Origin of the sequence: Sorangium sp. So ce131 (assembly GCF_051519095.1) — a bacterium.
Lineage (GTDB): Bacteria > Myxococcota_A > Polyangia > Polyangiales > Polyangiaceae > Sorangium.
Genome location: NZ_CP150455.1, coordinates 6033779 through 6264464 on the forward strand (window position 1 = coordinate 6033779; position 230686 = coordinate 6264464).

At 73.0% G+C, this 230686-nt stretch carries 186 protein-coding genes, 3 tRNA genes and 3 pseudogenes (1 of these 192 only partly in view); 96 read left to right on the top strand and 96 right to left on the bottom strand.

The genetic code is table 11. The features are described from left to right. Positions 1 to 268 precede the first annotated feature (268 nt). Positions 269 to 1987, top strand: coding sequence for an apolipoprotein N-acyltransferase (gene lnt, locus WMF43_RS21870; RefSeq protein WP_437683013.1), 1719 nt, complete (start codon positions 269 to 271; stop codon positions 1985 to 1987). Positions 1988 to 2308: 321 nt separating this feature from the next. On the opposite strand, the gene WMF43_RS21875 is transcribed toward lnt, so the two are convergent. The 3 genes from WMF43_RS21875 to coaE form a co-directional block, all read right to left on the bottom strand. Continuing rightward, entirely contained in the window at positions 2309 to 2959 is a 651-nt protein-coding gene (locus tag WMF43_RS21875) for a DUF72 domain-containing protein (RefSeq protein ID WP_437683015.1), read from the bottom strand. A 159-nt stretch (positions 2960 to 3118) separates the two neighbouring features. After that, a complete protein-coding gene (locus WMF43_RS21880) occupies positions 3119 to 4732 on the bottom strand; it encodes a ribonuclease H-like domain-containing protein (protein WP_437683016.1) in 1614 nt (537 codons plus the stop codon). A gap of 37 nt (positions 4733 to 4769) precedes the next feature. Next, complete coding sequence (gene coaE, locus WMF43_RS21885; RefSeq protein ID WP_437683018.1) at positions 4770 to 5423, bottom strand: dephospho-CoA kinase; 654 nt, start codon at positions 5421 to 5423, stop codon at positions 4770 to 4772. Between the two features lie 303 nt (positions 5424 to 5726). On the opposite strand from coaE, the gene WMF43_RS21890 reads away from it, so the two are divergent. Then, positions 5727 to 7739: a putative bifunctional diguanylate cyclase/phosphodiesterase gene (locus WMF43_RS21890; RefSeq protein ID WP_437683020.1), complete on the top strand. Its 2013-nt coding sequence runs from the start codon at positions 5727 to 5729 to the stop codon at positions 7737 to 7739. A gap of 122 nt (positions 7740 to 7861) precedes the next feature. Here the strand turns inward: WMF43_RS21890 and WMF43_RS21895 are convergent, their stop codons facing one another. Continuing rightward, the gene (locus tag WMF43_RS21895) at positions 7862 to 8545 is read right to left on the bottom strand and encodes a cysteine hydrolase family protein (protein WP_437683021.1); all 684 of its coding nucleotides are present in this window, start codon (positions 8543 to 8545) and stop codon (positions 7862 to 7864) included. Between the two features lie 76 nt (positions 8546 to 8621). Next, positions 8622 to 9992, bottom strand: a complete 1371-nt coding sequence (locus tag WMF43_RS21900) for a nicotinate phosphoribosyltransferase (protein ID WP_437683023.1) — start codon at positions 9990 to 9992, stop codon at positions 8622 to 8624. 223 nt (positions 9993 to 10215) lie between these two features. Here WMF43_RS21900 and folD point away from each other — a divergent pair, with 223 nt between their 5' ends. The 3 genes from folD to WMF43_RS21915 are packed head-to-tail and all read left to right on the top strand — an operon-like array spanning position 10216 to position 13150. Then, on the top strand, positions 10216 to 11085 hold the full coding sequence (folD, locus tag WMF43_RS21905) for a bifunctional methylenetetrahydrofolate dehydrogenase/methenyltetrahydrofolate cyclohydrolase FolD (RefSeq protein WP_437683025.1): 870 nt from the start codon (positions 10216 to 10218) through the stop codon (positions 11083 to 11085). Then, a complete protein-coding gene (locus tag WMF43_RS21910; RefSeq protein ID WP_437683027.1) occupies positions 11082 to 12434 on the top strand; it encodes an alpha/beta hydrolase in 1353 nt (450 codons plus the stop codon). The genes folD and WMF43_RS21910 overlap by 4 nt, the downstream gene beginning before the upstream one ends. Further along, complete coding sequence (locus tag WMF43_RS21915) at positions 12431 to 13150, top strand: class I SAM-dependent methyltransferase (RefSeq protein ID WP_437683029.1); 720 nt, start codon at positions 12431 to 12433, stop codon at positions 13148 to 13150. The genes WMF43_RS21910 and WMF43_RS21915 overlap by 4 nt, the downstream gene beginning before the upstream one ends. A 94-nt stretch (positions 13151 to 13244) precedes the next feature. Here WMF43_RS21915 and WMF43_RS21920 read toward each other — a convergent pair whose 3' ends face one another. Genes WMF43_RS21920 through WMF43_RS21945 form a run of 6 tightly spaced genes read right to left on the bottom strand, consistent with a single transcriptional unit; the run spans position 13245 to position 20302 of the window. Then, positions 13245 to 14564: a DUF58 domain-containing protein gene (locus WMF43_RS21920; protein ID WP_437683031.1), complete on the bottom strand. Its 1320-nt coding sequence runs from the start codon at positions 14562 to 14564 to the stop codon at positions 13245 to 13247. A 13-nt stretch (positions 14565 to 14577) separates the two neighbouring features. Then, the gene (locus tag WMF43_RS21925) at positions 14578 to 15543 is read right to left on the bottom strand and encodes an AAA family ATPase (RefSeq protein WP_437683033.1); all 966 of its coding nucleotides are present in this window, start codon (positions 15541 to 15543) and stop codon (positions 14578 to 14580) included. Next, a complete protein-coding gene (locus tag WMF43_RS21930) occupies positions 15540 to 17693 on the bottom strand; it encodes a DUF4350 domain-containing protein (RefSeq protein WP_437683035.1) in 2154 nt (717 codons plus the stop codon). The genes WMF43_RS21925 and WMF43_RS21930 overlap by 4 nt, the downstream gene beginning before the upstream one ends. Further along, positions 17690 to 18520: a hypothetical protein gene (locus WMF43_RS21935; protein WP_437683037.1), complete on the bottom strand. Its 831-nt coding sequence runs from the start codon at positions 18518 to 18520 to the stop codon at positions 17690 to 17692. The genes WMF43_RS21930 and WMF43_RS21935 overlap by 4 nt, the downstream gene beginning before the upstream one ends. 10 nt (positions 18521 to 18530) lie before the next feature. After that, positions 18531 to 19517 carry a stage II sporulation protein M gene (locus WMF43_RS21940; protein ID WP_437683038.1) on the bottom strand — a complete coding sequence of 329 codons (987 nt, stop codon included), beginning with the start codon at positions 19515 to 19517 and terminating at the stop codon, positions 18531 to 18533. Continuing rightward, positions 19517 to 20302, bottom strand: a complete 786-nt coding sequence (locus WMF43_RS21945) for an RDD family protein (RefSeq protein WP_437683040.1) — start codon at positions 20300 to 20302, stop codon at positions 19517 to 19519. The genes WMF43_RS21940 and WMF43_RS21945 overlap by 1 nt, the downstream gene beginning before the upstream one ends. A 297-nt stretch (positions 20303 to 20599) precedes the next feature. Here WMF43_RS21945 and WMF43_RS21950 point away from each other — a divergent pair, with 297 nt between their 5' ends. Then, positions 20600 to 21313 carry a DUF975 family protein gene (locus WMF43_RS21950; RefSeq protein ID WP_437683042.1) on the top strand — a complete coding sequence of 238 codons (714 nt, stop codon included), beginning with the start codon at positions 20600 to 20602 and terminating at the stop codon, positions 21311 to 21313. Between the two features lie 64 nt (positions 21314 to 21377). Here the strand turns inward: WMF43_RS21950 and WMF43_RS21955 are convergent, their stop codons facing one another. Then, complete coding sequence (locus WMF43_RS21955; protein ID WP_437683044.1) at positions 21378 to 22670, bottom strand: hypothetical protein; 1293 nt, start codon at positions 22668 to 22670, stop codon at positions 21378 to 21380. A gap of 230 nt (positions 22671 to 22900) precedes the next feature. On the opposite strand from WMF43_RS21955, the gene WMF43_RS21960 reads away from it, so the two are divergent. Then, positions 22901 to 24010, top strand: coding sequence for a DUF72 domain-containing protein (locus WMF43_RS21960; RefSeq protein ID WP_437683046.1), 1110 nt, complete (start codon positions 22901 to 22903; stop codon positions 24008 to 24010). A gap of 270 nt (positions 24011 to 24280) precedes the next feature. Further along, entirely contained in the window at positions 24281 to 25846 is a 1566-nt protein-coding gene (locus tag WMF43_RS21965) for a phytoene desaturase family protein (RefSeq protein ID WP_437683048.1), read from the top strand. 11 nt (positions 25847 to 25857) lie between these two features. On the opposite strand, the gene WMF43_RS21970 is transcribed toward WMF43_RS21965, so the two are convergent. The 3 genes from WMF43_RS21970 to WMF43_RS21980 all read right to left on the bottom strand — a co-directional run bounded on the left by WMF43_RS21970 (position 25858) and on the right by WMF43_RS21980 (position 29163). Next, positions 25858 to 26343: a hypothetical protein gene (locus WMF43_RS21970; protein ID WP_437683050.1), complete on the bottom strand. Its 486-nt coding sequence runs from the start codon at positions 26341 to 26343 to the stop codon at positions 25858 to 25860. A gap of 236 nt (positions 26344 to 26579) precedes the next feature. Then, positions 26580 to 27482, bottom strand: coding sequence for a sugar phosphate nucleotidyltransferase (locus WMF43_RS21975; protein WP_437683051.1), 903 nt, complete (start codon positions 27480 to 27482; stop codon positions 26580 to 26582). 52 nt (positions 27483 to 27534) lie between these two features. Next, on the bottom strand, positions 27535 to 29163 hold the full coding sequence (locus WMF43_RS21980; RefSeq protein WP_437683053.1) for a protein kinase domain-containing protein: 1629 nt from the start codon (positions 29161 to 29163) through the stop codon (positions 27535 to 27537). A 322-nt stretch (positions 29164 to 29485) separates the two neighbouring features. Between WMF43_RS21980 and WMF43_RS21985 the strand changes: the two genes are divergently transcribed. Continuing rightward, entirely contained in the window at positions 29486 to 30115 is a 630-nt protein-coding gene (locus WMF43_RS21985) for a hypothetical protein (RefSeq protein ID WP_437683054.1), read from the top strand. Between the two features lie 82 nt (positions 30116 to 30197). Here the strand turns inward: WMF43_RS21985 and WMF43_RS21990 are convergent, their stop codons facing one another. The 6 genes from WMF43_RS21990 to WMF43_RS22015 all read right to left on the bottom strand — a co-directional run bounded on the left by WMF43_RS21990 (position 30198) and on the right by WMF43_RS22015 (position 37022). Continuing rightward, entirely contained in the window at positions 30198 to 30890 is a 693-nt protein-coding gene (locus tag WMF43_RS21990) for a nucleotidyl transferase AbiEii/AbiGii toxin family protein (RefSeq protein ID WP_437683056.1), read from the bottom strand. Beyond that, complete coding sequence (locus tag WMF43_RS21995; protein ID WP_437683058.1) at positions 30871 to 31206, bottom strand: hypothetical protein; 336 nt, start codon at positions 31204 to 31206, stop codon at positions 30871 to 30873. The genes WMF43_RS21990 and WMF43_RS21995 overlap by 20 nt, the downstream gene beginning before the upstream one ends. A gap of 572 nt (positions 31207 to 31778) precedes the next feature. Then, positions 31779 to 33518, bottom strand: a complete 1740-nt coding sequence (locus tag WMF43_RS22000; RefSeq protein WP_437683060.1) for an Hsp70 family protein — start codon at positions 33516 to 33518, stop codon at positions 31779 to 31781. Next, on the bottom strand, positions 33515 to 34246 hold the full coding sequence (locus WMF43_RS22005) for a nucleotide exchange factor GrpE (protein ID WP_437683061.1): 732 nt from the start codon (positions 34244 to 34246) through the stop codon (positions 33515 to 33517). The genes WMF43_RS22000 and WMF43_RS22005 overlap by 4 nt, the downstream gene beginning before the upstream one ends. After that, entirely contained in the window at positions 34246 to 34593 is a 348-nt protein-coding gene (locus WMF43_RS22010) for a DnaJ domain-containing protein (protein WP_437683063.1), read from the bottom strand. Before WMF43_RS22010 ends, WMF43_RS22005 begins: the two co-directional genes overlap by 1 nt. Next, a complete protein-coding gene (locus WMF43_RS22015; protein ID WP_437683065.1) occupies positions 34590 to 37022 on the bottom strand; it encodes a hypothetical protein in 2433 nt (810 codons plus the stop codon). The genes WMF43_RS22010 and WMF43_RS22015 overlap by 4 nt, the downstream gene beginning before the upstream one ends. A 686-nt stretch (positions 37023 to 37708) precedes the next feature. Here WMF43_RS22015 and WMF43_RS22020 point away from each other — a divergent pair. Together WMF43_RS22020 and gyrA are read left to right on the top strand one after the other, a co-directional pair. Next, positions 37709 to 38881, top strand: coding sequence for a hypothetical protein (locus WMF43_RS22020; protein ID WP_437683066.1), 1173 nt, complete (start codon positions 37709 to 37711; stop codon positions 38879 to 38881). A 273-nt stretch (positions 38882 to 39154) separates the two neighbouring features. Beyond that, positions 39155 to 41788: a DNA gyrase subunit A gene (gene gyrA, locus WMF43_RS22025; protein WP_437683068.1), complete on the top strand. Its 2634-nt coding sequence runs from the start codon at positions 39155 to 39157 to the stop codon at positions 41786 to 41788. A 247-nt stretch (positions 41789 to 42035) separates the two neighbouring features. Here gyrA and WMF43_RS22030 read toward each other — a convergent pair whose 3' ends face one another. Further along, on the bottom strand, positions 42036 to 42758 hold the full coding sequence (locus WMF43_RS22030; RefSeq protein ID WP_437683069.1) for a gamma-glutamylcyclotransferase: 723 nt from the start codon (positions 42756 to 42758) through the stop codon (positions 42036 to 42038). A gap of 102 nt (positions 42759 to 42860) precedes the next feature. Between WMF43_RS22030 and WMF43_RS22035 the strand changes: the two genes are divergently transcribed. Beyond that, on the top strand, positions 42861 to 44558 hold the full coding sequence (locus tag WMF43_RS22035; protein ID WP_437683071.1) for an AAA family ATPase: 1698 nt from the start codon (positions 42861 to 42863) through the stop codon (positions 44556 to 44558). Between the two features lie 45 nt (positions 44559 to 44603). Here the strand turns inward: WMF43_RS22035 and WMF43_RS22040 are convergent, their stop codons facing one another. The 3 genes from WMF43_RS22040 to WMF43_RS22050 all read right to left on the bottom strand — a co-directional run bounded on the left by WMF43_RS22040 (position 44604) and on the right by WMF43_RS22050 (position 48485). Beyond that, the gene (locus WMF43_RS22040) at positions 44604 to 45800 is read right to left on the bottom strand and encodes a saccharopine dehydrogenase family protein (RefSeq protein WP_437683072.1); all 1197 of its coding nucleotides are present in this window, start codon (positions 45798 to 45800) and stop codon (positions 44604 to 44606) included. A gap of 35 nt (positions 45801 to 45835) precedes the next feature. After that, a complete protein-coding gene (locus WMF43_RS22045) occupies positions 45836 to 47296 on the bottom strand; it encodes an amidase (protein ID WP_437683074.1) in 1461 nt (486 codons plus the stop codon). A 190-nt stretch (positions 47297 to 47486) separates the two neighbouring features. Continuing rightward, positions 47487 to 48485, bottom strand: coding sequence for a hypothetical protein (locus WMF43_RS22050; RefSeq protein WP_437683075.1), 999 nt, complete (start codon positions 48483 to 48485; stop codon positions 47487 to 47489). 689 nt (positions 48486 to 49174) lie between these two features. On the opposite strand from WMF43_RS22050, the gene WMF43_RS22055 reads away from it, so the two are divergent. The 8 genes from WMF43_RS22055 (at position 49175) to WMF43_RS22090 (ending at position 58133) form a co-directional block, all read left to right on the top strand. After that, the gene (locus WMF43_RS22055) at positions 49175 to 49603 is read left to right on the top strand and encodes a hypothetical protein (protein WP_437683077.1); all 429 of its coding nucleotides are present in this window, start codon (positions 49175 to 49177) and stop codon (positions 49601 to 49603) included. Between the two features lie 90 nt (positions 49604 to 49693). Next, positions 49694 to 51403, top strand: a complete 1710-nt coding sequence (gene ilvB / locus WMF43_RS22060; protein ID WP_437683078.1) for a biosynthetic-type acetolactate synthase large subunit — start codon at positions 49694 to 49696, stop codon at positions 51401 to 51403. 122 nt (positions 51404 to 51525) lie between these two features. Continuing rightward, positions 51526 to 52074 carry an acetolactate synthase small subunit gene (gene ilvN / locus WMF43_RS22065; RefSeq protein WP_437683080.1) on the top strand — a complete coding sequence of 183 codons (549 nt, stop codon included), beginning with the start codon at positions 51526 to 51528 and terminating at the stop codon, positions 52072 to 52074. A 53-nt stretch (positions 52075 to 52127) separates the two neighbouring features. Next, positions 52128 to 53141 carry a ketol-acid reductoisomerase gene (ilvC, locus tag WMF43_RS22070; protein WP_437683082.1) on the top strand — a complete coding sequence of 338 codons (1014 nt, stop codon included), beginning with the start codon at positions 52128 to 52130 and terminating at the stop codon, positions 53139 to 53141. A gap of 60 nt (positions 53142 to 53201) precedes the next feature. Then, positions 53202 to 54866, top strand: coding sequence for a 2-isopropylmalate synthase (locus tag WMF43_RS22075; protein ID WP_437684054.1), 1665 nt, complete (start codon positions 53202 to 53204; stop codon positions 54864 to 54866). An 88-nt stretch (positions 54867 to 54954) separates the two neighbouring features. Next, positions 54955 to 56601, top strand: coding sequence for a citramalate synthase (gene cimA / locus WMF43_RS22080; protein ID WP_437683083.1), 1647 nt, complete (start codon positions 54955 to 54957; stop codon positions 56599 to 56601). After that, entirely contained in the window at positions 56598 to 57662 is a 1065-nt protein-coding gene (gene leuB, locus WMF43_RS22085) for a 3-isopropylmalate dehydrogenase (protein WP_437683085.1), read from the top strand. The genes cimA and leuB overlap by 4 nt, the downstream gene beginning before the upstream one ends. 183 nt (positions 57663 to 57845) lie before the next feature. After that, positions 57846 to 58133, top strand: a complete 288-nt coding sequence (locus WMF43_RS22090) for an antibiotic biosynthesis monooxygenase family protein (RefSeq protein WP_437683087.1) — start codon at positions 57846 to 57848, stop codon at positions 58131 to 58133. 45 nt (positions 58134 to 58178) lie between these two features. Here the strand turns inward: WMF43_RS22090 and WMF43_RS22095 are convergent, their stop codons facing one another. After that, the gene (locus WMF43_RS22095) at positions 58179 to 58337 is read right to left on the bottom strand and encodes a hypothetical protein (RefSeq protein ID WP_437683089.1); all 159 of its coding nucleotides are present in this window, start codon (positions 58335 to 58337) and stop codon (positions 58179 to 58181) included. Between the two features lie 711 nt (positions 58338 to 59048). Between WMF43_RS22095 and WMF43_RS22100 the strand changes: the two genes are divergently transcribed. Then, entirely contained in the window at positions 59049 to 59555 is a 507-nt protein-coding gene (locus WMF43_RS22100; protein ID WP_437683091.1) for a hypothetical protein, read from the top strand. A 289-nt stretch (positions 59556 to 59844) separates the two neighbouring features. On the opposite strand, the gene WMF43_RS22105 is transcribed toward WMF43_RS22100, so the two are convergent. Then, on the bottom strand, positions 59845 to 61221 hold the full coding sequence (locus WMF43_RS22105; protein WP_437683093.1) for an MFS transporter: 1377 nt from the start codon (positions 61219 to 61221) through the stop codon (positions 59845 to 59847). Positions 61222 to 61599: 378 nt separating this feature from the next. Continuing rightward, complete coding sequence (locus WMF43_RS22110) at positions 61600 to 63198, bottom strand: serine/threonine-protein kinase (RefSeq protein ID WP_437683095.1); 1599 nt, start codon at positions 63196 to 63198, stop codon at positions 61600 to 61602. A gap of 480 nt (positions 63199 to 63678) precedes the next feature. Between WMF43_RS22110 and dusB the strand changes: the two genes are divergently transcribed. Further along, positions 63679 to 64665 carry a tRNA dihydrouridine synthase DusB gene (dusB, locus tag WMF43_RS22115; protein WP_437683097.1) on the top strand — a complete coding sequence of 329 codons (987 nt, stop codon included), beginning with the start codon at positions 63679 to 63681 and terminating at the stop codon, positions 64663 to 64665. Positions 64666 to 64735: 70 nt separating this feature from the next. Here the strand turns inward: dusB and WMF43_RS22120 are convergent, their stop codons facing one another. The 6 genes from WMF43_RS22120 to WMF43_RS22145 form a co-directional block, all read right to left on the bottom strand. Next, positions 64736 to 66244 (bottom strand): HAD-IG family 5'-nucleotidase, encoded by a 1509-nt coding sequence (locus WMF43_RS22120; RefSeq protein WP_437683099.1) that lies wholly within the window; start codon positions 66242 to 66244, stop codon positions 64736 to 64738. Between the two features lie 227 nt (positions 66245 to 66471). Then, entirely contained in the window at positions 66472 to 67035 is a 564-nt protein-coding gene (locus tag WMF43_RS22125) for an STAS domain-containing protein (protein WP_437683101.1), read from the bottom strand. Between the two features lie 7 nt (positions 67036 to 67042). Continuing rightward, the gene (locus WMF43_RS22130; RefSeq protein WP_437683103.1) at positions 67043 to 67609 is read right to left on the bottom strand and encodes a SpoIIE family protein phosphatase; all 567 of its coding nucleotides are present in this window, start codon (positions 67607 to 67609) and stop codon (positions 67043 to 67045) included. Continuing rightward, positions 67606 to 68235 (bottom strand): ATP-binding protein, encoded by a 630-nt coding sequence (locus WMF43_RS22135; protein WP_437683105.1) that lies wholly within the window; start codon positions 68233 to 68235, stop codon positions 67606 to 67608. The genes WMF43_RS22130 and WMF43_RS22135 overlap by 4 nt, the downstream gene beginning before the upstream one ends. A 334-nt stretch (positions 68236 to 68569) precedes the next feature. Next, on the bottom strand, positions 68570 to 68809 hold the full coding sequence (locus WMF43_RS22140; protein WP_437683107.1) for a hypothetical protein: 240 nt from the start codon (positions 68807 to 68809) through the stop codon (positions 68570 to 68572). 809 nt (positions 68810 to 69618) lie between these two features. Beyond that, positions 69619 to 69891 carry a hypothetical protein gene (locus tag WMF43_RS22145; RefSeq protein WP_437683109.1) on the bottom strand — a complete coding sequence of 91 codons (273 nt, stop codon included), beginning with the start codon at positions 69889 to 69891 and terminating at the stop codon, positions 69619 to 69621. A 131-nt stretch (positions 69892 to 70022) separates the two neighbouring features. On the opposite strand from WMF43_RS22145, the gene WMF43_RS22150 reads away from it, so the two are divergent. From WMF43_RS22150 to WMF43_RS22165, 4 genes are all read left to right on the top strand, one after another. Further along, complete coding sequence (locus WMF43_RS22150) at positions 70023 to 70763, top strand: nucleotidyltransferase family protein (protein ID WP_437683110.1); 741 nt, start codon at positions 70023 to 70025, stop codon at positions 70761 to 70763. Further along, positions 70760 to 71755: a GHMP family kinase ATP-binding protein gene (locus tag WMF43_RS22155; RefSeq protein ID WP_437683112.1), complete on the top strand. Its 996-nt coding sequence runs from the start codon at positions 70760 to 70762 to the stop codon at positions 71753 to 71755. The genes WMF43_RS22150 and WMF43_RS22155 overlap by 4 nt, the downstream gene beginning before the upstream one ends. A gap of 84 nt (positions 71756 to 71839) precedes the next feature. Further along, the gene (locus WMF43_RS22160) at positions 71840 to 72460 is read left to right on the top strand and encodes a D-sedoheptulose-7-phosphate isomerase (protein WP_437683114.1); all 621 of its coding nucleotides are present in this window, start codon (positions 71840 to 71842) and stop codon (positions 72458 to 72460) included. Between the two features lie 7 nt (positions 72461 to 72467). After that, the gene (locus WMF43_RS22165; RefSeq protein ID WP_437683116.1) at positions 72468 to 73079 is read left to right on the top strand and encodes a D-glycero-alpha-D-manno-heptose-1,7-bisphosphate 7-phosphatase; all 612 of its coding nucleotides are present in this window, start codon (positions 72468 to 72470) and stop codon (positions 73077 to 73079) included. Positions 73080 to 73096: 17 nt separating this feature from the next. On the opposite strand, the gene WMF43_RS22170 is transcribed toward WMF43_RS22165, so the two are convergent. Further along, a complete protein-coding gene (locus WMF43_RS22170; protein ID WP_437683118.1) occupies positions 73097 to 74383 on the bottom strand; it encodes a DUF4388 domain-containing protein in 1287 nt (428 codons plus the stop codon). A gap of 138 nt (positions 74384 to 74521) precedes the next feature. Between WMF43_RS22170 and WMF43_RS22175 the strand changes: the two genes are divergently transcribed. Continuing rightward, complete coding sequence (locus WMF43_RS22175) at positions 74522 to 75529, top strand: AAA family ATPase (protein ID WP_437683119.1); 1008 nt, start codon at positions 74522 to 74524, stop codon at positions 75527 to 75529. Here the strand turns inward: WMF43_RS22175 and dnaE are convergent. After that, the gene (gene dnaE, locus WMF43_RS22180) at positions 75522 to 79160 is read right to left on the bottom strand and encodes a DNA polymerase III subunit alpha (protein WP_437683121.1); all 3639 of its coding nucleotides are present in this window, start codon (positions 79158 to 79160) and stop codon (positions 75522 to 75524) included. The two genes, WMF43_RS22175 and dnaE, sit on opposite strands and share 8 nt — an antisense overlap. Positions 79161 to 79406: 246 nt before the next feature. Here dnaE and WMF43_RS22185 point away from each other — a divergent pair, with 246 nt between their 5' ends. The 6 genes from WMF43_RS22185 (at position 79407) to WMF43_RS22210 (ending at position 84880) form a co-directional block, all read left to right on the top strand. Next, positions 79407 to 80525, top strand: coding sequence for a hypothetical protein (locus tag WMF43_RS22185; protein WP_437683123.1), 1119 nt, complete (start codon positions 79407 to 79409; stop codon positions 80523 to 80525). Between the two features lie 454 nt (positions 80526 to 80979). Then, complete coding sequence (locus WMF43_RS22190; protein WP_437683125.1) at positions 80980 to 81606, top strand: OmpA family protein; 627 nt, start codon at positions 80980 to 80982, stop codon at positions 81604 to 81606. A gap of 195 nt (positions 81607 to 81801) precedes the next feature. After that, positions 81802 to 82245 carry a c-type cytochrome gene (locus WMF43_RS22195; protein ID WP_437683127.1) on the top strand — a complete coding sequence of 148 codons (444 nt, stop codon included), beginning with the start codon at positions 81802 to 81804 and terminating at the stop codon, positions 82243 to 82245. A 118-nt stretch (positions 82246 to 82363) separates the two neighbouring features. Then, on the top strand, positions 82364 to 82807 hold the full coding sequence (locus WMF43_RS22200) for a hypothetical protein (RefSeq protein ID WP_437683128.1): 444 nt from the start codon (positions 82364 to 82366) through the stop codon (positions 82805 to 82807). Between the two features lie 705 nt (positions 82808 to 83512). Further along, a complete protein-coding gene (locus WMF43_RS22205; protein WP_436618694.1) occupies positions 83513 to 83692 on the top strand; it encodes a hypothetical protein in 180 nt (59 codons plus the stop codon). A gap of 93 nt (positions 83693 to 83785) precedes the next feature. Next, the gene (locus WMF43_RS22210) at positions 83786 to 84880 is read left to right on the top strand and encodes a TIGR04552 family protein (protein ID WP_437683130.1); all 1095 of its coding nucleotides are present in this window, start codon (positions 83786 to 83788) and stop codon (positions 84878 to 84880) included. Positions 84881 to 85050: 170 nt separating this feature from the next. Here the strand turns inward: WMF43_RS22210 and WMF43_RS22215 are convergent, their stop codons facing one another. Continuing rightward, positions 85051 to 85812 carry a Crp/Fnr family transcriptional regulator gene (locus WMF43_RS22215; RefSeq protein WP_104981819.1) on the bottom strand — a complete coding sequence of 254 codons (762 nt, stop codon included), beginning with the start codon at positions 85810 to 85812 and terminating at the stop codon, positions 85051 to 85053. Positions 85813 to 86023: 211 nt separating this feature from the next. On the opposite strand from WMF43_RS22215, the gene WMF43_RS22220 reads away from it, so the two are divergent. From WMF43_RS22220 to WMF43_RS22265, 10 genes are all read left to right on the top strand, one after another. Continuing rightward, positions 86024 to 86536 (top strand): DUF507 family protein, encoded by a 513-nt coding sequence (locus WMF43_RS22220; protein WP_437683132.1) that lies wholly within the window; start codon positions 86024 to 86026, stop codon positions 86534 to 86536. Between the two features lie 242 nt (positions 86537 to 86778). Further along, positions 86779 to 87096 carry a hypothetical protein gene (locus WMF43_RS22225; protein ID WP_437321375.1) on the top strand — a complete coding sequence of 106 codons (318 nt, stop codon included), beginning with the start codon at positions 86779 to 86781 and terminating at the stop codon, positions 87094 to 87096. Between the two features lie 23 nt (positions 87097 to 87119). Continuing rightward, on the top strand, positions 87120 to 88166 hold the full coding sequence (locus tag WMF43_RS22230) for an SDR family oxidoreductase (protein ID WP_437683134.1): 1047 nt from the start codon (positions 87120 to 87122) through the stop codon (positions 88164 to 88166). Positions 88167 to 88192: 26 nt separating this feature from the next. Beyond that, positions 88193 to 89062, top strand: coding sequence for a YicC/YloC family endoribonuclease (locus WMF43_RS22235; protein ID WP_437684056.1), 870 nt, complete (start codon positions 88193 to 88195; stop codon positions 89060 to 89062). A 9-nt stretch (positions 89063 to 89071) separates the two neighbouring features. Beyond that, positions 89072 to 89710, top strand: coding sequence for a guanylate kinase (gmk, locus tag WMF43_RS22240; RefSeq protein WP_437683136.1), 639 nt, complete (start codon positions 89072 to 89074; stop codon positions 89708 to 89710). Beyond that, a complete protein-coding gene (gene mtnP, locus WMF43_RS22245; RefSeq protein WP_437683137.1) occupies positions 89707 to 90594 on the top strand; it encodes an S-methyl-5'-thioadenosine phosphorylase in 888 nt (295 codons plus the stop codon). The genes gmk and mtnP overlap by 4 nt, the downstream gene beginning before the upstream one ends. A gap of 105 nt (positions 90595 to 90699) precedes the next feature. After that, positions 90700 to 91626: a PfkB family carbohydrate kinase gene (locus tag WMF43_RS22250; protein WP_437683138.1), complete on the top strand. Its 927-nt coding sequence runs from the start codon at positions 90700 to 90702 to the stop codon at positions 91624 to 91626. Between the two features lie 171 nt (positions 91627 to 91797). After that, positions 91798 to 92412, top strand: a complete 615-nt coding sequence (locus WMF43_RS22255; RefSeq protein WP_437683139.1) for a hypothetical protein — start codon at positions 91798 to 91800, stop codon at positions 92410 to 92412. Between the two features lie 139 nt (positions 92413 to 92551). Continuing rightward, positions 92552 to 94210 (top strand): serine/threonine protein kinase, encoded by a 1659-nt coding sequence (locus tag WMF43_RS22260; RefSeq protein WP_437683140.1) that lies wholly within the window; start codon positions 92552 to 92554, stop codon positions 94208 to 94210. Then, complete coding sequence (locus tag WMF43_RS22265; protein ID WP_437683141.1) at positions 94207 to 95262, top strand: hypothetical protein; 1056 nt, start codon at positions 94207 to 94209, stop codon at positions 95260 to 95262. Before WMF43_RS22260 ends, WMF43_RS22265 begins: the two co-directional genes overlap by 4 nt. On the opposite strand, the gene proS is transcribed toward WMF43_RS22265, so the two are convergent. Then, a complete protein-coding gene (gene proS / locus WMF43_RS22270; protein ID WP_437683142.1) occupies positions 95256 to 96812 on the bottom strand; it encodes a proline--tRNA ligase in 1557 nt (518 codons plus the stop codon). The two genes, WMF43_RS22265 and proS, sit on opposite strands and share 7 nt — an antisense overlap. Before the next feature lie 276 nt (positions 96813 to 97088). On the opposite strand from proS, the gene WMF43_RS22275 reads away from it, so the two are divergent. Beyond that, on the top strand, positions 97089 to 97982 hold the full coding sequence (locus WMF43_RS22275; RefSeq protein WP_437683143.1) for an isoaspartyl peptidase/L-asparaginase: 894 nt from the start codon (positions 97089 to 97091) through the stop codon (positions 97980 to 97982). Positions 97983 to 97995: 13 nt separating this feature from the next. Continuing rightward, positions 97996 to 99534 carry a phytoene desaturase family protein gene (locus tag WMF43_RS22280; protein ID WP_437683144.1) on the top strand — a complete coding sequence of 513 codons (1539 nt, stop codon included), beginning with the start codon at positions 97996 to 97998 and terminating at the stop codon, positions 99532 to 99534. 13 nt (positions 99535 to 99547) lie between these two features. Here WMF43_RS22280 and WMF43_RS22285 read toward each other — a convergent pair whose 3' ends face one another. Both WMF43_RS22285 and WMF43_RS22290 read right to left on the bottom strand, forming a co-directional pair. Further along, positions 99548 to 101074 (bottom strand): sigma 54-interacting transcriptional regulator, encoded by a 1527-nt coding sequence (locus tag WMF43_RS22285; protein ID WP_437683145.1) that lies wholly within the window; start codon positions 101072 to 101074, stop codon positions 99548 to 99550. 454 nt (positions 101075 to 101528) lie between these two features. Next, positions 101529 to 102437, bottom strand: a complete 909-nt coding sequence (locus tag WMF43_RS22290) for a hypothetical protein (RefSeq protein WP_437683146.1) — start codon at positions 102435 to 102437, stop codon at positions 101529 to 101531. A 355-nt stretch (positions 102438 to 102792) separates the two neighbouring features. Here WMF43_RS22290 and WMF43_RS22295 point away from each other — a divergent pair, with 355 nt between their 5' ends. Both WMF43_RS22295 and murJ read left to right on the top strand, forming a co-directional pair. Beyond that, positions 102793 to 104220: an alkaline phosphatase family protein gene (locus tag WMF43_RS22295; protein WP_437683147.1), complete on the top strand. Its 1428-nt coding sequence runs from the start codon at positions 102793 to 102795 to the stop codon at positions 104218 to 104220. 66 nt (positions 104221 to 104286) lie between these two features. Then, complete coding sequence (gene murJ / locus WMF43_RS22300; protein ID WP_437683148.1) at positions 104287 to 105960, top strand: murein biosynthesis integral membrane protein MurJ; 1674 nt, start codon at positions 104287 to 104289, stop codon at positions 105958 to 105960. Here the strand turns inward: murJ and WMF43_RS22305 are convergent. Next, positions 105929 to 106543: a protein-tyrosine phosphatase family protein gene (locus tag WMF43_RS22305; protein ID WP_437683149.1), complete on the bottom strand. Its 615-nt coding sequence runs from the start codon at positions 106541 to 106543 to the stop codon at positions 105929 to 105931. The genes murJ and WMF43_RS22305 overlap by 32 nt on opposite strands. Positions 106544 to 106706: 163 nt before the next feature. Between WMF43_RS22305 and WMF43_RS22310 the strand changes: the two genes are divergently transcribed. Further along, positions 106707 to 108407, top strand: coding sequence for a L,D-transpeptidase (locus WMF43_RS22310; RefSeq protein WP_437683150.1), 1701 nt, complete (start codon positions 106707 to 106709; stop codon positions 108405 to 108407). Between the two features lie 59 nt (positions 108408 to 108466). On the opposite strand, the gene WMF43_RS22315 is transcribed toward WMF43_RS22310, so the two are convergent. From WMF43_RS22315 to WMF43_RS22360, 10 genes are all read right to left on the bottom strand, one after another. Then, positions 108467 to 108543 (bottom strand) — tRNA-Met (locus tag WMF43_RS22315). A 116-nt stretch (positions 108544 to 108659) separates the two neighbouring features. Next, entirely contained in the window at positions 108660 to 110072 is a 1413-nt protein-coding gene (locus tag WMF43_RS22320; protein WP_437683151.1) for a TonB family protein, read from the bottom strand. Between the two features lie 93 nt (positions 110073 to 110165). Continuing rightward, on the bottom strand, positions 110166 to 110960 hold the full coding sequence (locus WMF43_RS22325; protein WP_437683152.1) for a TatD family hydrolase: 795 nt from the start codon (positions 110958 to 110960) through the stop codon (positions 110166 to 110168). A gap of 8 nt (positions 110961 to 110968) precedes the next feature. Further along, on the bottom strand, positions 110969 to 113233 hold the full coding sequence (locus WMF43_RS22330; protein ID WP_437683153.1) for a PrkA family serine protein kinase: 2265 nt from the start codon (positions 113231 to 113233) through the stop codon (positions 110969 to 110971). Positions 113234 to 113386: 153 nt separating this feature from the next. Continuing rightward, positions 113387 to 113863, bottom strand: coding sequence for a hypothetical protein (locus WMF43_RS22335; protein WP_437683154.1), 477 nt, complete (start codon positions 113861 to 113863; stop codon positions 113387 to 113389). A gap of 193 nt (positions 113864 to 114056) precedes the next feature. Continuing rightward, on the bottom strand, positions 114057 to 115376 hold the full coding sequence (locus tag WMF43_RS22340) for a serine/threonine-protein kinase (protein WP_437683155.1): 1320 nt from the start codon (positions 115374 to 115376) through the stop codon (positions 114057 to 114059). A gap of 14 nt (positions 115377 to 115390) precedes the next feature. Then, positions 115391 to 116146 (bottom strand): zinc ribbon domain-containing protein, encoded by a 756-nt coding sequence (locus WMF43_RS22345; protein WP_437683156.1) that lies wholly within the window; start codon positions 116144 to 116146, stop codon positions 115391 to 115393. A gap of 35 nt (positions 116147 to 116181) precedes the next feature. After that, positions 116182 to 116255 (bottom strand) — tRNA-Ile (locus WMF43_RS22350). An 87-nt stretch (positions 116256 to 116342) separates the two neighbouring features. Then, positions 116343 to 117341 (bottom strand): formylglycine-generating enzyme family protein, encoded by a 999-nt coding sequence (locus tag WMF43_RS22355; RefSeq protein WP_437683157.1) that lies wholly within the window; start codon positions 117339 to 117341, stop codon positions 116343 to 116345. A 1-nt stretch (position 117342) separates the two neighbouring features. Beyond that, positions 117343 to 118422 (bottom strand): formylglycine-generating enzyme family protein, encoded by a 1080-nt coding sequence (locus WMF43_RS22360; protein ID WP_437683158.1) that lies wholly within the window; start codon positions 118420 to 118422, stop codon positions 117343 to 117345. Between the two features lie 322 nt (positions 118423 to 118744). Here WMF43_RS22360 and uvrA point away from each other — a divergent pair, with 322 nt between their 5' ends. Beyond that, positions 118745 to 121705 carry an excinuclease ABC subunit UvrA gene (gene uvrA, locus WMF43_RS22365; RefSeq protein WP_437683159.1) on the top strand — a complete coding sequence of 987 codons (2961 nt, stop codon included), beginning with the start codon at positions 118745 to 118747 and terminating at the stop codon, positions 121703 to 121705. Between the two features lie 142 nt (positions 121706 to 121847). Here the strand turns inward: uvrA and WMF43_RS22370 are convergent, their stop codons facing one another. Continuing rightward, positions 121848 to 122210, bottom strand: a complete 363-nt coding sequence (locus WMF43_RS22370) for a TraR/DksA family transcriptional regulator (protein ID WP_437683160.1) — start codon at positions 122208 to 122210, stop codon at positions 121848 to 121850. A gap of 536 nt (positions 122211 to 122746) precedes the next feature. Between WMF43_RS22370 and WMF43_RS22375 the strand changes: the two genes are divergently transcribed. Together WMF43_RS22375 and WMF43_RS22380 are read left to right on the top strand one after the other, a co-directional pair. Then, positions 122747 to 123664, top strand: coding sequence for an NUDIX hydrolase (locus tag WMF43_RS22375; protein WP_437683161.1), 918 nt, complete (start codon positions 122747 to 122749; stop codon positions 123662 to 123664). A 3-nt stretch (positions 123665 to 123667) separates the two neighbouring features. Then, positions 123668 to 124255, top strand: a complete 588-nt coding sequence (locus WMF43_RS22380; protein WP_437683162.1) for a response regulator — start codon at positions 123668 to 123670, stop codon at positions 124253 to 124255. Positions 124256 to 124295: 40 nt separating this feature from the next. Here WMF43_RS22380 and WMF43_RS22385 read toward each other — a convergent pair whose 3' ends face one another. Then, positions 124296 to 126161, bottom strand: coding sequence for an N-acetylmuramoyl-L-alanine amidase (locus WMF43_RS22385; RefSeq protein WP_437683163.1), 1866 nt, complete (start codon positions 126159 to 126161; stop codon positions 124296 to 124298). 192 nt (positions 126162 to 126353) lie between these two features. Here WMF43_RS22385 and WMF43_RS22390 point away from each other — a divergent pair, with 192 nt between their 5' ends. From WMF43_RS22390 to WMF43_RS22410, 5 genes are all read left to right on the top strand, one after another. Further along, positions 126354 to 126770 carry a YbjN domain-containing protein gene (locus WMF43_RS22390; protein WP_437683164.1) on the top strand — a complete coding sequence of 139 codons (417 nt, stop codon included), beginning with the start codon at positions 126354 to 126356 and terminating at the stop codon, positions 126768 to 126770. Between the two features lie 124 nt (positions 126771 to 126894). After that, positions 126895 to 128292 carry a hypothetical protein gene (locus WMF43_RS22395; RefSeq protein WP_437683165.1) on the top strand — a complete coding sequence of 466 codons (1398 nt, stop codon included), beginning with the start codon at positions 126895 to 126897 and terminating at the stop codon, positions 128290 to 128292. A gap of 90 nt (positions 128293 to 128382) precedes the next feature. After that, a complete protein-coding gene (locus WMF43_RS22400; protein ID WP_437683166.1) occupies positions 128383 to 129774 on the top strand; it encodes a hypothetical protein in 1392 nt (463 codons plus the stop codon). A 239-nt stretch (positions 129775 to 130013) separates the two neighbouring features. Next, the gene (locus WMF43_RS22405; RefSeq protein WP_437683167.1) at positions 130014 to 130955 is read left to right on the top strand and encodes a hypothetical protein; all 942 of its coding nucleotides are present in this window, start codon (positions 130014 to 130016) and stop codon (positions 130953 to 130955) included. Positions 130956 to 131060: 105 nt separating this feature from the next. Further along, the gene (locus tag WMF43_RS22410; protein WP_437683168.1) at positions 131061 to 131312 is read left to right on the top strand and encodes a hypothetical protein; all 252 of its coding nucleotides are present in this window, start codon (positions 131061 to 131063) and stop codon (positions 131310 to 131312) included. 296 nt (positions 131313 to 131608) lie between these two features. Here the strand turns inward: WMF43_RS22410 and WMF43_RS22415 are convergent, their stop codons facing one another. After that, positions 131609 to 131881, bottom strand: coding sequence for a hypothetical protein (locus tag WMF43_RS22415; RefSeq protein WP_437683169.1), 273 nt, complete (start codon positions 131879 to 131881; stop codon positions 131609 to 131611). Positions 131882 to 132655: 774 nt separating this feature from the next. On the opposite strand from WMF43_RS22415, the pseudogene WMF43_RS22420 reads away from it, so the two are divergent. From WMF43_RS22420 to WMF43_RS22430, 3 genes and pseudogenes are all read left to right on the top strand, one after another. Beyond that, positions 132656 to 133294 (top strand): annotated as a pseudogene (locus WMF43_RS22420) (serine/threonine-protein kinase); the annotation flags it as partial. Positions 133295 to 133385: 91 nt separating this feature from the next. Next, a pseudogene (locus WMF43_RS22425) lies at positions 133386 to 133505 on the top strand (kelch repeat-containing protein); the annotation flags it as partial. 24 nt (positions 133506 to 133529) lie between these two features. Beyond that, a complete protein-coding gene (locus WMF43_RS22430) occupies positions 133530 to 134888 on the top strand; it encodes a Kelch repeat-containing protein (RefSeq protein ID WP_437684058.1) in 1359 nt (452 codons plus the stop codon). Between the two features lie 331 nt (positions 134889 to 135219). Here the strand turns inward: WMF43_RS22430 and WMF43_RS22435 are convergent, their stop codons facing one another. After that, positions 135220 to 136662 carry a sigma 54-interacting transcriptional regulator gene (locus WMF43_RS22435; RefSeq protein ID WP_437683170.1) on the bottom strand — a complete coding sequence of 481 codons (1443 nt, stop codon included), beginning with the start codon at positions 136660 to 136662 and terminating at the stop codon, positions 135220 to 135222. Positions 136663 to 136828: 166 nt separating this feature from the next. Between WMF43_RS22435 and WMF43_RS22440 the strand changes: the two genes are divergently transcribed. Next, a complete protein-coding gene (locus WMF43_RS22440) occupies positions 136829 to 137641 on the top strand; it encodes a hypothetical protein (protein WP_437683171.1) in 813 nt (270 codons plus the stop codon). Positions 137642 to 137742: 101 nt separating this feature from the next. Further along, on the top strand, positions 137743 to 138957 hold the full coding sequence (locus WMF43_RS22445) for a Stp1/IreP family PP2C-type Ser/Thr phosphatase (protein WP_437683172.1): 1215 nt from the start codon (positions 137743 to 137745) through the stop codon (positions 138955 to 138957). 87 nt (positions 138958 to 139044) lie between these two features. On the opposite strand, the gene WMF43_RS22450 is transcribed toward WMF43_RS22445, so the two are convergent. Next, on the bottom strand, positions 139045 to 139374 hold the full coding sequence (locus WMF43_RS22450; RefSeq protein WP_437683173.1) for an FKBP-type peptidyl-prolyl cis-trans isomerase: 330 nt from the start codon (positions 139372 to 139374) through the stop codon (positions 139045 to 139047). A gap of 252 nt (positions 139375 to 139626) precedes the next feature. Next, the gene (locus tag WMF43_RS22455; RefSeq protein ID WP_437683174.1) at positions 139627 to 140748 is read right to left on the bottom strand and encodes a M48 family metalloprotease; all 1122 of its coding nucleotides are present in this window, start codon (positions 140746 to 140748) and stop codon (positions 139627 to 139629) included. Positions 140749 to 140886: 138 nt separating this feature from the next. Between WMF43_RS22455 and WMF43_RS22460 the strand changes: the two genes are divergently transcribed. Continuing rightward, positions 140887 to 141510 (top strand): hypothetical protein, encoded by a 624-nt coding sequence (locus WMF43_RS22460; RefSeq protein WP_437683175.1) that lies wholly within the window; start codon positions 140887 to 140889, stop codon positions 141508 to 141510. 102 nt (positions 141511 to 141612) lie between these two features. On the opposite strand, the gene WMF43_RS22465 is transcribed toward WMF43_RS22460, so the two are convergent. Beyond that, a complete protein-coding gene (locus WMF43_RS22465; RefSeq protein ID WP_437683176.1) occupies positions 141613 to 142668 on the bottom strand; it encodes a hypothetical protein in 1056 nt (351 codons plus the stop codon). A 183-nt stretch (positions 142669 to 142851) separates the two neighbouring features. On the opposite strand from WMF43_RS22465, the gene WMF43_RS22470 reads away from it, so the two are divergent. The 4 genes from WMF43_RS22470 to WMF43_RS22485 all read left to right on the top strand — a co-directional run bounded on the left by WMF43_RS22470 (position 142852) and on the right by WMF43_RS22485 (position 147802). Beyond that, a complete protein-coding gene (locus WMF43_RS22470; RefSeq protein WP_437683177.1) occupies positions 142852 to 144267 on the top strand; it encodes a serine/threonine-protein kinase in 1416 nt (471 codons plus the stop codon). Positions 144268 to 144464: 197 nt separating this feature from the next. Beyond that, positions 144465 to 145445 carry a pyruvate dehydrogenase (acetyl-transferring) E1 component subunit alpha gene (gene pdhA, locus WMF43_RS22475; protein ID WP_437683178.1) on the top strand — a complete coding sequence of 327 codons (981 nt, stop codon included), beginning with the start codon at positions 144465 to 144467 and terminating at the stop codon, positions 145443 to 145445. Further along, positions 145442 to 146425, top strand: a complete 984-nt coding sequence (locus WMF43_RS22480) for a pyruvate dehydrogenase complex E1 component subunit beta (RefSeq protein WP_437683179.1) — start codon at positions 145442 to 145444, stop codon at positions 146423 to 146425. The genes pdhA and WMF43_RS22480 overlap by 4 nt, the downstream gene beginning before the upstream one ends. Before the next feature lie 39 nt (positions 146426 to 146464). Next, positions 146465 to 147802 (top strand): pyruvate dehydrogenase complex dihydrolipoamide acetyltransferase, encoded by a 1338-nt coding sequence (locus WMF43_RS22485; RefSeq protein ID WP_437683180.1) that lies wholly within the window; start codon positions 146465 to 146467, stop codon positions 147800 to 147802. 93 nt (positions 147803 to 147895) lie between these two features. Here WMF43_RS22485 and fxsT read toward each other — a convergent pair whose 3' ends face one another. The 3 genes from fxsT to WMF43_RS22500 all read right to left on the bottom strand — a co-directional run bounded on the left by fxsT (position 147896) and on the right by WMF43_RS22500 (position 153576). Continuing rightward, entirely contained in the window at positions 147896 to 150766 is a 2871-nt protein-coding gene (gene fxsT, locus WMF43_RS22490; RefSeq protein ID WP_437683181.1) for an FxSxx-COOH system tetratricopeptide repeat protein, read from the bottom strand. Positions 150767 to 150913: 147 nt separating this feature from the next. Further along, positions 150914 to 151990 (bottom strand): ATP/GTP-binding protein, encoded by a 1077-nt coding sequence (locus WMF43_RS22495; RefSeq protein WP_437683182.1) that lies wholly within the window; start codon positions 151988 to 151990, stop codon positions 150914 to 150916. A gap of 26 nt (positions 151991 to 152016) precedes the next feature. Beyond that, positions 152017 to 153576 (bottom strand): SIR2 family protein, encoded by a 1560-nt coding sequence (locus WMF43_RS22500; protein WP_437683183.1) that lies wholly within the window; start codon positions 153574 to 153576, stop codon positions 152017 to 152019. 281 nt (positions 153577 to 153857) lie between these two features. Between WMF43_RS22500 and WMF43_RS22505 the strand changes: the two genes are divergently transcribed. Both WMF43_RS22505 and WMF43_RS22510 read left to right on the top strand, forming a co-directional pair. Continuing rightward, positions 153858 to 154805, top strand: coding sequence for a formylglycine-generating enzyme family protein (locus WMF43_RS22505; RefSeq protein ID WP_437683184.1), 948 nt, complete (start codon positions 153858 to 153860; stop codon positions 154803 to 154805). A 97-nt stretch (positions 154806 to 154902) separates the two neighbouring features. Continuing rightward, positions 154903 to 155847, top strand: a complete 945-nt coding sequence (locus WMF43_RS22510; protein ID WP_437683185.1) for a metallophosphoesterase family protein — start codon at positions 154903 to 154905, stop codon at positions 155845 to 155847. A 195-nt stretch (positions 155848 to 156042) separates the two neighbouring features. On the opposite strand, the gene WMF43_RS22515 is transcribed toward WMF43_RS22510, so the two are convergent. Beyond that, positions 156043 to 156249: a cold-shock protein gene (locus WMF43_RS22515; RefSeq protein ID WP_437683186.1), complete on the bottom strand. Its 207-nt coding sequence runs from the start codon at positions 156247 to 156249 to the stop codon at positions 156043 to 156045. Positions 156250 to 157139: 890 nt separating this feature from the next. Between WMF43_RS22515 and WMF43_RS22520 the strand changes: the two genes are divergently transcribed. Then, entirely contained in the window at positions 157140 to 159260 is a 2121-nt protein-coding gene (locus WMF43_RS22520) for an ATPase, T2SS/T4P/T4SS family (RefSeq protein WP_437683187.1), read from the top strand. A 180-nt stretch (positions 159261 to 159440) separates the two neighbouring features. Further along, positions 159441 to 159953, top strand: coding sequence for a peptide deformylase (gene def / locus WMF43_RS22525; RefSeq protein ID WP_104981866.1), 513 nt, complete (start codon positions 159441 to 159443; stop codon positions 159951 to 159953). Between the two features lie 123 nt (positions 159954 to 160076). Here the strand turns inward: def and ribD are convergent, their stop codons facing one another. From ribD to WMF43_RS22570, 9 genes are all read right to left on the bottom strand, one after another. After that, the gene (gene ribD / locus WMF43_RS22530) at positions 160077 to 161222 is read right to left on the bottom strand and encodes a bifunctional diaminohydroxyphosphoribosylaminopyrimidine deaminase/5-amino-6-(5-phosphoribosylamino)uracil reductase RibD (protein WP_437683188.1); all 1146 of its coding nucleotides are present in this window, start codon (positions 161220 to 161222) and stop codon (positions 160077 to 160079) included. A gap of 16 nt (positions 161223 to 161238) precedes the next feature. Beyond that, positions 161239 to 161700 (bottom strand): transcriptional regulator NrdR, encoded by a 462-nt coding sequence (gene nrdR / locus WMF43_RS22535; RefSeq protein ID WP_104981868.1) that lies wholly within the window; start codon positions 161698 to 161700, stop codon positions 161239 to 161241. A 22-nt stretch (positions 161701 to 161722) separates the two neighbouring features. Then, a complete protein-coding gene (gene fabF / locus WMF43_RS22540) occupies positions 161723 to 162967 on the bottom strand; it encodes a beta-ketoacyl-ACP synthase II (protein WP_437683189.1) in 1245 nt (414 codons plus the stop codon). 127 nt (positions 162968 to 163094) lie between these two features. Beyond that, positions 163095 to 163343, bottom strand: a complete 249-nt coding sequence (gene acpP / locus WMF43_RS22545; RefSeq protein WP_437683190.1) for an acyl carrier protein — start codon at positions 163341 to 163343, stop codon at positions 163095 to 163097. Between the two features lie 148 nt (positions 163344 to 163491). Continuing rightward, entirely contained in the window at positions 163492 to 164238 is a 747-nt protein-coding gene (gene fabG, locus WMF43_RS22550; protein WP_437683191.1) for a 3-oxoacyl-ACP reductase FabG, read from the bottom strand. Between the two features lie 6 nt (positions 164239 to 164244). Beyond that, on the bottom strand, positions 164245 to 165186 hold the full coding sequence (gene fabD / locus WMF43_RS22555; RefSeq protein ID WP_437683192.1) for an ACP S-malonyltransferase: 942 nt from the start codon (positions 165184 to 165186) through the stop codon (positions 164245 to 164247). 162 nt (positions 165187 to 165348) lie between these two features. Continuing rightward, positions 165349 to 166344, bottom strand: a complete 996-nt coding sequence (locus WMF43_RS22560; RefSeq protein ID WP_437683193.1) for a beta-ketoacyl-ACP synthase III — start codon at positions 166342 to 166344, stop codon at positions 165349 to 165351. 94 nt (positions 166345 to 166438) lie between these two features. Further along, on the bottom strand, positions 166439 to 166633 hold the full coding sequence (gene rpmF, locus WMF43_RS22565) for a 50S ribosomal protein L32 (protein WP_437641301.1): 195 nt from the start codon (positions 166631 to 166633) through the stop codon (positions 166439 to 166441). A 4-nt stretch (positions 166634 to 166637) separates the two neighbouring features. Beyond that, complete coding sequence (locus tag WMF43_RS22570; protein WP_437683194.1) at positions 166638 to 167366, bottom strand: YceD family protein; 729 nt, start codon at positions 167364 to 167366, stop codon at positions 166638 to 166640. A gap of 281 nt (positions 167367 to 167647) precedes the next feature. Between WMF43_RS22570 and WMF43_RS22575 the strand changes: the two genes are divergently transcribed. The 7 genes from WMF43_RS22575 (at position 167648) to asnB (ending at position 176095) form a co-directional block, all read left to right on the top strand. Then, the gene (locus tag WMF43_RS22575; RefSeq protein WP_437683195.1) at positions 167648 to 168970 is read left to right on the top strand and encodes a hypothetical protein; all 1323 of its coding nucleotides are present in this window, start codon (positions 167648 to 167650) and stop codon (positions 168968 to 168970) included. Positions 168971 to 169129: 159 nt separating this feature from the next. Continuing rightward, a complete protein-coding gene (gene pyrR, locus WMF43_RS22580; protein WP_437683196.1) occupies positions 169130 to 169693 on the top strand; it encodes a bifunctional pyr operon transcriptional regulator/uracil phosphoribosyltransferase PyrR in 564 nt (187 codons plus the stop codon). Positions 169694 to 169701: 8 nt separating this feature from the next. Next, positions 169702 to 170667 carry an aspartate carbamoyltransferase catalytic subunit gene (locus WMF43_RS22585; RefSeq protein ID WP_437683197.1) on the top strand — a complete coding sequence of 322 codons (966 nt, stop codon included), beginning with the start codon at positions 169702 to 169704 and terminating at the stop codon, positions 170665 to 170667. Positions 170668 to 170833: 166 nt separating this feature from the next. Further along, positions 170834 to 171808: an NAD(+) synthase gene (gene nadE, locus WMF43_RS22590; protein WP_437683198.1), complete on the top strand. Its 975-nt coding sequence runs from the start codon at positions 170834 to 170836 to the stop codon at positions 171806 to 171808. 392 nt (positions 171809 to 172200) lie between these two features. Then, the gene (locus tag WMF43_RS22595) at positions 172201 to 172461 is read left to right on the top strand and encodes an acyl carrier protein (protein WP_437683199.1); all 261 of its coding nucleotides are present in this window, start codon (positions 172201 to 172203) and stop codon (positions 172459 to 172461) included. A gap of 21 nt (positions 172462 to 172482) precedes the next feature. Continuing rightward, entirely contained in the window at positions 172483 to 174081 is a 1599-nt protein-coding gene (locus WMF43_RS22600) for a class I adenylate-forming enzyme family protein (RefSeq protein WP_437683200.1), read from the top strand. 1 nt (position 174082) lies between these two features. Continuing rightward, complete coding sequence (gene asnB, locus WMF43_RS22605) at positions 174083 to 176095, top strand: asparagine synthase (glutamine-hydrolyzing) (protein ID WP_437683201.1); 2013 nt, start codon at positions 174083 to 174085, stop codon at positions 176093 to 176095. 62 nt (positions 176096 to 176157) lie between these two features. Here the strand turns inward: asnB and WMF43_RS22610 are convergent, their stop codons facing one another. The 11 genes from WMF43_RS22610 to WMF43_RS22660 form a co-directional block, all read right to left on the bottom strand. Continuing rightward, positions 176158 to 177375: a lipoprotein receptor gene (locus tag WMF43_RS22610; RefSeq protein WP_437683202.1), complete on the bottom strand. Its 1218-nt coding sequence runs from the start codon at positions 177373 to 177375 to the stop codon at positions 176158 to 176160. Then, entirely contained in the window at positions 177375 to 178349 is a 975-nt protein-coding gene (locus WMF43_RS22615) for a hypothetical protein (RefSeq protein ID WP_437683203.1), read from the bottom strand. The genes WMF43_RS22610 and WMF43_RS22615 overlap by 1 nt, the downstream gene beginning before the upstream one ends. 35 nt (positions 178350 to 178384) lie before the next feature. Next, a complete protein-coding gene (locus WMF43_RS22620; protein WP_437683204.1) occupies positions 178385 to 179977 on the bottom strand; it encodes a serine/threonine-protein kinase in 1593 nt (530 codons plus the stop codon). A 146-nt stretch (positions 179978 to 180123) separates the two neighbouring features. Continuing rightward, entirely contained in the window at positions 180124 to 181545 is a 1422-nt protein-coding gene (locus tag WMF43_RS22625; RefSeq protein ID WP_437683205.1) for a tetratricopeptide repeat protein, read from the bottom strand. A gap of 86 nt (positions 181546 to 181631) precedes the next feature. Then, positions 181632 to 182249 carry a hypothetical protein gene (locus WMF43_RS22630; RefSeq protein WP_437683206.1) on the bottom strand — a complete coding sequence of 206 codons (618 nt, stop codon included), beginning with the start codon at positions 182247 to 182249 and terminating at the stop codon, positions 181632 to 181634. Positions 182250 to 182253: 4 nt separating this feature from the next. Next, entirely contained in the window at positions 182254 to 183258 is a 1005-nt protein-coding gene (locus WMF43_RS22635; RefSeq protein WP_437683207.1) for a collagen-like triple helix repeat-containing protein, read from the bottom strand. A gap of 301 nt (positions 183259 to 183559) precedes the next feature. Beyond that, entirely contained in the window at positions 183560 to 184930 is a 1371-nt protein-coding gene (locus WMF43_RS22640) for a M16 family metallopeptidase (protein WP_437683208.1), read from the bottom strand. Further along, positions 184927 to 186375 carry a M16 family metallopeptidase gene (locus WMF43_RS22645; RefSeq protein ID WP_437683209.1) on the bottom strand — a complete coding sequence of 483 codons (1449 nt, stop codon included), beginning with the start codon at positions 186373 to 186375 and terminating at the stop codon, positions 184927 to 184929. The genes WMF43_RS22640 and WMF43_RS22645 overlap by 4 nt, the downstream gene beginning before the upstream one ends. Positions 186376 to 186398: 23 nt before the next feature. Then, positions 186399 to 187031 carry a hypothetical protein gene (locus WMF43_RS22650; RefSeq protein ID WP_437683210.1) on the bottom strand — a complete coding sequence of 211 codons (633 nt, stop codon included), beginning with the start codon at positions 187029 to 187031 and terminating at the stop codon, positions 186399 to 186401. A gap of 99 nt (positions 187032 to 187130) precedes the next feature. Beyond that, positions 187131 to 188933: a translation elongation factor 4 gene (gene lepA / locus WMF43_RS22655; protein ID WP_437683211.1), complete on the bottom strand. Its 1803-nt coding sequence runs from the start codon at positions 188931 to 188933 to the stop codon at positions 187131 to 187133. Between the two features lie 306 nt (positions 188934 to 189239). Continuing rightward, complete coding sequence (locus tag WMF43_RS22660; RefSeq protein ID WP_104981889.1) at positions 189240 to 189446, bottom strand: ribbon-helix-helix domain-containing protein; 207 nt, start codon at positions 189444 to 189446, stop codon at positions 189240 to 189242. 283 nt (positions 189447 to 189729) lie between these two features. Between WMF43_RS22660 and WMF43_RS22665 the strand changes: the two genes are divergently transcribed. Genes WMF43_RS22665 through WMF43_RS22675 form a run of 3 tightly spaced genes read left to right on the top strand, consistent with a single transcriptional unit; the run spans position 189730 to position 192598 of the window. Continuing rightward, entirely contained in the window at positions 189730 to 190584 is an 855-nt protein-coding gene (locus WMF43_RS22665; protein ID WP_437683212.1) for a hypothetical protein, read from the top strand. 1 nt (position 190585) lies between these two features. After that, positions 190586 to 191359: a hypothetical protein gene (locus WMF43_RS22670; RefSeq protein WP_437683213.1), complete on the top strand. Its 774-nt coding sequence runs from the start codon at positions 190586 to 190588 to the stop codon at positions 191357 to 191359. A 33-nt stretch (positions 191360 to 191392) separates the two neighbouring features. Next, positions 191393 to 192598 (top strand): pseudouridine synthase, encoded by a 1206-nt coding sequence (locus WMF43_RS22675; RefSeq protein ID WP_437683214.1) that lies wholly within the window; start codon positions 191393 to 191395, stop codon positions 192596 to 192598. Here the strand turns inward: WMF43_RS22675 and WMF43_RS22680 are convergent. Beyond that, on the bottom strand, positions 192510 to 193673 hold the full coding sequence (locus WMF43_RS22680) for an AAA family ATPase (RefSeq protein ID WP_437683215.1): 1164 nt from the start codon (positions 193671 to 193673) through the stop codon (positions 192510 to 192512). The two genes, WMF43_RS22675 and WMF43_RS22680, sit on opposite strands and share 89 nt — an antisense overlap. Here WMF43_RS22680 and WMF43_RS22685 point away from each other — a divergent pair. Continuing rightward, entirely contained in the window at positions 193557 to 193883 is a 327-nt protein-coding gene (locus WMF43_RS22685; protein WP_437684290.1) for a hypothetical protein, read from the top strand. The genes WMF43_RS22680 and WMF43_RS22685 overlap by 117 nt on opposite strands. 10 nt (positions 193884 to 193893) lie before the next feature. On the opposite strand, the gene WMF43_RS22690 is transcribed toward WMF43_RS22685, so the two are convergent. Next, positions 193894 to 193968: transfer RNA gene (locus tag WMF43_RS22690), tRNA-Gly, on the bottom strand. A gap of 465 nt (positions 193969 to 194433) precedes the next feature. On the opposite strand from WMF43_RS22690, the gene WMF43_RS22695 reads away from it, so the two are divergent. Then, a complete protein-coding gene (locus tag WMF43_RS22695) occupies positions 194434 to 195663 on the top strand; it encodes an FHA domain-containing protein (protein ID WP_437683216.1) in 1230 nt (409 codons plus the stop codon). 97 nt (positions 195664 to 195760) lie between these two features. On the opposite strand, the gene amrB is transcribed toward WMF43_RS22695, so the two are convergent. Next, positions 195761 to 196945 carry an AmmeMemoRadiSam system protein B gene (gene amrB, locus WMF43_RS22700; RefSeq protein ID WP_437683217.1) on the bottom strand — a complete coding sequence of 395 codons (1185 nt, stop codon included), beginning with the start codon at positions 196943 to 196945 and terminating at the stop codon, positions 195761 to 195763. A 224-nt stretch (positions 196946 to 197169) separates the two neighbouring features. Between amrB and WMF43_RS22705 the strand changes: the two genes are divergently transcribed. After that, positions 197170 to 197769: a YkgJ family cysteine cluster protein gene (locus WMF43_RS22705; protein WP_437683218.1), complete on the top strand. Its 600-nt coding sequence runs from the start codon at positions 197170 to 197172 to the stop codon at positions 197767 to 197769. Between the two features lie 62 nt (positions 197770 to 197831). Here the strand turns inward: WMF43_RS22705 and WMF43_RS22710 are convergent, their stop codons facing one another. Continuing rightward, on the bottom strand, positions 197832 to 200006 hold the full coding sequence (locus tag WMF43_RS22710) for a RelA/SpoT family protein (protein WP_437683219.1): 2175 nt from the start codon (positions 200004 to 200006) through the stop codon (positions 197832 to 197834). Between the two features lie 181 nt (positions 200007 to 200187). Between WMF43_RS22710 and hemW the strand changes: the two genes are divergently transcribed. Next, positions 200188 to 201435 carry a radical SAM family heme chaperone HemW gene (gene hemW / locus WMF43_RS22715; protein WP_437683220.1) on the top strand — a complete coding sequence of 416 codons (1248 nt, stop codon included), beginning with the start codon at positions 200188 to 200190 and terminating at the stop codon, positions 201433 to 201435. Positions 201436 to 201504: 69 nt separating this feature from the next. Here the strand turns inward: hemW and WMF43_RS22720 are convergent, their stop codons facing one another. Together WMF43_RS22720 and WMF43_RS22725 are read right to left on the bottom strand one after the other, a co-directional pair. Next, on the bottom strand, positions 201505 to 202251 hold the full coding sequence (locus WMF43_RS22720) for a carbon-nitrogen hydrolase family protein (RefSeq protein WP_437683221.1): 747 nt from the start codon (positions 202249 to 202251) through the stop codon (positions 201505 to 201507). A 136-nt stretch (positions 202252 to 202387) separates the two neighbouring features. Next, entirely contained in the window at positions 202388 to 202807 is a 420-nt protein-coding gene (locus WMF43_RS22725) for a response regulator (RefSeq protein ID WP_234023919.1), read from the bottom strand. 283 nt (positions 202808 to 203090) lie between these two features. Between WMF43_RS22725 and WMF43_RS22730 the strand changes: the two genes are divergently transcribed. Next, positions 203091 to 207596, top strand: a complete 4506-nt coding sequence (locus WMF43_RS22730) for a protein kinase domain-containing protein (protein WP_437683222.1) — start codon at positions 203091 to 203093, stop codon at positions 207594 to 207596. An 83-nt stretch (positions 207597 to 207679) separates the two neighbouring features. Here the strand turns inward: WMF43_RS22730 and WMF43_RS22735 are convergent, their stop codons facing one another. Then, positions 207680 to 208885: a hypothetical protein gene (locus WMF43_RS22735; protein ID WP_437683223.1), complete on the bottom strand. Its 1206-nt coding sequence runs from the start codon at positions 208883 to 208885 to the stop codon at positions 207680 to 207682. A 267-nt stretch (positions 208886 to 209152) separates the two neighbouring features. Continuing rightward, positions 209153 to 211888, bottom strand: a complete 2736-nt coding sequence (locus WMF43_RS22740; RefSeq protein WP_437683224.1) for a transglycosylase SLT domain-containing protein — start codon at positions 211886 to 211888, stop codon at positions 209153 to 209155. Positions 211889 to 212206: 318 nt separating this feature from the next. Here WMF43_RS22740 and WMF43_RS22745 point away from each other — a divergent pair, with 318 nt between their 5' ends. The 4 genes and pseudogenes from WMF43_RS22745 to WMF43_RS22760 all read left to right on the top strand — a co-directional run. Continuing rightward, positions 212207 to 212689 (top strand): MarR family winged helix-turn-helix transcriptional regulator, encoded by a 483-nt coding sequence (locus WMF43_RS22745; RefSeq protein ID WP_104981903.1) that lies wholly within the window; start codon positions 212207 to 212209, stop codon positions 212687 to 212689. Positions 212690 to 212995: 306 nt separating this feature from the next. Further along, positions 212996 to 214168, top strand: coding sequence for a hypothetical protein (locus WMF43_RS22750; protein WP_437683225.1), 1173 nt, complete (start codon positions 212996 to 212998; stop codon positions 214166 to 214168). A 121-nt stretch (positions 214169 to 214289) separates the two neighbouring features. Then, positions 214290 to 215090, top strand: a complete 801-nt coding sequence (locus tag WMF43_RS22755) for a CDP-alcohol phosphatidyltransferase family protein (RefSeq protein ID WP_437683226.1) — start codon at positions 214290 to 214292, stop codon at positions 215088 to 215090. Positions 215091 to 215392: 302 nt separating this feature from the next. Next, positions 215393 to 215938 (top strand): annotated as a pseudogene (locus WMF43_RS22760) (phosphatase PAP2 family protein); the annotation flags it as partial. A gap of 50 nt (positions 215939 to 215988) precedes the next feature. Here WMF43_RS22760 and WMF43_RS22765 read toward each other — a convergent pair. Beyond that, positions 215989 to 216696: a cob(I)yrinic acid a,c-diamide adenosyltransferase gene (locus WMF43_RS22765; protein WP_437683227.1), complete on the bottom strand. Its 708-nt coding sequence runs from the start codon at positions 216694 to 216696 to the stop codon at positions 215989 to 215991. A 100-nt stretch (positions 216697 to 216796) separates the two neighbouring features. On the opposite strand from WMF43_RS22765, the gene WMF43_RS22770 reads away from it, so the two are divergent. Both WMF43_RS22770 and moeB read left to right on the top strand, forming a co-directional pair. Beyond that, a complete protein-coding gene (locus tag WMF43_RS22770; RefSeq protein WP_437683228.1) occupies positions 216797 to 218356 on the top strand; it encodes a hypothetical protein in 1560 nt (519 codons plus the stop codon). Between the two features lie 157 nt (positions 218357 to 218513). Next, positions 218514 to 219677 carry a molybdopterin-synthase adenylyltransferase MoeB gene (gene moeB / locus WMF43_RS22775; protein WP_437683229.1) on the top strand — a complete coding sequence of 388 codons (1164 nt, stop codon included), beginning with the start codon at positions 218514 to 218516 and terminating at the stop codon, positions 219675 to 219677. Between the two features lie 115 nt (positions 219678 to 219792). On the opposite strand, the gene WMF43_RS22780 is transcribed toward moeB, so the two are convergent. Beyond that, the gene (locus WMF43_RS22780) at positions 219793 to 220125 is read right to left on the bottom strand and encodes a hypothetical protein (RefSeq protein WP_437683230.1); all 333 of its coding nucleotides are present in this window, start codon (positions 220123 to 220125) and stop codon (positions 219793 to 219795) included. Between the two features lie 187 nt (positions 220126 to 220312). Between WMF43_RS22780 and WMF43_RS22785 the strand changes: the two genes are divergently transcribed. The 5 genes from WMF43_RS22785 (at position 220313) to WMF43_RS22805 (ending at position 225134) form a co-directional block, all read left to right on the top strand. Continuing rightward, positions 220313 to 220777, top strand: coding sequence for a hypothetical protein (locus tag WMF43_RS22785; protein WP_437683231.1), 465 nt, complete (start codon positions 220313 to 220315; stop codon positions 220775 to 220777). A 233-nt stretch (positions 220778 to 221010) separates the two neighbouring features. Next, complete coding sequence (locus tag WMF43_RS22790) at positions 221011 to 222027, top strand: tetratricopeptide repeat protein (protein ID WP_437683232.1); 1017 nt, start codon at positions 221011 to 221013, stop codon at positions 222025 to 222027. A gap of 58 nt (positions 222028 to 222085) precedes the next feature. Then, positions 222086 to 223195, top strand: coding sequence for a hypothetical protein (locus WMF43_RS22795; RefSeq protein ID WP_437683233.1), 1110 nt, complete (start codon positions 222086 to 222088; stop codon positions 223193 to 223195). Positions 223196 to 223243: 48 nt separating this feature from the next. Beyond that, positions 223244 to 223459 (top strand): hypothetical protein, encoded by a 216-nt coding sequence (locus WMF43_RS22800; protein ID WP_437683234.1) that lies wholly within the window; start codon positions 223244 to 223246, stop codon positions 223457 to 223459. 61 nt (positions 223460 to 223520) lie between these two features. Then, positions 223521 to 225134 carry a hypothetical protein gene (locus WMF43_RS22805; RefSeq protein WP_437683235.1) on the top strand — a complete coding sequence of 538 codons (1614 nt, stop codon included), beginning with the start codon at positions 223521 to 223523 and terminating at the stop codon, positions 225132 to 225134. Positions 225135 to 225141: 7 nt separating this feature from the next. Here WMF43_RS22805 and WMF43_RS22810 read toward each other — a convergent pair whose 3' ends face one another. The 4 genes from WMF43_RS22810 to WMF43_RS22825 form a co-directional block, all read right to left on the bottom strand. Further along, a complete protein-coding gene (locus WMF43_RS22810) occupies positions 225142 to 227070 on the bottom strand; it encodes an ArnT family glycosyltransferase (protein ID WP_437683236.1) in 1929 nt (642 codons plus the stop codon). Next, positions 227067 to 228053 carry a hypothetical protein gene (locus tag WMF43_RS22815; protein ID WP_437683237.1) on the bottom strand — a complete coding sequence of 329 codons (987 nt, stop codon included), beginning with the start codon at positions 228051 to 228053 and terminating at the stop codon, positions 227067 to 227069. Before WMF43_RS22815 ends, WMF43_RS22810 begins: the two co-directional genes overlap by 4 nt. An 8-nt stretch (positions 228054 to 228061) precedes the next feature. Next, complete coding sequence (locus WMF43_RS22820; protein WP_437683238.1) at positions 228062 to 230143, bottom strand: hypothetical protein; 2082 nt, start codon at positions 230141 to 230143, stop codon at positions 228062 to 228064. A 236-nt stretch (positions 230144 to 230379) separates the two neighbouring features. Beyond that, on the bottom strand, positions 230380 to 230686 hold the final stretch of the coding sequence (locus WMF43_RS22825) for a DUF308 domain-containing protein (RefSeq protein ID WP_437683239.1). Its footprint extends 1211 nt past the window's final position; 307 of the gene's 1518 nt are visible here — the last part of the coding sequence; its start codon lies beyond the right edge, outside the window; its stop codon occupies positions 230380 to 230382.

Here is a 230686-nt window from a genome sequence, read left to right on the forward strand (position 1 = left end):
GAGGCGACCGGACGCAACCTGGACCAGGACGTCCGCCCGCAGCACCCGCGCGCCGCGCGGATGCGGCACACGCCGCGCGGATGACGGCACGCGTCGAGGCGCGGATCGAGCGGGATGCCCGCACGCGAAGGGACGTGTGCCCGCGCGCGCCGAGCGCAGTTGACGGAGCGGCGGCGCCCCTTCAATACGGGGCCGCCATGCCCGGCTCCATCACGTTCCACCGCGCCGCCACGGCGGCGCGCGGCATCCACTTCCTCCGGGGCACCCGATGACGACCGCGCACCAGCAAGACGGCGGGGCTGCCGGCGCGGCCCCCGAAGGAGCAGGCGTCGCGCACCTTCCTCTGCCGGAGGCGCCGCGCGAGGCGAGCGCCCCGCGCGCGGGGAGCGCCGCGCGGCCGATGCCGACGCGGCTCGCCTGCGGGCTCGCGGCGCTCAGCGGGTTTCTCTACTTCCTCGGCTTCCCGGGGATGGATCTCTGGCCGATCTCGTTCTTCGGCCTCGTCCCGCTGATCGTGGCGCTGCGCGGGCAGACGCCGGGGCGCGCGGCGCTGCTCGGCTGGATCGCCGGCTTCGTCATGACGATGACCGGCTTCTACTGGCTGCTCGAGATGCTGAAGGTGTTCAGCGGGTTCCCCACGATCCTCTGCGTGCTCTTCATGGCGATCCTGTGCGCCTACCAGGCGGGGCGCATCGCCCTGTGCGGCTGGCTGTACGGCCGCGCCGAGGCGCGCGGGTGGCCGGGCCCCGTGGTGTTCGCGCTCGCGTTCGTGACGAGCGAGCTCGTCTATCCCCTGCTCTTCCCCTGGTACTTCGGCTCCTCGGTCCACAACGCGCCGGTGATGGCGCAGGTCGCCGATCTCGGCGGCCCGTACCTCGTCGGGCTGGTGCTCATCGCCGCGAACCTCGCGATCGCCGAGCTCGTGATGTTCCGGCTGGATCGCCCGACGTCGAGCGCTGCGCCGCCTCCCGGCGTGGAAGGCCGGGCCGCCGGCGCGATGTTGTCCGGTCGCCCGCTGAGCCGCGTGCTGCTCGCCGTGGGCGTCGCGGTCCCCGCCCTCGCGGCCGTCTACGGCGTCGTCAAAATGCGGAGCGTGGACGCGGCGATCAGCGGCGCCGAGCCGATCAAGGTCGGCATCGTCCAGCCGAACCTCGCGCTGTTCGACCGCCGGAACGCGGAGAAGATCCACCTGAGCCGGACCCGGGAGCTCGCGAGCCAGGGGGCGGGCCTCGTCGTGTGGAGCGAGGCCGGCGTGCCGCGGTCCTTCCGCGAGTCGTCCTACAAGCGCGAGGTCCAGCGGTCGCTCACGAGCCGCCTCGGCGTCCCGACGGTGGTCGGCACGGTCATCCACCGGCTCCCCGCGGCGGCCAACGAGCGCGGCGTCAGCTTCAACACGGCGCTCATGGCCGGCGCGGACGGCGAGATCCTGGGCCGGTACGACAAGCAGTACCTGCTCGCGTTCGGCGAGTACCTCCCGCTCGGCGAGCAGGTCCCGTACCTGTACACGCTGTCGCCGAACTCGGGCCGCTTCAGCCCGGGGACGTCGCTCGAGCCGCTGCAGTGGAACGGCCACCGGCTCGCGGCGATGATCTGTTACGAGGACATCCTGCCCCACTTCGTGAACAAGCTGGTCGCGCACGGCGACCCCGATCTCCTCGTGAACCTCACGAACGACGCCTGGTTCGGCGACACCACGGAGCCGTGGATCCACCTCGCGCTCGCGAAGATGCGGGCGATCGAGCACCGCCGCTACCTGGTCCGCGCCACGAACAGCGGCGTCTCCGCGATCGTCGATCCGGCCGGCCGCGTCGTGGTGCACAGCGACACCTTCAAGGAGCAGTCGATCCTCGGCGAGGCCCGGTTCATGCGGGCGCGGACCGTCTACGGGATGGTGGGCGACATCCCGTGGTACGTCGCCGCGGTCGCGAGCGCCGCGATGGCGTTCGTCTCGAGGCCGGAGCGCTGGCGGCGCCGGCGCGAAGCCTGAGCTCCACGGAAGCATGGGGGGGACCACGTCCAGCGTTGGGGGCTCCCAAAGACGACGAGAGCGCCGGCGGGGGGCTGTGCGCGGCGGCGCGCGGGGGGGCGCGATCCAGCACCGACCGAGGTGCCATGAGCTCCCAGTCTCCTCCACGTCTCAGGCGCGCCTTGTGTGGCGCGCACCATAACGTCCCAGCCAGCAAGGCCCGAAGGGAGACATGCCGGGCGGTGTTCTCCTGCGCAAGCTCTCACGCCGCCAGCCTAGGCGGATGGCGAGCGCCCCCCCGCGCGCCGCCGCGCACAGCCCCCCGCCGGCGCGGCCCCCCCGCTAGAGCTTCATCGCCTTCTTGAACCGCTTCGCGTCCGCGAACATGTCGACGTTCGTGAAGACGTACGTCGCGTCGTCGTGCTTCGCCCCGCGCGCGATCTCCGCGAGCCGCTCGATCGCCGGATCCTCGTAACGCGACTTGTGCCCCGCCGGCCCGTGCAGCCGGTAGTAGGCCACCTTGAGCCGCGAGAGCCCCGCCGTCAGCGGATCGCGCGCGGCGAGCGCGCCGACCTCCTGCGTGAGCTCATCGCTCTCGTCCGGATCCCAGCCCGGCGGCGGCTCGAAGACGACGCGCTCGAAGCGCTTCTTCACGTTGATCAGGAAGTCGCGCAGGATCGCCTTGTTCGCGCGCGTCGGCGTGAACTCCGGGGGGCCGACGAAGACCGCGCTCTTCGCCTCGAGCTCGTCCGCGACGGCCTCGATGCTCTTCAGCGCCGTCTCGATGACCTTGCCGTCCCGGAACCCCTCCTGCCCGATCTCGCGCGGACCCAGCAAGGCGAAGCGAAACCCGACCGGAGCTTCGCGCCGCCAGCGCCGGATCGTTCCAGGTCCCGGGAGGGACACGTGGGTCTCCTGCACCTCCACGAACATGAACTCGCGGAAATAGCGCGTCGCTGGGACGGGAAAACCGGCGCAGCCGACGGTAATCATCGCCCCCACCCTAGCCCACGCGTGCCCCGGCGAGAAGCCACACGGATGGATTTCTCGATCGGCGCGCTCGGCCCCCCTGGGCGCCCCTCGGCCGCTCGCCGTCCTCGACCGGGGCCGGGACGACGCCGCGCGGAGGATCCGCGCGCGCAGGGCGCCGGCTTACTCCTCGCCGTCGCGGTGCGGCGCCGGCGCCGGCGCCGGCGCCGGCGCCGGCGGAGAGCCCGGGCGCGCCCCGGCGCCTTCGGCGCGCTCGAACGGCAGCGCGAGAGCCCCGCCGGTGCTGCGATCGAGCTTGCGCTGCAGGCGGGCTCGGCGGCGGGCCTGCGCGGGCTCCGGCTCGGCGGTGCCCTGGTCGGCCAGCTCGAGGGCGCGGGCGAAGGCGCGGACGTGGTGCTCGTAGAGCTTCGCCAGCTCGAGCCGCACCGCGGGGTCGTCGACCTCGGCGGCGAGCGCCTCGTAGTCCGAGAGCGCCCGCGCCTTGTCCCCGCGCGCCTTCGCGATGTCGCCGCGCGCGCGGCGCGCGACCGCGCCGCCGCCCCGCTCGACCGCCGCGTCCGCGAGCTCGGCCGCGCGCTCGAGCGCGCCCGCCCGCCGCAATGTCGCGGCCACCCCGGCGAGATCACCCGCGGCGAGGCTGCCGAGCGGCTCGCCGTAAAGGCCGACCAGCGCGACCATCGCGAGCACGTCGGCGGCGTTGTGCTCGACGACCCCGAGCAGCGCGTCCTCGTCGCCGGTGCGCAGGAAGTGGGCGTAACACGCGACGATCTCGCCGCCGGGGACGTCGCCGACGCGCACCCGGCCGAGCACGTCGTGCTCCAGGGCGATGAGCGTCCGGGTCTTCAGGCGGGCCTTGTGGATGCGGCGGGCGACGTGGACGAGGTCGAGGTGCGGCAGCTCCGGCGGCGGCGGCAGGCGGTTCATCACGTAGCGCGTGCGCAGGAGCGGCATGTCGAACGCCTTGCCGTTGTACGTGACGATCATCGAGGCGGCGGCGAGGCGCTCGGCGAGGCGGCGAAGGATCGGCTCCTCCTCGCCGAGGCGGCGCAGCAGGAGCTGCTCCATGACGAAGCCGTCCGACGAGGGCTCGCCGAGCGGGCCCGCGCTCGCCGCCCCGGGGTCGAACCAGGCGAGGCCGACGAGGAACGGCACCGTGCCCGTCCCCCCGGCGAGGCCCGTGGTCTCCGTATCGAGGAACAGGGCGCGCCGCACGTCGCACGCGGCGAGCGCCGGGTCGAGCGCGAGAAGCGCGAGCATCGCCGGGTCGGCGTCGCGCGCGGCCACGAGCGGCGCGCGGCCGACGCGGGCCGCCGCGAGGGAGCGGGTGCGGTTCACGTAAAGAGGACCGCCGGGCGTCTGCTCGACAAAGAAGGGGAGCTCGCCGCGCGCCGGATCGGCCCGGGGCGTCGGGGGCGCGCCCCGGGCGACGATGCGGGAGATGCGATCGCGCAGCTCGTCGAGGGAAGGTCGGCCGCCGGGCGCCGCCGCAGGGGGGGCCGGCGGCGCCGCTGCCGCGGGCGCGGCCGCAGGGGCGGCCGCCGGCGCAGGGGGCGGCGGCGCGGCGGGCGCGGCCGCAGGGGCGACATCGTCCACCGCGGGGCCGCGCGCGAACGCCTCCGGCGCGGGCGGAGGGCCGTCCGGCGCGGGCGCGCGCGGAGGGCCGTTCGGCGCGGGCGCGCGCGGAGGGCCGTTCGGCGCGGGCGCGCGCGCGGCGCCGCTGCGCTGCTCCGTCGGGAGCGGTCCGAGCCGCGCGAGCTTCGCCTTGAACGACGTCATCGACCGGTCGCGAGACTTCCACGCCCGGCACTGCGCATCAAGTCAGTGGTCCGGCGCCCTTGACGACGCCGCCGAACCGCGCCCGGATCGCGGCGAGCACGTCGTCGGCCTGCCGCTCGGTCGCGGCGCGGTCGCCGGCGTTGTCGATGACGTAGTCGGCGACCGCGACCTTGTCGGCGAGCGGCAGCTGCGCGGCGAGCCGGGCGCGCACCTGGGCCTCGGTCGCGCCGTCGCGCGCGATCGCGCGGGCGATCTGGACCTCCTCGGGCACCGCGACGACCACGAGCGGCCGGAACGCGTCGGCGATCCGGTTCTCGACGAGCAGCGCCGCCTCGTAGCAGGCCAGCGGCTCGCCCCGGGCCTCGAGCGCGGCGGCGCGCTCCGCCGTGAGCGCCGCGATCCGCGGGTGCACGATCGCGTTGAGCTGGCGGCGCTTCGCCTCGTCGGCGAACACCGCCGCGGCGACGCGGGCGCGGTCGAGGGATCCGTCCGCGAGCAGCACCTCCGGACCCAGGGCGCGGACCACCTCGGCGAGCCCCTCCGTTCCCTTCGCCACGACGTCGCGGGCGAGCGCGTCGGCGTCGATGACCGGGAGACCCTGCGCGCGAAACCGCGCGGCCACCGTGCTCTTGCCAGAGCCGAGGCCGCCGGTGAGCCCGAACAGCACGAGCCCCATCGCGGCCTCAGGCACCAGGGAGGGCGGCTCGCACCCCCTCGCCTGTGAGGCGACGCATCACGCACATGGAGGTGTCGCTCGCCCCGCATCCGGGACGTTTCCGGTGGGGCTGCTCTCGCGCGCGCGGCGTCGCCGGCGCCGGCCCCGGCGCGCGGGCGGCGGCGCCTGCGCGCCGCGCCGGCCGGGGGCGCCGGTTCTGCTCGTGACCACCCATGGCCCCGGAGCCTACCCCAGCGGTGCGCCGGAGCCGCCGAGTTTCGGCGCTTCCGGCGCTTAAGAAGTCCGCTTCTCCGGGAATGCAACTACCATAACGGGGTGGTGGCAAAGATCGATGATCGGCCGGAGTCGAGCTCGCACGCCGCGTTCGATCGCTCGGACGTGCACCGTGGCTCGCCGGACAAACAGCTGGCGGCGTGGCTGTCCGAGATCGACGTCGGCGTGATCGAGATCGACGCCGAGCAGCGCGTGGTGCGCTTCAACGGGGCGGCAGAGCGGCTGACCGGCTGGTCGATCGTCGAGGCGCGCGGCGCGCTCGTCGATCGCGTGCTCCGCCTCATCCCGGCGGCGGGCACGGCGAGCGGGGATCAGGAGCTCGACGTCGGCGAGGAGATGACGGCGCTGTTCGACGAGGGCGCGCCCGCGAAGCCCGCGCCGGCGCTCGCGCCGCGGCGCGAGCCCGCCGTGCCGCTCGCGCCGGTGATCATCGACGAGGGCGCGCTGCGCGCGGAGGGCGCGGTGCGCGCGCCGCTCCCGGCGCCCGACGCGGGCGCGGCGAGCAAGCCGCCGCACGGGCGGTACACGGCGCTGCTCGAGCGCCGCGACGGCTCGGTGATCCCCGTCCTCCACACGATCGGCGCGCTCGCCGGGCGGCCCGCGCGCGAAGGCCAGCGCGACGCGAAGCCGACGCCGCCAGGGCAGCTCATCCTGTTCCGCGAGCTCGGCGCGCCGGGGCCGGTGCCGATCACGCCGGCGAAGCCGCGCTACGACGCGCTGACGCGCCTCCTGGATCGGTACGCGATCATCGATCGCATCGAGGAGGCGCTGAACGACTGCCGCCGGACCAACACGCCGTACGCGCTCTGTTACATCGACCTGGACCGCTTCCGCCTGGTGAACGCGACCTGCGGGCACGAGGCGGGCGACGATCTGCTCCAGTGGGTCGCGACGCGCGTGCACGAGATCGTCGGCCCGAGCGACGCGGCGGGGCGCATCGGCGGCGACGAGTTCGTCCTCCTGCTCGCGAACAAGACGGAGCGCGAGGCGGAGCGGATCGCGCGCGATCTGCAGATCTGCCTGCTCGAGTTCCGGTTCGGGTGGGCGGAGAAGACGTTCTCGATCGGCGCGAGCATCGGCCTCGTGGTGCTGGGCCCGCACTTCGAGCGGGCGGTGGACGTGCTCGGCGCCGCCGATCACGCGTGCCGCGTGGCGAAGGAGAACGGGCGCGGGAGGCTGCAGGTCTACCTCGAAGACCAGCAGATGACGACGAGCCGGCGCTCGATGCAGTGGGTCGCGAGCCTGCAGCGCCACCTCGCCGAGGGCCGGCTGCGCCTCTACGCGCAGGGGATCCACCCGCTCGTGAAGCCGGGCGCGGCGCACGGGCCGCGGGGCGCGCACTTCGAGGTGCTCGTGCGGCAGCTCGGCGACGACGGGCGGTTCTACTCGCCGGTCGGGATCATCCAGGCGGCGGAGCAGAGCGGGCTGATCCACGTCATCGATCGCTACGTCGCGCGGCAGGCGTTCCGGCTGATCGGCGCGCTGCCGCAGCACGCGCTGCGGCGCCTCGACACGTGCTCGATCAACCTGTCGGGCGTCTCGCTGCTCCGCGAGGGGCTGCTCGACTTCCTCGTCGAGCAGCTGCACCGGGCGCAGGTGCCGCCGAGCAAGATCTGCTTCGAGATCACCGAGACGGCGGCGCTCGCGAACCTCGGCGAGGTGCTTTGGTTCATGCAGGAGCTCGGGGCGATGGGGTGCCGGTTCGCGATCGACGACTTCGGCAGCGGGCACGCGTCGTACGGCTACCTGGAGAGCCTGCCGGTCGACTACGTGAAGATCGACGGCATGTTCGTGCGCGATCTGCAGGACAACACGCTCCACCGCGCGATCGTGGAGTCGGTGCACCGCATCGGCGACACGCTCGGCATCAAGACCGTCGCCGAGCAGGTGGAGAACCAGGAGATCGCCGACCTGCTCACGTCGATGGGCATCCACTACGCGCAGGGGTGGCACTTCGACAAGCCGCAGCCGCTCGTGGACCTCTGCGCGTCGCTGCGCGCCCAGGGCGAGCCGAGCGACCCCGGGATGTCGGATCCGCCCGCGGGCGGCGGCGGATGACCGCGGGCGGCGGCGGATGACCGCGGGCGGCGGCGGATGACCGCGGGCGGCGGCGGATGACCGCGGGCGGCGGCGGATGACCGCGGGCCGCCTCGGATGACGACCGCGTCGCGCGGGCGGCGCTAGCCGAGCAGCGCCGACGTCGTCGTGAGCGTGACCCCGGCGGCCTGCATCTCCGCGAGCGCGGCGGCGACGCCGGCCTCGGTGATGCCGGCGACGGCGTCGGTCAGGACCGTCGTGCGGTAGCCGCGCTGGGCGAGGCCGAGGGCGGCGGCGCGGACGCAGTAGTCGGTCGCCACGCCGTAGACGACGAACTCCGGCGCGGCGCCGAGCGCCGCGGTGAGGTCCTTGAGGAACCCCTCGGCGAGCGGGTTCGCGAACAGGCTGTAGACCTCCTTCTCGAAGTACACCGCGTGGATCGTGCCCGTCGCGAGCTCGCGCACCGCCGCGTCGACGGGCGCCGCCGGGACGTTCGGGAGGAAGCGGAAGCGCGGGGGAAGCGTGCCCTCGACCTTCAGCCAGCCCGGCGTCCCCTTCACGCAGTGGTCCGGGAAGCCGGGCTTCTTGCCCTCCGGGGCCGGCGTATCGTTCGACGCGAACTCCCACGCGTCCCACGCGTGCGAGTCGACCGAGCCGACGATCGGGATCCCGCGCGCGACGGCGTGCTCCGTCAGCTGCCGGAACACGTCGTTCGGCGAGCCCTTCACGTAGAGCGCGCCGGCCTCGTCGCAGAAGTCCCGCTGCACGTCGACGTCGACGAACACCCTCGGGGGCGACGATCGCGGGGTCAGGTTGCCACTCACCATGTCCTCTCTCCTCTTCGTGCGGAGGCGCTCGGCCTCGAGGAGGCGACGCGCGGCGCGGCGCCTCGGCGCTTACGGGTCACGTCGCGCCGGGGGCGACCCGGGCGCGCACGGCCTCCACGAGCGCGCCGAGCGCCGGCGAGACGTCGACCGCGACGGGCGCGCCCGGCTGGGGGGCGGCGTCGATCCGCCGCAGCGCCTCCGGCAGGGCGCCGAGCTGCTCGCGCACGCGCGCCCGCACGGCGCCGAGCCCCTCGGGCGGCGCGAGGCGCGCGCCCCGCTTCATCACGGGCGCGAGCAGCGGCTCGGCCCCGGCGGGGATCGGCTCGCTCTCGAGCGCGATGACGTCGCGCGAGAGCTCGCCGGACGCATCGCGGAAGCGATGCACCTGGTGCGCGCCGGGCAGGGTCGCCTTCCCCTCCGAGAACTTCGCGATGGGCACGCGGGCGGCGCCCGGCTCGACGCCGTCGATCTCCACGAGCTTGTAGACCCCGCCGAGCGAGGGCGCGTCGATCGAGGTCACGAGATCCGTCCCGACGCCGTAGACGTCGATGGGCGCGCCGGCGCGCCGGAGCTCGGCGATCCGGTGCTCATTGAGATCGCCCGAGGCCACGATCTTCGCCGACGTGCAGCCGGCGTCGTCGAGGATCTTGCGCACGGCCACGCTGAGCGCGCGGAGATCACCGGAGTCGATCCGCACCCCCTTCAGCTTGTCGCGCGCGACCGCCGCCGCGCGCGCGGCCCCGACGAGCGTGTCGTACGTGTCGATGAGCAGGATCGCCGCGCTCGGGAAGACGGCGACGTAGCCCTCGAACGCGGCCTCCTCCGTCGGGTGCGCCATGGTCCACATGTGCGCGGCCGTCCCGAGCACCGGGATGCCGAAGCGCATTCCGGCCTCGACGTTCGAGGTGCCGACGCACCCGACCGCGTACGCGGCCCGCGCCGCGTCGATGGCCGCCTCCGGGTGCGCCCGGCGGGTCCCGAACTCGATGACGCCGGCGTCGCCTGCGGCCAGGACGATGCGCGCGGCCTTCGAGGCGACCGTGGTGGCGTGGTTGACGGCGGACAGGGCGAACGTCTCGATGAGCTGCGCCTCGATGAGCGGCGCCGTGACGCGGAGGAGCGGCTCGTTCGCGAAGAACACCGTGCCCTCCGGAACGGCCCAGACGTTGCCGTGGAAGCGGAAGCTCCGCAGATAGTCGCAGAACGCCGGGGTCATCGCGTCCGCGAGGGCGGGGAGAGCGCTGAGGTAGGCGATCTGCTCGTCGGTGAAGCGGAGCTGCTCGAGGTAACGCACGATCCGCTCGAGGCCCATCGCGACCAGGAAGCGCCGGTGGCTCGGCAGCCGCCGGACGAAGAGCTCACACGTCGCGACGCGCGAGGCCATGCCGCGGTGGAAGTAACCCGCGGCCATCGTCAGCTGGTAGAGATCCGTGTGCAGCGCGTCCACCACCCATGGCTAGAGACGCTGGACGGAAGGGTCAACCTGAACATCACGCCGCGGACGCGCGGATCATGGCGCGTGGTGTGCCCGGATCTCCGCGGCGTCCGCGGCGTCCGCGGCGTCCGCGGCGTTTCGATGCTGCCGGCGGGCTGCTAGGCGGGCGCGCCGCCTTCGCGGGCCGCGCGGCGGCGCTCCCGGGCAGGGCGCGGCTCGGCTAAGCTCCGCGGCCGTGGCGGCGAAGATCCTGGACGGCAAGGCGATCGCACAGAAGGTCCGCGAAGAGGTGCGGGAGGGGGTGGCCCGCTTCGCGGCCGCTCACGGGCGGCCGCCGGGCCTCGACGTGCTGCTCGTCGGCGATGATCCGGGCAGCGTGACCCACACGCGCAACAAGGAGAAGGTGTCGAACGAGCTGGGCATGCGGGGCCGGCTCCACCGGCTCGCCGAAGGCACGACCGAGGCGGAGCTGCTCGCGCGGATCGCCGAGCTCAACGCGGACGACGCCGTCGACGGGATCCTCGTCCAGCTGCCGCTGCCGGGCCACCTCCGCGAGCACCGCGCCCTCGACGCGGTCGACCCCGCGAAGGACGTCGACGGCCTGCACCCGGTGAACGCGGGGCTGCTCGCGCTGGGTCGCCCGGGCGGCCTCGCGCCGTGCACGCCGAGCGGGTGCATGCGCCTGCTCGCCGAGGCGGGCGTCCCGATCGCCGGCGCCCGCGCGGTGGTGGTGGGGCGGAGCAACCTCGTGGGCAAGCCGATGGCCGCGCTGCTGCTGGCGCACCACGCGACGGTCGCGATCGCCCATTCCCAGACGCGCGATCTGCGGGCGCTCTGCCGCGAGGCGGACATCCTCGTCGCCGCCGCGGGCAAGGCGAAGCTCATCGGCGGCGACTGGATCAAGGAAGGGGCCACGGTGATCGACGTCGGCCTGAACCGGGACGAGGCCGGCAAGCTGGTGGGCGACGTCGACTTCGAGGCCGCGAAGGAACGCGCCGCCTGGATCACGCCCGTGCCGGGCGGCGTCGGCCCCATGACGATCGCCGCGCTGCTCGCGACGACGCTGCGCGCGGCGGAGGCGCGGGCCGCGAAGCTGCCGCCGTGACCGCGCGGGGACCGAGCGCGGCGGCTCGACCCGCGACGGCGGGGGCGCTCGGGCTCGCGCTCGCCGCGCTCGCGGGCTGCAGCGACGCGGCGGAGAAGAGCGACGCGCCGCGGGCGTCGACCGGCGTCAGCGCGGCGAACGGCGGCGCGGGCGGCCATGCCGGCGCGGGCGGCCACGGCGGCGGCGCCGCGTCGGCCGGGAGCGGCGCGGGCGGCCACGGCGGCGGCGCGGCCCTGGCGCCGGTCGAGACGATCCTCGCCGAGCTGCGGGCCGACCGCGAGGCGGCGCTGCTCGCGCACGCGGCGCGGACCGGATGGCCCGTCCCGGTGGACGGCGGGTACCTGTTCGTCTCGACGAGCGATCGCCTGCGCCTGCTCGCGGGCGATCACGACGGGTGGTCGGGCGCGGAGATGACCGGCGACGCCGGCTTCCACTGGATCGTGCGCAGCGTGCCCTCCGGCGCCCGCTACAAGTTCACCGACAGGACCGAGTGGGCGGCCGATCCCTGGTCGCGCTCCTGCATCTACGACGAGTTCGGCGAGATGAGCCTCGTCGCGCCCCAGGCCGCGCACCTCGATCGCCACTTCGGCGTGGGCGACGCGGCGATGGCGCCGCGCACGGTGCGCGTATGGGTTCCGGACGGGGACGTGGATCGGGTCCTCTACGTGCACGACGGCCAGAACCTCTTCGATCCAGCAGGCCCCGCGGGCGGCTGGCACCTGCAGGATCACGCGCCGACGGGGGTGCTCCTCGTCGGCATCGACAACACCCCGGCGCGGCTGTTGGAGTACACCCACGTCGAGGATCGCATCGAGGACGGCGGCGCGCTGACCGGCGGCAACGGCGACGCCTACGCCGACTTCCTGAGGGACACGGTCCGGCCCTTGATCCGGGCGCGTTACGGCGAGCCGGGGCCGGTCGGGATCCTGGGATCGTCGCTCGGAGGGCTCGTCAGCTTCCACGCGGCCGCGCGCCACCGGGGCGAGTACACGTTCGCCGCGAGCCTCTCCGGCACCATGGGCTGGGGCAGCATCGGGGCGGACGTGCACCACGAGACCATGATCGAGCGGTACGCAGCGCACGCCGAGCCCGCCGCGACGCTCTACCTGGACTCGGGCGGCGACGGGGGCTGCTTCGACGACGACGGCGACGGCATCGAGGACGACGACGAGGCGGCGACGGACAACTACTGCGAGAACCTCCAGCTGCGGGGCGTGCTCACGAGGGCCGGGTCGCCCTACGTGGAGGGCGTGAGCCTGTTCTACGCCTGGGCGCCGGGCGCCGAGCACGACGAGGCGGCGTGGGCGGCGCGCGTCGCGGAGCCCCTCCGGATCTTCGCGGCGCTGTGACGAAGACAGCCGCGACAGCGAGCAGCGCCGAGGGCGCAGCGGGGGCCCTCTCCCCCGCCGAGGGCGCAGCCGCGTTCGTGGCGCGCGAGACGGCGGTCGCCTGCCCGCCGTTCGTCCCGGAGGTGAAGCTCCACCTGGCGACCGAGGTCACGCCGCTGTGGCACGCGACCGAAGCGGCGCTCGCGCGCGCGGGGGTGCCGCCGCCGTACTGGGCGTTCGCTTGGGCCGGCGGGCAGGCGCTCGCGCGGTACCTGCTCGATCACCCCGCGGCGGTCTCGGGCAAACGCGTGCTCGATCTCGCCGCCGGCGGCGGGGTCGTCGCGATCGCCGCCGCGCGCGCCGGCGCGGCGCACGTGAGCGCCGCCGACATCGATCCGTTCGCCGCCGCCGCGCTCTCGCTGAACGCGGCCCTGAACGGCGTCTCCCTCGCCGTGCTCACCGAGGATCTCACGGAGAGCGACGCCGACGGCGGCGCGTGGGACGTCATCGTGGCGGGCGACGTCTGCTACGAGCGCGCGATGGTGGACCGGGTGCTCCCGTGGCTGCGCCGGCAGGCCGGGCGCGCGGGCGCGGTGCTCGTCGGCGATCCGGGGCGCACGTACTGCCCGTCCGATGGCGTCGAGGAGCTCTCGCGGTACCTCGTCCCGACCTCGCTCGATCTGGAAGGCCGCGCGCACCGCGAGACGCGCGTGCTGCGGCTGCTCGCCGGCGGGTGAGGCGCGGCCCGCGCGCGGCGGCAGCGAACCGGTGGAACGTGGAGCGTCGAGCGCGGCGCGCGGCGCGGCCGCCGTCGCGGCGCCGTCCACCGCCTCACAGCAGGTGGCGCGCCTTGATCTCGAGGTACCGGTTGATGAGGCCCGGCGTCAGCTCCGAGGTGCCCACGTCGAGCACGAGCGCGCCGTGCCGCTTCAGATCGCGGATCAGCCGGTCGCGGTGGCCCATGAGCTCCGCGGCCGCGCCCTTGACGTAGAGCTCGGCGTCCGACGCGGCGCCGCCGCGCTCGCGCGCCGGCTCCAGGAGGCCGTCGACGTCGCTGTCGCGGAACAGCACGCAGAGCGGCAGGTGCCGCGGCAGGAGGCCGCGCGTCTGCCGCAGCAGCTCGCCCGCGGCCACGTCGTCCACCACCTGCGTGAAGATCACGACCAGCGTGCGCTTCCGCACCCGCATCGACAGGGCGGCGAACGCCTCGGCGTAGCTCGTCTCCACGAGCTCGGGGTGCAGGTCGTACCCGGCCTGGACGATGCGGTGGGCGGCGCGCGGGCCGCCGGCCGGGGGGGCGAAGCACCGGACGCCGTCCGCGAACGCCATGAGCCCCACGTGGTCCCCGCCGCGCGCCGCCACGTGCGCGAGCATGAGCGTCGCGTTGAGCGCGTGGTCGAAGAGCGAGAGGCTCCCCGTCTCCGCCGTCATCAGCCGGCCGGCGTCGAGCAGCAGCATGATGCTCTGGTTGCTCTCCAGCTGGTACTCGCGCGAGATGAGCTTCTGCCGGCGCGCCGTGCCCTTCCAGTCGATCGACCGGTACTCGTCCCCGCGCCGGTACTCGCGCAGCCGCTCGAACTCGCTCTCCCCGCCGCGCCGGCGCGACGCGCGGAACATCGACTGCTCGCGCTCCTGCCGGGCGAGCAGCTCGTAGGCGCGCACCGCCTGCACGTCCGGGTAGACGCGCACCGGCGAGCTCGACGCGACGCGGATCTGCCGCGTCCACAGGCCGAGCGGCGACGGGTAACGGACGTGGTGATCGCCGAGGGCGAAGGCGCCGCGGCGGTTCGGCTGGACGTGGTAACGGAGCTCCGCGCGGCCGCGGGCGGGGAGCTCGGCGGCGAGGGGCAGGTCCTGCGCCTCGGCCGCCTCGAAGAGATCGTCGCGGACCGCCACGGTCAGCGCGCGGCGCGCGGTCGACCTGAGCTCCAGCGTCACCGGGCTCGGCCGCCCGATCGACAGGACCCGCGGCGCCTTGCGCCGCACCGACACGAGCGGCCGCCGCGCGAGCGCCGCGTCGAGCGCCGCCACGAGCGCGATGCCGGCGTCCGCGGCGAGCATCGGCCAGAGCACCGTCCGGTCGAGCAGCGTCAGCGCGGCGAGCGCGAGCGGCACCACCGCGAGGAGCACGAGGGCACGCGACGGGATCACCGCGGCGCCCCGCCTAGCCCACGGCCCGCGGGACCTTCGCCTCGCGGAGGATGTCGTCGATGCAGTCGTCCGCCGTGACGCCCTCGATCTCGGCGTCCGGGTGGAGGATGAGCCGGTGCCGCAGCACCGCGGCCGCGAGCGACTTCACGTCGTCCGGGACCACGAAGTCGCGGCCCTCGCTCGCCGCCAGCGCGCGCGCCGCCGCGAGCAGGCCGATCGAGCCGCGCGGCGACGCGCCGAGGTAGACCGAGCGGTGCGCGCGGCTCCGGCCGACGAGGTCCGTGATGTACCCGAGGATGCCGTCGTCCACGCGCACGCCGAGGACCGCGGCGCGCATCGCGAGGAGCTCCTCCGCGGTGACCGCGCGCGGGAGGTCGGCGTCCGCGAGGCGCGCCGCGTTGAACCCGCGGGCGTGGTTCTCGAGGATGCGCCGCTCGACCTCGGCGGACGGGTGGCTGACCTGGAGCTTGAGCAGGAACCGATCGAGCTGCGCCTCGGGCAGCGGGTAGGTGCCCTGCGACTCGATCGGGTTCTGCGTGGCGATGACGAAGAACGGCTCGGGCAGCGGGCGCGTCACGCCGTCGGTGCTCACGGCGAGGTCCTGCATCGCCTCGAGGAGCGCCGACTGGGTCTTCGCCGGCGCGCGGTTGATCTCGTCGGCGAGCAAGAGCTGCGTGAACACCGGCCCGGGCGAGAAGACGAAGCGGTCCTCCTTCTGGTGGAAGACGTTGCCGCCCGTCACGTCGCTCGGCATGAGGTCGGGCGTGAACTGGATCCGCTTGAAGGTGCAGCCGAGCACGCGCGACAGCGCGCGGACGAGCAGCGTCTTGCCCAGCCCCGGCACGCCCTCGATGAGCACGTGCCCTCCGGCGAGGATGGCGATGAGCGTGTGATCGACGATCTCGTCCTGGCCCAGGAGGACCTTGGCGACCTCGCCGCGGATGGCCTGAAAACGTTCCTTGAATTCGGCGATGTTCATTCGGATCCGTTGTCCCGCTGCGCTCGCGCGCCGGAAGAAGAAGGAGGAGGCGGGGCGGCGCCCGCGGGCCCGGGCGCGCGGCGCGCGTGGACGGGGGCTCGGCCGCGCGCCGCGCCCCTGCCGCTGCCGAGCATCGCCAGCATCCCGTCCAGCCGGCGCATCAGCTCGAGGTGGTGCGCGTTTTCGGCGGCGAGCGCGGCGAGCGCGGCGCGCCCGGCGCGCGTGGAGGGGGGCCCGGCGGGCTCGCGCGCGCCCTGCGCCTCCACCAGCACCTCGACGATCTCCCGCTCGGGGCGGCCGGTGCGCACGGCGATGGCCTCGGCGAGCGGGACGATGCCCGCGCCCGGCCGGCGCTGGACGCGCTCCCGCAGCCGGTCGAGCGCCCAGCCCGCGTAGAGGCCGCTCACGTGCGCCGCGGCCCGCGCGGCGCCGTAGCAGCGCCCGAGCGCGCGGACGTGATCCACGAAGGCGCGGCGCGCCTGCGCCGGCGGATCGCGCAGCGCGCCGAAGGCCCGCCCCTTCCAGAGCAGCAGCAGCGCCGCGAGCGCGAAGAGCTGGAGCAGCGCCGGCGTGAGGTGCGCCTCGCGCAGCGAGTCCATCGGCGTCGAGGCGCCCGCGCCCGTCCAGCCGTCGCAGAGCTCGACGGGGCGCTCGAACGACGCGAGCAGGTCTACGAGGAAGGCGCCGTTGTCGCCCGCCGTGAGCGCGATGTTCGTGAACAGGGCGCCGTCGGCGAAGACGATCGCCGCGCCGTCCCCGATCGACTCGTACACCGCGTAGGTCGATCCGGCGCCGTCGCCCGGGCCGCCTCCCGCGCCGGACCCGCGCGCGCGCTGGAGCAGCGGCAGCGCGCCGATCACCTCGTCGTCTTCCTCCGCGGCCGCGTCCGGCGCCGCCTTGGCCTCGATCCGGAGCGCCGCCTGGGTCGGGACCACGAGATCCCTGTCCTTGTCGATATCGAGGACGAGGTGGGCCGGCGGGACGACGCGGACGCCGGGCGGCTCGCCCGCGCCGACGAACCGCCGCGCCGACGTCCACTCGGGCGGCAGCTCGACGCCGGCGGCGACGAGGATGCCGCCCCGCCGCACCCACGCGAGAATTTTCTCCCACGTCACCGGCTCGATCGCGGCCCCGCGGAGCAGCACCAGCGTCGCGTCGTCGTCGCCGAGCGCGGACAGCGACCTGGTCCGGCGCCGGTTCTCGACGCCGCTCGCGGAGAGCAGCTCGCCGATCGCGCGCGTGCCCGACGGCGACGTGTCTTCCCGGAGCGCCGCGCGCGGCAGGCCGTTGCACGACGCGCCGCCTGCGGTGAGGAGCAGGCCGAGCAGCGCGGCGCCGAGCGCGCGGGTCGCGAGCGGCGCGACGCGCTCGTACACGGATCGGTAGAGCGCCTGCGTCGCCGGCGCGGCGCCGAACTGCGCGCGCTCGACGTCCTTGCAGACGTCGCGGACCGCCGCCTGCAGCGGCGCGCGGCCGCGGAGCGCGCGGACGTGGTCGCCGTTCGTGCGCCACGGGTGCAGCTCGATCAGCCCCTCCCCCTCGAGCCGGCGCAGGAGGGCCGCGTGGGCGTGGGCGAGCGCCCGGTCGTAGTCGCCGCGCGCCGCCGCGGCCTCCGCGCTGGCGAGCAGCCGCCCGACGTCGGTCTCCATCGCCCGCGTCTGAGCATCGCGCAGCTCCGCGGCTTCCTGTCCGGCGGGCGCCTCCGGCTCGTCCTCGTCGTCCCGCCCGTCGCCCTGGCGGCGCGACGCCCTCCACAGGAGCCACCCGACGGTCGCGGCGCCCGCGGCGACCAGGGCGAAGAAGACCACCATGGCGAGGCCGCTGAGCGCCTCCGGCAGCCGGAGCTTCAGCCACGGCTCGGGCGGCTCGCGCGGCGCCTCGGCGTCGGCCCCGCCCCACGGCCTCGCGCGCAGGCGGCGCGCCAGCGAGCCGTCGGGGTCGCTCGCGGCGGCCTCGCAGGCCTTCGGCAGCGCGGGGCACACGTCGCTGCGCTCGCCGACGAGGGGGCACCAGCCGCGCTCCTCCAGGAGGAGCGGGTAGCGCTCGTCGTGGCAGAACTGGTAGGTGTCCTCGCCGAGGACCGGCCCGACGGCGGCGCCGCCGACCTGCGCGCTGCTCAGCGCGACGAGCAGGGCCAGCGTGTGGCTCACGCCGCCTGCCCCCGCGACGCGGCGTGGTCTGCTGGCTCGCCCTGCTCGGTCCGCGACGCCGCCTCGCGCTCCGCGATGGCCATGAAGCGGACCTGCACGTCCCAGCCGTCCGAGCGCGTGCGCAGGTCGATGTACTGGAGGAACCGCGTCGTCGCCACGAGCGGCGACGACGCGAAGAGCCCGAGGATCGCGTAGGGCGTGCCGCCCTCGCCGTAGAGGGAGCCGAACGGCTTGCCGAGCTGCAGCAGGCCGTCGACGAGCGCCTGACCGAAGAGCTCGGCGCCCGCGACACACGCGGCCTGCGCGGCGAGCAGGAGCAGCAGCGCCGTCAGGCCGCCGTGGCCCCGCACGAGCTGGGCGCTCCGCCGCACCGACGCGATCGGCCCGGCCTGCTCGAGCAGCGACGCCTCGTGCTGGAAGAGCACGGCGGCCCAGGCGAAGGGCAGCGGCAGGAGCAGCGCCAGGCACGCGGCGGCGAGCAGGGCGCGGCTCACGAGCAGGGCGCCCACGTACGACGGGAGCCGCCGCGCGAACGCCGCGAGCGCCGCGCGCGCCGGGAGCGCCTCCGCGAACAGCAGCCGGCTCGCGAGGATCGTGAACGCGCCCTGCGCGATCGCGGCGAGCGCGACGGCGGCGAGCCACGTCGCCCACCAGGGCCAGTCGAGGGCGTAACGCAGCGCGAGGCACGCCGCCGCGCCGGGCAGGAGCACGAGGGCGCCGAGGCGGAGGTAGAGCTTCGCGTGGGCCACGCCGAAGCGGCAGGCGAGATCCATGACCTCGCTCGCCGACCGGGGCCGGAGCACGATGGTGGCCCGGTCGAGCCTCATGGCCCCTCGCTCATGCGCCCTCGGCGCGGGCGGGGTCGCGCCCCGCGAGCGCGAAATAGAGCGCAACGAGCAGCGTGAAGAGGCCCGAGGCCGCCCATTTGACGGGGGCCGCCACCGCCGATGGCGACCAGAACCCCTCCACCACCGCGGCGATGAGGAGCATGAGCGCGGCGCCGAGCACGAGGTGGGCGATCTCGCGCGCCTGGCTCCTGAGCGAGCCGAGCCGCGTGCGCCCGCCGGTCGCGACGAGCGCATACCCCATCTGGAGCCCGGCCGCGCCGGAGATCACGATGGCTGTCAGCTCGAACGGCGCGTGACCGCAGATGAACGCCAGCATGTTGCCGCCCGAGCCCGACCGGATCACGTGGCCGAGGCTCGTGCCGATCACGAGCCCGTTGTAGACGAGGAAGAACACGCTGCCGGCGCCGAAGAGCACGCCGGTGGCGAAGCAGCGGAACGCGATACCGACGTTGTTGTAGACGTAGAAGCCCGCCATCCCCGCGTCGGCGCCCGTGGCGCGGCCGTCGGCGAAGCCCTGCGCATAGGCCTCGGCCATCTGCTCGAGCGCCGACGCGGGCATCACCTTGAGGGCGAAGTCGTTCGAGGCCATCGCGCCCGCCTGGCCGACGATCCAGGGGATCACGAAGAGCGCCGCCGACAGCGCGAAGAACCGGGCGCGCCTCCGGAAGGTGCGCGGGAAGTCGCGCGCGACGAGCCGGACGAGGCCGAGCCCGCGCCCGCCCCCGCGGGCGGCGCGCGCGCTGTAGAGGACGTTGTGCGCCCGGCCGGCGAGGCCGTCGAGGTAGGCCGACAGATCGGCGGAGTAACGCGCGCCGCGGCAGCGCATCAGGTCTTTGCAGACGGCGCGGTAGAGCGCGGCGATACGCGAGATGTCCCGCCCGCCCAGCTTCTGGAGATCGTCGCCGCGGAGGAGCAGCGCGTCGAGCTCGCTCCAATCGGAGGATCGCGCGGCGACGAAGGCGTCCTGGGGCACCATCACTTCTTCTCGTGCGCGCGGCAGTAAAGCAGCTCCAGGAACCGCTGCGGATCCTTGTATCTCACGCCGATGCGGCGCGCATAGAGGGGAGCGGCCATCTCGGCGAGCTCCGCGGCGCGCGCCGCGGAGAGCTGCGGCGCGCGCCGGAGGAACAGCTCCAGCGCGTCGCGGTCCTCGCCGGAGAGCGGCAGGCGCTGCGGGAGCCGGGAGAGCTCCTTGGCCGAGGGCGGCGGGACCACGCGCACCGGCTCGGTCACGCGGTGACGCGCCTCGGCGATCACCATGGTCCCGGCCACCAGATCGCCGAGCCGGCGAAAGCGGCTGTCCAGGCCCATGACGAGCGCGCCGAGCGCGTAAGCGCTGGGCAGGAAGTCGGCCGCCCGGAGCAGGTTGCGAAGGACGCTATCGTGAAACTGGAGCGGCTGACCGGTGAGGCTGACGACCCGGAGGCCGACCGCCCTCTTGCCCGGGGACTGGCCGTTCCAGACGAAATCCCAGAAGACGAAGTATCCCCACTCCAGCACGAAGAACACGAGGAGCAGAATCCCGATCGACGCCTGCCCGAGCTCGCTCCCCATGCTGTACCCGGCGATCAGCGCGATCGCGCCGAGGAGCGACATGACGAGCCCGCGGACGAGGAGGTCGACGGCGTACGCGAGCCCTCGCCGCGCGGGGCCGGCGATACGGTAGGAGAAGCGCACGTGCTCCGGCGTCTCGATCTCGGCGGAGGTGTCCAGCGGCGCCTCGTGGCGCTGCCGCGGCGGCGCTGGACGACTCAGCGCCACGGGCGCAGCGCCATGCGCTCAGCGAAAGCACCGTCGCCGATCCCGCCCATTTCGCCGCGCAACTCACGCCCTGTATACATTGCCGTCCGCCGCCCTGGAGGTCGCGACAGTCGAGGAGATCAAAACGCGCGGCGCATGTCAAGGGCACCCCCGGAAACCGGCGCGCGAGTCGTCGACGTCCACCACACGCGGCCACGACGCCCGCGCGGCCACACGCCGCCGCGATGATGATGTGCTCTGACGTTTTTGTTGTTGCGCCCCTCCGCACGATCCGTTCGTCTCCGGATCATGGACTACGTGAATCCGTATGCCCCCCCGCAAGCAAATATCCACATGGTCGCGCCGGAGCACGCCGGAGCTCCGATTCCGTGGTCCCCTGGAGAGGTGCTCTCCGAGGCCTGGGGCCTTGTGAAGCGGCACTGGCCCGCGCTCGTGTTCGGCCTGCTCATCGTCCAGATCCTCGCCGCGATCCCTGGACAGATCTCCACGATCCTCAAGGCGGCCGGCGCGGTGGACGACACGACGGCCGCGGTGATCGGCCTGCCGCTGAGCATCATCGGCATGATCCTCGGAATGTACTTCCAGGGCGGCGTCATCAAGATGTACCTGACCGCCATCCGCGGCGGCACGCCGCAGCTCGGCGACGTCTTCAGCGGAGGCGGCGCGACCGGTCGCCTGATCGGGGCCAGCTTGCTGACGGGCCTCGCGGTCGTCGGCGGCATGCTCGCGCTCCTCGTGGGAGCGTTCATCGTCGCGTTCGGCTTCATGCTGGCGCCGTATTTCGTCGTCGACGCGGGCAAGGGTTCCGTGGAATCGATGCGCGACAGCTGGCGCGCCATGAAGGGGAACAAGGGGAAGGCCTTCGTGCTCTCCCTCGCACTCTGCGGCCTCGCGCTGCTCGGCCTGCTCGCGTGCGGCGTGGGCCTGTTCGTCGTCATGGCCATCGGCCAGGCGGCGGTCGCCATCGTGTACACGCGCGTCAGCGGCAGGACCGCCCCCGCCCGGCTGTAGGGCGCCGCGCGCTCACCAACAGCGCTCACCGGCCGCGCTCACCGGCCGCACTCACCAACAGGGCTCACCGGCCGAGGCGGCGCGGCGCGGCGCTCGCCGCGCGCCGGACGCTGGCGGCCCTGGCGACGTCGGCGCGCGACGCGAGCAGCGCCGCGGCCGCCGCCCAGGCGGCGAGCGCGAGCTCGTCCAGCGTCCACGCGGTCGTGGTCGCGGCCGCGACCGCGGCGAGCACCGAGAGCAACACCCGGCTGCTGTCGCGGCCGTCCTGCCGCTCGGCCCAGCGGACGCAGCCGAGCGCGATCCCGGACAGGAGCAGCCCCGCGAGCCCCGCGCCCGCGAGCAGGCGCAGCGCCATGGCGGGCGCCGCGCGGGTCAGCGCGGCGGTCGCCGCCCCGTGCCCCAGGGCGAGCGCCACGGCCGGCGCGGCGACGGCCGCCGCGCCGGCGCCCGCCCGGAGCGGGGCCGAGGCGCCGCAGGCGTCGAGCAGCCACGCCATCCGCCGCTCCTCGCGCAGCACCGGACCGGAGAAGCCCGCGCTCGCGCAGAGGGCGAACGGCGCGAGCGCGACGAGGGACGCCGCGGCGAGCGGCGCGCCCGCGAGCGGCTCGCTCGTCCGGATCCAGGCCGCCGCGGCGAGCGCGCCCACCGCGGTGAGCGCGAGGCCGCGCACGAGCACCGCGCGGTGGCCGCGCAGGAGCGCCGCCAGGTAAGCGAGCGAGAGCGAGAGGAGCGCCCCCGACGCGCCGGGCACGGCGCCCCACACGAGCGCGGGCGCGCGGCCCGCGGGGACCTCCGGCGCGCGGACGAACGCCGCGCGCAGCCCGACCGCGAGCGCGGGCGCGGCGCAGGCCAAGAGGAGCGGCGCCGGCGCCCCGAGCAGGACCGCGCCGGCGAGCAGCGATAACGCCGCCATCTCGCGCCCGCCGCGCGGCCGGGCGAGGAGCATGCAATGCGCCGCGAGCGCCGACACGCAGGCGGCGGCGCCGGCGAGCGCGCCGGCGCCGAAGGCCCAGAGCAGGACCCAGGGGAGCTCGGCGATCGAAAGGAGCAGCGCGTGGGCCGAGAGCAGGTGGACGCGCGGCACCGGCAAGGTCCGCAGGAAGAAGGCGGCCGGCGCGCGGAGCAGCGCGCGCGCCGCGGGCGCCCCGAGGAGCAGCCACGCCGCCCACAGCGCGACCCGGAACACGAACGACTCGCCCGCGAGTCCGGTCAGCTGCGCGGGGTGCATCCCGTTGCCCCCGAACACGATCGCCGCGACGAGCCCTACCCCCATGTAAAGCGGCATGGCGCGCGCGAAGGCGTCCTTGCCGGCCGTCGAGGCCAGGGTGCACACGATGAGGGCGAAGCGGCGCAGCACGTCACCGGCTTCTAGCCATGGCAGGCCGCGGCTCGCCATCGGAAACATCTGTCCGCGCCGGGCGGCGCCGTGCTTCTCGTGCGCTGGAGTCGAAGCGACAACGTCCTTGGATGAGAATCGATGGCCCCTGGAGGGAATGGCCGGCGAGCGACGGTCACGCGCGCGAACACCGCCGACCTGCTGCACCCAGCCGGTGTCTCGCGGCGATCCGAAGAGGTAGACTCGCCCGCGTGAGTCGCTCTCCTGGGCGCCGCGGCGCCACCTCCGCGCAACTCTCGCTCTTCGGTGAGGCGCCGGGGCCCGCGGCCGGCGCCGCGCCGGGCTCGCCCGCGGCCGACGGGGCCGGCGCGGCCGATGTCATGGCGGCGGTCTACGAGGACGCCGCCCGCGTCGCGGCGCGGCTGCCGACCGGCGTGCACCTCGGCACGAGCTCGTGGAGCTTCCCCGGCTGGCAAGGCCTCGTGTACGCCCGGCAGCAGAGCACGGAGGAGCTCGCCCGCGACGGCCTGGCCGAGTACGCGCGTCACCCGCTGCTCACGACGGTGGGCGTCGACCGGAGCTTTTACGCGCCCATCCCCGACAGCGACTTCCTCCGTTACAAGGCGCAGCTGCCGGACGGCTTCCGCTGCGTCTGCAAGGCGCTGCACGCGGTCGTGTCGCAGGTCCAGCAGCGCTCTCAGCCCCCCTCGGACGAGGGCGAGGGATCCGCCGCGAGCCGCGGGCGCCCCGAGCCGAACCCGGACTTCCTCTCGGTTCCTCTCTTCCTCTCGCGCGTCGCCGCGCCCCTGCTCTCGGTGTTCCGCGCCCACGCGGGGCCGGTGCTGCTCGAGCTGCCCCCGGTCGGCCCATCGTATCGCCTGCCGCCGCGCGAGTTCTTCGACCGGCTCGACGCCTTCCTCGGCGCGCTGCCGCGCGAGCTCGCCTGTGCCGTCGAGCTCAGGGAGCGCGCCTACCTCACCGGCGAGTACCGGGAGATCCTCGGGGCGCGCGGCGTCGCCCACACCTACAGCTACTGGCGCAACATGCCGCTCCCCGGCGCGCAGGCGGAGGTGGTGCCGGTCTCGAACGCCCCCTTCGCGGTCGTCCGGCTCCTGCTCAAGCCAGGGCGCCGCTACGAGGCGGAGCAGCGGCGATTCCACCCCTTCGACAAGGTGGTCGAGCCCGACCCCGCGATGCGCGAGGACGTCGCGCGCATCGTGTGCGAGGCGGCGGCGCTGGGCGTCGAGAGCTTCGTCCTGGTCAACAACAAGGCCGAGGGCAGCGCGCCGCTCACGGTGCGCGCGATCGCCGAGGAGGTCGCCGAGGCGTGGCAGGGCCGCGCGGCGGGCGCGACGGCGTGATCCGGGGAGCGCGGCTCGCCGGGTCCGCCCGCCGCTCGGCCCGCCGCGCTCTCCAGAGCACCCCGCGCGCCCCGGGCTCCGCTCCGAGGACAGGCTGGAAAGCGGCCCGGTGCGGGTTGCGTCCGGGCCGGCCCGCCGCGCTCCCCAGGATCACGCGGCCCGAAAAGGCTCTCCTCTCCGCGGCATCCGTGCAACACCTCGGCGCGCCGCGAGCCGCGCCCCCGCGCGCCGGGCCGCGGCGAACGACGCGCACAACGTTGGAGATGCCCAGTGAAACACCGTGAAGCTCCGGCCCGGGCCGATGTCGTCATCGTCGGCGCGGGCCACAACGGCCTCGTCGCCGCCGTCCTCCTCGCCCGCCGCGGGCTCGACGTCGTGGTGCTCGAAGAGAAGGACGTCGTGGGCGGCGCGGTCAAGACCGAGCACCCCTTCACCAAGGCGCCTGGGCTCGGCGTCTCGAGCGGCGCCTACCTGCTCGGCCTCGCCCCGCCCGAGCTGCTCCGCGACCTCGGCGTCGCGTTGCCCCTCCGGCGGCGCGATCCGCACTACTTCCTCCCGACGACCGACCGGCGATACCTGCTCTTCGGCTCGGATCACGCCGCGATGAAGCGGCAGTTCCTCGAGTTCTTCTCCGAGCAGGACTGGGAGGCGAACAGCGCGCTCCAGGCCGAGCTCGCCGCGCTCCGGGACGACATCGCGCCGACCTGGCTCGAGGAGCCGCTCTCCATCGAGGAGACCGCGGAGCGCTACGTGCGGCCCGCCCTGCGGCAGACGTTCGTTTCGCTCTGCCGGGGCACGATCTCCGACTACCTCGCGCGGTTCCGCTGGAAGAGCGACCTCCTCCAGGCGATGTACGCCGCGACCGACGCGTTCTCGGGGCTCGCGGGCGGCTTCGACACGCCCGGCACCGGGATGAACTTCCTCGTCCACAACATGTGCCGCCTCCCGGGCGCGGACGGGACGTGGATGATCGTCGAGGGCGGGATGGGCACGGTCACCCGCCTGTTCGCCGAGCGGGCCAGGGCCGAGGGCGCGACGATCGTCACCGGCGCCCGCGTCGCGCAGATCGAGTCGTCCGGCGGCGCCGTCGCCGGCGTGCTCCTCGAGGACGGCACGCGCATCGCGGCGCGGGCGGTCGTCTCGAACGCCGACCCGTTCCGCACGCGCGCGCTCGCCGGCGAGGCGGCCATCGGTCCGGCGCTGTCGCAGCGGCTCGACGCGCTCGCGAGGGACGGCTCGACGCTCAAGGTCAACATGGCCCTGACCGGCCTGCCCAGGTTCACGTGCCTGCCGGAGGACCGTGGGCAGTTCGGGCCGACGATCCACCTCCTGCCGGACGAGGACGTCGTGATGGACGCGCTGCGGCAGGCCCACCGCGACGCCATGAGCGGGCGCCTGCCGGAGTTCCCGGCGATCGAGTGGTACTTCCACACGCCGATCGATCCGAGCCTGCGCGACGCGGAGGGCCACCACAACGCGGCGCTCTTCGTGCAGTGGGTCCCCTACGCGCTCGAGGGCGGCGCGTCGTGGGCCGACGCCGCGCCGCGGTACGTGAAGCACCTGCTCTCGATCTGCGATCGCTTCGCGCCGGGGATGTCGGATCTCGTGCTGGACACGTTCACGCTGGCGCCGCCGGACATCGAGCGGCACTTCGGGATCACGCGCGGGCACATCCACCACATCGACAACGGCTTCGGCTTCGCCGATCGCGTGCCCTACCGGTTCGGGCTCGCCGGGCTCTACTCGTGCAGCGCCGGCACGCACCCGGCCGGATCGGTGATCGGCGCGGCGGGGCACAACGCGGCCAGGGCCGCGCTCGCCGACCTGGGGAAGTGATCCGCGCGGCGCTACCCGCCGACGCCCGGACCGCCGCCGACCCCAGCACCGCCGCCGGCCCCCGGATCGCCGCCGACCCCAGCACCGCCGCCGGCACCCGGATCGCTGCCGGCCCCAGGACCGCCGCCGGCCCCAGGATCGCCGATGCCCGGGCCGCCGCCGACCCCAGCACCGCCGCCGGCGCCCGGATCACCGGCCCCCGAGGCGCCGCCGGCGCCCGGATCGCCGCCGACCCCGGCGCCTGGGCCCTCGGGGCCCTGCTCGCCGTCGCTTCGCCCGCCGGTGCCCTGCTCCCCATCGCCAGCCTGGTGCCCGTTGACGCCCTCGCTGCCGCCCTGCGCGCCAGGGGGCGTCGGAGGCGGCTCCGAGGGCGGGCTCGGCGGCGGAAGGCCCGACGGCGATGGCTCGCTGACACATGCGGCGCCGGCGAGCGCGAGCAGGAGCAAAGGCAGCGGCAGGAGCAGCTCCCGCAAGCTCGTGGAGGACGTCGAACGCATATCGTTGCACCCTTCCTTCCCTGGTTCCGTTTCCGGACCACATGGAGCGGGGGCGGTCCCATGACCAGTGTCCCGAGCACCCAAGGCGTGCACCCGGCGCTCACCATCGAAGGATCGGATGCAGCGCGGGCGGACCACGCTCGCCGGCCGGTGTGCAGGTCCCGTCGCCTCGGGTCACGATCCCTCGGGCGACCCCTCCACGGGCGAGCCCCCCAGGTCCGCCCCGGGCCGGGCGATCACGCCGCCGCGCGCACGACACGTCCCTGCGTCGTCACCACGGCGCGCTCGAGCGGCGCGGCGGCGTCCACGCCGACCCGCGCGCCCGGCCACACCACGCACCCGCGGAGCGCCCCGGCCCCCTCGACCCGCGCTCCCGCGCCGACGACGCTGCCCGTCACGTCCACGCCGTCGGCCACGGACGCCCCCGGGCCCACGTAGCTCTGCAGCGCGCGCCCGGCGAGCCAGCGCGCGCTCGCCGCGAGGTAGGCGGCGAGCGTCCCGATGTCGTGCCACGCGGCGGGCGCCGCGGCCGTCGCGAGCGCGCGCCCCTCGCGCAGCCACGGCAGGTAGACGTCCCCGACCATGCAGCCGCGCGGCGGCAGCCGCCGCCGGAGCGGCTCGCCGATCACGTGCACGCCCACGAAATCGCCGCCCGCGACCTCCTCGCCGAAGCGCTCGCCGCGCAGCCGGACCACCTCGCCCCGCGCGCCGACGCCCACCGTCCCCTCCCCGGCCGGCCGCGGCGCGACCGCGAGCGTCGCGGCGGCCCCGCGCTCTCGGTGCGCCGCGCAGAGCGCCGCCACGTCGAGGTCGATCAGGATGTCGCCGTTCCAGAGGACCACGTCCCCGTCGCCGAGCGCGCCCGCCGCGTTCGCGAGGCCCCCGGCGGTGCCGAACGGCTCCGGCTCGTGCAGGACCTCCACCGGCACCGGGAACGCCGCGAGCAGATCGAGCGAGAAGCGCTCGGCGAGGTGGGACTTGTTCAGCGCGACGCGCCGGACGCCGCCCGCGACGAGCCGCTCGGCGATGTGCGCGACGAGCGGGCGATCCCCGAGCCACAGGAGCGGCTTCGGCAGCTCGTCCGTGAGCGGGCGGAGCCGGGTCCCGAGCCCCGCCGCGAGGATCATGGCAGCGGTCATGCGCCCCATGTTCGCCGCTCCGCGGGGATCGTCCAAGAAATCGAGGCGGCGCTCACTCGCCCCGCTCGAGCAGCTCCCGCGTCGCGCGCTCGAGCAGGTCGTGCGCCGACGCGTCGTCCTTCTCGAGGCGCGCGACGCCGATGCGGATGTTCATCCGGAAGGGCATCGACGGGATGCGCCGGGCGCGGTGCTGGCGCACCTTCTCGCCCAGCACCTTCGCGAACGCGGACGCGCGCGTCCGGCCGATCCCGGGGCAGACGATGGCGAGGATGTCGCGGCGGTAACGCCCGAGCAGCCCGCCCTCCGGCACGTAGATCCGGACGACCCGCGCGAGGTCGCCGAGGATGCGGTCGACCCGCGCCCGACCGTGCTTCTCCTCGATGCCCTGGAGGCCCTCCACGCCGATCAGCAGCAAGGACAGCCGCTGGGTGCCCTGCTCCTTGGCGCGCTGGACCTCCTTCTTCAGGAACGCCCGGAGCCGCTCCTCGTGAACGACCGCGGCCAGGTCGTCGTTGCGATGCCCCGCCTCTGCGGTCTTCGGCGCGGCGTCCGCGGCCTTCGGCCCGGCGTCCCCGGGCCTCGGCGCGCCGTCCCCGGCCTTCGGCCCGGCGTCCCCTGGCCTCGGCGCGCCGTCCCCGGCCTTCGTCCCGCCGTCCGCGGCCTTCGTCCCGCCGTCCGGAGGTGTGGGGGCGCGGCGAGGCCGCTCGTCGAGATCGATCCCGCGGCGCGACGAGGGCGGAGGGATGCTCGAGGGGCCGGGCGCCGGCGGGGGCGTCGACGGGGCGGCGGCGCCGAGGGCCTCGGTCATCAGGGAGACCGCGGTGGTCGCGCGCTCGAACCGGTCCTTCGGATCGAGCGCCGTCGCCTGCTGGAACCAGGCGTCGAAGGCGGGCGGCAGCTTGACGCCGCGCCGCCGCGCGGCGCGCGCGCTCGGCGGCTCGGGCAGGCCGCCGGTCATGCGCTGGAGCAGCGCGAAGATCGACGGCGAGACCCTCGCCTCGGTCAGCCAGTAGGCGCTGCCCACGAGCAGCGTGAACGCGACGTGGCCGAGCGCGTGGATGTCGGCCTTCGGCCCGATCGCGCCGTCGCCGCGGATCTGCTCGGGGGCCATGTAGAGCGGCGTGCCGACCAGCGCCGTGCGCTCCGCCATGCTGCTGTGCGCCGCGATCTTCGCCAGGCCGAAGTCGAGGATCTTGACGCACGGCGAGCCGTCGTCGCGCCTCGTCACGAACAGGTTCTCCGGCTTGAGGTCCCGGTGGACGATGCCCGCCGCGTGGGTCTTGTCGAGCGCGCGCGCGACCTGGGACAGGTAGAGCACCACCTCCCCCGCCGGCAGCGGGCCGCGGCGCGCCGAGAGCCCCCCGAGCTCCTCGCCCTGGAGGAGGTCCATGACGAGGAAGGGCATGCCGGAGTCGGCGTCGATGCCGGCGTCCGAGACCGGGACGATGTGGTCGCTCTCGATCCCGCCGGTGATCTTCGCCTCCTGGGTGAACCGGGCGCGCATCGCGGGGTCCTGGATGGATCCCGGGAGCATCACCTTGAGCGCGCGGCGGCGGTCCGTGACCTCGTCCACGACCTCGTACACCGCGCCCATGCCCCCCGCCTTGATGCTGCGGACGACGCGGTATCGCCCGTGGAACAGCGCGTCGGGCGTGAACGGTGCGAGGGTCGGCGGGGCCATCGAAGATGATCGGGCCACGAGAGGATAGATCGGACCGGGCCGGAGCCGGTCACCCTTTGCGCTGGAGGGTGGGCGGCGTCGGACGCCTCGAGGGCAGCGGGCGCCGCGTCGAGACCGCCGCGAGCGCAGCGGGCGCCGGACGGCGCGCTCCCGCGTGGAGCGCGCCGTCCGGCGCCCCGCGACGGCAGCCTCCGCCCGCTTGCGTCATGGACGCGATCCGTCGCGTGCTGCGGCCGCGCGACGCGGTGATTCGCCGCTCCTCCTGGGGTCGGGCGCGGCTGAAAACTCGACGCCCCCGGCGGCCGCGTGGTAGCTCCGCCGTGTGGGTTCGCACGCGCTCGCCGTCCTCTCCGCCGTGAGGCGGAGCTCCGCCTCCTGGGCCGCGGCCGGGCTGCTCGGCCTCGGCGCCGCAAGCCTCGCCGCGCAGAGCTGCGGCACCGACGCCGTCGGCGTCGACGCCTGCCGGCAGATCGAGCAGGCGCGGTGCGAGGCCGCGGCCGCCTGCGACCTCGACGAGGCGCAGGTGAAGTCCTGCTCCGAGTTCTACTGGGACCAGTGCCTGCACGGCATCGAGCACGCCGTCGACTTCGACGAGGGCGTGAAGCACGCCGCGAGCGACCCGACGAACGAGCAGGTCGAGGCCTGCGTCGCCGCGGTCCGCGCGACGCGCGACTGCGCCAGCGCCGGGGTCGCCTCGATGGCCGAGTGCTCCGCCGCGCCGCTCGCGGCCGGTGAGGATCTCGGGATCACGCCTTGCTACGTGATCAGGAAGCGAGCGCATGCGCTCGATGCCTGCACGTTCGTCGTCCAGCCGCCCGAACCGGGCAGCTCACAGGGGGGCGGCGAGGGCGGCGGCGGTGGTGCCGCCAACAGCGGCGGTGACGGCGGTGGTGGTGCCGGCGGCGACGGCGGTGGCGGCGGTGGCGGCGCGCCGGGTAGCAGCGACGGCTAGGCGTCGCTTCGGTGAAGCGCCCGACGCGGTGCACAGCATGCCCGGAGCGTTGAGCGTGCGATCCGGTTGGCCTTTGCCGAGCTCACGGATCGTTGTCTCTCTGAGCGGTCTTCTGTCCAGGATGAGCCAAGCGCGCGAACAGGGAGATCAGCTCCTCCACGAAAGCCCGGAGGTCGGCGGGTACAACGCCGCCAGGGACACGTGCGTCGTCCGCGATCTCGATCTGCGAAAGCACCCAGGCAAGGCTCGCCGGGGTCAGCCCGCCGTCCTTCCGTGCAGCGAGCGGCAACGCGGCCTCCACGCTCAAGCCGTTTCGATGGAGCGCATAGACATCGACAAGATCGCGGGGCTCCGAGCGCGACAGGAGCGTACAGAGCTTGTTGGCGAGGATCTCCTCCGGGACGTCCACCCGAACGTCACCGATGAACGGCTTGTTCGGGTACACCTGGACAGCGCGATCGAGGACCAAGTCGACGACCACCCGGTCACCGCCTCGCTTCACCAGCCTCCGGCGGAACTCGGGCGAGGTCTGGATGTTCTCGATCGTGGCGCCGCTCTCCTGGGCAGCCGCATTCAAGGCGAGATCGCCGGCGTCGAGACCACCCGATGCGCCGAGCGCTTCCTCGGTGGTGAACAGGTCCAGATCCGCCGTGCGCCGATGCCGGAGATAGAAACCCGCCAACGCCGCGCCCCCCGTCAGGAAGAAGCGCTGCTCACGCCGGAAGAAGCCCGCGAGGATCTCCGCCTGCAACGGGCTAAGCTGGCCGGTGCTCAAGCAGCCCCTCCTTGTGCCATCGATTGAGCAGAAACTCCCAGAAAGCCCGCCTCCGGCCGAGCTGCCGGGAGAGGGAGCTGAAGCGCGCGGCCACCTCCTCGGGGCTGGTGAAGCGCCAGACGTCCGGGTCGCGCGCTTCGCGCAGGATCTTCCCGAGGAGGCGATCGCGCTCCTGCGGAGACGCCGTCGCGAGCCGGCGGCGGACCTCGCTGACCGGCATGGGATCGTCCCACAGGAAATAAGGGATGGCGTTCTCGTCATCCAGATCGGACGAGAGCGGGACCGCTACCTCGGGGTTCGAGAGATCCGCTGGCATGGGAGGGCTGAGCCGCTCCTGCGGCACTGGAGGGCAGGTGCCGGAGGCTCCGGCGCAGCTCCGAGAATCCCTCCGGAGCCTGGGAACGGCATCGCGTCCACCTTGTCTCCTCGCGACCAAGAAAGCCAGCGGAGCGGCGGCGTTCCCTCAGGCAAGACGCGGCTGGACCGGGTTGCCGAGGGAAGAGCCCCGGTGGGTTCCCGGAGCGTCCAGCGGGCTTGGACGAGCAACCCCCCCTGCCCCCGTCGGCACGTGCATCCCCGCCCTGTTCGCCAGGACTTCTGCCCGAGGCACCCGCGGCAAGGCGATGCACGGCACCGCCGCCCCTCCGAGGCGCCCATCTCAACGCTTGAAACGACCCACTCGCCTCCCGAGTCGCCCGCCGCAACGCTTGAAACGGCCCTCTCGCCCTCCGAGTCGCCCGCCGCAACGCTTGAAACGGCCCTCTCGCCTCCCGAATCGCCCGCCGCAACGCTTGAAACGGCCCACTCGCCTCCCGAGTCGCCCGCCGCAACGCTTGCATCAAGCCTTGCAACGACCGGGGCCCCGCCCGGCCCCCCGGCGGCGCCACGTCACACGAGGTCGAGCAGCACGTCCGACAGCTCGTCCGTGAGCGCCGCCACGCCCGGCGCCCGCCGCTCGACCGCCTCGGTCAACGCCGCCGCCGCCTCCCGCACCCGCGCGAGCGCCGCGGCGTCGCCGCCGGGCCGCCCGAGCGCCCGCTCCGCGCGCGCCAGCATCGCCTTGGCCAGCGAGAGATCGCTCTCGGTGGCCCCGTCGTCCGGCCCGCCCTCGCCCGCCGCCGCCGCGCGCAGCGCCTCGATCTCGGCCTGATCGGCCGCGCGGCGGAACGCCGTCAGCTGGTAAGGGCTGTTCGCGATCTCCACGGCGGCGCTCGTGCCGGACGGCAGGTGCGTCGCCGCGACGTGGAGCACGCCCGAGAGGTCGAGCCGGAAGGTCACCTCGACCGGCGACTGCACAGGGCTCGGCGGGAGCGGCCCCACCCGGAGCTCGCCGAGCTGCGTGTTCATGCCGAGCCGGTGGTGCTCGCCCTGGGCGATCGGCAGGCTCGCCACCTCCTGATCCTCGTGCGTCGTGAACACCGTGGTCGTGCGCTCCACCGGGACCACGGTGCCCCGCGGGATCACCGGCGCGGCGTCGAGATCGTCGAGGCTCTCCGGCTCCTCGTGCGGGGGGAGCACGCCGACGCTCAGCGTGTGCGGCGTGATGTCGACCAGCACCTCGGCGATGCGCTCGCCCGCGATCCGCCCCGCGAGCAGCGACGCGCCGAGCGCGACGGCCCGGTCCGCGTCGAGATCGAGCTGCGCCGGCCGCCCGAGGTGCTCCGAGACCATCCTCCGGACGAGCGGCATCTTGCTCGATCCGCCCACGAGCAGCACGCGGTCGAGCTGCGCTGGGCGGAGCCTCGCGTCGCGCAGCGCCGCGTCGATGCACGCGAGCGTCCGCTCGACGAAGGGCCGCGCCGCGGCCTCCACGTCCTCCCGCGAGAGCGGCATGTCGAGGTGCGCGGCGCCCGCGCCCTCGCCGGTCAGGAACGGATCGAAGAGCCGCACCTCCTCCCGGTCCGACAGGGCGATCTTCGCGCGCTCGACCGCCTCGAGCAGGCGCGTCATCGCCCGCGCGTCGGCCTCGACCTGCGCCCGCGAAGGCCCGAGGCGCCCGAGCACGATCGACGTGATCGCGCGGTCGATGTCGTCGCCCCCGAGCCGCGTGTCGCCGCGGCTCGTGCGCACCTCGAGCAAGCCCTCGTCGTGCTCCAGGATCGAGACGTCGAAGGTGCCGCCGCCGAGGTCGTACACGAGGACGAGCTGCTCGGCCCCCGACTGGTACGTCAGCGCCGCCGCGGTCGGCTCGTTCACGAGGCGCTCCACCGTGAGCCCCGCGAGCTGGCCCGCGTCGCGCGTCGCCTGGCGCTGGGCGTCGTTGAAGTACGCGGGCACCGTGATCACCGCGCGCCGGGGCCGCTCCCCCAGCGCGGCGCCCGCGCGATCCAGCAAGGCGCCCAGGATGAGCGCCGAGATCTGGGGTGGGCTGAGCTCCCGCCCGCCGACGCGCCGCCGCACGTCCGTCCCCATCTGCCGCTTGATCGACAGCACCGTGCCCTCGGGGTCGAGCACGCGCCGGTTCTTCGCGGCGCGCCCGACCAGGATCTCGCCGCCCGGCAGCGCGCCGACCGCCGACGGCATGAGCTCGGCCCCGGTCGCGTCCGCGAAGAGCGCCGCCTTCCCGTCGCGCACCGCGCCGATGAGCGAGTTCGTGGTGCCGAGATCGATCCCTGCGATGTCCGTCATGTTCCTCCGTCGCCGCGTCGGCCCGTGTCCTCAAAATCCGCTGTGCTCTCGAGGAGATGCGGCGCCCTCCACCCCGGCCCCGCGGCGGGCGGCGCGCCCGTGGCGACGACGTCGGCCTCGCGCACGAGCCGGCCGCGCGCGGCGTAACCGGGCCGGATCACGTCCACGACCACCCCTTCGGGCTCCGCGCCCTCTGGCGGCCTCACCTCGACGACGCGATGCACCTCCGGATCCACGGCGACGCCGACGCGCCGATCGACGGTCACGCCGCAGCCCTCGAGCGCGGCGACGAGCTGCGCCCGCAGCACGCGCAGGCCCTCGGCGAGGGCGCCGAGCTCCGGATCCGGCTCCGCGCGCCGGCGAAATGGCCAGAAGCCGGCCCGCTCGGCCCGCGCGCGCCGCTCGACCATGGCCGACGCCTGCGCGACCGCGCGGTCGAGCGCGTCCGCGACCGGCAGGATCACGCCCAGCCAGGAGAGCTCCTCGGCAGGCCGCGGCGCGGCGTCTGTCGACGTGCTGCCGCGCGTGCCGCCCGCGCCGCGCGCGCCCTCGGCCGCGCGCCCTTGCTCCGCCGCGCGCGCGAGCGCCGTCACCTGCTCGAGGCACGACTCCGCCGCGGCCTGCGCCGCGACGGCCGCGCGCCCCTGGCGGCGCACCTCCCGGACGAGCTCGGCGAGGCGCGCGCCGATGTCCTCGGGGGGCGCGCCGGAGGGGGTCTCTTCCATCATCACGTCTTCCTTTCCTGGGGGGCGCAGAGCGCGTCGACGTCGAGCTGGGACGCGAGGGCGCGGAGCACCACCAGCGCGAGCGCGCCCGGCGGCAGCGGCTCCGGGGGCGCCGGGAGCGACGGCGGGGACACGGCCGGCGCCGGCCGGAGCAGGAGATCCCGCGCGCGGCGGCCGGGATCCGAGAGCAGCTCGTACGCCTCGCGCACCCGCCGGAAGCCCTCGGGATCGAGGTCCGGCGGGTGGGCGATCACCTCGCGCCGGTACGCGCGCTTGATGCTCGCGGCGCCGTCTTCCGGCCGCACGCCCAGCGTGTCGTAGGCCGCGAGGAAGAGATCGAGCACGCTCATGCGCTCCTCCGCGGGCGCCCCCGGCTCGGGCCGGAGGGGAACGGGATCTCGGCGTCGCCGAGCAGGCGCTCGATCAGCTGCTCCAGCTCGCGCGCCGACCGCGCCGACGGCCCCGCCTCCAGGATCTTGCGCGCGCGCGCCTCGATCGACCGGCGCTCGTCGGCGGTGAGCCGATCGAGCGCGCCGGGCGGGATACCGAGGAACGAGAGCAGCCCGAGCAGCGCGCTGGCTTCGCGCAGATCGTCGTCGCCGCCGTCCGCGCTCGCGCCGGGTGCGCCCTCCGCTTCTTCGAGGAGGCTGAACTCGGGCGCGAGCTGCGCGTCGAGCTCCTCCGCGGCGGCGTCGGGGCGCGGCGCCTTCAGCCCGGGCAGCGGCTCGTCCAGGACGTCGAGCCAGCCGAGCCCGCGGCGCGACGGGCGCCGCTCGCGCCGCCGGAGCGCCGCGAGCAGGCCGCGCAGGCGGGCGAGCTCGCTGTGCGGCCACGCCGCCGCGCCCAGCGCGATCAGGCGCTCCGCGACGGGCACGTCGCCCGCCGCGAGCGCGGCCTCCGCGAGCGCGGCGAGCGCCCCCGCGGCCCCCGCGCCGCCGCGCGCCTGCTGCGCCGCCTCGACGAGCGCGTCCGCGACGCCGAGGAGCCAGGACGCCGCGGCGAGCTTCATGAGCGCGGGGGGCGACGACCACCACGCGCGCACGGCCTCGACGAGCCGCGCGCGGCCCGCCGCGCTCCCGTCGAGGTCCGCCGCGAGCGAGACGCACGCGGCGTCGAAGGCGAGCTGCGCGGCGGGGTCGAGGGCCTCGCGGAGCGCCGCGGCCCGCGGCTCGATCGCGCCGACCTGGCTGCGCGCGGCGCGCGCGGCGCGGCGCAGCTCGGCGGCGAGCGCGCCCGCCGTGGCCGCGGAGGGGGCGAGCTCGGCGAACGGTGCGAGGTCCATGCGCCGCCCGCGGGCCTCGCGCGCCTCGGCCGCGAGCGCCGGGTCCCGCGTCGCCTCGGCCGCCTGCACGATCGCGGCGTCCGCGCCCTCGCGCCCGCCGCGCCGCTCCGCGAGCGCGATCTTCAGCCGCCATGCGTCGACGTCCTCGGGGCGGTCGGCGAGCACCTTGTCGATCAGCTCGAGGGCGCGCTCGGGTTGTGCCTCCGCGAGCAGGCGCGCCTCGATCAGGTCGGCGTCGCGGGCGAGGGCCCCCGAGGCCTTCGCCCGCCCCACCGCGAGCGAGGCGCGGGCGGCCTTCAGGTCGCCCTCGGCGCCCCAGGCCTCGGCCGCGATCAAGGCGGCGGCCGCCGCGAGCGGCGCCGCCGCGGGCGCGCGGGAGAGCGCGCGGGCGAGGTGATCGGCGGTCGCCGCGGCCTCTGCGCCCCGATCTCCGTGGCGCACGCCGCACTCGGCGCAGACGGCGCCCGCCTGAAGGACGGCGAGCTTCAGCTTGCCGCGCAGCGCCTCGATGAGGTCGCCCCCGAGGCCGATCGCCCGATCGAAGGCCCGCGCGGCCCGCTCCGGCTCGGCCGTGAGGCACGCGAAGCCCTCGTAGAGGCAGGCGGTCGCGCGGTCGTTCTCGTCGAACACGTCGGCGCCGAACCGCTGCGCCACGCCCAGCGCGGCCCGCTCCCCTGCCCCGCTCGCGCGCGCCGGCGGCGCCTGCACCGCGAGCGCCCGCGCCGCGGCCCGCGCGCGGGCGAGCTGCAGGGCGCGGTCGTCGAGCTGCAAGCGGCGCCCGAGGTCCAGCGCGAGGTCGGCGTTCGTCTCGCTGGCGGCGAGGACAAGCGCCTCGTGCGCCCCCGCCACGGCGCGGAGGGCGGAGGAGCCCGCGAGCAGCGGCAGCGCGGCGGAGAGCGGCCTGCCGGCGGAGCCATCCTGCACGTCGATGGCCGCCCTGATCTCGGCGGCGAGCACCGCCTTCCGCTGGCCCGGCGCGACGCGCTTCAGCAGCGCCCGCCCCGACGCGAGCTCGCCGCGCACGGCGGCCGCCACCGCCGCCGCGGCGGCGTGCAGCGCGCGCAGGCCGGCGCGCGGCGCGATCCGTACTGGATCCGGCGCGACGCCGCGCGCAGCCTCGACCAGCGGGCCCACCACGGCCTGGACCTCGGGGTCGCCCGAGGCGAGCTGTGCCGCCTCGGCGTCGTCCCCGAGCGCGAAGGCGGCGAGCGCCTGCTCGACGCGGAGCCGCGCGCTCCGGCCGGCCCCGGCCGCCGCGAGGCGCCGGGCGGCCCGGAGCTGCCCCGACCGCCGGAGCCGGCCAGCCAGCGCAACGGCGCTCTCGACGACCGCGCTCCCCGCGTCCTCCGGCGCCATCGCGCCGAGCGCGGCGGTGAGCTGCTGCGCCGCGAGCTCCGGGCTCCTGTCGGCGAGCGCCCGTATCGCTGCTGGATCATGCGCCGCGATCGCGCGCTGGGCCTGCCGCTCGCGTCGTTCACGCCTGCTGCGTTTCCCCATAAGCGAGGGGGGTTATAGTCAACCATGTTGTTTGAAGGAAGCGAGTTGGAGACGAATTCCGGCCTTAAAATACACGCTTCAACAAGCCGTTTCCCTGACAATCATCAACAACCAATCGCAATGGCGCTCACGGCACAAAATCCCCTCGGCCGCTCGCCACGGATTGCAAACATCGGGCTCTGGGCACAATGCAAGTACGGACCTCCGCCATGTCATCCGCTGGCGAGCTGCCGGGCTGCAACTCGGGAGGTGGCGTCGACACCGCGCATGAGCTCATCCGCAGGGCGCGCGTCGCGCCGCTCGTCCGACCGCGACCGTTCCGCGCCGGCGGGTGGGTCCGCGCGGCGGGGGTGGGCGGGCGCGCCGAGCACCGACCGAGGTGCCATAAGGCATCCGTGGGCTCGAGGTCCCAGGCGCGCCTCGTGTGGCGCGCGACGAAACGTCCCAGCGGGCGAGGCCCGAAGGGAGACATGCCGGGCGGTGTTCCCAGCGCAAGCTCCTTCGTCCCAGTCTTGCCGGTTGGCCAGCGCCCGCCCGCCCCCGCCGCGCGGACCCACCCGCCGGCGCCGCGCACACCGTCCCCGCGCTCGCCCCGCCGCCGCCGCCGCCTCCGCCTTTCGGGTAGCGCCGCTCCCCGGCTTGGACTAGTGCCCCTGCCGATGCCGATGGGCCGAGCTCGTGCTGGTATGACGACCTTGTTCGCTGCGGATCGCGGAGGTGCGCTGTCCCCGCCCGCCCGGTCGGCAGGCCGCGCCCTGGCGCTCGCCGCCGTCGCGCTCGCCGCCTGCGCCTGCACGAGCGGCAACAACGAGAACGACCAGCAGGTCCGGATGTCCCTCACCATCGACCCGGCCGCCTTCCTCGGCGACGTGCGGTGCTCGAACGAGGAGGGCGCCATCCGCAGCTACGTCGCCACGCTCACGGACGAGAGCGCGGAGGGCGGCCCGATCCCCCTCGCCTCCTCCCCGCCGATCCCCTGCTCCTCGCGCGTGACGTTCACCGACATCGTCGAGGGCCGCTCGTACCGCGCCGAGATCGACGGCTACGGCCTCTTCGCCGAGGAGCTCACCCCGCGCGGCGGCGAGACGTCCGGCAGCCGCGAGATGCTCGCCGGGCGGGATGCCGTCGACCCGCGGTGGACGTGGGCGTGCTCCGGCCCCGACGAGGACGGCATCGTCGCGCGGAAGGGCGTCAACGTCGTCTTCCGGGGCTGCGTTCCCCTGACCGTCGACACCGAACCCCAGCCCACGGCCATCGAGCTCGACCCGACACACGCGCTCGGCGCGCTGCGCTGCGAGGCCGACGGCGGCACCGTCGCGTCGTTCGACATCCTCCCCGAGGACGACGCGCTGGCGCCCGTGCTCGGGATCACGTGTCCGCCCGCGCAGACGCCCGGGTACAACCTGGACGACCTCGGCGTCCCCCCTGGAGGAGCGTACACCTTCCGCCTCGAGGCCCGGGACGCCGCCGGCGCGGTGGCGTTCGGGTCGACCTGCGTCGCGCTGGCGGACGAGGGCGTCACGGCGGCGGCCGTCTGCGATCCGCTCTCCGCGACCGGCGCGCTGGAGATCGACCTCGACGCGCTGGTCGCCGAGGAGGACCTCGCCTGCGGGGACGGGGCGTCGGCCTACTTCGCGAAGGTGGCGCCCGCCGACCAGCAGCCCGAGGCGGAGCAGCTCCTGGTCGGCCCCGTGCCGTGCGGCGAGCGCGCGTTCGTGTCCCCGCTCGCCCCCGGCGTGTACAGCGCCTCGATCGAGGTGCTCGACCGCAAGGGGGCCCCGGTGCGCACGGCCGCCTGTGACGGCGAGGTCCGCCCCGGCGCGACCACCCGCGCCGCGTGCGCCGTCGGTTCTCCCTGAACCCCCGCGGCTCCCCGCCGCTCGAGGCCGGCAAACCCTTTGCGCCGGCCTCCCCCTTGGAGTACCTGAACGCATCCGTCGCACCCCCTGAACAGCGCGGGTCCAGGGGCAGGCGGCGGAGGCCGAACACGACCTCGTCGCACGTCGAGCACGTCGATCGAGGCTGCGGACGCCTCCGCCGGTCTGCCCGACGCACGCACGATCCGCGCTGGGACGGGCCTCACGACGGGGCCGCGCGCGCCGCGCCCGCCCCGCGCCTCGGGTTCAGATCCCATGGAAGATACGTCGAACATCCAGCAGAAGGTCCCGGTCAGCATCCAGGACGAGCTCCGGACGAGCTACCTCGACTACGCGATGAGCGTGATCGTCGGCCGCGCGATCCCGGACGTGCGCGACGGCCTCAAGCCGGTGCACCGCCGGATCCTCTACTCGATGAACGAGCAGAAGATCGGCCCCACCGGCTCGCACAAGAAGTGCGCGCGCGTCGTCGGAGACGTCCTCGGCAAGTACCACCCCCACGGCGATCTCGCGGTCTACGACGCGCTCGTCCGGATGGGGCAGACCTTCAGCCTGCGCTACCCGCTCATCGACGGGCAGGGCAACTACGGCTCGGTCGACGGCGACTCGCCCGCGGCCATGCGGTACACCGAGTCGCGCCTGTCGCGCATGGCGGTGGAGCTGCTCGCCGACCTCGACAAGGACACGGTCGACTTCGTCCCGAACTACGACGACTCGGAGCTCGAGCCGAGCGTCCTGCCGGCGAAGTTCCCGCAGCTGCTCGTCAACGGCTCCGGCGGCATCGCCGTCGGCATGGCGACGAACATCCCGCCGCACAACCTCGGCGAGATCATCGACGCGACGATCGCGATCATCCGGAACCCGGACATCACCCTGGAGGAGCTGCTCCACCTCGTCCCGGGGCCGGATTTCCCGACCGGGGGCCTCATCTACGGCAAGAGCGGGATCGTGCAGGCGTACACGACCGGGCGCGGCTCGATCACGATGCGCGGGCGCAGCCAGGTCGAGAAGACGATGAAGGGCGACCGCGAGCAGCTCGTCTTCACCGAGATCCCCTACCAGGTGAACAAGGCCCGGCTGGTCGCGAAGATCGCCGAGTGCATGAAGGAGAAGCGCATCGAGGGGATCAGCGAGGTGCGCGACGAGAGCGACCGCGAGGGGATGCGCATCGTCGTCGAGCTGAAGAAGGACATCTTCCCGCAGGTGGTCCTGAACCAGCTCTACCGGCTGACGGATCTCCAGGCGACGTTCGGCGTGATCAACCTGTCGATCGCGAACGGGCGGCCGGCGGTCCTGAGCTTGAAGGAGACGCTCGCGCACTTCATCGAGCACCGGCGCGAGGTGGTGACGCGGCGGTGTCGCTTCGAGCTCCGGCAGGCCGAGGCGCAGCGCGAGCTCGTCGAGGGGCTCGGGATGGCGACGAGCGACATCGATCGCGTGGTCGCGACGATCCGGGCCTCGAGCGACCCCGACGACGCGCGGGAGAACCTGCAGAAGCTGCCGCTCCGGGGCCTCGGCGAGTTCCTCCGCCGCGCCGGCCGTCCGGAGCCCGAGTGCGCCGAGGCCGACGGCCGCGGGGACTACTTCCTGTCGGAGCGGCAGGCCAAGGCGATCCTCGAGATGCGGCTCTCGCGCCTGACCGGCCTCGAGCGGGAGAAGCTCGCGAAGGAGTACGGCGAGCTGTCGCAGACCATCGAGCGCCTCCGGGCGATCCTCGCGGACATGGGGCTGCTCATGAACGTGATCGTGATGGAGCTCGAGGAGATCAAGGCGCGGTTCAACGACAAGCGGCGCACCGAGATCGTGCCGGCCGAGGCCGAGATCCAGATGGAGGACCTGATCCAGGAAGAGGACATGGTCGTGACCATCTCGCACGCCGGCTACCTGAAGCGGACGCCGACGTCGACCTACCGGGCGCAGCGCCGCGGCGGCAAGGGGATGGTGGGGATGGAGGCGCGCGAGGAGGACTGGGTGAGCCAGCTCTTCGTGGCGTCGACGCACTCGTACGTCTTCTTCTTCAGCGACAAGGGCAAGGTCTTCGTCAAGAAGGTCTACGAGATCCCGCAGGCGCCGCGGAACGCGAAGGGCCGGGCGATCGTGAACTTCGTCGGGATGGAGCCCGGGGAGAAGGTCGCGGCGATCACGCCGGTGCCGAGCTTCGACGGCGAGACGTACGTGGTGACGTTGACCCGGCGCGGGCAGATCAAGAAGACGGCGCTGAACGAGTACGAGAACTACCGGGACAAGGGCATCATCGGGGTCCGGATCGAGGAGGGCGATCAGCTGTTCACGGCGGCGCTGACCGACGGCAAGCGGGAGCTCGTGATCGCGACGCGGAGCGGGATGAGCATCCGCTTCCCCGAGGATCAGGTGCGCCCGACGGGCCGCGCCACGATGGGCGTGAAGGGCATCGAGCTCGACGACGGCGACGTGGTGGTGGGCCTCGGCGTGAGCGGCGAGGGCCGCGACCGGGTGCTCGCGGTGTGCGCGCGGGGGTACGGCAAGCAGACGCCGCTCGAGGAGTTCCGGCTCCAGAGCCGCGGCGGCAAGGGCGTCATCCTGATCGACGCGAGCGAGCGGAACGGGCCGGTGGTGGGCGTGGCCATGGTGAGCCCGAGCGACGAGGTGCTGATCGTGACCGACCGCGGCCAGATGATCCGCACGAAGACGAGCGAGATCCGCGAGACGGGGCGCAACGCGCAGGGCGTGCGGCTCATGAACGTGGGGCAGGACGAGCGCGTGGTGGCGGTCGAGGCGTTCGCGGCGGAGGCCACCGAGGCGGAGGACGGCGGGGGGTCGACGCCGCCGGCGGCGGGGGTGGACGGGACCAACGGGGTCGCGGACCACGGGGTCGGGGACGGGAGCGGAGGGGGCGGAGAGCCGAACTGAGGGAGGCGGGCGGGCGGGCGGGGCTCGTGAGCGGACCGGCCCTCGGAGAGGGTGTTCGTCGGGGGGCGCGGGGGCCCCGCCGAACTCGCCTTGGACAGTGCGCCGGAGGCGCACTGTCCAAGGCTCAGACATCGGCCCTCCCCCGCGCCCCCCGACGAACACCCTCTCCGAGGGCCTACCCTCGTCCTGAACGGGCTCAGACATCGGCCCTCCCCCGCGCCCCCCGACGAACACCCTCTCCGAGGGCCTACCCTCGTCCTGAACTGGGCCGGACTTCGGGCCTCGCGCAGCGTCTGCTCGGGTCTACCCTCGTCCTGAACTGGCTTGAGAGCTCCGCGCCGGGGCTCCCCTCACAGGTCCGCGGCCGGTGCGCCCCTGGATGCTCGGCGAGGCGGTCCGGCCCTGCGGTGGTGCCTTGTTCCTGGGCGCGGCCCCGCACGAGCCGCGCGAGCTCGGTCACGTGCGCGTCGTCCGCGTTCATCGCCTCGAGCGCCTCGGCGAGCCGCAGGACGTACTCCACGTTCGAGCCGCTCGGGCCGCGCGACGCGAGCACCTGCGCCGCGATCTCGGCGAGCGGCGCCGCGCCGAGGTAGCTCGGGTTGTCGGGCGTGGCCAGGTACACCGTGGCCGTCGAGGCCGCGCCGTCCGCGCCCTCCGCGCGCCCGTCGGCCAGGTACAGCGGCACGTCGTGCCGCGCATATCCCCCCTGCTCGCGGTGATCCAGGGCGCGGAGCACCTCGTCGAGATCCGCCGGGGCGATCCGGTACGCCATCCCCCAGCAGCGCGCGCCGGGCTCCGGGATCAGCGTGACGACCCGCCCGGGGGCCCCGGGGACGCCGCGATGATCGGTGGACCCCTGCCAGAAGCGGCGCGCCCACCCCGTGATGTACCCCCGCGCCATCTCCTCGAAGCGGAACGCCGGCCGCCAGATCAGCGAGCCGTAGCCGAAGATCCAGGTCTCGCGATGCACGACGCCAGTTTATCCGATCGCGCCGCCGGATGGGCCCGCTTGTGGACCTCGGGGCCCCGGGCTAGCTTGCCGTGGGGCGGATCGCTCGCGCCGAGGCACCCCATGAACGCCAGGATCCCCATCGGCATCAGCGACTTTCGCAAGCTCCGCGAGCTCGGCCTCGAGTACGTCGACAAGTCTCATCTCCTCTGCGAGCTGCTCGACAAGGTGGGCACCGAGGTGTTCCTCCTCCCCCGCCCCCGGCGCTTCGGTAAGACGCTGAACCTGTCGATGCTCCGCGTCTTCCTCGAGAAGAGCGACGAGGACCTATCGCGCCTGTTCGCCGATCTCGGCGTCTGGGCGGCGGGCGATCCTTACCGCGCCCATTTCCAGCGGTACCCGGTCCTCTTCCTGACGTTCAAGGACATCAAGGCCGACACCTTCGAGCAGTGCTGGGCGGGCGTCACCAAGGTGATTCAGGCCCTCTACCGCGAGCACCGTTATCTGCTCGACGCGGACCGGCTCGAGCGCGGGGCCGCGCGCGACTACGCCGCCGTGCTCGACGGCACCGCCGGGAGGGTCGTCTACGAGCGGGCGCTCGCGGACATGTCGATGCACCTGCACCGCCACCACGGGCAGAAGGTCGTCATCCTCGTCGACGAGTACGACGCCCCCATCCACGCCGGCTACATCGGCGGCTATGCGCACGAGGTCCTCGGCGTCTTCCGTGGTCTCCTGACCGGCGGGCTCAAGGACAACCCCCACCTCTTCAAGGCCGTGCTGACCGGCGTCCTCCGCATCGCCAAGGAGAGCATCTTCTCGGGGCTCAACAACATCGCCGCCTATTCTCTCCTCGCCTCCGAGTTCAGCTCCTGCTTCGGCTTCACCGAGCCCGAGGTGGAGCGGCTGCTCGAGAAGGCCGGGCGCCCCGGGCTGCTCCCGACCGTGCGCGCCTGGTACAACGGCTACCTGTTCGGCGGCACCGTCATCTATAACCCCTGGTCCATCCTCAACTTCATCGCCCGCGAGGACCCGGACCCGCAGCCCTTCTGGGTCTCCACGAGCTCCAACGACCTGATCAAGGAGCAGCTCGAGCGGCGCGCCGCCGTGCTCCAGCCGGACTTCGAGGCGCTGCTCGAGGGCGGCAGCGTCGAGCGGGTGCTCGACGAGAACGTCGCGCTCGGCGACGTCGCGCACGACGACGACGTGCTCTGGAGCTTGCTCGTCTTCTCGGGCTACCTCAAGGCCGAGAAGCGCTCGCGCGGGCCGATGGAGCGGCCCGCGCACCTGCTCTCCATCCCCAACCGCGAGGTGCGCGAGGTGTATACCGGCACCTTCCAGCGCTGGATGAAGGACCGGCTCCGAGGCCACGGCGGGGATCTCGCGCGGCTGACCCGCGCGCTGCTCGGCGGCGACGCCGAGGTCCTGGAAGAGCAGCTGCAAGCGTTCGTTCGCAACCTGCTCTCGTACCACGACGCCGGCCACCTCCACCCGGAGCAGGTCTATCAGGCGTTCGTCGTCGGCCTGCTCGCGGTGCTGGAGCCCGCGTACCGGGTGCGCTCCAACCGGGAATCGGGGCAAGGCCGCCCCGACGTGCTGCTCCTGCCGACCGAACCCGGGACGCCGGGCGTGGTGCTGGAGATGAAGGTCGCGAGGCCGGCGAAGAGGACGCTGGAGCAGGCGCTCGACGAGGGCATCGAGCAGATCCGGAAGAACGACTACCCCGCCGAGCTGCGGGCCGCGGGGGCGCTGCCCGTGCACGCGTTCGCCGTCGCCTTCGACGGGAAAGACGTGCGGGTGCGGGTGTTGGAGAGCCCGTGACGGCTCGCCGCGGGCGCGACGGCGGTCGCGACGCCCGCGCCCCGCTCACCCCTCCAGCAGCTCGAACCGGATCCCCGCCGCCTGCAGCCGCTCGATGAGCCGCTCCCCCATCGCGACCGCCGGCGTGAGCACCCCGGCGCGCGCCGGCAGCCGGTCGTGATCGAGCGCCATGCAGAGCGCCGACTCCGCCACCATCTTCGCCGTCTCCGAGTAGCCCGGATCGCCGCCGCTCACCCGCGTCACCACCCGGCGCGTCGCGCTCTTGCCCTCGAAGGTCACCTGGAACCAGCTGCGCGCCCGCTCCTGCGCGCTCGGCCCCTCCCCGGGCGCGCGCACCTTGCGCAGGAGCTCCCGCGTCGGCCCCACCTTGGCGAGCGCGGCGACCGCGCCGATGCCGGCGAGCCCGATCACGAGCTGCAGCCCGGACTTGACCTGCATGAAGTGGCCGTACTGGAAGTCCGGGCCGTACATGTCGAGCTCGCGCGCGCTCCGCAGCACCACCTCCGGGTCGATCGACGGTATCGGACAGACCCAGGCGCGCAGCGCCTTCTCGTAGTGGATGCGCGACCTGAGGGCCTGCACCTTCCGGCCGCCCTGCGCCGGCTCGGGCCCCGCGCCGCGCCTCCTGCGCCTCGCGCCCGCCATGATCTCGAGGAGCGACTGCCAGGTGCCGCCCGAGAAGCTGCCCTGCGCGCGCATGACGCCCTCCACCACGATCGGCTCGCCCGCGGGCAGCTTCGTCACCGTGAAGAGCGCCCCGAGGTCGGCCGGGATGCTGTCGAAGCCGCAGCAGTTCACGATCCGCACGCCCCGCGCGCGGGCGGCCTCGTGGTGGCGCTCGAGCAGCCGGTCGACGAACACGGGCTCGCCCGTGAGATCCGCGTAGTCGGTGCCCGCGCGGATGCACGCCTCGACCAGCGGCTCGCCGCGGTCGGCGTACGGGCCCACCGTCGTGAGCACGACGCGCCCCTCGCCGGCCATGCGCTCGAGCGACGCCGCGTCCTCCGAGCTCGCCTCGATCACGCCCAGCGAGGCGCACGCCGGATCGATCGCCTCCAGCGCCGCCTTCACCTCGGCGAGGCGCGCCGCGCTCCGGCCAGCGATCGCCCAGCGGAACGGGCGCGCCGCGGCGGCCTCGGCGGCGGCGTCCCTGCTCTTCTCCGCGAGATACTCGGCGACGAGACGACCGGTGAAGCCGGTCGCGCCGAAGACGATCACATCGTATGTGCGGCCCTTGGACATGGTGCAGCCTGATACCACGACCGCAGGCGGAAACGTCACCGCCTGCACCACGAGAGCGACGGCGGCGCCCAGCCGCCCAGCGCGCGCTCCAGGTGCTGCGCCACGGCGATGGTCAGGTGATCGTTGCCGTGGATCGCCGCCACCTGGACCCCGAGCGGCAGCCCGTCGCGGTTCAAGCCGAGCGGGACCTGCGTCGCCGGCATCTCCATCACGTTGAGGACGGCGGTGTACGTCCACTGGAAGGGCGGCAAGAGCGGCGCGTAGTGCCGGGGCGCGGGCCTCGGGTACGACGGGTAGAGCATCACCCCCCGCTCGCCGATGCGCGACACGAGCTCAGCCCGCAGCGCCTGGCCGAGCTCCAGCGCGCGCCGGACGCGCGCCGGGAGCCGCTGGCCGACGTCCTCCAGCAACGTGAGGGCGAGGGCGGGTAACGTGTGCGGCGAGCGCCGGATCGACCACCGGGCGAGCTCGCGCGAGAGGCTCACCGGCCGGCCGTTCCCGAGCAGCGCGCGGAACGTGGCGCCGCCGGACGTGCCCACCATCGCCGTCCAGATGTCGAGCGTCCGCGCGAGCAGGTCGATCCGCGCCTCGCGCACCGTGGCCCCCCGCGCCGCGAGCGCCCGGGCCGCCCGCCGCTGCGCCGCCAGGAGATCGGCGCTCACCCTCCAGATGCCGTCGTGCTCGACCGAGAGCACCGTCAGCCCGGCGAGGTCGACCGAGGCAGGATCACCGAGCGGCAGCGGCGCGCAGCCGGGATCGCGCCCGTCGGGGCCCGCGAGCACGCGGAGCACCGGCATGAGGTCCTCGGCGCGCCGCGCGATCGGCCCCGCGGTCAGGAACCGGAGCCCGCGCTCGCCCGGCAGCGGGTACTGCCCCGAGGTCGGCACGAGCCCGCCGGTCGGCTTGTGCCCGAACACGCCGTTGAAGAACGCGGGCATCCGGATCGAGCCGCCGATGTCCGAGCCGAGCCCGACCGGCGCGCCGCCCGCGCCGACCACCGCGCCCTCTCCGCCCGAGCTGCCGCCGGCGGTGCGCGCCGGATCGTAGGGGTTGTTCGTCCGGCCGTAGATCCGGTTGCTCGTCTCCATCCACATGCACAGCTCGGAGACGTTGGTGACGCCGAGCGGGATGAAGCCCGCGGCGCGCAGGCGCGCCACGGTGACCGCGTCCTCGCCCGCGCGCACGCCGGCGCGCGCGACCAGGCCCGCGGAGTTGGGCATGCCCGCCACGGCGAAGCTCTCCTTGATCGAGCACGGCACCCCGAGGAACGGCGGCGCCGCGGCCGGCCCGATCCGCGCGAGCAGCGCGTCGGCCGCGCGCGCCTCGGCGCGCGCCGCGTCGAACCGGTCCGCCACCATCGCGTTGAGCGTCGGGTTCACGCGCTCGATGTGCCGGATGTGGGCCTCCACGACGTCGGCCGACGTCACGGCCCGATCGCGGATCAACGCAGCGAGCCGCGTGGCCGAGTGCAAGAGCAGCGGATCTGGTGACGGCATGGCAAGGGGAGCAATCAGGCGCGGGACGACGACCCGGGTCAAGGGCCCCGCCGCAGCGCGCCGCGCCGCGCTCCTGCGCCGCGCGAACGCCGCCATGGTTGAGCGTGGCCGGGCGCTGCCGCGCGCCGGCGCCCGCTCGCCGCGCCTCACCCCCGCGCCGCCTCGAGCTCGCGCGCCCGCGCTCGCCGCCTCACTCCCGCGCCGCGGCGAGCTCGCGCGCCCGATGGCGCTGCGGGAACGCCCAGCGCACGGCCCCGGTCACCAGCCAGTCGACGGCCCCGTGGCTGCCGACCTGGATCCCCGGATCGACGTACACCTGCACGCGATCGCTGAGCTCCGTGCCCACCTCGAGCACGCTCGTCGAGACGACGCGCGGCGCGCCGAGGTGGTTGATCTGGAAGCTCTGATCGGGCTGCACCCAGAACCCACGCGGCAGCGCGACGACCGCGAACGGCCGGATCACCGACGCCTGGATGTCGTCGCGCCGCGGATCGCCGCCGAACGACGCGACGTGCTGCAGCTGGATCCCGAGGCGCGCGGCCCCGGACACGCGGACGAACGCCTGGACGAGCGGCCCGATCTGGTTCTTGCCCGCGCCGAGCGCGCGGCTCGTCGCCGAGTCGAGGACGAGGTCCGAGCCGAGGACGAGCGCGAAGCGCGGCGTCCCGACCGCGCGGACGAGCGGCCGGACCAGGATGTCGCCGAGCCCCGCGTCGCGCTCGCCCAGGGCCCCGCCCGCGTAGGCGAGCGGCACGTCGGCGCGCAGCGAGAGGATCCCGCCCACGGCGTAGTCCCCGCGGATCACCGCCGCGTTGTAGAAGCCGCGGCTGCCGCGGGTGATGTAGTCGTCCCGGAGCTCGATGAACGTGCCGAGGGTGGCGGGCGCCGAGGGGACCGGCACGCGCGGCGTCCCGGCGCTGCGGGGGCCCGGCCCGCGCGACGGCGCCGGGGGCCGCGCGGGCGCCGCCGGCCGCGCGGGCTGGGCGCTCGCGGCGCGCGCAGACGCCGCGCGCGCCGACGCTGACGCCGCGCGCGCGTCCGCGGCCGCCGCCGGCGCGCTGCCGAACGCGAGGGTCGCGACGAGCGCGCCCGCAGCGCCCGAGGCCGCGCGGCTGCGCCGGTGACACGAAGGCGAGACCGTCCGATCGGCGCGGCGCGCCTGCGCCGCGACCACGAGGTGCGCTTGCATGGCGGATCCCTTAACGGCGCTGCCGCGGCGGTCGCAGTCGGTCCAGAGCAGCAGTCCGCGCCGCGGGCGCGCACGAGATGAGGATCCGGCGTTTGCGCACGCCTCCCCGGCGCGCCGGCACCCCGCTCGCGCGACGGACGCGCGCGCTTACGTCCACGCGTAGCATCCACTACGTGCGCGCGCGCGGCGCGCTGCTCACCGCTCCGCCCGACGGCGCGAGTTCGTTCGGAACGTCGGCGCACTCTGTGCACTTTCCACTCACAAAAAACGCCCGAAATACTGCGGAAACGTAGCATCTGTAAACGATCACCTTGACGCGACGCAGTGGCTCTGTAAGGTAGCCGTACACACGCCATGCAGAAGCCACCGTGCACCGCCAGCGCCCTCGCCTCCGGCGATGGGACCTCCGCTGCGAAGCTGGTGTGCCGTGTCTCGCTGGCGTTCTCGACGATCCGTTCGCTCGTCGTCGAGAGCAGCGCCCCCGCCGCGCTCCTAGCGGTCCTAGCCATTATTCCCGCGATCGTCAGCCCGGTCGTACGCGTAGGGCTGATTCGCGTTGGAAACGGTTGCGGGCCGCCGCTCTGAGCAAGGCAGCATGGGAGATAGGCCCCCGCACCGTAAAGGTCCGGGGGCTTTCGTTTTTCTGGCCTGTGGGTTCGCGAAGAGCATCCGTCATCAAGGAGGATCAGGTGAGCAAGGACCATTCGAGGAAGAATCGCGAGGACGCCTCCACCGAGGCCGTTGGCCAGCGCATCGCGGAGCTCGCAGAGCTGGTCGCCGCGGGCTGTGGGATGCCCGTGGCGTCGAGCGCCGTGCGGGAGGAGTTCGAGGCGCTCGTCGACGAGATCCGCGCGCGCGCCAGCGAGGGCGAGATCCGCGCGCCCCAGCGCTCCTCGACGCACCTGAAGGGCGCGCGCCCGGGCGACGAGCACGCCGCGGCCTCCTTCGAGTTCCACGAAGGCCCGCCCTCCGCCCACGTCGGCCCGGAACGAGGAGCCGCCGCGGGCTCCTCGCGCGTCGTATCCCTCGACGACGCGCGCCGGGTGCTCGACGCCATCCGCCGCGAGGAGAGCAGCGGCGGCGGACCCCGGGAAGACCTGCAGCGCGCGATCGCCTAAGGTGCCGGACCAGAGCGAAACGGCGGAACCCAGCGGCCAAGGCGCCCACGGGCGCCACCTTCACCAGCGCGACTCGATGGAGTCAGGAATATGAAACGAACAGGCGCACAGATTATCTGGGAAGTCCTCGTCCGCGAAGGCGTGGACGTGGTCTTTGGCTATCCGGGCGGGGCGATCATGCCCGCCTACGACACGATCCTCGGCTACCCCATCCGCCACGTCCTCGTCCGGCACGAGCAGGGCGCCGCCCACATGGCGGACGGGTACGCCCGCGCCTCGGGCAAGGTCGGCGTGGCGGTCGCCACCTCGGGCCCGGGCGCGACAAACCTCGTCACCGGCATCGCGACGGCGATGCTCGACTCCTCGCCCATCGTCTGTATCACCGGGCAGGTCTCCTCCAAGCTGCTCGGCACCGACGCCTTCCAGGAGACCGACATCACGGGCGTCACCCTGCCGATCACCAAGCACAACTACCTCGTCACGGACGTCGAGGACATCGCCCCCACCATCCGCGAGGCGTTCTACATCGCGCGCTCGGGCCGCCCGGGCCCGGTGCTGGTCGACATCACCAAGGACGCCCAGCAGGCCTCGATCGACTTCGAGCCGCCGAAGGGCGAGGTCCGCCTGCCCGGCTACCGCCCCTCGCACGACGCGGTCCAGGCCGAGATCGAGAAGGCGATCGAGCTCATCGACGAGGCCGAGCGTCCGCTCATCCTGGCCGGCCAGGGCATCGTCCGGGCCGAGGCGACGCGCGAGCTGCTCGCCTTCGTCGAGAAGACGGGCATCCCGGTCGCGTCCACGCTGCTCGGGCTCGGCGGCTTCCCCGCGACCCACCCGCTCAGCCTCGGCATGATGGGCATGCACGGCGAGGCCTGGGTGAACACCGCCATCCAGGAGGCCGACCTCCTCATCGCCCTCGGGATGCGCTTCGACGACCGCGTGACGGGCAACCTCAAGACCTACGCGGTCAAGGCGAAGAAGATCCACGTCGAGATCGACCGGTCCGAGATCAACAAGAATGTCAAGGTCGACGTCGGCCTCATCGGCGACGTGCGCGACACCCTCCTGTCGCTCATCCCCGGGGTCAAGCAGCGCAACCGGAGCCCCTGGATCGACCGCATCACGGCGCTGAAGGGCGACTCGGCGGTGCGTGACATTCAACAATTGCCGTACCACGACAAACTGTACGCCGCGCACGTGATGCACGACCTCTGGCGGCTCACCGACGGCAAGGCGCTTGTGGTAACCGACGTCGGCCAGCACCAGATGTGGGAAGCGCAGTACTACAAGCACGATCACCCGCGGAAGCTCATCACCTCCGGCGGCCTCGGCACGATGGGCTTCGCCCTGCCGGCGGCGATCGGCGCGCGCTTCGCGAAGCCGAACGACGAGGTCTGGGTGGTCGTGGGCGACGGCGGCTTCCAGATGACCGCGTGCGAGCTGTCGACCTGCGCCCAGGAGGGCATCAAGGTCCACGTGGCCATCATCAACAACGGCTACCTCGGCATGGTGCGCCAGTGGCAGGAGTTCTTCTACAACCGGCGCTACTCGGCGACCCCGATGCGCAGCCCGGACTTCGTGAAGCTCGCCGAGGCCCACGGCCTCACCGGCATCCGGGTCACGCGGCGCGAGGAGATCGCGGGCGCGGTCGCGCGCGCCCGCGAGACGCCGGGCACGGTCGTCGTCGACTTCCGCGTCGAGCAGGAGGACAGCGTCTACCCGATGGTGCCCGCCGGCGCCGACCTGAGCGACATGATCCGGCGCCCGAGCCCCATCCTGGAGACCGGGGAGGATCCGTGACCATCGCGATCGAGGAGCGCTCCCGGAGCGCCCGCCCGGCGCCGAGAGAGCGGGGCGCGCCCGAGCGCGCCGCGCACGGGGCCGGGCGCACCACTGACAAGAGGGATTTTCAAGAGGCATCCATGGATCGACCCATCCTGCGCACCTTCATCGCCTACGTCGAAGATCGCCCCGGCGTCCTCAATCGGGTCGCCTCGCTCTTCCGGCGCCGCGCGTACAACATCGAGTCGCTGAGCGTCGGGCGCACGCACATCGCGGGGATCTCGCGCCTCACCCTCGTCCTCGAGGCCGACGAGGATGGGGCGCGCCGCCTCGAGGCGAACCTCTACAAGCTGGTCAACACCCTCTGGGTCCGGGACGTCACCCACACCGCCTCCGTCGCGCGCGATCTCGCGCTGATCAAGGTGAAGGCGAACGCGACCACGCGGGCGCAGGTGCTCCAGCTCTGTGAGGTGTTCCGCGCCCGCACCGTCGACGTCTCGCCCGAGGCGCTGACCATCGAGATCACCGGGACCGGCGACAAGATCGAGGGCCTGCTCGACGTGCTCCGCCCGTTCGGGATCATCGAGATGGTGCGGACGGGGATGATCGTGATGACCCGCGGCGCGGAGGAGGCGGAGGCCAGGTTCGACTCGATCCCTGCGCGCCCCGCCGACGGCGGCGCATCCTGATGACGTGAAGGAAGGGGACCGCGAGGTGCGGCTCCCTGTTCAAGGAGAGTGAGATGGCGAAGATTTTTTATGATAACGACGCGGATCTGTCGCTCATCCAGAGCAAGAAGATCGCGATCGTAGGTTATGGCTCCCAGGGCCACGCCCACGCGCTGAACCTGCGCGACAGCGGCGCGACGGTGATCGTCGCCCTGGCTGAGGGCAGCAAGAGCCGCGCGAAGGCGCAGGCGGCGGGGCTCCAGGTGGCCACCGTGTCCGAGGCCGCGAAGGCCGCCGACGTCATCATGGTGCTCGCCCCCGACACGTCGCAGCCGAAGATCTATAACGAGCAGATCGCGCCGCACCTCGGCCCGGGCAAGACGCTCATGTTCGCGCACGGGTTCAACATCCGCTTCAACACGATCACGCCCCCCGCGTCGGTCGACGTGTCGATGATCGCGCCGAAGGGCCCCGGGCACCGCGTGCGCGAGACGTACGAGGCCGGCGGCGGCGTGCCGGCCCTGCTCGCCGTGCACCAGGACGCGAGCGGCAAGGCCGAGGCGCAGGCGCTCGCCTACGCGAAGGGCATCGGCGCGACGCGCGCCGGCGTGCTCTCCACCACGTTCGCGGAGGAGACCGAGACCGACCTCTTCGGCGAGCAGGCCGTGCTCTGCGGCGGCGCCAGCGAGCTCGTGAAGGCCGGGTTCGAGACGCTCGTGAACGCCGGCTACCAGCCGGAGATCGCCTACTTCGAGTGTCTGCACGAGCTCAAGCTCATCGTCGACCTCATGTACCGCGGCGGCCTCAACTACATGCGGTACTCGATCAGCGACACCGCCGAGTACGGCGATTACGTGTCCGGGCCGCGCGTCATCACCGACAAGACGCGCGAGGAGATGAAGCGCATCCTCGCCGACATCCAGAGCGGCGAGTTCGCCCGCAAGTGGATCGCGGAGAACGAGCAGGGCCGGCCGAAGTTCGAGGCGACGCGCGCCAAGGAGCGGGAGCAGCGGCTAGAGGTGGTCGGCGCGAACCTGCGCAAGATGATGCCGTTCATCGACCCCGTGACCATCAAGCCCGGCGACTGAGCCTCTCCAGCGTGGGAGGTGGCGGAGAACACCATGTCTGAGACGAACTCGAATCAAGCGATGCCCCCGTCCGATTACGTACGTATCTTCGACACCACGCTGCGCGACGGCGAGCAGTCGCCCGGCGCGACGATGACGTCGTCGGAGAAGCTCGAGATCGCGCTCTCGCTCTCGAAGCTCGGCGTCGACGTCATCGAGACCGGGTTCCCCGCCGCCTCTCCCGACGATCTGCTGGCCGTCCAGACGATCGCCGAGCGCGTGGGCGCGGCCGCCGTCCCCGGCCGCCCGTCCGCGAGCCCGCCGATCATCTGCGCCCTCGCCCGCGCCACGAAGGTCGACATCGACAAGGCGTGGGAGGGCGTCTCCCGCGCGGCGCACCCGCGGATCCACACCTTCCTCGCGACGAGCGACATCCACCTCAAGCACAAGCTCCGGATGACCCGCGCCGAGGTGCTCGACCGCGTCCGGGCGATGGTCGCGTACGCGCGCGACCTGTGCGCGGACGTCGAGTTCAGCCCCGAGGACGCCGGCCGGAGCGAGCCGGAGTTCCTCTACCAGGTCCTCGAGGCGGCGATCGCCGCCGGGGCCACGACGCTCAACATCCCGGACACGGTCGGCTACACCATCCCGAGCGAGTTCGGCGCCCTCATCGCCGGGATCCGCAAGAACGTCCCGGGGATCGAGCGGGCGATCATCTCGGTGCACTGCCACAACGACCTCGGGCTCGCGACGGCCAACGCGCTGGAGGGCATCCGCGCGGGCGCGCGCCAGGCCGAGGTGACCATCAACGGCATCGGCGAGCGCGCGGGCAACACCGCGCTCGAGGAGGTCGTCATGGCGCTCGCGACGCGCCGGGCCGTCTTCGGGCTGCGCACCGGGATCGACACGACGCAGATCGCCACCGTGAGCCGGCTCGTCAGCGCCGCCACGGGCTTCAACGTGCAGCCGAACAAGGCGATCGTCGGCGCGAACGCGTTCGCGCACGAGTCGGGCATCCACCAGGACGGGATGCTCAAGCACCAGGAGACGTACGAGATCATGCGGCCGGAGATGGTCGGCGTCACCCAGACCCGCCTCGTCCTCGGCAAGCACTCGGGCCGGCACGCGCTGCGCAACCGGCTGGAGGAGCTCGGCTACCACCTCGACGAGGCCCAGCTCGCGGCGGCGTTCGCCAGCTTCAAGGCGCTCGCCGACAAGAAGAAGCACGTCACCGACCCGGACATCGAGGCGATCGTCTCGACGACGCGGCAGCAGGTCGCCGAGCTCTACACGCTCGACGCGCTCCAGGTCGCCTGCGGCACGACGGGCATGCCCACGGCCACCGTCCGCCTGCGCGGCCCCGACGGCGCGCTGCACGTGCGCGCCGCGATCGGCACCGGGCCGGTGGACGCGGCGTACCGGGCGATCGACGAGATCGTCCGCGTGCCGAGCAGCCTGCTCGAGTTCTCGGTGCACGCCGTGACCGAGGGCATCGACGCGCTCGGCGAGGTGAGCGTCCGCGTCCGCGCGGACGGCTCGTCGACCAAGCGGCACCCGCAGCACGACGCCGCGCAGCGGGTGTTCCACGGCCACGGCGCTGACACCGACATCCTCGTCGCCAGCGCGAAGGCGTACCTCGCCGCGTTGAACCGGCTCCTCGCGACCTACGGGGTCGAGGGCAGGGACGAGGCGGCGTCCGAGAGCAACCAGAGCGCCCAAGGCGCCGCCCGCGAGGTAGGTCCGTGAAGAGCGCGCAGGAGGCCCCCCGCGGGGCCTGGCGCGCGCCCCGCGCCCACGTCGCCGCCGCCGTCGCCATACAGGAAAGTCGACACCTATGAATCCGCCCGCCAAGGACGCGGCGCGGGGCAGCGGCCCCGCGGACCGCGTCGACATCTACGACACCACCCTCCGCGACGGCACCCAGCGCGAGGGCATCTCGCTCGCGTGCGAGGACAAGCTGCAGATCGCGCGCCACCTCGACGCGTTCGGCCTGACGTTCATCGAGGGCGGCTGGCCCGGCTCGAACCCGAAGGACGCGCAGTTCTTCGAGCGGGCGAAGGACATCGAGTGGAAGCACGCGAAGATCGCCGCGTTCGGCTCGACGCGCCGGGCCTCGCTCGCGCCCGAGGACGACCCCGGGCTGCGCGCGCTGCTCGCCGCCGGCACGAGCGTCTGCACGATCTTCGGCAAGAGCTCGACCCAGCACGTGACCGCGGTGCTGCGCACGACGCTCGACGAGAACCTCCGGATGATCGAGGAGACCGTCGCCTTCCTGCGCGCGCACGGCCGCCGGGTGGTCTACGACGCGGAGCACTTCTTCGACGGGTTCGCGCTCGACCGGGCGTACGCGATCGAGACGCTGCGCGCCGCCGCGCGGGGCGGGGCCGAGGTGCTCACGCTGTGCGACACGAACGGCGGCTCGATGCCCTGGCAGATCGGCGCGATCGTCGCCGAGCTCAAGGCGCTGCTCGACCACCCGCTCGGCATCCACGCCCACAACGACGGCGAGTGCGCGGTCGCCAACTCGCTCGCCGCCGTGCGCGCGGGCGCGCGCCACGTCCAGGGCACGATCAACGGCTACGGCGAGCGCTGCGGGAACGCGAACCTCTGCGCGATCATCCCGAACCTCGAGCTGAAGCTCGACCTGCGGGCGCTGCCGGAGGGGGCGCTCGCCGGCATCACCGAGCTCTCCCACTACGTCGCCGAGCTGGCGAACCTCGCCCCGGACGAGCACATGGCCTATGTCGGGCGGAGCGCCTTCGCCCACAAGGGCGGCGTGCACGTCGCGGCGATGCGGCGCGAGCCGGCGTCGTACCAGCACATCGACCCCGCGCTCGTCGGCAACGAGATGCGCACGGTGGTCAGCGAGCTGTCGGGGCGCGGCAACCTCCTCAGCAAGGCGGAGGAGTTCGGCCTCGAGGTGCCCGCCGGCGCCGAGGTGGAGGTGCTCGAGCAGATCAAGGAGCGCGAGGCGCGCGGCTCCTCGTTCGAGGCGGCGGAGGCGTCGGTCGCGCTGCTGCTCCGCCGGAGCTCGCCGGGCTACACGCCGCCGTTCCGGCTCATCGACTTCAAGGTCATCGCCGGCCAGCGCGACGGCGTGGGCACGTTCGCCGAGGCGATGATCAAGATCGCGATCGGCGACGAGGTGGTGATCACGGCGGCCGAGGGGTCCGGCCCGGTCAACGCGCTCGACGGCGCGCTCCGCAAGGCGCTCGCGCCGGTCTACCCGGCCGTGCGCGACATCCACCTCGTCGACTACAAGGTCCGCATCCTCGACGGGCGCGACGGCACCTCGGCGACGACGCGCGTGCTCATCGACAGCCGCGACGCCCACCACCAGTGGAGCACCGTCGGCGCCTCCACGAACATCATCGATGCGTCCTGGCATGCGCTCGCGGACGGCATCGAGTATGGGCTCACGCTCGCGGCGAGAGAGCCCGCGCAGTTCACATCCACATTGCCTGCCAGCGAGGTCGCATGAAGGCCAGTATCGTTCTTTTGCCCGGCGACGGCATCGGCGTCGAGGTGGTCGGCGAAGCCCGCGCCACCCTCGATGCCGTCGCGTCACGCTTCGGCCACAGCTTCACGTACTCCGAGCATCTCATCGGCGGCTGCGCCATCGACGCGACCGGCACGGCGCTCGAGCCGTCGACGCTCGAGGCCTGCCGCGCCGCGGACGCCGTCCTCCTCGGCGCGGTCGGCGGCCCGAAGTGGGACAACCCGAACGCGAGCGTCCGCCCCGAGCAGGGGCTGCTCGCGCTGCGCCACGGGCTCGGCCTCTACGCGAACCTGCGGCCGATCCGGCTGTTCCCGGAGCTCGTCCAGGCCTCCCCGCTCAAGCCGGAGCGGCTCGCGGACGTCGACATCCTGGTCGTCCGGGAGCTCACGGGCGGCCTCTACTTCGGCAAGCCGCGGCTCCGCGAGGAGGTGAACGGCAAGCGCCGCGCGGTCGACACGCTCGAGTACACGGACGAGGAGATCCAGCGCGTGGTCGATCTCGCCTTCCGCCTCGCGTCCTCGCGGCGGCGCCTCGTCACGTCCGTCGACAAGGCGAACGTGCTCGAGTCGTCGCGGCTCTGGCGGACGGTCGCGGTGGAGGTCGCCGCCCGTCACCCCGAGATCCGGATCGAGCACCAGCTCGTCGACTCCTGCGCGATGCGGCTCATCACCCACGCGTCGTCGTTCGACGTCATCGTGACCGAGAACATGTTCGGCGACATCCTGACGGACGAGGCCGCGGTGCTCGCGGGCTCGCTCGGGCTCCTGCCGAGCGCGTCGCTCGGCGAGGGCACGCGCGGCGTCTACGAGCCGATCCACGGCTCGGCGCCCGACATCGCCGGCAAGGGGATCGCCAACCCGATCGGCACGATCCTGAGCGCCGCGATGCTGCTCCGGCACTCGCTGCGGCTCGAGAAGGAGGCGGCCGCGGTCGAGCGCGCCGTGGCGCAGGCGATCGCCGGCGGCGCCCGGACGGCGGACCTCGGCGGCAAGCTCTCGACCCAGGCGATGGGCGAGGTCATCCGCGCGAAGCTCGCCGACTGAACGCCCGCCGCGAGCGGCCTCGGCAGAGCCCCCGCGCAGGGGGCTCGGTCGCTCGCTTGGCGAGATCTCCCCCCGCTCCGCGCGTTCCCGAGTCGGGAACGGCCTTTGATCTTTCGTCGTGGCGTGGCGCGGCAAGGCCTCCCCGATGTCGCAAGGCCGCCCTGCGGCGGCTAAGAATGCCGCATGTTCATCGTCGTCAACACCATCACCGCCCCCGCGCCGGCGCTTCAGGCCATGGTGGAGAACTTCCGACGGGCAGCGCCGGAGATGCGGCAGTTCTCCGGCTTCCTCGGCCTCGAGGTCTGGCAGGGCGACGGCAGCCTCAAGGCCGTCTCGAGGTGGACGAGCCGGGAGGCATTCCAGGAGTACCCCCGGTCCGAGGTGTTCAGGCGCCATCACCGCGGCATGGGCGGTGAGCAGGCGCTCCGCGCGGCGCACATCACGTTCTACGAAGGCGAGGTCATGGCGTGAGCGGAGCCCTCGGGTAGAGACGGCCAGCGCGCCGCCTGCCGGCAGTCAACGTGCCGCCCGCCGGCGGCCCAGCGTGCCCTCCGCGTACAGGATCCCGTCCTTCAGCGCGCTGCGCGTGGTGACGCCGCCGAGCTCGATCTCGACCGCGACCAGCGCCTTGACCACGTCCGGCCGTATCCCGGTGAGCACGATCTGCGCGCCCACCAGCCGGGTCGCGCACCGCGCGCGGGATCGCGCTGGAGGCCTCCGCCCCTGCGAAGTACTCCCGTGCTGACCGGTCCACCGTCTTTTGCGCTCGGATATCGACCAGGACGGGGCGTGCAGCCGCTCGCACGGCCGTCGCTCGAGCTCCGGTCCTTGTTGCTGCACCGCGCCATCTCCGCTGCTCACGCGGTTGGTAGTCCAGGGCGTCACGACGGCAGCCGCAAACCATAACCTTTCCGAGCTCGAGCTCGGCCATCACTTCGCGGCCCGACCCCGCTTCTGCGGGCCAGCCGACCCGCGGTACGCAGGCGACTGAGCGCTCGACGAGCGCATGGCCCTCGCAGGCGCGTGAGCCGCAGGCGCGGGCGTGTGGCGCGCAGGCGCGTCGTGCGAGCGGAGCGCGCGCCTCGTCGCCTCCCCTCCGCCGCGCTTCGCTTCGGCTCACCATCCTCGTCGCTGTTGTCGTCGTCGCCGTCGTACCCGCGCGCGGGGCAGCGCTCTGTGGTTTGCCGACGCGCGAGACATCGCTGAAAGCATCCATGGTGTCTCTGGTGTCCGTCCTGGGGTAATCGACACCACGCCATCGACACCACACATGATCCAGCGGCGGGGAGGCTCGGTTCCCCGCGTCATGGCCGGCATCGATCACGGGCCATGACTTCGATCCACATGAATTGCTCTGCATAGGAGAACGGAAAAATGAGCCAATTGATGAAGATCACATCGCTGGTCGCCCTCTCGACTGCGCTCTCGGCAGCCGGTTGCATGGCCAACACGACGGAGTCGGGCGCGGCGACCGACGAGCTGATGGCCCAGACCGACGAGACGACGCAGGCGTCCGAGGCCGAATCGATGGACACCGCGGATCAGGCGTCGAGCGCGGAGCTGGCGATGGACGAGAGCGCGGCGGACCCCGGCGCGGCGGACCCTGGCGCGGCGGACCCCCTCGCGCCGAGCTCCGGTGACGAGAACGTCGGCGAGAACGCGGAGGCGTCACGCTTCTGGGGCGGCTGGGGCGGCTGGGGCTTCCGGCCCTGGGGCGGCTTCGGCGGCTGGGGCTTCCGGCCCTGGGGCGGCTGGGGCGGCTGGGGCTTCCGGCCCTGGGGCGGCTTCGGCGGCTGGGGCTTCCGGCCCTGGGGCGGCTGGGGCGGCTGGGGCGGCTGGGGCGGCTGGGGCGGCTTTGGCGGCTGCGGCGGTTTTAGCGGCTGCGGCTGGTAGCAAGCGCGTCGGGCCTCGCGGCCTGATGACGTGGGGGCGCGGCCAGCGCTGAGCGTCGGCGGCGCCGTGGCTCGGTCCGCGCCGCGGCGCTCCACCGCGCCGTCATGGCGTCCGGCGCCGTCATGGCGTCACGACATCACCCCGGCGGGTCGCGCGAGCCCTCGGCCTGCGGAGGCCCCCTCTCGCCGCCACGGAGGGGAGCCTCGGCCTCCTCGACGGAGGCCCGCTCACCCGGTCGCCGGCGAGCAGGCCCGCCCGGCGTCCGCGGCGCCAGGGGCGCGCGCCACCGTCAAGCGTCGGCCTCGGCGAGGCTCGGGATGCGGTTCACGAGGAATCGTGACCTCATGTAACACCACCAGGTGAGCCCCATGCAGGTGAGATAGAAGGCGAAGAAATACATGAGCGCGGTGGTGGCGCTGCCCGTCGCCTTGATCGAGGCGCCGAAGCTCCGCGGGATGAAGAAGCCGCCGAGCGCGCCGATCGCCGAGGTGAAGCCGAGGACGGCCGCGCTGTGCCGGCGGGCGGTGACCAGCGCCTCCTCGCGCGCCGCCTCGCCCCTGCCCTGCGCGGCGCGCAGGTAGTCGCGCCGGAAGAGGACGGGGACCATCCGGAACGTCGAGCCGTTGCCGATGCCGGTCGAGATGAACATGACAAAGAACATCGCCACGACGCCGGCGTAGCTCTTCTCGTTCAGGAAATGGATGATCCCGAGCGCAGCGAGCCCCATCACGACGAAGTTGCAGAACGTGATGCGCGCGCCGCCCATCTTGTCAGCGAGGTAGCCGCCGAACGGACGGGCCACCGAGCCGATGAGCGCGCCCGCGAACGTGAGCTCGAGGGTGACCGCGGGGAACTGCATCTTGAGCAGGAGCGGCAGGGCCGCCGAGTAGCCGATGAACGAGCCGAACGTCCCGATGTACAGCCACGCGATGATCCAGGTGTGCTTGTTCTTGGCGGCGCCCAGCTGGTCCTTGTAGTTCGACTTCGCCGACGCCAGGTTGTTCATGAAGAAATACGCGCCGGCCGCCGAGAGGAGGATGAACGGGATCCACATCAGCCCGGCGTTCTGCAGGTAGATCCCCGACTCGGTGTGGTACCCGCCGATCGCCGTCGCGACCGCGCCGGGCCCGACGAGGATGGGCACGATGAGCTGCACGTTGCTGACGCCGATGTTCCCGCCCGCGGCGTTGAGCCCGAGCGCCAGGCCCTTCTTCTTGTCGGGGTAGAAGAACGAGATGTTCGCCATGCTGGAGGCGAAGTTGCCGCCGCCGAGCCCCGCGGTCCCCGCCGCGACCGCCATCAGCCAGAACGGCGTGTCGGGGCGGGTCACGAGCACCGAGAGCGAGATCGTGGGAATGAGCAGCAAGAGCGCGCTGACGATCGTCCAGTTGCGCCCGCCGAACTTCGGGACGGCGAACGTGTACGGGAACCGGATGAGCGCGCCGATGAGGCCAGGGATCGCGACCAGGAGGAACAGCTGGTCCGTCGTGTAGTTGAAGCCGACCTTGGGTAGCCGGGTGGCCGTCACGCTCCACAGCAGCCAGACGGAGAAGCCGATGTTCTCGGCGATGATCGACCAGATGAGGTTCCGGCGGGCGATGCGCTTCCCTGTCTTCTCCCAGAACACCTCATCGTCGGGCTTCCACTCGGTAATCAAAGTCGACATCTGTCCTCCTCGGCAAGATCGGGCCACGGAAACCATGGAACACGGCGCTGATGATGCAGCCGCCTCCGATCAACTCGTGCTCTGCATCGGCTAGGATGAATTAGCCGTCATGCTCCAACATCGGAGTTTCTCCTGTGTTTCTTGTCCGTTTCGACGCACCTTTTCCGCGAGGCGACGTCACCGCGGCCTCCGTCGTGGCATCGAGTCGCGAGCGCGCTGTGGTGTCCCGCGATCGATCGCGCAGCGGCCGAGCTGCCGCGCCATGGCGATCGCGCGCGGCCTAGCTGCCGCGCAGCGCCCTGGCGACCGCGCAGCGCCCTGGCCGTCGCGCGCGGACCAGCTGCCGCGCAGCGCCCTGGCTGCCGCGCAGCGCCCTGGCTACCGCGCGGCGGCCGATCGCGTCGAGCGGCCTCGCGCCGAGGGGAGGCGCTCGGGAGGCGCCTCGGGCTGGCCGAGCTTCTCGGCGCGATCGGCGACCCAGAAGCGCTCCGCGTCCGCCGGGCTCCAGGCGGACTCGTCGAGGAGCGGGACCAGCGCGTCGAACAACGTCCGCGCGCTCTGGAAGCGATGGCGCGGGTCCTTGGAGAGGCACCGGAGGACGATGCGGTCGACCGCGGGCGGGACGGCCGGGCCGCGGCGCACCGACGGCGCGAGCGGCGCCTTCGTCATGTGCGCGATGAACAGCTGCCCCGACGACGTGCCCTCGAACGGCAGCTCCCCGGTCAGCAGGAAGTACAGCGTGCCCCCGAGCGCATAGATGTCGCTGCGCGCGTCCGCGCGATCGCCGCGGCAGACCTCGGGCGCCATGTAGGCGGGCGTTCCGCAGAGCATGCCGCTGCTCGTCAGCTCGGCGTCCTGGCCGCCCTCGATCATCCGCGCGACGCCGAAGTCGAGCAGCTTCAGGAAATCGTGGTCGTCGCCCACGCGCGTGACGAACAGGTTCTGCGGCTTGATGTCCCGGTGGATGATCCCCGCCTCGTGCGCCTCGATGAGCGAGCGGCAGGCCTGCACGGCGAAGCGCACGGCGCGCGCCACGGGCATGGGGCCGTGGGTGCGCACGATGGCCGCGAGATCGGCCCCGCGCAGGTGCTCCATGGCGATGTAATAGATGCCGTCGTCGCTCGCGCCGAAGTCGAAGATGCGGATCGTGTGCGGATCGCTGAGCTTGCTGGCCGCGTGCGCCTCCTGCTCGAAGCGCTTCAGCACCGCGGCGTCCGGCGCGTCCCGCGTCCGGAGGAGCTTGAGCGCGACGTCGCGCTGGAGCGTCTCGTCCCAGGCGAGCCACACCTCGCTCATCCCCCCTTTTCCGATCGGCGCCTCGAGCCGGTACCTGCCGAGCTTCCGCGCCTGGTAGACCTGCTGCTGCGCGGCCCACACGACGTGGCTCGACATGGCCCCGATCACCCCCGAGGCGGGGACGAAGATGTAATGGCTCAAGGCCGTGAGCAGCGTCGTCAGGTCGAGCCACGACGCCCGGATCGACGGGGAGAAGAAGGCGGCGATGCCCATGATGGCCGGGAAGGAGAGGACCATCGGCGCGGACGTGACGACCGCCTTGCCGAACGGCGCGGGCACGAGCGCGGTGCGGAGCAGCACCACGATGGACAGGCCGTGCATGTACGCGCTGGTCAGGCCGCCGAACTCGATCGCCATCAGCACGATGAAGATCGCCGCGGTGAGGAACGCGGCGTCGTACGTGAGGAGCACGAGGCGCCCCGAGGCGTTCGGGCGGCCCGACAGCCGGTACGCGGCGACGGCGAACGCCTGCTCCACCGCGCGCAGCGCGATGCAGTGCCACACGGGCGCCGCGGGGTAGAGCACGGTCGCCATGAACACATCGACGATCGTGAACGCGGGCCAGATCCAGATCGCGACCCGGATCGCGCGGCGGACCGCGCGGCGGACGCTCTCCGCGTCGTGGGCTGCGAGCGCGCTGCGCCGCGCGCCGATCGCGCGAGTCTCGCGCTCCCTGAGCATGCGCGACGAGGCCGAGCGCTCAGCGCGGAGAGCCTCTCTGAGCAGCGCACGCTTCATAGCAATCTCGAGGGTCGCCAGAGCGGCGCCGCACGTCAAGCGACCGTTGAGGGCCGCCGCGCGGCGGGTTTCCCCGGCCACGACGCCGATCTGCGCCGGTCGAGGTCTCCCACCCAGGATGTCGTCGGCTCGCCGCCCGCGCTCCACATGCATGATCCGCGCGCACACGCGGCCCGGGAGATCGCGAGTCCGGGCGCCGCGGCGCCCCGCGCGTCGCGTTATGCGGGCGATCCTCGTCGGCGCCCGGCCGCGCGCCCGGCCGCGCGCCCCGTCGCGCGGCGCTCCCGGGGCCGCTCGCTCCGCCGCCGCGGGCGGGCGCCCCGGGCCCGGGAGGCGCGCGCTGGCCCCGCGGAGGCCGAAGGGCGCCTGCCGGGCCGGTCGCGCTGGTCAAACCGGCGGATCCATGCTTGAAAGCTCGCCACCGTGCCGCTCTCGCCTGAACGCTTCCGCGCGCTGTTCGCAAGCCGCCCTGTCGTCCTCGCGCCGATGGAGGACGTGACGGACGCCGTATTCCGCCGCCTTTGCCGGGAGCACGGCGCCGAGCTGTGCGTGACGGAGTTCGTCAACGTCGAGGGGCTGCTGCGCGGGTGCAAGAACGCGCGGCGCAAGCTCGCCCTGGCCGAGGGCGATCAGCCGACGGCGATCCAGATCTACGGCGCGAACCCGGAGCGCCTCGCGGAGGCCGCGCGCGTGGCCGAGGCGGCGGGGCCGGCGTTCCTCGACATCAACTGCGGCTGCTGGGTGCCGAAGATCGCGGGCCGCGGCGCGGGCGCGGGCTGGCTCCGCGATCCGGAGGCGATGGTGGCCATGGCGCGCCTCGTGGTCCGCACGGTGTCGCTCCCGGTCACGGTGAAGACGCGCATCGGCTGGGGGCCCGAGTCCCACATGCCGATCGTCGACCTCGCGCGGCGCCTCGAGGACGCCGGCGTCGCCGCGCTCACGATCCATTGCCGCACGGCCCAGATGGGGCACTCCGGCGCGGCCGACTGGAGCTGGGCCGCCCGCGCGCGCGAGGTGGTGTCCATCCCCGTGATCGTGAACGGCGATATCAAGACCGCCGACGACGCGGTCCGCGCCCTCCGCGAGACGGGCTGCGCCGGCGTGATGGTCGGCCGCGCCGCGATCGATCACCCCTGGATCTTCCGCGAGGCCCGGGCCCTGCTCGACCACGGCGTCCGCCGCCCGCCGCCGTCGCCCGACGAGCGCCTCGCCCTCTGCCGCGCGCACCTCATCGCGAACGCCGCGGCGCGCGGCGAGCTGCACGGCGTGCGCGTGACCCGCCGCCACCTGAGCGGCTACCTGCGCGGCCTGCCCGGCGCCGGCGCCCTCCGGCGCGAGCTGCTCTTCTGCGACAGCCTGGACGGGTGCCTCGCCATCCTCGACAGCGCCGCGCAGAAGCTCGCCGCCTGAGGCCACAGCCCGCCTCGCCCGCGGCCCAGAGGCAGCCCGCCTCGCCCGCGACAGAGGCCGCGGCCGCCGGCTACATCCCGACCGGCATCGCGTCGTCGACCGGCGCGACGTCGCCGTTCTGCCGGTCGGCGCCCGGCGGCGCGCCCATCGGATCGTGCGGCAGGCTCCCGCGGTGAGAGCGGAGCAGCACGTGCGGCGTCGCCAGGAGGAAGTTGGAGACGCGCGACGTATAGATGTCCGCCGAGCGCTCGATCTGCCGGGCGAGGTGGCTCTTGTCGTTCCCTGTCCGGAGCAGGAGCCCCCACCGCGGGTTCATCGCCTCGGCCGAGGCCTTCGCGAGCGGGGCGATCCGCGCGTCGAGGGCCGCGAGCTTGGCCTTGAGCTCGTTCATCCTCGCCTGGATCTCGGCCTCGGTCGCGCCGACGACGGGCCCGTACCCGGCGCGCATCCGCTGGAGCTCGAGCCGCAGCCTGGCGTAGACGCGCTCGACGTCCTCCTTCTCTCGCATCCAGAGATCGAGGCGCGCCTCGGCGCCCCGGGCCTCCTCGGTCGCGAGGATCTCGTCCTCGAGCTCCCGGACGATGAGCGCCGTGCGCCACCTGAGCACGCTCTTCGACACGTGCACGTCCCCGTAGATGTGATCGCCGATGTAGAGGATCTCGTCGCCCGACAGCCGGAGGTGCTGCTCGACGAGCCCCGCGTTGCCGCCGAGGTAGTGCCCCCCTTCGCGCAGCCGCCCGACCGACGGGCGCAAGAGGCCGTCCTCCGTGACCACCTCGAAGAGCGGCGCGCGGCTCGAGAAGAACTCCGGCTTTCGCGCGGACACGATGACCACGTCGAACAGGCCGCGCCACGTCATGCCGTCCGGCAGGAAGCGGTCGAAGGCGTAGCGCATCATCGCGCGCGTGTAGACCCACTCCGAGTTCGTGATCAGGACGAGCTTCTTCCCCGCCTCCTTCTGGTCGAGCAAGGTGAGCGGGATCTCCGGATCGAGCAGCACGAACCGGTCCGGATCCGCGATGATCTCGGCCTTCAGCTGCCCTTCCATGTGCGTCGCGTCGAGGCGATCCTTCACGCGGCCGTAGAGATCGCTGTAGCCGAGCACCTCGGGCAGCCGCCGCTGGTCGAGCAGGTCGACGAGCTTCGCGTACATGCAGCCTTCCGAGAGCGAGAACAGCGTGTTCAGGAAGACGTAGCGCCCGTCCGCGAGGTCGACGATCGTCCGCGCGTAGGTCGAGCGCTGGGTCTCGAAGTCGATCGGCTGCGTGCCGTGGTAGGCCCGCTTCACGTAGCCAAACCGGTTTACCTTGAGCAGGTTTCCGAGCTCGGTGTCCAGGATGAGCCCTCGGATCACGAGATCCGGCTCGAAGGTCAGATCCCCGACCGGCCAGCCCTCGCTCTCCAGCAGGTGGCGGAGGTGCTCATACGCCCGGCGCTCCCATGCCTCCACCTGGTAGTGGATCAGGGTGTAATCCATGTCGTACCCGATCGCCTTGATCGAGCGGAGGTTCAGCGTCCGGTTGCAGAAGATCCCCCGCTGCTTGGGCGGCGGGGCGGTGAGGCAATCCAGCTTGTCCATGGGGAGCGTCCCGCAGGGCGGTCGTGAGGCATACCAGGGACCTCCGGCGTTGCCCACCGAGACCATCGCCGTCACCCGGCCGTGTCGGCGGCGCGCCGGCGCAGCCATGGAGCGCCCGCGACGCGCCGGCCGCGCGCTCTCCGCGGCAGCCCGCGGCGCCCGTCCGGCCGCTCGATCTTGCGTGGGATTGCGTGGGATTGCGTGGGATTGCGTAGGATTGCGCGGGATCAGCGGCGCCTGAGCCGGCTCTTCGCGCTCGGGCGCCGCTCGGGGCCCGCGGCCTGCCGCGGAGAGCGCGCGGCCGGCGCCGCGCGTCGCGCGTCGCCGCGGTCGTCCGCCTCCCATCCGTCGTCGTCGTCCTCGTCGTCGTCCTCGTCGTCGAAGAGGTCGTCGTCGTCCTCGTCGTCGTCCTCGTCGCGCGCCTCGGCCCGGCGCACCTCGAGCCCGAGCATCGTGAGCGCCTGCTCCAGCGTCAGCGCCGTCTTGACCGCCTCGAGCTCGACGCCCATCGCCTGGAGCGTCATCGCGATCTCCGGGCTCAGCCCGGACAGGATGGTCGGCGTGCCCATGAGCCTCGCCGCGGACGCGAGGTTCGAGAGCACGGCGCACAGGTGGCTGTCCATGATCCAGACGGCCGTGAGATCGATGACCAGCCCCTTCGCCCCGCTCTCGTGGATCGCCCGCAGGACCTCGGTATTCAGCTGCTCGGCGAGGTCGTCGGTCACGTCCCCCTGGATCGGCACCAGGATCCGGTCCCACAGGTTGATGATCGGAAGGCGCTTGAGCTCCATGGTCGTCCTAAGGTTCGATGTCGGCGATCAAGACAGTCGCGTCGTCGTGCGAGCGCCGGTGTCGGCTCATGAGGGCGCGGCACGCCTCCGCGGCCTTCATCCCACGAAACAGCGAGAGATCGAAGCGAGGCGAGACCCCGTCGGAGAAGACGACGAGCCGGTCGCCGAGCGCGAGCTGCGCGTCGAAGATCCGGACCTTCCCGAGCGACGCGCCGAGGATCCCGGGGCTCTGCAGCCACTGGAGGCGCGTGCCGTGGGTCATCAGATCAACGTTGCCGATGCAGCAGCCCTGGAGCCGCCCGGCGCGGAAGCGGCAGATCATGCCGGCGGCGCCGCGGGTCCCGCGGAGGCGCGCGTGGAGGCGGTCCACGAGGGCGCGGACGTCCTCGCCCTCGGGGGCGTCGCCGAGCGCCGCCAGCGCGACGTCGGCCGTCTCCGCCGCGCGCTCGCCGTGGCCCAGCGCGTCGATCACCGCGAAGAGGCACCCGTCCGCGCCCGCGCGCACGAACACGGCGTCGCCGCTGACGCGCTCTCCATCCTTCGGCACAACGACGTACTCGACGGCGATCTTCACAGGTGGACCTCGATCTCCACCCGCGTGCCCTTCGGTCCCGAGTCGATCTGGAAGCGGTCGGCGAGCCGCTTGACCCCGATGAGGCCGCGGCCCATTCCGGTCTTGCTTTTGTAGCGCCCGGCCAGGATCTCCTGCAGGTTCTGGATGCCGGCCCCCTCGTCCACAGCGACGATGACGAAGCGGACCGGGTTGTCGCGCTGCACGGCGATCTCGATAGTTCCGCCGGGGGTATAATGAACGATGTTCCTGGCGAGCTCGCTGACGATGGTCGCGACCTTGTGCGAAGTGAAGCTCTTGGCCCCGGCCGCGTCGCAAACCGCCTTCGCGCTCAGGCGCGCCTCGCTGATGTCCGCCTCCACGTTGATCGGCATCACCTTCGATCGGCGGGACGGCCGATCGCCGCCGATCGCGGAAATTTCCGCCTTGAGCCGCCCGAGGCGCGACGGATCGACGTAGAGGCGGGCGCGGCGCTCGATGCTGGGAATGATGTCCGGCAGATCCTCCAGCGAGAACTTCTCCGGCTGGATCTCCGCCTCGCGCATGGCCCGGAGCAGGACTCCCTCTGCGTTCATCGCCGAGAGATAGCCGAGCAAGACGTTGAGAATCTGTTCGTGCGCAGGAGTCATCCGGGAAGAGCCTGGAAGGGCAGGTTACCGGGGCCCCGTCCCCGCGTCGAGTGCGCGACGACGGACGCCGCCGGGTTCGCCAGCCAACATGCTCCAGGCGCTCGGGCTCGACCGGATGGAAGGTGCGCGGCGCGCGTCGGTTTCACGCGCGTCACGCTTGCCGTCACCTGCCGGCGCTCGCCAACCCTTGCCGACGTAGGACAGCGCGCTCTCGCGATCGTGCCGCGCCGCCGGATGCCGCGAGCAGCCGCGCCCGCCGCCGGATCGTCAACGTCCGTGGTCAGCCCCTGCGCCAGGCAACGCTCATGCCGAGATGACAGCTCATCGAGGCCGCTCAGGTCGGGTAGTACGACGTCTGACCCTGGTCCTGCTCCTCGGTGATCTTGTTCTCGGCAAGGAGCTTCTTGATCGGCTCCTCGAGCTCCGTTGCGGGCGTCCCCATCGCGAGCGCAAGCTCCTCGATCCCCTGCCCTGGCTCGATCTCCACATGGGCGAGCAGGGCGTCGGCGATCTCGCTCCCGTAGGCCACGGCAGGTTGCCCCTCCGGCTTGGCCGCAGCAGCGGGCCTGGCCATTGCCGTGGGCTCGGGCGCCTTCTCACCTGCCGTGTCGGCGGGCTGCCGGGCGCTCGCCGCCTTCGCCTTGGGCGCGCGGGGCGCTGGCGCGCGGGAAGCTGGCGCGCGGGAAGCTGGCGCGCGGGACGCGGGTGCGCGGGACGCGGGCGCCGAAAGCCCTGCGCCCTTGCCGCCGCGGGGGGCGGCCGCCTTCTTCCGCACGGTGCCGCGCGCCGGTTTGCCGCGCACAGGGCGGGCCGACGCCCCGCGGGCGGGCGCGGTCGGCGCCGCGGCGCGGCTCGGCGCCGGCGCGCTCGCCCGCTTCCGGACCGGCTTGGTGGGAGTCTTCGCCGGCTCGGGCAGACTCCCCGCGGCACCGATGTCGACTTGCAGGTGCCGCCCGACCGTCCGGAGAACGTCCTTACGGGCCAGCGCTCTCATGCCCTCCAGGAAGTCGGCCACCAGAGCGCGAATCTCATTCTCGATCTCGACATCGGATATCACGCAGCCGCCGTCTCATGAATCGCCGGGAATGTCAATGTATTCCATGCGCTGTGGCCCGCGCTCCGCGGGAAATGCCGCGCGTCCGCGGCTCCGGCGGGCGCCGCGCCCGGGCGCTTGATCTCGCCGAGCCGCCGATCTGTGGGCGCGGGTTCGACGCGCGCAGCACGAGTGTGCCGCTCCACGCCACGAAATACGACAAGGAGTGCAGCGCATCGACAAATCATCTCGCGCCCACCCCTGCACCGGCCGCGGGCCGCCGGCCGGCAGAGGTCGACTCGCCGGCGCTCCGCCCGCTGCGCCGCGCGCCCGGGCGTGTGGAGCGCCGCTCAAGCGGCCTTGACGGAGCGGAGCGGCGCGCGGCGCAACGGGCGGAGCGGCGCCGCCGCGAACGCCGCGCCGAGCGCGAGCCCGCGGAGCGTCAGCCGCATCCGGAGGGCGTCGAGGCAGCCTTCCCGGTGCAGGGCGGAGATTGCCCGGCGGACGTCGGTCCGCCGCACCGAAAGGGCCGTGGTCAAGGTCTCGAGGGTCACGATCGCGCCCTCGCTCTGGAGGGCATAGAGCGTCCGGAGAAGATGAGGAACGAGGTCTTTCGAGGTCATGGGGCCCACCCTACTGCTCGAGCTGAACGGCCGTACAGTTTGTGGCGACGATTTCTCCGGCGCGCGGGTGAGCAGTGCTGATCGCGTCGCGGCAGCGGCGCGGCGGCGCTCGTCTATGGTAGGTCCCGCTCGTGCGCGCCGACGCCTCGCCTCCTCAAGCCGTGATCCTCGCCGGCGGGCTCGGCACCCGGATGCGCCCACGGACGGAGCACACGCCGAAGTTCCTCCTCCCGGTCGCCGGCAGGCCGTTCGGGGCGTGGCTGCTCGAGCGGCTCGCCGCCGCGGGCTTCGGCGAGGTGGTCCTGTGTGTCGGGCACCTCGGCAACGCCATCCGAGGCGCGATGGGCGACCGGTTCGCGGGGCTGCCGCTCCGTTACGTCGACGACGGCCCCCGCCTGCTCGGCACGGCGGGCGCGTTGCGCCGGGCATTGCCCTGCCTGGCGCCGGTGTTCCTCATGACCTACGGCGACTCCTATCTCCCCTTCGACTATCTGGCCCCGCTCCGGGATCTCGCCGCGCACCCCGGCGCGCTCGGCACGATGGCCGTGTATCGGAACGAGGGCCGGTTCGACGCGTCGAACACCGCGGTCTCGGGTGACCTCGTCGCGCGTTACGAGAAGCGGCGGCCGGAGGACCGGCCCGGCGCGGGCCTCGATCATATCGACTACGGCGCGACCGCCCTCCGCCGCGAGGTCCTCGAGGCGCTGCCCCCGGACACGCCGATCGGCTTCGAGGAGGTGCAGCGCGATCTCGCGTCGCGCGGCCGCCTGCGCGCCCTCGCGGCGGCCGAGCGGTTCTACGAGATCGGCTCCGAGCAGGGCCTCGCCGCGCTCGAGGCCGCCCTCGCGGCCCCGGCGGGGGGGCGGGCGTGATCGTCTCTCGCGCCCCGGTCCGCTTCTCGCTCGGCGGCGGCGGCACCGATCTGCCCGCCTACTCCGGGCGCTTCGGCGGCTACCTCGTGTCGGCCGCCATCGACAAGTACATCTACGTGACCGCCAACAAGCGGTTCCATCGCGACATCCGCCTCGCCTACTCGAAGACCGAGATCGTCCCCTCGGTCGACCGGATCGAGCACCCGATCTTCCGGGAAGCGCTCCGGATGATGGGAATCGAGCACTCCATCGAGCTCACGAGCGTCGCGGATCTGCCCGCGAACTCGGGCCTCGGCTCGTCGAGCTCGTTCACGGTCGCGCTCCTCAACGCCCTGCACACGTACAAGCGGGATTTCGTGTCCTCCGAGCAGCTCGCCCGCGAGGCGTGCGCCATCGAGATCGAGCGCCTCGGAGAGCCGATCGGCAAGCAGGACCAGTACATCGCGGCCTACGGCAACATCACGGCGTTCACGTTCTCGCCGGACGGCTCGGTCCACGTCGAGCCCGTGCCGGTCCGCGACGAGGTGATGGACGAGCTCGAGAGCAACCTGCTCATCGTGTGGAGCGGCGTCGAACGCCCGGCCAGGCTCGTGCTCTCCGAGCAGGGGCGGCGGCTCCAGGACCTCGAGCCCGACGTGGTCGAGCGGATGCACCGCATCAAGGAGATCGGCCGCGACGTGTACCGCATCCTCGTCACGGGCAAGCTCGACGACTACGGCGAGCTCTTGCACGCCCACTGGATCCAGAAGCGTAAGCTCGCCTCCAAGATGACCGATGACGTCCTCGACGAGATCTACGAGATCGCGCGCGGCGCCGGGGCGCTCGGCGGCAAGCTCATGGGGGCGGGCGGCGGCGGCTTCTTCATGTTTTACGTCCGCCCGGCGGAGAAGCGCCGCGTGCTGGAGGCGCTCGCCGCGAGCGGCCTGCGTGTGCTGCGCTTCCGCTTCGACCTCGACGGCGCGCGCATCGTCGCGAACCTGCACCGCTCCTGACGACCGCGCGGCGCTCACGGCACGCCGCTGCGCCGCCGCACGTCCTTCTGGGCATTCCGGCGCGACTCTGGCTATAAAATTACCATGCCCCAGAGCACGCACGACTTCGTGGAAAAGTACCTGCGCGAGACGGCCGAGATCGCCCTCGCGACGAGCCCGGACGACATGGCTCGCGTCATCGAGATCCTGTTCGAGGCGTACCGGAACGACCGCACCATCTACACCTGCGGCAACGGCGGATCGGCCGCGAACGCGAGCCACCTCGCCTGCGACATCGCCAAGTTCACGTGGGTCGAAGGCAAGCGGCGCTTCAAGTGCACCTCGCTCTGCGACAACGCGGCGCTGCTCAGCGCCCTGACCAACGACGTCGGCTTCAACCGGATCTTCCTCGAGCAGCTCGACGGCCGCCTCGTCGCGGGCGACGTCCTCGTCTGCCTGAGCGTGCACGGCGGATCCGGGGCGGATCGCGCCGGGCCGTGGTCGCAGAACCTGGTGGCCGCCGCGGATTTCGCGAAGCGGTCCGGGGCGAAGGTGGTCGCGCTCGTCGGCTACGACGGCGGCGCCCTCCGCCAGATGGCCGACGCCAGCGTGATCGTGCCGCGGACGCGGGCCGGCTACACGTCGACGCCGCACGTCGAGGGCTTCCACGAGGTCTACCACCACCTCATCTGCGAGCGGCTCCTCCAGCTCGTGGCCGAGAGCTGAGCGCCGCGTGACGAGGAAGCGCGGCGTCCTGCTCGACCGCGACGGCACGTTGATCGACGTCGTGCGCGACGCCGAGCTCGGCGTCGTCGTGACGGCGTTCCACCCGGATCAGATCCGCCTCCTGCCCGGCGCGCTGGACGGGCTGCGGCGCCTCGCGGGCGCGGGGTTCCTGCTCGCGATCGCGACGAACCAGCCGGGCGCGGCGAAGGGGCAGGTCCCGTGGGCGGCGATCGAGCGCACCAACCGCGCGCTCGTCGACACGCTGCGCGACGCGGGCGTCGCGATCGCGGCGCTCGCGGTGTGCCCCCACCACCCCGACGGCGGCCCGGGCGGCGATCCGGCGCTGATCGGCCCCTGCGAGTGCAGGAAGCCGCGGCCGGGCATGCTCACGGCGATCGCGCGCGATCTCGATCTCGACGTCGCCGCGAGCTGGATGATCGGCGACGCGGCGAGCGACGTGGCGGCGGCGCGCGCCGCGGGCATGCGGGCGGGGCTCCTCCTGGATCGGCGCCGCTGCGAGCTCTGCCCGCTCCGCGGCGAGGCCGACCTCCCCTGCCCCGATCGCGCGGCGCCGCGCCTCGACCTGCTCGCCGAAGAGATCCTCGCGGCGAACGGCTGATCGCGGGCGGCGCGCCGCTACTTGTGCGCGAGCGGGCCCACGAGCTCGGCGACGCGCTTCGAGAGCGGGGGCTGGTTGTCGCTGCGCCTCGAGAGCGGCGCGCCCTCGGGCGAGAGGCGCAGGCACGGCTCGGCGACGAACATCGCGAACGAGGTGTACTCGTACAGCCACTGCGAGAGCATCGCGTCCGCCTGCGCGGCGCCGGCGAGGAGCGTCGCGTTCTCGACGAGCTTCTCGGCGTCGAACGTCCCGTCCGCGGCGGGCCCAGCGCCGCGGAAGAGCGTGTCGTAGACGCCGACCCCCGCGGCGAAGGAGGCGAGCTGCCAGCGCACCTCGTCGCCCCGCTGCGCCCCGTCGACCGCGGAGAGGATCGACGCGATCGCCTCGTTGAAGAGCGCCACGCTCGCGGCGACGCCCGTCGGCCCGGGCGCGCGCACCACCACGCGGCCGGACTGCACGAGCTGGAAGAGCGCCCGGGTGGTCTCGAACTCCCCCTGCCCGGTCGCGCGGGACAGCTCCGCGACCGAGCGCTGCCCGTCGATGGTGTCGTACACCGCGCGGAGTTCGGCGGGCGGCGGACCGCGATCCGGCACGCGCGCGGGCACGTGCTGGTCGGACGGGATCCGCTCGCGGAAGTAGCGCAGCTCGTCCATGCGGCGCACCCCCTCCATGAGCAGCGCGTGCACGGGCAGGTTCTGGCGGCTCGCGATCTGCTCCTCGTCGAAGCGATCGAGGAAGTAGAACATCCCCTCGGAGGCGAGCAGCACCTGGTAGGCGATCTCCTCCGCCTGCTTGCTGAGCAGCTGGTAGAGCCGCTCCCGCGGCACGAGGCCGCGCTTCACGGCCACCTCGCCGAAGCGCGCGTCCGGCGACGTGGCGGCGAGCGTCTCGTAGATCTGGGCGCGCGAGAGCGCGCCGTACCGGTAGAGCACCTCGCCGATGCGCTCGCCCTCGACGCTCGATCGCGCCCCGACCGCGTGGCCGGGCTCGAAGAACAACGAGCGGCGCGCCTCCCCGTCGACCGCGACGAGCTCGCCGCTCCAGCCGGCTTGCCCGACGAGGGCCACGACGTCGCAGAGCGCGCCCGGCCCCGTGATCTGCCCGGCGAGCCGGAGCGCCGCGCCGGTCTCCGCGTCGCCCGCGACCTCCTTGCCGACGTGGCGCATCACGACGAGGTGATCGGGCGCCGGCAAGAGCTCGAACATCCCTTGCCGCGCGCGCAGGAGCTTGCTCGAGCGCAGGTCGAGGGGGTGAGCCGTCCCGGTCGCATCGATGCGCACGAGGGAATTGCGCTCTTCGCTCATCGCCGCGTTTTTTATACCAGCATCCCGGGCGGTCCACGACCGGCCTCTCACGCGTCGCGCGCCGGCCAGCGCGGCGCGCGGCGGCGCGCGGCGGCCACCACCCGCTGGCCGCCGCGGCGCGCGTGCTAACGTCCCGCCGTGACGACCCCTCCTGATCACGACGGCGGCGCCCCCGGAGCGCGGCGCGCGCCCGGGGATCTCCCGGCGTCCGCGGGCGAGCTCGACGCGCGCCTCGCGGCGGCCCGCTACATCTCCGATCCGGCGACGTCGCTCGCGCTCTGGCTCGCCCTCCGGATGGATCGCCCGCTCCTGCTCGAGGGCCCCGCGGGCGTCGGCAAGACCGACCTCGCCCGCGCCGCGGCCGAGGCGCTCGGCCGCGGGCTCATCCGGCTCCAGTGTTACGAGGGGCTCGACGAGGCGAAGGCGCTGTACGAGTGGGACTACGCGAAGCAGATGCTCTACACGCAGCTCCTGCGCGACGCCGTCGCGAAGGAGATCGCCGGCGCGGCGAGCCTCTCGGCCGCCGCCCGCGCCATCGCGGGGAGCGAGGCGTCGTTCTTCAGCGAGCACTTCCTGATCGCGCGCCCGCTGCTCGCCGCGCTGCGGAGCGCCGCGCCCGTCGTCCTCCTCGTCGACGAGGTCGACCGCGCGGACCCGGAGTTCGAGGCGTTCCTGCTCGAGGTGCTCTCCGAGATGCAGGTCACGATCCCCGAGCTCGGCACGATCCGCGCCGCGCACCCGCCGCTCGTCCTGCTCACGACGAACGCGACGCGCGAGATGACCGAGGCGCTGCGGCGCCGCTGCCTGCACGCGTTCCTCGACTACCCGCCCCCGTCCCGCGAGGTCGCGATCCTGAAGGTCGCGATCCCGGGGATCGAGGCCCGCCTCGCCGCGCAGATCGTCGCGTTCGTCGGCGCGCTCAGGGCCATGGATCTGCGCAAGTCGCCCGCGATCAGCGAGACGCTCGACTGGGCGCGCGCGCTGCTCCTGCTCGGCAAGAGCGCGCTCACGCCGGAAGTCGCCCGCGACACGCTCGGCGTCCTGCTCAAGCACCAGCGCGACCGGAGCGACGCCGAGGCCAGGCTCGGGGCCCTCGTGAGGGCCGCCGAGCAGGCGCCGTCGGCCGAGCAGGCGCCGGCTACCTGAGCTCGGCCACCTTCTCGCCGAACAGCTTCTCGAGCCGCGCGAGCATCCCGTCGTTCGGCTCGACGCGGAGATCGCGCCCCAGCGACAGCACCGCCTCCGCCCCGTCGTCGAGCTGGATCACGAGCTGCACCGGGCACACCCCCGGGCTCGACCGCAGGAGCGCCCCGAGCCGATCGATGTGCTCGCGCCGGGCGATCCGCGACTTCAGCGTGATCGCCACGCTCCGGGTCTGCGCGAGGATGGCGTCCGAGAGCGGCTGCACCTCGTCGAGCAGCAGCGTCGGCTCGCGCGGCGCGGCCTCGGCCTCCTCCGCGCCCTCCTCCACCATCGGGAAGCTGACCTTGCCCGAGATCAAGACCGGCTCGCCGCGGTTGAGGAGCTCCCCGTAGGCCTCGATCTGCTTCTCGCGCACCTTGACCTCGATGCGGCCCGCGGTGTCCTCGAGCACGAAGAACGCGATCTTGCCCCCGCCGCCCTTGAAGATGCGCTCGCGGTAGCCCTCGACCATGCCGCCGACGCGCACCCTGGACCAGGGATCCATGCCGGCGAGCGCGCTGATCGGCGTCACGTTGAACCGGTTCATGTCGACGCCGTACCGATCGAGCGGGTGCCCCGAGACGTAGAAGCCGAGCGACTGCTTCTCCCTCGAGAGGGTCTCGGTCAGATCCCACGGCTCGAGCATCGGGTAGTCGTCGAGCCGCACCTCGTTCTTCGAGGCGATCGCCGCGAACAGGCCGATCTGGTTGCTGTTCCGCTCCTTGCTCGCGCTGCGCGAGCGCTCGAGCGCCCGGTCGATCGCGGCGAAGGCGCGCGCGCGCGAGATGCCGCGCGCCTGGAGGCTCGCGTCGAACGCGCCGCACTGCACGAGCGCCTCGAACACCCCCTTGTTGACCCGCCGCGGATCGACGCGCTCGGCGAAGTCGAACAAATCCGAGAACGCGCCGCCCGCCTCGCGCGCCTCGAGCACCGCCTCGAGCGCCGACTCCCCGACGCCGCGGATCGCGCCCATCCCGAAGCGGATCTTCGGATCGAACGGGTCCTTCACCCGGGAGCCGCCGCGCCGCGTGCCGGCCGCGCGCTTGCCGTTCGTGGCCGGCTTCGCGCTGTAGACGACGGTGAAGTCCGTCTTCGACTCGTTGATCTCCGGCGGCAGGATCTCGACCCCCCACGCGCGCCCCTCCGCGATGATCCGCACGACCTTCTCGATCTTGTCGCGATCGGCCGTCATCAGCGCGCAGAGGAACTCGACCGGGTAGTGCGCCTTGAGGTAGGCGGTCTGGTACGTGAGCAGCGCGTACGCGGCCGAGTGGCTCTTGTTGAAGCCGTAGCCCGCGAAGTACTCGAGGAGCCCGAAGATGCGCTCGGCGTCCTCGGCCTTCACCCCGTTCTTGAGCGAGCCGTCGACGAACGTCGCCTTCTGCTTCGCCATCTCCTCGGGCTTCTTCTTGCCCATGGCGCGCCGGAGCAGGTCGGCGCCGCCGAGCGTGTAGCCCGCGAGCTTCTGCGCGATCTGCATGACCTGCTCCTGGTAGACGATGACGCCGTACGTCGGGACGAGCAGCTCATCGACGAGCGGGTGCATCTTCTCGATCGGCTTTCTGCCGTGCTTGCAGTCGACGAAGTCCTTGACCATACCGGTGCCGAGGGGCCCGGGCCGGTAGAGCGCCACCGCGGCGACGATGTCCTCGAAGGCGTCCGGCTTGAGGTCCTTGAAGAGCTGCTGCATCCCGCTCGACTCGAGCTGGAACACCCCGGTGGTCTCGCCCGACTGGAGCAGCGCGTAGGTGGCGGCGTCGTCGAGCGGCACGGTGTTCACGTCGAACCGCGCGTCCTCCTTGCCGGCGCGGTCCGGCCGCGCGTTCACGAGCCGCACGGCGATGTCGATGACGGTGAGCGTCTTCAGCCCGAGGAAGTCGAACTTGACGAGGCCGGCCAGCTCGGCGTCGTCCTTGTAGTACTGCGTGACGAGCTGCTCGCCGTTCTTGAAGCACGGGACGTGGTCCCAGAGCGGCCCCTCGCTGATCACGACGCCGGCGGCGTGCATGCCCGCGTGCCGCGTGAGGCCCTCGAGCTTCTGCGCCTGCTTGAGCAGCTCCGCGACGGTGGGGTCGCTCTCCTTGAGCGCCTTGAGCTTCGGCTCGACCTCCAGCGCCTCGGGGATCGTGTACATGATCCCCGGCGACTTCTGCGGGACGAGGCTCGCGATCTTCTGCGCCTCGTTCGCCGGGAACGCCATCGCCCGGGCGACGTCCTTGATCACGCTCCGCGCCTTGAGCTCGTGGAACGTCGCGATCTGCCCGACCGACGGCTTGTCGGCCTCCTTGCTGTACTTCTTCGTGACGTACGAGATGACCTCGTCGCGCCGGTCCATGCAGAAGTCGACGTCGAAGTCGGGCATGCTGACGCGCTCCGGGTTCAGGAAGCGCTCGAACAGCAGGTTGTACGGGATCGGGTCGAGGTCGGTGATCCCCATCGCGTAGGCGACGAGCGAGCCCGCGCCCGACCCGCGGCCCGGCCCGACCGGGATGCTGTTGTCCTTGGCGTACTTGATGAAGTCCCAGACGATGAGGAAGTAGCCCGGGAAGTCCATCTGGACGATGACGTCCATCTCGATCTCGAGCCGCGCGCGGTACGCCCCCTCGTCGATCCTCCGGCCCGTCTGCGCGATCTGGGCCATCCGCCTCGCGAGCCCCTCGCGCGCCACGTGGCGGAAGTACGACGCCGAGTCGTCGAACCCGCTCGGCAGCGGGAACGTCGGCAGCATCGGCTTGCCGAGCTTGAGCTTGAGCGCCGCGCACCGCTCGGCGATCTCGAGCGTCGACCGCACCGCGTCCGGGTAGTCGCGGAAGAGGTGCGTCATCTCGTCCGCCGGCTTGAGGAACATCTCGAAGCTGCCGTGGTGCGCGTCGAGGGCCTCGGCGAACGTCCGGTTGGCCGCGATGCACGAGAGGTAGAGTTGCCCCTCGCCGTCCTCGCGCGCGCCGAAGTGCGCGTCGTTCGTCGCGACGAGCGGCAGCCCCAGATCGCCGGCCGCGCGCGAGAGGATGCCGTTCAGCACCGCCTGCTCGACCAGCCCGTGGTCCTGCAGCTCGACGTACAGGCTGCCCGGGTCGAAGCAGTCCCGGAGCCGGCTGAGCGCCTCGCGCCCCTCCTGCTCGCCCTGCTCGAGGACGCGCTGCGCGACCACGCCGCCCATGCACCCGGTCAGGCCGATGAGCCCCGCGCGGTGCTGCGCCACGGTCTCGAGGCGGACGCTCGGCGCGAGCCCGCTCGCCGGATCGACGTGGCCCATCGAGACGATGCGGACGAGGTTCTTGTAGCCCTCCTCGGACGCCGCGAGCAGCACGAGGTGATCCACGGGCGTCTCGTCCGCGCCCGAGCGCGACACCTGCCCCGCGCCGGCGCCCCACGCGCGCGCCACGTTCACCTCGCAGCCGATGATCGCGCCGATGCCCTCCCCCTTGCAGGCCTTGTAGTGCTGAATCGCCCCGAACATGTTGCCGTGGTCGGTCAGGGCGACCGCCCGCATTCCGAGCGACTTCGCGCGCGAGGCCAGGTCCTTGATGCGCAGCGCGCCGTCGAGCAGCGAGTACTGCGAGTGCACGTGGAGGTGGACGAACTCAGCGGTCACGGCGGGCTTCCAGGGTGGTTCTCATCGCAATCCGATCCAGGAAAGATCGATGTTCGTGGAGAACATGATCCGACGGCGCTTGGGCGAGCGGGGCGAGTGGCCCGGGCTTGCCGGCGAGCTCACACATAGCGCATTGCGCAGCCGGGATCGCCCTTGATGAGCCGCGCGAGCCGGCGCTAGCATGTGCGCCCGTTTGCTGAACACTGCCGATTTGTCGTGGGGTGGGGTTTTCAGAAAGAGAGGTCGATGATGCGTCATTCCTGTATCGCCGTCGCGGGCTATTTCGCGGTCGCGCTCCTGGCCCTGGCCGGGTGCGGCGCCGACGAGAAGGCTCCTGCGGAAGAAGAGCACGACTTGGGCCAGCCCCCCGCCCCTGGGCCGCAGCAGGCCGGTGACGGCGCGGGCGTCGCGCTCGCGATCGACCGGCTCTTCCTCGGCGAGGTCGACCGGAACGGGGAGAAGGTGCCCGGGAGCTGGAAGCAGTTCGGCTTCAACCTCGACGGCAAGGTGTCCGCCGCCGCCTCGACGGACCTCTGCAAGCCTATTTCCGGCGCGACCCCCGCCGACGTCTATCCGGACGGCGACGACGGGATCGACAACTCGTTCGGAAAGAACATCGTCGGCCTCATCTCGAACTTCCTCGGCGATCCGTCGACCGAGGTGACCAAGGCCATCGCCAACGGCGATTTCACGGTGATCCTGAAGATCGACCAGCTCGGGGCGCAGTCGTCCTACAACCCGCTCACCACGAAGCTCTACGGCGGCGCCACGCTGGGCGGGGCGCCCGCCTGGGACGGCACCGACGCGTGGCCCGTCGTCCCGGAGCTGCTCGAGGACGGGCAGGACATCGAGAGCGCCAAGGTCGTGTTCCCGAGCAGCTACGTCGTCGACAACACCTGGGTGTCGGGCCCCCAGACCCAGGGCACCTTCAAGCTGAACCTGACGACCGCGGGCAAGAACATCGGCCTCACGATCAGCAACGTGAGGATCGCGATGGAGCTCGCGGAGGATCACAAGAGCGCGGTCAAAGGCACCATCGCGGGCGTGCTCGAGACCGACGTGCTCGTCGAGGAGCTGCGCACCGTCATCGGCACCGTCCAGCCGACCCTCTGCGAGGGCATGACGCTCGAGGGGGTGCTCGATCAGATCCGCGCCACATCGGACATCATGAAGGACGGCAGCCAGGATCCGAGCCAGGAGTGCAATGCCATCTCCATCGGCATCGGGTTCACGGCGAAAGAGGTCAAGCTGGGCGACATCGCGCCCCCCGCCGAGAACACCAGCGTCCCGTGCGGGACGGCGCCGTCGGACGGCGAGCCCTCCGACGGCGAGCCCTCCGACGGCGAGCCCTCCGACGGCGGCTAGGTCGCAGCGCGACTCCGATCCATCCCGAGCGACGGTGAGACCAAGGAGCCCCTCGACCCCGGGCTCCTCGGCCATCTTCCCGCCGCCGCTCAGTCCGGCTCAGCACGTCCGGCAGCGCGCCTCGTGAAGATCGTGCTCCTGCATGAGCCGTCGGGCGCCCTGTGAGCGTCTCAAGAGACAACCCCGCCCGTCCAGGGTACGCGCTCGGGCGCCAGGCGCCTCCACGGCGGTGCTTTGTCGGTCTGCCAGCCCCGGGCGCGGGGTCCGCGAAGGCGCCGCCTTCCGGGTTTCGTTCGTCCTGACTTTTCGCTAGAAGGCGGCATCGCTCGAGGCGACCAGCACGCAAGTACCCGATGGCCGGTGAAGTTTCGTGGCGAGCTGCCGTCCAAGCGCGGGAGCCCGACGGGTTGCCGAAGCGAGCTCTGGCTCGTGCCCTCAGAGGAGAACAACGTCCATGCGTAGATACGTCGCTTCCGTTCTGTGCGCCGTGATGATGGTTGGCGCTGCCGCCGCGACGGCGGGTTGCACGGCCAGCGCCTCGTTCAAGACCGGCGGCGAGACGGCGAAGGCGCCGCCCCCGCCGCCTCCTGCTCCGGAGCCGAAGCCCGAGCCGAAGGAGGAGAAGAAGCCTCGCCCGCGCTTCAAGATGACGTTCAAGCTGAAGGGCAAAGAGGTCCAGCTGCCCGGCCCGGTCGTCTTCGAGACGAACAGCGACCGGCTCCTGCCCGAGAGCGACGAGGTGCTCACCATCGTCGACGACTTCCTGAAGCAGCGGAAGGACGTCACCCTGCTCCGCATCGAGGGCCACACCGACTCGGACGGCGAGGACGCGCTGAACCAGACGCTCTCGGAGAAGCGGGCGATGTCGGTCGCGCGCTGGCTCGTCGCCAAGGGCCACGACTGCAAGCGCTTCGTCGCCGTCGGCTTCGGCGAGACGAAGCCGGTCGCCGACAACAACACCCCCGAGGGCAAGGCCCAGAACCGCCGCACCGGGTTCTTCATCGCGGCCCTCAACGGCAAGGCGGTCGACGGCGAGCCGGTGGACGGCGGCGGCAAGGTCGCTGGCGACGCCTGCAAGTGACGGCGCCCCGCTCGCGCGCGCGCCGGACGGCGGCCCTGCATCGCGGGCGAGCCGCGGCGCGCCCGCGAGCCCTGGGCTGAGCGGCCCATCGCGGAGCCACGCGGCGGCGCACGTGCGCGCCGGCGGCTGTGGCTCGGCCACCCCTCCTTCTTTGCTTGCCTCCCCCCTGTTCTTCGGTATCCGTACGGCGACCACATGCGGAGACGTCACGACAGGGCCCTGGGTCGCCTCGTTTACACAGCCGTCCTCGCCGCCGGGCTGCTCGGCTGCGACCCAGCGTCGGGCGACGTCCGCCAGTGGACGGCGGCCGATCACGATCCGCCGAGCCCCAACGAGGGGCAGGGCGGCAAGGTCGCCGCGCGGCCGGTCGCCTCGACCGAGACCGACCAAGGGTTGATCGAGCTCGCCTGGCAACGGAACTGCGCGAGCTGCCACGGCCGAGCCGGCCGCGGCGATGGTCCTCAGGGGCCGATGGTCCGCGCCCCCGATCTCACCAACGCCGCGTGGCAGGAGCGGGTGACGGACGCGCAGATGGCCGAGACGATCAAGAAGGGCAAGGACAAGATGCCCGCGTTCGATCTGCCCCAGCCGGTGATCGACGGCCTGGTGAAGCGGATCCGGTCCAGCCGAGCCCGCTGACGCCGGCGCGTCGCCGCGGGCGCGGCGCGCCGCGCGCGTCTGCAAAGTGCAGCGTGCAATTTGACAGGCTCCCCGCGCACGGCCACGTTGCGTCCGCGCACGACGCGACCTCAGCCCGATGAGCTCGACCTCTCACGAAGAACCTTCGCAAGCGCCCGACGAGCAGCGGATCGAGCAGGCGGAACGGCCGCCCTGGACCAGGCGCTTCGCCCCTCTCCTCCTCATCGCGGGCGTGCTGCTCGCGGGGCGCACCCTCTTCCGCGAGGTCCCCGAGGAGCGTGAGCTCGAGCTGCGGCTGGATGAGGCGTCGACCATCGTGCAGCTCGACGTGACGTGGACCGACCGCTCGTCGGGCGACGGTGACCCCGCAGCGGCGCCGGTCCACGGCAGCACGTGGCGCTTCGCCGAGGGCACGGCCCCGAGGTCGGTTTTCTCCAAGGTGCGGCTCCCCGACGGCCGGTACGACCTCGAGATCGCCGTGGACAGGACCCGCGGCCGCGACACCACGCACCGCGCGGTCACGCTCGGGGACGCCGACAAGATCACGCTCCCCGTGCGCTGAGCCGCGACCGCGACCTGCGGTCGGAGCCGCCGGGACTACCGCAACCTGGGTCGGAACTACCTCAACCTGGGTCGGGGCTAGAGCGCAACCCGGGTCGGGGCCACCGCAACCCGGGTCGGGGCCACCGCAGAACTACCGAACCTGGGTCGGGGCTCGCAGAACTACCGCAACCTGGGTCGGGGCTAGCGCAACCTGGGTCGGGGCTAGCGCAACCCGGGTCGGGCCACCGCAACCCGGGTCGGGCCACCGCAACCCGAGTCGGGCCACCGCAACCCGGATCGCGACGCGCAGCAGCGCCCCGGGCGGCAGCCGACCGGCGCACGAAGCCGTTGACTCCCGGAAACCGACAAGCAAGGCCCCGCCGTGAGTTGGGTGCGTGTCCCTGAAGCACCACCTCGCGTCCAGCAGGCCGCGCGCTACCGATGAAGCGACAGCTTCGACTTCGATAACAAACCGTTGTTTCTGTTCGCTTTTTTGTGTATGCAGCGGCAGCGGTTCGGACAGGAATGGAATTTGAGAACGAATTCCCTTGATGCGTTCCCCCCGAAGCCGCTACTTCTTGGCCCGCAGCAGCAGGGCGTGGCACCTTATCCTACAACCACTTACACGCTCTGACCGGGACGAACGAGATGCATCGCGGCGCCCCCCGGAAGGGAGCGACCAGGCGGCCCTTACAGTGCCGCTGGAAGCGGAGAAGGAGAACCGATGAGGATCACCCCGTGGTATCTGGCTGCGCTCGCCCCGTTTGCCGCCATTGGTTGCAGTGGCGCCTACCTCGGCCACGCCACCGTGGTGGCGTTGACGGTCGGCATCTTCCTCGGGACCCTCTCGCTCGGCCGCACGCCGAGCTCCCGTCCTGCCCCACCGAACGCCCCTGTCTCCTGACTTCCTCCTCCAGCAGCCTCCTGCTTCGCGTCGAGGCAACCCTTTCCCAAGCGCTCACCCGCCCTGGCGCTTACGCTCGGGGGCCGTGAGATCATGACGCACGACGCTTCCGTCGGCCGGCTCAAGCGACTCGAAGAGTTCACGCTGATGGACCTGGAGTCCGTGCACCTCATCCTGCGCGGCGAATCGGTCATCGACTGGCGTCGGCTCAACCTCGACAGCGAGCAGGCCGCGCGCGAGCTCCTGCTCTCGCAGGAGTTCCGCCCGGACGAGCCGGGGGATCGCGCGCACCTCGAGAGCGTGAAGAACGAGGCGATCGCCTACCTGCGCCGCCACTTCGAGTTCCCGATCCCGAGCCCGGTCGCGCGCGCGTCGGTCGAGGAGATCCTGCTGCTCGCCTCGGCCAAGGGCCACCGTCAGCTCTGCGCCTGCACGATCCTCAAGGCGATGCACATCATCCATCACCTGGCCGGGCGCGAGCTGCTCTTCTCGATCCCGATGTCAGACCAGGACGTCTTCCACCTGGTCGAGGAGAAGGTGTACCGGGTGATCGGCGGCATGCTCGCGGCGGGCTTCCCGATCACCGAGTTCATCGGCGGACGGAAGAACAAGGACTCGCTCTACACGAAGCTCCTGTCGAAGTCCGACACGACCGCGGCGGCCATCTACGACAAGCTCCGCTTCCGCATCGTCTGCCGCACCGTCGACGATCTGCTCCCCGTCCTGCTCTACCTCTCTGAGCGCCTGTTCCCGTTCAACTACGTCGTGCCCGGCGAGAGCACCAACACGATCCTGCGCTTCCGGAGCTACTGCGAGGCGCGGCCGTACCTCCAGCCGATGCTCGAGTCGCTCCAGACGGACGTCGACGACGGCCTGGTCGCCGGGGACAACAGCTTCAGCAGCCAGAGCTACCGCGTCATCCACTTCGTCGTCGATCTGCCGGTGCGCCTCCCCTCCGAGATCCTCGACATGGCGCCGCCCGCGGCCTGGGCGCTCGGGCCGATCATCTTCGTGCTCTGCGAGTTCCAGCTGATCGACCGCGAGACCGAGGCGGCGAACGAGGTCGGCGACTCGAGCCACGCCAAGTACAAGGAGCGCCAGAAGCAGGCGGTGATGCGCAGGCTCAAGCTCGGCGTCCGCTCCACCCGCGACCCCGTGAGCGGCGGTGGACCCAAGCGGGATCGCTGACGTCGCGGGTCAGCGGCGCGGAGCGAGCAGGGGCGGACGCGGCTGCGACGCCGGGAGCAGTCGGGCTGTCGGAGCGAGGGAGCCGGGCACCACGGAGCGGGGCGGCTGCGGGCGGCGTGATGGCGAGGGGCCGCGGCCCCTCGGCGCTGCACGCCGCCGGACGGGCGAGCTCAGATGCGGCTCTTGAGCGCGTCGCGGTCGAGGACGACGATCCGGCGGCGATCGATCTCGATCACCCCCTTGCGGCGGAGGTCGCCGAGGGTGAGCGTGACGGTCTCGCGCGTCGAGCCGATCATGCTCGCCATCTCCTGATGGGTGAACGGCGCGGAGATGAGCACGCCGCGCGGATCCGGGATGCCCCAGCGCGTCGCCGCCTTGAGGAGGAACTCACAGAGGCGCGCCTCCACGTTGCGGAAGAGCATCGACGCGAGGCGCTCCTCGGTGTCCGTGTGCCGCTCGACGAGCGTGGTCACGATCGCGGCGGCGAAGTTGGCGTCGCTCGCCATCAGGCTCCGCACCGTCGCGAGCGGGACGATGAGCGCCTCGACGTCCTCCGTCGCGATGGCGCTCTCCCGGTGGGCCGTGACGCCCCCGAGGGCGGCTTCGCCCAGAACGTCGCCGGCCCCTCGGTAGCCGAGCGACAGGCTGCGCCCGTCGCTCATGCCCCGCACCAGCCGTACTCTGCCGAGGCTCAGCATCGCGAGGGCGGTCGCTGCGTCGCCCTGCGTCACGAGGTGACGCCCTTTCGCGACGCGTTGGATCGTCCCCCCGTCGGCCAGCGCCGCCTGCGTGGCCGGAGATGCGGCATTTCCGATCGCGCCACGCCGGACGACCCGGCGCTTGCGCGAGTCGAGGTCGAGTCCACCGTCGTTCCCAAGAGCGCCAGGCTGAACCCTGACGCTCCGTGCCATCGCATCCTTACCCATGATCATCGCGGCTGCTCCTGCGGTTTGCGGTGTCGCGGTCCTGCTGTTCCGGGAGGCCCCCGCCGGGCCGGGGGGCCCGACGTGTGCCGGAACCTCCCACTTGCGTTGACATCCCGGAGACGTGGCCCGTACCTTTCGGTTTGAGCCGGGCACGCCCCGTGAATGAACCCCTGCACGGGGGAGCCAGTTCGACCGCTCCTCCAGCTACGGACGTTGGATGCGCCTCTTTAGCGGCAAAATTACTCCTCTCACTGAAGAAATCGTCCGCGCGCTCGTGGACAATCGTGATATCGAGTGCGAGTCGAAAAAAGAGGTCGCGCTCGACGTCGAGTCGGTGTTCACGAGCTACCTGCACGCGGAGCGGGAAGCGAGCGAGCGGGCGAAGGAGATCCTCCAGGCACGCGGGCTCCCCCAGGGCGAGTTCAACCGGGTCAAGCGCCTGGCCGCCGAGCAGAAGGGGATCAAGACCGGCGACGAGACCATGGATTATCTCCTCGACCAGCTGCTCGAGATGCTGATGCACTCGAACAACGTCGAGGAGGTCTTCGTCGAGGACCACGACCTGCGGCGCCGGATCCGGCCGATCCTCCGGAAGTACCTCGAGATGGACGAGGCGCTCGACACGGAGGTGCGCGGCAAGCTCCGCCACGTGCAGGAAGGATCCCGCACCTGGGAAATCGAGTACCAGCGGGTCATGGGCGAGATCCAGCGGCGCAAGGGGCTCTTGTGACCCGCTGACCGCCCGGGACGACGGGCCGCTCAGCGGAACCGGACGAGCGGCGCTCCGCGTCGTCTCGGCCCCGCCGCGTCCCCCCGCTCCGCTCGAACCGCCCAGGTCGACTCCTCGCGGCGCCCCCTCGGGCATCGCGCCGTCGCGCCGGCGCGGCGGGGTGAGCGGCGGCGGGCGGCGGCCCTCCTCAGGAACGTTCTGCCTGCCCGATCGGGCCCGGTCGTGGTACCGGAGGGGACATCATGAGCTGGATTCCGAAGGTCGAGGCGAAGCGACACTTCTGCCATAAATGCAAGAACGAGCTCATCTTCGAGGTGAAGCTCCAGCGCGCGGACACCTGCCCCCACTGCGGCGTCGACCTCCACTGCTGCAAGAACTGCGAGAACTGGGACCCAGCCGCGCACAACCAGTGCAAAGAGCACATCGCCGAGTACATCCCGGACCGGGAAAGAGCGAACTATTGTACTTTCTTCACGTTCAAGAACGGCGTACCGGAGGATAACTCGAAGCGCATCGCGGACGCGCGTTCCAAGCTCGACAACCTCTTCAAGAAGAAGTAGGCGCCCGCCGGGGGAGCATGCACATGTCAACGCCTCGCTACTTGGTCACCGGCGGAGCCGGTTTCATCGGAAGCAACCTCGTCGCGGCGCTGACGGCCGCCGGGGAGCGGGTCCGCGTCCTCGACAACCTGGCGACGGGCCGCTGGGAGAACCTCGACGGGCTCCCGCACCAGTCGCTGATCGAGCGCATCACCGGGGACATCCGGGACGCGGCCGCGGTCGCGTCCGCGGTGAAGGGGGTCGAGGTCGTCTTCCACCAGGCCGCGCTCGGCTCGGTCCCGCGCAGCGTCGAGACGCCGGTCGAGTCCGACGCCGTGAACGTCGGCGGCACGGTCACGGTGCTCGACGTGGCGCGCCGGCAGGGCGTGCGCCGCGTGCTCTTCGCCGCGTCGTCCAGCGCGTACGGCGAGACGCCCGTCCTCCCGAAGCACGAGGCCATGGAGCCGATGCCGCTGTCGCCCTACGCGGTCACGAAGCTCACCTGCGAGCACTACATGAAGGTGTTCGCGGGCATCTACGGCATCGAGACCCTAAGCCTGCGTTACTTCAACGTCTTCGGGCCGAACCAGACGCCGGACGGCGCCTACGCCGCCGCGATCCCGCGGTTCATCGACGCCGCGCTCCAGAACCGGCCGATCTCGATCTTCGGCGACGGCGAGCAGACGCGTGACTTCTGCTTCATCGAGAACACCGTCCTCGCGAACCTGCTCGGCGCGACGTCGCCGAAGAAGTTCAAGGGCGAGGTCATCAACATCGCGGGCGGCCGCAGGATCGCGCTGAACGAGCTCTGCAAGGAGATCTCGCGGGTCATCGGGCGCGACGTCGCCGTCGAGCACAAAGCCCCCCGCGCGGGCGACATCCGCCACTCGCTGGCCGACATCTCGCGCGCGGCCGAGCTCATCGGCTACGAGCCCCGCGTGCGCTGGGAGGACGGCATCGCGCCGACGGTCACGTACCTGCGCGCGCTCCGCGAGAAGGGCCCGTCCGCCGCCTCGGCGACGGTCACGTGCGGCAAGGTCCCGCTGCCCAAGCCCGCTGGGGCAGCGGAAACCGGGAACAAGGCGAGCTAGGTCGAGCGGAGCGGCCCGTGCGGAGCATGACCGGCTTCGGGCTCGGTGACGCTTCGCTCACCGAAGGGCGCGTCGTCGCCGAGATCCGCTCGGTGAACCAGCGCTTCCTCGACGTGCGCGCGAGGCTCCCGCGCGAGCTCGGCGACCTGACGATGTTCGCCGAGCAGGTCGCGCGCGAGCGGCTGCGCCGGGGGCGCATCGAGATCATCGTGCGCACCGAGGGGGCGGTGCTGGCCCCGAGCGTGCTCGATAAATCCAAGGCGCGCGCGGCCTTCCGCGCGCTCGCCGAGCTCCGCGACGAGCTCGCGCCGGGCGCCGACGTGCCGCTGTCGCTGCTCTGCGCCGTGCCGGACCTCTTCGCCCCCGTGGCCGGCCACGAGATCGCCGCCGTCCGCGGCGCGCTCAAGATCGCGATCGAGCGCGCGATCGACGCGATGGAGGTCATGTGCCTGCGCGAGGGCGAGGCGCTCGCCTGCGACATGCGCGGCCGCGTGGCGACGCTGCGCGCGCTCGCCTCCGACGTCGTGGCGCGCGCCGACGAGGCGCGCGAGGCGCTCCGGCGGCGGCTGCGCGATCGGGTCGAGCGCCTGCTCCAGGGCGTCGAGGCGGGCTTCGAGTCGACGCGGATCGAGGCCGAGGTCATGCTGCTCGCCGAGCGCAGCGACATCACCGAGGAGATCACGCGCCTCCGGAGCCACCTCGACCAGTTCGGCGGAACGCTCGCGGCGCCCGGCGGGGACCCTTGCGGGAGGAGGCTCGACTTCCTGCTCCAGGAGATGGTACGCGAGGCGAACACCCTGGGCTCCAAGGCGCAGGACGCCGCCATCTCCCAGCACGTCGTGGCGATGAAGGTGGAGCTCGAGCGCCTGCGGGAGCAGGTCCAGAACATCGAGTGACAGGAGAGCATGTCGACCGAAGCACTCAGTGACGACTTCCTCCTCCTCATCGTGTCCTCCCCGTCCGGCGCGGGGAAGACGACGCTCTGCGGGAGGCTGCGCAGCGAGTTCCCCGATCTGCGCTTCTCGGTCTCCCACACCACGCGGCGCCCGCGCCCGAACGAGGTGGACGGCCGCGAGTACCACTTCGTCGACCCGGCGACGTTCGAGCAGATGATCCGCATCAACGCGTTCGCCGAGTGGGCCCGCGTGCACGATCACCTCTACGGCACCAGCCTGAAGGAGATCGAGATCGCCCGCGCCACGGCGCGCGGCGTCCTCTTCGACATCGATCACCAGGGCGCGCGGCAGATCAAGGCGAGCCTCCCCGAGGCGATCGCCGTGTTCATCCTGCCCCCGTCCCTCGCCGAGCTCGAGCGGCGCCTCCGCGGCCGCGGCACCGAGGACGAGCCCACGACGCTCCGCCGCCTCCGCAACGCGAAGGGGGAGATCGAGCACTACGGCTTCTTCGACTACGTGATCGTGAACGACGAGATCAACCGCGCCTACGAGCAGCTGCGCTCGCTGGTCTTCGCGGAGCGGTGCCGCCGCCAGCGGCGCGCGGCCCTGTGCGAGCGGCTGCTCTCGGAGCGGAGGTTCGAGCGATGAGCGCCGGCGCGGGTCACCACGTGCTCGCCGTCATCGGGGGCAGCGGGCTCTACGAGATGGGGTGGCTGGAGGACGTCGAGGAGGTCTCGGTGTCCACGCCCTTCGGGCTGCCGAGCGACATGATCCTCCGCGGCCAGGTCAAGGGCGGCGACGCGACGGTGCTCTTCCTGCCGCGCCACGGCCGCGGGCACCGCTTCTCCCCGTCGAACATCAACTACCGCGCGAACCTCTGCGCGCTGAAGATGCTCGGCGCCACGCACGTGCTCAGCGTCAGCGCCGTGGGCTCCATGCGCGAGGAGATCGAGCCGGGCGACCTCGTCGTCGTCGACCAGTTCCTCGACTTCACGAAGCGCCGGGCCTCGACGTTCTTCGACGACGGCGTGGTCGCCCACGTGCCGTTCGCCGATCCGGTGTGCCCCATCCTGGCGGGCGCCGTGTACGAGGCCGCGCGCGCCACGTCCGCGCGCGTCCACCGCGGCGGGACGTACGTCTGCATCGAGGGCCCGCAGTTCTCGACCCGGGCCGAGAGCCTCATGTACCGGGCCCTCGGCGCGCACGTCATCGGCATGACCAACATGCCCGAGGCGAAGCTCGCGCGCGAGGCGGAGCTCCCCTACGCCACGCTCGCGCTCACGACCGATTTCGACTGCTGGCGCGTCACGGAGGAGGCGGTGAGCGTCGAGGCGGTGATCTCGGTGCTGAACCGCAACATCGTGCGCGCGCGGGACGTCGCGCGGGCGCTCGCGCATCACCTGCCCGACGTGTCGCAGAGCCCCGCGCGGCACGCGCTGCGGAGCGCGATCATGACCTCGCCGGACGCGACCTCGCCGGACGCGCAGGCGCGGCTCGAGTGGCTCATCGGCCCCCGGCAGAAGGCGGACTGATCCCCGGCAGAGGGCGGCCTGGTCGGGCCGAGGGGCGCCCTCGCAGAAACGAGACGCGCGGCTAGCCGCTAGCGGCTGCGCGCAAACCTGGCTAAGAGGCCCCTCGTGACGACCCCTTCCGCGATCCTCATCATCGGCTCGATGGCCTTCGACGACCTCGAGCTCCCCTCCGGCAGCGCGAGAGACGTCGTGGGCGGCTCCGCCACCTACTCGTCGTTCGCCGCCTCGTGCTTCGCGCCCGTGCGCACCGTCGCCGTGGTCGGCGACGACTTCCCCGAGGAGACGCTCGCGGCGATGCGCGCCCGGGGCATCGCCGTCGAGGGCGTCGAGCGCGCTCCGGGAAAGACGTTCCGCTGGGCCGGGCGCTACGACGTCGACCTCATCCACCGCACGACGCTGGACACGCAGCTCAACGTGTTCGCGTCGTTCGCGCCGAAGCTCCCGGAGGCGTACCGCGACACGCCCCTCGTCCTGCTCGGCAACATCCATCCCGCGCTCCAGCTCGACGTGCTCGAGCAGGTCCGCTCGCCGCGCTTCGTCCTCGCCGACACCATGAACTTCTGGATCGAGGGGGAGCCGAAGGCCGTCGCGGCGATGCTGCGCCGCATCGACACCCTCGTGGTGAACGACGAGGAGGCGCGCCAGCTCTCGGGCAAGTACAACATCCGCCGCGCCGCAAAGGAGATCCTGTCCCGCGGCCCGAAGCGCCTGATCATCAAGCGCGGCGAGCACGGCGCGCTGCTCTTCGATGAGGACGGCGTGTTCGCGGCGCCCGGCTTCCCGCTCGAGGACGTCATGGATCCCACGGGGGCCGGCGACGCCTTCGCTGGCGGGCTGATCGGTTACCTCGCGTGCCAGCCGGAGATCACGCCGCTCACCCTGCGGCGCGGCATGCTGCACGCCACGGCGACCGCCTCGTTCTGCGTCGAGGCGGTGGGCACGCGCCGGATCGCGACGGTCACCCGGGCCGACGTCGCGGCGCGCGTGAGCGAGATCCGGGCGCTTTACGAGTTCGGCGCGAGCACGATGTGACGCGACGCCGGCCCGCCCGCGGGTCCGCGAGGACGGGCGCGGGATGGCCACCGACGGCGCCGCGGCGAGCGAGCCGTGCTGGCGGTGGTCGCTCTTCACATCCCGGCGCATAGCCGTGCTAGATGAACCGTCAAAGCGAACATGAACCTCACAACCCGTACACTTGCAGGCATGGCCTTGCTGGCCCCCCTCGTCGTCGGCTGCGCGGCCCGCACGGCGCCGTTCGACGAGATGGATAAGGCGCAGGTCACGGTGCTTCGCCTCCAGGGGCAGGAGCCGACCCCGCTGGCCACGACGCCGGCCCAGACCCCCGCCCTCATTCCGGGGATCCCGCCCGAGCTCCAGCAGATGGGGCAGGCCGCTCTCCAGGGCCTGCAGCAGGCGCTTCCCGGCATCATCCCGCCCGGCCTCATCCCCGGGCAGACGGCGGCGGCGCCCGTTCAGCCGGCCCAGCCCCGCTTCAAGAACTTCGTCATCCTCAGCCAGCGGCAGCTCACGGGCGACGACGTGGACGAGGATCTCAAGGACGACATCCTGGACATCTTCGGCGACGAGGACAGCTTCTCCGCCGAGCGCGGCAATTGCTTCTACCCCGGCCTCGGGATCTCCATGGTGCGGCCCGGCAACCCCACGCCGGTCGACCTGCTCATCTCGCTCTCGTGCAACCAGGCCATGGGCGACGGCTTCCGCTGGCCGTACTCCGTCAACGGCTTCACGTCGGAAACCCACCAGAAACTCACCAAGATCTACGAAAAGCTGTGGGGCCCGGTTCCCCCCGGCGCGTGATCGGCCGGCGCTGAGAGGGCGTCCCTCGGCGCGCGATTCGTGATCTGCTCCACATAGCGCTACGGTGGGGCCCGGATGCTAGACTTGTTCTGGCATCCGGAAGTCCCGTGGTTTCGTCAGGAGAGCATCGCGCGAATCCATGACCCCTCATCCCCAGCTGTTGCCGGGAAAGGAGCTCGGACAGTACGAGCTCCTCCTGCCCATCGCGCAGGGGGGAATGGCCACGGTCTGGGCGGCGCGCCGCAAGGGGCACCGCGGGTTCCAGAAGACGGTGGCCATCAAGACGATGCTGCCGACGCTCTCGGACGACGCCCAGTTCGAGACGATGTTCCTCGAGGAGGCGCGGCTCGCCTCGGGGATCCACCACCCGAACGTCGCCGAGATCCTCGACCTCGGGGAGCAGGACGACGTCCTCTACATCGTGATGGAGTGGGTCGACGGCGAGGCGCTGTCGATCATCGCGCGGGCGGCGAGCAGGAGCGAGGTCGCCATCCCGCTGCGCATCGCGCTCCGCATCGTCGGCTGCGCTTGCCTCGGGCTGCACGCCGCGCACGAGCTGCGGGATCCGATGAACGACGACCAGCTGCTCGGGCTCGTGCACCGCGACGTGTCGCCCCAGAACATCCTCGTGACGTACGACGGCCACGTGAAGCTCGTGGACTTCGGCGTCGCCAAGGCGACCAACCTGGGGCGCAACGACACGACCGCGGGGCAGATCAAGGGCAAGGTCCCGTACATGTCGCCGGAGCAGGCCCGCGGGGAGCGGGTCGATCGGCGCACCGACATCTTCGCGATGGGGATCGTGCTCTACAAGCTGACGACGGGCGCGCACCCCTTCCAGACGGAGAACGACCTCCTCACGCTGAAGAGCATCATCTCCCAGCCGGCGCTGCCGCCTCGCCTGAAGAACCCGGACCTCCCCGAGGAGCTGGAGCACGTCCTGATGACGTGCCTGCAGAAGGATCCGGACCGGCGCTACCAGACGATGCTCGAGCTGGAGAGCGCGGTGCAATCGGTGCTCGCGAAGGAGCCGCCGGTGACGGACCACGACGTCGGCGCCTTCGTGCGCGGGCTGCTCGGCGAGCGAAGCCAGCGTCGGCGCGCCGCGCTCCGCGACACGGTCCGCCTGCTCGACGAGCGCGCCTCCAACCCGCCGGAGGTGATGCTCGTTCGCGACGCTCGCGACAGCATCAGCGAGTTCTTCTTCACGCAGCTCCCCCCGAGCCCCGTGAACGTCCAGCTCCCGTCGACGCGCGCGAGCCGCCCCTCGGTCCCGCGAGAGGCGCTGCCCGCCGCGCTGCCCCAGAGCTCGCCCGGCCAGGAGACGCCGCTGGATCCGATCGAGATCCCTGCGACGCGGCGCCGCTCGGGGACCCTGGTGGCGGCCCTGGCGCTCGCGATCCTCAGCGTGGCCGGCGTGGGGCTGATGTGGCTGTGGCCGCGGGCGACGCAGCCGGTGTCGTCCGAGCAGCTCATGATGCTGTCGCGCAGCACGGGCCCCGCGGCAGGGGCCGCCTCGACCGCAGCGAGCGCGTCGGCAGAGCCGGCGTCCGTCGCGGCGATCCCTTCGAGCAGCGCCGACACCTCGCCCGCCCCGTCCACCGTCGATGTCCCCGGCTCGGCGGAGCGCGGGACGGCCGTCCCGGCCGCGCCGGGCAAGGGCGAGCCGGCTTCGCCAGGCGCCGCAGCCCCAGGCGCGGCCCCCGGCAGCGCGAGCTCCCCCGGCGCGCGAAGGACAACCCCGGGCAAACCTCCCTCGACGAAGTGGGTCCCGACCGTGACCAACCCCGGGTTTTGAGCGATCGCCGGACGAGGCAGCTCCGCGACGCGCTCCTCCTGGCAGCGAGCCTGGTCGTTGTCGGTGGCGCCCTGCTGTCGCACCGCGGCCAGGAGCCGAGCGCGTCGCCGCCGCCGCCGCCGGCGAGCGCGCCGCTCGATCCGTCGCCGCTGCCGAAGGGGGGGGAGCCGGAGCGCGCGGCGGCGCTCGATCAACACGAGCAACGCGAGATGCAGGCGGGGTGCGACTTCGCCGACCGCGGCTTCGGCGTCTACGAGCGCTGGCGCCCGCTCCCGATCGGCAGGCTGCTCGTGCCGCCCGCGCGCGCCATCGGCGCGGACGGGGGTTATGATCTCCTCGTCCACTTCCACGGCGCGGAGCCCGTCCGCAAGGTGCTCGCGCCCCAGGGTTTCGATCTCGTCATCGCCGGCGTCGATCTGGGGACCCGATCGAGCGAGTACGCGCGCGCCATGGAGGGCGGCGGCTGGGACGCGCTGCTGCAGGCGATCGATCGCGAGGTCGGGAGCGCCGCCGGCGTCTCCGGCGCGCGCGCGCGGCGCCTTCTGTTGTCCTCCTGGAGCGCCGGGTCCGGCGCGATCGGCAGGATCGTCGAGCGCGGGAGCAGCCGCATGGACGCCTTGATCCTGCTCGACTCCCTGTACGGCTCCTACATGCCGGGGCAGACCTCGCTCGTGCAGGGGCAGCTCGCGCCCTACGTCGCCCTGGCCAGCGCCGCCGCGCGCGGCACGTTGCTCTTCTACCTCACCCACACCGAGACCCCGACGAGCGGCTACGCGTCGACGAAGGAGGTGGCCGCGTTCCTGCTGCGCGAGCTCGGGGCGAGCCCCATCGCGGTGACCTCGAGCGGAGACGGCGCGCGCGAAGCCGCGCCCGGCGACGGCGCCGAGGCGCCGGAGGACGCGCTGCGGCTCACGCAGATGTACGACGGCGGCGGCCTGTTCGTGCGCGGCTACGCCGGGGCCGGCCCCGGCGGGCACTGCGCGCAGCTGCGGCTGCTCCCCGCGATCCTCGCGGAGCACGTGCTCCCGACGCTCGGCCGCGGCGCTCAGTAGGACTTCGCGAACACCACCCGCCGCGGGCTCGGCTTGCCGGTGAAGATGCAGCGCCCCTCGCCGGAGAGCGCGTCGGCCCACGGGGCGCCCTCGAACCCGCCGGTCGGAATGCAGCGGATGGTCACCTTGTGCGCGTCCTTCACCGCCGCCTCGATCTCGGGATCGCCGGACCAGTGCGCCAGCGCGAAGCCGCCCTGCGCCTCCTTGTCCCCCTTCGACCCGAAGAACGCATCGAAATCGGCGCGATCGTTGATGACGTGCGTGTTCGCGTCGCGCGTCGCGAGCGCGCGCGCGTAGAGCGTCGCCTGGATGTCGCCGAGCAGCTCCGTGATGCGCGCCGTGAGCTCCCCGCGCGCCATGCTCGCCTTGTCCTTCGGCGTGCGATCCCTGCGGCTGACCATGGCCACGCCGCCGTCGACGTCGCGCGGGCCGATCTCGATCCGGACGGGCACCCCCTTCTTCACCCACTCCCACTGCTTCTCGCCGCCGCGCAGGTCGCGCCGGTCGACCTCGACCTCGACGCGCCGCTCGCCGAAGCGCTGCGCCCGCAGCTCCTTCGCGAGCCCGTCGATGTACTCGTCGACCTTCGCGCGCGTGTCGTCGCCCCGGTAGACGGGCAGGATCACGACGTGCGCGGGCGCGAGGCGCGGCGGGAGCACCAGGCCGTCGTCGTCGCTGTGGGTCATGATCATCCCGCCGACGAGGCGCGTCGACACGCCCCACGACGTCGTCCACGCGTACTCCTCGGTCTCGGCCTTGGTCTGGAACTTGATGCCGCTCGCCTTCGCGAAATTCTGCCCGAGGAAGTGGCTCGTGCCGGCCTGCAGGGCCTTGCGATCCTGCATCATCGCCTCGATCGCGTAGGTGTCGACCGCGCCGGGGAAGCGCTCGCTCGCCGTCTTCGGCCCCTCGAGGACCGGCATCGCCAGGAACTCGCGCGCGAACGTCGCGTAGACGCCGAGCATGCGCAGCGTCTCCTCGCGCGCCTCGGCCTCGGTCGCGTGCGCGGTGTGGCCCTCCTGCCAGAGGAACTCCGTCGTCCGCAGGAACAGGCGCGTCCGCAGCTCCCAGCGCACGACGTTCGCCCATTGGTTGATGAGCAGCGGCAGATCCCGGTAGCTCTGCACCCAGCTCGCGAACGCCGCGCCGATGATCGTCTCGGACGTGGGGCGCACGATGAGCGGCTCCTCCAGCCGGGCCTGGGGATCCGGGATCAGCCCGCCGCCCGGTCCGGCCACGAGCCGGTGGTGGGTGACCACGGCGCACTCCTTCGCGAACCCCTCGACGTGCTCCGCCTCCTTCTCGAGGAACGACTTCGGGATGAACAGCGGGAAGTAGGCGTTCTTGTGCCCGGTCGCCTTGAACATGGCGTCGAGTTCGCGCTGGATGTTCTCCCAGATCGCGTAGCCCCACGGCTTGATCACCATGCAGCCGCGCACCGGCGAGCTCTCCGCGAGATCGGCCGCGCGGACGACCTGCTGGTACCACTCGGGGTAGTCCTCGTTGCGCGTGGGCGAGATGGCGGTCTTCGGCGCTTCGTTCTTGGCCACGGTCTGCTCTCCTCGATGGGCGGCTCCGCGGGAGGCCTGCGACGTGGCCGCCGGCGTCCCGCAGCGGGCGGCCGGCTGGCGTCGCCTCGCGGCGGGGCTAGAGGCGCGACGTAACAGGAGCGCGGCAGGGTGTCGAGCGCCGCCGTCCGCGCCGCACGCCCGCGACGTGTCCGGTGGAGGGCGTCGAGGGCGGCGGCGCCGCGCCGCGGCGAGGCCGTCCGCGCGCCCGGCCGGCTTCGCGGCGGCGCGCGACCATGGTACGCGCAGGGGAGCGACGTGAAATACGTCATCCTCACGCACGGCGGGGTCACCTCGCCGCAAAGCTACTCCGACGGCTGCGAAAGGGCCGCCGAGGACGCGGCCGGCCTGCTGGACGCGAGCGGAGAGGCGCTCGGGGCGGCGATCGCGGCGACCGCGCGCCTGGAGGACGACGCGCGGTTCAACGCCGGCACCGGCTCGAACCTCCGCCTCGACGGGCAGACGATCGAGATGGACGCCGCGGTGATGGCCAGCGACGGGCGATTCGGCGCGGTCGCCTGCATCGAGCGCGTGAGGAACCCCGTCCTCGTCGCGGCGAAGCTGCTGGAGACGCCGCACCTGCTCCTCGCCGGCGCCGGGGCGACCGCCTTCGCGCGCCGGCTCGGGTTCGCCGACCACGATCCGGCCACCGGCGAGGCGCGCGAGCGGCACGCCCGCGCGCTCGCCGCGCTGGGCGGCGGCGCGGGCGGCGACCACGCGAACGACGCGGCGCGGTTCCACGCGCTCACCGCGAAGCGGTTCTGGAACTTCGAGGCCGAGCCGATCGAGTGCGACACCGTCGGCGCCGTCGTGCGCGACACGCACGGCCGCTTCGCCGCGGCGGCGTCCACGGGCGGCTCGACCTACACGCTCCGCGGCCGCGTCGGCGACGTGCCGCTGATGGGCGCCGGCGTCTACGCGGGCCCGCACGGGGCCGTGGCGACGACCGGGCTCGGCGAGGAGATCGCGCGCCGCGCCCTCGCGCGCACCGTCTACGACTGGCTCGCCGACGGCGTCGCGCCCGCCCGCGCAGCGCAGCGCGGCGTCGCGATGTTCCCCGACGTGATCGCCGTCGGTGTGCTCGTCGTCGGGCGGACCGGCCAGGCGATCGCCTCGAACCGCAACATGGCAGCAGCGCAGATCGTGGGCTGAGGACCCGCACAACATGAGCAGCAGAGACCCTGACGCGGTCGTGGTGGGAGCGGGGCCGAACGGCCTCGTGGCGGCGGCGTACCTCGCCCGCGCGGGCTGCTCCGTGCTCGTGCTCGAGGCCGAGCAGGAGCCGGGCGGCGCCGTGCGCACGCGCGAGGTGACGCTGCCGGGGTTCCACCACGACCTAGGCGCCGCGTTCTTCCCCTTCGGGCAGACGAGCCCCGCGTTCTTGCCGCTCGATCTGCCGGGGGCGGGCCTCGTCTGGAAGCACGCGCCGATCGACAGCGCCCACCCGGCGCCCGACGGGACGTGCGCGTCGATCGCGCGCGACCTCGAGGCGAGCGCGAGGTCGCTCGGCGAGGACGGCCCGGCGTGGCGCCGGATCGCCGGCTGGCACGCGCGCACGCGCGAGCAGATGCTGGACGCGCTCCTGTCCACGCCGCCCGCGCTCGGCCAGATGCTCCGCTTCGGCCCGCTCAACCTGCTCCGCCTCGCGCAGGTGGCCCTCTCGAGCGGCCGCGGCTTCTCGACGCGCACCTTCCGGACCGAGGCGGCCCGCCGCGTGATCCCCGGGCTCGCCCTGCACACCGACGTGGGCCCTGACGACCCGTGCGGCGCGATCGTCGGCTTCATGCTCACCGTGCTCGCGTCGAGCGGCGGCTTCGCGGTGCCCGAGGGCGGCGCCGGCGCGATCACGCGCGCGCTGCTCCGGCGCGTCGAGGAGCGCGGCGGCCGCGTCCGCTGCGGCGCCCGGGTCGAGCAGATCGTCGTCCGGGAGGGGCGCGCGGCCGCGGTCCGGCTCGCGGGCGGCGAGGAGATCCGCGCCCGCCGCGCGGTCGTCGCGGACGTCGCGGCGCCGACGCTCTACCTCCGCCTGCTCGCGGAGGACCTCGTCCCTCTGCCGATCCAGCACGCGATGCGCCGGTTCCGCCAGGGGTTCGGCACCTTCAAGATGGACTGGGCGCTCGACGGCGACGTCCCCTGGTCGCACGAGGACGCCGCGCGCGCGGCGGTCGTACACGCGGGCGACAGCCTCGACGATCTCTCCGAGTTCACGCGGCAGGTGCGCGCCGGCGCGCTCCCCGAGCACCCTTACCTCGTGATCGGGCAGCAGTCGCTCGCCGATCCGACGCGCGCGCCGGCCGGGCGCCGCACGCTCTGGGCCTACTCGCGCGTCCCCTCCTCCATCGAGGGCGGCTGGGCCGCCGCGCGCGAGCGCTTCGCCGACCGCATCGAGGCGCGCATCGAGGAGCTCGCCCCCGGCTTCCGGCGGCGGATCCTGGCGCGCACGATCTGGGCGCCGGACGATCTCGAGGCCATGGACGCGAACCTCATCGGCGGCGACCTCGGCGGAGGCTCGGCCGACATCCGGCATCAGCTCTTCTTCCGGCCGGTGTTCCCCTACTACCGTTACCGAACGCCGGTCCGCGGCCTCTACCTGGGCTCGTCCTACGCGCACCCCGGCGCCGGGGTCCACGGCGCCTGCGGTCGCAACGCCGCGCTGGCGGTGCTCGAGGACGAGGGCGGCGCCGCGAGCGCCACCCCGCCGTGAGGGCTCAGGGCCGCTACTTCGACCGCGAGGGCGGGCCGTCCCGGTAGTCGGAGCGCTTCAGGCCTTGGCTGGCGATCTTCTCCTGCAGCGTGCGCAGCGGCATCCTGAGCCGCCGCGCCGCCATCGCCAGGTTGCCGTTGGTCGCGCGGAGCGCGTCGAGGATGATCTCGGCTTCCAGGCGATCCATCTGCGCCTTCAGCCCGATCGTCGGCGCGGATCCGGGCGGCGCCACCTCCACGACGGGCCGGTCCGGCGGGGGCGGCGTCGAGCGCTTGCGGGCCGCGAGGGCGTGGAGGCTCTCCGGCAGATCGAGCGGCGTGATGACGCTCCCCCGCGCGATGACGACGGCGCGCTCGATGGCGCTGCGCAGCTCGCGCACGTTGCCGGGCCAGGGGTACTGCTCGAGCAGCGCGAGCGTCTCCGGATCGAGCGAGCGCACGTTGCGCCGGTGGGCCTCGCTCGCCTGCTGGAGGAAGCGCTGCGCCAGCGGCCCGATGTCCTCCCGCCGCTCGCAGAGCGGGGGGATGCGCAGCGGCACCGCGTTCAGCCGGTAGAGCAGGTCCGCGCGGAACGCGCCCGCCTCGCACATCGCCTCGAGATCGCGGTGCGTGGTCGCGACGATCCGCACGTCGACCTCGATCGGCCTCGTCGACCCGACGCGGACCGTCCGGTGGGTGTCGAGCAGGTGCAGCAGCGCGGCCTGGCACGAGGGGGGCAGGTCGCCCACCTCGTCGAGCACCACCGTGCCGCCCGCGCAGGTCTCGAACACGCCCTCCTGCGCCTGGGTCGCGCCGGGGAAGGCGCCGGCCTCGTGGCCGAAGAGCGTGCTCTCCAGGAGCTGCGCGGGCATGCCGCTGCACCCGACGCGGATCATCGGCTTCCTGTGGCGCGGGCCGGCCTCGTGGATCAGCCGCGCGAGCACGTCCTTGCCCGTCCCCGTCTCGCCCTGGACCAGCACGGGCGCCGACGATCGCGCGAGGCGCATGGCGGTCTCGAGCACCGGCCGCATGGCGGGGCTGCGCATCACGAGCCCGTCGTCGTTGACCGCGCGCAGCCCGCCCGCCGGCGTCGGGCCGCCCATCGGGGAGCCGGCCTTCGGCAGCCTACCCGGGTCCATCGCGGCGCGCGAGGCGTCGAGCGCGTCGAAGTTGAGCACCGGCAGCTCGGCGCTCGCGATCACGCGGAGCGACGCCGTGATCTCGCCGAGCACCACCTCGTCGCCGGGCTTCAGGATGCCCTGCTCGACGCGCTGCCCACCCAGGAAGGTGCCGTTCGTGGAGCCGAGATCCTCGACGAGCACGTCGCCGCGCTGGAACGTGAAGCGCGCGTGGCGGCGCGACAGGCTGCGCTCGGGGATCGCGACGTCCGCGGAGGGATCCCGGCCGATGACGACGCCGACGCCCTCGTTGAGCCGCACCGTCTCGGCGCCCTGGCGGTGGTAGACGATGAGCAGCACGTGCGGCTGCGGCCCGCGCCCGCGGCTCAGCTCCCTCAGCGCATCCCGGACCTGCGACACGGCGATCGGGTCCGTCTCGCTCATGTGCGCCTCGCCCCGGTCCTCGTGCGCCGCTGGCCCCTCGGCCGGCGCGGGTCCCGGCGGGGCCGCAGCCTCCACGGGCGCGTCGCCCCCCGCGTGTCCTTCCTCAGGCGCGCCCGCGCCGCCGACGTCCGGCGGAGGTGGGCTCCTCGGAGCGGTCGGGCGCGAGTGATTCATGCGTTCTCTCTCATGCGTGCCCGAGGACCCGCCGGCCACCGGTGCCGGCCCGCGAGCCCTGCTCGCGCTCATCCTTTGACCCCATGACCATAAGCCGCCGGTAGGCCATCGCGCAAGGCGCGAGCGGCCCGCTCGCCGGCGGCCGCAGCGCGCCTCGTCCGCGCTGCGCGGCTCGCGCCGTTCGTGTCGTCAGCGTCTCAGGGCCGCAGCGACATCGTCGACGCGGCGGGCGCCTCGGCACGACAGCGCAGCATCCGCTCGATTTCCTTCCCGTTTCGCCTCAGAGGCGCGGCACCTCGCGCGCGCGCGCCGCCTCTTCAGCGCGGCAGTGCGCGCCGAAGCGCGAGCACGGGGCGTCCTCGAGCGGCGGGAGCTCCGCGTAGCCGCGGTGCGCGGCGATCTCGTTGAAGCAGCGCCCGAGCCAGCCCGGGATGACGAGCGCATAGGTGCGCGCGAGCCGCCTGGGATCGTCCAACGTGCGCAGCATCGCCTGGTAGGTGACCTCGCCGTACGTCGCCTTGAAGGCGGCCGCCTGCTCAGGGCGGGCCACCCAGGCCATGACGCCCGCGCGATCGGCTTCGGGGTGGAACTGGACCGCCTCGACGCCGGGCGCGACCTGCAGCCCGAGGATCGCCCGGCCCTTCGAGACGCCATCACGGCTCTCGAGGGCGAGGAGCTTGCCTCCGAGCGAACCCAGCCGGTGCCCATCGAGGTTCACCGCCTCCCAGTTGCGATGCTCGAACGCGAAGAGGCGATCGCCGAACGGGGCCAGCAGCGGGTGCTGCTGGCCCACCGGCGTGGTGTAGACGGGCATGACGCCGAACTTGCGGTCGGCGCGCGGCACGACGTCGGCCAGCCGGTAGTGATGGACGACGAGCTCGAACGAGTAGCAGATCGCGAACAGCGCGCGCCGGTCCGCTCCTCCCCGGATCGCCGACTCGACCACGCCGTCGACCAGGCGCCCGAAGTCGCGCGTCCAGGGCTCCCCCTCGCCGTCGAACGGAGAGCCAGGCCCCCCCGACGAGAGGTACAGATCACAGTCGGTAGGGATGGGGACATTGGTATCCCGGGGGGATACCTCCACGATCTCGCACAACACGCCTGGATTGTGCGTCTGGACACGTTCGAAGAACGTCGCGGCGATCCCGCGCAGGCAGCGCATCGCCTGATTCACATGGCCATTGTTCATGTCCACGATGCACAGGCGCAGCGGCCGAAGCGGCCGGCCGTTCGCGACGGCGCCCGCGCCGGCGGGCCCAGGTGGGATTGGAGTCGAGCTCATGAAGGCGGATCGAGTGCGGACGTAGAGGTCCGCGATTCCTCTCCATACCATCCCTCTCCCCCTGCGAAAAGGAAGGTTTCCTCGATCACAGGCCGCTCGTCGTCAAAAGTCCTTCCGCAGCCCCGCATTCCTGGGGATCCTGTGTGTGATGAAAAAACAGAATGCATCACCGCGTGATCCTCTGCCCTCTGCCCGCACGCGCCGCGACGTGCTGACGGGCTTGGGCGCTGCGCTCGGCGCCGCGACATTTGGATGCGGCGCCGTGGGGAGCGAGGCGGTGCACGAGGACGGCCCCCAGAACACCGGCACGTCCGGCGGGAGCGATGGATCCGGCGGGACGGGCGCGGGCGGAGGAACGGACGGCACCGGCGAGGCGGGCGGCGGCGGAGCGGGCGGCGCGGGCGGCGGCGCACAGATCGATCGATGTGCGCAGCCCAGCGATCTGAGCCCTGCAGAGCTGCTCGCGCCGATCAGCACCATCGTCGTCCTCTGCATGGAGAACCGCTCGTTCGATCACTACCTCGGCGCGCTGCGGCTGAAGGAGGGCAGGCAGCTCGACGGGCTCACGGGGATGGAGTGGAATGTCGCGCCGGACGGATCGCTGATCGCGCCCTTCCAGCTCGACAACTTCACGCCCGCCGACCCGCCGCACAGCTGGGACGCGGCCCACGCGCAGTGGAACCAGGGGCTGAACGACGGGTTCGTGACCGCCCACGCCGGGCCGGATCAGCGCGACGTGATGGGGTATCACGTGCGGGAACAGCTGCCGATCCTCTACGCGCTCGCGGACGTGTCGGCGGTCTGCGAGCGCTGGTTCAGCGCGGTGCTCGGCCCCACCTGGCCGAATAGGTTCTACCTGCACGGCGCCACGTCGCAGGGCGTCTCCAGCAACACGCCGCTCAGGAGCTTCACGAGCGTGTTCGAGCTGCTGAGCGACGCCGGGATCTCGAACAGGAACTACTACCACGACGTGCCGTGGTGCTCGGGCGCGTACTTCAAGTTCAAGGGCGTCTCCGGGATCGAGCGCTTCTTCGAGGACGCGGCCGCGGGGGTCCTGCCGGCCTTCTCCATCATCGACCCCCAGTTCTTCGGCGCCACCGCCAACGACGATCACCCGGACCACGACGTGCAGCTCGGGCAGGTGCTGCTCGCCAGCGTCTACAACGCGCTGGCGCGGAGCCCGCAGTGGGGCCAGTGCCTGCTCGTGGTCACGTACGACGAGCACGGCGGCTTCTTCGACCACGTCCCGCCGCCCGCGACCACGGACGATGATCCGCGGTTCGCCCAGCTCGGGTTCCGCGTCCCGTCGATCGTCGCGGGCCCGTTCGTCCGCCGCGGCTGCGCGGTGAGCACGGTGCTCGACCACGTGTCGATCGCACGCACGCTGGAGACGCGCTTCGGCATCCCCTCGCTGAACGCGCGCCAGCGCGGCACGAGCGACCTCTCGTGCTGCATCGACCCGGCGCTCCTCCGCGACCCGCAGGCGCCGATCCTCCTGCCGGAGGTCAACATCTCGCTGTCGCAGCTGCGCGCGCGGACGGAGGGCCGGATCTCCCAGCCCGAGCTGTGGGAGATGGCCGAGCGCGGGCTCATCCCGCGGCACCTCGATCGTCGCGGGGAGGGCCCGCAGATCGCGCGTCGGGTGCTCGCGCAGGCCGAGCGGCTCGGCGCGGCGAGGATCCGGGACTGATCCGCCGGCCGCCGGCCCCCTGGCGCAAGGTCGCCCGGCGGCGTGAGGTCTGATAGAAGCGCCGCCGTGCCGACCGACCCCGATCCGCGCGCCGCCGCGCACGCAGCGACCCCGCCGGCGCCCGCTGCCCCCAGCGCCGGCGCGCCGGCCGGAGCGAGCGCGCCCGCGGGAGCGAGCGCGCCGGCGGCCGGGTCGGAGGCGGCGCCGAGCGCGGCGCGGTCGTCGGCCATGGTCACCGCCGGGATCGTCCTCTCGCGGCTCGTGGGGCTCATCCGGCAGCGGGTGACGGCGCACTTCTTCGGCACGTCCGACATCGCCGACGTGCTCGCCGCGGCGTTCCGCGCGGGCAACATCACGCAGAACCTCCTCGGCGAAGGGACGCTGTCCGCCACGTTCATCCCGGTGTACGCGCGCCTCCGGGCGTCCGGCGACGCGCGCCGCGCGGCGCACTTCGCGCTCTCGGCGCTCGGGCTGCTGCTCGCCGCGGCCGCGGCCGCGTCGGCGCTCGGCGTGGCCGCGGCGCCGTGGCTGTCGTTCCTGATCGCCGCGGGCTTCGACGAGGAGAAGCTCGCCAGCACGACCCGGATCGTCCGGATCATCTTCCCGATGACCGGCCTGCTCGTGCTGTCGGCGTGGGGGCTCGGCGTGCTGAACGCGCACCGACGGTTCTTCCTGCCCTACGCCGCGCCGGTCGCGTGGAGCGCCGCGCAGATCGCGGGGCTGCTCGCGTGCGGGGCGTGGCTCGGGATGCGCGGCGAGCCGCTCGCCGAGGCCCTCGCGTGGAGCGCGTTCGGCGGCGCCGCGCTGCAGCTCGCGCTGCTCTTGCCCTCGGCGCGCTCGCTGCTCGGCGGGCTCCGGCCGCGCTTCGACGCGCGCGCGCCGAGCGTCCGCGAGGCCGGCGCGAAGCTGCCGGCGGCGCTGCTCGGGCGCGGGATCATCCAGGTCTCCGGGCTCGTCGACACGCTGCTCGTGAGCTTCCTCGGCGCCGGCGCGAACGCGGCGTTCAACTACGCGCAGACGATCTACCTCCTGCCGATGAGCGTCCTCGGCGTCGGCGAGGCCGCGGTCGCCTTGCCCGAGATGGCGCGCGACACGGCGGAGGCGGACGTCGCGCGCCGCAACGAGGCGCTGTCGCGGCGCCTCGGGGCGTCGCTCGCGCGGATCACGGTGCTGACCGTGCCGACCACGGCCGTGTTCATGGTGCTCGGGCGGGAGCTCATCACGCTGCTGCTCCAGACCGGGACGTTCGATCGCGCGTCGACGGCGCGGGTCGAGCCCCTCGTGTGCGCCTACGGGCTCGCCTTGCTCGGGAACGCCTCGGGGCGCGTGCTGATCACCACCTCGTTCGCGCTGGGGGACACGAGGACCCCGGCGCGCTACGCGGCCTACCGGGTGCTCGTCAGCACCGGCCTCGCGCTCCTCCTGATGCAGCGGCTCGACGTGCTGGGCGTGGTGCTCGGCGCCGTCGCCGCCGGATGGGTCGAGGCCATCGCCCTCGCGCGCCGCGTGCGGCGCGAGATCGGCGGCCTCGGGCTCGATCAGATCCGGATCGGCCGCGTCGCCGCGCTCACGGCGGCCTCCGTCGGCGCCGGCGTGGCGATGAGGGCGGCGCTGCCGGACGCGCTCGCCGCGACGCCCTGGGGCGCAGCGCTCGTCCTGTCGGCGTGCGGCGGCGCCTTCGCCGTCGCGGCGCCCGCCCTGGGGCTCTTCAGCCTGAGGTCCCTCCTGCGCAGGAGGTGACCGCGGGCGGCGCGGCGCCCGCGGGATCCCCCGCCTGCGCGCGGTGCCAGGCGACGTAACGCTCGACGAACTCTCGCTGCGTCCGGCGCAGCGCGACGCGCGGGCGCAGCCGCGTGAGAAGGGCGACCGCCTCGTCGACCCCGAGGCCGCCGCGGGTCGAGAGGTAGCAGAGCGCAAGCGCGACGCTCCTCCCCACGCCGCTCGCGCAGTGGACGTGGACGCGATGGCCGGCGCGGAGGTGGCGCTCGAGGAACGCCACGCCGCGCGCGGCCTCCTCGAGCGTCGGGGAGCACATGTCCCAGCAAGGGACGCGCAGGTACTCGACGCCGGCCGCGCGCAGCGCGAGCACCGGGTCGTAGAGCTCGCGGGACACGTTGACCACGGCACGGACGCCGAGGCGGCGGAGCTCCGCGACGTCGCCCGGGAGCAGGAACCCGCCGACGAGCAGGCTCGGGCTCACCCACGTACGCCAGGGGTGGCGCGGCCGGAGCGACGCGGCGGCGCGGCGCGCCGCCAGGAAAGCGTAGAAAACGACGGCGTACGGCGCGATCAGGAGCCACACGAGCGCGGGGCGAAGGCGCACGCGCCTCTCATGGCGCCGGCGCGGGCGCGGCGCCAGCGGCCGGGCGGCGCCCTCGCGAGCGCCGCGCCGCGAGCGCCGCGCCGCGAGCGCCGCGCCGCGAGCGCCGCGCGCGCGACGCCGTCGAACTTGGCCCGCGCCGTGAGGATCGGGCATCCGTCCACCGATGCCGCCCGCCTCCACGCCGACCGAGCTGCTCCGGTCGGCCATGACCCCGGCCCTCCGCGCGCCGCTCTCCGGCGCGCCGCGACGCCACCCTCCTCGCCGCGCGGAGGCGTGCGCCGGCGGGAGCGCGGTCGTCGGCCTGCTCGCGGCGCTGGCCGCGCCCGGGTGCAACGCGGCGGGCGCGACGGTCGAGCTGTCCAGGGAGCAGGCCAGGGACGAGGGCGCGCTCGAGGTCCCCGCGCTGCCTGCGGACGGCCCCAAGCTGGTCGCGCTGCGCGCAGGGACGCCCGTGCTCGCGCGCCCGCAGGCGGGCGCGCGCAGGCTGGGCGAGCTCTTTCCCGGGGCCGCCGTCGTCCGATCGTCGGAGCCGTACGGCCGCGCCGGGTGCCCGGGGGGCTGGTACGCGATCCGCCCTCGGGGCTTCGTCTGCGCAGGCGACGGCGCGACGCTGCAGAGCGAGGTGCTCTCGGTGTTGCCGTCGCCGCCGGACCTCTCGCGGCCGCTCCCCTACCGCTACGGGCGCGCTCGGACCCAGGGGACCCCCGCGTACGTCGGGGTGCCGGGCCGCGAGGAGCTGCGGCACGCCGAGCCGGATCTCGACCGCCACCTCGACCGCGTGCAGCGCGCCGACGCGCAGCTCGGCGCGTCGGCCAACGACGTCCCGCTGGACGCGCGCGGCGTCGCCGCCGGCCCGCCGGTGCTGCTGCCGGGCGGGGACGGCATCGGCGCGGATGGGCGGAGGACCGAGTCAGGCTACTTCGTGTTTCCCGTCGCCGACGCGCTCGCGCCGCTCGCGCCGCTCGCCGTGCTGGGCGTCGAGCTCGGCGCAAAGGACGCCGCGCGCGTGGACCTGCGCGCCGCGCTCAAGACGTCGGCGCTGCGCAAGGGCAGCGGCGTCGCGATCACGCGCGCCGTCACCGCGGGAGAGGCCGACGGCCGCAGGTTCGGCGTGACGCCGGACGGCCGGCTCATCCCGACCGACCGGCTGCAAGCCGCGCTCGGATCGCCGTGGCACGGCCTGGATCTCGAGAAGATCGGGCTGCCTGTCGCGTTCATCCATCGCCACGACGTCTCCACGTGGTCGCTCGGCCGCGGCAAGGCGACGCGCAACGAGGAGGAGCTCGACCGGCACACGGGGGTGCCGCTCACGGGCAAGTTCAGGACGGTGGACGGCGTCCGCTTCGAGGAGGCGCGCGACGGCTACTGGCTCCGCGCGCAGGATCTCATGGTCGTCGTGCGCCGCACCAAGCTCCCCGAGTTCGCCAAGGGATCGCAGCGATGGCTCGACGTCAGCCTGGCCAACCAGACGCTGACGGCCTACGAGGGCCAGAAGCCGATCTACGCCACGCTGATCTCGTCCGGCCGCGATCAGCTCCGCGACCCCGAGTCGAGCGCGTCCACCGCGCGCGGCACCTTCCGCGTGCGGAGCAAGCACGTGACGCGCGCCATCGATCCCCGCGAGGTCGCCGACGGCTTCGACATCGCCGACGCCCCCTGGGTGATGGACTTCGCGCCCGGCCACGCGCTCACCGGCATGTACTGGGGCGCCGGCGTCGGCGAAGCGCAAGGCTTCCACGACATCGCGCTGACGCCCATCGACGCGCGGCGCCTGTTCCTGTGGGCGGAGCCGCAGGTCCCGGAGGGCTGGCACGTCGTGTACGGCGACGACGACAGCGGGACCATCGTCCACGTCCGACCTTGAAGCTCGGCCAAGATCGCTGGGCTCCTGGACGGAGCCCAGCGATGTACTGCCACCATTGCTGGTGCCGAAGGAGGGAATCGAACCCCCGACCCGGCGCGTATGAAACGCCTGCTCTAGCCGACTGAGCTACTTCGGCAGAAGTGAGGGCGGACTAGTACCGCCCTGGTCTCACGTTGTCAAGCGATGTCCTACGCATTGCAGCGGCGGGTCGACAAGGGGCGTCATCGAGGGCCACAAGCGCTCTGATTTCCCTCATCCACCTGATTCGCCCGATTGCCCCCGTCGCGCCGCGGGATGCCGCGGCAGGACCGCCGGGTTCCTTGCCTCGAAGGGCATCGACCAGCGGAAGCTCTCTCCGAGCTCGGGGGGCACCGGCGGGTACGGCGCGCCGCGCAGCACCGCGCGCCGGCAGTTCTCGTCGAACTCGGGGATGCCGCTCGGGCGCGTGATCGACGCGCTCGCCACGGTCCCGTCCGCGCGGATCACGAAGGTCACGATCACGGTGCCCTGGAGCCCTTCGCCCGCGGCCCACTTGGGGAACGCGTTGGCCCACAGCGGGTCGAGCTTGGCCATGACCTGCCGCATGTAGAGGCTGCGCCGGCGATCGCGCGGGTCGTTGTCCAGCAGCCGGCCGCGCCCCGAGCCGAGCGCGCTCGAGCGCGACCCCGGGCCCACCGCGCCGCCCGAGCCGGTCGCGCCCGGCCCTGCCTCTCCTCCCGGACCGGGCCCGCGCGCGCCCCCGGCGGAGCTGGCGTGGACGAGCGACTGGATCGCCGTGGCCACCTCCTGCTCGCTGTCCACCGTGTCGTTCGGGCGCCCCGCGACGTCGGCGGGGACGGCGGGCGTGCCCACCGCGACCATCGGCCGCGCCAGCGGGACCGCCGCGCTGTCGCGGTGGTCCTCGCCCGGCCGGCCGTCGCGCACGCCCAGCCCCGCGGACGCGCGCTCGCCGCCCTCCACGGCCCCGCCGGCGGCGCGCGGGCTCGCGCCCCGGGGCAGCGGCGGCGCGGCGGCGCTGGGCGCCTCGTCCGCGCGCTCCACGCCCGCGGGTCGCGCCGCCGCGCCGAGCGCGCTCCCGAGGCGCGCGGGCGCGCCGCCGTCGCGCGCCCCGACCGAGGGGTCGCGCTCGGCCGGCTTGCGCCGCTCGGCCCGGCTGCCGGCGCGGCCGCCCGCGAGGAACGTGAGCTCCATCGGCTCCCGGCTGGCGCGCCAGTCCTCGCGCGAGGCGCGCTGCGACGCCGACCGGATGCGCTGGATCTGGCTCCTGTCGAGGCGCGAGCGGACCTCCGGGGACAGGAAGGTCCCGTCGTCCCTGTCCGCGAGGTTCAGCGCGGGCAGCTCGGCGGCGTCCGTGCCGCCGCGCCCGCGCGCGCCGGTGTCGGGCCGCGCCGCGCCCTCCCCTCCCCCTCGATCCAGGCTCGTGGGCCGCTCCGGCGCGAGCGCGGCCGCCGTGTCGACCGTGCCGTCCGAGACCACCGGCAGCTCGATCTCGATCGGCGCGTTCGGGGCGGCCGGCGCGCCGATGCTCCGCGCGAGCGCCACCTCCCGCGCGGAGAGCGAGCTCGCGACGGCGAGCGCGCCTGCGCCGACGAGCCCTGCGTGGGCCGCGACGGAGAGCGCCCACGCGGAGGCGATCCGGCGGCCGTCGCGTGACCCCTGCGCCATCGTCCTGTCACTATGCCTCGAAACGCGCGGAGCGCGAGCGCGGAGCCGCCGGCCGCCGAGGCGCACCTCAGCGGCCGGCCGCGGAGGCTCGCCTCAGCCGGCGGACGCGGCGGCGTTCGGGAGCCGCAGCCGCCTGCGGGTGTTCTCGGCGGTGCGCGCGGCCAGCGCCTCGAAGGGCTCGCCCCGGAGCCCCGCGATGAAGCGCGTCGTGTGCAGCACGTGCGCCGGCTCGCACCGCTTCCCGCGGAGCGGCACCGGCGCGAGGTAGGGGCTGTCCGTCTCGACGAGGATCCGGTCCCCCGGCGCCGACGCGGCGACCTCCTGGATGGCCCGCGCGCTCTTGAAGGTCACGATCCCCGAGAACGAGAGGTCGAAGTCGAGCGCGAGCGCCCTCTCGGCGAACGCGCGGTCCTCGGAGAAGCAGTGGATGATCCCCCCGACCTCGCTCGCCCCCGCGCGCTCCAGGATCTCGAGCGTGTCGCCGGGGGCCTCGCGCGTGTGGATGACGATCGGCTTCTTCACCCTGCGCGCGAGCGCGACCAGGTCGCCGAAGACGCGCTGCTGGGTGTCCCACGGCGAGTGCATGTAGTGGTAGTCGAGGCCGATCTCGCCGACGGCCACGACCTCGGGGCGGCGCGCGAGCTCCTCGAGCTCGGCGAGCATGCGATCGTCGACGGCGGCGGCGTCGTGCGGGTGGACGCCGACCGCGGCGTGCACGTCGGGGCGCCGCGCCGCGAGCTCAACGGCGAAGCGCGCCGCGGAGAGATCGGCGTCGACGCCGACGACCACGAACGCGCCCACGCCGGCGGCGCGCGCGCGGTCGAGGACGGCGTCCGCGCCCTCCCGGAAGTGGTGCGGATCGACGTGGCAGTGCGAGTCGATGAGCATGCTTCGGCTCAGGTGACGAGCTCCGCGAACCGCGCGCGGAGCAGGGCGCTCGCGGCGTCGAGCGCGCAGCGGTCGCAGTAGCCCATGCCGTGCAGCCGCTCGAGCGCGCGCGTCGCGTTCCGGCGCTCCTCCTCGCGCAGCTCGCCCCAGCCCTTCTCGGGCTTGCCGTCGCCCTGCGCGTCGCGCAGGAGCGCGACGAGGTCGCGGACGAGCAGCGCCACGCCCTTGCGCCGCTCCGTGAACACCGCCTCGCGCAGCTTGCGGATCTGCTGCGGGAACACGACCGCGTTCACGATCTTCTGGCCGGGGTGATCGATCGCCCACGCCGCGATCGTCGAGATCAGGCCGCGCCGGTGGTCGTCGTGCTTCGTGCGGATCCCGAGCAGCGCCTCGACCTCGCGCATCATGCGCTCGTCCGGGTTCTCGAAATCGCCGGTGTGGGGGTTCCGGATCTTCTCCCCCTTCACCCAGACGCCCACGTGGGAGATGTACCGGTCGAAGAGCTCGGCGTAGCGGGTCTCGTCGACGAGGCCGCTGGCGGTCCGCATCTCCTCCTCGATCGTGTCGAGGAGGCGCGTGCGCACGACCTCCCGGAAGAGCCGGTGGTCGTGGTAGCCGCCCGCGAGCTGCTTCTCCTTGAGCCAGTCGTACTCCGACTGCCGCTTGCAGAGCGCGTCGAGCTCCGAGAGGACGGCGAACGGCGAGAGGCAGCCGTGGTCCTCGCTCTGCGCCGCGTCGAGCAGGAGCGTCCGCACCTCGCGCGGCGAGACGCCGAGCCGCCCCTCGAAGTCCACCGACGCGTCGCTCTCGTGGTAGATGGCCTCGATGCCCGCGCGCAGCACCTTCTGCGCCTCCGGGTCGAACCGCTCGGGCGCCGTGCCCGTCGCGAACAGCTCCATCTTCTCGACCGCGGTGAGGCTCGAGACGAGCGGCGCGAGCGCGTCCGGGTACCGCTTCGCCTCCGGCTGCCGCATCCGGGTGAGCACGGCGAACTGCGCGGCGACGCGCGTCGCGTGCGGGGCGACGTGGCGGGTCACGAACGGGACGATCTGCCCGTCGTAGATCGCCTGCTCGTCGACGTAGCTCCGGAGGTACGGCGCGCGCAGGAGCTCGAAGCGCCCGCGGAAGCTCGGGAACTCCGGGTGCTCCCGGAAGGCGTTGAGGTGCACGTCGTTGGCGCTGCCGACCATCACGACGTTGGTCTGCACCGTCTGCTGCGGCAGGCTCACCTCGCCGGTCTCCAGCGTGAGCTGGAGGTAGCGGAAGGCGTCGATCGGGCGCTTCAGGAGATCGCTGAACTCGAGCACGCCGCCGGCCGCCTCGATGAGCTCCCCGTGCGCCTCGAAGAGCGTCGTCGCCTGGAGCGAGGTCGGGAGCGAGGCGAGCGAGCGATCCGCCGTGATCTGCCGCTCCCCGGCGTCGACCGAGAGCTCCGGCCCGATCGTGACGGCGCCGACGCGGTAGCGCCGCGAGATGAAGTACCGCTCGACCTGCACGTGCCGCAGCGTCTCGACGAGCGATCCGCCGCTCGCCACGAGCAGCGCCTCGAAGACCTGCTGGTTCTTGTGGGACAGCTTGCCGCTCATCAGCCACTCGGGCGGCGGCTCCGCGGCCCCGGCGGCCTCGTAGAGCTTGAGCACGAGCGCCCGCCGCTCGCGCACCGGGAGCAGGAAGAGCGGGTGGTCCCTGAGCTCGATCACGAGGCGCGCGTCGATCTGATCGTCGGCGAGGTGGGCGTAGCTGGTCCCGTCGGCGGCGCTCGCCTTCGTGTCGCCGCCGAAGCCGATCGATCCGCGCATCGTCTTGCGGCTCGGGAACACCCAGTGGAAGCGGTAGACCGCGCCCTCGTCGAGGGTCGAGTAGTGCTCCAGGGCGCGCAGCATGCAGGCGGCGAGCGTGCTCTTCGCCGAGCCGTTCGGGCCGTGCATCAGCACGAGCCGGTTCGCCCTGCCCTCGCGCACGAAGTTGCAGAGCACCCGGTAGACCTCCGCCTGGAGCTCCTCGTGGCCGATCAGCGGGAAGTCCCGGCCGCGGTAGGACCCCGCGCCGGGCTGCGCCGATCCGGCCGCGGGGTCCTCCCACGGCAGATCGAACAGCTGGAAGCGGGTCAGCTCCCCCCAGGGCTTCTTCACCGTCCGCGTGCCGAAATGATCGAACATGTCGCGGACGTAGCGGGCCGCGTCGCGCCCGAAGCGGACGGGGTTGGAGGCGAAGAGCTCCAGGTACTGCTGGAAGGAGAGGACCCGCTGCTCCTCGCCGAAGCGTCGGGACATCGCCGAAGCGATGACGTCGAGCTCGGAGAGCGCGCTTCGCGCCCGCTCCGCTGCGCTGCCTTGGACTGTCTGGCTGGGGCCGACCTCGCCGGGCTGGCCCCCCCGGCGACCGGAGGTGTCGTTGTTCACGTGAGGCCGAGTTTACCGCTCGGGTTACTGCACGTCGATGGCCGCCTCGAGCTCCTGCTTCTGCATCAAGCAGTTCGCGGCGCTACAGATGCTGAAGGAGAGCACGCCCGCCACCTTCGTCTTGCCCTTCTTGGCCGCGACGAACGGGACCTTGAGGACGCCCTTGTTCTCCTCGAACACCCCGTCTTCGCGCTTGAGCAGGGGCTTCGGGTACGAGACGCCCTCGGCGGCCGCCTCGGCGACCTTGAACTTGATCGGGTACTTGTCGTTGATGTGGTAGTCGCCCTTCGACAGGAGCGACACCTCCACGACGCCCTCCTGACCGGCCTTGTACGTCCCCGTCGTCTTCATCTCGAGGGTGTAGACCGCATCTTCGACCTTCGACTTTCCGCCCTGCTGGGGAGCTGGTGCGGGGGCGTCGGCTGCGGCGCCGCGCACGGTCGCTGCTTCGCTCTGGCTGCAGCCAGCGCCGAGGAGGCCGAGCCCGGCGAGTGCGACCACGCACGTCGCGGCGGAAGAGAGCTTGCGGGTCCGAGTTGAAGGCTGAGTGCTCATAGTCAATTCAAATAACACACGGGCGGCGTCCGCGCGAACGCGCGACGTCCGCGCGCGACGGCGGGGTCCGCGCGCGACGGCGGGGTCCGCGCGCGACGGCGGGTTGCCGCGGCGCGCTGGAATGGGCCCGCGCGCGCCCTCAGCGCGCGAGCAGCAGGGCGACGAGCGCACAGATCACCACCGCGGCGCCTGCGGCCGCGGGGACGACCCACCGCGGCAGGCGCTGGGGCACGCCCATCACGATGTCCTCGGCGAACGCCTCGGCGCCGACCGGCGAGGGCTCGGCGGGCGCGACGGCCGCGGCAGCGGGCGCGACGGCCGCGGCAGCGGGCGCGACGGCCGCGGCGAGGCCCCGGTAGTCCGCCGCCGGGCGGACGACGCCCGCGCTCCCGGCGGCGTGCTGCGGGTGGCCGACGATGGCCTGCATCCCCGCGCGGATCTTCGCGGCGAGCTCCTGCTGCGGCGTGTACGCCCAGTCGCGGTGGGAGCCCGCGAGCCCGTACGCCTGGCCCACGCGATCGGCCAGCAGGCCGACGGAGGGGAGGCGCGCCTCCGGATCCTTCATGAACGCCGCCTCCATCACCGGATCGAGCGACGCGGGCACCCCGTACGCCTTGCCCGCCTCGCTCGGACGCGCCGGGTCCTTGCCCAGGATGGCCACGAGGATCATCGGGCCGGTCGGCGCGCTGAACGGCACCCGCCCCGTGACGCACTCGAAGACGATCGCCGCGAGCGACCAGACGTCGGCCCGATGGTCGAGCGTCAGGAGCCCCTGCGCCTGCTCGGGGGACATGTAGAAGGGCGACCCGATCGTCGTGCCGACGACGGTCAGCTTCTTCGCGCCCTCGCTGTTGTCGCGCACGCTGCCGAAGTCGAGGATCTTCACCCGGTCGCCGTCGTGGGTGCCGACGAGGAAGATGTTGTCCGGCTTGAGATCGCGGTGGACGACCTTCCGCTCGTGGGCCTCTGCGAGGCCGAGCGCGAGCTGCGACAACATCCGCACGAGGCGCTCCGGCGGCAGCACCTTGTCGCGCTTCAGGACCGTCCGCAGCTCCTCGCCCTCGAGGTACTCCATCACGAGCGCGAAGCTCTGGTCCTCGGTGCTCTCGAACGCGAGCACCTCGACGATGTGCTCGTGGGGCAGCGAGGCGCTCACCTCGAACTCGCGGCGAAACCGCTCGAGGCTCACCTCGTCGAGCGCGACCTCGGGGTGGAGGATCTTGAGCGCGACGCTGCGGCCGGCCTGACGATCGAGCGCCTGGTAGACGCGCCCCATGCCCCCGTCCGCGACGATGCGCCAGACCAGGTACCGCCCGCCGCAGAGCGTCGCGCCGACGCGCTGGTCATCCGGGTGCTTCGGCGGCGTCGCCTCGGCGACCGGGACGAGGCGCTGGCCGTCGATCGGGCAGAAGCCGCTGTCGTTCGAGAAAAGCCTGTAGCAGGCGGCGCAGGTCTTCAAGCCGCACCCGGGGCTCAGGTGCGGGACGGATCCGCGGGCGGCGCGCTGCCGGCCGCGGGCTCCGGCGGCATGTAGTAGAGGATCCGGGCGCAGTGCGGGCAGCGCTCGAACTCCTCCTGACGGCGCATCTTCTGGAACATCATCGGGGGCACGGAGAGGTGGCAGCCGAGGCAGGTGCCGTCGTACGTGCGGGCGATCGCGACGGGCCTGCGCTGGCGGATCGACTCGTAGCGGCGGTACAGCACGACCGGCAGCTTGCTGACCACCTGCTGCCGCGCCTCGGCGCGCTGGGCGCGCTCGATGTCGAGCGCCGCCAGCGACGCCTGCGTCCCCGGCGCGCTGCCGTCGATGGCCCCCGAGAGGCCCACGCGCTTCGCCTCGGCCTGCTCGATCGCCGCGCGCGCGCCCTCGGCGGCCGAGTTCAGGCGCTCGATCTCTTCCTCGCGATCCCGGTGCAGCTTGCGCAGCTCCTCGATCTCGCGCTGCGCCGCGTTCGACTCGCGCTCGTTCCGCGAGCGCTGCAGCTTCTCCCGCGAGCGCTCGATCTGGTTCGACATCTGGCGGAGCTCGATGGAGAGCTCGGAGCGGGTCTTCTCCATCGCTGCCAGGGTCTCCCGATCGCCCTTCAGCCGCTCCTCTAGCCGCTGCAGCTCGGACCGCATCCCTTCCAGGCTGCCGCGTTGTTTGTCGAGCTGCTCATCGATGCGGCGGATGTCGCTGTCGATGGCCGACAGCTCTTCGAGGAATGCGATCTGCTCGCGGATGCTCACGTGCTTCCTTGTCTCCTGCAGTTTCGTGGCTTTCGTGGGCCCACCTGGACTCGAACCAGGAACAGCCCGGTTATGAGCCGGGGGCTCTGACCGATTGAGCTATAGGCCCTGACACCGAAGGCGAAACCCCGTCCGGGTCCGCCCACTTTCGCACCGGCCGACAACGTAGTCCAAGCGGCGCGCGGTTGGAAGGCCTTCACGGCCCCTGCCGCCCGCCCGGATCGGCCATCGGGCTGCGGCGCGGGATGCGCACGCTCCGGTCGGCGGGGGCCACGGCCTTGGCCCCGTCGAGCGCGTCGGCGCAGCACCGGAAGCCGACCTGGTAGAAGCGGAACCACCGGTTGTGCGTCGACGTGACGGGGCGGCACCTCGAGCGGATCGGCCCCCAGTAGCCCCCCTTCAGCGTCGAGCGGAACGGCTTGTCGTCCAGCTTTCCGAGCTCGTTGTTCACCCACTCGTCGACGTTGCCGGTCATGTCGCGCACGCCGAAGGGGCTCACGCACCGGTGCATCTCCCCGGAAGCGACCCGGCGGTCCAGCCGCTCGACCTCCGCGGAGATCTTCCACGGATCGCCGAACGTCTCGAGCACGGGCGTCGCGATCTTCCGGTCGATGTTGCAGGCGCCAGGATCCCGAGCAATTCCATAGGGATAGGGCCACATCTGCGGGCCCTCGCAGGCGAACTCCCACTCCTCGACGGTGCAGAGCCGCTTGCCCTCGACCTCGCAGGCGCGCTTCGCCTCCAGCCAGTTGACCATCACCGCCGGGCGGACGCCCTCGATGTTCGGGTACTCGAAGACGTCGATGCAGAAGCGCCGGCGCTGGAGGCGCCCCTCGCAGAGCACCTCGGGCTCGAACCGCGCGCAGACGTCCTTCTCCTCGTCGATGTACGCGGCGCAGTGGTGCCCGACGTAGGGGCAGTAGATGCCGTCGACGAGCACCATCCCCCCGAGGCACGCCGCGGCGCTCGCCGGGTTGACGCGCACGTACGCGGGCGGCGGCGGGGGCGCCGCGGGGGCGGGCGCCGGGGGCGGCCGCGGGGGCTCCGGCGCGGGGGGCGGCGCCGCGCTCGCCGGCGGCCCCGCGCTCGCCGCCGCCGCCTCGGCCGCCCGCCGCCGGTAGCGGGGCGCGAAGAGCATCGCGCTCACCAGCGCGGCGACGACGAGGGCGGCGATGAAGGCGAGGCGCTCGCGCATGTCAGTCGTACACGCTGTCCTTCTCGCGGTCGCGCTCGATGAACGGCCGCGGCGGCGGCGTGTGGACGCCGTCGACCGTGTCGGCGCAGCAGCGGAAGCCGGCCTGGTAGAACTTGAACGTCGGCCCGTGCCCGTCGGTCGTGAGGCGGCACGTGTTGCGCACGGGCCCCCAGTAGCCCCCGTTGAGCGTGGCCGGGCGCGCGGTGGACGGATCGTCGGCGAGGTTGTCGGTCCACTCGTCGACGTTGCCGGAGAGATCGTACGCCCCGTAGGCGCTGATGCAGTCCGGGTGCGACCCGATCGGATCGGCCTGCCAGAGCCGGGCGACCTCGGCCTCGCGCGTGTCCTCGTCCATCATCGCGTCCAGATCGAACGCGATCGCGGCGCGATCGATGTTGCAGGGGCTGGGCGTGCGCATGAACCCCCAAGGATACGGCAGGCGCTTCGGCCCCTCGCAAGCGAGGATCCACTCGGAGCGCCGGCAGAGCCGCTTGCCGGCCGAGGCGCAGAGCGCCTTCGCCTCGAACCAGTTGACGAAGACGCGCGGGAGCTCGCCCACCCGGTTCGGCCACTCGTGGCGGTCGACGCAGAAGCGCCGGTAATCCGTGGGCTCGAGGCAGCGGGCGCCGCGCGCGTACTCGGGGCAGCCGTGGCCGGTCCCCTTCTCGGCGGCGCGCGCGCAGATGTAGGGGATCGACGGGCAGAAGTCGCCCTCCACGAGCGTCATGTCGTCCGGGCACGCGGCGCGCGCCACGGGGTCGTCCGCGAAGCGGTCGACGACCGGAGCCGCGGAGGCCCGCGGGCCCGCGCCGCCCGGGACCTCCGGCCCGGGGCGCGGATCCGGCCCGGGCGCGGCCGCCTCGCCCGGGCCCGCGGGCGCGCTGGGTGTCGCCAGCGCGTCGGTCGGCGCCGCCGGTTCTGCCGGCGCCGCCGGGTCCGCCGGCTGCGGCGCGGCGGGGGTGGCAGCGGGTGTGGCGGGGCGCCCTGACCCCGGCGGCGGCATGAGCAGCGCGCCCACCTCGGGCGCGTACCGCGCGCCGAGCGCGACCAGGCCCAGCGCTGCGCCAGCGCCGATCGCCATCAGGACACTCCCCGTACGCGCTTCCACGTCACCCTGCGCGCCCCGTCATAGTCCAGCTGGCAGCGCAGCGACGTGAGAAGAATTTCAGGACATCCGGAACGCCATGCCCGGCGCGCCGCGGCGAGCGGCGATGCCCCCGCGGCGAGCGGCGATGCCCCGCGGCGAGCGGCGATGCCCCCGCGGCGAGCGGCGGTGCCCCCGCGGCGAGCGGCGGTGCCCCCGCGGCGAGCGGCGGTGCCGAGCGGACGCGCCGGGCGCGCGGCGCGCGCGCAGGAGCGCCGCCACGCCCGCTTCCGTGTGTGATAGCTCTCCGGTTCCCCCTATGGATCGACTGGTCGTTCGAGGCGCTCGGCAGCACAACCTCAAGAACGTCAGCGTGTCGCTTCCGCGCGACCGCCTGGTGGTGATCACGGGCCCGAGCGGCTCGGGAAAGTCGTCCCTGGCGTTCGACACCATCTACGCGGAGGGGCAGCGCCGCTACGTCGAGTCGCTCTCCGCCTACGCGCGGCAGTTCCTCGAGCAGCTGTCCAAGCCCGACGTCGAGTCGATCGAGGGCCTCTCGCCCGCGATCGCGATCGAGCAGCGGGCGCTCGCGAAGAGCCCGCGCTCGACGGTCGGCACCGTGACCGAGATCTCGGACTACCTGCGCCTGCTCTTCGCGCGGGTCGGCACCCCGCACTGTCCCGCGTGCGGCAAGCGGATCGAGGCCCAGACCGTGCAGCAGATCGTCGACCGGATCCTCGATCTCGGGGACAAGACGCGGGCCACGATCATGGCGCCCATCGCGCGGGGCCGCCGCGGCGAGCTGAAGCTGGACATCGAGCGGCTGCGCCGCGAGGGCTTCGTGCGCGCGCGCATCGACGGCGAGGTCGTCGACCTCGGCGACGAGATCGTCCTCGATCGCACGCGCGCGCACGACCTCGACGTGGTCGTCGACCGCATCGTGGTCAAGGAGGGCATCAAGGGCAGGCTCACCGACTCCGTCGAGCTCGCCCTCAAGCTCGGCGAGGGCCGGCTGCTCGTCGACATCTCGAGCGAGGGGATGAAGATCGAGCCGCTCTGGATGAGCGAGCGCTTCGCGTGCATCGACTGCGGCATCTCCCTGCCGCCGATCGAGCCGCGGATGTTCTCGTTCAACGGCCCGCACGGCGCCTGCCCGGCCTGCGACGGCATCGGCGCGCGGACGCGCATCGATCCGGATCGCGTGGTCCCCGATACGCGGCGGACGCTCCGCGAGGGCGCCGTGGTCGCCTGGGGGCGCCGCGGATCACTCGCGCTCGCCACGGAGACGGACCGGGCGGTCAGCGCGCTCGGCTGCGACCCGGACGTGCCGTGGGCGAAGCTGCCGGCCTCCGTGCGGCAGGCGATCCTCGAGGGCAGCGAGCCCGGCGGCGGGCGGGGGAAGAAGCGGGCGGCCTACGAGGGCATCATCCCGCGGCTCGAGCGCCTGCTCAGCAGCGGCGAGCCCGCCCTCTCCGACGAGGAGGAGGCCGACCCCGAGGAGGACAGCGCCGTCCTCTCCGACGAGATCGGCCGCTTCGTCATCACGCGGGTCTGCGACGCCTGCGACGGCAAGCGCCTGCGCCCGGAGGCGCTCGCGGTGCGGCTCGGCGACCGCAACATCGCCGACGTCGGCACCCTGCCGCTGCGCACGCTGCGCGTCTTCCTCGAGAGCCTCATGCCGCCCCAGGACGGGGCGCCGCGCCCCTCCGGCGACGCCGCCGCCGGCCAGGCCCCGGCGGACAGCGCGCTCGCGCCGCGCGAGCGCGCGATCGCGGAGCCGCTGCTCCGGGCGGTGATCGCCCGCCTCGGGTTCCTCATCGACGTCGGCCTCGACTACCTCACGCTGGATCGCTCGGCGCAGACCCTCTCCGGCGGCGAGGGGCAGCGCATCCGGCTCGCGACGCAGATCGGGGCCGCGCTCGTCGGCGTGCTCTACGTCCTCGACGAGCCCTCGGTCGGCCTGCACGCGCGCGACAACACGCGCCTGCTCGAGGCGCTACGGCGGCTCGTGGACCTCGGCAACACCGTGGTCGTCGTCGAGCACGACCGCGACGCCATCCTCGCGGCCGACCACGTCGTGGACATGGGCCCCGGCGCGGGCGTGCACGGCGGCCACGTCGTGGCGCAGGGGACCCCGGAGGAGCTCAGCGCGAACCCCGCGTCGATCACGGGCCCGTACCTCAGCGGCAAGAAGCAGCTGGCGATCCCCACGAAGCGCCGGCGCCCCGACGGGCGCTCCATCCGCGTGGCCGGGGCGCGCGCCCACAACCTCCGCAACGTGACCGCCGAGATCCCCGTCGGCCTGTTCTGCACGGTCACGGGCGTGTCCGGCTCCGGCAAGTCGAGCCTCATCGTCGACACGCTGCTGCCGGCCGCGAAGAGCGAGCTCTACCGGAGCTCCGCCCCGATCGGCGCCTGCGACGGGGTCGAGGGCCTCTCGCACATCGACAAGGTGATCTCGATCGATCAGGCCCCGATCGGGCGCACCCCGCGCTCGAACCCGGCGACGTACACGGGCGTCTTCGGGCTGCTCCGCGAGCTCTACGCGGGCCTGCCGGAGGCGAGGACGCGCGGGTACAAGGCGGGCCGCTTCTCGTTCAACGTGAAGGGCGGCCGCTGCGAGGCCTGCCAGGGCGACGGCGTGCTCCGCATCGAGATGCACTTCCTCCCCGACATCTTCGTGACGTGCGAGACGTGCGGGGGCCGCCGGTACAACCGCGAGACGCTCGAGGTGCTCTACCGCGGGATGTCGATCGCCGACGCGCTCGACCTCACGGTCGAGCAGGCGATCGAGCAGTTCGAGGCGCTCCCCCGTGTGCGGGAGCGGCTCGCCGCGCTCGCGCGGGTCGGCCTCGGCTACATCACGCTGGGCCAGCCGGCGACGACCCTCTCGGGCGGCGAGGCGCAGCGCGTGAAGCTCGCGCGCGAGCTCGCGCGCAAGGCCACGGGCCGCACGCTCTACGTGCTCGACGAGCCGACGACGGGCCTGCACTTCTCGGACATCGAGGTGCTCACCGCGAGCCTCATGAGCCTGCGCGACGCCGGGAACACCGTCCTCGTCATCGAGCATAACCTCGACGTCATCGCTTGCAGCGACTGGGTGATCGATCTCGGCCCCGACGGCGGCGAGCGCGGCGGGACGATCGTGGCGGCGGGCACCCCGGAGGACGTGGCGCAGGAGGAGGCGTCGTTCACCGGCGCCTACCTGCGCGAGGTGCTCGCGGCGGCCAAGCGCCGCGGCCCGCAGGCGCCGCGCGGCCGCGCTTCAACGCGCAAATAGCACCCGCAAATAGCAGCACGGGCGTGGGCCCGCCCGGTCCACGCGGGGTGGACTCGCGGCGGGCGCGCACGCCCGACGACGCGGAGGCACCGCCCGCGCCGGGAGGCCCCCGCCCCGGGAGGCCTCCCCGCGCAGCGCGGCGTCAGCCGTAGTCCTTCTCGACCCGCTCCTGGTCCTCTTTGCAGCGGATGCAGAGGGTCGTCTCGGGGCGCGCCTCCAGGCGCTTCACCGAGATCTCCTCCTCACACTCCTCGCACTTGCCGAACGAGCCGTCCTCGATCTTGACCAGCGCCTTCTGGATCTTGTCGAGGAACGACTTCTCGCGGCCCCGGAGGCGGAACGTGAACGACTGGAGGTACTCGCTCGACGCGAGATCCATCTCGTCCGGGAGATCGTTCGCGTCGAGCATCATGTCCTCGGTCAGCGTCTGCTTCGCCTTCTTGACGATCTCGTCGCGCTTCGTCTCAAGCAGGGTCTTGAACTTCTTCAGCTGGGCCTTGTTCATAGGTCCTCTCGCGTCGAATGCGCCGTCCGGCGCTGCCGTCTGAGCTCCCCTGGCGCATGCAAGCCGCGGGTCGCTGCTCCCCTGCTGCGGAACGGGGCGAACGCCTCCGCGACATGTCCGGAAGGCCAGATATTCCCCCCGGAAAATGCGAGGCGCGGGATTCTAGTGGTGGGCATCGCCCCGGTCAACGACGCCCCGCCCATGGCAGAGATTGCCCGCGTCCGCGCCGTCTTCGTCGTCTTCGCCCGTCCTCGCCCGTCTTCGCCCGTTCTCGCCGCTCCCGCAGCGCGGCCGCGACGGCTCGCGCGCTGCGGCATCGATGTCGGGAGAGGTTGGAAAGCGTCTGCAGGCAGTCCCCGAGCGGCCGGAAGAAGCGGCCGTTCCCTCCCCGAAAAGGCATGCTCATGCAAGAGCACGCCAGAAATGAGAGGCAGCGGACGGTTTGACGAAAGACAGCTCACGTGGAACAAATTTATCCTAGATTGCTGGATTTCGATCAGAACCGAACCCCTGTCCGACCCCGCGATGCCGCCACGGTGATCGTGCTCCGTGACGGCCGCGCTGGGCTCGAGGTGTTCTGCGTCCGGCGCCACGCGAGCTCGAGCTTCCTGGGCGGCGCCGTGGTGTTCCCTGGTGGGAAAGTGGATGCGCAGGACGGCGCGGAGGTCTGGGCGGATCGGGCGACCGAGCCCCCGGCGCGCGCGCGCGCCGGGGCGTTCGCGGCCGACGCGGCGGCGGCGCGGGCGCTGTGCGTGGCGGCGTGCCGCGAGACGCTGGAAGAAGGGGCGATCGTGCCGGTGGATCGGCCGCTGTCCGGGGACGAGGTCGACGCCGTGGCGCGGGAGCTCGCCGCCGGGGCGCCGCTCAATGAGGTCCTCGGGCGACGTGGCCTGAAGCTCGCCCTCTCGGCGCTCGTCCCGTGGGCGCGATGGATCACGCCGGAGGCCGAGCCGCGCCGCTTCGACGCGCGCTTCTTCCTGCTGCCGCTGCCGCCCGGCCAGGTGGGGCGGCACGACGGGCACGAGACGACGATGAGCCTCTGGGCCGCGCCGCGCGAGGTGCTGGAGCGCGCCGCGGGTGGCGAGTTCTTTCTCGCGCCGCCGACGGCGCGCACGCTCGAGCTCCTCGCCGCGGCCGCGGACGTGCGCAGCGCCGTGGCGCTGGCGGAACGCCAGACGCTCGCGCCGATCTGCCCGCGCTTCGTCCCGGGCGACGGCGCCGAGCCGCCCTACCTCGCGCTGCCGGGCGACCCCGCGCACGAGCTCCGCGAGCGGCGCGTGGCGGGTCCGACCCGTTATGTCCTGCGCGACGGGCGCTTCATCGCCGAAGAGCCCTGCGCGCGTGGATCCCCGATCCACATCGAACAGGAACGAGACCCCGGATCCACGACCAGCTTCGACGTCCCCCGGACGAACGCCCCCTCCGCGCCGGCGACGCCAGATCTCGAGGAGTGAGCCATGGAAACGAACCCGAAAGAGAACACGACGCAGCCCGAGCTGTTCACCGCGAGCGACGTCGCGCGCTTCTGTCAGGTGGACCTCAAGACCATCCACAACTGGGCGGACAAGGGGGAAATCCGCCACTTCCGCACGCCGGGGCGGCACCTGCGCTTCCGGCGGCTGGACGTGCTCGATTTCCTCCGCAAGTACGGCTACCCCATCCCGGAGATCCTGCGGATGGGCAAGCCGAAGGTCGTCGTGGTCGATGACGACCCCGCGGTGCTCGCCGCGCTCCGCAAGACCCTCTCGCGGCGGTTCGACCTGACGACGTTCCAGGACCCGTTCGACGCCCTGGTCGCGGTGGGCAACATCCAGCCCGACGCGCTCATCCTGGACATCATGATGCCGGGGCTGGACGGCGTGCGCTGCCTGGAGCGCCTCCGGTCGATCGACGCGACCTCGCACATCCGCTGTATCGTCTACTCGAACAACGAGGACATGAAGAAGAACGCGACCGAGGCCGGCGCGTACGACTTCATCAAGAAGGGCGAGGCCAGCGAGCTGCGCGACTCGCTCGAGCGGCTCATGGGCCTCGAGCGGAGCTGAGCGCCGCGCGGGCGGCGCCCGCGCGGCGCGGCTCGGCCGCTCACTTGCCCTCGCGGTAGGCGCGGATCGCGTTCACGATGGCGTCCGCCATCTTCTGACGGAAATCGGCGGTGGCGAGGCGGGCCTCGTCCTCCGGGTTCGAGATGAACGCGGTCTCGAACAGCGCGGCCGGCATGTCCGCGCCCGCGAGGACGAAGAAGCCCGCGCCCTTGACGCCCTGGTCCTTCGTGTCGGGGTAGCGGGGCGCGAGCGAGGCGAGCGAGGCCCGCTGGAGGAGCTCGGCGAAGTGGCGCGAGCGCGCCGCCATGTCGCCGACGTTGAGGTTCGAGAGGATCGCCGCGACCTCGCGGCGGGCCTCGGGGTCGTCGGGGCTCGCGTCCTGCCCGTCGCCGACGTCGCGCGCGCTCCTCGCGGCGCGCGCGGCGTTCTCGCGCGCCGCGGTCTGCGACGAGGAGGTCGACTCGGCGTCGTGGGGCGCGGCGAGCGAGAAGGTCTGGACGCCGCGGGCGCGGCCGTTGTCGCTCGCGTTGCAGTGGATCGACACGAACAGGTCGGCGTGGAACGCGTTGGCGCGGGCGGTGCGGAGCTCCAGCGGGACGTAGACGTCGCTGTCGCGCGTGAGGAGCGTCTCGATCTTGAGCTCGCGCGCGAGGAGCGGGGCGACGCGGTGGGCGACGTCGAGCGTGACGTCCTTCTCCTTCAGGCCCGTCGGGCCGACCGCGCCGGTGTCGTTGCCGCCGTGCCCCGGATCGATCGCGACGCGCCGGACCTCCCGCTTGCCGCCCGCCTCGGCCTTGTCGTCGCGCAGCGGCGGGCGGGTGCTCACATCGACGACGATCCGGAACGGCTCGGGCAGGTAGAAGATCCGGCGGTACAGGTCGGCGGCGAGGTCGAGGACGACGCGGGTCCCCTTCGGCTGCGCGCCGACGCGCACCCGACGGAGCGCGCCGCCGACCTCGATCTCGCGCGCGATCCCGCGCGACGTCGCCCCCGCGATGTCCACGAACACGCGGGCGTCCTTGCCGGCGGTCTCGTCCGCCGCGAGCGTGCCGACCTCGAACGTCGTCGGCGCGGAGAGCGCGATCACGACGCGCGCCCCCTTGTCCGAGCCGTACCGCTCGATCGTGGTGATCTTGACCGGGCCCGTCGGCGCCGCGGAGGGCCGGGGCGCGACGACGAGGTCGCGCGCGGCGCCGGCGCCGGTCACCTGCACCGGCGCCGCGGCGCTGGCGGCGCCCGTCGCCGCGGCCGACGCGAGCGCGGCGGCGTCGACGGGCGCCGCGAGCGCGAGCGCGACGCCCTCGACGCGGTGCCCCTCCTGCTCCAGCGCGCGCAGCGCGTCCCCGCTGGGCCGGTACGCGGCCGCCTGGGCCAGCGCGACCGCGATCGCGGAGAGGCACGGCGAGCGCGGGGGCGGGGCGCCGCCGGGCGGCGCGGGCGAGGCGAGGGCCGCGTAGCGCCGCGAGACCAGGTAGAGCTCGCGGTACGCGACCGCCGCGTCGCGGGCGAGCTCGCCGGCGAGCAGCGCGCGGCGCCGCTCGGCCTGGCACGCGCGCTCGACGTTCGCGGGCTCGGGCGAGGCGCGGAAGGCGGTCGCCGCGGCGCTGTAGAGCTCCATCGCCTCGCGCGCGTCGGTGGCCGCCTGGTCGAGGCGGAAGAGCCGGGTGCGCAGATCGCCGGCGAGCTCCGCCAGCGACGCCGCCTGGGCCGTGGCCCCCGCCCGCGACGACGCGATCGCGACGGCGTCCGCGAGGGCGACCGTCTCGGCGCGGGGTGGGAGCTGGGCGCCCGGATCGAGCAGCGCGGCGGCGCGTTGCTCGTCGGAGAGGGCGGCGCGCGGCGCCGGCTGGTCGCCCTCGGCGCCGCAGCCCCAGGCGCACGCCGCCATCGCGAAAAGCGTGATCACGGCGGAGGCCAGGGCGTTACGATGCGGCTGCGCCGCGCTGGTGCGCCGTCGGCCTGCCGGGTGAGCCCCGCGCGCCGCTCGGATGGCGATACGTCCCGGAGGTTTCACGTGCCCGACCTCACGCCCATTTCATCCACAGCCCCTCTTTACGCGGACCGTGCGTCGGGGGAGAGGTTTGCCGACGCGACGAGCATGGTCAACGCGTATCTCGCCCGGTACACGGCGGGGCCTCAAGGCGGGGGAGCGTCTCCCGGCGAGGCGGGCACGAACGCGCTCGATGAGACGGGCTACGCGCAGCTCCAGCACGGGAGCGCGACCATCGGCGTCAACGTGCTCGAGGCCCAGGGCGTCCTGATGGTCTTCTCCCCCATCATGGCCGTCCCGCAGAGCGGGCGCGAGGCCTTCTACCGGCGGCTCCTGGAGCTCAGCTTCATCACGACCTCCGACGCGGCCTTCGCGATCGACAGGGCGCGCAACGAGGTGGTGGTTCGCTGCCTGCGGCGGCTCAGCGCGTTAGATTACGAGGAGTTCGAGGACATCGTCGCGACGGTGAGCCAGGTCGCCGACACCTGGGACGACGCGTTGCTGCGCGAGTTCCGGGGCGGATGAGCCGTCCGTGCCGCCCTCGGGGGCCTGACGGCGCGCGCCGCCTCGGTTGCCCGCGGCCCGTGGCGAACGTGGCGAGGTCGCAAGATTGCGGGGCGACAGACGCGGGTGGTAAGTTCACCCGGCCATGACTGCGGGGGAGCGACAGACGACCGCGGAACCGGACGAACGCTCGCTCTCCGCGGAGGAGGCGGAGCGGATCGCGGCGTCGATCCGGCCCTCGTGGGAGGGCTTCGACGAGCTGACGCACGCCCGGAACGAGGCGGGAGGCGGCGGCCCGACGCCGGCGCTCACCGGGGCCGCCGCGGCGGCCCAGCCGGGAGCCGCGGCGCCCCTGGCCGAAGCGCGGGGAGAGAAGCGCGACTCCGCGGCAGCGGCGATCCCGGCGCAGGCGGGGCCTGCAGCGCAGGCGGGGCCCGCCGCGCAGCCGGCGCCCGCCGCGCAACCGGCGCCCGCAGCGCAGCCGGCGCCCGCAGCGCAACCGACGCCCGCTGCGCAGCCGGCGCCCGCAGCGCAACCGGCAGCGCGCGTGCTCGAAGCGCCGCCGGCCGGCTCGTCCGGCGTATCGGACACGGTGATCGAAGGCGTTCCGACCATCGCTGTCGGCGACCCGCCGGCCGCCCCCGCGCGCGACGCCCCGGCGCGCGACGCGGGCGGGTCGGCTGCTGGCGGTGCGCAGGAGCCGCAGCGGTCAGCGCAGCCGGCCGCGAACGTGCGCGCGACCGGCGGCTCCGCGGAGGCGGACGCCGCGAGCACGCCCGAGGGCGACGGGGCAAAGCGGGGTCCGGCGCCCGCGCCCGCCGGGAAGACGCGCGTGGGGCTCGGCGAGCCCGACGCCGCTGAGGGCGCGCCGTCCACCGAGGCGCCAGCACACGCGGCGCCGGCAGCGTCGTCCTCTCCCCTCCCCGCTGACGGCGCGCCGCCGGTCCTTCCCGCTGACGACGCGCCGCCGGTGCAGTCTTCGCGGGCACGCGCTCGCGCTGCGGCCACGAGCGCCACCTCCGCGTCCGCCGTCCGCACGGAGGATCACGATCCGATCGAGCTGCCCGTCTCCAGCCCGAACAAGACGGCGCTCCGGGTCGGGATCGCGCTGGTAGCCGCGGCCTTCCTGTTCTTCATCGTGCGTGCCCTGAGCGGCCCCGATGGCGGCGAAGCTGGGGTTGCTCCCGGATCCGCCGCGAGCGCACCGGCGGCGGAGTCGCCCCCCGCGGAGCCCGCCGCGGCCCCTGCCGCGAGCGCTGCGCCCGCCTCCACCGCGGTCACCCCCGCGACGAGCGGCGCTCTGCCTGCGCCTGCGCCGAGCGCCTCGGCGCCCGCGAGCCCTCCGGCTGCCGTGACAACGCCGCCGCCGGCCACCCCGGCGCAGGCCGGCGCCGAGAGGCCAGCGCCCCCCGCGACGGCAGCGCCCGAGCCGAAGGCGTCGCCCCCTGCCAAGAAGCCTGCGCCTCCGGCGCCGGCGTCGCGTGGGACGGGCTCGACCGGGGGCAACAAGAGCGGTGGCATCATCCGCGATGCGCCGTTCTGAAGCGCACCTGCGTGCCGCCTCGACGGCGAGGCGAGTTGCTGTCGTCACCTTCCACGGACGCCGACGAGGCGTAGCCCGACCTGAGGAGCCATGAAAATACGCGCCTGCGCCCCTGTCCTCCTGCTCTCGTTCGTCGCTCCTGCGCTGCTCACCGAGGCCGGGCTCACCTCGCTGCCTCTCCGGGAGCCGCTGAGCTTCGCGCAGTCGGCCGATACCGTCACGGAGGTCGCGCGCCAGCGCTACGAGGATGGCGTGAAGGCGTACGACGCCGGCCGCTTCGAGGACGCGCGCACCGCCTTTCTCCAGGTGTACGCGCTCAAGCAGCACCCGGCCGTGCTGCTCAACCTCGGGCAGAGCGAGCTTCGCTCCAACCACCTGGAGGACGCCGGCCGGCACCTCCAGCAGTTCCTGCGCGAGCACACCGCCGCGACGCCGGAGCAGCGCGCCACCGCGGAGCGGGGGATCGCCGAGGTGAAGCGGAGGACGGGCTTCCTCATCGTGATCGCCGACGCGAACGGCGCCGACATCAGCGTCGATGGCACCCTCGTCGGCAAGGCGCCGCTGCTCGATCCCGTGTTCGTGAAGCCCGGCAAGCACACCCTGTTCGCGACCTACCAGGACAAGTCGGCGACGACCCAGGTCGACGCGAAGATCGGCGTGGCCACGCCAGCGACGCTCACGCTGGGGACGACCGGCGCCCCGCCGGCGCCGGCGCCGGCGGCGGCGGCGCCGGGAGCGCCGTCGCCCGGCGCGGCCGCGCCGGGCGTGCAGACGCCGGGCGCGCAGACGCCGGGCGCGCAGACGCCGGGCGCGCAGACGCCGGGCGCGCAGACGCCGGGCACGGCGCCCGCGCAGCAGCCTCCGGCGGCGAGCGGCACGCAGCCGGCGCCCGGCGCGCCGGCGCAGGGCGCGTCGCCGGCGACCTCGTCGGCCTCCGGCGGGTTCAGCGTCTCGACGAGCAACACGATGGGCTCGATGACCCCGGGGCAGGCCTCCGGCGGTCGCGAGCCGTTCTTCGACTGGTACAAGCGCAAGCCGCTCGCCTGGGCTGGGACGGGCGTCGCAGGGGTCGGCCTGGTCATGGGGATCGTCGGCTCGGCGCTGGTCGTCAGCGCGAGCAACGACGCCGAAGACGCCGGGAACCAGATCACCAACTTCGTCCGGCTGAACGAGAGCTCGATCCCTGCCGGCCGCAGGGCTCAGCCCTGCGGGCCCCGCGAGGATCCCTCACGCGATCTCCCCCGCTTCGAGAACGCGTGCCAGACCCTCCGGGACGACCTCGATCGCCGTGAGGGCGCGCTCCCCTGGGCGATCACGGGCTGGGTCCTGTTCGGCGTCGGGGTCGTCGGCACCACGACGTACGCGCTGGTCGACTGGTACCCCGAGAAGCAGCAGCCCGCGGCCGGCGGTCCACGCGTCACCCTGATCGCGCCGTCCGTGGCGCCCGGCCAGGCCACCCTCAGCGTCGCGGGCACGTTCTAGAGCGGCGATCTCAAGATCGTGCGAGAGGTGACTCCTTCGCGACGACGGATCCTCGGCTGGAGGAAGTGCTCCGCTACATCGGCGCGGCTCCGGTGCGAGCGTTGCGACGGGGCCATCTTTCCTAGGGCCTGTGGCGTCGCGCCGCGCGTGCGAGCAACAGCGGCGGCTCGCGCTGCGGACCGCCGCGCGAGCCGTCCACTTCGGTTGACCTGTGTTCGCCGCTAGGTAGCCTCGCCGTCGTGGAGCTGCGATTCGACCTCTGGCATCTGGCTTTCGTGAGCCTCGTCGCGGGCCGGGCTCCGCCAAACTTCGAGGTCCTGTCCGAGGTGCGGCTCACGATCGAGCCTCAGCGCGCGGACCTCTTGCTCCTTCGCCGGGTCGGCGCCGAGCGGAAGGATGACCAGGCGCTCGTGCTGCGCGCGCTCTGGGCGCGGCTCGGGCAGGTGGCGATCGTGGAGTACAAGAGCCCCGTTGAATCGTCGTTCCGGCCCGGCGATCTGGTGCGGCTCGTGACCTATGGCGGACTGTACGAGACGGCCCACCTCGACGAGCTACCGGCGCCAGGGGACCTGACGCTGGTGCTGGTGGTCGCGTCCGTAACGCCGACGCTGCGCGAGGATCTGGCGCGCAAGGGCTGGACTCTGAGCCCGCTCGGCGGAGGGTATGCGCGCGTCGACGGGCCGATGTACGATACGTACCTCGCCATCACGGATGAGGTGACCGAGGCGGAACGCGACGACTACCTGCGGCTCTTCAGCCATCGGCCCGCCCAGCCGGGCGAGGCGGCACGGTGGCTGAAGCAGTGGATGAGGGACACGAGGATGAAGCAGCCGGACATCGAGGAGCTCCCGGGGTACGAGGAGATGTTCCAGAAGCTGGTCGAGGCGATGCCTGTGGAAAAGCGGCTCGCCGGCCTCGCCCCCGAGCAGCGGCTCGCCGGCCTCGCCCCCGAGCAGCGGCTCGCCGGCCTCGCCCCCGAGCAGCGGCTCGCCGGCCTCGCCCCCGAGCAGCGGCTCGCCGGCCTCGCCCCCGAGCAGCGGCTCGCCGGCCTCGCCCCCGAGCAGGTGTTCCTCGCGCTCCCGGTGGAGGTGCTGCGCATGCTCCCCGAGGAGCATCTCCAGTCGCTCCCCGCCGACGTTCAGGAGACGATCAAGAAGCGCCTCCGGGGCACCGCGCATTGACGCGCGGCTCGCGAGAGCAAGGCCCACTGGATGCGCCCTCGAGGACGACGTCGCCTGCTTGATTTCAGTGTGCGATCAGCGGCCCGTAGGATGAGGGATACGAGGATGAAGCAGCCGGACATCGAGGAGCTCCCGGAGTACGAGGAGATGTTCCAGAAGCTGGTCGAGGCGATGCCTTTGGAAAAGCGGCTCGCCGGCCTCACCCTCGAGCAGCGGCTCACCGGCCTCACCCCCGAGCAGGTGATCCTCCTGCTCCCGGTGGAGGTGCTGCGCATGCTCTCCCAGGAGCATCTCCAGTCGCTCCCCGCCGACGTTCAAGAGACGATCAAGAAGCGCCTCCGGGGCACCGCCCAGTGACGCGCGGATCGCGAGAGCAAGGCCCAGTGGATGCGCCCTCGAGGACGACCTCGCCCGCCTGATCTCGGTGCGCGATCAGCGGCCCGGGGAGGGTCGCATGGTCTCGTGGGACCACGGAGGGGCAGCGGACCTGATGAGCATGAGCCAGCGCATCGAGCCATCCATCGGGTCTTCCCGGCGGAGAGCCCAGCCCTGGCGGAGCGCGACCGGTTGAGTCAGGCGCTCCTGCGAGCATGACAGCGGGGTTACGGTGCGTCCGCAGCGCTGGCACGCCGCGTTCTCGATCGGGAGTGGCTTCAAACCGGCGCGGGCTCGACGGGCGCCAGCTCGGCGGGCTTGGCGTCGGCGGGCTTGGCGTCGATGGGCTTCGGCTCGACGGGCGCCGGCTCGTCCGGTGCGGCAGCGCTGCTCCGGCGCTTCGGGCGGAGCCTCCGCAGGGCGTTGCGGAACGAGGTGGCGCTGAAGCGGCGCTTGCCCTCGGGGACGTCCCAGCAGGCGTTGACGCCGGCGGCGCGCGCCTCGTTCCCCAGCAGCGTCGCGTAGGTCACGATGGAGTTGCGGAGCACCATCGCCTCTTCCCGGTTGCGCAGGCCGAGGATGCCGAGCAGGTCGCGGCCGCTCGCCTCGTCGAGCAGGGCCTCCAGCGTGCCGGGGGTGGCCCCAGCGGGCTAGCGGGCCGGCGCGTCAACCCAGCAGGCCGGGGCGCGATGCCAGCAAGCCGGAGGCGCTGCCAGCGTCGCCGAGACGGTCAGGAATCGTGTCAGCAGCGCCGGGGACCCGTACCAGCAGCTCCGGGAGCCGTACCAGCAGCTCCGGGAGCCGTGCCAGCAGCGCCGGGAGCCGTGCCAGCAGCGCCGGGAGCCGTGCCAGCAGCGCCGGGGACCCGTACCAGCAGCTCCGGGAACCGTGCCAGCAGCGCCGGGGAGCCGTACCAGCACGTGCTGGCGCGCGTCCCGGGGTTGCTGGGGAGCCGCCGGGAGGTGCTGGCAGGACACGGCGGTGCGCCGGGAGGTGTGCTCCGACCGTCGGATCTGTGCTGATTGCGTCTGGCTGCGCGCGATCGATGGACGCGTCGCTACGGCACCTCCAGGGGGCGCGCTTCGACAGCGCGCCTCTCTGCGCCGCGACCTCTACCCGCTCGATCGCTGCGCGGCCATCGACGCCTCGCTCGCGCGGCGCGCGGCGAGCACCTGCGGACGCATCGAAGGGAAGAGCCCGCTCAGGACGGCGAGGCGCGCGGGGCGGCGCGGCGTTGCCAGCCTGCCGCCCCCGTTCCCCGAGGTTCACCCATCGCGTATGCTGCGTGCGCTTTGATCGGGGCGCTGTTCAACGACAAATACCGGGTGCTCCGCTTGCTCGGCCAAGGGGGGATGGGCTCGGTCTATGAGGTCGAGCTGGTCGAGACCGGCGAGCGCCTGGCGCTCAAGTGCGTCGAGAGCGAGCTGCTGAGCCGCAGCAAGACCAGCGTCGGGCGCTTCCAGCGCGAGGTGCGGGCGATGGCAGCGCTCGACACGGAGCACATCGTCCGGGTGCGCGACGCAGGGACCGATCCGGCGACCGGGGCGCCCTACATGGCGATGGAGCTCCTGGAAGGGGAAGACCTCCAGCGCCTGCTCAACAGGGTCGGCAAGCTCGAGCCCGACACCGCCCTTCGCATCGCGGCGCAGGTCTGCGTGGGTCTCCAGAAGGCCCATGAGGCGCGCATCGTGCACCGGGACATCAAGCCCGCGAACCTCTTCCTCGCGCGCCGCGGGGAGGGTGAGGTCGTGGTCAAGATCCTCGATTTCGGCATCGCCAAGATCAAGCCGGAGCCGCACCAGGGCGGCCCGACCACGGGCCTCACCCGCACCGGGGGTATCCTCGGCTCGCCGCGCTACATGTCGCCCGAGCAGGCGCGGGGCCTCAGCGACATCGACTACCACACCGACCTCTGGTCGCTGGGCGTGGTCCTCTACCGCGCGCTCTCGGGGAGGATTCCGCACGAGCACGTCGAGGCGTTCGGCGATTTGATCATGGCGATCTGCTCGGTGAGCCCCGAACCGATCCAGTGGACGCTGGACGGCCGCGGCGTCGATGCGCGCCGGCCGTGTCCACGCCACCGCGACGCCGCTGCCCGACCATCGCGTGCTGGTCGCCGGGGGGCTCAGCAATGCCGGCTACGAAGCGAGCGTGGAGCTTTTCGATCCAGCGAGCCGAACCTGGCTCCAGGCCGCTCAGATGCACAGCGCCCGTCACGCTCACACCGCGACGCTGCTGGCGAACGACCAGGTGCTCGTCGCGGGCGGCAACAGCTCCGACGGCCCTCTCGCGAGCGCTGAGCTGTACGACCCGGCGGAGGAAACCTGGCTGCCCGCCGACGCGATGAACCGCGCCCGCGCCTACCACGCTGTGGTCCGGCTCAACAACAACCAGGTGCTGGTCGCGGGGGGTTGGGGGAGCGGCGGCGCGCTCCGCGATGTCGAGCGATACGACCCGGGCACCGATCGATGGACGCCCGGCGGCGCCATGCGGGAGGCCCGCTGGCAGTTCACCGTGACGCGGCTGCCGAAGGGGCAGGTTCTGGCTGTCGGAGGCTGGGGAGACATTGGCGCTCGCAGAGACGCAGAGCTGTACGACCCGAGCACCGACCGCTGGGAACTGCTTCCCGCAGCGATGAGCAACGCCCGCAGCGGCCACAGCACCACGCTTCTGCGGACGGGTCAGGTCCTGATCGCCGGAGGCGGGAGCGGCGATGGCGCTCTTGCCCGGGCAGAGCTCTTCGATCCGGCGACCCTGTCCTTTTCACCCGCGGCACCCATGCGCCATCCACGCACGGGCCATGTGGCCACGGAGCTGCCGGACGGACGGGTGCTGGTCGCTGGCGGTGCCGACGCCAGCGGCCCGCTGGCGAGCGCGGAGCTCTATGACCCGATCGCGAATGTCTGGCACGAGGTCCGCTTGTTGAGGACGCCCCGGAGCAAGCCCGCGCGGCTCCTGCTGGGCGACGGGACGGTGCTCGTGGTCGGCGGCGCCGGTGCGGGCGGGATCCCGCTGGCCACTGCCGAGCTGTTCGAGCTCCTCCCGAATGGCACGCTGTGCCGCCAGGCGACCGACTGCCAGAGCGGCTGCTGCGTCGACGGCGTCTGCTGCAACGACGCCTGCGACGGCGGCCCCTGCGACGTCTGCGCGGTCACCACCGACATCACCCTCATCCCCACCGGCGCCCGGAGCCCGGGCACCTGCGAGCCGGTCGACGATGTCGCCTGCGACGACGGCAACGCCTGCACCCAGGACGACGTTTGCCACGACGGCGTGTGCGTGGCCGGCGGGCCGAAGACCTGCGCCTCGTATGCGTGCGACAAGGCCACCGGACAGTGCCTGACCCTCTGCAACTCGGTCCGCGATTGCATGGACGGCAAGGCCTGCGATCGGACGCATCAATGCGTCGATGCGCCGCCGGACGCGTACCACCACGACACCAGCGGCTGTGCCCTCGCTGCTCCTGGCGCCCCTCCCCCCTCGCGCCGGACGCTCGCGGCGCTCTTCGTGCTCGCCCTCGCCGCCCTCGGTGCCCGGCGCCCGCGCGCTGTGGCGTGAAGGCGCCCGCGATCGCTGGCATGGGAGACCCCGCCACCCCACGCTCCCCCCGTAGCGCCGAGGGGAGGGTCTGCGCGGCGGCCGCGGGTGGGCGCGATCCAGCACCGACCGAGGTGCCATAAGTTCCCTGCTGGCTCCACGTCTCAGGCGCGCCTTGTGTGGCGCGCGACGAAACGTCCCAGGTGGCATGGCCCGAAGGGAGACATGCCGGGCGGTGTCTCCTGCGCGAGCTCCACGCCCCCGTCTTGGCGGATCGCGAGCGCCCACCCGCGGCCGCCGCGCAGACCCTCCCCTCGGCGCGTGCCGCCAGGAAAGCGCCCCAGCGCCGCCCTCACCTCTCCTTCGCCGCCGCCGCGCGCAGCAGATCCCGCATCGTCGACCGCGGTATCTCCGCGAGCCGCGCCGCCGCGCTGACGTTCCCCCCCACCTCCTCGAACGCGCGCAGCGCATCCGCCGGCGTGATCTTCCGCCGCAGCGGCGGCTCACGCTCCGCGAACACGGCCGTGACGTGCTCCGGCAGGATGCGCCCGTTCGCGCGGAGCGCGGCTTGGATGAGCACATTCCGCAGCTCGCGCACGTTCCCCTGCCACCGGTGCGCCCTCAGCGCGGCGAGCGCCCCCGGCGACAGCGGCCGCAGGCCGAGCTCCGAGCTCGCCAAGATGTGCTCCGCCAGCAGCGGGATGTCGTCCGGCCGCTCCCGCAGCGCCGGGAGCTGGATGCGGCACACGGCGAGGCGCTCGTAGAGGTCCCCGCGGAACCGGCGCTCCAGGACGAGCGCCTCGAGCGGCTCGCACGTCGCCACGATGAGCCGCACGTTGATCTTGATCGGCCCCTCCGCGCCCAGCGGACGCACCATCCCCTCCTCCACGACGCGCAGCAGCTTCGCCTGCACCTCCAGCGACAGCGACGCGATCTCGTCGAGGAACAACGTGCCCTGGCTCGCCTCGATGAACGCGCCGCGCCGCTCGCGCAGCGCGCCGGTGAACGCGCCGCGCCGGTGGCCGAACAGCTCGGACTCGGCGAGCTCGTGCGGGATCGTGGCGGCGTTCAGGATCACGAACGGTCGTTCGGCGCGCGCGCTCTCCTGGTGGATCGCCCGGGCGACGAGATCCTTGCCGGTGCCCGACTCGCCCCGGAGGAGCACGGGGAGCTGCAGCGGCGCGACCCGCCGCACCGCCGCGGCGAGCTGCAGCATCGGCCGCGAGCGCCCGACGAGCAGCGGCAGCGGCGGCCCCTCCTCGGTCATGGCCACCTTCCGGGCCGCCTCGATCACCACCGCCGTGCGCCCGACCTCGAAGCAGCCGCCGGGGACGAGCGTCGCTTGCCGCACCCGCACGCCGCCGACGCGCACCCCGTTGCGGGAGTCGAGATCCGTCACCTCGATCGACGTGCCGCGATGCGCGACGCGGCAGTGGCGGGCGCTCATCGCGGCGTCGTCGAGCCTCACGTCCGCGCCCGGGGCGCTGCCCAGCACGAGCTCGGCGCCCGGCGGGACCGCGACGCGGGCCGGAGCCCCCGTCCCCGCCGGGCCGTGCTCGCACCGGAGCCACACCGTCGCGAGCTCCTCGCAGTCGTCGAAGAGCTCGTGCGTGACGTCCCGGAGCGCCGGGGCCTCACCGCCCGGAGCGGCCGGGTCCGGCGGTTCGCAAGGCGCAAGCTCCTTCTGCCGCGGGGAGAATGCCGCCGCCCCCGCGGGGAACGCGGCGATGCCGCCGACGGAGGGGATGGATCTGGAAAGGTGGTCCTCTTGGCTGCGAATCAGGGCGTTGTCCATATTCAGGAGCTCTGTCGTCGCCGCGCGGGCCCGAGTTGCGTCGCGCGCGGTCGTTCGCAGAAAACCGCCGCTCGGGCTCCGCCGACGCCCTCGACGCCGCCGACGCTTCGACGCGCGCCCCTCGCTCCCCTTTGCGCTCGGGACCGCGCTGTTCTAGAGGCCGTCCGTGGAATCGCGTTCGACACGGTGGACCGCGCTGGCGCTCGGCGTCGCGGCGGGGGCCGCCTGGGTGCTCTCGACCAACCAGGGCTTCGCGCAGCCGGCCGAGGCGGCCGATGACGGCGAAGAGCTCGGCCCCGAGGCCGGCGCCAAGCGCCCTGCCGGCCCGGATGAACGGACCGGACACGTCCTGATCCAGGGCCGGCTCGGTTACGCCCAGCCGTTCGGCAGCCTCGCCACCGACCAGCCCGCCAGCAGGGTCGTCTCGGGCGGGCTGGCGTTCGGCGCCCAAGCCGGCATCGGCCTGAGCCGTGTGACCGTCCTGGAGGCGAGCGGCTCCTACGCCCTGCTCCCTGCAGCGACAGGTTGCAGCGACTGCTCCGGCCGGAGCCTCGATCTCGGCCTCGGGTTCGTCTACCACCTCGCCCAGGGCATCGCGTTCGACCCCTGGATCAGCTACGGCGTGGGCTACCGGAGGGCCTCCTTCACGTGGTCTGAAGGCACCTTCGCCCGTCCGGCCGCCTCCGACGCCGTGTTCCACGGGCTCGACGTCGCCCGCATCGCGCTCGGGGGCGACTTCTACCCGGTGCCGAGCTTCGGCTTCGGTCTGTTCGCCGAGCTCGACGCTGGCACCTACCTCTCGCGCCCGGACGGCAGCTCAGGCGCTGCCGCCTACGGATTCTTCCAGGTCGGCGTGCGCCTCGCGCTGGATCCCGTGCCCCGAGGTACACCGAGGCCTGCCGCCGCGGCCGGTACGTCGCGGCGGATCGCCGTCCGAACCGCAGACGCCCCGGATGCCGGCGGGGCCGCGCGCCAGTAAAGCCGCCGGAATCTGGGCGGTCCGCTGGGCTGGACGGGTATAATCAGCGGCGAATGGGCGAGTTTAGGACGAGCAGCCGCACCCGACCCGTCGCGGCTGCCGTGACCGACGTTGGACGCCAGCGAAAGCACAACGAGGACAACGTCCTCGTGAAGTCCGAGCTCGGTCTGTTCGTCGTGGCCGATGGGATGGGCGGACACAACGCGGGCAACGTCGCCAGCGCGCTCGCGACCAAATCGCTCGACAACTTCTTCGAGGCGACCCGCGCCGGCAGCCTCCCCGGCCCCGTCCCCATCGACGAACAGGAGCTCGATCCGGAAGCGCGGCGCGTCGTGGCGGCGATCCGCAAGGCGAACCACGACGTGTTCGTCATCTCGAACACGTACACGCAGCACCAGGGCATGGGCTCGACCGTGGTCGCCGCCTTCGTGTCGACCGAAACGGAGCAGATCCACGTCGGCCACGTGGGCGACAGCCGCTGCTACCGGATCCGCCACGGCGAGATCGAGCAGCTCACGAAGGACCACTCCCTCATCAACGACGCCCTCGCCCTCAAGCCCGACCTGAGCCAGGACGAGCTGGCCAGGCTCCCGAAGAACATCATCACGCGCGCGCTCGGCATGAAGGACGCCGTGAAGGTGGACATCCGCTCGGAGCGCATCCAGCTCGGCGACGTGTTCCTGCTCTGCTCCGACGGCCTGAGCGGGATGGTCTCGGAGCAGCAGATGCTCGACGTCTTCGACATCACGCAGGATCCGCGCGAGGCGTGCGAGCTGCTCATCGCGATGGCCAACGAGGCCGGCGGGACCGACAACATCTCGGCGCTGATCGTCTCCATCCAGCCCGACGCGGCGGACGAGCAGCCCGACGACTTCGAGCTCGAGGACACCCGGCCGCACCGTCTCGACGAGCTCGACGTGGCGCTCCCGCCGGAGCTCGCCGAGACGGAGCCCCCTGCCGCGGCCGAGGAGATCGAGCTCGGCGCGGCGGCGTCGCCGGACGGGGGGAGGATCGTCCCGCAGCCGATCCGCGCGATCGTGGGGAGCGAGCCGCTGGGCCAGGTCCAGAGCGCCTCGGGCACGCTGTCGCGCATGGCCGCCGTGCCGTTCACGGATCGCCGATCCCGCGCGGCCGCGGGCTCCGGCCGCTACGCCGCGGTCGCGGCGGCGGCGCGGCCGCCGCTGAAGGAAGCTCCGTCATCGAAGCCCGCGAGGCGCCCGACCGAGGTGCGGGTCGCGCGCTGCGCGCACTGCCAGCACGAGCTCTTCATCGGCAACCGGTTCTGTGTCGAGTGCGGCGCCCCCATCAACGGGTGAACGCGCGGCGCGCGCCGCCTCGCCGCCCGCGGAAGCTCGCCAGGCCCTGGTGAGCGCGCGCCGCGGGCGCGAGGGCGACGCAGCGCATCACCCGACGGAGAGGAGCTCGACCTCGAAGACGAGCGTCGCGTTGGGCGGGATCACCGGCGGAAAGCCGCGCGCGCCGTAGCCGAGCTCCGGCGGGATCGTCAGCTTGCGGAGCCCGCCGATCTTCATGCCGGCGACCCCGCGATCCCACCCCTTGATCACCTGCCCGGCCCCCAGGGAGAACGAGAAGCCCTGGTTGCGGTCGCGCGAGCTGTCGAACTTGCTGCCGTCGGTCAACGTGCCGACGTAGTGCACGGTCACTTTCTGGCCGGGCTTCGCCTCGGCGCCTGTCCCTACCCGAATGTCCTCGATCCCGAGCTCTGCTTGCATGGTCGACTCCTTCGGGAGCGGATGGGAGGAGCGCAGCGAGGTCGCGTCAAGCCCAAGCCGCACGCGCCGCCTGACCTGGCGGCCTCATGCGCCGCGCGTCGCGCGCGCCCGCGCCGTACGAGCGTCGCCGAGCGGCGGTCCCCCGCACAGGAGACGGGCCCAGATCGGCGTTTTCGGCGCGCAAGCGCACTCCTGTGCGCTGAGCACCGAAAACGTCGAGATGGGCCCGTATCCGAAGCGGGGGACCGCCGCTCAGCCGCCGAAGCCGGGGAAGGGGAACGCGGTGGCGCCCCCCGTGAGGCGCCACGTGTTGGCGGTCTGCTGGACGACGGGCTGCCGCAGCAGCGGGTGCGGGTGCGTTTGCTCGAACGCGAAGAGGATGGTGGCGGGCGTGAGCTGGTCGAGCGACGCGAAGAAGCCGAGCGTGAGCATCGCGCCCCCCTCGGTCCACCGGTACCCCTGCCGGCGGGAGCCCGCGCTCAGCAGGTTGTTCACGCCCGCGACGTCCGCCGCGATCTCGTTCGGCTGGTTGAAGATCGGGAGCGCGCGCGACAGCATCCGCCCGAGATCCGCGGGCGACACGCCCCGGCTGCCCCCCTGCCCGTTCGCGCACCCCGTGTGCCCGAGGTGATGGTGGCCGAGCTCGTGCCCGAGCACGAACGCGAGCTGCTCGTGGTAGAGCTGCCGCTGCCGCTCGACCTTGCGCGCGTCCGTGTGCTGCGCCGGATCGATGAAGCCCGCCGGCGGCCGGATGATCGGCTGCCCGGGCCGCTGCCGCTGCGCGAGCATCCGCAGGAACTCGTCGAGCTTCCTCGTCCCGAAGATCTCGTCCGTCGCCTTGAACTGCGCGATCTGCGCCTGGATCTCGAGCAGCCCGTCGGTGATGGCCATGAAGGGCATGCGCTGATCGTCGCAGCCGGCGAACGCGTTCACCTCGCCCAGCGTCGGGTCGGCGATGAAGGGGATGCCCCTCACCTTGTTCTGCGCGGCCGACGGGAGCGCGCCGATCAGCGCGCCCATCACGACGCCGGCCTCGGACTGGAGCCAGCCGATGTTGATGTCGTTGATGGGATCCCCCAGCACGGGGAGCCCCGGCATCGAGGGGAACGGGAAGGTGGACGGCGCCGGCGCGGGCCCGGCCTGCGGCGGCGGGTAGCCGGGCTGCTGCTGCGGGTAGCCGGGCTGCTGCTGCGGGTAGCCGGGCTGCTGCTGCGGGTAGCCGGGCTGCTGGGGGTAACCCTGCGGGGGCGCGCCGTACGGCGGATAACCCTGGCCATAGGTCGGCTGCGACGCAGGACGCGAGCTGCCCCGCTGACAGCCTGCGACGAGCCCGAGAGCGAGAACCAAGGCGCCGATCGATCGAAGCAGCTTCATCGCGGCGAGCATAGCGCACCGGGCGGGCGCCCACCTGCGCGCCGCCGCGAGCACGATCTCTGCGGGCGGTGAGGAGCGCGACCGCGGCGCCGCGATGAGCCGAAAGCCGGGCGCCAGGCGTCAGGCGCAAGAGGACCGATGAACAGACGCCGAGCTTGGTCTGTCGCAGCCGCGACCGTGTGCGCGACGGTGTGGATGAGCGCCGGGGCGCTCGCAGGCTGCGGGTCCGCGATGCGCCCGGCGGCGGATCCGTCGCCCGTGACGGCGTCGCCGGAGCCGGGCCCGATCGAGACGACCGACGACGCGCTCGCCGAGCTGGAGCGCGCGGAGGACGAGCTCTACCTGGCGCTCGGCGCGCCGCGAGCTCCGAGCGAAGGCGCGGGGGCCCTGTCAGCGGACGCGCCGGGGCAACACGCGCCGGCGCCGCAGCAGCCCGCGGCGGCGCCCCCCGCGGCGGCGCCCCCCGCTCCCCCCGCGGCGGCGCCCCCTGCGCCGCGCGGCGCACCGGACAGCGCCGCCGCGGAGGCGACGCGGTCGACGACCACCGGCGCCGAGGCCCCGGCCAAGAGGCGCGAGGCCGAGCGGGTGTCCGCGCCCCCCTGCGAGACCGCGTGCCGCGCGCTCGCCTCGATGGAGCGCGCCGCGCAGCACCTCTGCGGACTCTCCGGGGATGCCGACCAGCGCTGCGACGCGGCGCGCACCCGCGTGAAGAGCGCGACCGACCGGGTCGAGGCGCAGTGCCCGCGCTGCGCCGACCGTTGATAGGAGCCCGGCGCGCCCGCCGCCGATGACGCCTGACGTCAGCACCTCGGCGCACCCGCCGCCGACGACGTCAGCAGCTCGGCGCGCCCGCCGCCGACGGCGTCAGGGGCCCGGCGCGAGGAGCTGGAACAGCCGCGCGGCCTTGTACATCTCCCCGAGCGAGCCCGCCGCCTTCTCGCTGGCCTTCGCCAGAACGTCGAGCTCCTCCGGACGCACGTCCGCCTGGATCGTCAGCCGGCCCGCTCCCTGATCCACCGAGAGCTGCGCGCGCTTCATCACCTCGGCGAGCGCCGCGCCCGCCTCCGGGCCGACGAGCGCGTTCAGCGCCTGCGCGTCGGCGCGCTTCTCCTCCAGGAGCTTCCGGAGCTCCTCGGCGGCGTTCGGCGACGCGGCGTCGATCGCCACCTTCGCGGAGATCCCGCCCTTCGTCGCGACGCCGAACGTCACGGCGCGCGGGCCGGTGGAGCCGACGAGGATCGCGCGGAGGCTCGGCTTCTCCTGGGCGAGCAGCGCGACGCCCAGCAGGGGGCGATCCCACCCGAGCTGCTCGAGCCGCGAGGTGACCTCGTCGCGGCTCGCCAGCGACGTCTCGGCCTCCTCGGCGTCGATGCTCGCCCGGATCTCGGGCTCGGGGCCGTACAGCAGGATCGACCCGTCGCGCACGGCGATCGCGTCCTCGCCGGCGCGGACCAGGAACTTCACGCCCTTGTGCTCCGCCGCGACGTAGCTGCGCTCCGCGAGGCGCTCCGCGAGCTTCTGCTCGTTGAAGCGCCCGCGGGCGACCACCAGCGACGAGGAGAACGCCAGCTTGTCGACGTCGAAGCTGAGATCGATGCCCGTCGCCTTCTTGATGTCGTCGCGGGTGCGCTCGAGGTGCTGTCGCACCGCACCCCCCTCCCCGCCGAGCACCTTCAGATCGAGCTGGTGCGGGTCGACGATCACCACGCCGGTGGCGCTGCCTTGGACATACTCGAGCAGCGACTCGTCCTTCGGGAACGTCGCGGCGCGGAGGTGCGCCCAGCCGTAGCCGAGGAGCCCGGTCTGCGCGGCGAGAAAAACGGAGAGCACGAGGGCGAGGAGCACGATGTACTTCGCCTTGCCTCGCTTCTTCGGAACCTTGGCGGCCGGGGTCGGCTTCGACGCGCTCTCGGTGCTCATCTGTACTCGCTGCGCCCTCTCTGGAAAGTCACACGCCGGCGGTCCTGCGGAGCCGTGCGCGCTGATGCGTGCGGCGCGTCGATCCGGAGCGCGCCGACGCAGAGCATAACCGGAACATAACCGGAAGAGGAACGCCGGCCAGGCCTTCCGCCAAGGCCGCCGGACGGATAGAACCGACGCGACGTGGCTGGATCCCCGACCTCCGACAGCGATCACGGCGCGCTCGGGCAGACGAGCGGCGACGCCGCGTTGCCCGTCGCCCTCGGGCGCTACCGCGTGCTGCGCCTCCTCGGCGAGGGCGCGATGGGGCGCGTGCTGCTCGCGCACGATCCGGTGCTCGATCGCGACGTCGCGCTGAAGCACCTGCGGGACGACCTCCGCATCCCGCGCGACGTCCGCGAGCAGCTCATCGTGAGGATGCGCCACGAGGCGCGCGCCGCGGCGCGCGTGACCCACCCGAACCTCGTCACGCTCCACGACGTGGGCGAAGATCCGGGCTTCGGGCTCTACCTCGTGTTCGAGTACGTCGAGGGGCCGACGCTGAAGCAGCAGCTCCTCGAGCGCCCGCTCTCGGCGGCGGAGGCGGCCCGCCTCGCGCGCGAGCTCGGCGAGGCGCTCACGATCGCGCACCGCGCGGGCATCGTTCACCGCGACGTCAAGCCGGAGAACATCATCCTCTCGAGCAAGGGCGGCAAGATCGCCGACTTCGGCATCGCCCGGATCCCGGACTCGACGCTGACGCACCAGGGCGGGCTCATGGGGACGCCCGCGTACAGCGCGCCCGAGACGTTCCGCGTCGGCAAGTTCTCGCCCGAGAGCGATCAGTTCTCGCTCGCCGCGGTCATGTATGAGGCGATCTCGGGCCAGCGCGCGTTCCCGGGCGACGACGCGGTCTCCGTCGCGTCGAAGATCGCGAGCGACGAGCCGCCGCCGCTCTCGCGGGAGCTCGGCGTGCCGCCGTCGCTCGACCAGGTGCTCGCGCGCGGGCTGTCGAAGCGGCCGGAGCACCGGTACCCGAGCTGCGAGGCGTTCGGCGCCGCGTTCGCCGACAGCCTCGAGTGGGCCGCCTCGAGCCAGCTGCCGCGGCGCACGTTCGAGTCGTCCGTCGCCGCCGCGGCGGCGCTGCCGGCGGACTCGGGCGCGCCGCGCGTCGAGGCGAGCGACGACGACTTCCCCCCGCCCGAGCGCAAGACCGGGCAGATCCTCCTCGGCGCGGCCGTGGTCGTGGCGACGGCCATGCTGCTCGTCCGCACCGCGATGCGCTCCACGGCGGCGCCCGACGAGCTGCCCGCCCCCGGCGCGGCGCCGACCGCGTCGTCCGCGCCCGCGTCGCCCCGGCCGCGCGTCGGCCCGCCGGCGCGGCCCGCGCGGCCGAGGCCCGAGCCCGGCGACAACGCGCCGCGCGCGGCGGGCAGCGCGGACACCAGCGCGAGCCCGGCGAGCAGCACCCCGAGCCGGCCCGCGTCGGTCGCCGGCGCCGAGGCCGAGACGGAGACCGAGACCGAGGCCGAGACCGAGCAGGCCCACGACGCGGGCGCGCCGGAGGCAACCGATCCCGGCGCGCCGGACGCGGGAGCGCCCGATGCTGCTGCGCGTTGAACCGACGAGAGCGCGGATGCGTTGTCACGCGGGAAAAACTCCCGTAAAGGACCCCGGGTAAGCGGCGTCGCTGTCCGGAACGGTCGACGTCAAGCGCCTCGCCTGGGCCCTCACGGGCACGGGCAGGTCGCCCGCAAACGCCGACCGCCGCGCTGGCGACTGTCTGGATTGCAGTCCTGCCCCCTGAGATCTCCGCGATGACTACACCGACCAACAGCGACGACGATCTGCATCTGTCGCTCTACCGAAACATGGCCCAGATTCGACGCTTCGAGGAGGAAGCGGCGCGCGCGTATTCGCAGGGCAAGATCGGTGGGTTCCTTCACCTCTACATCGGTCAGGAGCCCATCGCCGTCGGCGCTTGCGCGGCGCTTCGTCCCGACGACTACGTGATGACGACCTACCGTGATCACGGCCTCGCGCTCGCCCGCGGGATGACCGCGCGCGCCGCGATGGCCGAGCTCTACGGCAAGGTCACCGGGTGCTCGAAGGGGCTCGGCGGCTCGATGCACTTCTTCGACAAAGAGCACAACATGCTCGGCGGCTACGGCATCGTCGGCGGCCACATCCCCATCGCCGTCGGGACGGCGTTCGCCTCGAAGTACCGCGGCGAGGATCGGGTCTCGATGGTGTTCTTCGGCGAGGGCGCCGTGAGCATCGGCGACTTCCACGAGGGCATGTCGCTCGCCGCGCTCTGGAAGCTGCCGATCGTGTTCGTCTGCGAGAACAACGAGTACGCGATGGGGACGCCGCTCTCCCGCACGCTCTCGGTCGAGGACGTGTCGCAGAAGGCGCTCGCCTACGGCATGGAGCGCGACCGCTTCAACGCCGAGCACGTCCTCCAGGTGCGCGACCGCCTCGGCGAGGCGATCGCGCGGGCGCGCACGCAGTCGGAGCCGACGCTCGTCGAGATCAGGACGTACCGCTTCCGGGGCCACTCGATGAGCGATCCCGGCAAGTACCGGACGAAGGAGGAGCTCGAGGAGCGCAAGAAGAAGGACGTGCTCCTGCGCTCGCGCCTGGAGCTCGAGGAGAAGGGGCACGGCCAGAAGCTCGACGCGATCGACAAAGAGGTGGAAGAGGAGATCGCCGACGCGATCCGCTTCGCCGAGGAGAGTCCGGAACCCGGGCCCGAGGTGCTCGAGCCCACAACCTATGCAGGGCCTTTTGCGCGATGACCGTCCTAAAGTTCCGTGAGGCGGTTCGCGCCGCCATGGTCGAGGAGATGGAGCGCGACGAGCGGGTGTACCTCGTCGGCGAGGAGGTCGGGCACTACCAGGGCGCCTACAAGGTGACCGAGGGCATGCTCGACAAGTTCGGCCCGAAGCGCGTCATCGACGCGCCGATCACCGAGAGCGGGTTCACCGGCATCTCGATCGGCGCCGCGATGGTCGGGCTGCGGCCGATCGTCGAGTACATGACGTGGAACTTCTCCGCGGTCGCGTTCGATCAGATCCTCAACAACGCGGCGAAGCTGCGGCAGATGTCCGGCGGGCAGCTCAGCATCCCGCTCGTGCTGCGGGCGCCGAACGGCTCCGCGCGCCAGGTCGGCTCGCAGCACTCGCACTCGATGGAGCACTTCTACGCCCACGTCCCCGGCCTCAAGGTGCTCGCGCCCGCGACGCCGGCGGACGCGAAGGGCCTCCTGAAGTCGGCGATCCGGGACGACAACCCGGTGCTCTTCATGGAGAGCGAGACGCTCTACGGCGTGCAGGGCGAGGTGCCCGACGATCCGGACTTCATCGTGCCCCTCGGGGTCGCCTCGGTCCCGCGCGAGGGCACGGACGTCACGATCATCGCCTGGAGCCGGATGGTGCACGTCGCGCTCGACGCCGCGGCCAAGCTCGAGAAGGACGGCATCAGCGCGGAGGTCGTGGACCTGCGCTCGCTGCGCCCGCTCGACGAGGAGACGATCGTGAAGAGCGTGACCAAGACGCACCGCGCGGTCGTGGCCCACGAGGGCTGGCCGTACGGCGGCGTCGGGGCCGAGGTCGCCGACCGCATCCAGCGGCTCGCGTTCGACGAGCTGGACGCGCCGGTGCTGCGCGCGACCACGCTCGACGTGCCGATGCCGTACAACGCTCGGCTGGAGCAGTACGTGATCCCGCAGGCGGCGCGGATCATCGAAAACGTTCACCGCGTTCTCTACAAGAGCTGACAGAGCGGACGCACGTCCCCGATCAAGGTTGATAGACCCATGGCGAAGGTTCTGGAACTGCCGAAGCTGTCCCCGACCATGGAGGAGGGGCAGATCAGTGCGTGGCACAAGAAGGAAGGCGAGAAGATCGACATCGACGATCTGCTCGCCGAGGTCGAGACCGACAAGGCGACCATGGAGTACCGCTCCTTCGATCGAGGGACGCTGCTCAAGATCCTCGTGCCCGCCGGAAGCGTGGTGAAGCTCGGCCAGCCCGTCGCCGTCATCGGCGCCCCGGGCGAGGACATCAGCGGCGTCGTCGGCGGAGCCGGCGGCGGCGCGCCGGCGCCCGCGGGCGCCGGAGCGGCGCCGCAGGAGAAGCCTCAGGAGAAGAAGGAGCCGGCGCCGCAGCAGGCCGCCGGCGGCGAGGCGCCGGTGACGGACGCGCCTCAGGCGACGCGCGGCGACGCGGTCTCGCCGCCCACGCAGCCGGCGGCGCCGCAGCCCTCGTCCGGCGGCCGCGTGAAGGCGTCGCCGTACGTGCGCAAGCTCGGCCGCGAGCGCGGGCTCGACCTCAGCAACGTCGCGGGCTCCGGCCCGGGCGGGCGCATCGTCGCGCGCGATCTCGAGGGCCTCAAGCCGGCGCCGGCCGCGGCGGCGCCCGCGGCGCGCGCCGCCGGCGCGCTCGCCGAGCCGGAGGTGCGGCCGCTCAGCATGATGCGCAAGGCGATCGCCCGGCGCCTCACCGAGTCGAAGCAGACGGTCCCGCACTTCTACCTCTCGATCGACGTCGACGCCGATCCGCTGAACGCGCTGCGCGAGCAGATCAACGCGGATCTCGCGGCGACCGCGGCCGAGGGGGAGAAGCCGCCCAAGGTCAGCTTCAACGATCTCCTCGTCAAGGCGTGCGCGATCGCGCTCCAGCGGGTGCCGGAGTGCAACGCGCAGTTCACCGCCGACGCGATCCTCCTGCACCGACGCGTCGACATCTCGGTGGCGGTCGCCGTCCCCGAGGGCCTCGTGACGCCGGTGGTGCGCGACGCGGATCGCAAGCAGGTGCTCGAGATCGCCGCCGAGGTGCGCGAGCTCGCGGGGCGCGCCAAGGCGAAGAAGCTGCGGCCGGAGGAGATGGCGAACGGGACCTTCTCGATCTCGAACCTCGGGATGTTCGGGATCGACGACTTCGCCGCTGTCATCAACCCGCCCGAGGGCGCGATCCTCGCGGTCGGCCAGGTGCGCCGCGAGCCCGTGGTCCGCGGCGAGCAGATCGTGCCGGGCCGGCGCTTGGGCATGACGCTCTCCTGCGATCACCGCGTCGTCGACGGCGCGGTCGGCGCGAGCTTCCTCAAGGTGCTGCGCCAGCTCCTCGAGCACCCGACGCAGATCCTGCTCGGCTGACGCGCCGCCCGCAGGGCGCAGGGCGAAGGACCAGCCACGACGCAGGGGACGCCGGGATCGACCCGGCGCTCCCCTGCCCTCGAGCGGCGGCGCTCAGGTCGCCTGGGCGCCGCCCCCGAGCGCGTCGCCGAGGCGCGCCAGGTTCCTCGCGAAGATCTGCACCGACGGGTGTGTCGGCCCGAGCGCCTTCGTGGCGATCGCCACGGCGCGCTCGATCTGCTGCCACGCGCCCGATAAATCGCCGAGCGCCTGCAGCACGCGGCCGAGGTTGTTCACGATGCTCGCGACGACGGGGTGATCCGGCCCGTAGGTCGCCTGCGCGATGCCGAGCGCGCGCTCCAGCTGCTCGCGCGCCCCCGGCAGCTCGCCGAGCGCTTGCAGCACGCTACCGAGGTTGTTGCAGCCGATCGCCACGGCCGGGTGGTCCGGGCCGTAGGTCGCCTCCGCGATCCTGAGCACGCGCGCGAAGTGCGCGCGCGCCCCCTCGAGGTCGCCGAGATCGCGCAGCACGCTGCCGAGGTTGTTGATGTCGCGCGCCACGTCCGGGTGATCCGGCCCGTAGGTGTCCTCGACGATCGCGAGCGCGCGCTCGAAGTCGGCGCGCGCGCCGGCGAGGTCGCCGAGATCACGCAGCACGCGCCCGCGGTTGTTCAGCGCCAGCGCGAAGCGCGGGTGGTAGGTGCCGTAGCTGTGCTCGTCGATCTTGAGCGCCTCCTCGAACTGCTCGCGCGCGCCCTTCAGGTCGCCGAGGTCGTGGAGCAGCCGGCCGAGGTTCGTGCGCCCGATCGCGACCGTCGGGTGGTCCGGGCCGTAGGCGCGGATGTCGATCGCGAGCGCGCGCTCGAGGTGCACGCGCGCGCCCGCGAAGTCGCCGAGGTCGCGGAACAGCGCGCCGAGGTTGTTGAGCCGGATGGCGACGCTCGGGTCGTCGGGGCCGTACGTGGCCTCGTCGATCGCGAGCGCGCGCTCCAGGTGCTTGCGCGCGCCCGGCAGGTCGCCCTGATCCATGAGCACGCTGCCGAGGTCGTTCACGTCGCGCGCCACGTCCGGGTGGTCGGGGCCGAAGCGCGCGATGTCGATCGCGAGCGCGCGCTCCAGGTGGCCCCGCGCGCCGCCGAGATCGCCGAGGTCGTGCAGGACGCTGCCGAGGCTGCGCAGCACGGCCGCGACCTTCGGGTCGTCGTGGCCGAACACCGCCTCGTGCAGCGCGAGCGCGCGCTCCAGGTAGCCCTTCGCCTCCGCGAACGCCGCGCGGCCCTGCAGGTACACGGCGAACCGGGCGAGGAGCCGGCCGCGCACCTCCTTCGCGACGTCGTAGATCTCGGCCTGGCTCGCCGCGGCGAGCGCGTGCGGCAGCCAGCGGGCGCAGAACGGCCACGTCTCCACGTCCTCGCTGCTCTCGGGGAACGCGTGATCGACGAGGCGGACCGCGGCCTCGGCCCACACCCGCCGGTCCTCGGGCGAGAGGCGATCGCGGACCACCGCCTGGACGAGGCGGTGCACCGAGAGCGCGCCCTCGTGCACGTCGATGAACGAGTAGCGGCGGAGCGCGGCGACCGCCTCGTCGAGCATCAAGGGATCGCTCAGCGCCTCCGCGAGCGCCCGCGGCAGGTGCGGCGCCGCGTCGGCGAGGCCCTCGCGCGGGATGTCGTCGGGCGCGAGGAACGCGCACAGGCTCAGCAGATCGACCGCGACGGGCGAGAAGCGCTGCGCCTCCTGGAACGCGAGGCCCCAGGTGGTGGCGACCGGCGTCGGGTAGTCCATGGGGACGCCGCGGAGCAGGAGCTCGCGCTGGTGGTCGCCGAAGACGGCGTGGTACGTCGCGATCGAGGACCTCGTCTCCTTGATGGTCGCCGCCGCCTGCACCAGCGCGAGCGGCAGATCCCCGAGCGTCTCGGCGAGCCGCTCCGCGGCGCGCTCGTCGCTCTGCCCGGTCCGGACGAGCAGGAACTTCACCGAGTCGGCGCGGTCCAGCGCCGGCACCGTGAGCGGCGTCGCGATGCCGCGGAAGCTCGGGTTGCGCGAGGTGATCAGGATGTGCCCGGTGCGCGGGTGCGGCAGGTACGGGGCGACGTCCTTCGGGTCGTTCACGTTGTCGAAGATGAGCAGCCACTTGTCGTTGCGGGACAGCCACGAGCGGACCGCCTCGATCGCGATCCGCTGGTCGGCCTCGTCCTGCTCGGGCAGGCCGAGCGCCGTGGCGAGGCGGGCGAAGTCCTCCGCCGCCGTGGCCGGCTCCTCCGCGCGGACCCACCAGACCACGTTGTACTGGCTCGCGTAGCGGTGCGCGTACTCCGCGGCGAGCTGCGTCTTGCCGATGCCGCCGAGGCCGCTGATCGCCTGGGTGAGCGCCGCGGGCCCGCCCGTGGTGAGCGCGCTCCGCAGCTCGTCGAGCAGCTGGTCGCGCCCGGTGAAGCTCGGGTTGCGCGGCGGCAGCTTCTTGATGTGCGGCTCCGCGTCGGGCGAGCTCGACTGCCGCCGCGGCGGCGGCCGCAGCGTCGGCGGCTCCGTCTCCCGGATGGCGCTCCGGATCCCCTTCGCGATCTCGGTGAACGCCTCGCTCTGGTTGGGGTAGCTGGTCACGGGCCGCGCGCGGTTGGGCAGCGGCTGCAGCTTGCCGAGCAGCGTCTTCTCCCAGGCGCAGGGCCGCAAGATGACGGGGATGACCCGGCACTCGCCCGCCTCGTGCCGCGCCATCGCCTCCCGGAGCTCCGGAGAGAGCCACGCCTCCGCGTGGAGGAAATCCGTGCTCACGAGCAGCAGGACGACGCGCGCCTCGCTCAGCTTCGCGGCGATCACCTCCCGCCGCTCCTTGCCGCCGCCGAGCGCGAAGCCCTGGTACGTCCGGATGACCCCTTGCCGTTTGAGCGCGTCGAGGTGGGTCTCGAGCTTGGGCCGCAGGTCCTCGTCCCTCGGGGAGTAGGAGAAGAACACGTCGGCGGGGCTCGTCGCCAAGGCAACCATAGTTCCTCTCGAGGGCCTTAAGGTCTCACGACGGACCTGAAGCGCAACGAGAATACGCGGTCGGGAAAGACCCAGGAAGAGACGGCAAATAGTGCTCTCGGCGGATACATGCGGGTCGAACCTCCATTCTTTCTCGGGGGGTGCTCCTTACCCCGCATCCGGCTCCGTCCTACCTTCGCGCTCCTCGTCCGCGCCCGGAGACGCCCTGCCGGCGGCCTGGAGGATGCGGCGCGCCGCCTCCATCCACTGACGCCGGTCGTCCCGCCGCAGCTGGTTGCGCACGACGATCTTCACGAGGCGGTGGACGCTGAGCGCGTGCGGGCGCACCTCGATCAGCGAGTGCAGCCGCAGCATCGCGATCGCGTCGTCGAGCGCGAGCGGATCGTACTCGTTCAGCGCCCGCCGCGGGATCGCGTCCATCGGGAGGAACGAGCACAGGCTGAGCAGCTCCGCCGCCGCCTGGTGGGTGAACACGGCGGCGAGCGCGCTCTCCCAGGTGGTCGCGACCGTCACCGGGAAGCTGACGGGGCGCTCCAGCAGCGCGGCCGGGCGCTGGCGGAACAGCGCGAGGTACTCGGCGAGCGGGCGCCCCGTCTCCTCGATGTAGGCGCCGGCCTGCGCCAGGGCGAGCGGCAGATCACCGAGCTCTTCCGCGAGGGCGTTCGCCGCCTCGGCGTCGGTCTCGCCCGTGCGCCGGAGCAGGAAGCTCACCGACTCGGCGCGCTCGATGCCGCGGACGGTCACCGTCGTGAGCCCGCGCCAGATCGGGTTCTGCGACGTCATGAGGATGTGGCCGCCGAACGAGACGCTCGGGACGTAGGGATCGACCTCGCTCGGCTCGCGCACGCCGTCGAAGAGGAGCAGCCAGCGCCCGCGGCGCCCGAGCTTGCTGCGCACCGCCGCGACCGCGCGCGCGGGGTCCTGGATCTCCTGCTCGGGCAGCCGCATCTCGGTGGCGAGCGCGACGAACGCGGCGTCCATCGCCTCCGTGCTCTGGCCGTCGATCAGGAAGACCGTGTCGTAGGCGCCCGCGTTGCGGTGGGCGTACTCGATCGCGAGCTTGGTCTTGCCGGTGCCGCCGAGCCCGCAGAGCGGCGCGATGCCGCGCTTCGCGAGCGTCCTGCCGATCTCGGCGAGCAGCTCGTCGCGCGCGGCCAGGTTCCGGCCCGTCCACGCGGGGACGCTCCAGATCCCTGGCGGCGGTGGCACCTCGGAGTGGCTCACCGGCTGGGCGCCGGCGCTCGGTGAGCCTACGGGGGGTTTTGGGTGAGCTGCTCGACCTGCTTTCGGATGCCCTTGGCGATGTCGGTGAAGGCCTCGCTCTGGTTGACCCAGCTCGTCACCGGGCGCCCGCCTCGCGGCAAGCTGGCCAGCTTGCCGAACGGCGCGCCCTCCCAGTCGCAGGCGTCGAGGATGACGGGGATGACGCGCGCCTCTCCCCGCTCGTGGCGCTCGATCGCCTTCTGCATCTCGACGTCGTAACAGAAGTCCGACGCGAGGAAGTCCGCGCTGATGAGCAGGAGGATGACCTTCGCGGTCTCGAGGTGCTCCGCGAGCGCCCGGTCGCGCTCCTCGCCGGCGCCGATCTCTCCGTCGTGCCAGCCGCGGATCACGCCCTTGCGCTTGAGGATGGCGAGGTGGGTCTCGAGCTTGTCGCGCAGCTCGCGGTTGCTCTCCGAGTAGGAGAAGAACACCTCGATCGGGCTCGCCGGCGGCTCGGACGCGAGATCGCGCCGCGCGGCGTCGAGCGCCCCCGGGGCGGTGACGGTGTCGTCGTAGCCGGCCGGCTCGGACGAGAGATCGGACGCGAAGCCGGGGGGCAGATCCAGCGGGAGGTCGTACGCCGGGAAGCCCAGGGGCGACGACGACGGCGGGAGCTCCAGGTCCGGGATCGGGGGCGGCAGGATCGAGCGCCGCGCGTGGGTCGACGCCGCCGGCGGCGGCGACGACGCGCGGGGGCGGGCCGCGCTCGCGCGCTCGAGGATCGCGAGCGCCTCGTCGTGGCTGCCGTCGGGCGTGTCGTAGGGCAGGAGCTGGAAGCCCATGTCGACGAGCATCGTGCGCCGGTACGGCGTGAGGCTGGCGCGCGGGACGAGCACGAAGCGGGGCGGCGGCGAGCTCCCGGACAGCGCGTGGATGTCCGAGAGCATCTCGTCGAGGTTGCCGTCGGCGCGCCCGAAGCCGACGAAGAGCATGGGGCACGTCGAGAGCACCGTCGTGAGCGCGCTGCGCACGGCGGGCGCGGCGATCGCCTTGTGGAAGCGCTCCCGCGTGAACACCCAGCTGCTGGGGTCCTTCAGCGTGCCGTGCATCTTGACGATGATCCGGCGCCGCCACGCGACCTCGTCGGTGATCCGCCAGAGGGGCTCCCAGTCGGCGCCGAAGGCGCGCTCGAGCAGGTGGTTGATGTTCGTGGTGAGCACCGCGCGCAGCCTGTCCCGCAGCGCGGCGAGCGCGATCGCGATCCGCGGCGGCTCGAGCCCCTCGTCGTCGAGGGCGTCCTCGACGAAGGTGTTGAACTCCGCCGGGCCGAGGGCGTGCTCCGCGGCGGCGAGCGCCTCGCTGTGGCGTTGCGAGCGCGCGAGCTCCGCGACCTCGGCGACCACGAGCTCGTCGCCGACCTGATCGCGCACCCGCTCGACGAGCAGATCGACGAGCTGACGCCAGGTCGGCAGCCCGGCGGCGGCCGAGATGCCGCCTCCCACGAAGAGCACGAGCTCTCCGCTCTCGAACGCCGCGCGCAGCTCCTCGATCACCGCGGCGTCGACCGCCGCGCTCGTCGTGTTGGCGTTGTCCATAAGGGTTGGCATCGAGCCCCTCGAGTCTATCGCTCCTCGGCGCCGCGCGCACTTTTGCGGCGTACCGCCGCGCCCTCGAGCAATCTGCGTCATCGCCGCCGTCGCCACCGTGGCCGCGCCTCGGCGCTCGCCCGGCGCCCGCGGCGCGCGCCGGGGAGACCCCGCCGCCGTCCAGACCAGCGCGCGCACGACGTCCCAGACGACGGGCTGCGCCGCGCCGCCCGAGGCGCGGGGCGCGCCGGCGCGAAGGAGCGGAGACCGTGCGCCTTCCGGGAGCATGCTACGTCTCCGGCATGCGTCCGGCGGCTCTCCTCACGCTGGCCATGCTGGCCTCGTTTTTCGCAGTCTCCATGGTCGGCGCGGCGGCGCCTCGGCGCGCCCCCCGCCTCCCGGCGGACGCCGCGGCCGCCGTCTCCGCGCGCGCCGGGGGTCCGCGCGCGCCCTCGAGCGTCGTCGCGCTGCGCGCGCCCGGGCCCTCGGCCGTCCTCGTGCGCGCCAGCAGCTTCACGATGGGATCGAGCGAGGTGGAGATCGTGCACGCGGTGACGCTCTGCAAGCTCGAGCCGGCCGGAGAGCTGTGCGTGGACGAGATCGAGGCGAGCTTCGCGAACGAGCTCGTGCCGCACGAGGTCTACCTCTCGGACTTCTGGATCGACCGCACCGAGGTGACCGTGGCCAGCTACCGCCGGTGCGTCTCGGCCGGACACTGCGACGAGCCTCCTTACGCTTCCGGCGGGCAGCGCTTCGATCGGCCGGACTATCCGGTGGTGCTCGTCACGTGGAGCGACGCGCAGCGCTACTGCGCCTGGGCCGGCGGCCGCCTCCCGACGGAGGCCGAGTGGGAGCGCGCGGCGCGCCGCGCCGATGGCCGCCGCTACCCCTGGGGCGACGTGTACAACCCGTTCCACGCGAACCACGGGAGGCTCTCGGTCGACGAGCACGACGACGGCGACGGCTTCCTCGAGCTCGCGCCCGTCGGCTCGTTCGTCGCCGGGCGCACCCCCGACGGGATCGACGACCTCGCCGGCAATGTCGAGGAGTGGGTCGCGGACTACTACGGTCCCGAGTATCCAGGCGGCAGCGCGAAGGATCCGCGCGGGCCCAGCATGGGGGAGGAGCGCGTGCTCCGGGGCGGCAGCTACACCCACGGCCGCCCCTGGCTGCGCGGCGCCGCGCGGGGGCACGATCTGCCGACCAGCCGCCGCGCGTGGCGCGGCTTCCGCTGCGCGCGGACAGCGTGAGCCGCTGGCGTCGCGCGGCGCTGACCCAGCGCGGCGCTGACGTCGCGCGGCTCGCGCGGCGGTTGGCCGCGGCGAGGGATGGGCCCATACTGCGCGGGTGAGGATCGCGCACCTCTCCGACTTGCACCTCCTGTCCCTCGAGGGAGCCATCCCGTTCCGGCTGCTGAACAAGCGGCTCACCGGGTACATCAACATCCGCTTCCGGCGCCGCGCCGTCCACAAGCCGCACGCAGTCCACGCGGCGGCGAAGGAGATCCGGCGGCTCGGCGTCGACCACGTCGTCATCACGGGCGACGTCTCGAACCTCGCGCTCGAGCGCGAGTTCGTCCTGGTCCGCAGCTTCTTGCAGCGCGATCTCGGGCTCCCTCCCGACCGGGTGAGCATCGTCCCGGGCAACCACGACGCGTACACGAAGGGCGCGCACCGCTCGCAGCGGTTCACGCAGTACTTCGCGCCGTACCTGCGCTCGGATCTCCCGCTCGACGCGCCCGCGCGCGAGGGCGGTCGCGGCGCCGATCGCGACGGCGCCGGCTCGGTGTTCCCGTTCGTGCACCTGCGCGGGCCGGTGGCGATCATCGGCCTGTCGACCGCGTGGCCCCGCCCTCCGCTCGTGGCCTCGGGGCGGATCGGCGCCGCGCAGCTGCGCTCGCTCGAGCGCGTGCTCGCGCACCCGGAGGTGCGACGGCGGACGCCGATCGTCCTCCAGCACCACCCGCTCCACAACCCGGCGAGCCTGACGAAGACGCTGCTGGAGGGCCTGGGGGACGCCGCGGCGGAGGGGCGCCTGCTCCGGCAAGTCAGCCGCGGCCTGCTGCTGCACGGGCACCTGCACCGGCGCATCCACCGGAAGCTGCACACCGACAGGGGCCACATCGACGCCGTGGGCGCGGCGAGCGCCTCGCTCCTGCACGACAGCGACGAGAAGATGGCCGGGTTCAACGTCTACGAGATCGACGACGCGGGCGGGATCAAGGGCATCACGTCGCACCGCTTCGTCCCCGGACACGACGCGTTCCGCGAGATCCCTGTCCCCCAGCGATGAGCCCGCTCGGCGCCGGCCGGCGCCGAGCCGCGGCCCGATCGCCGGCGCGGCGCGGCGCGCAGACAGACGTCCGCCACGCGTGCAGCCCGGCTTGCGGGCGCGCGACGATCGGGCTCGGAGGTGACGATGAGGTGGATCGAGCGCAGCGGGAGCGCTGCGCGGGGAGATCGAGCGGGGCTCAGGTGCGGAGGAGGATCAGCTGGGGGCGCGCATCACGTTGACCGCCTGGAGGCCTTTCGGACCCTCCTTGATCTCGAACTCGACGGTCTCGTCCTCGAACAGGCGGCGGCGCCCCTCCCCGTTGATCTGCGAATAATGAACGAAGACGTCAGGGCCAGTCTCCTGCTTGATGAAACCCCAGCCCTTCTCATCGTTGAACCACTTTACTTTGCCAACTGCCATATTTCCTCCACTTCCGAGCTCGTCGATACCCGAGGCGCGCAGGCTGGGAGTCGGGAGGAGACCGTATCTGCGGTCCCTGATTCCGATGCGGGCTTGGCTGCGTGCAGCAAACCCCCCTCGTAGACAAGTCCAACATGCGCAGGGCGGCTGCCCAGCCGCTTGTTGATGTGCGTGCGCGACAACTTCGACGATTCTCCCCGGTCCGAGCGGGCGCCAACGTAAACGGCCCGATGCGCCAAGGTCAAGCCATGATGGCTCGACCTGATGTCGCTCGATCCAGTGCCCGCCTCACCGGCAGTGCCGCCGTACAGCAGTTCCTGACAAGACGATCCCGCGGCGCAGCAAATCGCTGCGGTTAGCACGATCGATGACGGGAGCGCCGCGCGGTGCGAACCAGAATTCGCGCGTCCGTCAAGATTTGCGCTCTTATCGAAGAGTCGTGTGCGGGGGCGCGGCTCGTCGAAGGGCGCCGCGAGCTCCGCGCGCAGCATTGCGCTCTCCATGACGCTCTTGCCTTCTCGCGCGGCCGCTCTCGCCGCGCCCCGCGACGAGGTGACGGGCCGACCCGCCAGCGAGGCGCGATCGCGGCGCGCGGCGCGCCTCCCGGTGACAGAGGAGGCGGCCAGGCTGTTCACCGCCGCGCGGGGCGCGACGGGGCCGACGTGAACGTGGAGGAAGGCGGGACACCTCGGGCCGCGGCGCGCCGACGCCCGCGACCCGTGACCCGACCAGGCCGCCGAGCATGGCCGGCGCGCAGCCCGGCTCGCGCCCGCTCGCCGCCTCGCTTCCAGAATCGAAGGCATCTCGTTGACATGTCTGTTCGAGCTTGCTCGTATGGCGTGGCGAGGGCATCGGGTCTCACCTCCGCCCTGGCCCCGCGAGGCGACGAGATGTTCTCGGTGATCATCAGCGAGAAAGGGGGCGCGGAGCGCCGCGAAACCTTCGACCGGACAGAGATCAACGTCGGCCGCGTTCAGGGCAACGACCTGATGCTGCCGAAGGGCAACGTGTCGAAGCGGCATGCGCGGCTGCTCTACCGTGACGGGCGCTTCATCGTCACCGACCTCAAGAGCACCAACGGCACGTACGTCAACGGCCGCAAGATCGCCCAGGCGACCATCGTCCGCGAGGGCGACAAGATCTACATCGGCGACTTCGTGCTGCGGATCGAGACTGCCTCGAGCGGCACCGCGCCGCCGGACAGCACGGCGTCGCCCGCGCGCGGGCCCGACGACATGACCGCGGGCGACCCGGCGCCGCTCGCCGAGCGGGCAGCGCCGCCGTCCGCCGAGAAGGGGCTGCACCGCTCGGCGCCGTTGCCGCTGATCAACGAGAAGGGCGAGCCGTCGCGCACCGGCCAGGGCGTGATCAGCCACTTCCCGCTCGAGAACGACCCCGACGAGTCCGCCGACGCGCCCGGTCCGGTGCCCGCCCCGCCGCGCATGCCCTCGCCGCGCCCGCCGATGGTCCCGGGCGCGACCGCGGCGCCGCCGCCCATCCCACCGCCGCCGCCCAACCTCCCGCAGGCGCGCGACGGTCGCGCTGTCGGCGTGGGCGCCGGCAACCCGACCGCGCAGATGGCGCGGCCTACCCCGACGGCGACGCCGCTGCCGGGCGCCCTCCCCACCGGCGCGCCGCCCGCGCCCGGCGCCGGGAGCGCCGCCGTCCACCCGAGCGTGGTCCCGATCCCCAGCCGGCGGGCCATCCCGCCCGTCTCGGATCGGGTAGACCGCGGGCAGGGCGACTCGGCGCAGGCCGTGGCGCACCGCCGGGCGCTCGTGCGGATCATGGAGCGGCTCGCCGACACGATCGACCTCGGGCCGCTCGACGCCGGCGCGCTGCCGGACGGCGCGCTCGCCCACCGCTACGAGCAGGCCCTCGCGGAGAGCGTCGAGGGGACGCGCGCGGCGGGCGAGCTCGGCCCCGAGGTCGACGTCGACGCGGTCGCGGCCGACGCGCAGCGGGAGCTGTTCACGTTCGGCCCGCTCGACCGGCTGCTCGAGGACGACGACGTGAGCGAGATCCAGGTGTTCCGCCACGATCACGTGGTCGCGATGCACGGGCGCCGCCGGGTCATCTCGGAGGTGGGCTTCAGCAGCGAGCGCGCCGTCGACCGCGCGATCCGCCGGCTCTGCGCGACCGCCGGGCAGCCGCTCGAGGACGGCGCGAGCTTCGTCGAGCGGACGTTGCCGAGGGGCAGGCGGCTCTTCGCGGTGCTCCCGCCCGCCGCGACCTCGACGCTGGTCATCCGGAAGCCGCAGCGCCCCGACGTCACGCTGGAGGACCTCGTGCGCAACGGGACGATCTCGCGCGCGATGGCGGGGCTGCTCTCCCAGTGCGTGCTCGGTCGCGGCAACCTGCTCGTCACCGGGACGCGCGACGCGGGGACGAGCTGGCTGCTCGGCGCGCTCGCGGCCGCAGCGCAGCCGGACGACCGGGTGGTGGTGCTCCAGGACGAGGACGAGCTCGTCATCGACCAGCCCCACACGTTGTCCATCGCGCTCGGCGGCACGACGGCCGAGCGGGTCCGGGCGGTGCAGGCGGCCACGCGCATCCGGCCGGAGCGGCTCGTGGTGAGCTCGTTCTCGGGCCACGTGGCGGCCGAGGTGGTGGACGCGATCGGCGGCGGCATGGACGGCGTGCTCGCGGCCGCTCGAGCGCCGACGCTGCGGCAGGCGGTGACGCGGCTCCCCGCGGACATCGCGGCGACCCGCCCGGGCATCGCGCCGGAGACGGCGCGCGAGTGGCTGGCGTCGTCCTTCGATCTGGCGATCGAGATCGCGCTGCTGCGCGACGGGCGCCACCGGGTGCTCCGCATCGCGGAGCTCGGGATCGAAGGCGGACAGATCGCGATTCGCGACGTGTTCACGTTCGTGGTCGAGCGGACGGCCGCCGGCGGCGCGCTCGAGGGGACCTTCCACCCTTCCGGTCTGGTGCCGGACATCGTGGAAGATCTTCAGTCCCGCGGGCTCACCGTCGACACGTCCGCCTCGTTCCGGAGGAACCGCTAGGCTCGGCCGCGAGCCTGCGAGCAACCTGCGAGCGACCTGCAACGAAGACAACGCGGCGAGGCGGCGACGGCGAGGAAACGCGGCGCGCGGCGAGGCGCGGTGAGACGCGGTGAGACCAGGGTCCGTCAGAACGTCTTGACGAGCGCCTGCGAGGGGCGGAGGTTATGCTGCTGAGTAGCCATGGCCATCCGTACCATCCTCCACTATCCCGACCCGCGCCTGCGCCAGAAGGCGCTGCCGGTCGGTGACATCACCCCCGAAATCCTGAAGCTTATCGACGACATGGCCGAGACCATGTACGCCGCGCCCGGCGTCGGCCTCGCGGCCACGCAGATCGGGGAGCTCCACCGCGTCTTCCTCGTCGACGTCGCCGCCGAGAACGAGCCGAGCAACCTCCTCGTGTTCATCAACCCCGAGATCGTGCGGAACGAGGGGCAGCAGACCGGCCCCGAAGGCTGCCTGTCGTTCCCCGGGATCAGCGAGGACATCAAGCGCGCCGAGCGCGTCCGCGTGCGCGCCCGCGGGCGCGACGGCGCCACCTTCGAGATCGAGGCCGACGGCCTGCTCGCGGTCGCGATCCAGCACGAGCTCGATCACCTCGACGGCGTGTTGATGATCGACCGGATGGGCACGCTCAAGAAGCGCATCGTCCAGCGGAAGATGCAGAAGCGGGGCGCCGAAGCGGCGGGCTGAGCGGCCGCGCTGCCCCGCGGGCGCGGCGGGCGAGCTCGCCGGCGGCGCGCGGCACCGCGGCGCACGGCACCGCGGCACCGCGGCACCGCGGCGCACGGACGGGGCTGCCGGCGGCGCGCGCTGTCAGCTGCGCGCCGGGAACGCGAGCGGGCCGCTGACGTAGGCGTCCCGGCCGCAGAGCTCCCAGCGCGGATCGACGATCCGGGGCGCGTCGCCCGGCGTGTCCGGGCCCGCCCAGTCGACCGCGCCCGGCCGGCCGCGCGGGCCGAGCAGGATCGGGGCGACGAACGCGTGCAGCTCGTCGGGGAGCCGCGACGCGAGCAGGCTGCCCGCGAGCTCGGCGCCGCCCTCGACGAGGATGGAGACGATGCCCTGCGAGGCGCAGAGGCGCATCGCGGCGGTCACGTCGACCCGGCCCTCCGCGGAGGTCGGCGCCCGCAGGACGATACAGCCCGCGTCGGCGAGCATCTGCTCGGCCGCCTCGGGCGCGTCGGCGCCCGTGAGCACCCAGGTCGGCACCTCGCGCGCCGTCTGCACGAGGCGCGTGTGGATCGGCAGCCGGAGCCGCGTGTCGAAGACGAGCCGGACGGGGTTGCGGCCGCTCGGCGCGAGCCCGGGCTCGCGCAGCGTGAGGCGCGGATCGTCGGCGACGGCGGTGCCGATCCCGATCGCCACCGCGTCGTGCCGCGAGCGGAGCTCCTGCACCTTCGCGCGGGCCTCCGGGCCGGTGACCCACTTCGAGGCCCCGGTGCGCGTCGCGATGCGCCCGTCCAGCGACAGGGCGAGCTTGAGCGCGATGTGCGGGATGCCGGTCGTGATGAACTTGGTCCAGGGCGCGATCAGCGCGCGGGCCTCGGACCCGGCCACGCCGATCTCGACGGCGAGCCCGGCGTCGCTGAGCCGCTGGGCGCCGCCGCCGACCACCGCCGGGTTCGGGTCCGTCGCGCCGATGACGACCCGCTTGATGCCGGCGCTCAGCACCGCGTCCACGCAGGGCGGGGTGCGCCCCTCGTGGTTGCAGGGCTCGAGCGTCACGTACAACGTCCCGCCCCGCGCCACGTCGCCGGCGGCGGCGAGCGCCAGCCCCTCGGCGTGCTCCTCGCCCGCGCGGGCGTGGTGCGCGACGGCGACGACCTCGCCCGCCGTGCTCACCACCACCGCGCCGACCGGGGGGTTCGGCGAGGGCATGGCCTTGTGCGCCTCCTCGATGGCCAGGCGCATCATCGAGGCGTCGAATTCGGGATCGGGGCTGGGGGTCTTCGCAGACATCGAAGAGCCGGATCTACTAGGGCGCCTTGGCCTTCACAAGCTTGCCAAGCTCGGCCATGAACTGGTCGATGTCCCGAAAGGAACGATAGACGCTGGCGAACCGGACATAGGCGACCTCGTCGAGGGTGCGCAAGTGGTTCATGACCCGCTCGCCGAGCTCGGTCGACGAGATCTCCCTCCGCTCGGACTCCTGCGCCTCGCGCTCGATCGCGTCGGCGATCACCTCGATCTGGTCCGTCGACACGGGCCGCTTGTTGCAGGCGATCCGGAGCCCCCGCACGAGCTTCTGCCGATCGAACGGCTCGCGCCGCCCGTCCTTCTTGACGACGGTCGGCAGGATGTCCTCGACGCGCTCGTACGTCGTGAACCTGCGCTCGCACGAGGCGCACTCGCGCCGCCGACGGATCACGTCGCCCGCGCCGCCGGCCCGGGAGTCGATCACCCGGTCCTCAAGGTGGCCGCAGAACGGGCACTTCATCGGGCCATCCGGCGGGGCGCGGTCAGTCCTCGAACCGGGAGAGGACGAGCGACACGTTCGTGCCGCCGAAGCCGAACGAGTTCGACATCACGTGCTTCAGGCGGCGCTCGCGCGAGGTGAACGGCACGTAGTCGAGGGTGCACTCGGGATCCGGGTCGTCCAGGTTGAGCGTCGGCGGCACCGCGTCGTGGCGCAGCGCGAGCGCGCAGACCGCCGCCTCGACGCCGCCGGCGCCGCCGAGCAGGTGGCCCATCGCCGACTTGGTCGAGCTCACCCAGAGGCGCTTCGACGCCGCGTGATCGCCGAAGATCTTGAGGATCGCCCGGCTCTCCTCGATGTCGCCCTGCGGGGTCGAGGTGCCGTGGGCGTTGATGTAGTCGATCGCGTCCGGGGAGAGCTTCGCGTCCTCGAGCGCCATCTTCATGGCCCGCTGCGCGCCGGCCCCCTCGGGCGCCGGCTTCGTGATGTGGTACGCGTCGCACGAGGCGCCGTACCCCACGACCTCCGCGTAGATCTTGGCGCCGCGCTTCTTCGCGTGGGAGAGCGACTCGAGCAGCAGCGACCCGGCGCCCTCGGCGCAGACGAAGCCGTCGCGCCCCTTGTCCCAGGGGCGGCTCGCCCGCTGCGGCTCGTCGTTGCGCCGCGAGAGCGCGAACATCGCGCAGAAGCCGCCGATGCCGAGGCCGGTGATCGTCGCCTCCGCGCCGCCCGTGAGCATGATGTGCGAGCGCCCCCGGCGGATCCACTCGAACGCCTCGCCGAGCGAGTGCGCGCTCGACGAGCACGCGCTCGTGTTGCAGTAGCTCGCGCCCCGGAGGTCGAGCGACAGCGCCACCTGCCCCGCGGCGAGGTTCGCGATGACGGTCGGGATGAAGTAAGGGCTCACCTTGTGGGGGCCCTTCTCGTGCAGCGTGATCGAGTGCTGGAAGAGGTACTCCAGGCCGCCGAGGCCGACGCCGATGAAGGTGCCGCACTGATCGCGGTCCTCCTCGGTGAGCTCGATCGCCGCGTCCTGGAGGGCCATCTGCGAGGCGGCGACGGAGAGCTGGGCGAAGCGGCCCATCTCCTTGACCTTCTTCTTCGGGATGTACTCCTCCGGGACGAACCCCTTCACCTCGCCGGCGAAGCGAGTCGGGAATGTGCTCGCGTCGAAGAGGGTGATGGGTCCGATGCCGGACTGACCAGCCAGCAGAGATTGCCAGGTGGCCTGCGTCCCGATGCCGTTGGGCGTAACGAGCCCGATGCCGGTGATGACAACGCGTTCCATGGCTCTTTTTGCCCTAGCGCCACCACGGAGGCGAGGACACGTGCTTCAACGAAGAGCAGGCCCTTCGTTGGCGCACGTGTCGTCGCACCTCCATGGTGACGCCGCGTCCGCTAGGGCGGTTGGGACGCTACTTCTTGGCATGCCTCTCGATGTAGTCGACCGCATCCTGGACAGACCGGATCTTCTCCGTGTCCTCGTCCGGAATGTCGATCTCGAACGCTTCCTCGAACGCGAGGACGAGCTCCACCAGGCCCAGCGAATCGGCGCCCAGATCGTCGATGAACGTCGCTTCAGGCTTGATGTCCTTCTCGTCGACGTCGAGCTGCTCCTTGATGATTCGCTTTACTTCGGCCGTGATGTCGCGACCTTCAGCCATGGTATTCCTCCCGGAAAAACGGACCCCCTAGTAGCCCATCGCCATCAGCGTTGCATCATGGAATTACCGGCGGCCGCTTTTTTCATGTGCGCCCGGCTCGCCGCCGAGCGTGAAGCGCAACCCGCCGAGATCCCAGATCCAGCGCGTCTCAGACGTACATGCCGCCGTTGACGCGCAGCGTCTCTCCCGTCACATAGCTCGCCTCGTCGGAGCACAGGAATGTGATCGCCGCGGCGACCTCCTCGGCGCGGCCGGTGCGCCCGAGGGGGATCATCTTGGTCAGCCCCTCTTTCATCTCGGCGCCGATCGTGGTGGTCATGTCGGTGTCGATGAAGCCGGGCGCCACCGCGTTGACGGTGATGCCGCGCCCAGCGTACTCGCGGGCGAGCGACTTCGTCACGCCGAGCAGGGCCGCCTTCGTCGCGCCATACGCCACCTGGCCGACGTTGCCCATCTCCGCGACGACGCTGGAGAGGAAGACGATGCGGCCGGTGCGCGCGCGCATCATGACCTTGGTCGCGGCGCGCGCGCACGCGATCGAGCCCTTGACGTTCACGTCGAAGAGGCGATCGAGGTCCTCCTCCTTGACCCGGAGGAGCAGCCCGTCGATCGCGATCCCCGCGTTCGCGACGAGGATGTCGAGGCGGCCGAGGCGCTTCGCCGCGTCGGCGATGGCGGCCTCGGTGGCCTGCATGTTGGCGACGTCGAAGCCGAGCGCCTCGGCCTTGCCGCCGCGCGCGGTGATCGCCTCGACGACCGCGCGCGCCTCGGCCTCCCCGCGCACGTAGTTCACGATCACGTGAGCCCCTTGCGCCGCCAGCGCCTCCGACGCGGCCCGCCCGATCCCTCGCGATCCACCCGTGACGATCGCAACCTTGCCCGTAAGGTCGAACATCGATGCCTATGCCTCCGAAAGGAACGCGCTCACGCGCTCAATCCCCGCCATGTCGCTCACGCTGAGCACCTTGATCTGCTTCGTGATCCGCTTCACGAGCCCGGCGAGCACCTTGCCGGGGCCGAGCTCCAGGGCATGCGTCACGCCGTCCGCCGCCATCCGCTCGATCGTCCGCGTCCACTGCACGGTCCCGTCGATCTGCTGCAGCAAGAGCGAGCGCACCCGCTCCGGATCCGCGTTCGGCGCGGCGTCCACGTTCGCGACGACGGGGAAAGCGAGCGGCCTCACCTGCGTGCGCTCGAGCTCGGGCCGCAGGCGCTCGGCGGCGGGCCGCATCAGGGCGCAGTGGAAGGGCGCGCTCACCTTGAGCGCGATCGCCTTGCCACCTCGGGCGACGGCGAGCTCGCGCGCCCGCGCGACCGCCCCGCTGTGGCCGGCGATCACGATCTGCCCCGGCCCGTTGTAGTTCGCCGGCGAGACCACCTCGCCCTGCGCCGCCTCCGCGCAGAGCGCGAGCACCACGTCCTGGTCGAGCCCCATGAGCGCCGCCATCGCCCCCTGGCCCGCGGGCACGGCCTCCTGCATCGCGCTGCCGCGGATGCGGCAGAGCCGCACCGCCTCCTCGACCTCGAGCGCCCCCGCGGCGACGAGCGCGCTGTACTCACCGAGCGAGTGGCCCGCGGCGTAGAGCGGCGGCTCGAGCTCGGGCAGGTGCTCGACGAGCGCCGCGGCCACCGCGCAGCTCGTCGCGACGATGGCGGGCTGGGTGTTGCTCGTCAGCGTCAGCTCCTCCATCGGGCCCTCGAAGCAGAGCCGCGAGATCGGCTCGCCGAGCGCGGCGTCCGCCCGCGCGAACACGCCGCGCGCCGCCGCCGAGGACTCCGCGAGGGCCTTGCCCATGCCCACCTCTTGCGCCCCTTGCCCTGGAAACAGCCAAGCGATCTTCACGTTAGTCCTCTCTTCCAAGCGGAGGAGGCGGACGCCGTCCGCTCCTCACCACGTCAAGGAGCTGGCTCGCGCCGATCTTCGCTCATGCAGGAGCGGGGGGCGAGCTCAACCGCACGGGTGCGCAGATCTCGAGCCCGACGCCGGTGCGCGCGCATGGCCGGCTCACATCCGGACGATCGTCGCGCCCCAGGAGATGCCGGCGCCGAGCGCGCAGAAAAGGACGTTGTGACCCGGCTTGATGCGCCCGTCGCGCACCGCCTCGTCGAGGGCGATGGGGATCGAGGCGCTCGAGGTGTTGCCGTACTCCTCGATGTTCAGCACGAACCGCTCGAGCGGGAGGCTGAGCCGGGCGGCGACCTGGCTGATGATGCGCAGGTTCGCTTGGTGGGCGACGACCCAGTCGAGATCGGCGGCCGTCATGCCGGCCCGGTCGAGCGCGATCAGCGAGGCGCTGGAGAGGTTCTTCACGGCGACCTTGAAGATGTCCTGCCCCACCATGTGGACCTTGTTGCGGTTCTGCTCGAGGCCCTCGACCGTCAGCGGCTCGGCCGTGCCGCCGCCCGGGATGACCAGCGAGCTCGCGAGCGCGCCGTCGCTGAAGATCCGCGCGGAGACGATGCCCCTGCCGTCGCCGGAGGCGGGCCCCAGCACGGCGGCGCCGGCGCCGTCGCCGAAGAGGACGCACGTCGTGCGGTCCTTCCAGTTGAGGATGCGCGAGAGCAGCTCGACGCCGATCACGAGGACGTGGCGCGCCGCGCCGGTCGCGATGAACTGATCGGCGATCGTGAGCCCGTAGACGAAGCCCGCGCACGCCGCCGAGATGTCGAAGGAAGGGATCTCCTGGGCGCCGAGCTTCTGCTGCACGTGCACGGCGCAGGCGGGCATCGGGCTGTCGCCGCTGATCGTCCCGACGATGATCATGTCGAGATCGGCGGCCGAGAGCCCCGCCGCCTCCAGCGCCGAGCGGCCCGCGGCGGCGGCCATGTCGCTCGTGAGCTCGCCCTCGGCGGCGATGTGGCGCCGGCGGATGCCTGTCCGCTCGCTGATCCAGCTGTCGGAGGTGTCGACGATCTTCTCGAGATCGGTGTTGTGCAGGACGCGGGCGGGCGCGTAGCTGCCCGTCCCGACGATGCGGCTCCTCGGCTGCACGGCGCTCATGCGACGGACCGCCGCGCGATGGCGCACGTCAGCGCCGCGCCCTGGCGCGCGGGCGCCGCGTCCAGGTGCGCCGGCCTCCGCGCGCCCGCCCCGGTCATGTGGCCGCGGTCGCCTTCGTCGACTTCGCTTTGCGCCCGTTGTAGTGCCCGCAAGCGCCGCAGGCGCGGTGCGGGAGCCGGGCTTCCCCGCAGTTCTCGCAGGAGACGAGCTGGACGGGGGTCACCTTGTCGTGGTTGGCGCGCCGCATGTCGCGCTTGCTGGGGGTGGTTTTCCTCTTGGGGACGGCCACGGAACTACTCCTTCTTGGTCTTCTTCTTCGGTATCCCGGCGCTGGCCGGGGAGGTCGAGGGGGATCGCTCGGGCTTGCCAGAGGCGCCGGGCCTCTGTCCGAGCTTTTCCCGGAGCGCGCTGAGCGGCGCGAGCCGCGGGTCGAGGCCGGGAGCGGCCCCTTCCTCCTCCACCGCCCCGCTGACGAGGTTCGAGGGGCCGCCTTCGCGGTCCTCCCGGGACGCGGCAGGACCGATACCCGGGCAAGCTTCCGAGCACAAGGGGAAGTTCGGCATCTCGAGGAGAATGGCTTCCCGGATGAAGGGGTCGAGCACGACCGTCTCGCCGTCGTACGTGTCGACGTCGGCCTCCTCGGCCGTGAACTCGTACTCGGGCTCCTTGGCCTTGGCCCCCGCCTTGGACGCGCCGTTGCGGCCGCCGTCGTCCCGCCGGTGCCCGTGCCCGTGCGCCTCGGCCTTCGGCGCCGGGCGCAGCAGCAGCGAGATCTCGGCGTCGATGTCCTGCGGCGCGGGGGCGAGGCAGCGGGCGCACGGCGTGGCGACGGCCACCTTGACGCGGCCGCGCACGACGATCTCGTTCGCGGAGCGGGACAGGCGGGCGGTCAGGTGGCCGGGCGCGGTCGCGGTGATATCGGCGTCCGAGAGCTCGGCGTTCAACCAGTCGATGGGCAACGACACGTCCAGCGCGATGCCGGAGACGTCGATGTCATGGGCGGATACGGTGACCTGGGACATAGGGCTCGCCGGTGGAAAGCCGAGCGTGTAGCGCGGGGTGCTCTGGCTCGCAAGACCACGCTGGCGCCGTCGCCGTCATGGTGTCGTCGTCCAGAGCACGCGCAACGCGCAACGCGCAACGCGCCGCGCCGGTCCTCCGCAGGCCGAGGACGGCCGCGGCGCTGTCCGGCCGCTGGCGGCGGCCGCGGGGAGAGCCGGGCGCTGCGACGAGCTGAGCCTCGGGCGGGCACGGCCCCGGGCCGAGACGCCGCCGCGGCGCGGCGTGGTAGCGTCGCCCGGGCATGGACCGCAGCGCCACGCCCGAGGACCCCGCCGCGGGCGCCTCCGATCGTCGGCTTGGATCGCCAGGGGAAACACGGCGCGCGGGCCTCGCGATCGCCCTCTACGCGCTCGTCACGCTCGTCTACGCCGTCACCGCGTCCCGCGAGATCTTCGCGGCCCATACGCCGTTCAACCACTACGCCTTGCTCGCGGAGGCGTGGCTCGAGGGACGCCTCGATCTCGGCGGTCCGCCGCCGGCCTACACGGGCGGCAACGACTTCGCGGTGGCCTCCGGCCGCACCTACGTCAGCTTCCCCCCGTTCCCCGCGGTGCTCATCGCGCCGGTCGTCCGGCTCGCCGGCAGCGCCGAGCGCGTGCGCGACGGGCAGTTCTTCCTCGTGTTCGCCGGCGTCGGGCCGGCCGTCCTCTTCCTCGCCCTGGAGAAGCTCTCGGCGTCGCGGCGGAGCCGCCGCACCCAGAACGAGAACGCCGCGCTCGCGCTGCTCTTCGCGCTCGGGAGCGTCTACTGGTTCAGCGCGGTGCAAGGGACGGTGTGGTTCGCGGCGCACGTCGTCGGCGTCGCGCTCGCCTGCGTCTACCTCTATTGCGCGCTCGACGCCGCCCACCCGCTCGCGGCCGGCCTCGCCCTCGGCCTCGGGTTCGCGACGCGCACGCCGCTCGGCTTCGCGGCGCCGCTGTTCCTCCACGAGGCGCTCCGCGCGGGCCGCTCGGACCCGCGCGCGCTCGCCCGCCGGCTCCTCCTGTTCGCCGCGCCGGCCGCGCTCGTGCTGCTCGCGCTGCTCTGGCACAACCACGCCCGGTTCGGCGACGTCGTCGAGTTCGGGCACCGGCACCTCCACATCGCCTGGCGGCCGCGCATCGAGAAGTGGGGGCTCTTCTCGTACCACTATCTGCCGCGCAACCTCGCGGTGGTGCTCACCGGGCTGCCGTTCACGGGCGTGCAGGGCGCGCCGTTCCAGATCAACGCCCACGGGCTCGCGCTCTGGGTGACCACGCCGATCTACACGTGGGCGATCTGGCCCCGGCGCACGCCGCCCGTGTTCTGGGCGCTCGCCGCCACGGCGGCCGCGGTCGCGCTGCCGAGCCTGCTCTACCAGAACACGGGCTGGGTCCAGTTCGGCTACCGCTTCTCCAACGACTTCGCCCCCTTCCTCTTCGCGATGATCGCCGTCGGGGGCCGCCGCTTCGGCGTGCCGTTCTACGCGCTCGGCGCGGCCGCGATCGCCGTGAACGGGTTCGGCGCGCTCACGTTCCAGCGCGCGGGCTTCGAGCGGTTCTATTTTTTCGAGCGGACCCAGCGCGTCCTCCACCAACCCGACTGAACGCGGCGGCGCTCGCCACCCGCCCCGCCGCGCGGCGCGCGCCGGCGGCGGCGAGCCCCGGGCGAGCGGCGCGCTTCGCGCGGGGAGACCGGCGATCGCGCGAGGGCTTCACGCGACCGTTGGGTGCACGGCGCCTCCTGTGCTAGCCCTCGCCGCGCCATGGAAGCTCTGCTCGACCCGGCCGCCGTCCGACGCGGCCTGCGGCGTATCGCGCTCCAGATCGCCGAGCGCGACCGCGGCGTGGAGGATCTGGCGCTGATCGGCATCCGGCGGGGCGGCGAGCCGCTCGCGAAGCGGCTCGCCGCGCTGCTGCTCGAGACCGAGGGGCAGGCGCCGCCGGTCGGCGCCGTCGACATCACGATGTACCGCGACGACGCCGCGACCGCGCTGCCGAACCCGCGCATCGGCCCGAGCCACATCCCCTTCCCCGTCGACGGCCGGCGCATCGTGCTGATCGACGACGTGATCTACAGCGGCCGCACCATCCGCGCCGCGCTCGACGCGGTGCTCGACTACGGGCGGCCGCGGAGGATCGAGCTCGTGGCGCTCGTCGATCGCGGCGGCAGGGAGCTGCCGATCCACCCGGACTACATCGTCCGCGCGGTCGAGCTCGCGCCCGACCAGCGGGTCGACGTCGTGGAGCGCGCGGGCGAGCTCTGGGCCCTCGTCACCGCCGCCGGCGCGAAGAACTCGGAGCCCCCCTCTCCCCCGGAAGGGACGTGAGCGAGCGCATGAGGAGGATCTACCCGCACCGACACCTGCTCGGCATCGAGGGGCTCTCGCGCCCCGAGATCGTGGCGCTCCTGGACGCGGCCGAGTCGCTCTTCGACGTCTCGCGCCGGAGCGTGCGCAAGGTGCCCACGCTCCGCGGCAAGACCATCGTGAACCTGTTCTACGAGCCGTCGACGCGCACGCGCACGTCGTTCGAGCTCGCGGGCAAGCGGCTCAGCGCCGACGTCATCAACATCAGCGTCTCCACGTCGAGCGCGGTCAAGGGCGAGTCGCTGCTCGACACGGTGCAGAACCTCCAGGCGATGCAGCCCGACGTGCTGGTCATCCGGCACAGCGCCTCGGGGGCGCCGCACCACGTCGCGGAGCGCGTGCGCGCGGCGGTCGTCAACGCGGGGGACGGCACGCACGAGCACCCGACGCAGGCGCTCCTCGACGCGTTCACGATCCGGCGCGCCAAGGGCCGCCTGGAGGGGCTTGAGGTCGCGATCTGCGGCGACATCGTCCACAGCCGCGTGGCCCGCTCCAACGCGCACCTGCTCACGGCGATGGGCGCGCGGGTCCGCTTCGCCGGCCCGCGCACGCTGCTCCCGACGGCCGCGGAGTCGCTCGGCGCGACCGTTTACGACCGGATCGAGCCCGCCCTCGAGGGGGCCGACGTGGTGATGATGCTGCGGGTCCAGCGCGAGCGGCTGAGCGGCACGTTCCTGCCGAGCACGCGCGAGTACAGCCGCACCTTCGGGCTCAACCCGGCCCGGCTCGCGCTCGCCAAGCCGGACGCGATCGTGATGCACCCGGGCCCGATGAACCGCGGCGTGGAGATCGACCCCCGGGTCGCCGACGGCAAGCAGAGCGTGATCCTCGATCAGGTCGAGGCGGGCGTCGCGGTCCGGATGGCGGTGCTCTGGATCCTCGCGGCGGAGGCCAACGAGTTCTCCGCGACCGGCGAGCCGCGCCCCGCGCTCTGACGCGGGCGCGGAGCGCGGAGCGCGGCGAAAGTCGAGAGGCTGCCCGCTCTTCGGGCGGCCTCGCGACGGCGACGACGTGAGGGGCAGGGCGCCCGCTGCGAACGGGGTTCCCTGGCGCGCCTCGTTTTAATAGGCTGGTCCATCTTTTCGAAAGGGTGAGCCAACCATGTTTTCGCGAGACGTCCTCAGGATCGATGCCCCGGCGGTAGCGCAAGAGATCGAGCAGGCCATCCGGGACCAGGTGTTCGGCAAGCTGCGGCGGCGCGGGGCCGTGGTCGGGATCTCGGGAGGGATCGACAGCTCCGTCGTCTCGACGCTCTGCGCCCGCGCCCTCGGCAAGGAGAAGGTGCTCGGCATCTTCATGCCCGAGCGCGACACCTCGGACGACGCGCTCCGGCTCGGCAAGCTGCTCGCCGAGCAGCTCGGCATCGAGGCGGTCATCGAGAACATCAAGCCCGCGCTGACCGGCCTGCGCTGCTACGAGCGGCAGGACGAGGCGATCCGGATGGTGTACCCGGACTACAACGAGAGCTGGAAGTTCAAGATCACGCTGCCCTCGATCCTCGAGAGCGACCGCCTGAACGTCTCGCAGCTGACGGCGCAGCCGCCCGGCGAGGAGCCGCGCGTGAAGCGGATGCCCCTGAACGCCTACCTGCAGCTCGTCGCGGCGACGAACTTCAAGCAGCGCATCCGCAAGATGATGGAGTACTACCACGCGGACAGGCTCAATTACGCCGTCGCCGGGACGCCGAACCTGCTCGAGTACGATCAGGGCTTCTTCGTGAAGCAGGGCGACGGCGCCGCGGATTTCAAGCCGATCGCGCACCTCTACAAGTCGCAGGTCTACGCGCTCGCCGAGTACATCGGCGTGCCCGCGGACATCCGCAAGCGCGCGCCGACGACCGACACGTTCTCGCTGCCGCAGGGACAGGACGAGTTCTACTTCGCGCTCCCCTACGACAAGATGGACCTCTGCCTCTACGCCTACAACAACAAGGTCCCGGCCGCGGAGACGGCTTCCGCCGTCGGCATCACGCCGGAGCAGGTCGAGCGCGTGTTCAAGGACATCGAGGCGAAGCGCCGGGTGGCCCAGTACCTCCACGCCCGGCCGCAGCTCGTCCGCGATCTGGACCACGCCTGATCCGCCGCGCCCTTCGCTGCGCGCGGCCCCGCCCTCGACGGCGCGCGGCCGCGCCGCGCGAGCGCCCTGGCGGAGGCGGCAGCCTCCGTTCGCCCACCTCGCCGGAAACCAGCCGGAAACATCGCGTGCGCGTGATCACGCGATCGCGGCACGCTGGCGAGACGTGAGATCGCACCAGGACGAAGACGACGTCGCAAGGGGATCGAGATCCCGAGTCGCGGCGCTCACCCAGCGGCGGCCCGACACGCAGCGACGCGCGGGCGAGCCGCGACGAACGCCAAACGCCAACCGCCAAACGACGACGAACGCTCCGCTAGAGCCGCGCTCGAGGGCGTCTCGCGTGCGCCCTCGACAGGAAAGGCTCCAGGGTGATAGACGTAGAGGCTAACTCCATGAGCAATTCGAGCATCGAATCGACCATTCGTAAGTTCCTGGTCACCTCGTTCGGATACAGGGGTGCCACCGCCGATCTGGGCGCCGAGGTCCCCCTGCTCGATCAGGGCATCCTGGATTCGACTGCCGTCCTCGAGATCGTCTCGTTCTTCGAGCAGGATCTCGGGATCCAGGTCGCCGATGAGGAGATGGTGCCGGAGAACTTCGGCTCGATCGCGCGGCTCGTGAGCTACGTCAACTCGAAGAAGAGCAGCAACTAGCCCGAGCACCCCGGGGGGCGCATGAGCACGCAGCACACCGCGCGTCGCGATCCGCGCTCGGATCGCTTCCTCATCGACTCGGCGCTGCGATCGTTCGCCGCTTCGCGCCCCGACCACGCCGCGCTCGTCGCCGAGGGGCGCCGGCTCACCTACCGCGAGCTCGACGCGCTCGCCGACCGCTGCGCCGCCCTCTTCCGCGAGGCGGGCGTGCAGCGCGGCGATCGCGCCATGATCGCCCTCGACAACGGCGTGGACGCGGTCGTCGCCTACTACGGCGCGCTCCGGGCCGACGCCGTGCCGTCGCTGCTCGGGACGGCGATGCGTCCGCGGCGCTTCGGCCAGGTGATGGAGCTCGCCGAGCCGCGCGTGCTCGTGGCGGCGCGCGGCATGCGCGACTGCCTCGCCGCCCTGGCCGAGCTGCCGCCCGGCGCGAGGCCGGCCGCGACGTTCCTGAGCGGGGCGGCGCCGCCCGCAGCCGCGGCCGCGCCGCCGCTGGACGGGCACGGGCGCGACTTCCAGGAGGCCCTCGCCAGCGCGCCCTCGGGGCCCCCCGAGCGCCGCGCGATCGAGCTGGACCTGGCGACGCTCTGCTGGACGAGCGGCAGCACGGGCGAGTCGAAGGGGGTCATGCTGACCCACCAGAACCTCCGCAACAGCACCGCCGCGATCGGCGCCTACCTCGAGCACACGGCGGACGACGTGATCCTCTGCGTGCTGCCGCTCTCGCACACCTACGGGCTCTTTCAGCTGCTCGTGACCCACGGCTTCGGCGGGACCGTCGTGCTCGAGAGGGGCTTCTCCATGCCCTGGCCGATCGTCCAGAAGATGGCCGAGGAGCGCGTCACCGGCTTCGCGGGCGTGCCGACGATCTTCGCGTCGATGCTCTCGCTCAAGAACTTCGCGAAGGCCGATCTCTCCGCGCTCCGGTACATGACGAACGCGGCGTACGGGCTCCCGGCGCCGCAGCTCCTGCGCCTGCGCGAGCTCCTGCCGAACGTCGCGTTCTACGCGATGTACGGCCAGACCGAGTGCACGCGCGTCTGTTACCTGCCGCCGTCCCTTTCGCTCGAGCGCCCCTCCTCCGTCGGCATCGCGATGCCGAACGAGGAGCTCTGGATCGAGCGGGAGGACGGCACGCGGGCGGAGCCGGGCGAGGTGGGCGAGCTCGTCGTCCGCGGGCCGAACGTGATGCGCGGCTACTTCCGGAACCCCGAGGCGACCGCGCGCGCGCTCCGGCCCGGGCCGCTGCCGGGCGAGGTGGTGCTCCACACGGGCGACCTCTTCAAGATGGATGAGGACCGGTACCTCTACTTCGTCGCCCGCAAGGACGACATCATCAAGACCCGCGGCGAGAAGGTGAGCCCGCTCGAGGTCGAGTCCGTGATCTGCAAGGTCCCGGGCGTCGTCGAGGCCGCGGTCGTCGGCGTGCCGGACCAGGTCCTCGGGGTCGCGGTGAAGGCCGCCGTCGTGAAGGCGCCCGACGCGGCGGTCACGGCCGACGACGTGCGCAAGAAGGTGCGGGCCGATCTCGACGAGGTCGCCGTGCCCAAGTTCGTCGAGTTCATGGAGTCGCTCCCCAAGACGGCGAGCGGCAAGGTCAAGAAGAGCGAGCTCATCTGATATGTGCGGTATCGCCGGCCTGATCAACCTACGCACCGAGGCGCCGACCCCCGACCGCGAGCTGGCCCTCAAGATGGCCCGCGCGCTCCGCCACCGCGGCCCTGACGGCTTCGGGATCTACCGCGACCAGCACGTCGCGCTGGCCCACGCGCGGCTGTCGATCATCGACCTCGACGGCGGCTGGCAGCCGATGGCCAACGCCGAGGAGACGCTCTGGGTCTGCTTCAACGGCGAGATCTTCAACTACATCGAGCTCCGCGAGGAGCTCACCGCGAAGGGCCACCGCTTCCGCACGAAGAGCGACACCGAGGCGCTGATCCACGCCTACGCCGAGTACGGCGAGGCGATGGTCGATCGGCTGAACGGCCAGTGGGCGTTCGTCCTCTGGGACGTGAAGCGGAGGCGCGCGTTCTTCTCGCGCGATCGCGTCGGCATCAACCCGCTCTTCTGGACCACCCACCGCGGCGTCCTCCGGTTCGCCAGCGAGGTGAAGGCGCTCTACCAGGACGCGACGATCCCGCGCGTCATCTCCCGCGACGGGCTCGACGAGGCGCTGACGTTCTGGGCGCCGGTCGCCCCGCTCACGCCCTACGAGCTCGTCTACCAGATCCCGCCGGGGGCCGTGGCGACGCTCGACCTCGATCGCGACACGGCGCCGCGCGTCTCGGTCCGCTTCCGCCCCGAGTTCCCGGTCGAGCGCGCGCCGCGTGGCGACGAGGCGCCGCTCGTCGCGGGCGTGCGCGAGGCGGTGCGCGGCGGCGCCACGATCCGGCTGCGCGCCGACGTCCCCGTGGGCAGCTACCTGAGCGGCGGGCTCGACTCGACGATCGTGGCGGCGCTGATCGCCTCGAACCGCGACGTCCCGCTGCGCACGTTCTCGGTCGAGTTCGCCGAGCGGGAGTTCGACGAGGCCGAGTACCAGCGCGCCGCGGTCGCGCACCTCGGCACGTCCCACGCCTCGATCCAGTGCGGCGACGCCGAGATCGCGCGCGTCTTCCCCGATGTCGTCTACCACGCCGAGGCGCCGCTCCTGCGCACCGCCCCGGCGCCGCTCTTCATCCTGGCGGGCCTCGTCCGGCAGAGCGGCTACCGCGTGGTGCTGACGGGCGAGGGCGCCGACGAGTTCTTCGCGGGATACGACATCTTCCGCGAGGACCGGGTCCGCCGCTTCTGGGCGCGCCACCCGGAGAGCAAGCGCCGGCCCCAGCTCCTCCTCCGGCTCTACCCGTACCTGCAGCGCTCGCCCGTCGCGCAGGTCGAGATGGCCAAGGCCTTCTTCGGCCGGAACCTCGCGCAGACGGACGACCCGTTCTACTCCCATCGCCCGCGGTGGGACGCGACGAGCCGCATCAAGCTGATGCTCGATCCCGCGATGCGCGAGGGCGTCGGCCAGAACGCCGCGGCCGATCGCCTGAGGGCGCAGCTGCCCGGCGACTTCATGCGCTGGACGCCGCTCGCGCGCGCGCAGTACCTGGAGATCACGACGCTGCTCTCCGGCTACCTGCTCTCCTCGCAGGGCGAGCGGATGATGATGGCGAACTCGGTCGAGGGCCGCTTCCCCTTCCTCGACCCCAACGTGATGGACGTGGCGGACGCGCTGCCGGACGCGCTGAAGCTCCGCACGCTCGACGAGAAGCACGTGCTGAAGCGCGCGATGGGCGACCTCTTGCCGCCCGGCGTCCTCCAGCGCAAGAAGCAGCCGTACCGCGCGCCGGTGGTGCAGCCGTTCTTCGGGAGCGGGACGCCCGACTACGTGGAGGCGTGCCTGTCGCCGGAGGCCATCAAGGACGCGGGCATCTGGCAGGCGCAGCCGGTCGCGTCGCTCGTCGCGAAGTGCCGCAAGACCGGCGGCAAGGCGATGAGCAACACCGACGACATGGCGTTCTGCGCGATCCTCTCCACGCAGCTCATCGCGCGCGATCTCATCCAGGGATCGCGCGTCGTCTCGGCGGCCGACGACACGTCGGGCCGGCTGGGCGTCGACGTCGACCGGGCGCGCGACGCCGCGGGCTGAGCGCGCTCGTCCGGCGCCGTCGAGGCGGCCCGGCGGGGCCGCCGTCTACCGGCGGCCGTGGCTCACTTCGGGCGCAGCTTCATCACGGAGCCGCGGTTGTTCTCGTTGACCCAGTACACGACGCCCTCGTGGAGCGCGATCCCGCGTGGCGCACCCCCTCCTCTGTACAGCTCCTCCTGGCGTTCGCTGCCGTTCTTCAACGCCCGTCGGACGCTACCGGCTCCCTGATCGGTCCAGTAGACGAAATCCTCGTCCACGGCGATGCCGTTGGGCTTCTGGTGCCGCTCCGGGTCGCTCGCATCATCGCCCCCGCCGATCCTGGTCGGCTGGCGGCGCTCGCTGCCGTCCTTCCGCGCCCTCATCACGCCGAGCTGCGGCGTGGCTTCGTTGAGGGTCCAGTAGACGTGGGTCTCGTCGACGGCGACGGCATACGGAAAGTGCTGGTCCTCCGCCACATCGATCGTCTCCTTGTCGCGCCGCGACGTCCTCTTCACCGCGCCGCGATCACGCCGATCGATCCAGTACAGGAACTCTGGATCGATCGCGATGAGGTGCGGCGATGTGCCGTCCTGACGGAGGAAGCGCTCGTCCGCACGGCCGTCGGGCATCGGGATCAGGCCGATCAGGTTCCCGTTGCCCGGCTCGCCGTTGACTGCGATGCGCTGCGCCCAGAACACCTCCTGGTCATCCGCTGCGATGCCGACGGTCTGGAACCCGAAGGAGCCGAGCGGCACCGGCTCCCTCTCGCTCTCGCCCGTGTGGTTGCCCCGCATGATCTGCTTCGCGTTGGTGTTGGACCAGAAGACGCCGTGCTTGTTGACGGCGATCCCGTACGGAGAGTTCTGCAGGGCGCCGATGATCGTGGGCTTTCCGCCGCGGACCGACACCTTCTGCACGCTGCCGTTCTCGTCGATGCCGGCCGTCCAGTAGACCTCGCCGTTGTAGACGACGAGGAAGTTCGCCCTGCTGAACCCGCGCGCGATCTCGGCGGCCCCGGTGCACTCGCCGTCAACGCACGACCCGCCGTCGAGGCACAACGTGCCGCAGGCGCCGCAGTTCTGCGCGTCCTCCAGCACGTTCACCGTGCACTCCGCGGGGTCGTCGCTGCAGCTCGTCATGCCGGCCGCGCACGACGAGGCCGCCCCCGTCGAGCCCTGGCCGCCGCCGCCCGCCGAGCCCGCGCCGCCGTCGCCGACGGTAAAGTCGCCGAGAAGGTTGGCGCATGCAGCAGCGGACGCTGCAAGGCCGAGCATCAAGCCAACCCCGATCGCGTTGCGCATCAGAACCTCCCCTCCGCCCCAGCGCAGCCGAGCCCGATCACGGGTGTGATGGTGATCCCGGCGCGCCGCGGCGACCTCGGCGCCGTGAGGAGGAGGAGCGCCCCCGCGCCGGTGGCCACGGCGCCGACCGCGAACCCGATGGTCGAGACGGTGCTCATCGCGTGGTAGCTGTCGACGTCGCCCTGGAGCGACGGCTCGCACCGGCCGCCGGGGCAGCGCCCCGAGAGGTCGCCGTGCTTCTTGATCGCGAGCACGCCGCTCACCGCGCCGGTCGCGAGGCCGACGCCGCCCAGCCCGAACGCCGCAATCGCCAGCGCGGTGCGGCCGCCGCCGGCGGCGACGGGGCCCCTGTCGGGCGGCGGCGGGAGCGGCGCCGCGGGCGGCGGCGGCGCGACCGGCTTGAGCTCCAGCACCACAGCCTCGCTCGCGCCCTCCGCCAGGGTCAACTTCACCTCGGCCGGCGCGAGCCCAGCGGCCGTCACGCGGATCGTGTGCTCGCCCGGATCCACCGGGCGCTTGACCCCGAGGGCCGCGCGCGGCACCGGCTCGCCGTCGATCGTGACGTCGGCGGCGCTCGATCCGCGCACCGTGATGAGCACCTGCGGGATGCGCGGCGCGAGCGCGTCGAGCTCCTTGTGAGCGGCGTCGATCGCCTGGAAGAACGGCTCGGGCGACCCTTCCGGCGCGCCCTCGCGGAGGATCCGGTTGTACGACTCCTGGGCCGCGATCCACCTTCCCATGCCGACCTGGGCGCGGGCGACGCCGAGCAGCAGCGTCGGCGCGTGGATGATGGCGTCCGCGCGGCCGAACCGATCGAGCGCGGCGGAGAAGTCCTTGCGATCCAGGGCCTCCTGGCCCTCGATGGCGAGCGAGCGCGCCGTCGCGCGGTCGGCGTCGGAGACCTGCGCCAGGGCGGCGGCTGGGGCGCAGGTCAACGCGAGCAGCAACGAAGCGATACCGAGTCGACGAGCCATACGAGCGAGTTTTTTTGACGTACCGCGGGTGAACTTCAGATGCCGAAGTCGGGGTGCTTGGGCTTGGTGCGCGCGGTGGGCGGCGGCGCCGGCGGGCGCGGCTTCACCGGACGGGGCCGCATGACGTTCGGGCGCATGTTGCTCGGGGCCGGCGTCGCCGGGAGCGCCGCCGCCGAGGCCGTCGGGGTCGCCGACGCGGCAGCGGAACCCGCCGCCGGCGGCTCCGGCGCGCTCCCGGGCGCCGCCCCCGAGGGAACCACCGCGGGCCCCCCCGGCGCGACGGGCGCGACAGGCGCCGAGGCCGCCATCTCCGGCTGCGAGAGCGGCCCGTGCTCGCCAGCGGAGCTCGCGCCGCGAAAGAAGAAGAACCCGGCCACGGCGACGACCGCGGCGCCCGCCGCCGCCGCCGCGATCACGCGCCCGACGCTCCGCCCCGGTCGCCGCGTCGGGGGAGACACGACCGAGACCAGCGCGGCGGCGGTGTTCAGGCGCGCCTGTCGGGGCGACATCGCGGACGCGCCCTCCGCGCCGACGGCGGAGGCGATCGTGTTGGGGATCGCCGAGAGCCGCTCGACCTCGCCGTCCGAGGCGACCAGCGTGGCCGCGTCGCCGAGCGAGGGCGCCGCCGGGCTCTCGGGTGCGGCTTCAACCGTCGCGGCCCCCTGCGACCGCGGGGCGAAGCCGAGCTCCCCCGAGATCCGGTCGCCCGGCGCGCGGAACGGGACGACGACGCTCGTCCGCGACTCGAAGCCGTCGCCCGCGAGGTCGAGGGCCACGGCGAGCGCGTCGCAGAACTCCTTCGCGCTCTGGAAGCGCGCCTCCGGCTCGCGCGACGCGGCGCGGGACCACCAGGCGTCGAAGCCGGACGGCACGGGGGCGATCTGCGACGGCACGGGCAGCGGGCGGACCATGATCTTGAGGAGCAGATCGCCGAACGCCGCGCTGTCGAACGGGAGGCGGCCGGTCAGGCACTCGAACACCACGACGGCGAGCGACCAGAGATCCGAGCGATGATCGATGCTCTTCGTCCCCTGCGCCTGCTCCGGGCTCATGTACGCGGGCGTCCCGAGCAGCGAGCCGGTCTTCGTGGTGGAGGCGACCCGCGGCGTGCTGTCCTTCGCGATCCCGAAGTCGAGCACCTTCGCGATCTCCCGGTCGTCGTCCCGGACGAGGAAGATGTTCGCGGGCTTGAGATCGCGGTGGACCAGGCCGGCCGCGTGCGCCCTCGTGAGGGCGCGCGCCACCTGCGCGGTGATCGCCATCGTGTCGTGCGGGTCGAGCCGCCCGACGCGCTGGATGCGCGTCTCGAGGTCCTCCCCCTCGAGGTACTCCATCGCGATGTACGGCGCGCCCTGCCACACGCCGTGATCGAGGATCTGCACGACGTGCGGGCTGCGGATCTGCGCCGCGACCTTGGCCTCTCGCTCGAAGCGGAGCCGCACCTCCTGGGAGACGCCCTGCGCGTGCATGAACTTGATCGCGCAGGGGATGTCGAGGCCGATGTGCTGGGCGAGCCACACCGAGCCCATCCCGCCTTGCCTTAGCGGACGCGTCAGGCGAAAGCGATCGGCAACGGTGGTCCCCGCGGCGGGTGTCACACACAGCCTCCCAGACCTTCGGAATACCACAGGAAGCCGTCCAGGGTCACGTTCGCGTCACGCAAAAATGAGCGGCCGAACCGCGGGATCTCGCGCTGCGCTGCCCCACGACCCAGGCCAGGCCGCGCGCGGTCTGCGCTGGTCTGCGCTGGCCTCGCTCCGTCCCCGACCGCTCGCTAGCGTGCCCCCGAGCTCGCGGCGGCGTCCTGCGGCGCCGATCGACGTGACGCGTCGGGCGCCTCGGGCGCACGTGGGACACGCGGCGCGCCGGACCGGGACGGCAGCGCTCCGCCGCCGGCCGCGGCGCCGAGCGGCGTGCCCGTCGCCTGCGCGAGCTGCCCGCCGCGCGGATCTTCCGGGAAGCCGTCGAGGAACTTGCGCACGTGGTGGCGAGACTCCTCGACGACGCCCGCGCGGAAGGTCAGGAGCGCGACGTTGTAACGCGCGTCGGCGTTCCTGGGATCGGCCTTGAGGGCGGCGAGGTAGCCCTGGCGCGCACCGTTGTAGTCGCCGCGCTTGTCCGCGATGAGCGCGAGGTTGTAGAGCGCCTCGGCGTCCGCGGGATCTTGCTTGACGAGCGGCGCGAGGCGCGCCGTCGCGCCCTCGAGGTCCCCGGCCAGGATCGCGAGCGCCCCCGCGAGGAGCTGCGCCTGCCGCCCAGCGCCAGCGGCGATCGCGCGCTCCGCCTCCTCCCTGGCCTCGGCGAGGCGGCCCGCGCGCTCGAGCGCGAGCGCGAGCGCATAGCGGAGCCGCGACGGATCACCTCCCTCCGCCAGCGCGGCCCTCGCCTCGGCCTCCGCCCGCTCGGCGCGGCCGGCGACGGCGAGCGCCTCGGCCAGCGCGGCGCGCGCGCCCTTCTGCTCGGGGCACCGCGCGTGCGCCGCCTCGGCGTCGCGGAGGGCGGCATCGGCCTTTCGCGCGCGCAGCCTGGCCTCGGCGCGCAGCGCGAGGCAGGCGCACGTGGCGGGCGCGGCGGCGGCGGCGGGCGCGGCGAGCGGGTGCATCTTCAGGCAACGCGCGGCGGCGCCCTCGAGCTCGTCGGGCTTGCTCCGATCGAGGAGCGGCCGCGTGAGCTCGTCGACGGCGCGCAGGTGCGCCCCGTCCCGGCGCAGCGCCTCCCACCACATCCGCTCGGGCGATCCGAGCAGGGACGCCGCCCCGAGCAGCTGGACGGACCCGAGTCCGACCACGGCGACCGCGGCCCCCATGCGCCGGTGCTTGAAGCTCGATCCGAGCCAGTGCTCGGCCGCGGCCGCGGCGAGCGTCGCGAGCGCCGCCCACAGCGGCACGCCCACGAGCGCCGCGCCCTGCGCGAGCGGCGCGCGCGGCCCGCGGTAATAGAGCGCCGCCGCGAGCGACACGGCGATGGCGAGCCACAGGAGCGCCGCGCCGTTCCTGGCGAGCCGCGTCTCGAGGTGCGCGGCGAACCACGCCGAGAGGCCGAGCGCCGCGGCCAGCGCGGCCGCCGACAGCGATCCCGCGAGGGCGAGCGCAGGCGGCGGCAGCGGCTCGGGCGAGAGCCACGTGGGCGCGACCGCGAGGACGAGCAGGTGCAGCGCGCGGATCAGGAGCAGGGCGAGCTCGGCAAGCCAGGCCACGGGGTGAACTTAGCCCAGCGCCGATCGCGGACCAAACGCCGGCCGCCGGGCAGGGACGCGGCGCGGCCTTCGCGGCGCGGGCGCGCTCACGGCAGGATCACCTCGAGCTCGACGGCGGCGCGCATCCCGGGCGGCGGCACGTTGATCCCGAGCGGGATCATCCGGAGGCACTGCGCCACGTCGGATCGCTCCATGCCTCGGACCTCGCTGATGCCGCGGGCGACCTCTTTCCCGGACTCGTCGAAGGACATGCTGAAGATGTATTTTGCGCGCGCCGGCTCCGCCCTCTTCTTGAGCGACGGCGCCCAGCACGACCTCACGAAATCCGACCGCCGCGCCTCGAGCGCCCTCGCGGCGTCCTCCGCGACGCGGCCGTAGCGCTCGCTGGGCAGCGACGGCAACGCGAAAGCCGCCGCCGATCGTGGAGGCGGCGCCGTCGGCTCTGCCCCTGCGAGCGCGGGTGAGGCCTCCGCGACCGCCGGCGAAGCTTCCATGCCCGCCGGCGAGGCTCCCGCGAGCGCAGGTGAGGCCTCCGCGCGGGACGACGTCGGCGCGGGCGAATGCGCTGGACGCTGAAGCCCGAAGTAGAGGCCCGCCGCGATGATGACGCTGCCGAGCAGGATCGCCGCGGGGGTCATCAGCTCCTTCTGCATGGTGGAGATCCCGGTGGCGGGCGCCGCGCGCGCGACGCCCCGTACAGACACGACGTTACTCCATGACGACGAGCGCGGAGGTGTAGGAATAGTCGTTGTTGGTCCAGAAGGCGCTCGCGGAGCTTCCGCAGAGCCCCACGTTGTACTGACCGGGAGGCAGCGAGAGCACGGCGCTGAGCCCCATGCTGATGCTGGTGTTCGCCGGGACGCGGAGCGCGTAGATGCCGGTCCCCGCCTCGGTGATGTCCCCTGACGGCGCCATCTGCTGGGAGCAGATCCACAAGAAGAGCTCGTCCGCAGGGGACGCTCCGGCGCCGAGCACCTTGTTGGACACGACGAGGACGCGCTGCCCCGGCCCGGTCACGCTCACGGTGGCCGGCGCCGCGAGGAACTTCAGCGTGGTCCCGGGATCGTTGCCCCTGCCGGAGACCGAGGTGCTCGCGAGCACACCCGAGGGTCCGGGTGGACCGGCCGAGCCCGGCTCCCCGGCCGGCCCCGGCGCCCCCTGCGGCCCTGCTTCGCCGGGCGGTCCCACCGGTCCGATCGGCCCCGCCGGGCCGGGGGGGCCCGCCGGGCCGGGCGCTCCCTGCAGGCCGACCGGCGCGCCGACCCAGACCCCGCTGCTGTCGATGACGAGGCGCCCGCCGACGGAGACCGACCTCGGGGTGATGTCGCCGTCGACGTTGCCGGCCTGGAGCGCGTAAGGAACGCTCGCCACCCTGGCCCGCGGGACCATCTCGGGATCGTCCTCCACGGTGATCCCGAGGTAGCGCGCGGCGCCGTCGAAGACGGGCTCGTCGAGGGGCGAGAGCTCCCCGAGATCGACGGAGAAGTACCCGTCGTCGAACGTGATGGTGTGGACCTCGCTCCAGACGGGGACGGCCGCGGATCGGGTGTCGTAGAGCGCGAACGCCACGTCGAGCGTGCCGTCGATGGGCTGGTCTTCCGCGTCGAACAGGCGCCCCTGATGGGTGATCGTGCCGGGGACCGCCGCCGCGGCCGGCCCGGAGAGCGCGGCCGCCGCGGCGACCATCGGCGCCAGGATCGTTCGTGTCTTCATCGCAAGCTCCCGTCGTTCGCTCCCGCGCGCCGCGCCAGAAAGCGCGGCGAAGCGCGCCCGCGCGCCGCCCGCGGAACGATCGCGGCCAGAGGCGCCGTGGATCCCCGAGCGGAGCGCGAGCCCTGCTTCGCGTCGCGAAGGAGCAGCGCCTTCGATGCCGGCCCGCCGCCGACGTTGCGGCCGCGCCGCCGTCCTGCGCCTCGCTCGGCCCGCGCGCGGGCGAGGCCGCTCCGGCGCGCGGCGAGAGCGTCCGCGACGTGGCGCGCTCCCCGCGGCGCGCTCCCCGGGCGCGGCGTCCTGGCTACTCGAGGTCGTGCGGCTCGACCTTCACGTCGGAGAGCCGCGGGATCGCCTTGGCGATCGCCTCGCCGATCTCCGCGTGTGTCCCGACCACGCCGATCACGAGATCGTCCTCCGAGATCCGGCGCCGCAGCGCGGCGTTGGCGTCCTCGAGCGTGACCGCCTCGACCCGCTTCAGGTAGGTGTCGTGGTACCCCTCGGGCAGGTCGTACACGATCTCCTCCAGCTTCTGGTGCACGCGCTTCCGCGCGGTGTCGACCTCGAACGCGTGGGAGCGGACGAGGTAGCTCTTCACGAACGCGAGCTCGTCCTCGGTGATCCCGTCGCGCCGCAGCGCCTCGAGCAGATCGAGCTCGAGCGCGAGGCAGGCGGGCGCGTCCTGCGCCGCGGGCGCGGTCCACATCGTGAAGGCGTCGCGGTGCCGATCGAAGCCCACGCGCGACGAGGCGCCGTAGGACCAGCCGCGCTTCGCGCGCACCTCCTGCATGAGCCGCGAGGAGAAGGTGCCGCCGAAGGCGGTGTTCGCGACGACGAGCGCCATGTGGTCGGGGTCGTGGGCGTCGGTGCCGAGTCCGCCGATGACCATCTGCGTCTGGGTCCGCTCGGGCTTGTCGACGAACACGAGGCATCGCCCCCGCCCCCCCTCGGGCGGCGTCACGGGATCCGGGATCACCTCCCCCTCGGGGAGGCCCGCCAGCAGGCGATCCGCGATGGCCTCCGCCTGGCCGGGCTCGACGTCGCCCGAGATGGCCACGATCGCGTTGCGCCGGGTGTAGTGCCGCGCATAGAAGGCCGCGACCTCGTCCCGCGTGATCGCCCGCAGCGTCGGGATGGTGCCGGCGATGCGGCGGCCGTAGGGGTGGCCCGCGAACAGGGTCCGCCGGAAGGCGCGGCTGCAGAGCGAGCGGTCGCTGTCGCGCGCCTCGATCAGCTCGGCCTCGGCCTCGCGCAGGAGCCGCGCGAGCTCGGGCGGCGAGAACGTCGGCCGCGCGAGCAACGTCGCCCCGAGGTCGAGGAAGCGATCCAGCGACCGCTTGATCACCTCGAAGTGCACCGTCGTCGCGCTGGTCGCCACGTCCGCGCCGAACTCCCCCCCGAGCCCGTCGATCGTCTCCTCGATCTCGTTGGCGCTGTACCCCTCGGCGCCGCGGCGGAGCATGCGCGCCGTGATCCGGGCGAGCCCCTCGCGCCCGACCGGGTCGTGCGCCGAGCCGGAGCGGAACGCGACCATGATGCTGACCAGGGGGAGCGCGTGGCTCGTCTCCACGAGCACCGTCGCGCCGCGCGACGCCGCACGCCCGCCTGGCGCTCCCCTTCCCTGCCCCTGCCCCTCGGCGCCCCAGGCGAGGGCGCCCTCCACGATCTGGCTCACGATGCCTCCTCGCTGTCCCCGTCCGTCTCGGCCGCGTCGTCGTCGTCATCGCTCGATCCGTCCGGGATCACGTAGACCGCGGTCCGCGCCGAGCTGACGAGGTAGCGCCGCGCCACCCGCAAGAGGTCCCCCACGGTCACCCGCCGGTAGGCGGCGAGCCGCTCGAACAGGGCCGCGGGATCGCCGAGCACCGTCTCGTAGAAGCCGATCTGCTCGGCCTTTCCGGCCACGGTCTCGAGCCCCTGCAGGACCGAGAGCTCGGTGCGCGCCTTCGCCCGGTCGAGCTCCGCCTCGGTGACGGGGGCGCGCCGGACCGCCTCGAGGATCGGCTCGAGGGCCGCGAGCAGCTCCTCGCCGGTGTGGTGGCCGCGCGCCGAAAGGTAGATGTCGTAGAGCGCGGGGTCGCGGAACGAGCCCACCCAGCCGCGGACCTCGCTCGCGATCTCCTGCTCCTGCACGAGCGCGCGGTGCACGCGCGACGACCGCCCGGAGAAGAGGATCTCGTTCAGCAGCGAGAGGGGCGCGTGATCGAAGTCCCCGAGCGCCGGCGAGCGGTAGCCGATCGCGACCTTGTGGGTCGCCGTCGGCTTCGACACCTCGAGCCGGCGCTCCTCCGTCTGCGGCGGCTCGGGCGACACGTCCTCGACCGGGATCTTCGACGGCTCCTGGGCGCCGTAGTGGTCCTGCACCAGCCCGAGCGCCCGGTCGAGCGCGACGTCGCCCACGAGGACGAGCGCCGCGTTGTTCGGGGCGTAGTACGTCCGGTAGAAGTCGACGCAGTCCTCGGTCGTGAAGCCCTTGATGTCCTCCATCCAGCCGATGGTCGGCCACCCGTAGGCGTGCTTGCGGAATGCCTCCTTGTAGAGCAGCTCGCTGACCGATCCGTCGATGTCGTCGTCGACCCGCTGCCTCCGCTCGTTCGCGACGACCTCTTTCTCGCTCGACACCTGGGGGTCGCGGAGGACGAGCCGTGCCATGCGCTGCGCCTCGAGCTTCAGGGTGAGCTCGAGCGCGTCCTTCGGCAGGTTCGTGTGGTAGTAGGTCCAGTCGAGGAACGTCGCCGCGTTCGTCTCGGCGCCGGCCTCCTCGAGCATCCGATCGAACGCGCCGTGCGGGACGCCCTCGGTCTCGCCGAACATGAGGTGCTCGAAGAGGTGGGCGATGCCGGTCTTGCCCACGCGCTCGTGGCGCGAGCCGACGCCGAACCACGTCTGGAGGCAGACGACGGGCGCCGACGGGTCGACGAGCACGAGCACCGTGAGCCCGTTCCCGAGGACGAAGCGCTCGACGCGCATGGCGGGGCCGAACGGGATGCTGGCGTCGTGGCTCAGCCGCGCGAGCGGCGGGCGCTCACGGTTCAGCGCCGCGAGCAGCTCGTCGATCGGATCCGTTCGGGGGGGCGCGTTCACGGCGCCCCCTGGCGAGTAGGCAAGCGTCTCCTGCATGGCAGGGGCAGCCCATACCACGCTCAGCGCCTCGGCGCTGCGTGGCACAGGACGTCGCTCGGATCCCGCGTCGCCTGGTGGCACTCCCACCGGTCGTCGCGGCAGGAGACGACCAGGATCCCCGCGTCGTACGCCTCCTTGAGCGACGAGCCTGCCCGCTGGGCGAGCAGGTTGGCCGGCGTCCGCTCGGTGCACCCCTTGCCCATGTTCACCTCGATCTTCCGGTTGCCCTTGGCGGCCTTCACCGGATCGGGCGGGGTCTTGCCCTTGTCCGCGGTGCGCGCCGCCGCGGCGAGCTTCGGCACGATCGCCTCGAGGTACCCCTTGTCGACGAGCGGATCGGTCGGCTGCGGCGACACCATGGCGAGCGTGTACTGGATCGCCATCATCTGCTGCTCCGGCGGGGCGCTCGGCTGGATCGGCCCGCTCGACCCGAGCGGCACCGGCCGCGGCGGCATCTCCCGCTTGGGCGGCGCGGCGGCGGGGGTCTCGGCGGCGCTCGGCGCCGGCGCCGCGCTCGCGGCGGCCTGGGGCGCGATCGCGGAGGCGGCGGCTCCCGGCGCCTCGGCGCGCGGGTCGTCGCAGGCGGCGACGGCGAGGGCGATGGAAAGGCGCGCCGCGCGGAGGGCGCGCGGGCGGACGGGCGCGGGGTGCATGTGCGCCTTATACGGGCGGCGGGCGCGCGCCGCCAAGCCCGCGGCGACGCGCCGCCCGACGCCGTCCCCGCCGGGAGGGCGACCGCGGGCCCGCCGGCCTCAGTCGATCTTCAGGATCGCGAGGAAGGCCTCCTGCGGGATCTCGACGCTTCCGACCATCTTCATCCGCTTCTTGCCCTCCTTCTGCTTCTCGAGGAGCTTGCGCTTGCGGCTGATGTCGCCGCCGTAGCACTTGGCGGTCACGTCCTTGCGCATCGCCTTCACCGTCGTCCGCGCGATGACCTTACTCCCGATCGCGGCCTGGATGGCGACCTCGTACTGCTGGCGGGGCACGATGTCCTTGAGCTTCACGGCGAGGTCCCGGCCCCGGGCGTAGGCCTTGTCCCGGTGCACGATGACGCTCAGGGCGTCGAGCGGGTCGCCGTTCACGAGCATGTCCAGCTTGATGAGGTCGTCGGCCCGGTACCCGATGAGCTCGTAATCCATCGACGCGTAGCCGCGCGACACGCTCTTCAGCTTGTCGTGGAAGTCGAAGAGCACCTCGCTGAGGGGCATGTCGTAGGTGATGATCACGCGGTCGGACGAGGCGTACTGGATCGACTTCTGCTCCCCGCGCCGCTCCTGGCACAGCGCGAGCACGGCGCCGACGTACGCCGACGGCACGTGCACCGTCATCCGGAAGATCGGCTCCTCGATGCGGTCGAGGAGGTTCGGCGGCGGGAGCTTCGCCGGGTTCTCGATCGTCTTCATCGAGCCGTCGTTCAGGTAGCAGTGGTAAACGACGCTCGGCGCGGTCGTGATGAGGTCGAGGTTGTACTCGCGCTCGAGCCGCTCCTGGATGATCTCCATGTGGAGCAGGCCCAGGAAGCCGCACCGGAAGCCGAACCCGAGCGCCTCGGACGTGTCGGGCTCGAAGACGAACGCCGCGTCGTTCATGTGGAGCTTCGACAGGGCGTCGCGGAGGTCCTCGTACTGGGCCGAGTCCGTCGGGAAGATCCCGGCGAAGACCATCGGCTTCACCTCCTTGAAGCCCGGCAGCGGCGTCGTCGCCGGGTGGACCGCGTCGGTCACGGTGTCGCCGATCTTCGTGTCGACCACGCTCTTGATGTTGCCGACGAGGAAGCCGACCTCCCCGGGCCCGAGCTCGGTGATCGCGGTCGCGTGGGGCGTGAACACGCCCATCTCCGTGATCTCGTAGTCGCGGCCGGTCGCCATGAAGCGCACCTTCTGCCCCTTGCGGAGGACGCCGTCGACGACGCGCACCATCACGACCGCGCCGCGGTAGCTGTCGTACCAGCTGTCGAAGATGAGCGCGCGCGGGGCCGCGTTGAGGTCGCCCTTCGGCGCCGGGATCCGCTCGACCACCGCCTCGAGGATCTCGGCGATGCCGATCCCCGTCTTGGCGCTGGCGGGGATGGCCCCGGAGCAGTCGAGGCCGATGACGTCCTCGATCTCGCGCGTCGTCCGCTCGACGTCGGCCGAGGGGAGGTCGATCTTGTTGAGGACCGGGAGGATCGCGAGGTTGTTGTCGAGCGCGAGGAAGACGTTCGCGAGCGTCTGCGCCTCGACGCCCTGGGTGGCGTCGACGACGAGCAGCGCGCCCTCGCAGGCCTGGAGGCTGCGCGAGACCTCGTAGTTGAAGTCGACGTGCCCCGGCGTGTCGATGAGGTGCAGCCGGTACGCTTGCCCGTCCTTCGCCGTGTAGTCGAGCCGCACGGTCTGGGCCTTGATCGTGATCCCCCGCTCGCGCTCGATGTCCATCTTGTCGAGGAACTGCTCCTTCTGCTCGCGGGCGGTGAGCGCCCCGGTCGCGTCGAGGATGCGGTCGGCGAGCGTGGACTTGCCGTGGTCGATGTGCGCGATGATCGAGAAGTTGCGGATGAGCTTGGAATCTACAGGCATAACGAGCTTCGGGGCGCGGCGCCCTGACCATCGGTTAGCGGAGCGGCCGCCAGCGCGCGGCCTCGACCGGAATGCGAAGAAGCGGACCCGAGGGCCGCGCCCCCTCGCGGGAGCGGACCCTGGCGCGCGGCTGCGCGAGCGCCGCGGGAACATTGGTGCACCCCGGCGGCCTTGCTCCTAGCGCGAGCGGCCCCGCGAAGCTATCCGCCCGGTTCGCGACGCCGTCCACCCAAGGCACGGGCCGCCCGGCTTCTTGCGGGCGCGCGCTCTCGCGCGCTCTGGGGCTCGCCGGCGGCGGTCCCCGGGTCACTTCTTCGGAGGAGGCGGGGGCACCGAGGGGGGCTCCAGGGACATCTGCCCTGGCAGCACGTGCTCGTAATGCTTGAGAACCATGTCGATCCCCTCGCGGATGTAGACCGCGATCGGGACCTTGGTGCGTTCGTGCAGCATCTTCAGCCGCTCCGCCTGCTCGGGCGTGATGTAGATGGTCGTCGAGACTTTCTTCCGTGACATGTCACGCCCGGGAGGGTAACCCGCCAGCCTCGAAGGGACCGACTGACAAGACGTTACCCTAGATGCCGGTACGTATGATGTCAATCGGAATGGCGCTGGCGCTCGCGTGGTGCTCCAGGGAGGGGCGAGCCGGCCGGGGAGTCGCACCCTGTGGGCACCAACTTGAAGTACGCACGGACGGCGGTCTAGACTGCCGCCCCAAGCTGGTCCGTGTCGGGACGGCTCACCCGCCCGCATGGAGCTTCTGCCCCGAAAGTCCCGGGCACGCCGGAGGAATCTCTCGATGACGCGATTCCCGCTCACCTGGCCGTCGCCCAGGTGGTTGCTCGTGACCTTGATGACCGTCGCTGCCGCCTCGTGCGGGTCGTCGACGCCGCCGCCATCGACGGCCCAGAAGAGCCCCACCGGCGAGCGCGACACGACCATCGTCCACGAGCCCTGCGAGAAGGACTCTGCCGCTGCGCAGAAGGTCGACGTGAACGGCGACCGGGTGCCCGACATCATTCACGTGAAGAAGGATGGGCGGGAGGTGTGCCGGGTGGTCGACCTGAACCTCGACGGCGCGATCGACGCCTTCATCTACTACGACGCGCAGGGCGTCGAGCGCCGTCGCGAGTCGGACTTCGACCGCGACGGGCGCGCCGACGAGATCGCGCATTTCGAGCGCGGCGAGGTCGTGATGAAGGAGCGCGAGACCAACTTCGACGACAAGATCGACACCTGGGACTACTACGAGGGGCAACGCCTCGCGCGGCGCGAGCGCGACACGGACGGCGACCGGATCATCGATCAGTGGTGGCAGTTCAACAACCCCACGGACGCGCGGTGCGCGATCGTGTCGGCGGATCAGAACGCCGACGGAAAGCCCGACCCCAGCAGCGTGGTGGATCTCTGCGCCGAGTCGTACGGCGCGCCCAAGGCGGCCACCCCCCCGCCCGGCAGCGCGGCGCCTCCCGCGGGTGCCGCGCCGGGCGCTGGGCAGCCGGCGGCCACGGGCGCTGGGCCGAACGCCGCGGCCCCCGCGGCGACCACGTCCGGCGCCGCCCCGGCGGCGACCGCCGCGCCGGCGGGGTCGGGGTCCGCGAACGCCGCCAGCCCGCCGGCCGCCAGCCCGCCGGCCGCCAGGAAGGGACCATGACATGACGAGACAAGAGCTCTTCGCGCTGGCCGCGCTCGGCCTGTTCGGCGCAGCCTGCGGCTCGGATCCGGGGTTCGAGGGCACGAAGGCGCCCAAGGTCGAGGCAGCCCGCAGGCCGGACGGCAGCATCGACGATCGGTCGATGTGCGACTGGAGAGGCAAGAGCGACCGCGAGGCGAGCGAGACCGCGGGCCCGGGGGCGATCCAGCCCAACGTGAGGCGGGTCTGGCAGATCGTGGGCACCGGCGAGGAGCGCCACAAGGCGCTGGTCTGCCGCGAGATCGACACCAACTTCGACGGGGTGAAGGACGTCGTCCGCCGGTACAACGAGAAGGGCGAGAGCCTGCACGAGGAAGCCGACTCGAACTACGACGGCCGGATCGACACCTGGATCACGTTCGCCACCGGACGGCTGGCCGAGGTGAGGATCGACGCCGATCGGGACGGCAACCCCGACGAGTGGAAGTACTACAGCGGCGGCAAGCTGGCGCGCATCAAGCGGGACACGAACCGCGACGGCAAGGCGGACGTCTGGGAGATCTACCGCATGGGCCGGCTCGAGCGCATGGGCGTCGACCTCGACGCCGACGAGCGCGTCGATCGGTGGGATCACGACAATGAGGTGCGGCGCCGCGTCGAGGACGAAGAGCGCAAGAAGGAAGAGCAGGCCGCGGCAGAGGCGGCCAGGAAGGCCGCGGAGGACCAGGCGGCGGCGGACAAGGCGAACGAGGGCGTGGACGGCGCGGACAGCGCGGAGCCCCCCAAGAAGAAGTAACGCAGCGCCGGGCGGCAGGTCCCGAGCAACACCATGGAAGAGCGTCTTCAGAAGATCATCGCGCGCGCCGGGGTCGCCTCGCGCCGCGCAGCGGAGGAGATCATCACCTCCGGGCGGGTGCGCGTGAACGGCCGCGTCGTCACGGAGCTCGGCCACAAGGCGGACCGGCAGAAGGACCGGATCGAGGTCGACGGCAAACGCATCGTCACCGAGGCGCCGGTCTACGTGGCGCTGCACAAGCCGCGGAACGTGGTCTCGACGCTGCGCGATCCCGAGGGGCGCCCGACGGTCGCCGACTACGTGCACGGGGCGGGCGCGCGGCTCTACCCGGTCGGCCGGCTCGACTTCGCGACCAGCGGCATCCTGCTCATGACCAACGACGGCGACTTCGCCAATGCGCTCCTCCACCCGCGGGGCGGTGTGCCGAAGACGTACGTGCTGAAGGTCCAGGGCGTCATGAGCGAGGACGACCTCAAGCCGTGGCGCGAGGGGATCCGCCTCGACGACGGCGTCACCCTGCCGGCCGAGGCGCGGCTCCTGCGCCACGAGGGGGACAAGACGTGGCTCGAGGTGACCCTGCGCGAGGGTCGCAATCAGCAGATCCGCCGGATGGGCGAGGCGACCGGCTGGCCGGTCATGCGCCTGGCCCGGATCACGTTCGCCGGCGTCACCTCGGAGAAGCTCCGGCCGGGGGAGTGGCGCGCGCTGACCGTGGACGAGCTCCTCAAGATCCGTGAAGAGTTCGGCGTCCCCAAGCGGATCCGCGGCGCGATGATGGGTGCGTCGTCCGGCCCGGTGGATCATCGCCGCGCCGCCGGCTCGGCGCGATCGAGCGCCAAGGCCCCGCCCCGGCCCGCCCCCGAGGCCGCTGGCAAGACAGCGCGGGGCCGGGCCCCCGCGGCGCGAGACGCTCGGCCGAGGACGAGCGCGCCCGAGCCGGGCGCGCTCAGCCATGGATCGGCTCGCTCGAACGTTCGCTCCAGGACGGGCGCGCCCGCGTCGGACGTGCCCCCTGCGGGCCCGGCGCGACCGAACGTCCGCGCTCGATCGAAGCCCACCACGGCGGCGTCGCCCGGTTCGGGCCCGGCCCGCCCGGACGTGCGGTCCCGATCGAAGGCCGCCGCGGGCGGCTCGCCCGGCCCGAGCCCGGCTAGATCTGCGCGAAGCGGCCGCTCCGAAACGACGCCTCGAGCAGCTGAGACACGCGCGCCTCGAGCTCGCGGGCCCGGGCGTCGTTGATGCCGGCGAGCGCCTGCTTGATCTCGCCGAGCGCCTTCAGCTGACTGAACAGCTGGACGTCGCCGAGCGCGGCGCCGCCGGTGAGGATCTGGCGGATGCGGTCGATCTCGGCGGCGAGCGCCTCGACGCCGACGCCGAGCGCGCCGACGCGGCGGCGGTCCGGGTGCTCGCGGAAGAACGCCTCGAGCACCGGCTGCACGATGCCCTCGAGGATCGCCGCCTGATCCTGGTTGTTCCAGATGTGCTTGAGGACGAAGAAGTCGCTCGTGTCGGTCGTCTGGCGGCCGTCGAGGTACGCGCTCGCGGCGAAGAGCTTGAGCATCTTCACGACCCGGCGATCCGAGAGCGATATCCCCTCGGCGCGGATCTGGAACACGAGCCCTTTGTAGGCTGAGAGGAACGCGTCGCCGAAGTTCATGCGCGCGCCGAACCCCCGGCCGAGCTCGGCGAGCTCGCGCGCCGCGACGAGCGGGCGGAGCGGCTCGCCCGCCATCTGCCGGATCTCCTGCTGGATGCCGCGCTGGAGCAGCTCGCTGAAGTGATAGGCGTCGAGGTTGTCGGACTGCACGCGCAAGAGGAAGCGGTCGAAGATCGCCGTCAGCGCCTCGTCGCCCGGCACCTCGTTCGAGGCCGCGAAGACGCTGATGAGCGGGCACCGGATCACCTGGCCGCCGCTCGAGAACTTGCGCTCGTTGAGCAGCGTGAGCAGCGCGTTCAGGATAGCGCTGTTCGACTTGAACACCTCGTCGAGGAAGACGATCTCCGCTTCCGGGAGCATGCCCGCGGTGTTCCGCCGGTAGACGCCCTCGCGGAAGGCGCCGATGTCGACGGGGCCGAAGATCTCGTTCGGCTCGGTGAAGCGCGTGAGCAGGTACTCGAAGTACTGGGCCTGCATCAGCTCGGCGAGCGTGCGGATGAGCGCGCTCTTCGCGGTCCCGGGCGGGCCGAGGAGCACGCAATGCTCCCCGGCGACGACCGCGATCATGAGCAGGCGGATGATCTCGTCTTTGCCGAGGAACTGCCGCTCGAGATGATGGGCAAGCAGGCGCAGACGCTCGTGGAGCGGAGCGGACATGAGGCGAACCGTCGTACCACAAGCCCGAAGGCCGGCGCAGCGATCGCCGCAGCGCTTCGCGTGTTGCCCGCGCCGCGCATGGGTCTTCGCGGCTCGCGGCGCGCCGAGCGCCGCGTCGACTCCGCGTCTGCGCCGCAGGACAAAATGCGAGAGGCCGATGGTTCACATCGGCCTCGCAGCGCTGCTCCGTGCAGCTCGGTGGTTGACTGAGCTTATCTAGTGGAGCGGGAGACGGGATTTGAACCCGCGACGTCAACCTTGGCAAGGTTGCACTCTACCACTGAGTTACTCCCGCAAGCGTCAATCGCTCGGTTCGGGCTCCTGCCTCGCAGCACCCGATTCGGTGCGCTCAGTCAGGAAGGCCTGAGCTAGGCGATTTCAACTCGCAGCGCATGTCAGAAAAATCCTGATTTGCGCCGGGTCATCGCCGGAGGTCGCCTCCGTCGATGCGTGGCGGATGAGTACCAATCGGCGTCGCCATAGTCAAGCGATCATGAACGAATCGATGAAACTTCCGTCGCCGGCAGGTTGCACGGCCGCTCTGGTCGAGTATTGTGTGGCCACTGCGAGCGAGGGGGCTCGCCAGGCACCGCGCTCGGTGCCCCACACAAAAGCCTTCGCGTTCGCGACAGCAGCACCGGGTGGCTCGGCTCTACCATCATAAGGGAGGCCGCCGCACGGCGCGCTCTTGGTTGGCCTGGGTCGACCAGGCAGGTCCTTTGGACTTGGGGGGATCATGAACGAACAGACTGCTTTGCGAGTGGACGTTGCGGAAACGGCGGCGCCGGCCATCCAGACGGAGTACCGGTCCGGCGTTCACGCCAAGCGACAGGATGACGACGGTGGTTGGGGGCTCGTCCTCGTCGGCTTCGACGGCCCGCCGCGCACCGTGAGCCTCATGGACGGCGCGGTGATCGGCAGCGCGGCGCGCGATGCGCGCATCGAGGGCCACGGGGTCGCGCCCGAGCACGCCAGGATCAGCGTCCGCTCGGATGGTTGCTACATCGAGGACATGGATACCCACGACGGCACGTGGGTGAACGGCGTCCGCGCCCGGCGCATCGGCGTGATGCACGGCGACGTGGTCCGGCTCGGCAATCAGCTCGCCGTGTTCGTCGAGCGGCACCTCGCGCTGTACGACGGCGCGCCGTCGCGGCTCGGGCCGCTCGTGTACGGCTCGAAGCAGCGCAAGGACTGGATCGATCCGGTGATGAAGCTCGTTCAGTCGGGCTCCAGCGTCTGTATCGAAGGCGCGCCCGGGGTGGGCAAGCGCACGCTGGCCCGCCTCGCCGCCGCGGTGCGCGAGGGCCTGGGCGAGACCCTGGTCCTCGACGGCAGCGCCGACACCAAGCCGGCCATCCCGCCCGGCGCGCGGCCGATGACCTGGCTCGTGATCGACGCCGATCGACTCCCGCGGCCGCAGCAGCTGGAGATCGCGCACTCGGTCGGCCGCTCCAGCGGCGTCAGCATCATCGCCACGACCGGGCAGCCGCTCGACCGGGCGGCCGGCGACGGGCGCGTGGCGCCGTGGTTCGCTTCGCTCTTCTCCGGCAAGCGGATCACGATCCCGACGCTCGAGATGCGGCGCGAGGACGTGCCGCTCATCGCGCGCGACATCGCCGAGCGCCACGGGATCGCCCTCAACCGCTTCACCCCGCAGCTCCTCGAGGCGCTCGTCCGCGCCGGCTGGCCGGGCGGCGTGCCGCAGCTCGAGGCGGCGATCGTCGCCGCGGCCGAGGCCGCGCCGGACGGCCCGCTCTCGGTCGCGCCGATCGCGGGGTCGCTCGCGCGCGGCCCGCGCATCAAGCCGAACCTCCCGCCGGCGACGGATCCGTCGCTCGCGCGCGCCCGCCTCGAGGACGCCCTCGCCCGGGCGAACGGCTCGGTCGCCTCGGCGGCGCGCGCCCTCGGCATGTCGCGGCAGGCGATCTACCGCGAGGCCGACCGGCTCGGCCTCGACATCGCGCGCCGCAGGGTCCCGCGCGGCTGAGCTGCTGATCCACGCCGCCACCGGGAGCCCCGGCGATGCCGAGGGCTCCCGTCGCGTCCTGCTGCGCGGTCGCACCCGCGCGCCGCAGCGCGACGTCTCAGTCGTAAAACCCGAGCGACGTGTGGCTGACGATCGATCCCTCCTCGGGATCGACGCACTGCTCGTAGTGGAGCATCTCTCCGCGCGACGACCGCGGGAGCGTCCGGAGCAAGGTGTAGATCGGGCCGAGCCCGCAGACGCGGCGGGTGCCGAGGTCCTGCGCGACGTCGGCGAAGAAGCCGGGCGGGTCGATCGACGTCGCGCGATCGATCGAGGCGCGATCGCGCTCGCGCAGCGCGCGCCGCTGGCGCTCGTCGAGCGGCGCGGGATCGCCGAAGCGCGGGCCGACGTGGGCGAGATCGGCCCCGGCGATCACGAGGACGCGGTCGCGGCGCTTCTCCAGCGCCTCGCCGAGCGCCCTCAGGAACGACTCGGCGCCGTCGTCCTGCGCGGGGTCGCGGCGCCGCGCCTGGCAGTCGGAGAGGCCGCAGAGGATGGGGACGATCGTCGCCGGGCGGTCGCCGAGGAGGTGCCGGACGAACACCGCCTGGAACTCGATCGAGTGCTCGTTCTTGTGCAGGTATTGCTCCTCCCGCACGTCGAAGCGGCTCCCGGCCGCGAGCTCCGCGATCATCTCGCGATCCGGGTCGAGCGGGCCGAGCGGCGTCGCGAAGGTCTTCTCGCAGACGGAGAACGGGCCGCGCATCGCGGCGTGCGACGTCCCGAGCAGCACGAAGGTGTCGACCTTCTCCAGCCCCGGCGCCGCCAGCGCCTGCTCCAGCGCGGCGTAGGCGTGCCCGTAGCCGACGGCCGCGCGCCAGAGATCCATGTGCGGCGCGCAGAGCCCGATCATGCGCCGCGCCGCGGCGCCGTCGCGCGACGCGCCGACCTGCGGCCGCGCCACCGCCAGGCACTGGCGCTCGATGAACTCCGCGAGCTTGAGCCGGTCGCCGTGGTACGCGCCGCCCGCGTGGGCCGCGATCCGGATCGGCGCCGCGTCGAACGATCCGACGACGCTCCGCCGGCGCGCGTGGAACCGCGGGCTGTCGAGCATCCAGGCGCGCTCCAGCTCGTCGGCCAGCTGCGCCACGTGGGCGGCGTCCACGCGGTGGCCCGTCGAGCGGGAGACGTCGCGCGCGATCTCGTCCACCGTGCGCCTGCCGTCGAAGCGCGCGAGCACCGCCGAGCTCTCGGCCGGCACGATCACGGCCGACGGCGCGATGCCCTCGGTGTCGCGCAACATCAACGCGCGGCCGCGGCGCTCATCCTGGACAATGACGACTTCTAGAGATCGAAGCTTCGGTCGCAGAAACGACATCTGGCACGAGAATAGCGCGTGCGCGCTCGTTGCGTAGCTTGGCAGCCCGCGTGGGGGCTGCCACAGTGCGGCCGCACGCCGATGCTCGCCGTCCGCAGGGGCCGCTCGCTCCAGAACGGACCGGCCCGGCAGCCTTCCCTTCCCTGCCCATGCGCCGGACCTCGACCTCCGACCCACGTCGCCTCGAAGCCGACCTGCTCGCCGAGCTCTCGGCCGTGTACCGGGAGGCCGAAGAAATCTTCCACGGCTGGAGCTGCCAGGCCTCGACCGAGTGCTGCCGGTTCGGCGTCACGGGGCGGGAGCCTTATGTCACGTCCATCGAGCTCGCCGCGGTGCGGCGCGCCATCGCGGCCCGCGGCGGCCCCCGCGCGCTCCAGGGGATCGTGCGCGCCGACGGGGGGCCCGCGGCGCCCGATGCTCAGGCGAAGGTCGACGGAAGCGCGGGCCGGCGGCGCGCGCTCCCGAACGTGGCCGAGCGGCGGTGCCCGATGCTCACCGACGCGGGCCGCTGCGCGATCTACGCCGCGAGGCCCCTCGGGTGCCGCACCTTCTACTGCGATCGCGCCTCCGCCGGAGCCCCGGTGCGCCACCACGACGTGACCCGGCTCGTCCGCAAGGTGCAGGAGGTCGCGGCGCGCCACGAGCCCGGCGGCGACCTCGGACGTCCGCTCACCCGCGCGCTGGCCGATGACGGCGCCGGCGTCGGCGGTGGGCCGTCCCGATCGAGCGGCGCGCGCCGCGCGCGGTGATCGCGCCCGCCGCGCGCGACGCTGGACGCGCCCGCAGCCTGCGCGCTCGCCGCGCCGCCGGCTCAGGTCCGCTCGACCGCCATCACGCCGGGGATCCGCTGCAAGCGCCGGATGACGCTCTTCAGCTGCGCGAGGTCCGAGCAGAGGAACGTGAACGTGTTCATCGCCCGCCCGTCGTCGCCCGCCCGGCAGGTCGCCTCGCTGATGTTGATCCCCTGCTCGTGGAACGTATGGCCGACCGTCGCGAGGATGCCCGGCCGGTTCGCGGTCATCACCTTGATCTGCACCGGGCGGTTGATCTTCGCGCGCGCGTCCCACGAGATCTCCACGCGGCGCTCGGGATCCGTGTCGAACGCCTTGGCGCAGTTGCGGCGGTGGACCGTGATGCCGCGGCCGCGCGTGATGAACCCGACGATCTCGTCGCCGGGCAGCGGGTTACAGCACTTCGTGTAGCGCACGAGCACGTCGTCGATGCCGTTCAGCCGGATGCCATGGCTGTCGCGCCCCGTGACCTTGCGGACGAGCGACTCGATCCGCCCCTCCTTGATCGACTCCGGCGGTGTCGTCGGGGTGCCCTGCTCGTTCTCCTTGGGGGTGGGCGAGAGGAACTCGCAGACCGCCCGCACGCTCACCTTGCCGTAGCCGACCGAGATGAACAGCTCGTCGGCCGAGGCGACGCCGAAGCGCTCCATCACCTTGCGCAGCTCGGCCTCGTTCTTCGTGAGGCGGCTCAGGCTCATGCTCCGCTGGTGCATCTCCTTCTCGAGCAGCTCACGGCCCAGCTTGAGCGACTTCTCCCGCTGCTCGGTCCTGAGGAAATTGCGGATCTTCGAGCGCGCGCGGCTGGTCGAGACGTAATCGAGCCAGTCCTTCGACGGGTGCTGGCTCGGGTTGGTCATCACCTCGACCACGTCGCCGTTCCGGAGCTTCGAGCGGAGCGGCACGATGGCGCCGTTGACCCGCGCGCCCGAGCAGTGCTCGCCCACCTTCGTGTGGATCGCGTACGCGAAGTCGATCGGCGTCGAGCCGCGCGGGAAGACGCGGACGTCGCCCTTCGGCGTGAAGACGTACACCTCGTCCTGGAACAGGTCGACCTTGACGCTCTCCAGGAACTCGGCCGGGTCCTTGAGCTCCTTCTGGAACTCCATCAGCTGGCGGAGCCAGCCGAACCGCGCGGCGTCCTTCGGATCGACGCCGCCGGAGTTCTTCTCCTTGTACTTCCAGTGGGCCGCGATGCCCTGCTCGGCCACGCGGTGCATCTCGTGGGTGCGGATCTGGATCTCGATCCGCTCGCGCCCGGGGCCGATGACCGTCGTGTGCAGCGACTGGTACATGTTCGGCTTGGGCAGCGCGACGTAATCCTTGAAGCGGCCGGGGACCGGGGTCCACTGCGAGTGGATGACGCCGAGCGTCGCGTAACAGTCCGCGACCGACTCGACGAGCACGCGGAACGCGATGACGTCATAGACCTGGTCGAAGTCGCACTGCTGCGCCTGCATCTTGCGCCAGATCGAGTAGAGGTGCTTCGCGCGGCCGGTCACGTCGACCGCGAAGCCCTGCTCGGCGAGCTTGGCCGACAGCACCTTCGAGACCTCGTGAATGTACTTGTCGCGCTCCTTCGCGGTCGTCTTGACCTTCTGCGAGAGGTCCGCCCAGGCCTCCGGCTCGATGTACCGGAACGACAGGTCCTCGAGCTCGCTCTTGAACCGGGCGATGCCGAGGCGGTTCGCGAGCGGGGCGTAGATCTCCATCGTCTCCCGGGAGATCCGGTCCTGCGCCTCGGGCTTCATGAACTCGAGCGTCCGCATGTTGTCGAGGCGGTCGCACAGCTTCACGAGCAGCACGCGGATGTCGCGCGCCATCGCCACCAGCATCTTGCGGAAGTTCTCCGCTTGCCGGTCCTCCTTGGAGGCGAAGTTGATCTTCGAGAGCTTCGTCACGCCGTCGACGAGGAACGCCACCTCCTCGCCGAAGCTGCTCTCGATGTCGGTGGTCGTCGCGAGGGTGTCCTCCACGACGTCGTGCAGGAGCCCGGCGCAGACGCTCGCCGTGTCCAGCTTGAGCTCGGTGATGATCGCGGCGACGCTCGCCGGGTGGGAGAAATAGGGGTCGCCGCTCTTGCGGGTCTGCCCTCGGTGCGCGTCCGCGCTGTAGGCGTAGGCCCGGGCGATGAGATCGACGTCGGCAGCCGGTTGGTAGGTTCGGACGCGATCGACAAGCTCCGTCAACGTCAGCATGAAGAGTTCGGCGGGCGCGACGCGCCCCCTCCCTTTTGCACGCTAACACCGCAATTTAGACCCCGCAATTGTGTCACCATGCGCGTGTCCGGCGCCGGGTAAGCGCGCCGGACACGCGCGCGGCGCCCGTCCGTTGAGCTCCGTTCGGCCCTCATCCCTTCCACCCTGGTCCATGGAATTCATGGAGCCGATCACCACCTACGTCCACTTCCCCTGGTGCCTGAAGAAGTGTCCCTACTGCGACTTCGTCTCGTTCGCGAAAGCGCGGGAAGCGATCGACCACCGCGGCTACGCTGACGCGGTACTGGCCGAGCTCCGCAAGCGCGCGGACGCGCTGGGCGAGCGCGAGCTCCGGAGCGTCTTCTTCGGCGGCGGGACGCCGTCCCTGTGGGAGCCGGAGGAGATCGGCAGGGTGCTCTCCGCGATCACCGCGGCCGCCGGCCGGCTCGCGCCCGATCTCGAGGTGACCGTCGAATGCAACCCGACCTCGCTGGACGAGCAGCGGGCACGCGCGCTCCGAGCGGTCGGGGTGAACCGGCTCAGCATCGGAGTCCAGGGGCTCGACGCCGAGCGCCTCCGGTTCCTCGGGCGGCTGCACGACCCGGACGGCGGCCTCGGCGCGCTCTCGGCGGCGCTCCGGTCCGGGATGCCGCGCGTGAGCGGCGATCTCATCTATGGTGTCGCGGTGGGGACCGCCGAGGCGGCGCGGGAGCAGCGCCCCGAGCACGCCGCCGCCGAGGCGCGCGCGGTGGCCTCGACCGGCGTGACGCACATCTCGGCGTACAGCCTCACGATCGAGTCCGGCACCTCGTTCGGCGAGCTCGCGCGCCGGGGTCGCCTGCCGCTCGCTGCAGACGAGGGCGTGGCGGACACGTTCTTTGCGATCGACGAGGCGCTCGAGGCGGAAGGGCTCGCCCACTACGAGATCTCGAATTACGCGAGGCCGGGGCACGAGGCGCGGCATAACCTCGGGTACTGGCGAGGCATCGATTACGTCGGGCTCGGATGCGCCGCCTTCGGGACGGTGTCGCGCCCCGATCCGCGCTGGGGCCTGCGATCGGCCGGCGCGGGAGACCGCGGCGCGGCGCCCGGCGAGGCGTTCGCGGTCCGGTACCGCAACCTCGCGAGCCCGGAGCGGTACATGGCCGCCATGGCCGAGGCGGGCGAGGTGATCCCGGTGGAGAGCGACGAGCGGCTCGACCCCGAGACCCGGCTGTCGGAGCGCATCATGCTCGGGCTCAGGCTGCGCGACGGGTTCGATCTCGAAGCAGCAGCGGCCGCGCTCGGGGTCCCGGCGTGGAGCCCCGCACGGCAGAAGGCCGCGGAGCGGCTCGAGCGCGCCGGCCGCCTCACGATCGACGGCGGGCGGCTCGCCGTCCCGAAGGCGGCGTGGGTCTTCGCGGACGGCATCGCGGCCGACCTGTTCTGAAGCGGCGCAGCGGCCGCGCGCGGCCCGGGCGCCGCGGTGGCGGCGGCGGGAGATCCGCGCCGCGCCCTCTCACGGGAGGCGCAACGTCGCGCGCACGACGCTCGGCCCCGGACCGGACGGCGCCGCCGCGAGCAGGCGCCCCTCGGCGTCGAGGATGCGCGAGCCCCCCTGGCCCGCGAGCGCCGGCCTGGACGGGCCCCAGTTCGCGTTCACGATCGCGACGTGATGTCGCCGGGCGAGCGCCGGGAGCAGCTCGGCGCGCGCGTCCCCCTCCCCGGGCGGATCGACCCAGGCCGTCGGAAAGAGCAGGAGGTCGGCGTCGTCGAGCGCGTCGCCCGCGTCCTCGGAGAGGAAGTGCACGTCGAAGCAGATCGCGGTGGTCACTCGCAGGCCGAGCAGGTCGAGGACCGGGGTCCCGAGATCGCCCGGAGCCGCCCAGCGCTCCGGGAACCACGGGTGGCGCTTGCGGTAGTGGCCGACGCGGCGCCCGTCGCGATCGAAGACGAGCAGGCTGTTGTAGAAGCGACCGCGGCCCTCCTCGACGAGCGGCCCCGCCAGCGCGACCGCGTGCCTGCGCGCGAGCTCGGCGAGGCCGCGCGCGGACTCGCCGTCGAGCGGCTCCGCGAAGCGGCGCAGATCGGCGGCGCCCCGGGGCGAGACGTAGCCCGTGAGGATGAGCTCGGGCAGCAGCACGAGCTCCGCGCCCGAGAGCGCCGGTGAGCCGAGCAGGCGACCGATCTCCGCGAAGACGGCCGGCGGGTCGCCGAAGCGCTGCGGCAGCTCGAGCGCAACCACATCGAGGGCGCGAGCGACCATCGGCTGCCCTAGCGGCCGCGCGCCGCGGCCAGGAGCCCGCGCGGCGCGATGGCGATGCGGTGAGGCGCGGGTCGCGCTGGGTCAGGCGCGGGTCGCGCTGGACGGAGCCCCTCGGCGGCCACCGGGCGTCCTCGGCTCAGCGGAGGTTCCGGGCCGCATGGAGCTGGTGCAGGCTCACGGCCAGGTCGACCTGGCGGCGCAGGTCCGAGGCGATCCACGGCTTGGTGATGATCCGGAACGTCGCGCTCTCCCGGGAGATCTTCTGGATCTGCTCCACGTCGGTCGGCGCACACACGAGCACCGGCACGTAGCTGAGCCCCTGCCGCCGCAGCTCGCGCAGCAGCGCGAGCCCGCTGAAATGAGGCATCCGGTAGTCCGCGACGACCACGGACGGCGGCTCCTTCACCGCGGCGGCGAGCGCGCGGCGCGGATCGCCGAAGGTGCGGACCTGGTAGCCGGAGCGGAGCGCCCGCTCCATGAGGTCCAGGTTGCTCTCCTCATCGTCGACGGCGTAGAGGAGCGTCCCTTGGCCCCGACCACTCGAAGGTGGCGGCATGCTGCCGGAATGCGGGGCATTGCCCATCGAGCGCGAGGGTATCAGACCTCGTTCTTCCGCACCACGCGCTCAAGCCGAAGTAATCCCGGTCGCCTGCCGGGGCGGCCCGGCGCACACGGAGCTCACCGCGCGCATGGCAGGGGCGGGCATCTCACGCGGCCAGACCGGCCGGACGCTGCCCTCGAGGTCGCTGCGGTTCAGGTGCGACCGCGAGCGCTCAACCTGGGCCGGCGGCGGTGTTCGCGATCCCCTCCGGCCGCGTTCGGCGGTAAGAGATCAGGAGATGCCCGCTCGCGATGGATTGCTCGAGGTCGGGGCGCTCGTGGACGGCCGTTACCAGGTGCTCGGACACCTGGGCAGCGGCGGTCACAGCGTCGTCTACGAGGCGCGCCAGATCGTGACCACCCAGCGCGTGGCGCTCAAGCTGCTGCGGCCCGAGACGCTGCGTCGCGCGCGTGAAAGCGGATCGCAAGAGGCGCGCTTCGAGCGGGAGATGCAGGTCATCGCCCAGCTGAGCCACCCGCACATCGTGCGGCTGCTCGACGCCGGGCGCCTGCCCGATGGCGAGCTCTACCTGGCGCTGGAGTTCGTCGACGGCGAGACGCTGACCGCGCGCTGCCAGCGCACGCGGGGCATCGAGCCGAACGAGGCGAAGCGGCTGATGCTGCAGGTGCTCGACGCGGTCGGCTTCGCCCACGAGCGCGGCGTCGTGCACCGGGACCTGAAGCCGCACAACGTCATGGTCGCCGGCTCCGGGCGGCGGACGCACGCCAAGGTCTTGGATTTCGGCATCGCCGCGCTCATCGGCGAGGCGCGCGCCGCTGACTACCGGGCGCTGACGCCCACCGGGGAGTTCAACGGGACGCCGGCCTACATGGCCCCGGAGCAGCTCGTGCAGTCGACCCCGACGGCCGCGGCGGACATCTACGCGTGGGGGCTCACCTTCCTCGAGTGCCTGATCGGCGCGCCCGTGATGCACGAGGCGACCGTCGCGGAGGTCATCTTCCGGCAGCTGAGCCCCGAGCCGGTGCCGATCCCCCGCGCCCTCCGCGGGCACCCCCTGGGCGCGCTGCTGGAGCGGGCGACCGCCAAGTCGCCGGCGCACCGCTTCCGGTCCGCGCGCGACGCCTACGAGCTGCTGGAGGCGTGCGACGTGACGGACATCCCGTGGCCGCTGCCCAGCGACGCAGGCCGCGGCGCCACCGGTCAGGGGCGCGCCGGCGCGCTGGAGCAGGGCGCCATCGCGACGCGCGCGGCGTACGAGGACGCCAACCAGGAGACGCAGCACGTGCCCTCCGTCATCGTGCAGGCGCACAGCGCGCCGCCGAAGAGCCTCGAGCAGCAGCGGCACGACGAGCGGCTGGCCGCGGCGCCGACGCTCGCCATGGCGGGCCGCATGCTCGCGCCCGGCGGAGAGCCGGCGCGGCCGATCCGCAGCGCGGCGCTCCCGCCCGGCGCCACCATCCCGCGCGGCTCGCAGCCGCCGCCGCCCCTGAACGCGACGTCGCGCCCGAGCTACCCGCCCGGGATGCGCCACACGACCGGCACCGGCCGCGGCGAGCGCCGCCAGCTCACCGTCCTGGTCTGCGGGCTCGCCAGCGCCGAGCGCATCGCGGACACGGTCGACAGCGAGGCGTTCCACGAGCTCGTCCAGATGTACCAGGCGGCGTGCGCCCAGGTGATCGGCGCGCAGGAGGGGGTCTTCCTCCGCTCCCCCGGCGAGGAGACGATCGCGTACTTCGGGCACCCGGTGGCGCGAGAGGACGACGCGATCCGCGCCGTGCAGGCGGCGCTCGACCTGGTCGAGCACATGGCCGGCCTGAACGCGCGCGAGCTCACCTCCGTGCCGCTGGCCGTGCAGGTCGGCGTGCACACCGGGATCGTCGTCGTCGCGGACAGCGACGCCGCGCCGTCGCTCGCCGGTCCGACGCTGAACGCCGCGACCCAGCTGAAGGCGCACGCCGAGCCGGGGACGGTGCTCGTCAGCCGCGCCACGCAGAAGCTGATCGAGGGCTACTACCACGTGGACGCGCTCGGCGAGATCAGCCCGAAGGGCGCGCGCCAGCCGATCGAGGTCTTCGCGGTTCACGGGCGCACGACGGCGCGGGACCGGCTGGACGCGAGGATGCATCAGGGGCTCACCCCGCTCGTCGGTCGGGAAGACGAGCTCGATCAGCTCGCGGCCCGGTGGTCGCGGGCCGCGGGCGGCGCCGGCCAGGTGGTGCTGATGACGGGCGAGGCCGGCATCGGCAAGTCGAGGAGCGTGCGCGCCTTCCGCGACCGGCTGGCCGGGACGCCGCACCTGTGGCTCGAGGCGCGGTGCTCGCCGCAGCTCCAGAACAGCGCGTTCTATCCGGTCATCGAGCTGCTCAACGCGCTGCTCACGGGCGACCGCGAGCGCGCGAGCACGCTGAGCGGCGCGGCGCCGTCGAGCAGCGCCGCGCCGTCGAGCAGCGTCGCGCCGCCGAGCGGCGCCACCCCGGACGGGGGCGGCGACAGGCTCGCGCGGCTGGAGCGGCTGCTCGCCGACGTGGAGGCAGGGCCGCTCGCCGCGCCGCTGCTCGCCTCGCTGCTGTCCATCCCGGTCGAGGGGCGCCACGCGATGCCGGCGCTCACCCCGCAGCGCCAGCGGCAGGAGACGATCGCGTCGCTGCTGCAGCTCTTCCTCGGGCTCGCCGACCGGCAGCCGCTCGTGCTCACGGCCGAGGACCTGCACTGGGCCGACCCGTCCACCCTGGAGCTGCTCGGCCGGCTCATCGAGGAGGGGAGGCCGTCGCCGCTCCTCTTGCTCCTGACCGCGCGACCCACGTTCACGCCGCCGTGGCCGATGCGATCCCACTTCGCGCAGATCCACCTCGCGCCCCTCGGCGCCGACCGGATGGCGTCGCTCGTCCAGCAGCTCGCCGGCGCCTTCGCCGCGGGCGGCGCGCCCTCCGTGCCGGCCTCGCTGCCGCGCGAGATGGTGCAGATGCTCGCGGAGCGCAGCGACGGCGTCCCGCTGTTCGCGGAGGAGCTCACGCGCATGGTGCTCGAGTCGGCCGCCGCGAAGGCGGCCGCGGGGGAGCTGCCCGGATCGCCGAGCTCCTGGCTCGGGTGGATCGGCGCGCTCGAGATCCCGACCACCCTGCAGCACTCGCTCATGTCGCGCCTCGACCGCCTCGGTCCGGCCAAGGAGGTCGCCCAGCTCGGCGCGGTGTTCGGGCGCTCGTTCGGGTACGAGGCGCTCGAGCTCTGCGCGGGCGGCGCCGGCGCGGAGCCGCTGCTCGCGGCCTCGAGCCCCGAGGCGCTGCGGGAGGCGCTCGCGCAGCTCGTCGACGCCGAGCTGCTCTTCCAGCGGGCGCGCCCGCCGCGCGCCACGTACACGTTCAAGCACGCGCTGGTGCAGGACGCGGCCTACCAGTCGCTGCTCCGCAGCACGCGGCAGGTGTACCACGCGCGCATCGCCGCCGTCCTCGCCGAGCGCTTCCCCGAGACGCCGCCCGAGCTGCTCGCGCGGCACTACACCGAGGCCGCGCTGATCGGCCCCGCCGTCGCGGCCTGGCAGCGCGCGGGCGAGGCCGCGCTCGTGTCCTCCGCGCACGCCGAGGCGATCAGCCACCTCCGCCGCGGGCTCGAGCTCCTGAAGCAGCTGCCGGAGTCGAAGGAGCGGACGCGCGACGAGATCACGCTGCAGACGACGCTCGGCGTGCCGCTGATGATCACGCGGGGCTACGCCGCGCCGGAGGTCGAGGCGGCGTACGCGCGCGCGCACGCGCTCTGCGGCGAGGCGGGGGCGTCGCCGCAGCTCTTCCCGGCGCTGTGGGGGCTCTGGATCTTCTTCCACGTCCGCGGCGACTACGCGCTCGCGGAGCAGCACGGCGAGCAGCTGCTCGCGCTCGCCGAGAGCACGGGCGACGCCGGCATCTCGCTGGGCGCGCACCAGGCGCTCGGCGCGACCCGCTTCCTCCGGGGGCGCCTCCGCGAGGCCCGGGAGCACTTCAACAAGGTGCTCTCGATCTACGATCCCGCGCGCCACCTGCCGCTCGCCTTCCTCTTCGGCCACGACGCCGCCGCGTTCTCGCTCTCCCACCTCGCCTGGATCGCCTTCCACCTCGGTGAGCCGGAGCGGGCGACGGCGTCGATCGACGAGGCGCTCGCCCTCTGCGAGGAGCTCAACCAGCCCGTGAGCCGCGGCTTCGTCGAGCACTTCGCCGCCGTGCTCTGCTGCCTGCTCGGCGATCCCGCGGGCGCGGAGGCGCACGCGCTCGAGCTCAGCAAGCTCTCCGAGGAGGTGGGTATGCCCCACTGGGGGGCGCTCAGCCAGATCGACTTCGGCTGGGCCATGGCGACGCGCGCCGCCCAGGGGGCGGCCGGCGAGGCGGCGCGGGCGCGTTACGCGGAGGGCGCCGCGCGCATCCGCGGCGGGCTGGCGATGCTGATCGGCGTCGGCAGCCGCGTGTCGCTGACGTACTGGCGGTCGGCGCTCATCGAGGCGGAGCTCGGCGCGGGCAACGTCGGCGAGGCCAGCGCGCTGCTCGCCGACACGCTGGCGTTCGTCGAGAAGAGCGACGAGCGCTACTTCGAGCCCGAGCTCTACCGGATCGAGGGCGAGATCGCCCTCGCGCGCGGGGCGCCGTCCCCCGCCGAGGCGCGGGCACAGGCGGAAGCGGCGTTCCGGAAGGGGCGCGAGATCGCCGAGCGCCAGGGCGCGCTCGGCCTCATGGCGCAGCTCGCGGAGCGCCGCGGGGCGCGCGCGAGCTCGGCGGCCGACGCGCTGGACGCGCTGGACGAGAAGGAGCAGCGCGCGTAGCAACGCGGCGTGCGGCCCACGAGGCCGCCAGCGCACGCGCACCGCGTGGCGTCAGAGCTTCAGAGCTCGCGCACCGCGCGGCGTCAGAGCTCGCCGTGGTGCGGCTTCGGTATCCGCCAGGCCACGATCTCGGCGTGCTGCTCGCCGCTGAAGGGCCGCTCCAGGAGGCGCGGGCAGCACTGCCGCGAGCGGAACAGCTCGAGGATATAGCTCATGCGATCGTTCAGGGACGTCCAGTCCTTGGCGCCGCTGCCCTTCGTCGTCTGATCATGGGCGTCGTACGTGCGGAGGAGCTCGTAGAGGTCGCTGTCCTCGATGGTCGCGAGCTCCGTGCAGTGCAGCGGCGAGCCGGGAGGCGGCGGCAGATCGGCGCCGAGCGCGAGGACCTCGTCGGGCAGGCCCATGGTCATCATCTCCTTGGTCGCCACCGAGCACCACAGCGCCTGCAGCTTCTCGAGTTTGTCGGCGACCATCGACCGCAGCGCCTCGGGCAGGCGCCGCCCGGGCGTGCCGAGCGCGGCGCGCATGCAGCGGACGGGCGCCTCGATCGCCCGCGCGATGTACGGCTGCAGGCGCACCTGCTCGTGCAGCCCGACGCGCGCGTTGGCGAGGAGGATGAGCTCCGCCTTCTTGTCCGGATCGTCCGTGAGCAGCGCCGCGTGGTAATGCATCATGGCGCTGCGCAGCAGCCCCTGGCCCCCCGTCGGCGACGGCCCCGGCTGGAGGCCTTCGATCAGCGCGGCGAGCCGCGCGTCGTCCGGCTTCGGGCAGTCGCGGTAGAGCTCGATCATGCGCGCGAACAGCGGCCCGAGCTCCTGGAACACCTTCAGGTTGCCGACGGCGATGTCGAGGCTCAGCTCGAGCAGGATCCGCTCCGGGATGTCCATGAGCCCGAGGCCGTAACCCCACCAGGGCTTGATCATCGCGAAGCCGCTGGCGCGCGGGGGGAGATCGGCCTCGTCCTCCTCCGAGAGGATCAGCCGCCGGAGCGTCGCCGGCACCTCCTCGTTGCGGATGAACCGCCCCGCCGTCTTCGACGCCCACGTGGCGAAGGTGCACCAGTGGGCGTTGCGCCCGCCGAGCAGCTTCACGAGCTCCGCGGAGAGGTCGTGATAGCACTGGGTGATAAGCAGGTTGCGCAGCTCCGGCTGATCGTTCAGCGCGATGATGTCGCGCACCCGGTGGATCAGCGAGGGCGCCCCGGAGCTGTCCAGCTGCGCCGGGGCGGCGGCCCACGCCGGGGCCCTCACCCCGCGCTCGGCGCCGGCGCCGCGCGCCACGAGAGGCACCGGCGTCGCTCCCTCTGCCGGCAATGACAGGGCAGGTCGATAGACGCTGTCCTGGAGATGTGCGGCGCCCTCGCCCCCTGGCGCCGCAGACATCAACGCCTTTGCAACTCCTGTCATTCTGCCTTGGTATCTCCAACTGCTGCCAGCTGTCCATACCTGTCCATAAGTCCATGCTCGAAAAACAGGCGGGCACGTCGGAGCGCTGAACACTCGCGTTCCAGATCGTGCTCGTCCGGACGAGATCCGGGCGTGAGGGCGGAGGCCGTGCTAAGGGGCGGGCGTCGCGGCGCGCACGTCCGCCGCGGCGCCGCCGACGCGCGGCCAGGTCGTGACGCTCACCCGGTGCTCGCGGCCGAAGGTCCGCGCGACCACGGCGCGCACGTCGGCCGGCTCGACCTCCTCGAGCGCGCGCAGCAGGCGCGGCAAGCCGCCCGGGTCGAGCGCGGCGCGCAGCCGCAGTTCCGTGACCGGCCGAGGGACCGCTGGCGGCGCCCCGACGGCGGAGCGCCGCGCGAGCTCCCGCTCGAGATCGAGCTTGAGCAGCGCTTTGGCGAGGGCCAGCTCCTTCCAGGTCGGCCCGGACGTCGCGAGCGACGCGAGCTCGGCGTCGAGGCGCTGCTCGACCTCGGCGACGTCGCGCGCTGGAGCGGGGGTGAGCTCCACCGCCGCCACGCTCGCCCGCGCGCCGAGCGAGAGCCGGCCCGTCACCTCGGACGCGATCTGCCCCTCGGCGACGAGGGCCTTGGCGAGCCGCGCGACGCGGGGGCCGGTGAGGATCTCCATGGCGATCCGGAGCGCCGCCTCGTCGGCGCCGCCCTCCGGGGGCGCGATCCAGCCGTAGAGCAGGCGCGGCGCCGGCACCGCGTCCTCGACGACGAGCCGCTCCTCGCGCGGGTGTGGCCCGACCGGGCGCTCCGGCTCCGCGGCGACGCGCTGGAGGGAGCGCGCGAGCGCCTGCTCGACCGCCGCGCGGGAGACGTCGCCCGAGAGCGCGATGGTCGCCTGCGCCGCGGCGCGCTCGCGCCGGAGCGACTCGGTGAGCAGGAGCTCGCTGGCCGCGCTCGCGTCGTCGCGCGCGCCGATCAAGGTGCCCTCGAGCGGGTGGCCGGCCGGGAACAGCGCCTCGCCGAGCGCGATCCACGACGGGCCGTAGGGCGTCCGCTCGAGCGCGCGGCGCGAGGCCGCGCTGGCCTGCCTCCGGAGCTCGGCGAGGCGCGCCGCGCTCGCCTCGCCGAGCAGCAGCCTGAGCCGCGCCGCGATGAGGTCGACGCCGACGTCGAGGTCGCGCGGAGGGACCGCGATCGCGACGCGGGCCTCGCTGGCGAGCGCGAGCGCCCCACCCCGGGCCTCGCCCGCGGGCTGCTCCGGGACCGCGAGGGCCGCGCTGATCGACACGAGCGGCGCGGCGGGGTCCTCCCGGAGGTCGACCGCGACGCCGCTCGGGAGCCGGAAGCGCTGCACCTGCTCCCGGCCGAGCTCCGCGAGGAAGCCGAGCTGCTTCTCGATCGCCGCCTCGCGGCCCTTGAGGGCCCCGGCGCCGCCCGCGCCTGCGGGCACGTCGAAGGACGACGCCGGGACGATGCGGCCGCTGACGAGGCCGAGCGGGTCGTCCGCGAACGCAGGGCGCCAGCCGACGCCGCTCGCGATCATCACGACCGGAAGCTTCGCCTCCAGCGCTTCCGAGTTGCCGAGGAGCGGCATCGGCGCGGGCGCCTGGCCGGGAGGGGTGAAGAGCGGGAGGCGGTTTCTGCCGAGCGACGCGGGGCGGGGCGGCAGCGGGGCGCCGCCCAGCGCGAGCGCGCTGCCCGCGCCGTCCGGGTCGAGCGCGCCGCCCGCCGCGCGCGGCGCGGCCGAGACGCCGTCGCCCTCGTCCTCGCCGAGCTCCTCGTGATCGAGGTAGGCGGGGAACAGGGCGAGGGCGCGCGCGACGCGATCCGCCGGCAGCGAGATGAGGTGGTCGCTGCGGCCCGGCGGGACGCGCTCGCGCAGGAGCTCGGGGTTGTGCTCGCGCAGCACGGCGGTCGAGATGCCGGCCGCGCGCGCGATGGTCGAGAGCCGCGTCCCCGGCGGGACCGCGACCTCGCCGAGGTCGAGCGCGGGGAGCGGCGCGACGTCGGGCAGATCCAGCCCGAAGCGCGCGCGGTTCGCCGCGACGAGCGCGAACGCGACGATCTGCGGCACGTAGTCCGCGGTCTCGCCCGGGATGGCGCCGGCCTGCGCCAGCTCGGCGTGCCCGATCGGCCCGCGGGCCTCCGGATCGCGCGCCGCCGCGGCGCGCGACAGCGCGCGCAGGACGCCCTCGTGGCCGAGGTTGTACGCCGCGAGCGCGAGGTCCCAGCGGCCGAAGCGCTCGTAGAGGTCGCGCAGGTGCGCGGCCGCGGCGTGCGTGGCGCGCGCGATGCTCATGCGCGCGTCGATCCACTCGGACTGCTCCAGCCCGTAGGCCGCGCCCGTGCTCGGCATGAACTGCCAGAGCCCCGCCGCCCCCGCCGGCGACACCGCCCGCGGATCGAAGCCGCTCTCCACCGCCGCGACCCACAGGAGATCCTCGGGCAGGCCCGCCTCGCGCAGCGAGCGCTCGACGATCTCGCGGTACGCGCCGGCGCGCCGGAAGCGCCGCAGGAACACGGCCCGCCCTTCCTCCGACTGGGCGAAGAAGCGGACGAACCGCATCGTGCGCCGGGTGAGGGGCACGTCGAGGTCCGGCATCCTCAGGGTGGCCAGCGCCGCCCCCCCGGGATCGTCGAGATCCTCGTCCGCCGCCGGCTCGAACTCGCGCACGTGGAGCGGCGCGAGCGCGCGCGGCGCTTCGACCGGAGGCAGCTGGCAGGCGCCCGGCGCGGGGACGTCGGCCGGCGCGCGGTCGAGGAGGCCGGGATCGCGGAAGGCGCGGTACGCCGCCGAGAAGGAGGCGCGCAGCGAAGGCGCTCGGCCGGCGGCGGCGCAAGCACAGACCAGCGCGCCGAGCCCGATCCATGGAGCGGCTCGCCGTGCCCAGCTCATCAGCGTCGATCTTTCTCCGAAATCGGCGCGCGGCGCTACGGCAAAGCGCGGCGGCGACGGCCGCGGCGACAGCGGCGGCCGGGTGTGAGCCGCTCGCCTTCCCTCCCCCTACCCTTCCCCTTCCCCTCCCCTTCCCCTCCCCTCGCCCACGAGCTCCCAGCGAGGCGCCGGGCCGGTCGAGGCCCCCGCCCCGGCGCGTCCGCCGAAAGGGGCGCGCGCCCGGAGAACCTCGCCCCGGCGCGTCCGCCGCGCGGAGGACCGCGCCCCGTGCGGCCAGCCCTGGCGGCCTGCGTCCGGGCGAGCTAGCAAGCTTCGGCGATGCGCTCCTCTCAAGCCGCACCCCCGTCAGAGAAGAGCTCCCGGCTAGGCGAGGTGCTCGACTTCATGAAGCTCCTGTGGGCCGTCGATCACGGCCTGCAGTCGACGTCGAAGCGCATGGAGGCGAAGATGGGCGTGACGGGGCCGCAGCGGCTCGTCATCCGCATCGTCGGGCGCTACCCCGGGATCTCCGCCGGGCAGCTCGCCGAGATCATGCAGCTGCACCCGAGCACCTTGACGGGTGTCCTCAAGCGGCTTCAGGAGCGCGGCATCATCGAGCGCCGGATGGATCCGAACGACGGCCGCCGCGCGCTGCTCGGCCTCACCGCGCGCGGGCGCGAGCTCGACAGCCTCCGCACCGGGACGGTCGAAGCGGCGGTGCGACAGGCCTTGAAGGCGGTGCCCCGGCGCAAGCTCGAGGCCGCGCAGGATGTGCTCGCGGCGGTCGCCGAGGCGCTGCAGCCGCAGCAGGCCGACGAGTAGCGACGTCGGAACCGCGCGCGCGGCGCGCGTTCCAGCGAGGGCGCCGCCGCTCGGCGCGCGCCTGACCCGCGCGCTCGTGAGCGGCGGCGCCGCGCGCGATGAGCGATCGGCGCGGCGCTGCGCCCGCGACCGGCGGACCCAGCGGACATCGAACGGGGGAGCAGCGGTCGTCCCGCACGGCGCCCCACGTCCCGCCGTCCCGGCGCGGAGGGAGCCGCCGCGTCGGACCCGACCGCCGGGCCTCGGGCGCGGCCTCGCACGGCGCGCGCCGCGCCCCGGCCCTCTCACACCATACACGGGGGAACAATGCGGTACTGGACAGTCGGCTCGATCGGCGCGGCGCTCATCGCCGCGATCGCCGCCGCGTGGGGCTGCGGCTCCGGCGGAGGAGGCAGCGGCGGCGCGGCCACGGGAGGGACCGGCGCGGCCACGGGAGGGACCGGCGCGGGAGGTGAAGGGAGCGCGAGCCATGGCGCGGCCTGCACGGTGGAGGCCCGCGGCCTGGAGGTGAGCCGAGGCGGCGGGACCACGCCCGCGATCACCTGGACCGGCGCGGGCTTCGCGGTCGCCTGGCAGGAGCGCGGCGCCGACGGAGGCGACATCCACCTCGCCGCCCTGGACGCGGACGGCAACAGGGTGCGGGAAGAGGTGATCGACGGCGGGCCGAACGTCTCCAGCCACCCGAGCGTCCACCGCGACGGCGAGGGCCTGCTCGTCCTCTGGCAGGACCGCGACGGCGCGGGGAGCCTCGTGCGCGGCCGCCGCGCCACGCTGGCAGGGGTCCCGGAGGGCAGCGCGTTCGACGTGGGCCAGAGCAGCGCGGCCGAGGCCTGGCCGCTCGGCGCCGCGACCCAGGACGGCGTCGTGGTGGCGTGGATGGATACGCGCGGCTCGCAGCTCAAGCTCCTCGGCATCGGCGCGCTGAGCAGCGCGATGCCCGTGGACCAGGCGCGGTTCCCGGCCGTCGCAGCCGGGGGCGCCCGGACGGCCCTGGCCTGGGCCCAGGGCGACGCGATCGGCTTCGCCAGGCTCGATCCGGAGAGCCCCGCGATCGACCCGGTCCTGTATCAGGGCGTGGCCGCGCAGCTGACGCGCGTCGCGCTCGGCGGCGACGACGCGTTCGTGGTGTGGGAGGACACCCGGACCGGCACGGAGCAGATCCGCGCGATCCGGGTCTCCGCGCAGGGCGAGATGTCCCGCGAGGCGCTCGTCTCCGACGGCGGAGGCAGCGCGAACTGGCCGGCGCCCGCGTGGACCGGGAGCGGCCTGGCGGTCGCGTACTATCAGTTCCGAGAGCGGTATCCGTCCGTGATCGTGACGATCTTGAGCCCGGACCTCACGCCCACCGGCGTCGATCTCGTGGTGAGCGAGGAGGCGCACGCCCGGTTCCCGGCGATGGCCTGGACAGGCCGGGAGCTCGGCGTCGCGTATGCGGAGAAGGATCAAGGCGTCCGCCTCTCGCGCGTGAGCTGTCGCTGAGCCGGCGCGGATCGCCCACGGCGTCCAGCTCGACCGCCCGCGCCGGCGCGGATCGAACCCTGCAATCGCCCCAGCCGTGGTCCTGCTCCCCTGCGCCTTGGCGATCCTAATCTGCACAGCCGTGCTCGGCGCCTACGCCGTGCGCGTCGCGCGCCACGGCCGCCCCGCGATGCCGCGGCTCGGCGACTCCCCCGGCAGCGCGCTGCTGCCGGGGTCCGTCGTCGAGGCCGTCTACTGGTCGTTCCACGCCCCCGCGCGCGCGCTCGTGCGCCTGGGCGTCTCGCCGGACACCCTCACCTACCTCTCGCTCGCGCTGTCGCTCGCCTGCGCGCCCTTGCTCGCGTCCGGGCGCTTCCGGGCGGGCGCGGCGCTGCTCGTGGCCGGCGCCGCGCTCGACGCGCTCGACGGCATGGTGGCGCGCGCGGGCGGCAGGGCGTCGCGCGCCGGCGCGGTGCTCGACTCGTGCGTCGATCGCCTCTCCGACGCCGCGCCGCTCATCGGGCTCGCCCTCTTCTACCGCGAGCGCGCCGCGTGGCTCGCGGTCCCGCTCGTCGCGATGGTCGCCTCGTCGCTCGTGAGCTACGCGCGCGCCAAGGCCGACATCTACCGGATCTCGCTCCCGAACGGGCTGATGCGCCGGCACGAGCGGCTCGCCTACCTCGTCGCGGCGCTCTTCTTCGGCCCGGCCGTGCCGGCGGCGCGGTGGACCGGCGCGCTCCCCTTCCCGATCACGATCGCCGGCGTCGCCTTCGTCGCGTGCGTCGCGCTCGCCGCCGGCCTGCGGCTCGTGCAGCGGACGCGCGCCTGCCTCGCGGCCGCCGACGCCGCGGAGCTGCCCGGGCCGAGGGCGACCGCGCGCGGCGGAAGCGACGGGCGGCCGCGCCTCCTCGGCGGCGGCAAGCCCTCCAGCGCGCCGCTGTGAGCCTGCTGCGGCACGCGCGCGCCCTCTGGGGGCCCGTGTGGTGGCTGCCCGCGCTGCCGTGGCTCGCCTACGCCGCCGCGCTCGCGGGCCGCGGCGCCGCGCGCTGGGACCACCTCGCCGTGGCCGCCGTCGCCGCCGCGAGCGCCTACGCGAGCCGGCGCTCGCGGCGCTTCTTCCTGAACGCGTTGCCCTTCCTGCTCGTGTTCCTCGTGTACGACGGCGTGCGGCAGCTCGGCGGCCTCGCCGCGCCGGGCCGCGTCCTCGCGTGCGAGCTGCGCGCGGCGGAGCTCGCGCTGTTCGGCGTGCGGCGCGGCGGGCGGCTGCTCACGCCGAACGAGCTGCTCGCGCGGCTCGAGCGCCCCGCGCTCGACCTCCTGTGCGCCCTCCCCTATGGCGGCTACGTGCCGGTGATGGTCGCGCACTGGCTCCACCTCTACCGCCGCCGCGCCGCCCTCGCGCGCCGGTTCGCCTGGCTCGCGTTCGCGACGCACCTGCTCGGCATCCTCACCTACCGCCTGCTCCCGGCCGCGCCGCCCTGGTACGTGCAGGCCCGCGGCTGCGCGATCGATCCGGCCGTCGAGAGCTCCCCCGCGGCGCTCTCGCGCGTGGACGTGATGCTCGGCGTCCACTACTTCCGCGACCTCTACAGCCGCGGCGCCACCGCCTACGGGGCGCTGCCGTCGCTCCACGTCACGTACCCGCTCTACGGGATCCTCGCGACGTACCGCCGGGCGAGCGCGCCGTCCCTGGCCCTCCAGATCACCTACGCCGCGCTCATGCTGTTCGCGGCGATCTACCTCAACCACCACTGGCTGATCGACGCGCTGCTCGGCTACGCCTACGTCGCGCTCGCGTGGGCGGTCGTCGCGCGCCTCCTGCCCGACCGGGGCGCCTCGGATCAGGACCCGGGCGATTTGCCGCCGCTCGCCGAGGCGTCGGGCTCCCAGAGGATCTCGGGCGCGCCGAGCAGCACGGACGCCCAGCGGCTCCAGACGAAGAGGGCGTCGCTCAGGCGGTTCAAGTAGCCGACCGCCATCGGATCGGCGTGGCCTGCCTGCGCGAGCCGCACGCAGCAGCGCTCCGCCCGGCGGCACACGGTCCGCGCCACGTGCAGGTCCGTGTTGAGCCGCGATCCGCCGGGGAGGACGAACGAACGCAGCGGCGCGAGGTCCTCCTGGCAGCGGTCCATCTCGCCCTCGAGCGCCTCGATCTCCGCCTGGGTCACGCGGGGCTGCTTCGGGTGCACGTCCTCCGGCAGCGTCGCGAGGATCGAGCCCAGGTTGAAGAGCTCGTGCTGGACGCGGAGCAGCGTGCGCCCGAGCCCGCCGAGCCGCTCGGCGCTCCCCGGGGGCGCGGACGGCAGGAGCTCGAGCAGCGTCTGCCGCGCGGCGCCGATCAGCGCGTTGAGCTCGTCGACCGTGCCGTAGGTCTCGATCCGCGCGTCGTCCTTGGGCACCTGCTGCCCGCCGACCAGCCGGGTGAGCCCGCCGTCCCCCTGCCGCGTGTAGACGCGGTTGATCGTGATCTTCGGCGCGCTGAAGACGCGCTCTCCGCCCTTGTCGTCCCCGGCCCGAGCCCCCGTCCCGCGCGTATCGTCGTCGCTCACGCGGATTTCACCTAGAGCGTGAGGGCTTCAGGGTCAAGGAAGGCATTCCCACGAGGGGCGGCATTGACGATCCTCCCGTGGGGGTGGAACAGTCCAGCCTATGCGTTCGCCGGGACCGCCGCGCCAAGCTCCTGCCCGCCCTCTCCTCCTCGTCCTCGCGCTCGCGGCGATCCCCGCCGCGCCCGGCTGCGCCGCCGACGCCGCCGCGCGGCCCGCGCCGCGGCCCGCGGTCACGGCGGAGCTCGCGCGCATCGACGACAGCCGCAGGCTCATCGACGACGCGGGCCGGGCCGTGTCCGACCGGCGCTACGAGGAGGCCCGCGCGCTGCTCGACAAGGCGAGCGCGCTCAACGTGGACTCCCATCGGTACGAGATCACCGAGCTGCGGGAGCGGCTCGACAAACGCGAGGCGAAGCTCTGGGCGACCGACGCGGCCGAAGCGCTCGAGCAGAAGCAATGCGAGGCCGCGTTCAGCAAGCTGTCGGCGCGCATCGAGGAGCTCGGGAGCGAGGCGTTCGCGCGCGAGGTCCAGCGGCTCGTGCAGCCGCAGGCCGTCGCGTGCGCGAACGAGAAGGTCGACGCGGCGACCACCGCCGGCCGGTTCGCGGAGGCGCGCGCGTTCCTCGCGGCGGCGCCGACGCGGGCCGTGCTCGGCACGGCGAGCGCGGACCGGCTCGCCGCGGAGCTCGACGAAACCCTCGTCGAGGCCCTCCATGGCCAGGTCGAGGCCGACGTGTCGGCCGGGAGCTGGGCGGGCGCCGTCGAGAAGATCGACGCCGCCGTGAAGCGGGGGGACGCCTCCGAGGAGCAGGGCCGCGCCGTCCTCGAGCGCGTCCGCGGCGCCGCGGCGCCGCGGCTCGCCGAGCTCGCCGGCAAGGCGCTCGGCGCGCAGGACGCGGCGGCCACGCTGAAGCAGCTCGACGCGGCGATCGCGCTGCTCGGGTGGGAGACGCTCGCGCCCGGCCTGGCCGCGCTGCCGGGCAGCAGCGCGATGCCCGAGGCCCTCGCGCGGCGGCACGCCGCCCTCGGCGCGTGGGTCGAGGCGCTGCGGCTCCGGATGAAGCCCATGAAGAAGCCGGACAAGCGCTGGACCCACGGCACGGTCGCGGTCGCGCCCGCCTCGAACGCCGACGCCGAGCCGAAGCGCAGCCTCGCGCCCTCGACCGCGGTGTGGGTCGTCGGCCTGGCCAAGCCCCGCGCCCTCGTGACCGAGGCCGACCCCGGCGCGGGGCAGCTCACGGCGGTGCTCGACGCCGCGATCGGGTGGGTGCCGATCGAGCGCCTCGCGGTCGAGCCGACCGCCGACTGGCTGCCGCCGAACGACCAGCTGAAGGGCGAGCGCGTGTGGGGGCCGCTCCGGGAGAAGCAGCCGACGCTCGAGCTCGGCGTCGTGCGCGAGGTCCAGGGCGCCGACATCATCGTCCAGCGGCTCGCGGACGACGCTGAGGTCAAGCTGTCGCGCAAGCAGCTCCGCAGCGGTCGCCTCGCCCCGGGCACCAAGGTGCTCGCCCTCTGCGCCGCGGAGAACGAGCCGGCGACGATCGTCGAGGTGCTCCCGGCCGGCCGCGCCGCGCGCATCCAGTGCGCGGGCGGCATGCAGAAGGAAGAGCCGCTCGCCTCCCTCCGCGCGCGGCCCGAGCTCCTGCCGCGCACCCGGTAGCCCGCCGCCGCGCCCGCTCCGCGCCGCCGCCGCCTGCTCCGCACTGCAGCCGCCCGCTCCGCGCACCGCCGCCCGCTCCGCGGCGCGGGCCGCCCTCGACATCCCGGTTGACTCGTAGCCCCGCGCACCTAAGTCTCCAGGTCTCCGAGGAGCCACGATGCCCAAGACCTACAGCGACCTCATCTCCGACGTCCGCAAGTCCATCCGCGAGATCTCGCTCAACGATCTCAAGCGCCGCCTCGACGACAAGGTCCCGACGGTGCTCCTGGATGTGCGCGAAAAGGAGGAGTACCGCGCCGGCTACATCCCGGGCGCGATCTCGATCCCGAGAGCCTTCCTAGAGATGCAAGTGGAGCAGAAGCTGCCGGACAAGTCGGCGCCGATCGTGGCCTATTGCGCCGGCGGCACGCGCTCGGCGCTCGCCGCGCAAACGCTCAAGGAGCTCGGCTACACGAACGTCGAGAGCGCGAACCCGGGCTTCGTCCGCTGGAAGGACCTGAACTATCCGGTCGAGCAGCCGCCGAACCTCACCGACGCGCAGCGGGACCGGTACTCCCGCCACCTGCTCCTGCCCGAGGTCGGCGAGGCGGGCCAGGCCAAGCTGCTCGCGGCCAAGGTGCTCCTCCTCGGCGCCGGCGGCCTCGGGAGCCCGGCGGCGCTGTACCTCGCCGCCGCCGGGGTGGGGACGCTCGGGCTCGTCGACGCCGACGTGGTCGACAACTCGAACCTCCAGCGCCAGATCCTCCACGCGACCTCGCGCGTGGGCAAGCCCAAGGTCGACAGCGCGGAGACGGCGATCCGCGACCTGAACCCCGACGTGAAGGTCGTGAAGTTCCAGGAGCGCGTCGACAGCTCGAACGTCGACCGCATCTTCGACCAGTTCGACATCATCGTCGACGGGTGCGACAACTTCCCGACCCGCTACCTCGTGAACGACGCCTCGGTCTTCAAGAAGAAGCCGGTCGTCCACGGCTCCATCTTCCGCTTCGAGGGCCAGGTGACGACCTTCATGCCGGGCGTCGGGCCCTGCTACCGGTGCCTCTACCCCGAGCCGCCGCCGCCTCACCTCGCGCCGAGCTGCCAGGAGGCGGGCGTGCTCGGGATCCTCCCCGGGATCATCGGCGTCATCCAGGCGACCGAGGCGGTGAAGCTGATCCTCGGCCAGGGGTCGCCCCTCATCGGCCGGCTGCTCACCTACGACTCGCTGAAGATGAAGTTCGGCGAGCTCAAGCTCCGCCGCGACAAGAACTGCCCGGCCTGCGGCGAGTCGCCGACCATCACGAGCTACATCGACTACGAAGGCTTCTGCTTGATCGGCTGACCCGGCCGATCCAGGCGTCCGCGCCGCGGGCCGCTACGTCGTGGGCCGCGGCGTCGCCGGGGGTGCGCGCCGCGCGCCTCGACGTCACGCGCCGCGACGCCACCCCCTCACCACGTCACGACGGGTACTGCTGCACGAGCTGCCTCTCCGGCCGCTCGATGCGCTCCACGCGGCTCGTCACGATCTGCCGCTCCAGCCCGTCCGGGTCCGCCTGGGTGAAGTAGATGGGCGCGCCGACGCGCGCGTTGTTCGGCTCCGGGATCACGACGCCATTCTCGTTGATGCGGACCGCGCCCTGGAGCTTCAGGTGCAGCGCGAGGTGGGCCGTCCTGAACTTCCGCGCGGCGCGGTCGCGGACCGCCACGCAGACGTCGTCGCGGACGTGATACTCCGTGTTGCGCGTGATGAAGACCCGGTGCCTCCGGCGCTCCGTGCCCGTGTAGCTCATGCTCGTCGCTCCTTCGCGCTCCTTCGCGCGGGGCACATCCTGGCAAGGCGCGCCGCGCGTGGCCAACTTCGCCGCGGCCCGCGCGCCCTCGGCGTCCCGCACAAAATTGATCGCAGCAGCAACTTTGTGAGAAACGCCGCGCGCTTCTGGGAACGGTCGATGAGACGATGCCACGATCGCGATCGCAATGCCGCTCCGCGCGCGTCTTCCTGGTCCCGGTCTGGCGAAGATCGAGTGTCCGCCGCTCCTCCAGCGCCGGCGCGTCGAGCTCGTGGCGTGCTCGGCGGGGCGGCTGTGCGCGCTGTTCGATCACGCCGACGTGCTGAGCGAGGGGAGCACCCGGAACGAGGGCGGCGCGCTCGTCTATTACGGATCGACGAGCCTCCTGGTCGCGCTGCCGCCGGACACACCGCGCGCGGGGCCGCTGGAGCAGGCGCTCGACCGGGCGATAACGCTCGACCCGCACCTCCGGCTGCGGGCGCTCCGCGTGGCGCAGCGCGAGGCGGCCGCGCGCGCGGGGGGCCCGCTCGGCCCGCTGCAGGCCGAGATCCGCTGCGGCCTCGCCCCGCGCGCGAGCGCGGCCGCGATCGCGCTGACCGTGGACGTCACGGCGCGCGTGCTGGTCAGGACGGCGCGGCCCTCGCGCGCGTGATGCGCGCGGAATGCGGAACGCGGAACGCGGAACGTGTACAGGCAACGCGTACTGGGAACGCGTACTGGGAACGCGAAAAAGGAGCGCGTGATAGGAACGTGGAGCGACATGCGATGCCCTCTTGACGCACGTGTACACGTGAAGAACGGGAGCTATCCGGCTCGTGGCGGGGTATGCTCCACACGACACGCTTTGCCTCGGCCGATCCTCGGCGCCGAGCCGGCGACGCTGCGATGAGCAAGAAGGACCGTTCCGCCTCCGGCGACTCCGACAAGGTGATCCACGTCGTGTTCGGCCCTGGCGGCGGGCGCGTGACGGGGCCCTCGCCCGCCCCGCAGGCCGGCGATCCGGAGGCGCCGCTCCCCGCGCCGGCGTCGCGCGAGCCGGTCACCGACATGTTCACCGGCCCGGAGGTCGCGCGGCTGCTCGGGATCTCGCCCGGCCGGCTGCGCTCGCTCGATCGCGCCGGCATCGCGCCGCCGAGCGGCCGCCGGCGGGGGCGCCGCGCGTACACCTTCTCGGACCTGATCGCGCTGCGCGCCGCGCGCGATCTGCTCGCCCGCAAGGTGCGCCTGCGCGACGTCGCGCGGGCGATCGACAACATCCGCGCCGCGCTGCCCAGGGTGACGCGCCCCCTCGCCGAGCTCCGCGTCGCCTTCGACGGCAAGGCGGTCGTGGTCCGGGGCGCGTCGGGCGCGTTCGAGCCGCTCACGGGGCAGATGGTGCTCGACTTCGAGGTGAAGGAGCTGCGCGACGACGTGGTGCGCGTGCTCCGCCCGAAGGTGGGCAGGGAGCGCGCGCGCACGGCCTACGAGCTCTACATGCAGGCCAGCCAGCTCGACGAGGATCCCGCGACGATGGACGAGGCCGAGGCGCTCTACCGGCGGGCGCTCGAGATCGACCCGTGGCTGGCGATCGCCTACACGAACCTCGGCAACATCTGCTTCCGTCGCAACGCGGAGGACCAGGCCGAGGCGCTCTACCTGAAGGCGCTCCAGCTCGACGCCGCCCAGCCGGAGGCGCAGTACAACCTCGGCTACGTGATGCTCGAGCGCGGCCGCGCGGCCGAGGCCATCCGCTATTTCCGCGGCGCGATCGAGAGCGATCCGCGCTTCGCGGACGCTTACTACAACCTCGCGATGGCCTACGAGCAGGTCGGCGATCCGGCGAAGGCGCGCCCGTGCTGGCGCAGGTACCTCGAGATCGAGCCGACCGGCACCTGGGCCGAGATCGCGCGCAAGCATCTCTGAAGCCGGGCGCGCTGCGGGGTTGATCCGGCGGGCCGCTTTTACGGATACTGCCGGCGCCATGGATCCGCAGGGCGCGCCGCGCGGCGCGGCGAACCATCCCCCTGGCGGCTACCCGCCGGGCCATCCTGGCGGCGATGGCCCTCCCGGCGGCGGCGGCTACGGCCCTCCTGGCAGCGGCGGCCATGGCCCTCCCGGCGGCGGCGGCTACGGCCCTCCCGGCGGCGGCGGCTACGGCCCTCCCGGCGGCGGCGGCTACGGCCCTCCCGGCGGCGGCTACGGCCCTCCTGGCGGCGGCGGCTACGGCCCTCCTGGCGGCGGCGGCCAACCTCCGCAGGGGTTCGGCGCCCCTCCGCCGGGAGGCTTCCACGGCCCGCCGGCGCGTGAGCCGCCGAAGCGGTCGCACCTCGCGCTGATCCTCGGCGTCGGCTGCGGGGCCGTGTTCCTGGTCTGCATCCTCGTCGGCGCGGCGCTCCTCTACTACGCCTCCTCGGGCAAGGGCGCCGGCCGGCTCGCCGAGCTCCCTGCGCCGTTGCCCCCGGAGGCGCCGGCCTCCGGCCTCGGCGCGCCCGGCGACGCCGGCCCCGCGCCGGTGATCCGCGCGGAGATCCGCGATCTGCGGAGCTTCCCCGCGAGCGCCGGGAAGCTCCACCACGTCCTCGGCGAGATCCACAACACGGGGACCGCGCCCATCGGCTCCCCGAGCGCGAAGGTGACGCTCTACGGCGCCGGCGGCGTCGCCCTCGAGACCGGCCTTTGTGCGGCCCAGGTGCGCCTCTTGCCGCCGGGCGAGAAGGTGCCGTGCGCGTTCCTTGCCCAGAGGCCCGCCGCGCAGGGCGCGCTCAAGGCCGAGATCGCCCCGGCGGCGCCGTCCTTCCGGGGGGAGCTCGCCAAGCTCAGCATCGCGGACACGAAGTTCACGCCGAGGCGCGGGCAGAGCCCCCACCGGCTGGAGGGCAGGATCACGAACGAATCGGCCTTCGTGGCCAGGTCCGTGGTCGCGATCGTCTCGCTCCACGGCGCCGACGGCAAGATCGTCGGGATGAGCCATGTCCCCGTCGCGGGCGGGGATCTCGCGCCGTCCGCGAGCGGCCTGTTCGCCGCGAGCATCGTCGATGTCGCCGACGCGCCCGCGACGTGGCAGGTCTTGGCGGTCGGATACAGCGAATGAGCGCGCGGGGGTGCGGCCTCGCGCGAGAGTCCAGGAGAGGTGAACGAGATGAGCGATGTGGGATCGGCCCGGCGGGCCAAGGACGAGCTCAAGGCCAAGATCGGCGGCGAGCCCTGGTGTGTCGGGATCGGGGTCGAGCGGGAGGACGGGGTCGGCTTCATCGTCCGCGTCAGCGTCCGGTCGGGGGGAGCCGATGCGGCGCGCGCGGCGATCCCGGAGCGGCTCGGCGGCGTGCTGATCAAGGTGATCGAGAACGACCCCTGAGCGCGGCGGGCCCGCGGTCTCGTATCGCCAGGCCGCGCAAAACGTGTAAGCTGCGCGCCTCGTGAACGAGCGCAATCTCTCCCGCCGACTTTCCACGAGCATCGTCGATGCATTGAAGGCGCACGGGCACATCCTCGTGGCCAGGGGGGGCGCGACCGCGCTCGCGCGCGAGCTCGAGGACAAGATGTCCGCTGACATCGCGATCATCGCGCCGCGGCTCGAGCCCTGGGCCATCGTCGACGGGGAGGTGACGACCACCTTCGGCACCGACGAGATCGACGACCAGGTGGAGGAGCTCGTCGCGAGCCTGACGAGCACGCTCATGGAGTCCGAGCACGTCGAGGACATCTTCACCGAGGACAACGTGATCAAGCGCGACGTCTTCCGGGTGATGCGCGACGCGCTGCTCGGGCCGCGGCCCGAGAGCGCCGAAGAGGACGACGGCGGCCCGGTGCAGGTGCGCCTCGACATGCTCGGGTACGTGGCCTCGACGGTGGGCAAGCGCGCGCCCGTGGAGGTGCTGCGCGAGGCGCTCGCGCGCGCGGCGGCGAGCTCCGGCGGCAAGATGACGGCCTACGACCCGGAGCTCCGCGAGGCGACGTTCGCGGTGGAGGGAAGCGATCCCGACGCGCGGCTCGAGCTCGAGGAGGCGGTGGCCGACGAGCTCTCGGACCTCGTGGAGGCGCGGGTGGTGACGCTCCCGGCGATGGAGCGCCGCCTGGAGCTGCCGCGCAAGGTCGACGTCGGCGCGCGCGGCGGGCTGCGCCAGCGGCTCGACGCCATCGCCTCGCGGATGCTGCGCGAGGGAGGCTGCGCCGCGTCGTGGGAGCTCGCGGGCGACCGCACGCTCCGGCTCAAGCTCACCCCGCTCTCCGAGCAGGACGCGCTCGAGGTCGAGAGCCACATGACGGCGTTCACGCGCGACATCGCCTCGCTGCTCGGCGAGTCGCCGGACGCCCTCGTCGCGGCGGGCAGCCCGGCCTCGACGCCGCTGCGCGGCGACGCACCCGCCTCCCGCCGCCGTGAGGCTGCGCCGCCGGTCGTGGACGAGGACGAGGACGAAGACGACGACGACCTCGACGAGGACGAGGACGAGGACGAGGACCTCGACGAGGACGAAGACGACCTCGACGAGGACGAGGACCTCGAGGAAGACGAAGACCTCGACGAGGACGAGCTCGACGACGAGGACGAAGACGACCTCGACGAGGACGAGGACGTCGCGGAGGAAGACGAGGCGCAGGACGGGAAGCCGGCGGCACGCGCGAAGGCGCGCAGACCATCTGAGCCGGCGGAGGAGCGCCCTCCCGCGAGCAGCAAGGCGAAGGGCAAGGCCGTGGCGGAGCGGGACGTGAAGAAGGAGCCCGCGAAGAAGACCGCCGCCGCGGCGAGGAAGGCCCCGGCCTCCGTCAGGAAGGCGCCCGCCCCGGCGGCTGCCGCGGCCAGGAAGGCCCCCGCCTCGGCGGAGGCCTCATCGAGGAAGACCCCCGCCTCGGCGGAGGCCGCGGTGAGGAAGGCCCCCGCCGCCTCGGCGGAGAAGAAGGTATCTCCGGAGAAGGCCGCGGCCGGTGTCGCGAAGAAGGCGGCGAAGGCGCCCGCCAAGAAGGCCTCGCCGGCGGCGGCGAAGAAGGCGACGAAGGCTCCGGCGAAGAAGGCGGCGGCGAAGAAGCGCTGAGCGGCGCTCAGCGCGCCGGGTTCCGGTAGACCAGGATCACCGGCACGCCGTCGAGCCCGCCGATGTGGGCCGGGCTCGTGGTCCCGAACGCGACCCACGCCTGGTACGCCTGCCCGAGCATGTGCTTCTCGTGGTGGTAGAGGGCGAAGTCCGCGCCCGCGACGGACCCGACGCCGCGGATGTCCTTACGGAGGCGCCCGTCGCGCAGGAGCATGTCCCACGCCGGGCCGGCGGTGTCGTGGATGTAGACGGTCCCCCGGGGCGGAACGTGCTCGTTGAGGTACGCCACGACCGCCCCGGTGGTGTACCCCCAGAAGGTGCGGTTCAGGCCGAGGGTCGCCGCGCCGGGCGCGCCGCCGGCGAGCGGCGTGTAGCTCGAGAGCGCCCACGGGTGCGCGTGCAGCGTCTCGGCCACCGGCGCCGCCACGACCGACGCGCCGAGCAACGCCGGGAGCAGCGGCCCGCGGGTCCCGCGCGCGAGCCGCGCGAGCCGCGCGAGCCAGGGCCGCGGGCGCACGTCCGGCCGGGCGCGCCGCGCGAAGGCGAACGCGCGGAGGCCGACGCGCGCGCGCCGCACCGCGGCGGAGAAGGCGGCGCCGGCGAACAGGGCGATGAACGGGTACGCCGTCATCCAGTGCTTCGTGCCGCCGAAGATCGGCGTGCTCGGCGACAGCCAGGCGCCGTAGACGGCGGCGATGGCGAGGAACCAGAGGAGCGCCGTGCCGCCCGGATCGTCCGCCGGCGGCCGGAGCCGCGCGGCAGAGGCGCGCAGCGCGGCGAGCGCGGGCCTCGCGCTGGCCGGCGCGAGCCGCGCCGCCGGGCGGGCGAGCGGGTACACGAGGCGCTCGCGCGCGGCGGCGCAGAGCCCAACGACGAAGAGGCAGAGCGTGACGGCGGGCACCGTCGCGGCCGTCATCACCGGCGCGTAGGCCCTCGGCATCGGCGGCGTCCAGTAGTTCCGGCCGAGGAACTCCATGTTGTAGTACTCGTGGTGCAGGTGGAAGAGCGCGTACTCGCGCAGGCGCGAGAACGTGTCGCGCCAGATCCACGGCCAGAGCGCGAAGAAGACGAGCGGGCCGAGCGTCGCCATCGCGGTGAGCGCGGCGACCGACCGCCGCGTGTGGAGCGACGGCCCCGGCGCGCCCGGCGCCGCCAGCGGGGCGGATCCCTCCGGCGCCCTCGGCGGCGGCGTCTCGCCGGACGCCTCCGGCCCCGCGGCCTCCGCCGCAAGTGCGGGCGCGTGGGCGGGCGCCGGCGCGGCGATCCGCGCCCAGAGCTCGAGGGCGACCGCGTGCACCACGCACACGATCGGCAAGAACCAGGAGTTGTGCTTCGTGTCGAGCGCGAGGCCGAAGGTGACGCCGGTGAGCACCGCCCAGCGCGCCCCGCCGTCCCGCAGCGCGCGCCAGTAGCAGTAGGCGCACAGGGCCCACACGGTCACGATCGGCGCGTCGAAGCACGCGAGGTGCGCTTGGTAGAAGTACCGCGGCATCATCGCGAAGAGCGCCGCCGCGCACGCGCCCGCGACCCGGTCCCTCGCCTGCGCGCCCCAGAGGTACACGAGCGCGACGCCCGCGCCCGACAGGACCATCGCCGGGAACCGGTAGCTCGTGCCTTCCATGGCGAAGAGCCCGAGCCGCTTCTGAAGGACGAGGTTCGAGAGCGCGAAGAGCGACTTGATGAGCCCCGGGTGCTCGTGGTTCACCGACCAGGCGCCATCGACGACCTCCGGGGCGAGCGCGGCGCGCGGCGCCTCGATCAGCGCCTGGAACCAGGCGGCGTAGCGGTTCGCGGCGTAGAAGTAGAACCCCTCGTCCCGCGCGTAACCGAGGTCGCCCGCGGTCGCGAGCAGGAGGGCGACGTACGCCGCCGCGAACGCGAGCGCGATCGCGCCGTCGAGCCGCGTGAGCCGGCGGAGCGGCGCCGCTCGCGTCATCGGGTGTCCGCCTCGAAGCAGTAGTGGCGGTGGGCGTAGTCGGTGGTCCTCACGGCGAACTCCACCTCTGCCCTCGCCGCGCCGGCGTGGACGCCGAGCGGGAACTCGAACGGCGCCCACCCGTCGCCGTCGACGTGCGTCGCCTCGCCCACAGCCTCGCCGTTCACGCGCACCGACAGCGTGACCGGCGCGCCCGCGAGCTCGCGCTCGATGATCCAGTACATGCCCGCGTGCCCTCGGATCACGGCGCCGAGCGGCACGTCGCGGAAGCGCGTGACGATCTCGCCGGTCCTCGGCGGGTGGGACCAGATGCACCGGCGCGGGCGGAACTCCTCGTCCGCGATCACGGTGACGCCGACGTTGAAGAAGACGCCGCCCGGGCACTCGAAGCGCTCGGCGGGGAACGTCGGGTGGCCGCCGAGCCCGCCGGCCGCGATCCGCGCGCGCGGGTTCCAGCGGCACGCGGCCGGCGGCTCCGAGAGGCGCACGTCCGCCGACGGCGGCGCGACGTGGTCGACGAAGTCGTGGACGACGCGGGCCGGTGACGGGTTCACGAGGCGCCGGAGCACGAACCGCCCGTGCTCCTGACGAGCCTCCTCGCGGAAGCCCTCGAGCTCCGCGGCGCGCTCCCCGAGCACGCTGATCTCGACGGCGGCCGCGTAGCGGGTCTCGTCGGGCCTGGCCGCGTCGCGCAGCGGCATCAGCTCGTCCCCGAGCGCGCGGCGCGCGGCCGGATCGGCCCAGGCCGGCGCGACGATCACGAGGTCCCCGGGCCGCTTCATCGCCTCGAGCGGGGCCTTCACCTCGCGCCACGCGTCGAAATCCGGTGTCCTTCCGCTGAAGTAGACGTGCGCGGCGAGCTCGCAGAGCCCGAGCGCCGGCAGGCCGAGCAGCGCGAGCAGGCCCCACCGCTCGATCCGGCCGCGCGCCCGCGCTGCCCTCTCCGCGGACACGGTCGCTTCGTGGGGCTGCGCCGCGGTCACGGTTCTACCTACCGCTCGATCGCGTAGACGACGCTGCCGAGCGGCATGCGCTGGATGCGCTCCTCGATCACCCCGCGGAGCGCCTTCCAGGCCCCGTCCTTCTCGACGTACGTCTCGCGCAGGCGCAGCGCCGCGGCCTTGTCGCCGCGCGCCTTGATGCCGAGCACCGTCCGCGCGAGCGCCTCCGCCGCGGCGGGCAGCTTGTCCGCCTGGATCGAGAAGCACCCCTGGTCCTCGCCGTTCGCCGCCTTCTCGCCGCGGTGGAAGCCCAGCGCGCCCGCGTCGAGCAGGCTGCCGAGCTGGATCGCGGCGAGCTGCCCATAGTGCCGCGCCTCGCCGCCCGCCGTCGTCATCCCCTGCCCCGCCTGCCCGAAGGCCCAGAGGACGTCCCTCACCTCGGAGCGGCGCGCGAGCGCCGGATCGAGGACGCCCTTCTCGGCGAGCCAGCTCGTGAAGTAGAGCGAGCCGGTCTGGGCCTTGAGCTCCTCGAGCATCGTGGCGAGCGGGCCGCCGAAGATCTCGCTGCCGGCCTTGCCCTTCACCTTGTATCCCTGCCCCGGGCCGAGGTTGTGCGACGCCTCGTGCAGCACCGTGCCCAGCGTCGCGACGCCGGGATCGAGCGAGACCGTGTCCATCGTGGTCTTGCAAAGGAGCGACTCGGCGGCCTCCCGGAGGGCGGCGCGGCTGTCGTCGTCCTGGAGGAAGTTCGCCATGACCATGGTGCGGGCGCGCCCCTCTTCCACGACCCGGCCCCAGTTCGGCAGGCTCTGCCCCGAGGTCCCGCCCGTAGGGCTGCGCGACTCGCCGGCGTTCAGGAGGACGTCGATGAAGTCGGGCAGGTGGAACGCGACCTTCCGCGCCTTGTACGGCGCGCCCGCGAGCCTCGCGAGCGCCTCCTCCATGTCGGCCTTCACGGGGTCGAGCTTCTTCTGCCAGGTGAGCGACTCCTGGTTGACGCGCGCGAAGCTCACGTGGAAGCCCGCCTTGCTGCTGCACGGCTCCCAGTAGGTCTCGTCCGGCCCGACCCGCAGGTACCACCGCGAGTTCTCGGCGTTCATCCTGGACCAGGGCTCGTCGGCGAGCTCCCAGCGGTTGTCGAGGAAGGCCTGCGACGCCGCGAGCAGGTAGGCCTTGAACGCGGCCTCGCCGGGGCTCTGGATCACGTCCGCCGCGGCCTTGAGCTCCCGGCTCACCGCCTCCATCTCGGGCTTGTAGGCCTCGCTGTACGGCACGGCCTTGAGGGCGCCGCCCTCCTCGACCACCGCGGTGAAGGGCGACAGGAGCGCCCGCTGGTCGGGCCGCGCCTCGAGCGCGGCGCAGAACTTCTTGTCCTCCTGGAGGCGCGCCGGGTAGACGCCGACGACCTTCTGCGGCGGGCTGCCCGGGATCGCGCTGCACGCCGGGTCGTTCCGGGTCTTCGGCTGCTCGCACCAGGGCCCCTGGTTGCGCCAGAAGAGCGCCCGGCTCGCGGGGTCGTCGGCGGGGATCCGGCTGGCCATGCCGACCGTGCCGCGCTGCCGCGCGTGGATCTGCTCGATGAGCTCGGCCACCTTGAGCATGTGGCCGACGAGGGCCCGGTCCTCGGCGGGCGCGCCACGGAAGTCCGCGTGGAGGAGCGACGGCCGGCCGGCGGCGAGCTCGGCGAGCACCAGGCCGCGGCGGCGCTGCTCGGCCTCGTCGAGGCCGGCGCGCGGGTGGCCTTCGGACTTCACCTTGGCCATCGCCGCGTAGGCCGAGAGGAACGCCGGCGTGAACGCCCCCGAGGCGACCCAGGCCGGCGGCGTGTCGCGGTGCCAGGGGGCGGCGACCTCGTCCGGGTCGACCGCGCCGGAGCCGTTCCGGTCGGCGATCCAGAAGAGCGGGAGGTCGAGCTCCACGGCGATGCAGTTGAAATCGAGCCGGGGGATCTGGTCGAGGCGCGGCCCGGGGGCTGCCGCCCGGGGGGCCGCGGCCGGGGGCGGCGCGGCCCGGGGCGGCGCCGGCGGGGCGGCGGGCGGCGGCGAGCAGGCAGCGCACGCCGCGAGGGCGGTGAGCCCCGCGAGCGCGGCGAGCGAGGCGCGGGAGGGGGTGACCGGGAGGGGGATCGTCATGGCTGGAGCTCCGAGGGGCCCTCGACCTCCGAGGTGCGCGGGAAGGCCGGGGAGCCAGCGAGGGCGAGGAGGGCGCCGTGAGAGCCGCCGGCGCCCTGGTCGCGCCGCGAGAGCAGCTCCGCCGCCCGATCGGCCGCCGGACGGCTGGGGCGGGCGGGAGCGTAGATCAACGGCGCGTGAACCGGGGGTGTTTCTGCGCGCGGGTAGGAGCCCTGTCCCGCGGCGCGCGATCCGTCTCACGCGGACGGGCGGAAGCTCGCGCGCCTCGGCAACCGTAGCCCGAAGATGCCGGCCAGGAGCTCCCCCGCGCCGTAGTAGCAAAGGTAGCCGGCCAGCGCGAACTTGAGCAGCGCCGCCGACGCGGGCAGCGAGAGCAGGACGAGGCTCGCGAGCATCGAGCCGGTCCCCACGACGAGGAGCCACCTCGACTCCACCATTCCCTTGAGCACGACCGACGCGGCGACGCGCAGCGCGCCGGAGAGGAACGCCCAGATGCCGACGAGGATCACGAAGACCTCGACCACGTGGCCGCGGCGGAGCACG

What these genes read in the sequence shown, in the direction of transcription:
- nadE (WP_437683198.1), top strand. Translation starts at nt 170,834, where the DNA reads ATGTTTTCGCGAGACGTCCTCAGGATCGATGCCCCGGCGGTAGCGCAA.
- WMF43_RS22235 (WP_437684056.1), top strand. Translation starts at nt 88,193, where the DNA reads ATGACCGGCTTCGGGCTCGGTGACGCTTCGCTCACCGAAGGGCGCGTC.
- WMF43_RS21995 (WP_437683058.1), bottom strand. Translation starts at nt 31,206, where the DNA reads ATGCCAGCGGATCTCTCGAACCCCGAGGTAGCGGTCCCGCTCTCGTCC.
- WMF43_RS22325 (WP_437683152.1), bottom strand. Translation starts at nt 110,960, where the DNA reads ATGCTCATCGACTCGCACTGCCACGTCGATCCGCACCACTTCCGGGAG.
- WMF43_RS22355 (WP_437683157.1), bottom strand. Translation starts at nt 117,341, where the DNA reads ATGCGCGAGCGCCTCGCCTTCATCGCCGCCCTCGTCGTCGCCGCGCTG.
- asnB (WP_437683201.1), top strand. Translation starts at nt 174,083, where the DNA reads ATGTGCGGTATCGCCGGCCTGATCAACCTACGCACCGAGGCGCCGACC.
- WMF43_RS22320 (WP_437683151.1), bottom strand. Translation starts at nt 110,072, where the DNA reads ATGGCGCAGGGGTCACGCGACGGCCGCCGGATCGCCTCCGCGTGGGCG.
- ilvN (WP_437683080.1), top strand. Translation starts at nt 51,526, where the DNA reads ATGGATCGACCCATCCTGCGCACCTTCATCGCCTACGTCGAAGATCGC.
- WMF43_RS22675 (WP_437683214.1), top strand. Translation starts at nt 191,393, where the DNA reads ATGGAAGAGCGTCTTCAGAAGATCATCGCGCGCGCCGGGGTCGCCTCG.
- WMF43_RS22430 (WP_437684058.1), top strand. Translation starts at nt 133,530, where the DNA reads ATGCACAGCGCCCGTCACGCTCACACCGCGACGCTGCTGGCGAACGAC.
- WMF43_RS22710 (WP_437683219.1), bottom strand. Translation starts at nt 200,006, where the DNA reads ATGCTGACGTTGACGGAGCTTGTCGATCGCGTCCGAACCTACCAACCG.
- WMF43_RS22410 (WP_437683168.1), top strand. Translation starts at nt 131,061, where the DNA reads ATGAAGCAGCCGGACATCGAGGAGCTCCCGGAGTACGAGGAGATGTTC.
- WMF43_RS21935 (WP_437683037.1), bottom strand. Translation starts at nt 18,520, where the DNA reads ATGAGGCTCGACCGGGCCACCATCGTGCTCCGGCCCCGGTCGGCGAGC.
- WMF43_RS22395 (WP_437683165.1), top strand. Translation starts at nt 126,895, where the DNA reads ATGACTGCGGGGGAGCGACAGACGACCGCGGAACCGGACGAACGCTCG.
- WMF43_RS22015 (WP_437683065.1), bottom strand. Translation starts at nt 37,022, where the DNA reads ATGGGGAAACGCAGCAGGCGTGAACGACGCGAGCGGCAGGCCCAGCGC.
- pdhA (WP_437683178.1), top strand. Translation starts at nt 144,465, where the DNA reads ATGACTACACCGACCAACAGCGACGACGATCTGCATCTGTCGCTCTAC.
- ribD (WP_437683188.1), bottom strand. Translation starts at nt 161,222, where the DNA reads ATGTCTGCGAAGACCCCCAGCCCCGATCCCGAATTCGACGCCTCGATG.
- WMF43_RS22450 (WP_437683173.1), bottom strand. Translation starts at nt 139,374, where the DNA reads ATGCAAGCAGAGCTCGGGATCGAGGACATTCGGGTAGGGACAGGCGCC.
- WMF43_RS22110 (WP_437683095.1), bottom strand. Translation starts at nt 63,198, where the DNA reads ATGCTCAGGGAGCGCGAGACTCGCGCGATCGGCGCGCGGCGCAGCGCG.
- WMF43_RS22190 (WP_437683125.1), top strand. Translation starts at nt 80,980, where the DNA reads ATGCGTAGATACGTCGCTTCCGTTCTGTGCGCCGTGATGATGGTTGGC.
- WMF43_RS22040 (WP_437683072.1), bottom strand. Translation starts at nt 45,800, where the DNA reads ATGTCCAAGGGCCGCACATACGATGTGATCGTCTTCGGCGCGACCGGC.
- WMF43_RS22520 (WP_437683187.1), top strand. Translation starts at nt 157,140, where the DNA reads ATGTTCTCGGTGATCATCAGCGAGAAAGGGGGCGCGGAGCGCCGCGAA.
- WMF43_RS21980 (WP_437683053.1), bottom strand. Translation starts at nt 29,163, where the DNA reads ATGGCCCCGCCGACCCTCGCACCGTTCACGCCCGACGCGCTGTTCCAC.
- WMF43_RS22360 (WP_437683158.1), bottom strand. Translation starts at nt 118,422, where the DNA reads ATGGCGATCGGCGCTGGCGCAGCGCTGGGCCTGGTCGCGCTCGGCGCG.
- WMF43_RS22725 (WP_234023919.1), bottom strand. Translation starts at nt 202,807, where the DNA reads ATGCCGCCACCTTCGAGTGGTCGGGGCCAAGGGACGCTCCTCTACGCC.
- WMF43_RS22050 (WP_437683075.1), bottom strand. Translation starts at nt 48,485, where the DNA reads ATGCAAGCGCACCTCGTGGTCGCGGCGCAGGCGCGCCGCGCCGATCGG.
- WMF43_RS22210 (WP_437683130.1), top strand. Translation starts at nt 83,786, where the DNA reads ATGACGCACGACGCTTCCGTCGGCCGGCTCAAGCGACTCGAAGAGTTC.
- WMF43_RS22400 (WP_437683166.1), top strand. Translation starts at nt 128,383, where the DNA reads ATGAAAATACGCGCCTGCGCCCCTGTCCTCCTGCTCTCGTTCGTCGCT.
- WMF43_RS22160 (WP_437683114.1), top strand. Translation starts at nt 71,840, where the DNA reads ATGCCCCAGAGCACGCACGACTTCGTGGAAAAGTACCTGCGCGAGACG.
- WMF43_RS22615 (WP_437683203.1), bottom strand. Translation starts at nt 178,349, where the DNA reads ATGGCTCGTCGACTCGGTATCGCTTCGTTGCTGCTCGCGTTGACCTGC.
- WMF43_RS22500 (WP_437683183.1), bottom strand. Translation starts at nt 153,576, where the DNA reads ATGCCAACCCTTATGGACAACGCCAACACGACGAGCGCGGCGGTCGAC.
- WMF43_RS21925 (WP_437683033.1), bottom strand. Translation starts at nt 15,543, where the DNA reads ATGAACATCGCCGAATTCAAGGAACGTTTTCAGGCCATCCGCGGCGAG.
- lepA (WP_437683211.1), bottom strand. Translation starts at nt 188,933, where the DNA reads ATGCCTGTAGATTCCAAGCTCATCCGCAACTTCTCGATCATCGCGCAC.
- WMF43_RS22575 (WP_437683195.1), top strand. Translation starts at nt 167,648, where the DNA reads ATGGACCGCAGCGCCACGCCCGAGGACCCCGCCGCGGGCGCCTCCGAT.
- WMF43_RS22505 (WP_437683184.1), top strand. Translation starts at nt 153,858, where the DNA reads ATGCGTCCGGCGGCTCTCCTCACGCTGGCCATGCTGGCCTCGTTTTTC.
- WMF43_RS22780 (WP_437683230.1), bottom strand. Translation starts at nt 220,125, where the DNA reads ATGAGCTACACGGGCACGGAGCGCCGGAGGCACCGGGTCTTCATCACG.
- cimA (WP_437683083.1), top strand. Translation starts at nt 54,955, where the DNA reads ATGAATCCGCCCGCCAAGGACGCGGCGCGGGGCAGCGGCCCCGCGGAC.
- WMF43_RS22255 (WP_437683139.1), top strand. Translation starts at nt 91,798, where the DNA reads ATGGCCTTGCTGGCCCCCCTCGTCGTCGGCTGCGCGGCCCGCACGGCG.
- WMF43_RS22600 (WP_437683200.1), top strand. Translation starts at nt 172,483, where the DNA reads ATGAGCACGCAGCACACCGCGCGTCGCGATCCGCGCTCGGATCGCTTC.
- WMF43_RS22170 (WP_437683118.1), bottom strand. Translation starts at nt 74,383, where the DNA reads ATGAGCGAAGAGCGCAATTCCCTCGTGCGCATCGATGCGACCGGGACG.
- WMF43_RS21895 (WP_437683021.1), bottom strand. Translation starts at nt 8,545, where the DNA reads ATGGTGAGTGGCAACCTGACCCCGCGATCGTCGCCCCCGAGGGTGTTC.
- fabF (WP_437683189.1), bottom strand. Translation starts at nt 162,967, where the DNA reads ATGGAACGCGTTGTCATCACCGGCATCGGGCTCGTTACGCCCAACGGC.
- WMF43_RS22215 (WP_104981819.1), bottom strand. Translation starts at nt 85,812, where the DNA reads ATGATCATGGGTAAGGATGCGATGGCACGGAGCGTCAGGGTTCAGCCT.
- ilvB (WP_437683078.1), top strand. Translation starts at nt 49,694, where the DNA reads ATGAAACGAACAGGCGCACAGATTATCTGGGAAGTCCTCGTCCGCGAA.
- WMF43_RS22135 (WP_437683105.1), bottom strand. Translation starts at nt 68,235, where the DNA reads ATGACTCCTGCGCACGAACAGATTCTCAACGTCTTGCTCGGCTATCTC.
- uvrA (WP_437683159.1), top strand. Translation starts at nt 118,745, where the DNA reads ATGGATCGACTGGTCGTTCGAGGCGCTCGGCAGCACAACCTCAAGAAC.
- WMF43_RS22650 (WP_437683210.1), bottom strand. Translation starts at nt 187,031, where the DNA reads ATGCACCCCGCGCCCGTCCGCCCGCGCGCCCTCCGCGCGGCGCGCCTT.
- WMF43_RS22645 (WP_437683209.1), bottom strand. Translation starts at nt 186,375, where the DNA reads ATGCAGGAGACGCTTGCCTACTCGCCAGGGGGCGCCGTGAACGCGCCC.
- WMF43_RS22200 (WP_437683128.1), top strand. Translation starts at nt 82,364, where the DNA reads ATGAGCTCGACCTCTCACGAAGAACCTTCGCAAGCGCCCGACGAGCAG.
- WMF43_RS22570 (WP_437683194.1), bottom strand. Translation starts at nt 167,366, where the DNA reads ATGTCCCAGGTCACCGTATCCGCCCATGACATCGACGTCTCCGGCATC.
- ilvC (WP_437683082.1), top strand. Translation starts at nt 52,128, where the DNA reads ATGGCGAAGATTTTTTATGATAACGACGCGGATCTGTCGCTCATCCAG.
- gmk (WP_437683136.1), top strand. Translation starts at nt 89,072, where the DNA reads ATGTCGACCGAAGCACTCAGTGACGACTTCCTCCTCCTCATCGTGTCC.
- WMF43_RS22595 (WP_437683199.1), top strand. Translation starts at nt 172,201, where the DNA reads ATGAGCAATTCGAGCATCGAATCGACCATTCGTAAGTTCCTGGTCACC.
- WMF43_RS22415 (WP_437683169.1), bottom strand. Translation starts at nt 131,881, where the DNA reads ATGGTGCTCCGCAACTCCATCGTGACCTACGCGACGCTGCTGGGGAAC.
- WMF43_RS22435 (WP_437683170.1), bottom strand. Translation starts at nt 136,662, where the DNA reads ATGGACAACGCCCTGATTCGCAGCCAAGAGGACCACCTTTCCAGATCC.
- WMF43_RS22310 (WP_437683150.1), top strand. Translation starts at nt 106,707, where the DNA reads ATGCCGCCCGCCTCCACGCCGACCGAGCTGCTCCGGTCGGCCATGACC.
- WMF43_RS22195 (WP_437683127.1), top strand. Translation starts at nt 81,802, where the DNA reads ATGCGGAGACGTCACGACAGGGCCCTGGGTCGCCTCGTTTACACAGCC.
- WMF43_RS22035 (WP_437683071.1), top strand. Translation starts at nt 42,861, where the DNA reads ATGAACGCCAGGATCCCCATCGGCATCAGCGACTTTCGCAAGCTCCGC.
- moeB (WP_437683229.1), top strand. Translation starts at nt 218,514, where the DNA reads ATGCCCAAGACCTACAGCGACCTCATCTCCGACGTCCGCAAGTCCATC.
- WMF43_RS22225 (WP_437321375.1), top strand. Translation starts at nt 86,779, where the DNA reads ATGAGCTGGATTCCGAAGGTCGAGGCGAAGCGACACTTCTGCCATAAA.
- WMF43_RS22610 (WP_437683202.1), bottom strand. Translation starts at nt 177,375, where the DNA reads ATGCGCAACGCGATCGGGGTTGGCTTGATGCTCGGCCTTGCAGCGTCC.
- mtnP (WP_437683137.1), top strand. Translation starts at nt 89,707, where the DNA reads ATGAGCGCCGGCGCGGGTCACCACGTGCTCGCCGTCATCGGGGGCAGC.
- WMF43_RS22005 (WP_437683061.1), bottom strand. Translation starts at nt 34,246, where the DNA reads ATGATGGAAGAGACCCCCTCCGGCGCGCCCCCCGAGGACATCGGCGCG.
- WMF43_RS22390 (WP_437683164.1), top strand. Translation starts at nt 126,354, where the DNA reads ATGGTCAACGCGTATCTCGCCCGGTACACGGCGGGGCCTCAAGGCGGG.
- lnt (WP_437683013.1), top strand. Translation starts at nt 269, where the DNA reads ATGACGACCGCGCACCAGCAAGACGGCGGGGCTGCCGGCGCGGCCCCC.
- WMF43_RS22460 (WP_437683175.1), top strand. Translation starts at nt 140,887, where the DNA reads ATGAACAGACGCCGAGCTTGGTCTGTCGCAGCCGCGACCGTGTGCGCG.
- fabG (WP_437683191.1), bottom strand. Translation starts at nt 164,238, where the DNA reads ATGTTCGACCTTACGGGCAAGGTTGCGATCGTCACGGGTGGATCGCGA.
- WMF43_RS22020 (WP_437683066.1), top strand. Translation starts at nt 37,709, where the DNA reads ATGACGACCTTGTTCGCTGCGGATCGCGGAGGTGCGCTGTCCCCGCCC.
- WMF43_RS22330 (WP_437683153.1), bottom strand. Translation starts at nt 113,233, where the DNA reads ATGTCCCGACGCTTCGGCGAGGAGCAGCGGGTCCTCTCCTTCCAGCAG.
- WMF43_RS22000 (WP_437683060.1), bottom strand. Translation starts at nt 33,518, where the DNA reads ATGACGGACATCGCAGGGATCGATCTCGGCACCACGAACTCGCTCATC.
- WMF43_RS22230 (WP_437683134.1), top strand. Translation starts at nt 87,120, where the DNA reads ATGTCAACGCCTCGCTACTTGGTCACCGGCGGAGCCGGTTTCATCGGA.
- WMF43_RS22585 (WP_437683197.1), top strand. Translation starts at nt 169,702, where the DNA reads ATGAGGAGGATCTACCCGCACCGACACCTGCTCGGCATCGAGGGGCTC.
- WMF43_RS22045 (WP_437683074.1), bottom strand. Translation starts at nt 47,296, where the DNA reads ATGCCGTCACCAGATCCGCTGCTCTTGCACTCGGCCACGCGGCTCGCT.
- WMF43_RS21975 (WP_437683051.1), bottom strand. Translation starts at nt 27,482, where the DNA reads ATGACCGCTGCCATGATCCTCGCGGCGGGGCTCGGGACCCGGCTCCGC.
- WMF43_RS21880 (WP_437683016.1), bottom strand. Translation starts at nt 4,732, where the DNA reads ATGACGTCGTTCAAGGCGAAGCTCGCGCGGCTCGGACCGCTCCCGACG.
- WMF43_RS22680 (WP_437683215.1), bottom strand. Translation starts at nt 193,673, where the DNA reads ATGTCCGCTCCGCTCCACGAGCGTCTGCGCCTGCTTGCCCATCATCTC.
- WMF43_RS22660 (WP_104981889.1), bottom strand. Translation starts at nt 189,446, where the DNA reads ATGTCACGGAAGAAAGTCTCGACGACCATCTACATCACGCCCGAGCAG.
- WMF43_RS22685 (WP_437684290.1), top strand. Translation starts at nt 193,557, where the DNA reads ATGCTCCCCGGCGACGACCGCGATCATGAGCAGGCGGATGATCTCGTC.
- WMF43_RS21970 (WP_437683050.1), bottom strand. Translation starts at nt 26,343, where the DNA reads ATGCGTTCGACGTCCTCCACGAGCTTGCGGGAGCTGCTCCTGCCGCTG.
- WMF43_RS22455 (WP_437683174.1), bottom strand. Translation starts at nt 140,748, where the DNA reads ATGAAGCTGCTTCGATCGATCGGCGCCTTGGTTCTCGCTCTCGGGCTC.
- WMF43_RS22140 (WP_437683107.1), bottom strand. Translation starts at nt 68,809, where the DNA reads ATGGCCAGGCCCGCTGCTGCGGCCAAGCCGGAGGGGCAACCTGCCGTG.
- WMF43_RS22090 (WP_437683087.1), top strand. Translation starts at nt 57,846, where the DNA reads ATGTTCATCGTCGTCAACACCATCACCGCCCCCGCGCCGGCGCTTCAG.
- pyrR (WP_437683196.1), top strand. Translation starts at nt 169,130, where the DNA reads ATGGAAGCTCTGCTCGACCCGGCCGCCGTCCGACGCGGCCTGCGGCGT.
- WMF43_RS22560 (WP_437683193.1), bottom strand. Translation starts at nt 166,344, where the DNA reads ATGAGCGCCGTGCAGCCGAGGAGCCGCATCGTCGGGACGGGCAGCTAC.
- WMF43_RS22280 (WP_437683144.1), top strand. Translation starts at nt 97,996, where the DNA reads ATGAGCAGCAGAGACCCTGACGCGGTCGTGGTGGGAGCGGGGCCGAAC.
- WMF43_RS22785 (WP_437683231.1), top strand. Translation starts at nt 220,313, where the DNA reads ATGCCGCTCCGCGCGCGTCTTCCTGGTCCCGGTCTGGCGAAGATCGAG.
- gyrA (WP_437683068.1), top strand. Translation starts at nt 39,155, where the DNA reads ATGGAAGATACGTCGAACATCCAGCAGAAGGTCCCGGTCAGCATCCAG.
- WMF43_RS22220 (WP_437683132.1), top strand. Translation starts at nt 86,024, where the DNA reads ATGCGCCTCTTTAGCGGCAAAATTACTCCTCTCACTGAAGAAATCGTC.
- WMF43_RS22105 (WP_437683093.1), bottom strand. Translation starts at nt 61,221, where the DNA reads ATGTCGACTTTGATTACCGAGTGGAAGCCCGACGATGAGGTGTTCTGG.
- WMF43_RS22120 (WP_437683099.1), bottom strand. Translation starts at nt 66,244, where the DNA reads ATGGACAAGCTGGATTGCCTCACCGCCCCGCCGCCCAAGCAGCGGGGG.
- WMF43_RS22795 (WP_437683233.1), top strand. Translation starts at nt 222,086, where the DNA reads ATGGATCCGCAGGGCGCGCCGCGCGGCGCGGCGAACCATCCCCCTGGC.
- WMF43_RS22800 (WP_437683234.1), top strand. Translation starts at nt 223,244, where the DNA reads ATGAGCGATGTGGGATCGGCCCGGCGGGCCAAGGACGAGCTCAAGGCC.
- WMF43_RS22820 (WP_437683238.1), bottom strand. Translation starts at nt 230,143, where the DNA reads ATGACGATCCCCCTCCCGGTCACCCCCTCCCGCGCCTCGCTCGCCGCG.
- WMF43_RS22285 (WP_437683145.1), bottom strand. Translation starts at nt 101,074, where the DNA reads ATGAGCGAGACGGACCCGATCGCCGTGTCGCAGGTCCGGGATGCGCTG.
- WMF43_RS22205 (WP_436618694.1), top strand. Translation starts at nt 83,513, where the DNA reads ATGAGGATCACCCCGTGGTATCTGGCTGCGCTCGCCCCGTTTGCCGCC.
- WMF43_RS22635 (WP_437683207.1), bottom strand. Translation starts at nt 183,258, where the DNA reads ATGAAGACACGAACGATCCTGGCGCCGATGGTCGCCGCGGCGGCCGCG.
- WMF43_RS22670 (WP_437683213.1), top strand. Translation starts at nt 190,586, where the DNA reads ATGACGAGACAAGAGCTCTTCGCGCTGGCCGCGCTCGGCCTGTTCGGC.
- WMF43_RS22730 (WP_437683222.1), top strand. Translation starts at nt 203,091, where the DNA reads ATGCCCGCTCGCGATGGATTGCTCGAGGTCGGGGCGCTCGTGGACGGC.
- WMF43_RS22075 (WP_437684054.1), top strand. Translation starts at nt 53,202, where the DNA reads ATGCCCCCGTCCGATTACGTACGTATCTTCGACACCACGCTGCGCGAC.
- WMF43_RS22745 (WP_104981903.1), top strand. Translation starts at nt 212,207, where the DNA reads ATGCGCTCCTCTCAAGCCGCACCCCCGTCAGAGAAGAGCTCCCGGCTA.
- WMF43_RS22705 (WP_437683218.1), top strand. Translation starts at nt 197,170, where the DNA reads ATGCGCCGGACCTCGACCTCCGACCCACGTCGCCTCGAAGCCGACCTG.
- WMF43_RS22010 (WP_437683063.1), bottom strand. Translation starts at nt 34,593, where the DNA reads ATGAGCGTGCTCGATCTCTTCCTCGCGGCCTACGACACGCTGGGCGTG.
- amrB (WP_437683217.1), bottom strand. Translation starts at nt 196,945, where the DNA reads ATGTTGCGCGACACCGAGGGCATCGCGCCGTCGGCCGTGATCGTGCCG.
- WMF43_RS21940 (WP_437683038.1), bottom strand. Translation starts at nt 19,517, where the DNA reads ATGGTGCCCCAGGACGCCTTCGTCGCCGCGCGATCCTCCGATTGGAGC.
- fxsT (WP_437683181.1), bottom strand. Translation starts at nt 150,766, where the DNA reads ATGGTTGCCTTGGCGACGAGCCCCGCCGACGTGTTCTTCTCCTACTCC.
- WMF43_RS22100 (WP_437683091.1), top strand. Translation starts at nt 59,049, where the DNA reads ATGAAGATCACATCGCTGGTCGCCCTCTCGACTGCGCTCTCGGCAGCC.
- WMF43_RS22185 (WP_437683123.1), top strand. Translation starts at nt 79,407, where the DNA reads ATGATGCGTCATTCCTGTATCGCCGTCGCGGGCTATTTCGCGGTCGCG.
- WMF43_RS22740 (WP_437683224.1), bottom strand. Translation starts at nt 211,888, where the DNA reads ATGAGCTGGGCACGGCGAGCCGCTCCATGGATCGGGCTCGGCGCGCTG.
- leuB (WP_437683085.1), top strand. Translation starts at nt 56,598, where the DNA reads ATGAAGGCCAGTATCGTTCTTTTGCCCGGCGACGGCATCGGCGTCGAG.
- WMF43_RS22480 (WP_437683179.1), top strand. Translation starts at nt 145,442, where the DNA reads ATGACCGTCCTAAAGTTCCGTGAGGCGGTTCGCGCCGCCATGGTCGAG.
- WMF43_RS22810 (WP_437683236.1), bottom strand. Translation starts at nt 227,070, where the DNA reads ATGACGCGAGCGGCGCCGCTCCGCCGGCTCACGCGGCTCGACGGCGCG.
- WMF43_RS22720 (WP_437683221.1), bottom strand. Translation starts at nt 202,251, where the DNA reads ATGGTCGCTCGCGCCCTCGATGTGGTTGCGCTCGAGCTGCCGCAGCGC.
- WMF43_RS22465 (WP_437683176.1), bottom strand. Translation starts at nt 142,668, where the DNA reads ATGAGCACCGAGAGCGCGTCGAAGCCGACCCCGGCCGCCAAGGTTCCG.
- hemW (WP_437683220.1), top strand. Translation starts at nt 200,188, where the DNA reads ATGGAGCCGATCACCACCTACGTCCACTTCCCCTGGTGCCTGAAGAAG.
- def (WP_104981866.1), top strand. Translation starts at nt 159,441, where the DNA reads ATGGCCATCCGTACCATCCTCCACTATCCCGACCCGCGCCTGCGCCAG.
- WMF43_RS21875 (WP_437683015.1), bottom strand. Translation starts at nt 2,959, where the DNA reads ATGATTACCGTCGGCTGCGCCGGTTTTCCCGTCCCAGCGACGCGCTAT.
- WMF43_RS22665 (WP_437683212.1), top strand. Translation starts at nt 189,730, where the DNA reads ATGACGCGATTCCCGCTCACCTGGCCGTCGCCCAGGTGGTTGCTCGTG.
- WMF43_RS22145 (WP_437683109.1), bottom strand. Translation starts at nt 69,891, where the DNA reads ATGACCTCGAAAGACCTCGTTCCTCATCTTCTCCGGACGCTCTATGCC.
- WMF43_RS22370 (WP_437683160.1), bottom strand. Translation starts at nt 122,210, where the DNA reads ATGAACAAGGCCCAGCTGAAGAAGTTCAAGACCCTGCTTGAGACGAAG.
- acpP (WP_437683190.1), bottom strand. Translation starts at nt 163,343, where the DNA reads ATGGCTGAAGGTCGCGACATCACGGCCGAAGTAAAGCGAATCATCAAG.
- WMF43_RS22380 (WP_437683162.1), top strand. Translation starts at nt 123,668, where the DNA reads ATGGAAACGAACCCGAAAGAGAACACGACGCAGCCCGAGCTGTTCACC.
- nrdR (WP_104981868.1), bottom strand. Translation starts at nt 161,700, where the DNA reads ATGAAGTGCCCGTTCTGCGGCCACCTTGAGGACCGGGTGATCGACTCC.
- WMF43_RS22260 (WP_437683140.1), top strand. Translation starts at nt 92,552, where the DNA reads ATGACCCCTCATCCCCAGCTGTTGCCGGGAAAGGAGCTCGGACAGTAC.
- WMF43_RS22515 (WP_437683186.1), bottom strand. Translation starts at nt 156,249, where the DNA reads ATGGCAGTTGGCAAAGTAAAGTGGTTCAACGATGAGAAGGGCTGGGGT.
- WMF43_RS22485 (WP_437683180.1), top strand. Translation starts at nt 146,465, where the DNA reads ATGGCGAAGGTTCTGGAACTGCCGAAGCTGTCCCCGACCATGGAGGAG.
- WMF43_RS22770 (WP_437683228.1), top strand. Translation starts at nt 216,797, where the DNA reads ATGCGTTCGCCGGGACCGCCGCGCCAAGCTCCTGCCCGCCCTCTCCTC.
- WMF43_RS22750 (WP_437683225.1), top strand. Translation starts at nt 212,996, where the DNA reads ATGCGGTACTGGACAGTCGGCTCGATCGGCGCGGCGCTCATCGCCGCG.
- WMF43_RS22290 (WP_437683146.1), bottom strand. Translation starts at nt 102,437, where the DNA reads ATGAACAATGGCCATGTGAATCAGGCGATGCGCTGCCTGCGCGGGATC.
- WMF43_RS22125 (WP_437683101.1), bottom strand. Translation starts at nt 67,035, where the DNA reads ATGGAGCTCAAGCGCCTTCCGATCATCAACCTGTGGGACCGGATCCTG.
- WMF43_RS22790 (WP_437683232.1), top strand. Translation starts at nt 221,011, where the DNA reads ATGAGCAAGAAGGACCGTTCCGCCTCCGGCGACTCCGACAAGGTGATC.